Annotated in this window: 228 protein-coding genes, 1 tRNA gene and 1 pseudogene (2 of these 230 running past the window's edge); 97 read left to right on the top strand and 133 right to left on the bottom strand. The window is 71.4% G+C overall.

Annotated features, from left to right (window positions below):
• On the bottom strand, positions 1-152 hold the beginning of the coding sequence (locus DEJ14_RS02245) for a helix-turn-helix domain-containing protein (protein WP_181437531.1). The gene continues 364 nt to the left of window position 1, outside the view; 152 of the gene's 516 nt are visible here — the first part of the coding sequence; it begins with the start codon at positions 150-152; the stop codon falls past the left edge of the window.
• A 123-nt stretch (positions 153-275) separates the two neighbouring features.
• On the bottom strand, positions 276-863 hold the full coding sequence (gene dcd, locus DEJ14_RS02240) for a dCTP deaminase (RefSeq protein ID WP_111085408.1): 588 nt from the start codon (positions 861-863) through the stop codon (positions 276-278).
• Positions 864-952: 89 nt separating this feature from the next.
• Between dcd and DEJ14_RS02235 the strand changes: the two genes are divergently transcribed.
• The 3 genes from DEJ14_RS02235 (at position 953) to DEJ14_RS02225 (ending at position 4923) form a co-directional block, all read left to right on the top strand.
• Positions 953-2047, top strand: a complete 1095-nt coding sequence (locus tag DEJ14_RS02235; RefSeq protein WP_181437530.1) for a GNAT family N-acetyltransferase — start codon at positions 953-955, stop codon at positions 2045-2047.
• Between the two features lie 9 nt (positions 2048-2056).
• A complete protein-coding gene (locus DEJ14_RS02230) occupies positions 2057-2755 on the top strand; it encodes a DUF6882 domain-containing protein (protein ID WP_146249752.1) in 699 nt (232 codons plus the stop codon).
• A gap of 107 nt (positions 2756-2862) precedes the next feature.
• The gene (locus DEJ14_RS02225) at positions 2863-4923 is read left to right on the top strand and encodes a bifunctional copper resistance protein CopD/cytochrome c oxidase assembly protein (protein WP_111085405.1); all 2061 of its coding nucleotides are present in this window, start codon (positions 2863-2865) and stop codon (positions 4921-4923) included.
• 28 nt (positions 4924-4951) lie between these two features.
• On the opposite strand, the gene DEJ14_RS02220 is transcribed toward DEJ14_RS02225, so the two are convergent.
• Positions 4952-5299, bottom strand: a complete 348-nt coding sequence (locus tag DEJ14_RS02220; protein ID WP_111085404.1) for a hypothetical protein — start codon at positions 5297-5299, stop codon at positions 4952-4954.
• A complete protein-coding gene (locus DEJ14_RS02215) occupies positions 5289-6419 on the bottom strand; it encodes a DUF6177 family protein (protein WP_111085403.1) in 1131 nt (376 codons plus the stop codon). Before DEJ14_RS02215 ends, DEJ14_RS02220 begins: the two co-directional genes overlap by 11 nt.
• 198 nt (positions 6420-6617) lie before the next feature.
• On the opposite strand from DEJ14_RS02215, the gene DEJ14_RS02210 reads away from it, so the two are divergent.
• The 10 genes from DEJ14_RS02210 to DEJ14_RS02165 all read left to right on the top strand — a co-directional run bounded on the left by DEJ14_RS02210 (position 6618) and on the right by DEJ14_RS02165 (position 17323).
• Positions 6618-6691 (top strand) — tRNA-Gly (locus DEJ14_RS02210).
• A 14-nt stretch (positions 6692-6705) separates the two neighbouring features.
• Positions 6706-7323, top strand: a complete 618-nt coding sequence (locus DEJ14_RS02205) for a GntR family transcriptional regulator (RefSeq protein WP_111085402.1) — start codon at positions 6706-6708, stop codon at positions 7321-7323.
• A 116-nt stretch (positions 7324-7439) separates the two neighbouring features.
• On the top strand, positions 7440-8888 hold the full coding sequence (locus tag DEJ14_RS02200) for an MFS transporter (protein ID WP_284180159.1): 1449 nt from the start codon (positions 7440-7442) through the stop codon (positions 8886-8888).
• 80 nt (positions 8889-8968) lie between these two features.
• Positions 8969-9871, top strand: coding sequence for an ABC transporter substrate-binding protein (locus tag DEJ14_RS02195; protein ID WP_111085401.1), 903 nt, complete (start codon positions 8969-8971; stop codon positions 9869-9871).
• A complete protein-coding gene (locus tag DEJ14_RS02190) occupies positions 9868-10878 on the top strand; it encodes an ornithine cyclodeaminase family protein (protein ID WP_111085400.1) in 1011 nt (336 codons plus the stop codon). The genes DEJ14_RS02195 and DEJ14_RS02190 overlap by 4 nt, the downstream gene beginning before the upstream one ends.
• A 26-nt stretch (positions 10879-10904) precedes the next feature.
• A complete protein-coding gene (bla, locus tag DEJ14_RS02185) occupies positions 10905-11873 on the top strand; it encodes a class A beta-lactamase (RefSeq protein ID WP_111085399.1) in 969 nt (322 codons plus the stop codon).
• Positions 11874-11974: 101 nt separating this feature from the next.
• A complete protein-coding gene (locus DEJ14_RS02180) occupies positions 11975-13243 on the top strand; it encodes an NAD(P)/FAD-dependent oxidoreductase (RefSeq protein ID WP_111085398.1) in 1269 nt (422 codons plus the stop codon).
• The gene (locus DEJ14_RS02175) at positions 13240-14376 is read left to right on the top strand and encodes an FAD-dependent oxidoreductase (protein WP_258373271.1); all 1137 of its coding nucleotides are present in this window, start codon (positions 13240-13242) and stop codon (positions 14374-14376) included. Before DEJ14_RS02180 ends, DEJ14_RS02175 begins: the two co-directional genes overlap by 4 nt.
• Positions 14373-15932 carry an ABC transporter substrate-binding protein gene (locus DEJ14_RS02170; RefSeq protein WP_181437529.1) on the top strand — a complete coding sequence of 520 codons (1560 nt, stop codon included), beginning with the start codon at positions 14373-14375 and terminating at the stop codon, positions 15930-15932. The genes DEJ14_RS02175 and DEJ14_RS02170 overlap by 4 nt, the downstream gene beginning before the upstream one ends.
• Positions 15929-17323 carry a M20/M25/M40 family metallo-hydrolase gene (locus DEJ14_RS02165; RefSeq protein WP_258373270.1) on the top strand — a complete coding sequence of 465 codons (1395 nt, stop codon included), beginning with the start codon at positions 15929-15931 and terminating at the stop codon, positions 17321-17323. Before DEJ14_RS02170 ends, DEJ14_RS02165 begins: the two co-directional genes overlap by 4 nt.
• Before the next feature lie 57 nt (positions 17324-17380).
• Here the strand turns inward: DEJ14_RS02165 and DEJ14_RS02160 are convergent, their stop codons facing one another.
• The 6 genes from DEJ14_RS02160 to DEJ14_RS02135 form a co-directional block, all read right to left on the bottom strand.
• On the bottom strand, positions 17381-20962 hold the full coding sequence (locus tag DEJ14_RS02160) for an HtaA domain-containing protein (RefSeq protein WP_284180153.1): 3582 nt from the start codon (positions 20960-20962) through the stop codon (positions 17381-17383).
• 70 nt (positions 20963-21032) lie between these two features.
• The gene (locus DEJ14_RS02155; protein ID WP_111085395.1) at positions 21033-21608 is read right to left on the bottom strand and encodes a hypothetical protein; all 576 of its coding nucleotides are present in this window, start codon (positions 21606-21608) and stop codon (positions 21033-21035) included.
• 56 nt (positions 21609-21664) lie between these two features.
• Positions 21665-22663, bottom strand: a complete 999-nt coding sequence (locus DEJ14_RS02150) for a hypothetical protein (protein WP_111085394.1) — start codon at positions 22661-22663, stop codon at positions 21665-21667.
• On the bottom strand, positions 22660-23463 hold the full coding sequence (locus DEJ14_RS02145) for a heme ABC transporter ATP-binding protein (protein WP_111085393.1): 804 nt from the start codon (positions 23461-23463) through the stop codon (positions 22660-22662). Before DEJ14_RS02145 ends, DEJ14_RS02150 begins: the two co-directional genes overlap by 4 nt.
• Positions 23460-24563: a FecCD family ABC transporter permease gene (locus tag DEJ14_RS02140; RefSeq protein ID WP_502868791.1), complete on the bottom strand. Its 1104-nt coding sequence runs from the start codon at positions 24561-24563 to the stop codon at positions 23460-23462. Before DEJ14_RS02140 ends, DEJ14_RS02145 begins: the two co-directional genes overlap by 4 nt.
• Positions 24560-25687, bottom strand: coding sequence for a heme/hemin ABC transporter substrate-binding protein (locus DEJ14_RS02135; RefSeq protein ID WP_111085392.1), 1128 nt, complete (start codon positions 25685-25687; stop codon positions 24560-24562). The genes DEJ14_RS02140 and DEJ14_RS02135 overlap by 4 nt, the downstream gene beginning before the upstream one ends.
• A gap of 118 nt (positions 25688-25805) precedes the next feature.
• On the opposite strand from DEJ14_RS02135, the gene DEJ14_RS02130 reads away from it, so the two are divergent.
• Positions 25806-26843, top strand: coding sequence for a glycerate kinase (locus DEJ14_RS02130; RefSeq protein WP_111085391.1), 1038 nt, complete (start codon positions 25806-25808; stop codon positions 26841-26843).
• A gap of 114 nt (positions 26844-26957) precedes the next feature.
• On the top strand, positions 26958-28004 hold the full coding sequence (locus tag DEJ14_RS02125) for an NAD(P)-dependent alcohol dehydrogenase (protein ID WP_111085390.1): 1047 nt from the start codon (positions 26958-26960) through the stop codon (positions 28002-28004).
• A 77-nt stretch (positions 28005-28081) separates the two neighbouring features.
• Here the strand turns inward: DEJ14_RS02125 and DEJ14_RS02120 are convergent, their stop codons facing one another.
• From DEJ14_RS02120 to DEJ14_RS02105, 4 genes are all read right to left on the bottom strand, one after another.
• Positions 28082-29524 carry a hypothetical protein gene (locus DEJ14_RS02120; RefSeq protein WP_146249751.1) on the bottom strand — a complete coding sequence of 481 codons (1443 nt, stop codon included), beginning with the start codon at positions 29522-29524 and terminating at the stop codon, positions 28082-28084.
• Positions 29514-30344 (bottom strand): TIGR03943 family putative permease subunit, encoded by an 831-nt coding sequence (locus DEJ14_RS02115; protein ID WP_111085388.1) that lies wholly within the window; start codon positions 30342-30344, stop codon positions 29514-29516. Before DEJ14_RS02115 ends, DEJ14_RS02120 begins: the two co-directional genes overlap by 11 nt.
• A complete protein-coding gene (locus DEJ14_RS02110) occupies positions 30331-31350 on the bottom strand; it encodes a permease (RefSeq protein ID WP_111085387.1) in 1020 nt (339 codons plus the stop codon). The genes DEJ14_RS02115 and DEJ14_RS02110 overlap by 14 nt, the downstream gene beginning before the upstream one ends.
• A 142-nt stretch (positions 31351-31492) precedes the next feature.
• Positions 31493-32071, bottom strand: coding sequence for a TetR/AcrR family transcriptional regulator (locus tag DEJ14_RS02105; protein WP_258373269.1), 579 nt, complete (start codon positions 32069-32071; stop codon positions 31493-31495).
• Between the two features lie 96 nt (positions 32072-32167).
• On the opposite strand from DEJ14_RS02105, the gene DEJ14_RS02100 reads away from it, so the two are divergent.
• Together DEJ14_RS02100 and DEJ14_RS02095 are read left to right on the top strand one after the other, a co-directional pair.
• The gene (locus DEJ14_RS02100) at positions 32168-32482 is read left to right on the top strand and encodes a DMT family transporter (RefSeq protein ID WP_111085468.1); all 315 of its coding nucleotides are present in this window, start codon (positions 32168-32170) and stop codon (positions 32480-32482) included.
• Between the two features lies 1 nt (position 32483).
• Positions 32484-32852 (top strand): DMT family transporter, encoded by a 369-nt coding sequence (locus tag DEJ14_RS02095; protein WP_111085385.1) that lies wholly within the window; start codon positions 32484-32486, stop codon positions 32850-32852.
• Positions 32853-32994: 142 nt separating this feature from the next.
• Here the strand turns inward: DEJ14_RS02095 and DEJ14_RS02090 are convergent, their stop codons facing one another.
• Positions 32995-34134 (bottom strand): CE1758 family FMN-dependent luciferase-like monooxygenase, encoded by a 1140-nt coding sequence (locus DEJ14_RS02090; RefSeq protein WP_111085384.1) that lies wholly within the window; start codon positions 34132-34134, stop codon positions 32995-32997.
• 85 nt (positions 34135-34219) lie between these two features.
• Positions 34220-35119: a phosphatase PAP2 family protein gene (locus DEJ14_RS02085; protein WP_146249750.1), complete on the bottom strand. Its 900-nt coding sequence runs from the start codon at positions 35117-35119 to the stop codon at positions 34220-34222.
• A 238-nt stretch (positions 35120-35357) separates the two neighbouring features.
• Between DEJ14_RS02085 and DEJ14_RS02080 the strand changes: the two genes are divergently transcribed.
• The gene (locus tag DEJ14_RS02080) at positions 35358-35807 is read left to right on the top strand and encodes a DUF4383 domain-containing protein (protein WP_165901145.1); all 450 of its coding nucleotides are present in this window, start codon (positions 35358-35360) and stop codon (positions 35805-35807) included.
• Positions 35808-35864: 57 nt separating this feature from the next.
• Here the strand turns inward: DEJ14_RS02080 and DEJ14_RS02075 are convergent, their stop codons facing one another.
• The 12 genes from DEJ14_RS02075 to DEJ14_RS02020 all read right to left on the bottom strand — a co-directional run bounded on the left by DEJ14_RS02075 (position 35865) and on the right by DEJ14_RS02020 (position 46115).
• On the bottom strand, positions 35865-37190 hold the full coding sequence (locus DEJ14_RS02075) for an ATP-dependent DNA helicase (RefSeq protein WP_111085381.1): 1326 nt from the start codon (positions 37188-37190) through the stop codon (positions 35865-35867).
• On the bottom strand, positions 37187-39124 hold the full coding sequence (locus tag DEJ14_RS02070) for a bifunctional copper resistance protein CopD/cytochrome c oxidase assembly protein (protein ID WP_111085380.1): 1938 nt from the start codon (positions 39122-39124) through the stop codon (positions 37187-37189). The genes DEJ14_RS02075 and DEJ14_RS02070 overlap by 4 nt, the downstream gene beginning before the upstream one ends.
• 176 nt (positions 39125-39300) lie before the next feature.
• On the bottom strand, positions 39301-39588 hold the full coding sequence (locus DEJ14_RS02065; protein ID WP_111085379.1) for an HU family DNA-binding protein: 288 nt from the start codon (positions 39586-39588) through the stop codon (positions 39301-39303).
• Between the two features lie 279 nt (positions 39589-39867).
• Entirely contained in the window at positions 39868-40173 is a 306-nt protein-coding gene (gene rpsN / locus DEJ14_RS02060; protein WP_111085378.1) for a 30S ribosomal protein S14, read from the bottom strand.
• A gap of 2 nt (positions 40174-40175) precedes the next feature.
• A complete protein-coding gene (gene rpmG, locus DEJ14_RS02055) occupies positions 40176-40346 on the bottom strand; it encodes a 50S ribosomal protein L33 (protein WP_017886456.1) in 171 nt (56 codons plus the stop codon).
• A complete protein-coding gene (rpmB, locus tag DEJ14_RS02050) occupies positions 40346-40582 on the bottom strand; it encodes a 50S ribosomal protein L28 (protein WP_111085377.1) in 237 nt (78 codons plus the stop codon). The genes rpmG and rpmB overlap by 1 nt, the downstream gene beginning before the upstream one ends.
• Before the next feature lie 230 nt (positions 40583-40812).
• Complete coding sequence (locus tag DEJ14_RS02045; RefSeq protein WP_111085376.1) at positions 40813-41505, bottom strand: alpha/beta fold hydrolase; 693 nt, start codon at positions 41503-41505, stop codon at positions 40813-40815.
• Positions 41506-41515: 10 nt separating this feature from the next.
• On the bottom strand, positions 41516-41959 hold the full coding sequence (locus DEJ14_RS02040) for a Fur family transcriptional regulator (RefSeq protein ID WP_111085375.1): 444 nt from the start codon (positions 41957-41959) through the stop codon (positions 41516-41518).
• On the bottom strand, positions 41956-42918 hold the full coding sequence (locus tag DEJ14_RS02035; RefSeq protein WP_111085374.1) for a metal ABC transporter permease: 963 nt from the start codon (positions 42916-42918) through the stop codon (positions 41956-41958). Before DEJ14_RS02035 ends, DEJ14_RS02040 begins: the two co-directional genes overlap by 4 nt.
• The gene (locus tag DEJ14_RS02030) at positions 42918-43763 is read right to left on the bottom strand and encodes a metal ABC transporter ATP-binding protein (RefSeq protein ID WP_111085467.1); all 846 of its coding nucleotides are present in this window, start codon (positions 43761-43763) and stop codon (positions 42918-42920) included. The genes DEJ14_RS02035 and DEJ14_RS02030 overlap by 1 nt, the downstream gene beginning before the upstream one ends.
• Positions 43764-43810: 47 nt before the next feature.
• Positions 43811-44722 carry a metal ABC transporter solute-binding protein, Zn/Mn family gene (locus DEJ14_RS02025; RefSeq protein WP_111085373.1) on the bottom strand — a complete coding sequence of 304 codons (912 nt, stop codon included), beginning with the start codon at positions 44720-44722 and terminating at the stop codon, positions 43811-43813.
• A gap of 127 nt (positions 44723-44849) precedes the next feature.
• A complete protein-coding gene (locus tag DEJ14_RS02020; RefSeq protein WP_111085372.1) occupies positions 44850-46115 on the bottom strand; it encodes a PTS transporter subunit EIIC in 1266 nt (421 codons plus the stop codon).
• 178 nt (positions 46116-46293) lie between these two features.
• Here DEJ14_RS02020 and DEJ14_RS02015 point away from each other — a divergent pair, with 178 nt between their 5' ends.
• A complete protein-coding gene (locus tag DEJ14_RS02015) occupies positions 46294-46530 on the top strand; it encodes a PTS sugar transporter subunit IIB (RefSeq protein WP_111085371.1) in 237 nt (78 codons plus the stop codon).
• Positions 46527-46979, top strand: a complete 453-nt coding sequence (locus tag DEJ14_RS02010; RefSeq protein ID WP_111085370.1) for a PTS sugar transporter subunit IIA — start codon at positions 46527-46529, stop codon at positions 46977-46979. The genes DEJ14_RS02015 and DEJ14_RS02010 overlap by 4 nt, the downstream gene beginning before the upstream one ends.
• Positions 46980-47019: 40 nt before the next feature.
• On the opposite strand, the gene DEJ14_RS02005 is transcribed toward DEJ14_RS02010, so the two are convergent.
• The 3 genes from DEJ14_RS02005 to DEJ14_RS01995 form a co-directional block, all read right to left on the bottom strand.
• A complete protein-coding gene (locus DEJ14_RS02005; RefSeq protein WP_146249749.1) occupies positions 47020-47994 on the bottom strand; it encodes a glycosyltransferase family protein in 975 nt (324 codons plus the stop codon).
• A 106-nt stretch (positions 47995-48100) separates the two neighbouring features.
• Complete coding sequence (locus DEJ14_RS02000; RefSeq protein WP_146249748.1) at positions 48101-48412, bottom strand: hypothetical protein; 312 nt, start codon at positions 48410-48412, stop codon at positions 48101-48103.
• Positions 48413-48530: 118 nt separating this feature from the next.
• Positions 48531-49265 carry a GntR family transcriptional regulator gene (locus DEJ14_RS01995; RefSeq protein WP_111085368.1) on the bottom strand — a complete coding sequence of 245 codons (735 nt, stop codon included), beginning with the start codon at positions 49263-49265 and terminating at the stop codon, positions 48531-48533.
• 221 nt (positions 49266-49486) lie between these two features.
• On the opposite strand from DEJ14_RS01995, the gene DEJ14_RS01990 reads away from it, so the two are divergent.
• The 3 genes from DEJ14_RS01990 to DEJ14_RS01980 are packed head-to-tail and all read left to right on the top strand — an operon-like array spanning position 49487 to position 52591.
• The gene (locus DEJ14_RS01990) at positions 49487-49879 is read left to right on the top strand and encodes a lactococcin 972 family bacteriocin (RefSeq protein WP_111085367.1); all 393 of its coding nucleotides are present in this window, start codon (positions 49487-49489) and stop codon (positions 49877-49879) included.
• Positions 49880-49934: 55 nt separating this feature from the next.
• Positions 49935-51962, top strand: coding sequence for a bacteriocin-associated integral membrane family protein (locus DEJ14_RS01985; RefSeq protein ID WP_111085366.1), 2028 nt, complete (start codon positions 49935-49937; stop codon positions 51960-51962).
• On the top strand, positions 51959-52591 hold the full coding sequence (locus DEJ14_RS01980) for an ABC transporter ATP-binding protein (protein WP_111085365.1): 633 nt from the start codon (positions 51959-51961) through the stop codon (positions 52589-52591). Before DEJ14_RS01985 ends, DEJ14_RS01980 begins: the two co-directional genes overlap by 4 nt.
• A gap of 6 nt (positions 52592-52597) precedes the next feature.
• Here DEJ14_RS01980 and DEJ14_RS01975 read toward each other — a convergent pair whose 3' ends face one another.
• The 5 genes from DEJ14_RS01975 to DEJ14_RS01955 all read right to left on the bottom strand — a co-directional run bounded on the left by DEJ14_RS01975 (position 52598) and on the right by DEJ14_RS01955 (position 58184).
• Complete coding sequence (locus DEJ14_RS01975) at positions 52598-53179, bottom strand: GNAT family N-acetyltransferase (protein ID WP_111085364.1); 582 nt, start codon at positions 53177-53179, stop codon at positions 52598-52600.
• 71 nt (positions 53180-53250) lie between these two features.
• A complete protein-coding gene (locus DEJ14_RS01970) occupies positions 53251-54852 on the bottom strand; it encodes a dihydrolipoamide acetyltransferase family protein (RefSeq protein ID WP_284180105.1) in 1602 nt (533 codons plus the stop codon).
• A 46-nt stretch (positions 54853-54898) separates the two neighbouring features.
• A complete protein-coding gene (locus DEJ14_RS01965) occupies positions 54899-55858 on the bottom strand; it encodes an alpha-ketoacid dehydrogenase subunit beta (protein WP_111087054.1) in 960 nt (319 codons plus the stop codon).
• A gap of 86 nt (positions 55859-55944) precedes the next feature.
• The gene (locus tag DEJ14_RS01960; RefSeq protein ID WP_111087051.1) at positions 55945-57081 is read right to left on the bottom strand and encodes a thiamine pyrophosphate-dependent dehydrogenase E1 component subunit alpha; all 1137 of its coding nucleotides are present in this window, start codon (positions 57079-57081) and stop codon (positions 55945-55947) included.
• A gap of 23 nt (positions 57082-57104) precedes the next feature.
• Positions 57105-58184 carry a histidinol-phosphate transaminase gene (locus tag DEJ14_RS01955; RefSeq protein WP_111087055.1) on the bottom strand — a complete coding sequence of 360 codons (1080 nt, stop codon included), beginning with the start codon at positions 58182-58184 and terminating at the stop codon, positions 57105-57107.
• Between the two features lie 71 nt (positions 58185-58255).
• On the opposite strand from DEJ14_RS01955, the gene DEJ14_RS01950 reads away from it, so the two are divergent.
• The 5 genes from DEJ14_RS01950 to DEJ14_RS01930 all read left to right on the top strand — a co-directional run bounded on the left by DEJ14_RS01950 (position 58256) and on the right by DEJ14_RS01930 (position 62808).
• On the top strand, positions 58256-58654 hold the full coding sequence (locus DEJ14_RS01950) for a phage holin family protein (RefSeq protein ID WP_111087052.1): 399 nt from the start codon (positions 58256-58258) through the stop codon (positions 58652-58654).
• Between the two features lie 47 nt (positions 58655-58701).
• Complete coding sequence (locus tag DEJ14_RS01945) at positions 58702-59214, top strand: low molecular weight protein-tyrosine-phosphatase (protein WP_111087056.1); 513 nt, start codon at positions 58702-58704, stop codon at positions 59212-59214.
• Positions 59211-60596 carry an adenylosuccinate lyase gene (gene purB, locus DEJ14_RS01940; RefSeq protein ID WP_111087053.1) on the top strand — a complete coding sequence of 462 codons (1386 nt, stop codon included), beginning with the start codon at positions 59211-59213 and terminating at the stop codon, positions 60594-60596. Before DEJ14_RS01945 ends, purB begins: the two co-directional genes overlap by 4 nt.
• A gap of 149 nt (positions 60597-60745) precedes the next feature.
• The gene (locus DEJ14_RS01935; RefSeq protein ID WP_284180101.1) at positions 60746-61996 is read left to right on the top strand and encodes a hypothetical protein; all 1251 of its coding nucleotides are present in this window, start codon (positions 60746-60748) and stop codon (positions 61994-61996) included.
• Between the two features lie 2 nt (positions 61997-61998).
• Positions 61999-62808 carry a L,D-transpeptidase family protein gene (locus tag DEJ14_RS01930; RefSeq protein WP_284180099.1) on the top strand — a complete coding sequence of 270 codons (810 nt, stop codon included), beginning with the start codon at positions 61999-62001 and terminating at the stop codon, positions 62806-62808.
• A gap of 85 nt (positions 62809-62893) precedes the next feature.
• Here DEJ14_RS01930 and DEJ14_RS01925 read toward each other — a convergent pair whose 3' ends face one another.
• A complete protein-coding gene (locus tag DEJ14_RS01925) occupies positions 62894-63808 on the bottom strand; it encodes a LysR family transcriptional regulator (RefSeq protein ID WP_111086903.1) in 915 nt (304 codons plus the stop codon).
• A gap of 71 nt (positions 63809-63879) precedes the next feature.
• Between DEJ14_RS01925 and DEJ14_RS01920 the strand changes: the two genes are divergently transcribed.
• Positions 63880-64827, top strand: a complete 948-nt coding sequence (locus tag DEJ14_RS01920) for an EamA family transporter (protein ID WP_111086904.1) — start codon at positions 63880-63882, stop codon at positions 64825-64827.
• On the opposite strand, the gene DEJ14_RS01915 is transcribed toward DEJ14_RS01920, so the two are convergent.
• Complete coding sequence (locus DEJ14_RS01915) at positions 64796-65773, bottom strand: epimerase (RefSeq protein WP_111086905.1); 978 nt, start codon at positions 65771-65773, stop codon at positions 64796-64798. The two genes, DEJ14_RS01920 and DEJ14_RS01915, sit on opposite strands and share 32 nt — an antisense overlap.
• Before the next feature lies 1 nt (position 65774).
• The gene (locus DEJ14_RS01910; protein WP_111086906.1) at positions 65775-66440 is read right to left on the bottom strand and encodes a DUF4166 domain-containing protein; all 666 of its coding nucleotides are present in this window, start codon (positions 66438-66440) and stop codon (positions 65775-65777) included.
• 47 nt (positions 66441-66487) lie between these two features.
• Between DEJ14_RS01910 and DEJ14_RS01905 the strand changes: the two genes are divergently transcribed.
• Entirely contained in the window at positions 66488-67408 is a 921-nt protein-coding gene (locus tag DEJ14_RS01905; RefSeq protein ID WP_111086907.1) for a cation diffusion facilitator family transporter, read from the top strand.
• Positions 67409-67510: 102 nt separating this feature from the next.
• Here DEJ14_RS01905 and DEJ14_RS01900 read toward each other — a convergent pair whose 3' ends face one another.
• Positions 67511-68116 carry a hypothetical protein gene (locus DEJ14_RS01900; protein ID WP_111086908.1) on the bottom strand — a complete coding sequence of 202 codons (606 nt, stop codon included), beginning with the start codon at positions 68114-68116 and terminating at the stop codon, positions 67511-67513.
• A gap of 82 nt (positions 68117-68198) precedes the next feature.
• Positions 68199-69482: an MFS transporter gene (locus tag DEJ14_RS01895; RefSeq protein WP_111086909.1), complete on the bottom strand. Its 1284-nt coding sequence runs from the start codon at positions 69480-69482 to the stop codon at positions 68199-68201.
• A gap of 81 nt (positions 69483-69563) precedes the next feature.
• On the opposite strand from DEJ14_RS01895, the gene DEJ14_RS01890 reads away from it, so the two are divergent.
• A complete protein-coding gene (locus tag DEJ14_RS01890) occupies positions 69564-70442 on the top strand; it encodes a LysR family transcriptional regulator (protein WP_181437666.1) in 879 nt (292 codons plus the stop codon).
• Between the two features lie 125 nt (positions 70443-70567).
• Here DEJ14_RS01890 and DEJ14_RS01885 read toward each other — a convergent pair whose 3' ends face one another.
• The 6 genes from DEJ14_RS01885 to DEJ14_RS01860 form a co-directional block, all read right to left on the bottom strand.
• Positions 70568-71362, bottom strand: a complete 795-nt coding sequence (locus DEJ14_RS01885) for a hypothetical protein (protein WP_146249854.1) — start codon at positions 71360-71362, stop codon at positions 70568-70570.
• Positions 71352-71891 carry an RNA polymerase sigma factor gene (locus tag DEJ14_RS01880; RefSeq protein WP_111086929.1) on the bottom strand — a complete coding sequence of 180 codons (540 nt, stop codon included), beginning with the start codon at positions 71889-71891 and terminating at the stop codon, positions 71352-71354. Before DEJ14_RS01880 ends, DEJ14_RS01885 begins: the two co-directional genes overlap by 11 nt.
• Positions 71892-72014: 123 nt before the next feature.
• Positions 72015-72278 (bottom strand): hypothetical protein, encoded by a 264-nt coding sequence (locus tag DEJ14_RS01875; RefSeq protein WP_111086912.1) that lies wholly within the window; start codon positions 72276-72278, stop codon positions 72015-72017.
• Positions 72275-72934, bottom strand: a complete 660-nt coding sequence (locus DEJ14_RS01870) for a DUF308 domain-containing protein (RefSeq protein ID WP_111086913.1) — start codon at positions 72932-72934, stop codon at positions 72275-72277. The genes DEJ14_RS01875 and DEJ14_RS01870 overlap by 4 nt, the downstream gene beginning before the upstream one ends.
• Positions 72935-73080: 146 nt before the next feature.
• Positions 73081-75036, bottom strand: coding sequence for a lectin-like domain-containing protein (locus DEJ14_RS01865; protein ID WP_111086914.1), 1956 nt, complete (start codon positions 75034-75036; stop codon positions 73081-73083).
• A 110-nt stretch (positions 75037-75146) separates the two neighbouring features.
• Positions 75147-76814 carry a glycoside hydrolase family 13 protein gene (locus tag DEJ14_RS01860; protein WP_111086915.1) on the bottom strand — a complete coding sequence of 556 codons (1668 nt, stop codon included), beginning with the start codon at positions 76812-76814 and terminating at the stop codon, positions 75147-75149.
• Between the two features lie 106 nt (positions 76815-76920).
• Between DEJ14_RS01860 and DEJ14_RS01855 the strand changes: the two genes are divergently transcribed.
• The 5 genes from DEJ14_RS01855 to DEJ14_RS01835 all read left to right on the top strand — a co-directional run bounded on the left by DEJ14_RS01855 (position 76921) and on the right by DEJ14_RS01835 (position 80778).
• Positions 76921-77478 (top strand): NADPH-dependent FMN reductase, encoded by a 558-nt coding sequence (locus tag DEJ14_RS01855; RefSeq protein ID WP_111086916.1) that lies wholly within the window; start codon positions 76921-76923, stop codon positions 77476-77478.
• Positions 77479-77630: 152 nt separating this feature from the next.
• A complete protein-coding gene (locus DEJ14_RS01850) occupies positions 77631-78143 on the top strand; it encodes a MarR family winged helix-turn-helix transcriptional regulator (RefSeq protein ID WP_111086917.1) in 513 nt (170 codons plus the stop codon).
• 112 nt (positions 78144-78255) lie between these two features.
• Positions 78256-78762 (top strand): Dps family protein, encoded by a 507-nt coding sequence (locus DEJ14_RS01845; protein ID WP_111086918.1) that lies wholly within the window; start codon positions 78256-78258, stop codon positions 78760-78762.
• Between the two features lie 7 nt (positions 78763-78769).
• Complete coding sequence (locus DEJ14_RS01840) at positions 78770-79570, top strand: SDR family NAD(P)-dependent oxidoreductase (RefSeq protein WP_111086919.1); 801 nt, start codon at positions 78770-78772, stop codon at positions 79568-79570.
• Between the two features lie 14 nt (positions 79571-79584).
• Positions 79585-80778 (top strand): NAD(P)/FAD-dependent oxidoreductase, encoded by a 1194-nt coding sequence (locus DEJ14_RS01835; RefSeq protein WP_111086930.1) that lies wholly within the window; start codon positions 79585-79587, stop codon positions 80776-80778.
• A gap of 99 nt (positions 80779-80877) precedes the next feature.
• On the opposite strand, the gene DEJ14_RS01830 is transcribed toward DEJ14_RS01835, so the two are convergent.
• Both DEJ14_RS01830 and DEJ14_RS01825 read right to left on the bottom strand, forming a co-directional pair.
• Positions 80878-81957, bottom strand: coding sequence for an alpha/beta fold hydrolase (locus tag DEJ14_RS01830; protein ID WP_181437667.1), 1080 nt, complete (start codon positions 81955-81957; stop codon positions 80878-80880).
• Positions 81958-82028: 71 nt separating this feature from the next.
• Entirely contained in the window at positions 82029-82904 is an 876-nt protein-coding gene (locus DEJ14_RS01825; protein ID WP_111086921.1) for an SMP-30/gluconolactonase/LRE family protein, read from the bottom strand.
• Positions 82905-82930: 26 nt separating this feature from the next.
• Here DEJ14_RS01825 and DEJ14_RS01820 point away from each other — a divergent pair, with 26 nt between their 5' ends.
• Entirely contained in the window at positions 82931-83566 is a 636-nt protein-coding gene (locus DEJ14_RS01820; protein ID WP_146249855.1) for an erythromycin esterase family protein, read from the top strand.
• A 99-nt stretch (positions 83567-83665) separates the two neighbouring features.
• On the opposite strand, the gene DEJ14_RS01815 is transcribed toward DEJ14_RS01820, so the two are convergent.
• The 3 genes from DEJ14_RS01815 to DEJ14_RS01805 all read right to left on the bottom strand — a co-directional run bounded on the left by DEJ14_RS01815 (position 83666) and on the right by DEJ14_RS01805 (position 86405).
• Complete coding sequence (locus tag DEJ14_RS01815; RefSeq protein WP_111086923.1) at positions 83666-84499, bottom strand: DUF1206 domain-containing protein; 834 nt, start codon at positions 84497-84499, stop codon at positions 83666-83668.
• Positions 84500-84619: 120 nt separating this feature from the next.
• Complete coding sequence (locus tag DEJ14_RS01810) at positions 84620-85237, bottom strand: DUF6226 family protein (RefSeq protein WP_111086924.1); 618 nt, start codon at positions 85235-85237, stop codon at positions 84620-84622.
• 1 nt (position 85238) lies between these two features.
• Positions 85239-86405, bottom strand: a complete 1167-nt coding sequence (locus DEJ14_RS01805) for an RtcB family protein (RefSeq protein ID WP_111086925.1) — start codon at positions 86403-86405, stop codon at positions 85239-85241.
• A 570-nt stretch (positions 86406-86975) separates the two neighbouring features.
• Here DEJ14_RS01805 and DEJ14_RS01800 point away from each other — a divergent pair.
• A complete protein-coding gene (locus tag DEJ14_RS01800; protein WP_111086926.1) occupies positions 86976-88805 on the top strand; it encodes a glycoside hydrolase family 15 protein in 1830 nt (609 codons plus the stop codon).
• A 13-nt stretch (positions 88806-88818) separates the two neighbouring features.
• Positions 88819-89421: a DnaJ family domain-containing protein gene (locus DEJ14_RS01795; RefSeq protein ID WP_111086927.1), complete on the top strand. Its 603-nt coding sequence runs from the start codon at positions 88819-88821 to the stop codon at positions 89419-89421.
• Between the two features lie 66 nt (positions 89422-89487).
• Here the strand turns inward: DEJ14_RS01795 and DEJ14_RS01790 are convergent, their stop codons facing one another.
• Positions 89488-90168, bottom strand: coding sequence for a hypothetical protein (locus DEJ14_RS01790; RefSeq protein ID WP_284180084.1), 681 nt, complete (start codon positions 90166-90168; stop codon positions 89488-89490).
• Positions 90169-90365: 197 nt separating this feature from the next.
• Here DEJ14_RS01790 and DEJ14_RS01785 point away from each other — a divergent pair, with 197 nt between their 5' ends.
• The 6 genes from DEJ14_RS01785 to DEJ14_RS01760 all read left to right on the top strand — a co-directional run bounded on the left by DEJ14_RS01785 (position 90366) and on the right by DEJ14_RS01760 (position 95459).
• Entirely contained in the window at positions 90366-92762 is a 2397-nt protein-coding gene (locus tag DEJ14_RS01785) for a phosphoketolase family protein (protein WP_111085820.1), read from the top strand.
• Between the two features lie 95 nt (positions 92763-92857).
• A complete protein-coding gene (locus DEJ14_RS01780) occupies positions 92858-93187 on the top strand; it encodes a hypothetical protein (protein ID WP_146249775.1) in 330 nt (109 codons plus the stop codon).
• Positions 93187-93402 (top strand): hypothetical protein, encoded by a 216-nt coding sequence (locus DEJ14_RS01775; protein WP_111085822.1) that lies wholly within the window; start codon positions 93187-93189, stop codon positions 93400-93402. Before DEJ14_RS01780 ends, DEJ14_RS01775 begins: the two co-directional genes overlap by 1 nt.
• A 33-nt stretch (positions 93403-93435) precedes the next feature.
• Positions 93436-94119, top strand: a complete 684-nt coding sequence (locus tag DEJ14_RS01770) for a fumarylacetoacetate hydrolase family protein (protein WP_111085823.1) — start codon at positions 93436-93438, stop codon at positions 94117-94119.
• A 159-nt stretch (positions 94120-94278) separates the two neighbouring features.
• On the top strand, positions 94279-95271 hold the full coding sequence (locus tag DEJ14_RS01765) for a sugar phosphate isomerase/epimerase family protein (RefSeq protein ID WP_111085824.1): 993 nt from the start codon (positions 94279-94281) through the stop codon (positions 95269-95271).
• An 11-nt stretch (positions 95272-95282) separates the two neighbouring features.
• Complete coding sequence (locus DEJ14_RS01760) at positions 95283-95459, top strand: hypothetical protein (protein WP_165901280.1); 177 nt, start codon at positions 95283-95285, stop codon at positions 95457-95459.
• A gap of 79 nt (positions 95460-95538) precedes the next feature.
• Here DEJ14_RS01760 and DEJ14_RS01755 read toward each other — a convergent pair whose 3' ends face one another.
• The 6 genes from DEJ14_RS01755 to DEJ14_RS01730 all read right to left on the bottom strand — a co-directional run bounded on the left by DEJ14_RS01755 (position 95539) and on the right by DEJ14_RS01730 (position 100932).
• The gene (locus DEJ14_RS01755; RefSeq protein ID WP_111085825.1) at positions 95539-95868 is read right to left on the bottom strand and encodes a hypothetical protein; all 330 of its coding nucleotides are present in this window, start codon (positions 95866-95868) and stop codon (positions 95539-95541) included.
• On the bottom strand, positions 95865-96434 hold the full coding sequence (locus tag DEJ14_RS01750) for a hypothetical protein (protein WP_146249777.1): 570 nt from the start codon (positions 96432-96434) through the stop codon (positions 95865-95867). The genes DEJ14_RS01755 and DEJ14_RS01750 overlap by 4 nt, the downstream gene beginning before the upstream one ends.
• Positions 96431-97045 carry an RNA polymerase sigma factor gene (locus DEJ14_RS01745; protein WP_258373300.1) on the bottom strand — a complete coding sequence of 205 codons (615 nt, stop codon included), beginning with the start codon at positions 97043-97045 and terminating at the stop codon, positions 96431-96433. Before DEJ14_RS01745 ends, DEJ14_RS01750 begins: the two co-directional genes overlap by 4 nt.
• 153 nt (positions 97046-97198) lie before the next feature.
• Positions 97199-97354 (bottom strand): hypothetical protein, encoded by a 156-nt coding sequence (locus tag DEJ14_RS01740; protein WP_159570798.1) that lies wholly within the window; start codon positions 97352-97354, stop codon positions 97199-97201.
• Positions 97355-97531: 177 nt separating this feature from the next.
• Positions 97532-100045, bottom strand: coding sequence for an ATP-dependent DNA ligase (locus DEJ14_RS01735; RefSeq protein ID WP_111085827.1), 2514 nt, complete (start codon positions 100043-100045; stop codon positions 97532-97534).
• Positions 100042-100932, bottom strand: a complete 891-nt coding sequence (locus tag DEJ14_RS01730) for an SDR family oxidoreductase (protein WP_111085828.1) — start codon at positions 100930-100932, stop codon at positions 100042-100044. The genes DEJ14_RS01735 and DEJ14_RS01730 overlap by 4 nt, the downstream gene beginning before the upstream one ends.
• Positions 100933-101038: 106 nt before the next feature.
• Between DEJ14_RS01730 and ku the strand changes: the two genes are divergently transcribed.
• Entirely contained in the window at positions 101039-102046 is a 1008-nt protein-coding gene (gene ku, locus DEJ14_RS01725) for a non-homologous end joining protein Ku (protein WP_111085829.1), read from the top strand.
• Positions 102047-102092: 46 nt separating this feature from the next.
• A complete protein-coding gene (locus DEJ14_RS01720; protein WP_111085830.1) occupies positions 102093-102713 on the top strand; it encodes an antibiotic biosynthesis monooxygenase in 621 nt (206 codons plus the stop codon).
• On the opposite strand, the gene DEJ14_RS01715 is transcribed toward DEJ14_RS01720, so the two are convergent.
• Genes DEJ14_RS01715 through uriH form a run of 6 tightly spaced genes read right to left on the bottom strand, consistent with a single transcriptional unit; the run spans position 102710 to position 108327 of the window.
• On the bottom strand, positions 102710-103318 hold the full coding sequence (locus tag DEJ14_RS01715; RefSeq protein WP_181437570.1) for a TetR/AcrR family transcriptional regulator: 609 nt from the start codon (positions 103316-103318) through the stop codon (positions 102710-102712). The two genes, DEJ14_RS01720 and DEJ14_RS01715, sit on opposite strands and share 4 nt — an antisense overlap.
• Positions 103315-104025 carry a DUF998 domain-containing protein gene (locus DEJ14_RS01710; protein WP_111085832.1) on the bottom strand — a complete coding sequence of 237 codons (711 nt, stop codon included), beginning with the start codon at positions 104023-104025 and terminating at the stop codon, positions 103315-103317. Before DEJ14_RS01710 ends, DEJ14_RS01715 begins: the two co-directional genes overlap by 4 nt.
• A 19-nt stretch (positions 104026-104044) precedes the next feature.
• Positions 104045-104989, bottom strand: a complete 945-nt coding sequence (locus DEJ14_RS01705; RefSeq protein ID WP_111085833.1) for a Ppx/GppA family phosphatase — start codon at positions 104987-104989, stop codon at positions 104045-104047.
• Positions 104990-105017: 28 nt separating this feature from the next.
• A complete protein-coding gene (locus tag DEJ14_RS01700; RefSeq protein ID WP_111085834.1) occupies positions 105018-105899 on the bottom strand; it encodes a ribokinase in 882 nt (293 codons plus the stop codon).
• The gene (gene uriT, locus DEJ14_RS01695) at positions 105896-107326 is read right to left on the bottom strand and encodes a uridine transporter UriT (RefSeq protein WP_111085835.1); all 1431 of its coding nucleotides are present in this window, start codon (positions 107324-107326) and stop codon (positions 105896-105898) included. The genes DEJ14_RS01700 and uriT overlap by 4 nt, the downstream gene beginning before the upstream one ends.
• A 5-nt stretch (positions 107327-107331) precedes the next feature.
• The gene (uriH, locus tag DEJ14_RS01690; RefSeq protein ID WP_111085836.1) at positions 107332-108327 is read right to left on the bottom strand and encodes a uridine-preferring nucleoside hydrolase UriH; all 996 of its coding nucleotides are present in this window, start codon (positions 108325-108327) and stop codon (positions 107332-107334) included.
• 163 nt (positions 108328-108490) lie between these two features.
• On the opposite strand from uriH, the gene DEJ14_RS01685 reads away from it, so the two are divergent.
• Positions 108491-109489 (top strand): LacI family DNA-binding transcriptional regulator, encoded by a 999-nt coding sequence (locus DEJ14_RS01685; RefSeq protein WP_258373301.1) that lies wholly within the window; start codon positions 108491-108493, stop codon positions 109487-109489.
• Between the two features lie 173 nt (positions 109490-109662).
• Here the strand turns inward: DEJ14_RS01685 and DEJ14_RS01680 are convergent, their stop codons facing one another.
• From DEJ14_RS01680 to DEJ14_RS01635, 9 genes and pseudogenes are all read right to left on the bottom strand, one after another.
• Positions 109663-111366 (bottom strand): MDR family MFS transporter, encoded by a 1704-nt coding sequence (locus DEJ14_RS01680; RefSeq protein ID WP_111085837.1) that lies wholly within the window; start codon positions 111364-111366, stop codon positions 109663-109665.
• Complete coding sequence (locus tag DEJ14_RS01675; protein ID WP_258373302.1) at positions 111363-111983, bottom strand: TetR/AcrR family transcriptional regulator; 621 nt, start codon at positions 111981-111983, stop codon at positions 111363-111365. Before DEJ14_RS01675 ends, DEJ14_RS01680 begins: the two co-directional genes overlap by 4 nt.
• A gap of 52 nt (positions 111984-112035) precedes the next feature.
• Positions 112036-112518, bottom strand: a complete 483-nt coding sequence (locus DEJ14_RS01670) for a GNAT family N-acetyltransferase (protein WP_258373303.1) — start codon at positions 112516-112518, stop codon at positions 112036-112038.
• 175 nt (positions 112519-112693) lie between these two features.
• A pseudogene (locus DEJ14_RS01660) lies at positions 112694-113247 on the bottom strand (HAD family hydrolase); the annotation flags it as partial.
• A 55-nt stretch (positions 113248-113302) separates the two neighbouring features.
• On the bottom strand, positions 113303-113944 hold the full coding sequence (locus tag DEJ14_RS01655; protein WP_111085839.1) for an MBL fold metallo-hydrolase: 642 nt from the start codon (positions 113942-113944) through the stop codon (positions 113303-113305).
• Between the two features lie 57 nt (positions 113945-114001).
• A complete protein-coding gene (locus DEJ14_RS01650) occupies positions 114002-114427 on the bottom strand; it encodes a MarR family winged helix-turn-helix transcriptional regulator (RefSeq protein WP_111085840.1) in 426 nt (141 codons plus the stop codon).
• 78 nt (positions 114428-114505) lie between these two features.
• On the bottom strand, positions 114506-115078 hold the full coding sequence (locus DEJ14_RS01645; RefSeq protein ID WP_111085841.1) for a DUF3618 domain-containing protein: 573 nt from the start codon (positions 115076-115078) through the stop codon (positions 114506-114508).
• Positions 115075-115521 carry a phage holin family protein gene (locus tag DEJ14_RS01640; protein ID WP_258373306.1) on the bottom strand — a complete coding sequence of 149 codons (447 nt, stop codon included), beginning with the start codon at positions 115519-115521 and terminating at the stop codon, positions 115075-115077. The genes DEJ14_RS01645 and DEJ14_RS01640 overlap by 4 nt, the downstream gene beginning before the upstream one ends.
• Positions 115518-116324 carry a hypothetical protein gene (locus DEJ14_RS01635; protein ID WP_111085842.1) on the bottom strand — a complete coding sequence of 269 codons (807 nt, stop codon included), beginning with the start codon at positions 116322-116324 and terminating at the stop codon, positions 115518-115520. Before DEJ14_RS01635 ends, DEJ14_RS01640 begins: the two co-directional genes overlap by 4 nt.
• 148 nt (positions 116325-116472) lie before the next feature.
• Between DEJ14_RS01635 and DEJ14_RS01630 the strand changes: the two genes are divergently transcribed.
• Entirely contained in the window at positions 116473-117228 is a 756-nt protein-coding gene (locus DEJ14_RS01630; protein WP_111085843.1) for a glycosyltransferase family 2 protein, read from the top strand.
• A 95-nt stretch (positions 117229-117323) separates the two neighbouring features.
• On the top strand, positions 117324-118001 hold the full coding sequence (locus DEJ14_RS01625) for a hypothetical protein (protein ID WP_111085844.1): 678 nt from the start codon (positions 117324-117326) through the stop codon (positions 117999-118001).
• A 66-nt stretch (positions 118002-118067) separates the two neighbouring features.
• Here DEJ14_RS01625 and DEJ14_RS01620 read toward each other — a convergent pair whose 3' ends face one another.
• A complete protein-coding gene (locus DEJ14_RS01620) occupies positions 118068-118691 on the bottom strand; it encodes a helix-turn-helix domain-containing protein (protein WP_258373307.1) in 624 nt (207 codons plus the stop codon).
• A gap of 67 nt (positions 118692-118758) precedes the next feature.
• On the opposite strand from DEJ14_RS01620, the gene DEJ14_RS01615 reads away from it, so the two are divergent.
• Positions 118759-119748, top strand: coding sequence for an NAD(P)/FAD-dependent oxidoreductase (locus DEJ14_RS01615; RefSeq protein WP_111085845.1), 990 nt, complete (start codon positions 118759-118761; stop codon positions 119746-119748).
• A gap of 62 nt (positions 119749-119810) precedes the next feature.
• Here the strand turns inward: DEJ14_RS01615 and DEJ14_RS01610 are convergent, their stop codons facing one another.
• From DEJ14_RS01610 to DEJ14_RS01535, 16 genes are all read right to left on the bottom strand, one after another.
• Complete coding sequence (locus DEJ14_RS01610; RefSeq protein ID WP_111085846.1) at positions 119811-120176, bottom strand: pentapeptide repeat-containing protein; 366 nt, start codon at positions 120174-120176, stop codon at positions 119811-119813.
• Positions 120128-120475: a hypothetical protein gene (locus tag DEJ14_RS01605; protein ID WP_111085847.1), complete on the bottom strand. Its 348-nt coding sequence runs from the start codon at positions 120473-120475 to the stop codon at positions 120128-120130. The genes DEJ14_RS01610 and DEJ14_RS01605 overlap by 49 nt, the downstream gene beginning before the upstream one ends.
• A gap of 34 nt (positions 120476-120509) precedes the next feature.
• Positions 120510-120920, bottom strand: a complete 411-nt coding sequence (locus DEJ14_RS01600) for a DUF6314 family protein (protein ID WP_111085848.1) — start codon at positions 120918-120920, stop codon at positions 120510-120512.
• A gap of 9 nt (positions 120921-120929) precedes the next feature.
• Entirely contained in the window at positions 120930-121184 is a 255-nt protein-coding gene (locus DEJ14_RS01595; RefSeq protein WP_111085849.1) for an SHOCT domain-containing protein, read from the bottom strand.
• Positions 121181-121534 carry an SHOCT domain-containing protein gene (locus DEJ14_RS01590; protein ID WP_111085850.1) on the bottom strand — a complete coding sequence of 118 codons (354 nt, stop codon included), beginning with the start codon at positions 121532-121534 and terminating at the stop codon, positions 121181-121183. The genes DEJ14_RS01595 and DEJ14_RS01590 overlap by 4 nt, the downstream gene beginning before the upstream one ends.
• Before the next feature lie 174 nt (positions 121535-121708).
• Positions 121709-122755 carry an NAD-dependent epimerase/dehydratase family protein gene (locus DEJ14_RS01585; RefSeq protein ID WP_111085851.1) on the bottom strand — a complete coding sequence of 349 codons (1047 nt, stop codon included), beginning with the start codon at positions 122753-122755 and terminating at the stop codon, positions 121709-121711.
• Positions 122755-123948 carry a zinc-dependent alcohol dehydrogenase gene (locus tag DEJ14_RS01580; RefSeq protein WP_111085852.1) on the bottom strand — a complete coding sequence of 398 codons (1194 nt, stop codon included), beginning with the start codon at positions 123946-123948 and terminating at the stop codon, positions 122755-122757. Before DEJ14_RS01580 ends, DEJ14_RS01585 begins: the two co-directional genes overlap by 1 nt.
• 124 nt (positions 123949-124072) lie before the next feature.
• Positions 124073-124960, bottom strand: a complete 888-nt coding sequence (locus DEJ14_RS01575) for an aminoglycoside phosphotransferase family protein (RefSeq protein WP_111085923.1) — start codon at positions 124958-124960, stop codon at positions 124073-124075.
• A gap of 106 nt (positions 124961-125066) precedes the next feature.
• Positions 125067-125624: a TetR/AcrR family transcriptional regulator gene (locus tag DEJ14_RS01570; protein WP_220036438.1), complete on the bottom strand. Its 558-nt coding sequence runs from the start codon at positions 125622-125624 to the stop codon at positions 125067-125069.
• A 27-nt stretch (positions 125625-125651) separates the two neighbouring features.
• The gene (locus tag DEJ14_RS01565; protein ID WP_111085854.1) at positions 125652-127184 is read right to left on the bottom strand and encodes an MFS transporter; all 1533 of its coding nucleotides are present in this window, start codon (positions 127182-127184) and stop codon (positions 125652-125654) included.
• Positions 127185-127253: 69 nt separating this feature from the next.
• On the bottom strand, positions 127254-127910 hold the full coding sequence (locus tag DEJ14_RS01560; RefSeq protein ID WP_181437571.1) for a DNA alkylation repair protein: 657 nt from the start codon (positions 127908-127910) through the stop codon (positions 127254-127256).
• A gap of 244 nt (positions 127911-128154) precedes the next feature.
• Positions 128155-128511, bottom strand: coding sequence for a helix-turn-helix domain-containing protein (locus DEJ14_RS01555; protein WP_181437572.1), 357 nt, complete (start codon positions 128509-128511; stop codon positions 128155-128157).
• Between the two features lie 346 nt (positions 128512-128857).
• Positions 128858-130054 (bottom strand): peptidoglycan DD-metalloendopeptidase family protein, encoded by a 1197-nt coding sequence (locus tag DEJ14_RS01550; protein WP_111085858.1) that lies wholly within the window; start codon positions 130052-130054, stop codon positions 128858-128860.
• Positions 130055-130177: 123 nt separating this feature from the next.
• Entirely contained in the window at positions 130178-130654 is a 477-nt protein-coding gene (locus DEJ14_RS01545) for an SRPBCC family protein (protein WP_111085859.1), read from the bottom strand.
• Complete coding sequence (locus DEJ14_RS01540) at positions 130651-131058, bottom strand: ArsR/SmtB family transcription factor (RefSeq protein ID WP_111085860.1); 408 nt, start codon at positions 131056-131058, stop codon at positions 130651-130653. The genes DEJ14_RS01545 and DEJ14_RS01540 overlap by 4 nt, the downstream gene beginning before the upstream one ends.
• A 78-nt stretch (positions 131059-131136) precedes the next feature.
• Positions 131137-131892, bottom strand: coding sequence for an AraC family transcriptional regulator (locus tag DEJ14_RS01535; protein WP_111085861.1), 756 nt, complete (start codon positions 131890-131892; stop codon positions 131137-131139).
• Between the two features lie 76 nt (positions 131893-131968).
• On the opposite strand from DEJ14_RS01535, the gene DEJ14_RS01530 reads away from it, so the two are divergent.
• Together DEJ14_RS01530 and DEJ14_RS01525 are read left to right on the top strand one after the other, a co-directional pair.
• The gene (locus DEJ14_RS01530; protein WP_111085862.1) at positions 131969-132787 is read left to right on the top strand and encodes a sulfite exporter TauE/SafE family protein; all 819 of its coding nucleotides are present in this window, start codon (positions 131969-131971) and stop codon (positions 132785-132787) included.
• A gap of 29 nt (positions 132788-132816) precedes the next feature.
• Positions 132817-134694: a gamma-glutamyltransferase gene (locus DEJ14_RS01525; RefSeq protein ID WP_111085863.1), complete on the top strand. Its 1878-nt coding sequence runs from the start codon at positions 132817-132819 to the stop codon at positions 134692-134694.
• Positions 134695-134801: 107 nt separating this feature from the next.
• On the opposite strand, the gene DEJ14_RS01520 is transcribed toward DEJ14_RS01525, so the two are convergent.
• Positions 134802-135845: an NAD(P)-dependent alcohol dehydrogenase gene (locus DEJ14_RS01520; protein ID WP_111085864.1), complete on the bottom strand. Its 1044-nt coding sequence runs from the start codon at positions 135843-135845 to the stop codon at positions 134802-134804.
• A gap of 177 nt (positions 135846-136022) precedes the next feature.
• Between DEJ14_RS01520 and DEJ14_RS01515 the strand changes: the two genes are divergently transcribed.
• Entirely contained in the window at positions 136023-136463 is a 441-nt protein-coding gene (locus tag DEJ14_RS01515) for an OsmC family protein (protein ID WP_111085865.1), read from the top strand.
• 113 nt (positions 136464-136576) lie between these two features.
• A complete protein-coding gene (locus DEJ14_RS01510) occupies positions 136577-138106 on the top strand; it encodes a threonine/serine exporter family protein (RefSeq protein WP_111085866.1) in 1530 nt (509 codons plus the stop codon).
• Positions 138107-138115: 9 nt separating this feature from the next.
• Here the strand turns inward: DEJ14_RS01510 and DEJ14_RS01505 are convergent, their stop codons facing one another.
• The gene (locus tag DEJ14_RS01505; protein ID WP_111085867.1) at positions 138116-138799 is read right to left on the bottom strand and encodes a TetR/AcrR family transcriptional regulator; all 684 of its coding nucleotides are present in this window, start codon (positions 138797-138799) and stop codon (positions 138116-138118) included.
• A 178-nt stretch (positions 138800-138977) separates the two neighbouring features.
• Here DEJ14_RS01505 and DEJ14_RS01500 point away from each other — a divergent pair, with 178 nt between their 5' ends.
• Positions 138978-139295 (top strand): hypothetical protein, encoded by a 318-nt coding sequence (locus DEJ14_RS01500; RefSeq protein WP_146249780.1) that lies wholly within the window; start codon positions 138978-138980, stop codon positions 139293-139295.
• Between the two features lie 91 nt (positions 139296-139386).
• Here the strand turns inward: DEJ14_RS01500 and DEJ14_RS01495 are convergent, their stop codons facing one another.
• Complete coding sequence (locus DEJ14_RS01495; protein ID WP_111085869.1) at positions 139387-140328, bottom strand: SDR family oxidoreductase; 942 nt, start codon at positions 140326-140328, stop codon at positions 139387-139389.
• 198 nt (positions 140329-140526) lie between these two features.
• Between DEJ14_RS01495 and DEJ14_RS01490 the strand changes: the two genes are divergently transcribed.
• Positions 140527-141243 (top strand): hypothetical protein, encoded by a 717-nt coding sequence (locus tag DEJ14_RS01490; RefSeq protein ID WP_111085870.1) that lies wholly within the window; start codon positions 140527-140529, stop codon positions 141241-141243.
• Position 141244: 1 nt separating this feature from the next.
• Here the strand turns inward: DEJ14_RS01490 and DEJ14_RS01485 are convergent, their stop codons facing one another.
• The 4 genes from DEJ14_RS01485 to DEJ14_RS01470 all read right to left on the bottom strand — a co-directional run bounded on the left by DEJ14_RS01485 (position 141245) and on the right by DEJ14_RS01470 (position 146516).
• Positions 141245-142027: an endonuclease/exonuclease/phosphatase family protein gene (locus tag DEJ14_RS01485; protein WP_111085871.1), complete on the bottom strand. Its 783-nt coding sequence runs from the start codon at positions 142025-142027 to the stop codon at positions 141245-141247.
• Between the two features lie 34 nt (positions 142028-142061).
• On the bottom strand, positions 142062-143555 hold the full coding sequence (locus DEJ14_RS01480) for an LCP family protein (RefSeq protein WP_111085872.1): 1494 nt from the start codon (positions 143553-143555) through the stop codon (positions 142062-142064).
• Positions 143556-143729: 174 nt separating this feature from the next.
• The gene (locus DEJ14_RS01475; protein ID WP_111085873.1) at positions 143730-144380 is read right to left on the bottom strand and encodes a GntR family transcriptional regulator; all 651 of its coding nucleotides are present in this window, start codon (positions 144378-144380) and stop codon (positions 143730-143732) included.
• 12 nt (positions 144381-144392) lie between these two features.
• Entirely contained in the window at positions 144393-146516 is a 2124-nt protein-coding gene (locus DEJ14_RS01470; RefSeq protein ID WP_111085874.1) for an MMPL family transporter, read from the bottom strand.
• Positions 146517-146604: 88 nt separating this feature from the next.
• Between DEJ14_RS01470 and DEJ14_RS01465 the strand changes: the two genes are divergently transcribed.
• Entirely contained in the window at positions 146605-147018 is a 414-nt protein-coding gene (locus DEJ14_RS01465) for a MarR family winged helix-turn-helix transcriptional regulator (RefSeq protein ID WP_111085875.1), read from the top strand.
• A gap of 78 nt (positions 147019-147096) precedes the next feature.
• On the top strand, positions 147097-148131 hold the full coding sequence (locus DEJ14_RS01460; protein ID WP_111085876.1) for an LCP family protein: 1035 nt from the start codon (positions 147097-147099) through the stop codon (positions 148129-148131).
• An 89-nt stretch (positions 148132-148220) separates the two neighbouring features.
• On the opposite strand, the gene DEJ14_RS01455 is transcribed toward DEJ14_RS01460, so the two are convergent.
• From DEJ14_RS01455 to DEJ14_RS01430, 6 genes are all read right to left on the bottom strand, one after another.
• Positions 148221-148913: a LysM peptidoglycan-binding domain-containing protein gene (locus tag DEJ14_RS01455; protein ID WP_111085877.1), complete on the bottom strand. Its 693-nt coding sequence runs from the start codon at positions 148911-148913 to the stop codon at positions 148221-148223.
• A 302-nt stretch (positions 148914-149215) separates the two neighbouring features.
• The gene (gene rlmC / locus DEJ14_RS01450; RefSeq protein ID WP_111085878.1) at positions 149216-150367 is read right to left on the bottom strand and encodes a 23S rRNA (uracil(747)-C(5))-methyltransferase RlmC; all 1152 of its coding nucleotides are present in this window, start codon (positions 150365-150367) and stop codon (positions 149216-149218) included.
• A 7-nt stretch (positions 150368-150374) separates the two neighbouring features.
• Complete coding sequence (locus DEJ14_RS01445; RefSeq protein WP_181437573.1) at positions 150375-151253, bottom strand: SMP-30/gluconolactonase/LRE family protein; 879 nt, start codon at positions 151251-151253, stop codon at positions 150375-150377.
• A gap of 37 nt (positions 151254-151290) precedes the next feature.
• Complete coding sequence (locus tag DEJ14_RS01440; RefSeq protein WP_181437574.1) at positions 151291-151911, bottom strand: DedA family protein; 621 nt, start codon at positions 151909-151911, stop codon at positions 151291-151293.
• Positions 151912-151977: 66 nt separating this feature from the next.
• A complete protein-coding gene (locus DEJ14_RS01435; protein WP_111085880.1) occupies positions 151978-152637 on the bottom strand; it encodes a FadR/GntR family transcriptional regulator in 660 nt (219 codons plus the stop codon).
• A complete protein-coding gene (locus tag DEJ14_RS01430; RefSeq protein ID WP_111085881.1) occupies positions 152634-153356 on the bottom strand; it encodes an SDR family oxidoreductase in 723 nt (240 codons plus the stop codon). Before DEJ14_RS01430 ends, DEJ14_RS01435 begins: the two co-directional genes overlap by 4 nt.
• Before the next feature lie 45 nt (positions 153357-153401).
• Here DEJ14_RS01430 and DEJ14_RS01425 point away from each other — a divergent pair, with 45 nt between their 5' ends.
• Positions 153402-154151: an SDR family NAD(P)-dependent oxidoreductase gene (locus tag DEJ14_RS01425; protein ID WP_111085882.1), complete on the top strand. Its 750-nt coding sequence runs from the start codon at positions 153402-153404 to the stop codon at positions 154149-154151.
• A gap of 4 nt (positions 154152-154155) precedes the next feature.
• On the opposite strand, the gene DEJ14_RS01420 is transcribed toward DEJ14_RS01425, so the two are convergent.
• Positions 154156-154563, bottom strand: coding sequence for a MarR family winged helix-turn-helix transcriptional regulator (locus DEJ14_RS01420; RefSeq protein ID WP_111085883.1), 408 nt, complete (start codon positions 154561-154563; stop codon positions 154156-154158).
• 81 nt (positions 154564-154644) lie between these two features.
• Here DEJ14_RS01420 and DEJ14_RS01415 point away from each other — a divergent pair, with 81 nt between their 5' ends.
• From DEJ14_RS01415 to mnhG, 7 genes are all read left to right on the top strand, one after another.
• Entirely contained in the window at positions 154645-155589 is a 945-nt protein-coding gene (locus DEJ14_RS01415) for a quinone oxidoreductase family protein (protein WP_111085925.1), read from the top strand.
• Between the two features lie 109 nt (positions 155590-155698).
• Entirely contained in the window at positions 155699-158611 is a 2913-nt protein-coding gene (locus DEJ14_RS01410) for a Na+/H+ antiporter subunit A (protein WP_111085884.1), read from the top strand.
• The gene (locus DEJ14_RS01405) at positions 158608-159060 is read left to right on the top strand and encodes a Na(+)/H(+) antiporter subunit C (protein ID WP_111085885.1); all 453 of its coding nucleotides are present in this window, start codon (positions 158608-158610) and stop codon (positions 159058-159060) included. Before DEJ14_RS01410 ends, DEJ14_RS01405 begins: the two co-directional genes overlap by 4 nt.
• Entirely contained in the window at positions 159057-160748 is a 1692-nt protein-coding gene (locus DEJ14_RS01400) for a Na+/H+ antiporter subunit D (protein WP_111085886.1), read from the top strand. Before DEJ14_RS01405 ends, DEJ14_RS01400 begins: the two co-directional genes overlap by 4 nt.
• Positions 160745-161329, top strand: a complete 585-nt coding sequence (locus DEJ14_RS01395; protein ID WP_111085887.1) for a Na+/H+ antiporter subunit E — start codon at positions 160745-160747, stop codon at positions 161327-161329. Before DEJ14_RS01400 ends, DEJ14_RS01395 begins: the two co-directional genes overlap by 4 nt.
• Positions 161326-161670, top strand: a complete 345-nt coding sequence (locus DEJ14_RS01390; RefSeq protein WP_111085888.1) for an MrpF/PhaF family protein — start codon at positions 161326-161328, stop codon at positions 161668-161670. Before DEJ14_RS01395 ends, DEJ14_RS01390 begins: the two co-directional genes overlap by 4 nt.
• Before the next feature lie 5 nt (positions 161671-161675).
• Complete coding sequence (mnhG, locus tag DEJ14_RS01385; RefSeq protein WP_258373312.1) at positions 161676-162023, top strand: monovalent cation/H(+) antiporter subunit G; 348 nt, start codon at positions 161676-161678, stop codon at positions 162021-162023.
• Between the two features lie 3 nt (positions 162024-162026).
• Here mnhG and DEJ14_RS01380 read toward each other — a convergent pair whose 3' ends face one another.
• Positions 162027-163292 carry an MFS transporter gene (locus DEJ14_RS01380; RefSeq protein ID WP_111085890.1) on the bottom strand — a complete coding sequence of 422 codons (1266 nt, stop codon included), beginning with the start codon at positions 163290-163292 and terminating at the stop codon, positions 162027-162029.
• A 206-nt stretch (positions 163293-163498) separates the two neighbouring features.
• Between DEJ14_RS01380 and DEJ14_RS01375 the strand changes: the two genes are divergently transcribed.
• Positions 163499-164545, top strand: coding sequence for an aldo/keto reductase (locus DEJ14_RS01375; protein ID WP_111085891.1), 1047 nt, complete (start codon positions 163499-163501; stop codon positions 164543-164545).
• Between the two features lie 8 nt (positions 164546-164553).
• Here the strand turns inward: DEJ14_RS01375 and mgrA are convergent, their stop codons facing one another.
• On the bottom strand, positions 164554-165597 hold the full coding sequence (gene mgrA / locus DEJ14_RS01370) for an L-glyceraldehyde 3-phosphate reductase (protein WP_111085892.1): 1044 nt from the start codon (positions 165595-165597) through the stop codon (positions 164554-164556).
• 138 nt (positions 165598-165735) lie between these two features.
• Here mgrA and DEJ14_RS01365 point away from each other — a divergent pair, with 138 nt between their 5' ends.
• Complete coding sequence (locus tag DEJ14_RS01365) at positions 165736-166782, top strand: YdcF family protein (protein WP_111085893.1); 1047 nt, start codon at positions 165736-165738, stop codon at positions 166780-166782.
• Between the two features lie 99 nt (positions 166783-166881).
• A complete protein-coding gene (gene soxR / locus DEJ14_RS01360) occupies positions 166882-167364 on the top strand; it encodes a redox-sensitive transcriptional activator SoxR (RefSeq protein WP_111085894.1) in 483 nt (160 codons plus the stop codon).
• On the opposite strand, the gene DEJ14_RS01355 is transcribed toward soxR, so the two are convergent.
• Positions 167361-167801, bottom strand: a complete 441-nt coding sequence (locus DEJ14_RS01355) for a MarR family winged helix-turn-helix transcriptional regulator (RefSeq protein WP_258373308.1) — start codon at positions 167799-167801, stop codon at positions 167361-167363. The genes soxR and DEJ14_RS01355 overlap by 4 nt on opposite strands.
• A 46-nt stretch (positions 167802-167847) precedes the next feature.
• Between DEJ14_RS01355 and DEJ14_RS01350 the strand changes: the two genes are divergently transcribed.
• The gene (locus DEJ14_RS01350) at positions 167848-169089 is read left to right on the top strand and encodes a multidrug effflux MFS transporter (protein WP_111085895.1); all 1242 of its coding nucleotides are present in this window, start codon (positions 167848-167850) and stop codon (positions 169087-169089) included.
• Positions 169090-169170: 81 nt separating this feature from the next.
• On the opposite strand, the gene DEJ14_RS01345 is transcribed toward DEJ14_RS01350, so the two are convergent.
• Positions 169171-169869: a phosphatase PAP2 family protein gene (locus DEJ14_RS01345; RefSeq protein WP_111085896.1), complete on the bottom strand. Its 699-nt coding sequence runs from the start codon at positions 169867-169869 to the stop codon at positions 169171-169173.
• An 89-nt stretch (positions 169870-169958) separates the two neighbouring features.
• Between DEJ14_RS01345 and poxB the strand changes: the two genes are divergently transcribed.
• Complete coding sequence (poxB, locus tag DEJ14_RS01340; protein ID WP_111085897.1) at positions 169959-171683, top strand: ubiquinone-dependent pyruvate dehydrogenase; 1725 nt, start codon at positions 169959-169961, stop codon at positions 171681-171683.
• 66 nt (positions 171684-171749) lie between these two features.
• Here poxB and DEJ14_RS01335 read toward each other — a convergent pair whose 3' ends face one another.
• Positions 171750-172433, bottom strand: coding sequence for an SDR family NAD(P)-dependent oxidoreductase (locus DEJ14_RS01335; RefSeq protein ID WP_111085898.1), 684 nt, complete (start codon positions 172431-172433; stop codon positions 171750-171752).
• A 101-nt stretch (positions 172434-172534) separates the two neighbouring features.
• Between DEJ14_RS01335 and DEJ14_RS01330 the strand changes: the two genes are divergently transcribed.
• Both DEJ14_RS01330 and DEJ14_RS01325 read left to right on the top strand, forming a co-directional pair.
• On the top strand, positions 172535-173377 hold the full coding sequence (locus tag DEJ14_RS01330) for a helix-turn-helix transcriptional regulator (protein ID WP_111085899.1): 843 nt from the start codon (positions 172535-172537) through the stop codon (positions 173375-173377).
• Between the two features lie 141 nt (positions 173378-173518).
• Complete coding sequence (locus tag DEJ14_RS01325) at positions 173519-175012, top strand: putative Ig domain-containing protein (RefSeq protein ID WP_111085900.1); 1494 nt, start codon at positions 173519-173521, stop codon at positions 175010-175012.
• A 90-nt stretch (positions 175013-175102) separates the two neighbouring features.
• Here DEJ14_RS01325 and DEJ14_RS01320 read toward each other — a convergent pair whose 3' ends face one another.
• On the bottom strand, positions 175103-175885 hold the full coding sequence (locus DEJ14_RS01320) for an SDR family NAD(P)-dependent oxidoreductase (protein ID WP_111085901.1): 783 nt from the start codon (positions 175883-175885) through the stop codon (positions 175103-175105).
• An 86-nt stretch (positions 175886-175971) separates the two neighbouring features.
• Here DEJ14_RS01320 and DEJ14_RS01315 point away from each other — a divergent pair, with 86 nt between their 5' ends.
• Positions 175972-176820, top strand: coding sequence for a helix-turn-helix transcriptional regulator (locus tag DEJ14_RS01315; RefSeq protein ID WP_111085902.1), 849 nt, complete (start codon positions 175972-175974; stop codon positions 176818-176820).
• A 10-nt stretch (positions 176821-176830) separates the two neighbouring features.
• On the opposite strand, the gene DEJ14_RS01310 is transcribed toward DEJ14_RS01315, so the two are convergent.
• Together DEJ14_RS01310 and DEJ14_RS01305 are read right to left on the bottom strand one after the other, a co-directional pair.
• Entirely contained in the window at positions 176831-177130 is a 300-nt protein-coding gene (locus DEJ14_RS01310; RefSeq protein WP_111085903.1) for a Dabb family protein, read from the bottom strand.
• Between the two features lie 28 nt (positions 177131-177158).
• Positions 177159-178046, bottom strand: coding sequence for an SDR family oxidoreductase (locus DEJ14_RS01305; protein ID WP_111085927.1), 888 nt, complete (start codon positions 178044-178046; stop codon positions 177159-177161).
• Positions 178047-178232: 186 nt separating this feature from the next.
• Between DEJ14_RS01305 and DEJ14_RS01300 the strand changes: the two genes are divergently transcribed.
• Together DEJ14_RS01300 and DEJ14_RS01295 are read left to right on the top strand one after the other, a co-directional pair.
• Positions 178233-179999 (top strand): pectate lyase-like domain-containing protein, encoded by a 1767-nt coding sequence (locus DEJ14_RS01300; RefSeq protein ID WP_111085904.1) that lies wholly within the window; start codon positions 178233-178235, stop codon positions 179997-179999.
• Positions 180000-180013: 14 nt separating this feature from the next.
• Entirely contained in the window at positions 180014-180850 is an 837-nt protein-coding gene (locus DEJ14_RS01295; RefSeq protein WP_228549973.1) for a glycoside hydrolase family 16 protein, read from the top strand.
• 97 nt (positions 180851-180947) lie between these two features.
• Here DEJ14_RS01295 and DEJ14_RS01290 read toward each other — a convergent pair whose 3' ends face one another.
• The 4 genes from DEJ14_RS01290 to DEJ14_RS01275 form a co-directional block, all read right to left on the bottom strand.
• Positions 180948-181679, bottom strand: coding sequence for a S1 family peptidase (locus DEJ14_RS01290; RefSeq protein ID WP_111085905.1), 732 nt, complete (start codon positions 181677-181679; stop codon positions 180948-180950).
• Between the two features lie 142 nt (positions 181680-181821).
• Entirely contained in the window at positions 181822-183837 is a 2016-nt protein-coding gene (locus DEJ14_RS01285) for an ArnT family glycosyltransferase (RefSeq protein WP_220036439.1), read from the bottom strand.
• An 81-nt stretch (positions 183838-183918) separates the two neighbouring features.
• Positions 183919-186729, bottom strand: coding sequence for an alpha/beta hydrolase (locus DEJ14_RS01280; RefSeq protein WP_111085906.1), 2811 nt, complete (start codon positions 186727-186729; stop codon positions 183919-183921).
• Between the two features lie 135 nt (positions 186730-186864).
• Complete coding sequence (locus DEJ14_RS01275; protein WP_111085907.1) at positions 186865-187902, bottom strand: carboxypeptidase-like regulatory domain-containing protein; 1038 nt, start codon at positions 187900-187902, stop codon at positions 186865-186867.
• Positions 187903-188113: 211 nt separating this feature from the next.
• Here DEJ14_RS01275 and DEJ14_RS01270 point away from each other — a divergent pair, with 211 nt between their 5' ends.
• Complete coding sequence (locus tag DEJ14_RS01270) at positions 188114-188431, top strand: hypothetical protein (RefSeq protein ID WP_111085908.1); 318 nt, start codon at positions 188114-188116, stop codon at positions 188429-188431.
• A 56-nt stretch (positions 188432-188487) separates the two neighbouring features.
• Here the strand turns inward: DEJ14_RS01270 and DEJ14_RS01265 are convergent, their stop codons facing one another.
• A complete protein-coding gene (locus tag DEJ14_RS01265) occupies positions 188488-190623 on the bottom strand; it encodes an Ig-like domain repeat protein (RefSeq protein WP_220036440.1) in 2136 nt (711 codons plus the stop codon).
• A 93-nt stretch (positions 190624-190716) separates the two neighbouring features.
• Positions 190717-192003, bottom strand: coding sequence for a HupE/UreJ family protein (locus DEJ14_RS01260; RefSeq protein WP_111085909.1), 1287 nt, complete (start codon positions 192001-192003; stop codon positions 190717-190719).
• 122 nt (positions 192004-192125) lie between these two features.
• Here DEJ14_RS01260 and DEJ14_RS01255 point away from each other — a divergent pair, with 122 nt between their 5' ends.
• Positions 192126-192854 (top strand): type 1 periplasmic-binding domain-containing protein, encoded by a 729-nt coding sequence (locus DEJ14_RS01255; RefSeq protein WP_111085910.1) that lies wholly within the window; start codon positions 192126-192128, stop codon positions 192852-192854.
• Between the two features lie 24 nt (positions 192855-192878).
• On the opposite strand, the gene DEJ14_RS01250 is transcribed toward DEJ14_RS01255, so the two are convergent.
• The 5 genes from DEJ14_RS01250 to DEJ14_RS01230 form a co-directional block, all read right to left on the bottom strand.
• Complete coding sequence (locus DEJ14_RS01250) at positions 192879-193802, bottom strand: ROK family protein (protein ID WP_220036441.1); 924 nt, start codon at positions 193800-193802, stop codon at positions 192879-192881.
• Positions 193799-195487, bottom strand: a complete 1689-nt coding sequence (locus tag DEJ14_RS01245) for a dipeptide ABC transporter ATP-binding protein (RefSeq protein ID WP_111085911.1) — start codon at positions 195485-195487, stop codon at positions 193799-193801. Before DEJ14_RS01245 ends, DEJ14_RS01250 begins: the two co-directional genes overlap by 4 nt.
• The gene (locus DEJ14_RS01240; RefSeq protein ID WP_111085912.1) at positions 195487-196380 is read right to left on the bottom strand and encodes an ABC transporter permease; all 894 of its coding nucleotides are present in this window, start codon (positions 196378-196380) and stop codon (positions 195487-195489) included. The genes DEJ14_RS01245 and DEJ14_RS01240 overlap by 1 nt, the downstream gene beginning before the upstream one ends.
• Before the next feature lie 55 nt (positions 196381-196435).
• Positions 196436-197395 carry an ABC transporter permease gene (locus DEJ14_RS01235; RefSeq protein WP_111085913.1) on the bottom strand — a complete coding sequence of 320 codons (960 nt, stop codon included), beginning with the start codon at positions 197393-197395 and terminating at the stop codon, positions 196436-196438.
• Between the two features lie 93 nt (positions 197396-197488).
• Positions 197489-199285 carry a peptide ABC transporter substrate-binding protein gene (locus DEJ14_RS01230; RefSeq protein WP_111085914.1) on the bottom strand — a complete coding sequence of 599 codons (1797 nt, stop codon included), beginning with the start codon at positions 199283-199285 and terminating at the stop codon, positions 197489-197491.
• A 216-nt stretch (positions 199286-199501) separates the two neighbouring features.
• Here DEJ14_RS01230 and DEJ14_RS01225 point away from each other — a divergent pair, with 216 nt between their 5' ends.
• The 3 genes from DEJ14_RS01225 to DEJ14_RS01215 are packed head-to-tail and all read left to right on the top strand — an operon-like array spanning position 199502 to position 202972.
• Positions 199502-200686, top strand: a complete 1185-nt coding sequence (locus tag DEJ14_RS01225; protein WP_111085915.1) for an ROK family protein — start codon at positions 199502-199504, stop codon at positions 200684-200686.
• Positions 200679-202235 (top strand): M81 family metallopeptidase, encoded by a 1557-nt coding sequence (locus DEJ14_RS01220; protein WP_258373309.1) that lies wholly within the window; start codon positions 200679-200681, stop codon positions 202233-202235. The genes DEJ14_RS01225 and DEJ14_RS01220 overlap by 8 nt, the downstream gene beginning before the upstream one ends.
• Positions 202232-202972, top strand: coding sequence for a copper homeostasis protein CutC (locus DEJ14_RS01215; RefSeq protein WP_111085916.1), 741 nt, complete (start codon positions 202232-202234; stop codon positions 202970-202972). The genes DEJ14_RS01220 and DEJ14_RS01215 overlap by 4 nt, the downstream gene beginning before the upstream one ends.
• Positions 202973-202985: 13 nt before the next feature.
• On the opposite strand, the gene DEJ14_RS01210 is transcribed toward DEJ14_RS01215, so the two are convergent.
• Entirely contained in the window at positions 202986-204173 is a 1188-nt protein-coding gene (locus tag DEJ14_RS01210) for a Fic family protein (protein WP_111085917.1), read from the bottom strand.
• A 223-nt stretch (positions 204174-204396) separates the two neighbouring features.
• Between DEJ14_RS01210 and DEJ14_RS01205 the strand changes: the two genes are divergently transcribed.
• From DEJ14_RS01205 to DEJ14_RS01195, 3 genes are read left to right on the top strand one after another with little or no spacing between them, the layout of a single operon-like run.
• Positions 204397-205416: a Gfo/Idh/MocA family protein gene (locus tag DEJ14_RS01205; RefSeq protein WP_111086452.1), complete on the top strand. Its 1020-nt coding sequence runs from the start codon at positions 204397-204399 to the stop codon at positions 205414-205416.
• Positions 205413-206483, top strand: a complete 1071-nt coding sequence (locus tag DEJ14_RS01200; protein WP_111086453.1) for a Gfo/Idh/MocA family protein — start codon at positions 205413-205415, stop codon at positions 206481-206483. The genes DEJ14_RS01205 and DEJ14_RS01200 overlap by 4 nt, the downstream gene beginning before the upstream one ends.
• A 7-nt stretch (positions 206484-206490) precedes the next feature.
• Positions 206491-207732 carry an MFS transporter gene (locus DEJ14_RS01195; RefSeq protein WP_111086454.1) on the top strand — a complete coding sequence of 414 codons (1242 nt, stop codon included), beginning with the start codon at positions 206491-206493 and terminating at the stop codon, positions 207730-207732.
• A gap of 15 nt (positions 207733-207747) precedes the next feature.
• Here DEJ14_RS01195 and aztA read toward each other — a convergent pair whose 3' ends face one another.
• Positions 207748-208380, bottom strand: a complete 633-nt coding sequence (gene aztA / locus DEJ14_RS01190) for a zinc ABC transporter ATP-binding protein AztA (RefSeq protein ID WP_258373350.1) — start codon at positions 208378-208380, stop codon at positions 207748-207750.
• A gap of 50 nt (positions 208381-208430) precedes the next feature.
• Here aztA and aztB point away from each other — a divergent pair, with 50 nt between their 5' ends.
• Genes aztB through DEJ14_RS01170 form a run of 4 tightly spaced genes read left to right on the top strand, consistent with a single transcriptional unit; the run spans position 208431 to position 212684 of the window.
• A complete protein-coding gene (aztB, locus tag DEJ14_RS01185) occupies positions 208431-209333 on the top strand; it encodes a zinc ABC transporter permease AztB (protein WP_258373351.1) in 903 nt (300 codons plus the stop codon).
• Positions 209330-210553 (top strand): ABC transporter, encoded by a 1224-nt coding sequence (locus DEJ14_RS01180; protein ID WP_111086455.1) that lies wholly within the window; start codon positions 209330-209332, stop codon positions 210551-210553. The genes aztB and DEJ14_RS01180 overlap by 4 nt, the downstream gene beginning before the upstream one ends.
• Positions 210550-211479, top strand: coding sequence for a metal ABC transporter substrate-binding protein (locus DEJ14_RS01175; protein ID WP_111086456.1), 930 nt, complete (start codon positions 210550-210552; stop codon positions 211477-211479). Before DEJ14_RS01180 ends, DEJ14_RS01175 begins: the two co-directional genes overlap by 4 nt.
• A 26-nt stretch (positions 211480-211505) precedes the next feature.
• Entirely contained in the window at positions 211506-212684 is a 1179-nt protein-coding gene (locus DEJ14_RS01170) for a hypothetical protein (protein WP_111086494.1), read from the top strand.
• A 79-nt stretch (positions 212685-212763) separates the two neighbouring features.
• Here the strand turns inward: DEJ14_RS01170 and DEJ14_RS01165 are convergent, their stop codons facing one another.
• On the bottom strand, positions 212764-213120 hold the full coding sequence (locus DEJ14_RS01165) for a VOC family protein (RefSeq protein WP_111086457.1): 357 nt from the start codon (positions 213118-213120) through the stop codon (positions 212764-212766).
• Positions 213121-213297: 177 nt separating this feature from the next.
• Between DEJ14_RS01165 and DEJ14_RS01160 the strand changes: the two genes are divergently transcribed.
• The 3 genes from DEJ14_RS01160 (at position 213298) to msrA (ending at position 215342) form a co-directional block, all read left to right on the top strand.
• Complete coding sequence (locus DEJ14_RS01160; RefSeq protein ID WP_111086495.1) at positions 213298-213756, top strand: DUF4383 domain-containing protein; 459 nt, start codon at positions 213298-213300, stop codon at positions 213754-213756.
• Between the two features lie 141 nt (positions 213757-213897).
• Positions 213898-214719, top strand: a complete 822-nt coding sequence (locus tag DEJ14_RS01155; protein ID WP_111086458.1) for an aldo/keto reductase — start codon at positions 213898-213900, stop codon at positions 214717-214719.
• A gap of 101 nt (positions 214720-214820) precedes the next feature.
• The gene (msrA, locus tag DEJ14_RS01150) at positions 214821-215342 is read left to right on the top strand and encodes a peptide-methionine (S)-S-oxide reductase MsrA (protein ID WP_111086459.1); all 522 of its coding nucleotides are present in this window, start codon (positions 214821-214823) and stop codon (positions 215340-215342) included.
• A gap of 211 nt (positions 215343-215553) precedes the next feature.
• Here the strand turns inward: msrA and DEJ14_RS01145 are convergent, their stop codons facing one another.
• Positions 215554-216555, bottom strand: a complete 1002-nt coding sequence (locus DEJ14_RS01145) for an aldo/keto reductase (RefSeq protein WP_111086460.1) — start codon at positions 216553-216555, stop codon at positions 215554-215556.
• 124 nt (positions 216556-216679) lie between these two features.
• Between DEJ14_RS01145 and ppk2 the strand changes: the two genes are divergently transcribed.
• The 3 genes from ppk2 to DEJ14_RS01130 all read left to right on the top strand — a co-directional run bounded on the left by ppk2 (position 216680) and on the right by DEJ14_RS01130 (position 218774).
• Complete coding sequence (gene ppk2, locus DEJ14_RS01140) at positions 216680-217627, top strand: polyphosphate kinase 2 (protein WP_111086461.1); 948 nt, start codon at positions 216680-216682, stop codon at positions 217625-217627.
• 86 nt (positions 217628-217713) lie between these two features.
• Positions 217714-218262 (top strand): hypothetical protein, encoded by a 549-nt coding sequence (locus DEJ14_RS01135; protein WP_111086462.1) that lies wholly within the window; start codon positions 217714-217716, stop codon positions 218260-218262.
• On the top strand, positions 218259-218774 hold the full coding sequence (locus tag DEJ14_RS01130; protein WP_111086463.1) for a DUF6611 family protein: 516 nt from the start codon (positions 218259-218261) through the stop codon (positions 218772-218774). The genes DEJ14_RS01135 and DEJ14_RS01130 overlap by 4 nt, the downstream gene beginning before the upstream one ends.
• A 42-nt stretch (positions 218775-218816) precedes the next feature.
• On the opposite strand, the gene DEJ14_RS01125 is transcribed toward DEJ14_RS01130, so the two are convergent.
• A complete protein-coding gene (locus tag DEJ14_RS01125) occupies positions 218817-219626 on the bottom strand; it encodes an N-acyl homoserine lactonase family protein (RefSeq protein WP_111086464.1) in 810 nt (269 codons plus the stop codon).
• Positions 219627-219703: 77 nt separating this feature from the next.
• On the opposite strand from DEJ14_RS01125, the gene DEJ14_RS01120 reads away from it, so the two are divergent.
• Together DEJ14_RS01120 and DEJ14_RS01115 are read left to right on the top strand one after the other, a co-directional pair.
• Positions 219704-220354, top strand: coding sequence for a cyclase family protein (locus tag DEJ14_RS01120; RefSeq protein WP_111086496.1), 651 nt, complete (start codon positions 219704-219706; stop codon positions 220352-220354).
• The gene (locus DEJ14_RS01115) at positions 220351-221037 is read left to right on the top strand and encodes an alpha/beta fold hydrolase (RefSeq protein WP_111086465.1); all 687 of its coding nucleotides are present in this window, start codon (positions 220351-220353) and stop codon (positions 221035-221037) included. Before DEJ14_RS01120 ends, DEJ14_RS01115 begins: the two co-directional genes overlap by 4 nt.
• Positions 221038-221067: 30 nt before the next feature.
• Here DEJ14_RS01115 and DEJ14_RS01110 read toward each other — a convergent pair whose 3' ends face one another.
• The 4 genes in view from DEJ14_RS01110 to DEJ14_RS01095 are tightly spaced (at most 19 nt apart) and all read right to left on the bottom strand, a layout consistent with a single transcriptional unit that may run on beyond the window.
• Positions 221068-222345 (bottom strand): metal-dependent hydrolase family protein, encoded by a 1278-nt coding sequence (locus tag DEJ14_RS01110; protein ID WP_111086466.1) that lies wholly within the window; start codon positions 222343-222345, stop codon positions 221068-221070.
• A gap of 19 nt (positions 222346-222364) precedes the next feature.
• Entirely contained in the window at positions 222365-223183 is an 819-nt protein-coding gene (locus DEJ14_RS01105) for an ABC transporter ATP-binding protein (protein WP_111086467.1), read from the bottom strand.
• The gene (locus tag DEJ14_RS01100; RefSeq protein ID WP_235035917.1) at positions 223180-224922 is read right to left on the bottom strand and encodes a dipeptide/oligopeptide/nickel ABC transporter permease/ATP-binding protein; all 1743 of its coding nucleotides are present in this window, start codon (positions 224920-224922) and stop codon (positions 223180-223182) included. The genes DEJ14_RS01105 and DEJ14_RS01100 overlap by 4 nt, the downstream gene beginning before the upstream one ends.
• Positions 224915-225027, bottom strand: partial view of an ABC transporter permease gene (locus DEJ14_RS01095; protein WP_111086468.1) — the final stretch only. Its footprint extends 949 nt past the window's final position; 113 of the gene's 1062 nt are visible here — the last part of the coding sequence; its start codon lies off the right edge, out of view — the gene reads right to left on this strand; the stop codon is at positions 224915-224917. The genes DEJ14_RS01100 and DEJ14_RS01095 overlap by 8 nt, the downstream gene beginning before the upstream one ends.

Raw genomic sequence — 225027 nt, 5'->3', positions numbered from 1 at the left:
CGCCGGCCGTTCTCGTACGTGCTGATGACGCTCTGCGTGACGCCGGCTCGACGGGCGAGCTGCACCTGCGTGAGTTCGGCGCGCTCACGGGCGTCGCGGATGAGCGCGGCCGCCGACACCGTCGGCGTCGGACGTGGTGCAGCTTCGGACATGCTGCAACGATACACAGCATGCGACATTTCGTCCGCGCGGATGACACGGCGGTGTCGACTCGGAACGTCTTCGTCGATGTCGCGCGACGTCGATGGAGTCGTTCCGAGTCGGATGGACCGCGGTCAGGGGCGCGCCGACACGTCCGCGCGGTGGAAGTTCTGCGCCGACCGCGACGGGGTCGGGCCGCGCTGCCCCTGGTACCGCGACTGGTACTCGGCCGAGCCGTAGGGCTTGTCGGCGGGACTGGACAGCTGGAAGAAGCACAGCTGCCCGATCTTCATGCCCGGCCAGAGCTTGATCGGCAGCGTCGCGACGTTCGACAGCTCGAGCGTCACGTGGCCGGAGAACCCGGGGTCGATGAAGCCCGCGGTCGAGTGGGTCAGCAGGCCGAGGCGTCCGAGCGAGCTCTTGCCCTCCAGCCGCGCGGCGATGTCGTCGGGCAACGTGACGACCTCGTACGTCGAGCCGAGCACGAACTCGCCGGGGTGCAGCACGAACGCCTCGTCCGGGTCGGTCTCGACCAGCCGGGTCAGGTCGGGCTGGTCGACCGCCGGGTCGATGTGCGGGTACTTGTGGTTGTCGAACAGCCGGAAGAACTTGTCGAGCCGGACGTCGATGCTCGACGGCTGGACGAGCGAGGCGTCGTGGGGGTCGAGACCGATCCGGCCCTCGGCGAGCTGGGCGGTGATGTCGCGATCGGAGAGCAGCACGCCGTGCAGCCTAGCGGCAGCGGACCCCCGCCGATATGCTGCGAGGCTGTCCGGGGCCGGGCGGCGTCGCACCGCTGGGAGGAACCGCCATGACCGCGTACACCGTCCACGAACTCGTCGTGCCCGCGACGATGGACGACGACCCGGAGACCGTGCGGGCGTTCCGCGAGTGGGTCGCCGTGCAGAACCGCGCCGAGGTGTCGATCACCGGGCTGCCGGAGCTGCTCTGGACGCCCGAGGAACAACTGCCCTACCTGATCGACCCCGACGCGCCCAGCCGACTGTTCCTGGTCCGTGACGACGAGGGGACCGCGGTGGGGACCGGCTCGTACGAGTCGAAGGCGGTCGCGGACGCCCCGAACTGCTGGATGGCGGTCAGCGTGGCGCCCGAGCACCGGCGCCGGGGCATCGGCACGCTCCTGGCTGAGCACGTCGAAGCGGTCGCGAAGCAGCAGGGCCGCACGCAGTGGAAGACGTACGCCGTGTCACGGCAGGTCGGCCCGGCAGCAGGCCCCGGGTACCTCCGTGCTCCGACCGGGTTCGGTGCCGTGCCCGAGGACGAACCCGGAGTCCGCTTCCTGACAGGCCGGGGTTGGCGGTTCGGCCAGGTGAACCGGATCAGCCGTCTGGAGCTCCCAGCCGACCCCGATGCACTGTCCGGCATCCGCGCCGCGGCGACGCGGGCGGCGGCCGACCGGTACCGCGTGCACACCTGGGCCGGACCGACTCCGCCCCGGTGGCAGACGGACGTCGCACTCCTCCTGACCCGGATGAGCACCGATGCCCCGGCCGGCGACATGGCCGAGCCCGAGGACGCCTGGACGATCGACCGGCTCCGGACGCACGAGCAGCACCTCGACGACGGCCCGCGCACCATGCGCACCGTCGCCGTGGAGGACGTACCGTCCGGCTCACTCGTCGGCTTCACCCAGCTCGCCGTCCCCGGGCCCGTGGCCCAGCCGGTGATGCAGGGCGACACCCTCGTGCTGCGCGAGCACCGGGGGCACCGGCTCGGGTGGCTGCTCAAGGTCGTCGGGATCGAGACGATCGAACGCGACCACCCGGGGCACCCCTCGATCATCACGTTCAACGCCGAGGAGAACCGCCCGATGCTCGACGTGAACGAGGCCGTCGGGTTCGTGGGCGTCGGCAGCGAGGGGATCTGGGAACACCGCCCAGCGTAGGGTTCCCCCATGGCGCGCTCACGGGGGATGGACGATCTGGTCAGCGACGGAGTCTTCCTGGCCTGGGAGGCGCAGCTGCAGCTCGCCGACCTGTACGACGACCACGAACGCTGGAACGTCGACCTCGCCGCCGGCACCCTGCAGTTCGTCGGGCCGCACCCGGGCGAGTTCCGCATCCAGCTCCTGGGATCGGCCGCACCGGGGCCGCGCACCTGGCTCTGGGGCTGGGCGAACCCCTCGCAGTACCCCGCGTCGGTGCTCGTCGCCGCGAACGCCACCCGCGCGCTGGGCGAACGGCTCGGCATCCCGGAACTCGTGCAGGGCGAGGTCCCGTTCGGCGAGCACCGGCAGGCCGACGCCGCAGACGCCGGGTACGAGTTCGCGTGGGACATGTCGATCGCGGCACGGCTGGCGACCGGCTCGTGGTTCGGCTTCGGCGGGCACGTCGGTGGAGGTTCCCGCCTCTGGGTGCTGTTCGAGGGTCTGCTGTTCGTGCCACCGACGGTCCCTCGGATGGTCAGGGTCTTCGGTGAGGGCCTGCAGACGACCGAGGTGCACGACCACCGCCGCGCAGTGGGGAGCTGGGCGTCGCTGCGCGGTGTCCCCTGGGACGGGCGCACACTGACGTTGGCGGACGGGACCATCACGGTCGACTTCGACGAGCTGGGCCGGATCCGCGACCTGCAGGGGTCGTCGGCGCGAGCCTGAGGCGGACCGCAGCCGATTCCGGCGACTCGCGCCCTGCCTCCAGACCGACCCGCTTACCATGGAGGGTCCGCGGTCTCGCGGACGCACGCGTCCCTGGAACAAGGTTGATGACCGTCACGTCCCCCGCAACCCAGCCCGGAGGCCCGGCGCCGGAATCCGCGCCCGTCACCGCGCGCAAGTCCACCGTCGCGACCGTGCTGGTCGTCGCCATCCCGCTCGCGGTCGCGTGCTCGCTCCTCGGCCTGACGATCACCGGGGCGTTCACCGCGAACCAGCAGCTGGTGTCCGCCGGCGACGTGGTCGAGTACGGCCTGCCGATCGCCCGCGTGGTGCACGACACCATGGCGGCGCTGACCGTCGGGCTGCTCATCGTCGCCGCGTTCGCGCTGCCGGCGCAGAAGAAGGACCACCGGGCACTCTCGAGCGTGCAGCACCGCGCCACGCGCTGGGCGGCGGCGACCGGATCGGTCTGGTTCCTCGCCGCGGCCGTGACCGTCGTGCTGACCGGCGCCAACACCCTCGGCGTCCCGCTCACCAGTCCGGTGTTCGCCCGCAACTTCATGCTGTTCGCGTTCCAGGTGGAGATCGGCCAGGCGCTCGTGGTCTCGGCGGCGGCGATCCTCATCGCGACCGTGCTCGCCGCGTTCGCCACCCGGGTCACGACGCTCGCCGTCGCCACCGTGTTCGGCCTCTTCGCCCTGCTCCCCCTGGCACTGTCCGGCCACGCCGCCGGCTCGCTCGAGCACGCCAACGCCGTGAACTCCCTCGCGATCCACCTGATCGGGGTGTGCGTCTGGGCCGGTGGGCTCGTCGCCGTGGTGCTGCTGCGCACCCGCACGAAGGGTGCGACCGGACGGGTGGTCTCCCGGTACTCCACGCTGGCCGGGTGGTCGTTCGGCGCCGTCGCGTTCTCCGGCATCGTCAACGCCTCGCTGCGGCTGACCGGTCCGCTCGACCTCGTCACGACCCCGTACGGCGCACTCATCACGGTCAAGGCCGTCATCCTGGTGCTGCTCGGGGTCGCCGGCGTCGTGCAGCGCCGCAAGCTGGTGCCCGGGCTGCTCCGCGCGCCGCTCGACCGCCGTCGGTTCACCCGGTTCGCGCTCGCCGAGATCGTCTTCATGGCCGTGGCGATCGGCGTCTCGGTGGGCGTGTCCCGTTCGCAGCCGCCGATCCCGCAGACACCCGAGACCGGCGAGGACACCCGCTCCGGACTGATCGGGTTCCCGTTCCCGCCGGCCCAGACGATGCACACGTACCTGACGCAGTGGCACATCGACTGGGTGTGGCTCGGGCTCGCCGTCGTCGGGGCGGTCTGGTACCTGCTCGCCGTGCGGAAGCTCCGGAAGCGCGGCGACAAGTGGCCCGTCGGGCGCACCATCGCGTGGGTCATCGGTTGCGCCCTGTTCATCTGGACCACGTCGGCCGGACCGGCCGTGTACGGCATGATCCACTTCTCGTCGCACATGGTCCAGCACATGCTGCTCATGATGTTCGTGCCGCTGCCGCTCGTGCTCGGCGGCCCGGTGCTGCTCGCCATGCGCACCCTGCCGGTCCGCAACGACGGTTCCCGCGGGGCCCGCGAGTGGCTCATGCTCTTCGTGCACTCGCGGTACATGCAGTTCATGGGGAAGCCCGCCGTTGCGGGTGTCATCTTCGCCGGGTCGCTCGTGGTGTTCTACTTCACACCGGCGTACCAAGCGGCGATGCAGTCGCACGAGTGGCACGTCGCGATGGTCGTCCACTTCGTGCTGAGCGGCTACCTGTTCTTCTGGGTGTTCGTCGGCGTCGACCCGGGGCCGAAGCGTCCGCCGTACCCGATCCTGATCATCGCGCTGCTCGCGACGCTGGCCTTCCACGCGTTCTTCGGCGTCGCCGTGATGACCTCGCAGTCGGTGTTCGCGATCGACTGGTTCCACGCACTCGGCCAGACGAACGACGCCGCGCTGCTCGACGACCAGCACACCGGCGGCGGGATCGCCTGGGGCGCCTCCGAGCTGCCGATGGTCTTCGTCGCCCTGCTCGTGGTGCGGAACTGGATCCGCACGGACAAGCGCGACGCGAAGCGGCTCGACCGCAAGGCCGAACGCGACGGCGACGCCGATCTGAAGGCCTACAACGAACGTCTGGCGGCGATCAACGCGACCGACACCGCGCGCCGCGACTGACGCGCGCGTCCGTCAGCGGCTGTTCTGGTCAGTCGCCGTGGACGATGCAGACCGCGTCGAGGTCCAGGGCGGCCTCGAGCGCCGCCGAGATCCCGGACTCGCCGTCGGACCCCGCGGGGGTGACGGTGTCGACCCACCACAGCGGCGTCGCGATCGTGGGGGCGTCCGGCAGGATCCGTTCGACCTCGTCGAAGGAGTCCACCCGCCGCACCCCGAGCACGGTGATCACCGGGTGCGTGGCGTCGCGGCAGACCTGCAACATCGGGCCGTCGTCGAGGGCTCGGACGCCCCAGGACTCGTCGTGCAGGAGCAGTGCTTCGGCAACCTCCCGCGGCTCGACCGGCTGGCGGCAGAGGATGGTGACGTCACGCGGCACCGTGACCGCCTGCCACCCGGGTGTCCCGCACGTGCCCGTCGAGCGTGCCCTCGTCGTGGGCCGGGTCGAGGGGCGCTGCGCCGACGAGCTGCAGGAAGCGGTCCTCGTCGATGCGGTCGAGGAAGGACTCGAGGGCTTCCCAGCCGTCCTCGAAGCGGACGATCATGCCGCCGTCGACGATGTCGCCGTCAGCCGTGCCGGTGTCGCCTGCTCCGGACGGGTCGCCCGCCCCGGACCGGGTGCCGAACGTCGCCGTCGTGGTGCGCGGTGGCGGCCAGACCCCGTCGCGGTCCAGGAACTCGGAGGCTTCGGGTCCGACGACGACGGCGAGCGGCGACGGCTCGCCGTGCGACACCGCGCGGATCAGGTGGTCGGAGTCCCCCCGGCGCTGCATCACCACACCGAAGACGGGCACGACCTGGTCCGCGACCTGCTGCACGGCGTCGAACAGGCGGTTCGCGAGCTCCGGGTCGGTGTTCTCCTCGGGCACGGTCAACACGGCGGACATCGTCTCGACGACGACGCCACCGACCAGGTGGGCGGTCATCGTCGCGGAGAAGCCCTCGCCGACGGCGTACGAGGTCGACACCCCGGGCGCCTCGTGCTTGGCGTACTGCGTGACGACCCATCGGTCCCACGGCACGGTGAGCGGTTCGGCGGTGCCCCAACGGGTGGGGCAGGTGCCGACGGTGTGGCACAGGGCCTCGATCGCGGACCCCATGTCCACGGCACGCTCGGCATGGTGGCGGAGCGTCAGGTCGATGCTGATCTGGCGGACAGAGTCGGCCGCGACCGGGTGCTCGGGCGACGGTGTGCCGACGAGTTCGGGGCCGCGGTGCACGAAGTCCTCGATGCCCGAGGCTGCTGCACCCGTCCGGCCGTCGCGCAGTGTCCCGTCGAAGTCGGCGACGGCCCACGCGGCACCGTACGCACCGAGCGCGTGCCGCAGGGCGGGGGTGATCGCGGATTCGCGCCCGGTCCGCAGCACGACCATGCGGCCGGCGTCCGCCGAACGGCGGAGCAGAGAGGCGAGGGCGTCCGTCAGCCACACGACCGGCGAGGCGGACTCGACCACGATGGCGGGACCGACCACGTCGTCGATGAGGGGATGCCTGACCATCCGGTCCTCCTCGGGTTCTTCAGCGCTGGAACTCCCTGGACGGTACACACGAGGACGACACCTGTCCGTCAGGCTGGCGTGCTCACAGCGGAGACTCGGGAGGCACGACACACGCCCGACAGGAGGCGTACGGTGCGCGGTCGGCTGGCTTCCAGGCGAGAATCCGCTAGGCTTGCCGAGTCCCGTTCTGCGGGGTGCGCGAGTGTAGTTCAATGGTAGAACTCCAGCTTCCCAAGCTGGTAGCGCGGGTTCGATTCCCGTCACTCGCTCCAACTAGCATCGTGCTGTGGAGTCCAAGCCGGCATCTGTCCTCAAGGCGATCAGGGCCGAGATCATCGCCGGCACGCTCGCACGTGGCTCCCGGCTGAAGGAAGACGCCCTCGCCGAACGCTTCGGCGTCTCGCGGGTCCCCGTGCGCGAGGCACTCCGACAGCTGGAGACCGAGGGGTTCGTCGAGTCCGAGAAGTTCAAGGGCGTCCGGGTCGCCGACTCCTCGACCGAGGTGGTCATCGAGCTCATGCAGATCCGCCGAGGGCTCGAGGTACTGGCCGCCGAGCTCGCCGCTCGTCGCGAGGGCGGCGAGTGCGCCGACCTGCTGCGCGCCGTCGGTCGCGAACACCGATCCGACCAAGAGGTCGAGGCCGCGCAGTCGCCGCGGTTCGCGTTCCACGGGCTGGTGGCACGTGCCTCGGGGAACAGCCGGCTCGAGACGATGATCGACCACCTGATCCACCAGACCGCATGGGCCTTCGAGCGCGTCACGCAGGACGAGGTGGCGTCGAGCAGCGATGACCACACCGCCGTCGCCGGCGCGATCCTGCGCGGCGCCTCGGTGCAGGCAGGGCTGCTGATGGACGAGCACCTGCGCCGCGACGAAGCGATCTACCGGGCCCTGAACCCCTAGGAACGTATACAAAACGAGAACGTATCCCGTTCGAAACCAGCCCGAAACAGCCTTTCGTATACAAAAGAGTGACCGCACGGTGCATCCACCGCACTCTTCCCCCGCTGGAGTTACGAATGACTGCTGTAACCCGCTCCACCGCACCAACCCGAACCGCCTCCGCCGCCCGACCCGAGGGCGGCATCGGATCCGCCCTCGACTCGATCGGCTTCACCCGAGCCCAGTTCTGGGTCCTCATGCTCATCCTCGCCGGGGAGTTCTTCGACACGCTCGAGCAGAACTCCGTCGGCGCCATGGCCACCAACATCAAGGCCTCGCTCGCCATCGGCGACGTCCAGCTCTCCACGATCAACACCGCCACCGTCCTGGGTGGCCTGGTCGGCCGGTTCCTGGCCGGCTGGCTCGCCGACAAGTACGGTCGGCGGTTCTCGCTCGGGCTCAACCTGCTCGTCTACACGCTCGGCGGCCTCCTCAGCGCCGTCTCCTTCAACTTCGACATGCTGCTCGTCAGCCGGTTCATCGTCGGGATCGGCGTCGGCGGCGAGTTCATGATCGGCATCGCGATGCTGTCCGAGATGGTGGCCACCAAGTACCGCGGCGGCCTCATCGCGACCATCAACGTCGGTGCTGGCGGCATCGGCAACTTCATCTCCTACGGCCTCTTCCTGCTGCTGCTCGGCCCGCTGGCCGTCCCGCTCGGTGGCGACGACCAGGTCTGGCGCTGGACGTTCGTGATCCTCGCGATCCCGGCCCTGTTCGTCGTCCTGTACCGCCGCAAGCTGCCCGAGACGCCCCGCTGGCTGCTGTCGAAGGGCCGGGTCGACGAGGCGAACCGCTCGCTCGCGGTCCTCGCCTCGAACACGCTCACCCCGCCCGCCGACGCCGCTCCCCCGGTGCGCCTGACGCCGGCCGACCTGCCTCCGGTCGCTCTGCACTCGTCGCCCGCAGCGGTGTTCCACAAGCTGGTGCTCCGTCGCACGATCGCGATCGGCGTCGCCTCGTGGATGGCCTTCGGCGTGCAGGTCACGCTGAACTTCCTGATGCCGACCCTGCTCGTCGAGCGTGGGTACACCGTGTCGCAGAGCCTGCTCTACACGATGATCATGAACATCGGATCGCTCCTCGGGTGCACGGCAGCGGCGCTCCTCGCCAACCGCGTCGGACGACGGCCCCTCATCGCCGTCGCGGGCATCCTCGGCTGCCTCACCGCCCTGGCCTTCGCGGCCTTCGGCAACGACACCGCCGCGATCCTGGTGCTCGGTGCCCTGTTCCAGTTCTTCACGATGCTGACGAACACCACCCTCGCGGCGTGGACCGCCGAGGTCTACCCGACCGCGATCCGCGCCTCCGGTGCCTCGATCGTCAACGGCATCGGCAACATCGCCGGAGCGGTCATGCCGTTCGCCGCGATCGCGCTGTACGGCTCGTGGGCCTTCGCCGGCGTCTTCGGACTCGCCGCCGTCATGTACGCGGTCCTCGTGGTCGCGTCGCGCTTCGCCCCGGAGACCCGCGGCCGGTCGCTCGAGGACGTCAACGAGAACGCCCTCTCGACCACCACCGCCTGACCCACCTGACCACCTGCACCAACCGCACCACCCCGGTGGGCCGGACACCCCGGCCCACCACCCCACGATCGGAGAACACCATGGACACCCTCAACATCTCGGCGACCGCGAACGGCCTCAACTACCTGCCCGAGTACGTCGCCGACGTCGGCGGTCTGTTCGCCGAGCGCGGCCTGTCCGTCACCGCGAAGGCCTGCGACCCGTGGACCGGCGTCCTCGACGACATCGACTCGCACGAGGCCGACCTCGCCCTCGGCGGTCTCTGGGTCCCCGCGATGTACGCCGGGACCCCGCGCAAGCTGTCGGTCGTGGGTCAGCTCAACCACGGGTTCCCGATGACCATCGTCGCCCGCGACGAGACGGCCCCGATCACCCTGGACTGGCTCGCCGGCAAGGTCGTCCTGGCGCCCGGCGCCGGCGGGAGCGCCCCGTACGAGTTCACGGCCGGACTCATCCGCGAGGCCGGGTTCGACGTCGCGGCGACCCGCTTCGTCCGCGACCTGTCGACCGCGATGCTCATCGAGCTGTACCAGGGCGGGCTCGGCGACGCGATCATCCTCGACCTCGTCTCCGCGCAGGAACTCGTCGCCGCCGGTGGGGGCACGATCGTCTTCCGCCACCTCGACGCCGGCGGCGTGATGCCGAACAGCGTCTACTACACGCGCACGGACCGCATCGACGAGCTCGGCGACCGGGTCGACCGGTTCATGGACGGCATCGCCGCCGCGATGGCCAAGATCACCGCGGGCGACGCCGACGCCGAGATCGCGGCCGTGCTCGCCGCCCGGTGGCCGGAGAAGGACGCCGCCCTGCTGCAACGGGCCGCCGACGAGATGGCGGCCGGGGGCGTCTGGGACTCCGCGGTCGTCGACCGCGAGGCCTCCGACCGCTGGATGCGCATCCTGTTCGACGGTGGCCTCACGACCCACACTCCGTCGCTCGAAGATCTGCTCGGCGCCTCGACCGCCGTCGCCGCGTCGTGACCGTCGTCCTCGGCGCCGCCGACGTCGCCGGTCTCATCGACGCCGTCGACGTCGTCGGGGCCGTGGAGGCCGTCCACGCCGACCTCGGGACCGGCGCGATGCAGCAGCCGGCCCCGGTCGCCCTGGCCGGCGCCGACGACGCGCTCTTCCTGCCGATGGCCGTGCGCTCCGACCGACTCGGCCTCGTCGCCGTCAAGCTGATGGCCGACATCCCCGACAACGGTGCGCGGGGACTGCCGTCGCAGCGCTCCACGATCCTGGTGTCCTCGTCGGTCACCGGCGAGTGCGTCGCCGTGCTCGACGGCATGACGATCACCCGGGCACGGACCGCGGCGACGACCGTGGTCGCGACGCAGCACCTCGCCCGCTCGGGCAGCCGGACCCTCGGGATCCTCGGCGCCGGCAACCTCGCCGTCGAGCACGTCCGTGCCTTCGAGGCCGCACGACCGTTCGAGCGGATCGTCCTGTGGTCACGGTCGTCCGGAACGGTCACCCGGTTCCTCGAGGCCGTCGGACCGGACGTGGTCCGGCGGTGCGTGGTCGCGTCGGAGGTCCGGCGCGTGGTCGAGGAGTCCGACGTGCTCTGCACCCTGACGCCCTCGGTCGACCCGATCGTCCGCGGCGACTGGTTGCACGCCGGCCAGCACGTGAACGCGGTCGGGGCCCGTCCCCGCCCGACGCACCGGGAGCTCGACGGCGCGGCGATGGCACGCGGCACGCTCTTCGTCGACAGCCGGGCCACCGCCTGGACGAAGTCGGGTGACCTGCTCGAGGCCGTGGTCGAGGGGGCGCTCCCGCAGGACCTCCACCCGGCGGAACTCGGCGAGGTCATCGCCGGACGCGCACCCGGCCGGACCGGGGACGACGAGGTCACCGTGTTCGACTCGGTCGGGCTCGGCGCCCAGGACCTCGCCGTCGCCGCCCAGGTGATCGACCTCGCACGCGAGCGGGGCGTCGGGACGCAGGTCTCCGTCGCCCGGGTCGGGCTGCCGGTTCCCGGCGTGTGACCAGGGTCGAACGGCAGGGTGCTCCCATGCGCCGTGCTCTCCCCCTGGTCGTCGGCGGCACCGTCGCCGCGCTCGTCCTCGCCGGGTGCTCCGGTGGCAGCTCCGGTGGACCGACCGCGTCGGCCACGTCGTCCGCACGGTCCACGAGCACACCGACGAGCACCTCTGCGACGACGCCGCCGCCGAGGACGGACGCCGCGACCACCGCCACGGTCCGCCGAGCACTCGCGGGCCTCGAACGCCAGTACGACGCGACGGTCGGCGTCGTCGCGACCGACACCGTCACGGGTGAGACGGTCGCGTACAACGGCGACCGACGCTTCGGCTACGCCTCGACCATCAAGGCGTTCGCCGCGGCACAGTTCCTGCGCTCGGTGCCCGCGGACGCCCGGAACGAGGTCGTGCACTGGACGGCCGCGGACGTCGCCGCTGCCGGGTACTCCCCCGTGACGGAACAGCACGTGGCCGACGGGCTGTCGTACGAGCAGCTGGCCGAGGCAGCCGTCCGGATGAGCGACAACACGGCCCTGAACCTCGTGCTCACGCGCATCGGCGGTCCGAGCGGCCTGGACGCCGCGTTGACCGAGCTCGGCGACACCACCACCGAGGTGGTCCACGGCGAGCCGGACCTCAACACCATCGAGCCGGGCAGCACCGAGGACACCACGACCCCGGCGGCGTTCACCGCAGCCCTGGCGACCGTGCTCGACGGCAGGACCCTGGACCGCGCCGACACCGCGCTGCTGGTCGACTGGATGGGCGGCAACGCGACCGGCGACGCACTCATCCGGGCCGGCGCACCCGACGGCTGGGTCGTGGTCGACAAGTCCGGGGGCGCCGGACCGATCCGGAACGACGTGGCGCGGGTGACCCCGCCCGGCGGCGACCCGATCGTGCTCTCGGTCCTGACCACGCGGAACGACCCCGACGCCGCCTACGACGACGCCCTGGTGGCCCGGTCGGCGTCGGTGGCGCTCGGCGCGTTCGACCGCTGATCGACCGCTGATCGACCGGGGCGGCGATCGCCGTTCTGCACCGCGTCACACGGCGTCATGAACGACACCTGTCGGGGACCCCGGGACACTACGCTCGCTCCATGTCCTCCTCCGGGTCCCCCGTGGTCGTCGTCGGCGCCGGCATCATCGGGCTGAGCGCCGCGTGGCACCTCGCCGCGCTCGGGCAGCGGGTCCTGCTCCTCGACAGCGGCACGGTCGCCGGGGGCACGACCACCGCGGGTGCCGGGTTCGTCGGCCAGTGGGCAGCCGGGTACGCCTGGTACTGGAACGAGTCCGAACGCGACGTCGAGCAGTACGGCATCGACTTCTACCGCGACCTCGCCGACGCCGGCCACGGCCCGACCGGGTACCGGCAGAACGGCAACGTCTGGCTGACCGTCACCGAGCAGGGCCGGGCCGACCACCTGCCGCCGTTCGAGCAGCACCCGCTCCGGCCACCCGGGGCGCGGACGCTCACCCCGGCCGAAGCGGCCGACCTCGTGCCCGGACTCGACCCGACCGCGGTCACCGCGGGCTTCCTCCATCCGGACGGCATCCAGATCAGTGCGCCGGACACGGCCGCAGCGCTGGTGCACGCGGTCCGTGCACGGGGCGTCGAGATCCGCGAGCACACGCCGGTCGCCGGTCTGGAGGCCCGTGGGGGCTCCGTCACGGGCGTCCGGACCGCGAACGGCGAGGTCATCGACGCCGCGAAGGTCGTGCTCGCCGCCGGCAGCTGGACGAACGCCCTCCTCGCCCCCTTCGGGCGCGAGCTGCCGACGGTCCGGGTCGTCGCCAGCCGGCTCGTGACGACGCCGTTCGGTCTGCCGGGCACCCTGCCGACCCTGATGCTGCCGGAGTTGCACGGCCTGTGGATCCGTGAGCACCGCGGCGGCCTGACGTACGGTGCCGGCCCCGGGTACGAGCCGATGCACGTCGGCGGTGCGGACCGGAGCGACGAACCCGACCGCCGCCCGGTGCGCACGGACCTGCTCGACGCCATGCGGACGTACCTGCACCCGATCGTCGCCCGGCTGCTCCCCGCCGCCGCGAGCGTGCTCGGGGTCGACGAGACCCCCACGCAGGGCGTCGTCTCGATGACCGCCGACCGGAACTTCATCGTCGGCGCGGTCCCCGAGCTGGACGGGCTCGTGGTGGCCGGTGGCGACAACGAGTCCGGCGTCACGCACGGCCCGGGTCTCGGGCGGATCGCGGCGGAACTGAGCGTCACGGGCACGACCACCCTCGGCGACGCGAGCCGCTACGCCCCGGCACGGTTCCCGGCGGCGGCCCCGACCGAGGACGAGGTGGTGGCGATGATGCCGGCGCGGCGCGAGGCCGACGCCCGACGAGCCGGAGCCGTGGCATGAGCGACGTGCTGAGCGACCGGGCCCCGACGCACGTCGTGATCGGCGGCGGGGTCGTCGGCGCCGCCACCGCGTACGCCCTCACCCGCCGCGGCGAGCGCGTCCTGCTCGTCGAACAGCACGAGCGCGGGCACCACAACGGCTCGTCCCACGGCGCGACCCGGATCTTCCGACAGGGCTACACCGACCCCGAGTACGTCGCCCTGACCTCCCGCGCCCTGGTGCTGTGGGAAGCGCTCGAGGGCGCTGCGGGCGAGGAGCTCATCGTCCGCACCGGTGCCGTCGACCACGGTCGCGCCGAGGTCGTCGACGCCATCGCCGCCGCACTGACGGACGCCGGCATCCCGCACGAGACCCTCAGCCCGGACGCCGCGGCCGCGCGCTGGCCGGGGATCGCGTTCGAGGGCCACGTGCTCGCGCACGCCACGGCCGGTCGCATCCGGTCCGACCGCGCGATCGAGGCCTTCCTGACCCTGGCCGAGCGGACCGGGCTCGCCGACCTGCGCTTCGCCACGCGGGTCAGCGGGCTCGACGACCACGGCGACGACGTGACCGTGACACTGTCCGACGGGTCCACCCACCGCAGCTCGTCCGTGGTGGCGGCCGTGGGGTCGTGGGCACCCGCGCTGGTCGGCGACCTGCTCGCCGGACGCGGGGCGGGCCTCCCGGCCATCCGCGTCACCCAGGAGCAGCCCGCGCACTTCGCCAGCCGCCTGCCGGACCAGGCGTGGCCGAGCTTCGTGCACTGGGCGGCCGACGACGACGTCTACGGCCTGCTCACCCCGGGCGAGGGCGTCAAGGTCGGGTTCCACGGCACCGGCCCCGTCGTCGATCCGGACCACCGCGACTTCACGCCCGTGCCGGCCGAGGCCGAGCGGCTGCAGGCCTACGTCGCGCGGTACGTGCCCGGTGTCGACGCGACGAAGCCGACCTTCATCAGCTGCCTGTACGACAACTCCCCCGACGAGGACTTCGTGATCGACCGACGTGGTCCCGTCACCGTCGCGACCGGGTTCTCCGGCCACGGCTTCAAGTTCGCACCGCTGCTCGGCGACATGATCGCCGACCTCGCGACCGGCGGGGCCGCACATCCCCGTTTCTCCCTCTCGAAACCATCCCACTCAGGAACCCCGTGACGACCCGACTCCTCTCTGCGCTCGCGCTCTCCGCCGCCGTCGCCGCCGTGCTCACCGGCTGCGCCTCGACCGGGACGTCCACCGACGTCTCCGACGGCCTGGTGATCGGCACGACCGATCCCGTCACGTCCCTCGACCCGGCCGGCGCCTGGGACCGCGGCAGCTACACGGTGCAGACGCAGCTGTACCAGCACCTGCTCACCTACCCTGCGGGCGGGACCACGACGAGTCCCGAGGTCGCCGAGTCGTGCGACTTCACCGACGGCACCCACTACGTGTGCCGGATCCGCGACGGGCTCACGTTCTCGAACGGTGACGCCCTGACGGCGAAGGACGTCGTGTTCTCGTTCGAGCGCCAGGTCGGCATCGGCTCCGAGAACGGTCCGGGGTCGCTGCTCGCCAACATGGCGTCTGTGGCGGCCGACGGCGACGAGGTCACGTTCACCCTGAAGCAGGCGAACGACCAGACGTTCCCGTACGTCCTGGCGAGCATGGCCGGGGCGATCGTCGACAGCAGTGTGTTCTCGAAGACGAAGGTCCACGCGGACGACGGGGTCGTCGGGTCCGGTCCGTACGCGCTGCAGCAGTCCGCCGACGGCGGGGCGACGATCGCGTTGACGGCGAACAAGGAGTACGACGGCACCGCGCCGGAGTCGTCCAGCGTGACGATCAAGCAGTACACGAAGTCCGCCGACCTCAAGCTCGCGGTGCAGGAGGGTGACGCCGACGTGGCGTACCGCCAGCTCACGCCGACCGAGGTCACCTCGTTGTCCGAGGACGACGGCCTGCAGCGCGTCCAGGGCTCGTCGGGCGAGGTCCGGTTCCTCGGCTTCAACCTCGACACGATGCCCGGTGACGACACCGCGCAGAAGACCGCGATCCGCCAGGCCGTCGCGGCGACGGTCGACCGCGCGGCGATCGCGAAGGACGTCTACCAGGGCACCTACGCTCCGGCGTACTCGATCGTGCCGTCCGACTTCACCGGCGCGACCGATGCGTTCCAGACGGAGTACGACGGTGCCGACCCCGAGGCCATCCTCGAGAAGGCCGGCGTGCGCACGCCCGTCGCGCTGCCGATCGAGTACACGACCGACCACTACGGTTCCGGGTCCGACGACGAGTACGCGCTGATCAAGCAGCAGCTCGAGGACACCGGCCTGTTCACGGTCGACCTGCAGTCGGCGAGCTGGGACACCTACGTCGGGAACGTCGGCAAGGGCGAGTACCCGGTCTTCCAGCTCGGGTTCTTCCAGGACTACCCCGACGCCTCGTCGTACCTGACGCCGGCCTACGGTTCCGAGGACGTCAACCTGCTCGCGAACCACTTCGACGACCGGGCCGTGCAGCAGCTGGTCGCCGCGCAGGCGGTCGAGGCCGACGCGACCGAGCGGACGAAGCAGATCGAGGAGATCCAGCAGGACACCGCCGAGTCCGTGCCGCTCATCCCGTTGCTCGCCGGGCAGGAGAACGTCATCGGGCAGAAGTCGCTCACCGGGCTGACGAAGTCGGTCGACGCCTCTGGGGAGTTCCGCATCTGGGAGATCGGGCGCTCGTGAACACCGGCGACGCGGCGCAGCAGGCGAACGAGTCCGCTGACCCGCTCCGCGACGCGGTCCGCGCCGGGATGCCCGCCGGACTCGACGAGCTCGCGGCGCTCGTCGCCATCCCGTCCGTCCACGACCCGGCCGTGCAGTCGCTCGACGACTGCCGCCGCGTCGCCGAGCGCGTGCGCGGTGCGTTCGACGGCCTCGGCCTGACCTCGCGCGTCGTCACGACGTCGAACGGCTCGCAGGCGGTGCTCGCGACCCACCCCGCGCCGCCCGGCGCCCCGACGGTCCTGCTCTACGCCCACCACGACGTCCAGCCCGCCGGCGACCTCGCAGCGTGGACGAGCGACCCGTGGACCCTGACCGAGCGACAGGGTCGCCTGTACGGTCGCGGTGCTGCTGACTGCAAGGGCGGGGTCGTCACCCACCTCGTGGCGCTGCGGGCCCTGCTCGACGTGCACGGCTCGTTCCCGATCGGACTCGTCGTGGTCGTCGAGGGGTCCGAGGAACAGGGCACCGACGGTCTCGAGCAGTACGTGTCCACCCACGCAGCGGACTTCGCCGACGTCGACACAGCCGTCGTGATGGACGCCGGCAACGCCGCCGTCGGGGTCCCCGCGCTCGTGACCACCCTGCGCGGCACGGCGTTCGTCGAGCTGCGCGTCCGAGCGCTGCACGGCAACGTGCACTCGGGGATGTTCGGCGGTGCCGCACCCGATGCCATCGCGACCCTGGTGGCACTGCTCGCCACGCTTCGCGACGACGCCGGGGACACCACCGTCGACGGACTCGAGGCCTCGCAGACCTGGGACGGCCTGCCCTACGACGCCGACCGGTTCGCCGCCGATGCCGGGCTGCTCGACGGCGCGGTGCCGATCGGGTCCGGGGACCCGGCATCCCAGGTCTGGGCACGGCCGGCGCTGACCGTCGTCGGCATCGATGCGCCAGCCGTCGCCGGGTCGTCGCCGTCCGTGCAGGCGACCGCCGGTGCCGCGCTGAACCTCCGGGTCCCGCCGGGTGTCGACCCCGCTGCCGCTGGTGAACTGCTCGTGGCGCACCTGCTGCGGCGAGCGCCCGCCGGGGTCGAGGTCACCGCGCGGGTCACGGGCACCGGCGACGGCTTCCGGGCGACGGCGGGGCAGTACTCGTCGGCGTTCCGGAGCGCACTGGCGTCGTCGTACCGGGTGTCGTCGGTGGGCTCCCTCGGCGGCGGCGGATCGATCCCGCTCTGCGCGACGCTCGAACGGGCGATCCCGGGGGTCGAGGTCATCCTGGCGGGGGTGTCCGAGCCGGCTGCGAACGTGCACGCGCCGGACGAGAGCGTCGATCCGTCCGAGATCGAGCACATGGCCCTGGCCGAGGCGACCTTCCTCGCAGGGCTCGGAGCGGCCGGAAGCTGACCCGCCGGGCGCCTGGGCCAGGCGCTGGCGCCGTCACACGACGCCAGCGCTCGGGCGTCAGGCGGCGGCAGGTGCCGATGGCTTCCGCCGCGTCCGAACCTGCAGCACCCCCGTCAGCAGCAGCACGACCAGGCCGATCGCGAGCACCACGAGCCCGCCGAGGAACCCGATCACCACGAGCAGCAGGGTCTCGGTGGTCATCCCGCCGTCTGCGCCGCCGTCTGCCGCCGCCGCGACGGTCCCGGCTCCGGAGTCGGCCGACTGGGCAACCGCTCCGACGCCGTCGACCACCGTGAACGGCACCGCGACGACCGTTCCCTGGTCACCGACGAGCACGACGTGGTGGCCGCCGACCTCCAGTCCGGTGGTGTCGACCGAGGCGGTGGCCGTGCCGTCCTCGACGGTGAAGTCGTCGCCCTGCACCGGTTCGGAGTAGGTCCACACGCTCCCGCCCTCGTCGTCGCCCGTCCACGGCAGGCGGAGCTCGAGCCGGTCACCGGCGGTGACCTCGTCGGGGATCCCGGCATCGGCGGCCGCGACGGTGGTGATGTCGCCGGCGTCGATCTTGCGTGCCAGCTCGTCGGAGTCCGCGGCGGGGGCCGTGGGTGGCTCGGCGGCCGAGGGTGCCTTCGCGCTGTTCCGGGGCTGGGCGGCGGTGTTCCGCGGCGCAGCGGTCGGCGCGGCCGTCGGCGCCGTGTCCGAGGCGTTCGTGATGGTCGGTGCGGTGGCGGCCGGCGGCAGCTGCACGACGGGCGGCTGGATGACCGTGCCGCCGTTGCCGCCGCTACCACCACCCGTGGTCGGACCGGTCGGCAGGGTGCCGGGGACCGTCTGTCCGGCGAAGTACACCGGCGTGAAGGTCTCGAGCGCGGCGTCGGCGGCGCCGTGCGCACCGATGGTCAGGACACCGCACTGCACGGCCCCGGACAGGCAGTCGACACGCTTCGTCGACTGGCCGGTGAAGGTGGAGCGCGCGATGACGCCGCCCTGCGTGAAGCCGGCGTCCTTCGTGCCGTTGAGCTTCGCGGTCGCCGCGGCGCCGGTGCCGGTGTTGTCGGGCCAGGCGACGAAGCCCTGGCCGTCCTGCCCGGTGCCGCCGGACCCGGGGACGTAGTCGTAGCCAGCGCCGGCCGCTCCCCCGGCGCTCGGGTTCTTCGTGACGTACCCGAACAGCACGTACAGCCCGGAGCCGTTGGTGTTCTTCGTGAAGCCGGAGCCGGTCACGGTGAGCTTCGTGCCCGCCGCGGCGGTCGAGAGGCCGGTGGCCGGCCGCACGTTCGTCGAGGCTCCGCGGGCGTTCTCCGCCCCGGTGATCGACCCGTCCGCCCCGACCACGGTCGCCCCGCCGCCGGTGCCGCCGCCGCCCGTTCCCCCGCCGCCGTTCCCGCCGCCCGGGTTCGTCGGCGCCTGCACGGTGATGCGCAGGGTCGCGGTGTCCGAGGCGACCCGACCGACGACGGTCGTACCGAGGACGTTCGTGGCGACCGCGCGGTACCGGTCGCCGTTCAGCCCTTCGGTGGCGGTGATGCGGAGTGTGCTGGTCGTCGCGCCGGAGACCGAGGGGCCGTCCTGCAGGTCGGCCCAGCCGGACGGGGTGTGCTGCTGCCACTGCACGGTGGGCGTCGGCGTCCCGGTCGTGGTGACCGCGAACGACACCTGCTCCGGCGTGGCGGGGCTCGTGCTGCCGTCGGTTCCGGTGGTCGCGCCGGTCAGCGTCACGGCGACGTCGGCCGGCTGCTCCGTGATGGTCGGGGTGGTCACGGCCGTGAACGTGCGGAGCCCCTGGTCGGCGGCGTCGGTCGCGGCGTTCACGACGCCGACCACCGCGCGGCCGTCGGCGGCGACCACGATCGGGTCGCCGGTGTAGGTGGTGCCGGGCTGGTACTCGGCACCGAGCGTGGGCGCGGTGCTGCCGTCGATCGCGTAGGCGCGGACGACGTTGCCGGTGTCGGTGCTGCCGGCGGCCGACACCCAGAGGCGCTTCGCGGACTCGTCGACGGCCAGGTACGCGGCACCGCCGACCCGGTCGATCGAGGTCGTCACGGCCGGGGTCCCGCGCAGCGAGACGGCTCGGAGCGTGGCGTCGCCGTCGTTGCTCCACCACGCCCGGCCCCGGGAGTCGACGACCGTGCCTCCGGCGGCCCCGGACGTCGCGGTGGCACCGATCGACACGTCGGCGACCGAGGCCCCGGTGTCGAGCGCGACGACGCGGGCGAGGGCGGCGGCCTGGTCGAAGACGACGGCGCGCTCACCGGTCCAGTCGACGCCGACCGACGAGATCGTCCCGGTGACCGAGCCGATCAGGGTGGCCGTGCGGGTGACGGCGCGGACGGTCCCGCCAGCGGGGCTGGTGCCGACCTCGGTCACCGCACCCGAACCAGAACCGGAACCAGAGCCAGAGCCAGCACCAGAACCGGATCCGCCACCCGCCCCGACGGCGGCCACCCGCAGCAGCCCCGCGGACCCGCCGTTGGCGGCCGGGGCGACCTGCGCGACGATCGAGCCGTCGGCGGGGTCGATCGTGAACGCCTTCGCCGAGGGCACCGCGACGGAGGGCTTCACGTGCACGACGTCCCGGTACACGGCGTCCGTGCCGCGCACGATGACGACGTACCCCTGGACGTTCGCGCCGGTGCCGCCGAACTCCGCGGCGGGCAACGACGCGGTCGCGACGATGTTCCCGGTCGACGGGTCGACGCTCGGCTTCGAGGTGGCGACACCGGGGTCGATCGGCCCGGCGACGCGCTTGCCCTCGTCGTCCACGACGAAGTAACTCGCCTTGGCGGTTCCGGCAGCCGGTACCTGCACGACGGTCAGGGCGCGCGCGGCGTCCCGCACCACCGTGGTGACCCGGCCGATCGTGCTGTCACCGACCGTGGTCTGCACGCCGGTGCTCACGAGTCCCTGGACGCCGGGGTCGCTGAACCCCTGGTCGCCGCCGTCACCATCGGTCCCCTCGGCGACCCAGTCGCCCGTCACGACGACCGAGAGCGGGTCCAGCGCGGTGCCCGCGGCGTAGAACTGCGTCGGGTTGCCGCCGCCGGTGACGTCGGCTGCGAAGGCCGCCGCACCCGCCGCGGTGATCGTGGTGGGCAGTCCGGTCCACGAGTACTTCCCGTCGGTGACCGATCGGGTGCCCTTGGTGACGTCGATCGTCGCGAACACGATGCGCTTCGTCCCCGGGTCGGACGTCGTGGCACCGGTCGTCGGGTCCACCAGCCGCACGTCGACCCCGGCGGTCAGGGTGCCGGTGGTCGGCGTGAGCTCGATCGCCGGGTCGCGCAGCGAGATGACGAACGTGTGCGCCCGGTGGTCGAACACCGCGGCGCCGGAACCCGTGACGGTGAGCTTCCGCGTGCCGGGGTCGTAGCTGCCGCCCGATGCGGTGAACCGGAACGTGCCGTCGGCGTTCCTCGACGCACCGCCGGACACCGACTGCCCTGCGGCCGGCACGTAGTTCCGGAACGACTGCTTGAACCCCCAGTCGAGCGTGCCGCCCGTGACGGACGTGCTCGGCCCCGAGGCGGCGGTCGCGGCGGTGGGCACGGTGCCGGCGACGGCCGCCGTCAGGCCGATGATCGCGGCGACGGTGGCGCTGAGCGCGCGGAGGCGACGGGCCGGTCTGGTCTGGGTGTGCATCGGTTCCTCGGGTCGGGTGGTGCGAGTGTGGGGAGGCGGTGCCCCGGGCGGACCCGGGGCACCGCGTGGGTCACCAGGTGACGGGGACCTGGACCTCGTCGAGGTCGACCGGGTCGTTCGCGACGCCGTGCGCCGAGAACGTCTGGACGAAGCACTCGTACTGCCCGAGGGCAGCGTTGGCGGTCGCGGTCTTCGTGGCGTCGTAGTCGCAGCTGACGGTCGCGGCCGCGTCGCCGGTGTGGTGCGGGTCCGCGGTGTAGGACTTCGCGACGTCGATCGTCGTGGTGAAGCCGCCGCCGGCCGTGAACGCGCTCTTCGAGACCCACTGGGCGGAGCCGAACCAGCCGGAGTTGGTGGCGTAGTCCGCCTGCTTGGGCCCGTAGACGACGTAGACGCCGAAGCCGCGCCCCTGCGCGTCCCCGTCGAAGCCGCTGCCGGTGACCGTGACGCTGCCGTCCGAGACGCCGTGGAGCGCCCCCGGGCCGTCGGTGACGACCGAGGCCGGACCGCTGACGGACAGGCTGGCGCCGTAGTCGTTCGTGACCGCGGTGGCCGCGGACGCGCTGACCGCGGGCAGGACGGCGATCCCGACCGCGGCGACCCCTGCCGCCAGCGTGATCCCGAACGAGCGTGCGATTCGTGTCATGTTCGTGTTTCCCTCTCGATGTGGGCGCCCCCTGTGAGCACCCGGGTCCGGTGGTCCTACGGCGCGACGTCGGTCGCGGTGCGTCGTGCGGTGCGGCGGGAGTGCACGATCGCGAAGACGACGAGCGCCGCGACGGCCACGACGAGCGCGGACAGGCCGCCGAGGACGATCCGCAGGACGCCCGGGTCGATCCCGCCCGCGGAGCCGTCGGCAGCCGCGGCCGCCACCGCCGATGGGGTCGCCCCGGCCGGCGCGGTGGGGGTCGCCGACGCGGTCGGCTCCGCGGTGGCGCTCGGCTTCGCCGTCGACCGCGCGGACGGCTTCGTGGCCGCGCGGGTGTCGGCGCTCGCCTCGGACGTCGGCTCGGCGGACGGACGGGAGGCACTGCCCGCGTCCGTCGTGTCGGCCGGCGCCTGCCCGGTGGTCGCCCTGGTGCCGCCACCGGCCAGCGTGCCGCCGCTGCCGTACAGGTTCTGCACGGAGACGGGTGTGAACGACTCGTTGTTCGCGTTCGCGACGCCGTGCGCACCGATGGTGATGATCCCGCACTGCACGACCGTGCAGTCGACGGTCTTCGCGGCACCGTTCCGGTCGAGCGCCTGGAACGTCGAACCGGGGACCTTGAGGGTCGCGGACCAGGTGCCCGTGGCGGAGTCGACCGTGCCGCCGTTCGCCGCCGACGCGGTGGTGCTGCCCTCGAAGGCCACGAAGTCGAGGTACCCGGTGGGGTTCGACTCGTCGTCGGGCACGTAGCTGTAGTCCGCGCCCGTCGCCCCGCCCTTGCTCGGCTGCCAGGTGCCGTTCACGGTGCCGAACGCCACGTAGATGCCGCCGTACCCGTTCTTGATGCCCTGGAACCCGGAGCCGCGCAGGCGCAGCGTCGTCAGGTACGTCGAGTCGACCTGGTTCGTGACCTCGGGGTGCCCCTCGATCGCGACGCTGACACGGCCGGCTGCCGATGCGGGGGCGACGCCCACCAGGGCGGCTCCCCCGGCGCTGAGCGCGACGAGCAGTCCGGCGAGCGCGAGCCGCAGCGGGCGGGTGCGGGTGGTCACGAGGAGGCCTCCTGGAGGGTTCGGGACGGCACGACGACGGGCGTGCCGGTGTTCGGGTCGGGCACGACGGTGACCGGGTGCCGGTAGACGGCGCCGATGCGGTCGGCGGTCAGGACGTCGGTGGGGGTGCCGTCGGCGACGATCCGGCCGCCGGCGAGCATGGCGACGCGGTCGGCGTACGCCCCGGCGAGGCTCAGGTCGTGGAGCACCACGACGACGGCGCCACCGGCCCGGGCGTGTGCGCGGGCGACGGCCAGCACGGCCTCCTGGTGTCGCAGGTCGAGGGCGGCGGTCGGTTCGTCGAGCAGCAGCACCGGGGTCGACTGCGCCAGGACCCGGGCGAACGAGGCCCGGGCGCGCTCCCCGCCCGACAACGAGGGGAACGCCTGGTCGATCCGGTCGGCGAGTTCGACCTGGTCGAGCACCCGCGCGACCACGGTGTCGTCGTCGACCGCTCGCGGGGTCCCCCGCCACGGCGCCCGGCCCATCCGGACGACCTCGCCGACGCGGAACCCGAAGGCCACGGCGGTGTCCTGCTCGAGCACGGCACGCCGACGAGCGGTGGCGAGCGGTGCTTCGCCGCCGGTGCGCACCCCGTCGATCGCGACCGTGCCGCTGTGGGCGAGGTCACCGGCGATCGCCCGGAGCAGGGTCGACTTGCCTGCGCCGTTCGGACCGACGAGCGCCAGGACCTCGCCCGCGCGCACCGTCAGGTCGACGTCGGCGAGCAGCGGTCGACCGTCGATGACGACGCCGATCCCGGACACGACCACAGCGCCGACAGCGCTCGTCTCGATCATGCCCAGCCTCCCGACCGTCGGCGGGCACGGCGCAGGAGCCAGAAGAAGAAGGGTCCGCCGACGAGCGAGGTCAGCATGCCGATCGGCAGGTCCGCGTACGGCACCAGGGTGCGCGCGAGCAGGTCGGCGATCGTCAGGAGCAGGGCGCCGCCGAGCGTCGAGACCAGCAGCAGCGGGCCGTGCGCCGGGCCGATGACCATCCGCATCAGGTGCGGGACGACGAGTCCGACGAACGCGATGATGCCGGCGAACGCGACCGCTGCGCCGACGAGCAGGGCGACCACCACGATCGCGACGACCCGGACGGCCTCGACCCGCACCCCGACGTGCCGTGCGGCCCGGTCGCCGAGGGCGAGCAGGTCGAGCGAGCGCGTCAGCACGACGGCGCCGACGAGTCCTGCCCCGATGACGGGAGCGATCGCCGCCGCCTGGTCCCACATCGAGCCGTTCAGGGACCCGAGCTGCCAGAACACGATCTGCTCGCGCGCCTGCTGGTCGCCGAGGAACGTCAGGAAGGCGAGCCCCGCCCCGGTGAACGCGTTCACGGCGATGCCGGTGAGCAGGAGCGTGACGACCTCGGTGCGGCCGCCGGCACGGGACAGCCCGTAGACGAGCAGCGTCGCGACCAGGCCAGCGGCGAAGGCCATCAGCGGCGTCGTCCAGTACCCGGCGAACTGCAGCCCGAACACGATCGAGGCGCAGGCCCCGAACGCCGCGCCACCGGACACCCCGACGACGCCGGGGTCGGCCAGGGGGTTCGCGAACACGGCCTGCATGAGCACACCGGCTGCGGCGAGCGCGGCTCCGATCAGCAGCGCCATCACGACCCGCGGGAACCGGATCGTCCACAGCGCCTGCGTGACGAGGTCGTCGGTGGGGCCGTCCACGGGCAGCCCGATCGATCGGCCGACGGTCCGGAGCACCTCGGCGGGCGAGATCCCGAGCTGTCCGACGCTCGCCGACACCAGCGTCGCGACGACGAGCCCCACCACCAGGCCGGTGGTGAGCAGCGCGATGCGGCCGACCCGCGACCTGGACGTGACCGCCGGTTCGGCGGGGACGTGCGTGACGGGCGCGATCCGTTCCTCCCGGATGGTCACGAGGCGTCCGCCGGACCGTAGATCGCCGCTGCCAACGCGGCCACGATCTCGGGCGTGCGCGGCCCGAAGCTCATCACCGTCGTGTCCGCCATGTCGACGATGCGGCGGTGCTCGCCCGCGGGCGTCTTCGCGATCGCAGGGACCCGCTGGAGCAGTCCGTCGACGCCGTCGACGGACTCGAGCCCCTTGGTCATCATGATCACCAGGTCCGGCTGCATGGCGACCAGCGCCTCGGCGTTGACGGGGCGCATGCCCGTCCAGTCCTGTTCCGTCGCGACGTCCCGCCCGCCGACGGCGTCGATGAGCGAGTCGGCGCCGGACTCGCTGCCGAACAGGTAGTAGATCCCGGCGTTCCCCCGCACGTACAGGAACACCATCTTCAGCTTGTCGGCGCGAGCCGACGGCGCGATCCGGGCCACCTGCGCGGCGACTGCCTGCTCCTGCGCGTGCACCTCGGCGGCCAGGCGGTCGCCGGTCGCCGGGACGCCGAGCGCGGTCGCGACCTGCTCGATGATCGCGTCGGTGTTGGTGGTGTCCCGGTGCGGGTCCAGGACGACGACGGGGACGCCGGCCTTCCGGATCTGCAGCACGACGTCCCACGGGCCGAGCGAGGTGTCGGTCAGCAGCACCGTCGGGCGGAGCGCGAGGATCGCCTCGGCGGAGAGCTCGTGGCCGTTCTGGGTGACGAGCGGCAGGTCCTCGGTGCCCGAGAAGCCGGTCGAGACGTCCCGTCCGACCAGGTGGTCCCCCAGGCCGAGGCCGTACACGGTGGACGACAGCGTGCCGGAGATGTCGAGCGCGAGGATCCGGTCCGCGCTCGTGACGGTCACCTCGGTGTCCTGGTTGTCGGTGACGGTGACGGGCAGCTCGGGCTCGTCCACCGTGCTCGCCGTCGGCGGCAGGTCGGTCGCCAGGGTCGCGGTGCGCTCGCCGGTCACGTCCTTCGCGTCGGTCACCGGGGCGATGGCCTGGAGGCTCGCGGCCGGGTCCGTCGCGCTCGTCCCGCGACCCGCCGCCTGCGTCGCCCCCGCGGTGGCGGTGCCGCCGCCGGTGCAGCCGGTCGCCACGGCGAGGACGACGAGGGCGGACGCTGCGGCCGTGAGGGCGCGACGGAGTGACGACATGGAGATGATCCCGAGTGCTGGTTCGTGAAGTTAGGTGAGCCTCACCTAACCGTTAACTTAGGTGAGCCTTGCCTACCTTGTCCAGCACGTGTCGCCGTCTCCCCGCTACGGTGGTCCCGTGCGCATCGTGGTGGCTCCGGACTCGTTCAAGGGCACCGCGACCGCGGCGTCCGTCGCCCAGGCGATCGCGGACGGCTGGCTGACCGAACGCCCCGACGACGACGTGGCGCTCGTGCCGATGGCCGACGGCGGCGAGGGCACCCTCGAGGCGTTCGCGACCGCGGTCCCCGGTGCGGTCCGGGTCCCCGTCACCGTGACCGGGCCCGCCGGCACCCCCGTCGAGACGTGGTGGCTCATGCTGCCCGACGGCCGTGCGGTGGTGGAGCTCGCGGCGACGAGCGGTCTCCCGATGCTCGACGAACTCATACCGGAGACCGCGACGAGCCGGGGGTTCGGCGAGGCGATCGCCGCCGCGCTCGACGCCGGTGCCACGGGGCTCGTGCTCGGCATCGGCGGCAGCGCCTCAACCGACGGCGGACGACCCGTGCTCGAGGCGCTCGGGTACGACGGCGACCGCGGCGCGCTGCGTGCCCTGCCACCGCTCGGCGTCACCGTCCTGACCGACGTGACCTCACCGTTGCTCGGCCCGACCGGCGCCGCGGCGGTCTTCGGGCCGCAGAAGGGCATCGAGCCCTCGCGCGTCGCCGGGTTCGACGAGCAGCTTGCCGCCTGGGCCGCACGGTTCCCGGACGTCGACCCGGCCACGCCCGGCGCCGGCGCCGCTGGTGGCGTCGGCTTCGGTCTGCTCGTCTGGGGTGCGACCCTGGCCCGCGGTGCGGACGGCGTCGCCGAGGTCCTCGATCTCGCCGACCGGCTCACCGGTGCCGACGTCGTGATCAGCGGCGAGGGCCGGTACGACGGGCAGTCCGCCGCCGGCAAGGTCCCGTCGGTGGTGCGGTCACTCACGGCGACGCACGCCCCCGCGGCCCGGTCGATGCTCGTCGCCGGCGCGATCGAGGCCTCCCTCGACGACTACGCCGCGGCCGCCTCGCTCACCGTGCTCGCCACGCAGACCACCGGCGAACCGGACGACGCCCTGGCCGACCCGCTGCGCTTCGCCACGATCGCGGGCCAGCGCCTGGCACGGCTGGCCTGAGCCCCCCGATTCCCGCACTGGGGAGCCCCAATGGGACCTCCCACGCTGTGGCGCGCTCCATCAGACTGGTTGCGGGTCGGAACCGGCCCGCAACGCACCCCCACGAGGAGATCATTGCGCACCGTCAACGCGTACGCGGCACCGTCAGCGACCGAGCCGCTCGTCAAGACCACCATCACCCGTCGTGACGTCGGAGCGAACGACGTCGAGATCGACATCGCCTACGCCGGCATCTGCCACTCGGACATCCACACCGTCCGCGGTGAGTGGGGCCAGATCCAGTACCCGCAGGTCGTCGGCCACGAGATCGTCGGCCACGTCTCCGCCGTCGGCGAGAACGTCACCAAGCACCAGGTCGGCGACCGCGTCGGCGTCGGCTGCATGGTCAACTCCTGCGGCGAGTGCGAGAACTGCGTCGCCGGCGAGGAGCAGTACTGCCTCAAGGGCAACATCGGCACGTACACGAGCGTCGACCCGGCCGACGGCTCGATCACCCAGGGCGGCTACTCGCAGGCGATCGTCGTGAACGAGGACTTCGTCCTCCGCGTCCCCGAGTCGCTCGACATCGAGAAGGTCGCGCCGCTGCTCTGCGCCGGCATCACCACCTACTCGCCGCTGCACCACTGGAAGGCCGGCCCCGGCACGAAGGTCGCGGTCATCGGCATGGGTGGCCTCGGCCACATGGCCGTCAAGATCGCCGTCGCCCTGGGCGCCGAGGTCACCGTCCTGTCGCAGACCACCTCGAAGGAAGCCGACTCGCTCCGCTACGGCGCGAAGGCCCACTACGCGACGAAGGACCCGGAGACGTTCGAGAAGCTCGCGAACTCCTTCGAGCTCATCATCAACACCGTGTCGGCGAAGATCCCGATGGGCTCGTACCTCGGCCTGCTCAAGGTCGACGGCACGCTCGTCAACGTCGGCGCTCCGTCCGAGCCGCTCGAGGTCCCGGCGTTCGCCCTGATCCCGCGCCGGCTCAGCTGGGCCGGGTCCGCCATCGGCGGCATCCGCGAGACCCAGGAGATGCTGGACTTCTGCGCCGAGCACGACATCCTGCCGGAGACCGAGCTCATCAGCGCCGACCAGATCAACGAGGCCTACGAGCGTGTCCTGTCCTCGGACGTCCGCTACCGCTTCGTGATCGACGCGGCCACGCTGGCGTAGTCGTCACCATGCTCAGACGGGAGGCCCGTTGCCAGCCGGCAACGGGCCTCCCGTCTGTGTGTCTGTCCGTCGGGCCGTCAGCCGACCTCGTCGCCGGACGGCAGCGCGCCGCACCAGTCGACGGAACCCGCGTCGATGCTCGCCTCGAGCGCACCGGAGGTCGCGTCGACGATGCTCACCAGCTCGTCGGTCGCCGACTTCGTCGCGACCGCGACGAACTGGCCGTTCGGGGACGGGCAGACCGCGGTGACGCTCGCGTCGTCCGGGATGGTCACCGGCAGCCGGGAGGCCCGCCCACCGTCCACGCGCACGATCCGTGCCGAGACGGTCCCGTCCGCCCGCACGTCCCCCAGCACGCGCAGGTACGTGTCGTCCGTCAGCGGGGCGATGCGGCCGAGCACCGCAGCGTCGGTGCTCGCAGCCGGGGCACGCAGCGCCGTCTTCGCGCCGTCGGTCAGGTCGAGGCGCTCGATGCCCGTGCCGGTCTCGACCACCGCCGTGGTGCCCGAGCCGACGAACCCGTGCAGGTACGTGGCGCTGCCGAGTCGGACGGGGTCGGCGCGGCCGCTCATGTCGACGAGCACCAGGTCGTCGCTGCCCGTCCGCACCAGGGCACTCTCGGTCCGGGGCACGTAGGCCCACTGCCCGACCGTCATCGGCACCGCGCCCGTCCGCGGCTTCCCGTCCTCGGCGATCGCGGTGGGCAGGTGCGTGCCCGTCATGTCGACCACGTACAGGCCGGTGTTCCGGGACTGCCCGGTCGAGGTGTCGGCGTACTCGAACCCGAACGAGGCCGCGTCGTCGGCGACGTGCAGCGCGGTGACCCGACCCTGCGAAGACGGCAGGGTGAGGTGCTCGACGGGGGCGTCCGGGTCCTGCACCCCGCCGGACAGCGCGACCACGTCGACCGAGGAGCTCGCGTCGCTGCCGCTGACGACCACCAGCGACCGTCCGAGCCGGGCGTACTCCGAGATGTCGGCACCCTGGTACACGGTCGTCGCACCGCCGGCGTCGAGGGAGCGGCGCACGATCCGGTCCTTCGCGCCGTCGGTGCCCGGCACGAGGGCGAGGACGTCCGTGCTGCCGGTCCGGATCGCGGCGGTGAGGTCCGCGGTGGCACGCTGCCCCGGAGCCCGGACGTTCGCGACCGTCACCGTGTAGTCGCGGTCGTAGGCCAGGGGTCCGGCGAACTCGACCGCGATCGTGTTGCCGCTCGAGGTCACGGTGTGCGCGGCCGCCGGGGTGACCCGGACGTCGTCGGCGGACACCTGCTGCAGTGCCTGGTTCGCCGTAAGGATCACCCGCTGCGCCGGGCGGGACACCAGTCCGGTGGCGTCGTACGACACGTCGCGCAGGCGCGGCCCCTGCTGCGACCCGACGACGGCGGCGAGCGCGGCGACGACCGCCAGGACGAGCACGACGGCGAGGTACCGGCGGTGGAACCGGCGCGTGACCGGGCGGCGGTCGGTGCGCTGAGTACTCGTGCCCGTCTCAGTACGCGTGCCCGTCTCAGTACTCATACGGGTCCTTCGGCTGCGCGATCTCGGTGACCTTCGCGGCCTTGATGACGATGCGGGCGTCGGCGGACTGGTCCGGGTTCGCCGCGAGTGCGCCGGTCACCGTGACCCACTGTCCTTCGTCGGGTGCGGAGCCGTCGGCGTCGTCCGTCACCACGCCGAGGCCGACGGGCTGGGCGTCGACGGCGCAGCAGCTGATCACGAAGCGGGTGAGGGTGAACGAGCCGTCCTCGCCGGGGACCACGAAGCCGGACAGCCGCACCTGCTTGCCGACGAGCGCAGTGGTGTCGGTGGTCTGCCGGATGAGCGCCGCCCAGTCCTTGACGCCGTACTGCGAGGTGTCGACGCCCTCGCTGCCGAGCAGGGACACCGCTGCCTCGGAGCCCGTGGCGTTCGACACGGTCGCCGAGTCGACGCTCCGCTGCTGCGCGGTGCGCGCGGAGAGCGTCGTCGGGGGCAGGACGAGCATCGACACAGTGACCCCGACCGTGACGATCGCGGCAGCCCCGCCGAGCGCGAGGCGGACAGCGCGACCACGGCCAGGCCCGCGCCGCCCGTGGTCGTGGTCCGGCTCGTGCTCGTGCTCGTCCGCTTCGTCGCCGTGCGTGTGGCCGTGGCCCCGCGCGATCACCACCAGGCCGGCGATCGAGGCGGGCACCGCGACGGCGGCGAGCACGATCGTGAACACCGAGTACCGCGGGTTGATGTACAGGTCGAGGTGGCCGACCAGTGCGAGCCAGAGCGTGCACAGGGCGACCGCCAGCACGGACCCGAGCCCGAGGTAGGCCGGGGCGTTGCTGCTGCGTGCGTCAGACGAGGACATTCATCACCAATCCCACGGCGCCGGCGAACAGGACGCACACGACGGCGAGCAGCACCAGGAACCGGACCCGGAACGTCGTGCGGAGCAGGGCGATCATCTTGACGTCGATGATCGGCCCGATGATCAGGAAGGCCGTGATCGACCCGGGCAGGAACGTCGAGGCGAACGACAGCGCGAAGAACGCGTCGACGTTCGAGCAGAGCGACACCGTCATCGCGAGCAGCATCATCGCCGCGACGGACAGCACCGGGTTCGAGCCGATCGCGACGAGCGTGGAACGCGGCACGGCGACCTGGACTGCAGCGGCCAGGCCGGCGCCGACGAACAGGGCCGGCATCATCGTCGCGGCCTCGCCGCCGAACTGCGCGGCGCTCTCCCGCCAGCGGTTCCGGCTCCGGGGTGCGCCGATCGCAGCGCGGCACCGGGCCTCGAACGCGGGCAGCAGCAGGTCGGCCGGACGGCGGTGCGCGGCGACGATCCAGCCGACCAGGTTCGCGATCACGAAGCCGCCGACGATCCGGACCGGCAGGATCCAGCCGGACCAGCCGAACGCCTGCGCGGTGCTGATGATCACGAGCGGGTTGAGGATGGGGGCGGCGACGAGGAACGTGACGGCCTCGGCAGGGGTGAACCCGCGCATCATCAGGCCACGGGCGAGGGGCACGTTCCCGCACTCGCACACCGGGAACAGCATGCCGATCAGCGAGATCACGGCGCGGCGGCCGAAGGCGTTCTGCGGCAGGACCTTCTCGAGCGCACCGACCGGCACCCACACCTCGACGACGATCGACAGCACGATCCCGAGCACCACGAACGGCAGCGACTCGACCACCACGCTGATCGCCAGTGTCAGGAAGTCCTGCACGACGTCCGGCAGGCCGGCGGTCCCGATGCTCGGGGACAGCAGCCGGATCCCCAGGAGCACGACGACGGTGAGCAGCACGAGGCCGGGGCCCGTCAGGGAACGGGAGCGGGAGCGCTGCTGCGGCGGCGCGGTCGTCGTCACCCGGAAAGGATAGGCGACGCGTGCTGCGTGACGGTCGTTCGGTGCGAGGTTCCGTACTCGGTGCGGGGTCGCGAGCCTCGCACCGAGTACGGAACCTCGCACGACTCGTAGGCGCCCTCGCACGGTGCGAGGGCGAGCGCGATCAGCCCGCAGCGACACCGTCCAGGTGGCGGTCGAGCACGTCGATCGCCCAGTCGCCGGACTCCCCCGGGGCCAGCCGGACGACCTGCATCGCGAGCCCGTCGAGGAGGGCGTGCAGGCGGCAGGCCTCGTACTCCCGGTCGCCCGCCGGCACCCCGAGCAGCCGGAGGACGTCCTCGCACCAGGCCCGCATCGCCGCGACGACGCGATCGAGGGTGGGACGGAGCTCGACGTCGGTGAGCGCGGCGTTGCCGAGTGCCAGGTACACCTCGAGCTCGATGACACGCTCCTCGTCGAGGGGCAGCAACTCGATCACGATCCGGCGTGCGCGTCGAGCGGGCGTGAGGTCAGCCGGGATGGCGTCGATGCGCTCACGGGTCCGGTCGAACACGAGGGTGATCGTGTGCTCGCGGACGCTCGCCTGGGTCGGGAAGGTGTAGCGGACCGTGCTCGGCGGCAGTCCGGCCTCCGCCGCGACGTTCCGGACGCTCAGCGCCCCGAGTCCGTCGCGGGCGAGCACCCGGCACGCCGCTTCGGACACGGTGCGGCGCCGCTGCTCGACGTCCATGCTCCTGGCCACGACGCCATACTCGCACAGTCGTACGAACTCGTGCTACCGTCGAGGTCGTTGTCGCACAGTCGTGCGACTATGCGACCGAAGAAAGGGAACATCGTCATGGCATGGGTCATCCTCGTGCTGAGCGGCGTGCTCGAGGCCGTCTGGGCCACCGCGCTGAGCGCCTCGAACGGCTTCAAGAAGGTCGTGCCGACGACCGTGTTCATCGCTGGCATGGCACTGAGCATGGTCGGCCTCGCGTTCGCGATGAAGTCGATCCCGGTGGGCACCGCCTACGCCGTCTGGGTGGGCATCGGCGCCTCACTGACGGTCGTCGTGTCGGTCCTGCGCCGGCAGGAAGCCGCGTCGCTCGCACGCCTCGGCCTCGTGTTCGGCCTGGTCGCCTGCGTCGTCGGCCTCAAGGTGGTGAGCTGAGGTGGCCTGGATCGTCCTGTTCGTCAGCGCCACGCTCGAGACCGTGTGGGCGACCGCCCTCGGCGAGAGCGACGGCTTCACCCGCCCCGGCCCGACGGTCGTGTTCGCGATCACGATCGTGATCAGCCTCGTCGCGTTCGGCTACGTCCTCGAGCACATCCCGATCAGCACCGCGTACGCCGTGTGGACCGGCACCGGTGCAGCCCTGACGGTGCTGTGGGGCATGGCCACCGGCGCCGAGCCCGTCACCGTGCTGCGCGTGCTGTTCATCGCCGGGATCGTCGGCTGCGTCGTCGGCCTGAAGCTCGTCCCCGCGCGTCCGGCGGTCTCGCCCCGGGTCTCGGCGGGGCGAGCCCGAGAATCGGCCTGAGCGACCGATCTCGCGCCGCGTGCCCCGAGAACCGTCGCTGACCCCGAGACTCGGGTCGCGCTCGCGACACGGGCGGTGACGGACGGGAGGCCCGGTGCCAGCTGGCACCGGGCCTCCCGTCCGTCAGGTGGTCACGTGACGATCAGACGGAGGCGCCCGTCCACTCGTCCTCGGCGGCGACGTGGTCGCTGCCGATCGTGCCGGCGGCGAGCGCCGCGGCGGCGCGTTCCGTGTGGCTCGGCGGGTTGGACGGCACGCCGGCCGGACGACCCTCGTCGTTGAGCTTGCGGAGCTCGGGGACGATCTCGTCGGCCAGGATGTCGATCTGCTCGAGCACGGTCTTGAGCGGCAGGCCCGCGTGGTCGATCAGGAACAGCTGTCGCTGGTAGTGACCGACGTGGTCCTTCATCGCCGCGTACCGGTCGATGACCTGCTGCGGCGAACCGACCGTGAGCGGGGTCTGGGCGGCGAAGTCCTCCATCGAGGGACCGTGGCCGTAGACCGGGGCGTTGTCGAAGTAGGGCCGGAACTCGTCGACCGCGTCCTGCGAGTTCTTGCGGGCGAAGAACTGCCCACCCAGACCGACGATCGCCTGGTCGGCGCGGCCGTGACCGTAGTGCTCGAAGCGCTGGCGGTACAACCCGACCATCTGCTCGGTGTGCTGGATCGGCCAGAAGATGTTGTTGTGGAAGAAGCCGTCGCCGTAGTACGCGGCCTGCTCCGCGATCTCGGGCGTGCGGATCGAGCCGTGCCAGACGAACGGGGGCACGCCGTCGAGGGGGCGCGGCGTCGAGGTGAAGCCCTGCAGCGGCGTACGGAACTTGCCCTGCCAGTTGACGACGTCGTTCTCCCAGAGCTGGCGGACGAGCGCGTAGTTCTCGATCGCCAGGTTGACGCCCTGGCGGATGTCCTGCCCGAACCACGGGTACACGGGGCCGGTGTTCCCGCGACCCATCATGAGGTCCATGCGGCCGTCGGAGATCACCTGGAGCATCGCGTACTCCTCGGCGATGCGCACCGGGTCGTTCGTGGTGATGAGCGTCGTGCTCGTCGAGAGCGTGATGTCCTTCGTCTTCGCCGCGAGGTAGGCCAGCAGCGTGGTCGGCGACGAGGCGACGAACGGCGGGTTGTGGTGCTCACCGGTGGCGAAGACGTCGAGTCCGGCCTGGTCGGCGTGCTGCGCGATGGTGAGGATGTCACGGACGCGCTGGGTGTCGTCCGGCGTGGTGCCGGTCGTGGGATCGGTCGTGACGTCACTGACCGTGAAGATGCCGAACTGCATGATGCGCCGCCTTTCGCGATATCGATGCGTTTGCATCGACTTGCTGGGTACAACGTACCGTACGCCGGTGCATTCCCACCAGGCGTCAGTGCGCTGCGGGCAGTACGGCGGGGTCGGTCCGGGCCGCGTGGTGCATGCCGTCGAGGAACCACACCGCGGCCACCACCGCCAGGACGCTCGCGCTCGAGGCCAGTCGTCCGGCCATCAGGATCGCGGCACGGTCGTGGGCGCCGTCGCCCGCCAGTCCGATGACGAGTGCCGCGACGCCGACGGCCAGCGTGACACCGGTCGCGACGAGCAGGACGACGCTGACCACCCGGCGCGGCCCCCGCCGGCCGTCCCGGTCGCCTCGGAGTCCCCGGTCGACCCTCGGCCCGAACGCCCGGACGACGCCGAGCCAGAACATCACGATCGCGCACGCCCCGATGATGTCGCTCACCCGGTGCCAGCCGTAGACGACCGTCTGGTTGGCGACGAAGACCGCGTAGACGGCGCCGAGCAGGGTGACGATCGGCCGGAAGCGACGGGGTGTGACCATCAGGACGGCGAACAGGGCGGCCAACGCGATGGTGGCGTGCCCCGAGGGGAACGAGTTCGGCGTCGTCGACTGGGCGATCTCCGGGCGCTCGGCGATACGCTTGACGAGCGTCGAGGTGGCCGCCGACGCGAGCACCACTGCACCCGCGCCGAGCCCCACCGAGAGCCGTCGCCTGGCGAACGCCACCGCGACGATCACGACAACGAGCAACAGGATCACCGGCACCGAGATGACGTTGAGCGCAGTGTCCGAGCTGAACAGGTCGGACTCACGGACCCCGCCGAGCGCGGCGTCCTCCATGCGCTGCCCCACCGGCGTCAGCACCGCGGCCGCGTAGACGGAAGGCACGATCACGAACCCCAGAGCCGCCAGCACACCCCACCGCAACCGCCGCGAGACGCTCGGTCCACGCGACTCCGGTGCATTGCGCTCGGGTGTCAAGGTCACCGGGCTGGTCCTCCTCGGAGTGGTCGCCGTCGGTCTCGTCGCACGCCTGGTGACGGCGCTGCGATTCGGACGGTCGGGGTCGGACACGATACCGTTGGCACACCGGCCGGAGGCTGGGAACCGCGCGGCCGTCACCCGCGGATCCCGCGCTGTGCCGCCCAGTGCCGCGCCGCTCAGTCCGGCGGGCACCGCCGGACTGACGCACGTCGCGTCGGCAGTGTACGAGGAGGAGACCGAAGTGGCCATCAAGGAACCGGGCATCACCGCCTCACCGAACCGCGGGCTCGCGCTGACGGTCGGTGGCGTCCTCGCACTCTGGGGCATCCTGGGCTTCTTCTTCGCCGCCGACGGCGACCCCGGCTTCTTCAGCCGCCAGGGCGGGATGCTCTGGAACGCCTTCGGGGTCAACCCGCCGCTCGCCCTCATCTGGGTGCTGCTCGCCGCGGTCCTGCTCATCACCGGACTCGGCACCACCATCGGTTCGCGGAACGGCAACCTGGTCGTCGGCGCCGTGCTCGTCGTGCTGGCCGTCTACGGCTTCGTGTTCGTGAACACCTCGGCGAACATCTTCGCGCTGAACACCACCGACAACGTGTTCCACGCGATCGTCGGTGTCATCCTGCTGCTGACGGCACTCGGTGCCGACAAGGAGAACCTCCGCGCGCTGCGTGCGGCGGCTCGCGCCTGACGCACCGACACGCTCCCCGACGCCCGTCTGCCGCTCCGGCAGGCGGGCGTCGGTGCGTCAGGCGTCGTCGTCGGAGTCGTCGTCCGGTTCCGACTTCCGGGCTTCGAGTGCCGTCGCGACGATGCGTGGCGCCTCGGACATGAAGCGCCGGACGTCGGTGTCGACGATGATGTCCTGCGGCCGCAGGGGCCGGGTCAGGTACAGCCCCTCGAGCGAGGTCAGCCGCGACAGCGCGACGTACGTCTGCCCGGCGCTGAACACCCGGTTGCCCAGATCGACCACGGCCTTGTCGTAGGTGCTGCCCTGCGACTTGTGGATCGTCACGGCCCAGGCGAGTCGCAGGGGGAACTGCTGGAACTCACCGACGGTGTCCTTCTTGAGTTCCTTCTTGTCGGCGTCGTAGGAGTACTTGAACTTCTCCCACACCGACGGCTGGACCTCGAACGATTCTCCGTCGACGTCGACCCACACCGTGTCGCGGATCGCCGTGACGATGCCGAGCGTCCCGTTCACCCACCGCTGGTCGGCGTCGTTGCGCAGGAACATCACGTGCGCGCCGGGCTTGAGCTCGAGGGCTTCGTCGGCCGGGAAGTTCCGCCCGCCGAAGTCGCCGTTGACGTCGGCCTTCGCGGTCTTGACCTTGCCGGGCAACCGCTCGAGCGCCGCCTTGTTGATGCGCGCGACGGTGTCGTTCCGGGTCGCCAGGGTGATGGCGTCGTCGGGCGAGGGCCGCGCACCCGCCGTGTTCAGCTGGTCCGCGATCTCGGCGGTGACCCGGCCGTGCCGCACCGCCGTGAGCATGGCGGCGAAGGCGTCGTCGCGCTGGCGGTGCACGGTGGCGAGCTCGATGATGTTCAGCTTCGCCTCGAGCCACACCTTGGCGTCGAAGAACCACATCGACCGGTAGTGGTCGGTGAAGTAGGCGCGTTCGTCGGCACCACCCGGGACCGGCGGCAACTGGTACGGGTCGCCGAACATGACCACCTGCACCCCGCCGAACGCCTCGAACTGCCGCCCGCGGGCCTTGCGCAGTGAGCGGTCCATCCCGTCGAGCAGGTCGGCGTTCACCATCGAGACCTCGTCGATGACCAGGGTGTCGATCGTGTTCAGGAGCTTGCGGGTGTCCGGCCCCTGGCGCAGCTCGGCGTCGGCGATGAGGCCGATCGGCAGGCGGAACAACGAGTGGATCGTCTGACCACCGACGTTCAGGGCTGCGACCCCGGTCGGTGCGCAGATCACGACCTGCTTCTCGGTGTTCCACGACAAGTGGTTGAGCAGGGTCGACTTGCCCGTGCCGGCACGACCGGTGATGAAGACGTGGTCGCGGGTGTGCTCGATGTACTCGAAGACGGCCCGCTGCTCGTCGCTGAGCTCGACGCTCATCGTGCGTCCTGCTCGAGGGTGCGCGCGTCCGCTCCGAGCGTGGGCGCCGGCGATCCAGCGCGCCGCAGCTGCACGAGCACCACGACGACGACCGCCACCAGGAGCAGCACCCCGGCCACCACGAGCACGAGCCCACCGCGGGCCTGGTCGACGAGCGGATCGGGGCCCCACGTCCGCCCCATCGCCCCGAACCACGACGCCTGCAGCAGTCCGAGCGGCCCACGCATCGCGACGCCGAGCGACACCGCTCCGGCGGCGACGACCGCGGCCCCGACGATCCGGACGACCGCCGCACCGCGGGTCGGGTGGTGCTCGCCGGCCGCGATCGGGGTGAAGAGCGTCGGCATCGCCAGGAGCCCGACGAGCAGGAAGCCCACGTCGATGACCGTGCGCCCCGTGGAGTCGCTCACCGACCACCGGACGGCGTCGGTGGCGAAGTACGCCCACCACACCGCTGCGGCGAGCAGGAACGCCGGGAAGGGCTGCACCAGGTAGCGGACCGCAGCGTTGTCGACCAGCACACCGGTCCACTCGCGCACCCCGGTGCTGTCGTCGTCGCGCGGGTGCACCGCGGCCCGGATGAGCACGACCGGAGCCGCCGCCCACACCAGCGCCGGCACCACCAGGCCGAGCAGCACGTGCGCGCCGACGTTCGCCGACACCAGGAACCGGTCGTACTGGTGCAGCGAACCGGACGTCGCGACGACGAGCGAGATGACGGCGAGGGCCGCCGCCACCGAACGGCGCACCGGCCAGTGGACCCCGGCGCGGCGCAGGCGCACGACACCAGCGGCGTAGGTCGCGGCGAGCAGCACGGCTGCCATCAGCCAGAACAGGTCGATGTTCCACTGCGTCAGCCAGCCCCAGGCCCCCGGCGCGTGCGGCAGCAGGTCGTCGGTGAGTAGCTCAGCAGGGCTCGGGTCGGTCGTCTTGCTCAGCGCGATCTGGTCGACCGGGGTGGCCGTGCGTCCGAGCGCTGCGGCGAAGCCCGATGCGACGCCCATCACGGCGAGCTCGACCACGATCAGGGCCCAGAACGGGCGGTGCCGCGCCGGAGCCTCGGTCAGGGAGCGGATCGCACGCCGACGCTGCACGGCACCGAGGACCCCGATGGCAACGATCGCGCCGATCTTGACCAGCACGAGGGTGCCGTACGGCGTGAACAGGTTCGACAGGGCCCCCACGCGGATCTGTGCCGAGGCGACACCCGACACCGCCACGAGCACGAAGCACCCGAGCGCGATGCTCGAGTACCGCGCGACGACCACGGCCAGGCGGTCACCGGGCAGCACGCCGCGCAGGAGCACGAGCATGGTGAGGCCACCGACCCAGAGCGCGGCGCCGACCAGGTGCAACCCGAGGGCGGTCACGGCGGCGTCGTGGCTCGCGGTGCCGGCGGCGTGGCCCTGCTGTGCGAGCGGGATGAGGCCGATCATCGAGACGCCGGCGATCAGGGCGACCATGCCCCGGGAACGGACGGCGAAGCAGAGCACCGTGACGGCGGCGGCGACGAGTACCGTCACGAGCCAGGCGAGCCCGAGGTCCGTGCCGGTGAGGAACACGCCCATCGACTGGCCGAACTGCTCGTCGATGCTGATCTTCGAGCCGGCGACGCTCAGGAACGTGAAGAAGGTGGTGACCGCGGACGACACCGTCCAGAGTCCACTGGCGGCAGCCGCGACGTCGATGGCGCGGTTCCACTCCGGGCCGGAGCGCGAGAGCCCGACGGTGGCCAGCGCGAGCCCGCCGATCGTCGCGGCGGCGGACAGGTCCACGACCAGCCGTGAGATCGGCAGGCCGAAGCGGACCAGGGGCCCGGGGTCGGCGATCAGCGCTGCGTTCGCACCACCGCCGATGACGAGTGCCGTGAGCAGCGCCACGAACCCGACGAGCAGGAGCACGGCGGGACCGGCGATGCGCGCGATCCGATTCACCCGTCAAGCCTAGGCGGTGCCCACCCGGCCACCGAACCGGCCGGGCCGACCTGTGGGAACCGGCACGGGCCTCCCGGTCGACCCGACGCGACGAACGCGATCAGACGGGACACACCCGGCCCAGGGAACGACGAAAGGGACGGCCGAAGCCGTCCCTCCCGATGCGCGGAACAGTCTTACTTGACCGCAGCCTTGAGCTTCGAGCCGGCGCTGACCTTGACCGAGTCGCTCGCGGCGATCTCGATGGCCTCACCCGTCTGCGGGTTGCGGCCGGTGCGGGCGGCGCGGTGCGTCTTCTCGAAGGCGATCCAACCGGGGATCGTGACCTTCGTGCCGTCCGCGACGGACGACGAGACGACGCTGAAGAGCGCGTCGACGACGCCGTTGACGGTGGCCTGGCTCTGGCCGGACTCGGCGGCGACGGCAGCGACGAGCTCGGTGCGGTTCAGTGACTTGTCAGCCATTGGATGTCCTCCTCGGACTTCTTGCAGTATCGGTCGGACGGACGTGCCGTCCGGCGCCCGGAGCGGTTGCCCCGTGCCACGGTGCCATTGGGCCGAGGGCCCGGCGGAACCGGAGTTGAACCTACCAGCCGCATCGGACGAATTCAGCCGACTCGCCCGGATTTCCGGGCTTGTCGCGGGTCTGACGGGGCAGATGTGACCACTGAGGCGCCGTTGTACCCCGGACACAGCGAACGCCCCGCCACCAGGAGGTGACGGGGCGTCGGGTGCTGCGAGTGCTTACCAGGAGCTCTTCGTGATGCCGGGGAGCTCTCCACGGTGGGCCATGTCGCGGAAGCGGACACGGCTGATGCCGAACTCACCCAGGTGGCCACGGGGGCGGCCGTCGATCGCGTCGCGGTTGCGGTAGCGGATCGGGGATGCGTCGCGGGGCAGCTTCTGCAGGCCCACGCGAGCGGCCTCACGCGACTCGTCGGAGCCGTTCGGGTCCACGAGGGCCTTCTTCAGCTCGAGACGACGCTCGGCGTAGCGCGCGATGATGACGGCACGCTGGTTGTTCTTCGCGATCTTGCTCTTCTTCGCCATGCTTAGCGCTCCTCACGGAAGTCGACGTGCTTGCGGATCACCGGGTCGTACTTCTTCAGCACGAGACGGTCGGGGTTGTTCCGACGGTTCTTCTTGGTCACGTACGTGAACCCGGTGCCCGCCGTCGAGCGGAGCTTGATGATCGGACGGATGTCCTGACCCTTTTTCGCCATCAGATCTTCTCCCCACGGGCGAGGACGTCCTTGACGACGGACTCGATGCCCCGTGCGTCGATGACCTTGATGCCCTTAGCGCTGACGTTGAGCGTCACGTTGCGACGCAGCGACGGCACGTAGTACGTCTTCTTCTGCACGTTCGGGTCGAAGCGGCGCTTCGTCCGGCGGTGCGAGTGCGAGATGTTGTGACCGAAGCCGGGAACGGCGCCGGTCACCTGGCACACTGCTGCCATGGTTTCCTCCTGAGGTACCGTGCGACCGGACGGCCGCACCCAAGTTCACTTGCCTGGTGCGCACGCGCAGGACCACCGGAGTGGTGCATGCGAGGGGGTTGTGCACACCGCCCAGGCCCGCAGCCCCTGTCGAAGGGGGAACGGACACCACGCGACCGCGGCGTTCGCGACGGTCGGAGGGCTTGGAACAACGGGTCCACCACGCGGACGTGGAGGACCAAGGGAAGAGCTTACGCGAGCTCCGGGCGTGTCGCAAGCGCGCGCACCATGAGCTCGCCGAGTTCGAGCGGCGCCGTGAACATCGGCCAGTGTCCGGTCTCGAGTCCGACGATGCTGAGCTCCTCGGTCGCGACGAGTTCCTCGGCCCAGGTCTGGTGGTCGGCCACCATCGTCGCGAGCTCGGTCGCCGGGATCTCGCAGGTGATCACCGTCGCCGGGATCGTGTGCCGGGCGGCGTCGGCGTAGTGGAACCGGTCGGACGGCACGGCTGCCGGCTCCGGGATCGCCCGGTGCTCGAAGGACTCCCGCAACGCTGGCGTCATCCCGCGCACCGTGGCAGGCTCCCAGACGTCCCACGACGGCAGTGGCACCACACCGTCGACCACGGGCAGCTCGTCGTTCACGCAGCCACCGGCGGGACCGGGGAACGTGTCGACGTAGAGCAGGTGTGCGACGAGCGAGGGCCGCTGGTCGGCGGCCATGTACGCGATCGGCCCGGCGCCGGAGTGACCGGCGAGCACGACGGGCTCGTCCGGGCTGGCGACGTCGTCCAGGCGCTCCACGAGCGCTGCGACCTGCTCATCGAGCGTGTCGCCGTCGCGGGTGATCGCCTCGACCGTGTGGCCCGCCTGCAGCAGCACCGGGGCGACGTCGTCCCACGCGCTCGCATCGAGCCAGAACCCGGGGACCAGGATGACGTGCATGGCGCGGACGCTACTCGCCGGCGGCGTCGCCGGTCCGCGATCCGGCTGCGGCGGCAGATGCCGTGCACACCGCGCACTCGCCGAAGATGTCGACGACGTGGCTGGCGTTCGTGAACCCGTTGGCGGCGGCGACGTCCTGCGCCCACTGCTCGACGGGGTCCGCCTCGATCTCGACGGTCCGGCCGCAGTTCCGGCAGATCAGGTGGTGGTGGTGCGCGTCCGTCGTGCACGCCCGGTACAGCGATTCGCCGTCCTGCTGCAACGAGTCGGCGTCGCCCTCGGTCGCCAGGTCGGCGAGCGCCCGGTAGACGGTGGCGAGGCCGATCGTCGAGCCCTCGTCACGCAGGTGCTGGTGCAGCGCCTGCGCGCTGACGAACCCCTCGGTGGAGTCCAGGGCACCTCGCACCGCTTCGCGCTGCCACGTGTTCCGCTTGACCTTCTGCACGGCGTTCATGCTGGTGCACCCACCTTCGTTTCGGCTGACGTTCCGGTTCCGGTTCCGTTCGTCCCGTTCGTTCCGGACGGGAGGCCCGGTGCGCCCCCGCCACGCTGGTCGCGGCGGACGACCCGGTCGCGTCCACGGCGGTCGCGCCTGGCCCCGACGATCCGGCAGACCACCCAGATCGCGAACGAGATGGTCGTCACGTAGGGGCTGATCGGCAGGCCGCCGCCGAGTGCGAGCAGGATGCCACCGACGACCGACACCACGGCGAACACCGTGGAGAGCACCGGCACGATGACCGGGTGCGAGCTGAGCCGCAGTGCCGCGGCGGCCGGTGTGACGAGCAGCGACAGCACGAGCAGCGCGCCGACGATCTGCACCGACACCGCGGTGGCCAGGCCGAGCACGAGCATGAACACGATCGCGAGCGTCCGCACCGGGATGCCGGCGGCCGCGGCCACGTCGGGGTCGACCGACGCGAACATGAGCGGCCGCCAGATGACGAGCAGGGTGGCGACGACGATGGCGGCGATGACGATGAGGAACGTCAGCTGCGGGTTGTCCACCGACACGATCTGGCCGGTGAGCAGCCCGAACTTGTTGGCCGCACGCCCCTTGTAGAGCGCCAGGCACAGGATGCCGAGCCCGAGACCGAACGGCATGAGCACGGCGATGATCGAGTTGCGGTCGCGCGCTCTCGAGCCGAGCACCCCGATGAGCAGCGCCGCGATCACCGACCCGACGAGCGAGCCCGTGACGACGTTGACACCGAGCAGCAGGGACGCGCTCGCTCCGGCGAAGGACAGCTCCGAGATGCCGTGCACCGCGAAGGGCATGTTCCGGGCGACGACGAACGGGCCGATGAGCCCGCCGACGATGCCGAGCACCGCGCCGGCCCAGATCGAGTTCTGCACCAGGGCCACGAGCTCGCCGTAGTCCTGGAACGAGAAGACCGTCGACAGGACGTCCATCAGATCCGCCCTTCGTCCGACGCCGGGGCGTGCGGGTCGACCTCGCCGTGGTGGTGGTCGTGCGCGTCGTTCGCGCCGACGATGACGATGCGGCCCATCGTGCGGACGACGTCGACGGGGGTGCCGTACAGGTCGCTCAGGACGTCGGCACGCAGGACCTCGTCGGGGGAACCGATCCGGAACCGGCCACCGGCGATGTACAGGACCCGGTCGACGACGTCGAGGATCGGGTTCACGTCGTGCGTCACGAAGAGCACGGCTGCATCGTGCTGCCGACGCTGCCGGTCGATGAGCTCGGTGACGCCGCGCTGGTGCCGCAGGTCGAGTGAGATGAGGGGCTCGTCGCACAGCAGCAGTGCCGGGTCGGCGGCGATGGCCTGACCGACGCGTGTGCGCTGCTGCTCGCCGCCGGACAGCTCGGCGACCGGGGCGTCCGCGAACGCGGTGGCGCCGACCTCGTCGAGGATGCGGTCGATGCGGGCGCGGTCTGCCTTCGACGTCGGCAGGATGCCCCACCGGTGCCCCGTCACGCCCTGCGCGATCATGTCCCGCGCGCGCAGGGGGGTGCCGGCCTCCATGAGTCGCTGCTGCGGGATGTAGCCGATCTTCCGGTGCCCACGACGGACGGGCTGGCCGAGGAACGACATCGTGCCGCTCGTCAGGCGCTGCTGCCCGAGCACCGTGCGCAGGAGCGAGGTCTTGCCGGCGCCGTTCGGGCCGAGGACCGCGACGAACTCCCCCGGCGCGATGTCCAGGTCCAGGTGTCCCCAGAGCTTCCGTTCGCCGAAGGACAGCCCGGCGTCGCGCAGGGCCAGGACCGGACGGGCCGCAGCCCGGTCGTCCACCGAGGTGGTCGCCGGGCTGTCGGTCGTCGCTGCTGCGGTCGAGGTCGTCACTTCTGGAGCGCCGCCTGCACCGCGTCGATGTTCGCCTGCTGCCACGAGACGTAATCCTGCCCCTTGGGGAGCGTCTCCGTGACACCGACCACCGGGACGTCGTTCTGGTCGGCGGCCTTCTTGACCTGTTCGGTCTCGGCACTCGAGGTCTGGTCGTTGTAGGCGAGCAGCTCCACGCTCTTGCCACGGAACAGCGCGAGGGTGTCCTTGAGGGCCGCCGGGGGGACGTCGTCGCCCTCCTCGATCGCCTCGGAGAACGCTTCGGGCGTGACGTTGTCGAGACCGATCGCGTCGAAGAGGTAGCCCGGCACCGGCTCGGTGTACGCCACCTTCTCGCCGTCGTACGTCTTCTTCAGGTCGGCGGTCTGGGACTCGAGGTCCTCGAGCTTCGTGGTGAGTGCGTCGGCGTTCTTCTCGAAGGTGGCCTTGTCGCCCGCGTCGAGCGCGGACAGGCGCTTCGTGACGTCGTCGACGAGCGTCACCATCGTCGGGTAGCTGTAGAACACGTGCTCGTTGAACTCGGCGTCGCCGCCCTTGTCCAAGCCCGAGAGCTTCACGACGTTGATGGTGTCGGCCTTGGTGTCCGAGGCGTCGGCGAGCGTGGTCATGAAGTCGTCGTACCCACCACCGTTCTCGATGAGCAGGTCGGCCTTCGACACCGCGAGCTGGGTGCGGGCGCTCGACTCGAACGAGTGCGGGTCCTGCGAGGGGTCGTTCAGGATGCTCGTGACGGACACGTGGTCGCCACCGATCGACTGGACGATCGAGCCGTAGACGTTGGTCGAGGCGACGACGGCGATCGTCCCGTTGCTGCTGGCGTTGCCCGAGGCCGAGGAGGTCGCGCAGCCCGTCAGGGCGAGCGCGGCGGCGCCGGCGACGAGCGGGAGGGCGAGGAAGCGGTTGCGCATGCTCCGACGGTAGCGCTTGCTGATAACGATTGTCAAAACCGGTATCAGCGCCCTGGTGGTGACAACAGACTGACGGGAGGCCCGGTGCCAGCTGGCACCGGGCCTCCCGTCCGTCACGTGGTGACGTCTACGGCTTCGTGGCCGCTTCGATCGTGTTCTCGGCGATCGTGTCCTCTTCACGCCCGGGCGTGCGGAGGTTCCACTTCTTGATCACGAAACTGAACAGGAAGTAGTAGACGACCGCGTAGCCGAGGCCGATCGGGATGAGCCAGATCGCCCCGTCCGCCTTGCCGAAGTTCAGCACGTAGTCGATCGCGCCGGCCGAGAACGAGAACCCGTCGTGGATCCCGAGCGCGTTGACCAGGGCCAGCGAGGTCCCGGTGAGCACCGCGTGGATGATGTACAGCGGGAACGCGACGAACATGAACGAGTACTCGAGCGGCTCGGTGATGCCGGTCACGAACGAGGTCAGTGCGGCGGAGAGCATGATGCCGCCGACGAGCTTGCGGTTCTGCGGCTTGGCGTTGCGCCAGATGGCGAGGGCACCGGCGGGCAGCGCGAACATCATGATCGGGAAGAAGCCGGTCTGGAAGATGCCCGCGGTCGGGTCGCCGTGCAGGAACCGAGCGATGTCACCGTGCCAGATCATCGTGCCGTCATTGAAACTTCCTAGTTGGAACCACGGGAAGAAGTTGAGCAGCTGGTGCAGCCCGATCGGGATGAGCATGCGGTTCGCGAACCCGAAGATGCCGCCACCGATCACGGCGTTGTCCGCGACGGCCTGGCCGGCTGCCGTCAGGGCGATGTCGAAGTAGCGGTAGACGAACGCCATCAGCACGGCGATCACGAGACCAGCTGCCGCCGTGATGATCGGGACTAGTCGACGCCCCGAGAAGAACCCGAGGAAGTCGGGCATCTTCGTGCGGTGGAAACGTTGCCAGAGGGTCGCGGCCGTCAAGCCCATCACGATGCCGCCTAGGACGCCGAAGTCGATCATCTTCTGGCCACCGTTCGCGTCCTTCACACCGGCGAGAACAATCGGGGACATCACGGCGAAGACCTGGTACATGACCATGTAGCCGACAACTGCGGCCAGTGCGGTGGTGCCGTCTGACTTCTTCGCCCACCCGATCGCGATGCCGACCGCAAACAGTAGGGGAAGCCACGTGAAGATCGCACTTCCCGCAGCTCCAATGACGGACGCTCCCTGTTCGAAGCCAGGAATCGCACCGAGGAGATCTGCCTGGCCGATGCGGTTCAGGATGCCCGCGGCGGGCATGACCGCGATCGGCAGGAGCAGACTCCGTCCGAGGCGCTGCGCTTGCGCGAACAGCCGGGACTGCTTCTTCGGCTTCTTCTTCTCCGGCACATCCGTGGCAGTGGTGGCGCTCATCGGAGGTCCTCTCGTCTTTGGGTGGAGCTGTCGGGGTGAGTTGAGTCGTGCAGCCAGCGCAGGTAACCTCGGCGGTGTCGCCAGGTCCGGTCCTGTCCGGTCATGACCAGTTCCGTAGTCTGATCCGAGACCGGTCCGGTGTCAACCTGTGACGCAAACCCTTAACGAGGAGGAAACGATGGCCGACATCAAGGCAGCCGACATCATCGCCGCGCTCGGCGGTGCCGACAACATCGAAGAGGTCGAGGGCTGCATCACGCGCCTCCGAGTCGAGGTCGAGGACGGAGACCTCGTCGACAAGGCCGCGCTGCAGGCTGCGGGCGCCCAGGCCGTCATCGGTGGCGGCACTGGCTGGCAGGTCATCGTCGGCACGGTCGCCGACAACCTCGCGCAGGACATCCAGGACGAGCTGTGACCGCGGTCCGCACCCCGTTCGCCGGCCCGGTCGTCGCCCTCGCCGACGTGCCGGACCCGGTGTTCGCCGGCCAGCTCGTCGGCGCCGGTGTGGCCGTGGACCCGACGGGCATCGAGGGCGCGATCACCGCGGTGGCGCCGGTCGACGGCACCATCGTGAAGCTGCACCCGCACGCGTTCGCGCTGCAGGGCGCGGCCGGCACGGACGTCCTCGTGCACGTCGGCATCGACACCGTGAAGCTCGCGGGCGAGGGCTTCGAGCTCCTCGCGACCGAGGGCGCGACGGTCACCGCAGGCGACCCCGTCGTCCGGTTCACCCCCTCGGTGATCTCCGCCGCCGGCTACTCGCCGATCTGCCCGGTCGTCGTGCTCGGCTCCGCGCCGGACTCGGTCGTGCAGGACACCGTCGGTACAACGGTGTGCGAGGGGGACACGCTCTTCGAGGTGTGATCGCGATGCTTGCGAGCGGCACCGCTCGAACCGAGGAGCCCTACCGACCGGTCATGAAACTCGGACGCAAGCGCGAGTCTTCGCAGAATGGATCGTTGAAGGCGGGGCTCGCCGACCGATAGATGTCAGCCTCAGATCGACGCCCGGCCGCTTCGAGAGCGACAGCAACGCCAGCATCGAGCCAAGGGAACTCGTCATCACGGTCGAGGGTGCGCGATCTGAACGCGAACGCCTCGTCGATGAGCGAGTCAGCAATGTGTCCGCTAATGGCTTCAGCGATGAGGCGGAGGTAGAGCACCTCAGAGGCGGACTCGTCATCCCCGAGGTGAAATCGACTAAGCGCAGGTCCGACAAGGCGCGAACTTCCGCGGCTGATGAGATGCCATGCACCATGCCACGCAATCATCCGCATGTACTCCGATGGCGTCAGCCCGCCGAGCTCAGGGCACCACGTCGGAAGTGCTGCTTGCTCACGAATTGCGCGAGCGATTTCTCTATCCGAGAGGGACTGCCCTGAATCGCGGACCCAGAATGGCCTCCACCGCAAGTTCTCTGGCTCGAGCGCGATCTGGCGCCGCAACAAGCGGTCATTGCGAGGCCTTCGGTCCCAATTGCTGTAGCCATCGTGTTCGATCAAAGCAGGATCGGACCGGTGGATTGCCGGGTCGCCATCAACCGTTTTGAGGTACTCGTGCACGAGCCCGTCGAACACGAATCCCTTGATCTTGTGAACCCGGGCGACACCTTGCGTCTCGAAATCCGTGTCCTTTATCCGCGGGCAAGCCACGGTTCGGGAATCAAGCGCCTTTAAGGACTGCTCGCTCGGCGGAACGCGCAGTCGCTCGTCACTATCGATCCACAGAACATATTCTCCGGACCGTCGAAGCTGCATGGATTCGAGAGCCCGGTTACGCGCCGAGGCGAAGGACCCGTCCCATCGCAAGCTGGTAACGGTGACGCCGGCTTGGGCCAGCCGCGCATGCCTTTCATCAGACGTGGTGTCGAACACCTCCACGCGGAAACCGTGGTCCCGTATGGAGCCCACGCACCGCTCGACGTCCCCGCGTTCGCCAGCGAGAACCGCGCTGACGAGCCCGACGGAGTGGGATTTGATCACTCGGTCAAATGGCCTTGCAGGCGTAGGTGTTGTACTGAGTGGGTGTGGAGCAAGGATTCCACGCCGTGGCCAGGAAGTAGTAGCACTTCTGTCGCGGTTTGACCACGGTCTTCTGGTAGGTGTAAGCAATCTGACTCAGACCACACCTCTGGACATAGCTCGAAGCCTTGGCGATCGGGCCGAGACTGCATGTTGCGGCCTGGGCAGCCGGGCCAGTGGGCAGAACGATTCCCGCACCGATCACCGCGACCGCAGTTCCCGCGAGCGCGACGTTGCGCCCAAGCTTTGACTGGAGAATTGCATTACGAATATCCATTTGGAGTACCCCCATAGTCTGCGCGCTTCCTATGCCACGCGGTCACCACAGAATGGCGAAAACCTGTGAACTTGTCAAGGTGCGACCCGAAAGAACGGACACGCGTCCCAGCGCCGCGCTACACAGCAGTCTGTGTCGCGGTGACCTCCATCTGCACGCGGTAGCGGTCCGAGCGGTACCAGCTGCGGGTGTGTTCCACAGGGCGCTCCCCGGCGTATGACACCCGGTCGAACTCGAGCACCGGAGCACCGGTCTTCGTGCCGAGCAGCGTCGCGACGTCGTCGGCGGCGGGGTTCGCGGCCACCGTCTGCTGCGCGCGGTCGATCGGGGTGCCGTACTCGTTCGCGATGATCGAGTACACCGACCCGGACAGGTCATGGTCGAGCAGGCCCGGGAACGCATCGGCCACGAGCCAGGCGTCGTCGATCGACACCGGAGCGCCGTCCGCCATCCGCAGTCGCTTCACGTGGAAGGCCGACACCTCCGCGTCGAGCCGCAGCGCCGCCACGGTGTCGCTCGGCGGCACGCGCTCCTCGCGCACCAGAACGACGGTGGTCGGCACGTGGCCCATCGCCCGCATCTCCTCGGTGAACGACGCCAGGTGCAACGTCGACTGCACGGGTCGGTGCGCCACGAAGGTGCCCTTGCCGCGCACACGCTCGAGGTAGCCCTCGTTGACGAGCTGTCCGAGGGCTTCGCGCACGGTGATCCGCGAGACGCCGTACTCGGCGATGAGCTGGCGTTCGGACGGGATCGCGGCGCCGGGGGCCAGGCGTGCGGTGGCGAGGTCGAGCAGGATGCGCCGCAACTGCTGGTGCTTCGGTTCGGCACCCTCGGTGATGCGGCTCGTCATGCGTCCCTCGTGCTCCGTTGCTGGTCCTGGGTGGTGGTCATGCGCGGACATGACCAGTTCCCATCACAGTAGCGAGTCGACCTCGGAACGCCAACGTGCGTGACGATCCGCCTGGGCAGGGCGGCGCGGAGTGTTGATGTTTCACCGGCTTGACATCACATTCTCGACCCTGCCAGTGTGACGCTCGAGTCCCACAGGGGGGGGCGTCCGAAAGGGGAACCATGCAGAACAGCAAGGCGAAGGCATTGATCGGGATCGGTTTGGCAGTGGGCCTGATCGCCGGGCCGGCCACGGTCGCATCCGCGTCAGCGCTCGAGGTCCTCGGGTCCGGCGCGGAGACCGGCGGCGTCACGATCGTCGACCCGGGTGCGGGCGTGAGCGGTGGAACCCGCGACTACTCGACGCATGACGACGGTGGGGGTGGGAGCTTCTGGCAGTGGGGTGTGGGTCGCGACGACACGTGGTCGAACTACTTCCGCGAGAAGCGGTGCCACGGCGCGACCGCCGTCGGCAAGAAGTCGAAGCGCGTGTCGAACGTGCCCGGTGGGAAGTACGCGATGGCGATGACTCCGAAGGCGAGCAGCGGCAACAAGGCGTACTACCACAACTGCTGAGGCGAGGAGCGGGCGCTCCGAGGGAGAGCCCGCTCCTCCGATCGCAAGGGGGAGCATGAACATCCGCTCGGTGACACTCGCGTACGTCGTCCCGCCGCTCCTCGCGTCCGTTCTCGGGTTCATCGGCCTCGTGCAGGTCAGTGAGGCCGGGCTCGTCGGTGCGTCGTCGGTGGTGACCGCTGCAGCGGGCGCCGACACCGCGTCGAACCAGCGGGTCGCGAAGTCACTCGAACAGGTCGCCGAGACCGAGGGCGCGACGATCGTCCGTGTCGTGGCCGATCGCGCGGCACCGACGACGCTCCGCCATGCGCTGGTGACCGGTGCGCCGTCGAGTCTGGGTGCGGGCTGGCTCAGCGACGGGTACGGCGACTTCACCAGGTCGATGAGCACCACCGTCCTCCCGATGTCGGACCTCGACCACTTCGATCCCGTCGGCTCCTACGCGGTCTTCGGAGACGACGCTGCTCGGCGCGCGGTACTCGATGCCCTCTCCGGCCTCGGCTACGACGTCAGCTCGGAACGAGTGCCGTTCCTGCGCCGCATGGGAGTCAGCGACGGGTTCAGCGGGACGTCCGGCCTCGTCGGCGCCCTCACGTTGGGATGCGTCACGCTGTGCCTGATGGGGACGCTCGGCGCCCCTCGCCGGAGTGCGGTTCGACGACTGCACGGACAGAGCACCGCCTCCATCGTGGTCAGTGAGCTGGCCGAGGTCCGCGGAACCCTGCTCGCCACCGTCGTCGGCGCCCCCGTGGTCGCCTTCGGTCTGTTCTTGTACAACGGGCTCGCGTCAGCGGCGACGTTCGCCACAGCAGTCGTCGTGATCGGCACAGCGTTGCTGGCACCGGTCATCGCCGCCCACACGATCGGCACGGTGCTCGCCTGTCGACAGCCGCTGACCACCGCACTCCGAGGTGCTCGACCCGTCGGAGCGCTCGTGCTCGTCGCGCAGGTTGCCCGCGCGCCCGCGCTCCTCCTGCTCGTCACCGCCGTGTTCGACCTGTCGGGTGCCGTTGCGACCGTCCGTTCCGGGACAGCAGAACGCGACCTCCGAGCCGCAGGTGAGACCGTCCAGCTCTGGGTCACCCCGGACCCCCGTCCGATCGACTCGCAGCAGTACTGGGACCGCATCGGAGCCTTCGCCGGCAGAGCGCTCGAGCAGCGTGACGCGCTGCTCGCCGCGACCGTCGAGGTGTCCAGCGGGCAGGGGAATTCCACGGTTCCGGCGCTCTTCGTCGACGCTGGCTACCTCGGCTTGCAGGACGTCCGCGCCGAGGACGGCAACCGCATCACCGCCGACGATGCGGACATCTCCGTGTGGATCCCAGCCGACAGTCGGCTCGATCGGCGTCGGCTCGTCGCCGCGCTCGCCGACTGGCAGCTGCGAGAGGCGCCCGCCGCCGCACGGCAGCAGATCACCGGTGGTCGACTTGCACGCCAGCAGGTCTACTCGTACCCGGACGATTCGTCGACGCGCTCCTGGCTCGCTGACGCCGTCATCGTGGTCGTCCCGAGGCCGGCCGACGTCTTCTCAGCCGATCAGCTCGGTTCGTGGCTGTCCACCGGAGACGTGGTGTTCCAGAACCGCGCCGTCGCGGAACGGTCGATCAACGCGTCGGACGTCCGCAGGGAGTTCAGCGCGGTGGTCGCAGTGGGACAGGTCGCCGCCGAGCAGGCACGGTTCGCGGCCACGATGACCGTGATCGCCACAGCCACGGTGGCCAGCGCCCTGATCGTCAGCGTCGTGCTGGGGCTGCTCGGGACGGTCGCACACCGGCGTCGCCACGGTCGCGCGCTGTTCGCGAAACTCGCCAGCGGCACCTCAGCCGTCCGGGCCGACGCCGGGCTCCTGTTCGTCGAGACCGCACTGGTGTCGATCGCCGTCGTCGCCGCTGTCAACTCCTGGTGGGGCGCTCGCCCGGACGGGACGGGACGCACCTCGGTGCTCGATCCCGTCGCGCAGTCGGCGGGGACCGCCGGTGCACTGGCACTGCTCGCCATCGCAGCGGTGAGTGCGGTCAACGGCGTCGTCCTGGCCACCACCGCGCGCAACACCCTCCGGTATCGAGGAAACGGAGCACGATGATCGAGGTACGACACGCATCAAAACACCACGGACGGCGGACCCTGTGGAACGATCTGTCGTTCGACGTCGCGCGCGGCGAGATCGTCTGCCTGGTCGGGCCGAGTGGCTCTGGGAAGTCCACACTCCTCGACTGCGTGGGACACCTCGATTCCCTCGACTCAGGGACGATCCGCATCGCCGGCGAACCGGTGAGTCGAAGCAGGCGGCAGGCTCGGCTCCTGCGCCAGCGCTACTTGGGCTACCTGTTCCAGGACTTCGGATTGGTCGCTGACACGACCGTTCAGGCGAACATCGACATCGCTCGGACATCCCGCGGACCGAGCCAGGAGGTCCGCACGAGCGACGCGCTCGATCGCGTCGGCCTGACCGGACGTGCAACCGACCGAGTCCACGAGCTCAGCGGAGGCGAGCAGCAACGGGTGGCGATGGCGAGGCTCCTGGTGAAGCGCCCGTCGGTCATCCTTGCCGACGAGCCGACCAGCGCACTCGACGACGGGAACGCGGCGATGGTGCTCGACCTGCTGGCCGAACTCGCCGTCGACGGGGCGGCCGTGCTCATCGCGACCCATTCGCCGACCGTCGAGGCACTCGCCACTCGGAGCGTCTCGCTGAACGCACCGGGTACGTGACCGCGTTCAGGCGTTGCGGACGAGCCAGGCGAACTGTTCGTCGGAGAGCAGCCGGTCGGTCCAGACCTGCCCCTCGACCCCCGCGGCGGAGGACGTCTGCACCCCGGGGGCCCCCTGCCACACGAGCGACAGTCCGGCACGACGGAGCACCGCGGCGGACGCGGGGTTGTTCGTGAGCACGCGACCCGTGACGGGGACGTCCGGCGCGGTGTCGGCGGCGGCACGCACGGCAGCGAGGGCGATCTCGGAGGCGAAGCCCTGCCCCCAGGCCGCGGGAGCCAACCGGTACCCGAGGTTCCAGACCCCACCAGCGGTCATGTCGACCCCGCCGACCCCGACGAACGCGTGATCAGCAGCCGTGCGGACGGCCCACGAGCCGAGTCCGTGTCGAGCCCGACCACCGATCTTCCGCTGCACCATGTCCACGCTCGAGCTCCGGGCGACGTGCCGTCCGCTCGGCAGGTGCTGCCAGGTGCGGGCATCAGCGAACACTGCGTGCACGTCGTCGATGTCGGCCGGCGTGAGCGGGGTGAGCAGGAGGCGATCCGTTCGGATCTCCTGCGAGGGGGTCAGGAGCTGGTGGACCATGCCTCGATCATCCCCCGCACTACCGACATCCGTGTGAACACCACGCGACGATTGCGGAAGGCCGCACGCACTCAGTCGAGCAGGAGCGCGGGCTCCTCGAGCACCGATGCCACGTCGTGCACGAAGCGCGACGCCACGTCACCGTCGACGACGCGGTGGTCGAACGAGGCGCCGATGGTCGTCACCATGCGCGACCGGACCTCGCCGTCGACGACCCACGGCTTCGGCTTGATCGTGCCCATGGCGACGATCGCGACCTCGCCCGGGTTGAGGATGGGGGTTCCGGTGTCCATGCCGAACACACCGATGTTCGTGATCGAGACGGTGCCGTTCGCCATCTGCTTCGGCGTCGTCTTGCCGTCGCGTGCGGTCAGGGTCAGTTCCTCGAGCGCCTGCGCCAACTCGAGCAGCGACATGTCCTGCGCGTCCTTGATGTTCGGCACGATGAGCCCGCGCGGGGTCGCCGCGGCGATGCCGAGGTTCACGAAGTGGTGGACGATGATCTCGCGGTCGGTCCAGGTCGAGTTCACCGAACGGTTGCGGCGGACGGCCCAGATGACGGCCTTCGCGACGATGAGCAGCGGCGAGACCTTGACGCCGGCGAACGTCGGCGAGGCCTTGAGCCGCTTGACGAACTCCATCGTGTGGGTCGCGTCGACGTCGACGAACAGCGACACGTGCGGTGCGGTGAACGCCGAGGTGGTCATCGCGGTCGCGATGGCCTTGCGGACGCCCTTGACCGGGATCGTCTCGCTGCGGACCTCTCCCCACTCGGGCGTCTCGATGTTGCGGAAGACGCTGGCCTGCTTCGCGTGCCGGATGACGTCGTCGCGGGTGACCTCGCCGGCGAACCCGGTCGCGACGATCTCGGTCAGTTCGACACCGAGGTCCTTCGCGAGCTTCCGGATCGGCGGCTTCGCGAGCACGTTGGTCGCGACGGTCTGCTTGCGCGCGGGCGCAGAAGCCAGACCGGCGATCGCCTCGGCGGTGGTGTCCTCGCCGGGATCGCTGGCCGCTTCGGCCGCTGCCGCGGCGTCCACACTGGAGGCACGGCTCGCCTCGGCAGCCAGGGCTGCGGCCCGGCGGGCGCCCGGCTTGCGACGCGACGGCGACGACGTCGCCGAGCCGTAGCCGACGAGGACGGCGCCGGAGGACTCGTCCGTCCCGACGACGGAGGCGCTGTCGGCGACGGGCTGCACCGATACTGCCGGTGCAGCTGTGGGCGCGGCAGCGACCACGGGAGCAGGTGCAGCAGCAGGTGCCGGGGCCGCCGCGGGGGCGGGCTGGGTCTGCGCGACCGGAGCTGCCGGGGCGGGCGCAACAGGCGGGGTAGGGGCGACCGCGGGCGAGGTCGGGACGCTGTCCGCGACCGGTGCCGGGCCTCCCGACTGGGCGGCCGGAGCCGTGACCGGCGCGCCGGACGCGACCGACGCATCGGACTCGACACGGATGATCGGCTTGCCGACCTCGACCGTGTCGCCCTCGGAGACGAGCAGCCCGGTGACGGTGCCGGCGAACGGCGACGGCAGTTCGACGAGCGACTTCGCGGTCTCGATCTCGACCAGGACCTGGTCGACGGTGATCTCGTCCCCGATCGCGACGCGCCACTGCACGATCTCGGCCTCGGTGAGGCCTTCGCCCACGTCGGGCAGGGGGAATTCGGCGACGGCCACTTACGGCTCCTTCGGCGTTCGGACGAGTTGGGTCAGTCGAGCTGGATCAGTACGCGAGGGCGCGGTCGACGGCCTCGAGGACGCGGTCGGCGTCCGGCAGGTGCAGGTGCTCCAGCTTCGAGACCGGGAACGGGATGTCGAACCCGGACACCCGCAGCGGCGGCGCCTGCATCGTGTAGAACGCCTTCTCGGCGACGGTGGCGGCGATCTCGCTGCCGACGCTGACGAAGCCCGAGGCTTCCTGCGCGATGACGAGGCGACCGGTCTTGCGGACCGAGGTGAGGATCGGGTCCCAGTCGATGGGCGAGATCGAGCGGAGGTCGATGACCTCGCAGCTCGTGCCCTCGGACTCGGCGAGCTCGGCGGCCTGCATGAGGGTCGCGACCATCGCACCGTGGCCGACGAGGGTGACCTCGGTGCCGGTGCGTGCCACACGCGTGGTGTGCATCGGGACGTGCCCGTCGACGAGGTCGACCTGGCCCTTGGGCCAGTAGCGCGACTTCGGCTCGAGGAAGACGACCGGGTCCTTCGAGGCGATGGCCTCCTGGATCATCCAGTAGGCGTCGTTCGGGGTGCTCGGGCTGACAACGCGCAGACCGGGGGTGTGCGCGAAGTACGCCTCGGGCGACTCCTGGTGGTGCTCCACGGCGCCGATGTGGCCGCCGTAGGGGATGCGGATGACGACGGGCAGCGACATGTGCGCCGGCAGCCGGTTCGCCATCTTCGCGAGCTGCGAGGTGATCTGGTCGAAGCCGGGCCACACGAAGCCGTCGAACTGGATCTCGACGACCGGGCGGTAGCCGCGCAGAGCAAGGCCGATCGCGGTGCCGATGATGCCGGCCTCGGCGAGCGGGGTGTCCCGCACGCGCTCCGGGCCGAAGCGGTCCTGCAGGCCCTCGGTGATGCGGAAGACACCGCCGAGCTGGCCGATGTCCTCGCCCATCAGCAGGACCTTGTCGTCCGCCTGCATGGCCGCGGCGAGCCCGGCGTTGAGGGCCTTCGCCATCGGCAGGGTCGGCGTGGGGTCGCTCGGGACCTCGCCGGCGCCCGGGTGGGACCGCAGCGTGTAGTCGAAGAGCTGCTCGGTGGTGCTCATGCGTGGGCGCCCCCTTCGAAGCCGGCCTCGTACTGTTCGAGCCAGGCCTTCTGCTCGGCGACCAGCGGGTGCGGCTCGCGGTAGACGTTGTCGAACATGACGTCGACGGACGGCGGGGTCAGCGCCACGGTGCGGCGGCGGACGTCGGCGGCGATGTCCTCGCCCTCTTCGTCGAACGCGGCGAACTGCTCGTCGGTCGCGCCCTTCGAGCGCAGGTACGCCTCGGAGCGGACGATCGGGTCGCGGCGGACCCAGTCCTCGAGCTCGCCGTCCGCGCGGTACCGGCTCGGGTCGTCCGAGCTGGTGTGCGCGCCGATGCGGTACGTGTCGGCTTCGATGAACGCGGGACCCTGACCGCTGCGGGCGTGGTCGGTGGCGACGACGGAGGCCGTGTACGAGGCGAGGATGTCGTTGCCGTCGATCAGCACGCTCGGGATCCCGAAGCCGCGCGGACGGTCGACGAGCGGCGTCGGCGACTGCACCGACACCGGCACCGAGATCGCCCAGTGGTTGTTCTGCAGGAAGAAGACGACGGGGGCCTTGGTGGACGCCGAGAACACGTACGCCTCGTTCACGTCGCCCTGGCTCGTCGCGCCGTCGCCGAAGTAGACGATGGAGCACGCGTCACGGTCGGGGTCGCCCGTGCCGACATCACCGTCGAGCTTCTGGCCGAGCGCGTAGCCCGTGGCGTGCAGGGTCTGCGAGCCGATCACCAGGGTGGAGATGTGCGTGTTGCCGCGCTGGTCCGGGTCCCATCCACCGTGGGTCTGCCCGCGGTACATCGCGATGATCTCCATCGGCTCGACACCGCGCTGCATCGTGACGGCGTGCTCGCGGTACGAGGGGAAGACGTGGTCCTGGGCGCGCAGGGCGAACGCGGAGCCGGTCTGCGCGGCTTCCTGCCCGTGGCTCGGCACCCAGAGGCCGAGCTGGCCGGTCCGCTGCAGGTTGTGACCGGCGTGGTCGAACCGTCGGGTGAGCACCATGCGGCGGTGCATCGCCAGCAGGGTCTCGTCGGGGATCGCCCGCGCGGCGGCGGCGAACTCGGCGTTCTCGTCGGACTCCACGAACCGACCCTCGGGGTCGAGGAGCCGGACGGTGGTCGTCGCGGGAGCCGCGGCGCGGAATGACATGCGGGCCAGCGTAGCGGCAGGCATCAGTCGGCCACCTGGAGGTCCGCCACAAGCGAGCGGGCCGTTTCGAGGAGCGTTTCCACAGCCTCGTGCTCGCCGATCGAGATGCGGATGCCCTCCGGTGGGAAGGCCCGCACGATGATGCCGGCCTCCTCGAAGGCGGCGGCCGCGGCGACCGTCCGGTCCCCCGTCGGCAGCCAGACGAAGTTGCCCTGGGCGTCCGGCACGGCCCACCCCTGCTCGCGGAGCTCGGTGACGATGCGGTCGCGGAGCGCGGCGATCTCGGAGACCCGCTCGAGCAGTTCGCCCTCGCGTTCCAGGCTGGCCAGCGCGGCCGCCTGCCCCTGGGCCGTGACGGAGAGGGGGATCGCGCACGCGCGGACCGCCTCGAGCACGTACACCGGGCCGAGGGCGTAGCCGACGCGCAGCCCGGCGAGACCGTACGCCTTCGAGAACGTCCGGAGGACGACCAGGTTCGGGTAGCGGGCCAGCAGCGGGTGCCCGTGCACGGCGGCCTCGTCGGTGGCGAACTCGGCGTATGCCTCGTCGAGCACGACCAGGACGGACTGCGGCACCGCGGCCATGAAGGACGCGAACTCGGACTCGGTCACGATCGGGCCGGTCGGGTTGTTCGGCGTGCACACGATCACCATGCGGGTGCGGTCGGTGACGGCGGCGGCCATCGCGTCGAGGTCGTGGCCGCCGTCCGGCCGGTTCGGCACCTGCACGCTCGTGGCACCCGCGACGGTGACGACGCCGGGGTAGGCCTCGAACGACCGCCAGGCGTAGACGATCTCGTCGCCCGGGCCGGAGGTCGCGCGGGCGAGCTCGTGCAGGATCGCGACGCTGCCGGGGGCGACGTGCACCTCGTCGGCGGTCAGCCCGAAGCGGTTCGCGAGCGCGGCGCGGACGGCCAGGGCGGTGGCGTCCGGGTAGCGGTTGAACGCGGTCTGCGCCTGCACGGCTTGGACCACCCCGGGGAGCGGGGGGAACGGGTTCTCGTTGCTCGACAGCTTGAAGGCGTCGTCGGCGGCCTGGCGTCCCTGCTTGTAGGCGGGGAGGACGGCAATCTCCGGCCGTATGTGGACTCGCTGCTCGCTCACCTGCACAGGCTACCCGCGGCCGTGCGGGCGGTGTTGGTGACTGCGCGGGTGTCGGAGGGCATCATGGGTGCATGCGATTCCTCGTCCGCCTCGTCGTCAACGCCGTGGCCCTCTGGCTCACCACGCTCATCGTCAGCGGCGTCTCCGTCACCGCGTTCGGCGACGGCGGGACCACGGCGACCGTGCTCACCTACCTGCTCGTGGCCTTCGTGTTCGGGCTCGTCAACGCCGTGATCGGCACGCTGATCCGGATCGTGGCGTTCCCGATCTACATCCTGACCCTCGGGCTGATCTCCTTCATCGTGAACGCGATCCTGTTGCTCATCGTCGCGGGCATCTCGGACGCGTTCGGCTTCGGGCTCGAGGTCGAGTCGTTCGGCTGGGGCATCGTCGGCGCCTTCGTGCTCGCCGTCTTCGCCTGGCTGATCGGGCTGTTCGTCCGTCCGGTGCTGAACCGCCAGCGGGCGTGACGCGGACGGATCTCGCGGAGGAACCCTCCCTGCGTCATGATGTGACCATGGCCCCGGACGTCGACGCCCCGTTCCGCGTCTCGTTCGTCTGCAGTGGCAACATCTGCCGGTCCCCGATGGCCGGCGTGGTCTTCGCGCAGATCGCCGCGGACGCCGGGCTCGCCGACCGCTTCCACGTCGAGTCAGCCGGCACCGGTGACTGGCACGTCGGCGAACCGGCCGACGAGCGCACGATCGCAGCCCTCGCGGCACGCGGATACGATGGCAGCAGGCATCGCGCCCGTCAGTTCGACCCGGACCGGTTCCCGGACCTCGATCTGGTGGTCGCACTCGACCGCTCCCACGAACGCGTCCTGCGATCGTGGGCACCGACCATGGACGACTCCGCCAAGGTGACGCTCCTGCTGCGGTACGACGACGCCTGGCCCCAGCAGACCGACGTGCCGGACCCGTACTACGCGGACCGGCACGAGTTCGACCGAGTGCTCTCGACCGTCGAACGGGCCTGCCGGGCGCTCTTCCACCAGCTCGAGCCGGCCGTCCGTCAGGGAGCCCCATGACCCCCCTTCCCCCGCAGCCGATCAGCCCGCTCGACGGGCGCTACTACCCGATCGTGCACACGGTGGGCGAGCACCTCTCCGAGGCCGGGCTCAACCGCGCGCGCATCGTGGTCGAGGTCGAGTGGCTGGTCTTCCTGACCGACCACGCGATGTTCACCACCTCGCCGCTCAGCGTCGACGACAAGGCCGCGCTCCGGCGCATCGTCGAGACCTTCGGCCACGACCAGATCGCCGAACTCGCCGAGATCGAGGCGACGACCCGCCACGACGTCAAGGCCGTCGAGTACTTCGTCCGCCGCCGGCTCTCCGAGCTCGGGCTGGACGCGATCGCCGAGCTGACCCACTTCGCCGCTACCAGCGAGGACGTCAACAACCTGTCCTACGCCCTGACCGTGCGCGACACCGTCGACCAGGTCTGGCTGCCGGCGTACCGTGCCGTGCTCGAGAATCTGCGGACCCTCGCCGTCGAGCTGCGCGCCGTCCCGATGCTCTCCCACACGCACGGGCAGCCCGCGACCCCGTCGACGCTCGGCAAGGAGCTCGCGGTCGTCGTCTACCGGCTCGAGCGCGTCCTGGCCCAGATCGAGGGCGGCGAGTACCTCGGCAAGTTCTCCGGCGCGACCGGCACCTTCTCAGCCCACCTCGCCGCCGACCCCGAGGCCGACTGGCCGACGCTGTCGCGCGAGTTCGTCGAGGGCCTCGGGCTCACCTGGAACCCGCTCACCACGCAGATCGAGTCGCACGACTGGCAGGCCGAGCTGTACGACCGGATCCGGCACGCCAACCGCATCCTGCACAACCTGGCGACCGACGTGTGGACCTACATCTCGATGGGGTACTTCACGCAGATCCCGGTCGCCGGTGCCACCGGGTCGTCGACGATGCCGCACAAGATCAACCCGATCAAGTTCGAGAACGCCGAGGCGAACCTCGAGATCTCGTCGGCGCTGTTCTCCACCCTGTCCGAGACCCTCGTGACGAGCCGCCTGCAGCGCGACCTGACCGACTCCACCACGCAGCGGAACATCGGCGTCGCGTTCGGGCACTCGCTGCTCGCGCTCGACAACCTGCGCCGCGGCCTGGGCGAGATCTCGGTCAACGAAGCCAAGCTCGCCGACGACCTCGACCACAACTGGGAGGTCCTCGCCGAGGCGATCCAGACGGTCATCCGCGCCGAGGTCACCGCCGGGCAGTCGAACATCGAGGACCCCTACGCGATGCTCAAGGACCTCACCCGCGGCAAGCGGGTGACCCAGCAGGACCTCATCGTGTTCGTGAACGGCCTGGACATCTCGGACGGCGCGAAGGCCCGGCTGACGAACCTGACGCCGGCGACGTACACGGGTCTGGCGGACGAACTGGTCGATCACCTCGACGTCTGACGCTGTTCACCTGCGCGATGTGAACACTGTGCCCAAAAGGGGTGCGGAATCCTCATGAAGTCGATAGGTTCGTCCTGCTGAGCATCGTCTCAGCACGGGGGCGTCACAGAGGACGATCCCTGCCCTCTGACCGGATGGATCTCCACACCGTGCTTCGTTCCCGCATCACCGCGGCCGCCGTCGGCGCCACCGTGCTCGGCGTCACCGCTGCGCTCGTCCCCACCGTCTCCACCGCGAACCAGACGATGACCGCCGCATCGGCGATCGTGACCTGGACCGACTCGGCCGCCGACTTCACGGCGGCACCCGAGGGCACCGTCCCGCTGAACGACAAGTGGTACTGGGCGGCGCTGTCCGACCCGACCGCCGGCGGGAAGATCACCGACTTCGCGACGCTCGACGAGGACGGCCTGTCGGTCTCCGACGGCGAGGCCGTCGGCCTGGTCCGCGGCCTGACGAAGCCGGTGCCCGGCGGCGAGGTCGGGGCGCTCGCCTCCGGCCTCAGCACCACGACGACCGGGGCGACGAGCTTCGGCCTCGCGATCCAGGAGGGCGGCGACACCAGCGCCCAGACCGTCGTCTTCGCCACCGACGCCCGCAACACCGACGGTGTCAGCGACGGCCTCACCCGGTGGATCGACCCCGCCACCGGCGAGGTCGAGTCGACCTCGAAGCTCGCCACCGACCTGAAGGCGGCAGACGCCGAAGTCGTCGGCTACGTCGTCTACGTCGGCATCGACATCACCGCCGAGGTCACCGCACCGCCCGCGACCGACGAGCCGACCGAGACGCCCGCTCCGACCGAGACGCCCGCCCCGACCGAGACCCCGGCTCCGACCGAGACCCCCGCGCCCACCGAGACGCCGACGACCGCCCCGACGCCGCCGACCACCGAGGCTCCTGACGCGACCACCGCCCCCGGCGCCGAGCTGAAGAGCCTCGCCTCGCCGCTCGAGTCCGACGCCCAGGCCCTCGCCGCCGACGCCAGCGGTTCGATCTCGGCCCTGCGCATCGACGACACCACGACGTACTTCACGCCGCAGCCCACCGCGGCAGCACGTCTGCTCACCACCTCCGCCACCCTGACCGAGGCCACCACCACCGGTGTCCGCGTGCAGGGCTCGGGCTTCGCCCCGAACGAGGTCGTCACCGCTGCAGTCGGCGACGCAGCCGACGCCGTCGCGATCCCCGGCGTCCAGTTCCGCGCCGACGCTGACGGAAACGTCTCCGGGACCATCGTCCTGCCCGCCGACCTCGTCGACTCGGCCGGCACCTACGTGCTCGGTCTCGTCGGCCTGTCGTCGGGGCAGACGGCCGCGACGACGCTCACCGTGACGGCCGATGCTGCCACAGCGCCGGTCGCCGTGCCGGTGCCCGGAACGGCGACCTTCACGGGCTGATCTTGCCGATCCTGCCGACCGAGCCACGGCGGCGTGCGACCCTGATCGCCGCCGCCGTGGCCGTCGTCTGCGCCGGGGCGGTGGCGTTCGTCGCCCTCGGCCCCCTGTCGGCGGCCCCCGCGCCCACCCCGACACGGTCCGTCGCCGCGAGCGCGACCCCGACCCCCACGTCGACCCCGGGTCCGACGCGCTCCGCGGGCCCCACCGATGCGGTCGACGCACCCGCGAGCACCACCGTCGCGGCCGTCCGCGGTGACAGCGTGCCGGTCAGCAGCACGCCCGGTGGTACGGCCACGACCACCCTGTCGAACCCGCAGCAGTCCGGCGCACCACTCGTGTTCCGCGTGGTCGACCAGCGGGACGGCTGGGCGCAGGTGCAGCTCGCGCAGCGTCCGAACGGCAGCACCGGGTGGGTCCCGACGAGCGCGGTCACCCTCACCGAGGACCCGTACGCCATCGTCGTCACCCGCGCCGAGAACACGCTCGACCTGTACAAGGACGGCAAGGTCGTCGACAGCTACCCCGTCGCGACCGGCACCGGCGGCACCCCGTCGCCGACCGGCCGCTTCGCCCTGACCGAGCTGCTCGCCCCGACGAACAGCGGTTACGGCCCGTACGCGTACGGCACGACGGCGTTCTCGGACGTGCTCAACTCGTTCGGCGGCGGCCCGGGCCAGATCGGCCTGCACGGCACCGACGACAGCTCGAGCATCGGGACCGCCGCGTCGCACGGCTGCATCCGGATGCACAACGCCGACATCAGCGCCCTGGCCGAGCGACTGCCGCTCGGAACCCCGTTCCAGGTTCGCTGACGTTCCCACGCGCGCGAAGCGGGTCTGCCGTGGCGCACACCCGGACTGGAGGCGCGGCGTTCGTCCGGCAGTGGGAGCGACCGTCTCAGTTGGTGACGTCCAGGGCCTCGGCGACCAGCGCCTCCAGGACGGTGCGCACCACGGGGCGGACCGCACGGTCGGGGCGGACCAGCGCCTCGATCCGGCGCCCCGCACGCACGTCGGCCAGCTCGGCCAGGTGGAACCGGCCGGACGCCCGGGTGCCCGAGGTGTACCGCGGCACCAGCGCGACGCCGTGCCCCGCGGCGACCAGGTTCTCGATGACGGGCAGGTGGATCGTCCGGAAGGCGACGCTGGGCGGGGCGTCCGACGCCGCCGCCATCGCCTGCAGGACCCGGTCGATCGGGTAGCCCTCGGGCACGCCGATCCAGGTCTCGCCGACGACCTCGTCGATCCCGACCCGTTCGCGACCGGCGAGCCGGTGCCCCGGTGGCACCGCGACGTCGAGCGGTTCGCGCAGGAGCGGAACGGTCTCGACCGATCCTTGGTCCGCCGGCCGCACCCCGTCCGACCGGTGTCCGACGACGACGTCGTGGTCGGCGGCCAGGGGTGCGAACTCCCCCTCGCTGACGTCCACGTCGACGAGGGCCAGCTCGATGCCGGGGTGCGCGCGCATCCGGGTGAGGACTCCTGGCAGCAGCAGTTCGGCCGCCGACGGGAAGATCGCGAGGTCGACGCGGCCCGTCGCGCCGCCCAGGTGCTCCTGCCACGCGGCGTCGACCCGGGCGATCGCGGTGGCGACGCCGGTGGACAGGCCGGCCAGCACCTCGCCGTGGGCGGTGAGCCGGACGCCGCGTCCGACGCGCTCGACGAGCGGGACGCCCACCTGCCGCTGCAGCGTCTGCAGTTGCTGCGACACCGCGCTGGGGGTGCGGTGCGTGGCCTCGGCAACGGCGGTGACGCTGCCGCGCTCGGCGAGTTCGCGGAGGACGGCGAGCAGGTGCACGTCGAAGTCGACCATGCAGGGAGGCTACAACGTCGGTTGCGAACAATTCGCTGGTCCTACACGTTCGCAGCCACCACGATCGGAGCATGACCACCCGTGACCGCCTCCTCGCCCTGGTCGTCGCCGTCGTCTGGGGCCTGAACTTCCCCGCGACCGCGCTCGCCCTCGAGCACTTCCCGCCGTTCCTGCTCGCGGCCCTGCGGTTCACGATCCTGGCGATCCCGACGCTGCTGTTCGTGCCGCGGCCGAAGATCCCGTTCGGGCGGCTGCTGCTCGTCGGGTTCGGGCTCGGGGTGCTGCAGTTCTCGTTCCTGTACCTGAGCATGGCGTCGGGGATGCCGTCCGGGCTCGCCTCGCTCGTGCTGCAGGCCTCGGCGCCGTTCACGGTGGTGCTCGCCGGCGTGTTCCTGCGCGAACGGCTCACCGGACGACAGGTCATCGGTGTGACGATCGCGGTCGCTGCCCTCGGCCTGATCGCCCTGCACCGGTCGCAGACGGCGGCACTGCTGCCGGTGGTGCTGGCGCTGTGCGGCGCGCTCGGGTGGGCGATCGGCAACGTCGCGACACGACGAGCCGGAGCCGCGAACCCGCTGCACCTGACGCTCTGGTGGTCGGTCGTGCCGCCGATCCCGATGGCCGTGCTGTCGTTCGTGGTCGAGGGGCCGGACCGCATCGGTGCCGCACTCGGCACGGCCTTCACCGCGGACGCCCTGCCGGCGGACCTCGGCCTGCTCTACATCGTGCTGGTCGCGACCCTGGTCGGCTACGGGATCTGGTCGCGGCTGATGGCGACCTACCCGTCGAGCACGGTCGCCCCGTTCTCGATGCTCGTGCCGGTCGTCGGCGTGCTCGCGTCGTGGGCGGCCTTCGGCGAGGTGCCCGACCTGGTCGAGGTGCTCGCCGGCGCCGTCGTGGTCGGGGCGGTGCTGTGGTCGTCGCGACCGGCACGGCTGTCACACGAGCCGGTCCCCACGCCGGTCGACGGGGTCCCGGTGCCGGTGCTCAGCCCCGGTGCTGGCGACGCTCCGCGATGATCCCGGCGAGCGCACCCCGCAGGTGCGGGTACCGGAACTCGTAACCCGCCTGGGTCAACCGCGTCGGCACCACCCATCGGCTCTTGAGCACCAGTTCGGTCTCGGTGCGGATCGCGAAGGACCCGACCTCGAGCATCCACCGTGGCGTCGGCAGTCCGAACCTGCGGCCCACGGCGTCGCGGATCGTCGCCATCACGGTGCGGTTGTCGGACGGGTTCGGGCTCGACACGTTCACCGGCCCCTCGAGCTCCGGGTGGTCGCGGACGAACCGGATCGAACCGAGGACGTCGGCGATGTGCACCCAGCTGAACCGCTGTCGACCGCGGGTCGGTCGGTGGTGGTGGTACGTCCCCGCCCGCAGCCGAGAACGCGTCGGCACCCAGGCGCCGTCGTACTGCGGCCCACCGAGGCCCGTCTGCGCCAGCCGGAGGAGCGGCACGAGCGCGCTGCCGTCGCCGAACACGATCGCCATCCGGAGTGCCACCCGACGGGTCGACGGCAGGTCGGCGCCGAAGAACGCGTCCTCCCACGCGCGCGCCACGGAGACCGAGAAGCCCTCGCCGAGCTCGCCGGTCAGTTCGTCCTGGGGGCGGTCGTCGGCGTGCCGGTAGATCGTCGCGGTCGAGGCGTTCAGCCACAGCGGCGGCGGGTGCTCGGCGGCGCGGATGGCCTCGGCGAGCTCGAGCGTGGTGTCCACGCGGGAGCGCATGATCTCGGCGCGGTTGCGTCGGCCGTACCGGCAGTTGACGCTCTTGCCCGCCATGTTCACGACGAGGGCTGCACCGTCGACGAGCTCGCGGATGCGCAGGGTGTTGCCCCACACCGCGTCGCCCGTCCGGCCGACCGTGACGACCTGGTAGCCCTCTTCGGCGAAGGCGTCCCGCAGGTACTGCCCCACGAAGCCGCTCGCGCCCGCGATCACGACGCGGCCCTTCTGGTCGCTCATCTCATCCCCGTTCTGTGTCCGGCGCGATCTCGTACCGGAACGCCCCCTCGTACCGGTACAGCGTGCCGAGCACCGGTGCCGAGAGCACGAGGGACACGCGCTGGAGGTCGGCTTCGTCATCGAATCGTTCTGTGAGCAGCACCCGCGGTGCGATGAGGGCCGGGAGGCGCACCTCGCGTCCCAACGCACGGAACGTCACGCGCGTGGAGACCAGGCGCAGGGCGCCCGCATCCGGCCCGTGTGCGTCGACCTCCGCCCGGAGCCGGGCGCTGACGCGCCCGTGGCGACCGAGGTGGTCGACCAGGCCGTCCGGTTCGGCGGTGATGGCGTCCACCATCGTGCGGCTGCCGGAGCGGAACCGGAAGGTGCGGTGCGCGCGGACCGCGGGGCGGGCCTCCCGGCCTCCTCGTCCACGACGGACGCGAGCCGGGCGGTTCTCGACCGTGAACGGGACGTCCCGTTCCCAGACCGGGAACATGACGGAATCGCGCGCGAAGACGGCGAGCAGTGGCCAGAGCCAGCGGCGCGGTGTGCCGACGACGGCGAAGACACCCTCGCCGCGGCCGACGTGACCGGGCGGGATCGCGCCGAAGTACGTCGACAGTCGCGGGTGCAACCGGGCCAGCACGTCGGATGGTGTGGACAGCTCGTAGGGCGACCGGGTCACGTCCCGATCCTGGCATGTCGTCGGTGCGGATCCCTACGATGTCGCACATGGGTCACGACCACGGAGCAGGGCACTCGCACGGGCACGCGTCCGAGCGCGCACTGCTCATCGCGTTCTGCATCTCGGCGACGATCCTGCTGGCCGAGGTCGTCGGTGCCGTCGTCACGGGCTCCCTCGCGCTGCTGGTCGACGCCGGGCACATGGTCGTCGACACCGGCGGGCTCGGCATCGGACTCGTCGCGACGCGGCTCGCCCGCCGCAGTCCGACGACGCAGCGCACGTGGGGCTTCCAACGTGCCGAGGTGCTCGGTGCCACGGCCCAGGCGGCGATCCTGCTCGCGGTCGGCGTCTTCGTGATCATCTCCGCGATCCAACGGCTGTTCGTGCCCGCCGAGATCCACTCCGGGCCGCTCCTCGTCTTCGGCATCATCGGACTCGTCGGCAACCTGGTGGCCTACGGGGTGCTGCTGCGGGCCTCGGGCGAGGGCTTCACCTCGCGCGCCGCCCGGCTCGAGGTCCTCAACGACACCCTCGGTTCGGTCGCCGTCATCGCCGCCGCGGTCGTGCTCATGCTGACCGGCTGGGAGCGTGCCGACTCGGTCGCCGCGATCCTCATCGGCCTGCTCATCCTGCCGCGGGCGATCCGACTGCTGCGCGAGACCGCGAACGTGCTGCTCGAGTCCACGCCGCCGGGGCTCGACCTCGACGACGTGCGGGGCCACATCCTCGAGCTCGAGCACGTCATCGCCGTGCACGACCTGCATGCAACCCTGGTGGCGACGGGGGTCCCGAACCTGACCGCGCACGTGGTGGTGGACGACGAGTGCTTCTCGACGGCGCACGCTCCGCGGATCCTCGACGAGCTGCAGCAGTGCGTGGCGGAGCACTTCGACGTGCCCGTGGAGCACTCGACCTTCCAGCTGGAGCCTGCGTCGCACCGGCGGCACGAGCACGAGGTGCACGCGTAGGCGGTGCGGTTCGGGCGTTGTGATCGTCGACGCGGAACGACTTCGTCGACGTCGTACGACATCGAGAGTGTCGTTCGGGGTCGGCGTTCGCCCGCGCCCGCGTCAGCAGTCGTCGGTGCGTGTCGGGTACGCCGTGATGACGCGGTCGGTGGTGGCGGAGACGATGACCTTCACGAACGGGTCCGCATCCGGGCGCGACCCGTCGTCGAACCGCACCGGTGCCGCGTAGCAGACCTTGCCGTCGCCGGCGTCGACCGGGAACCCTGCTCGCGGTGACACCAGCGCCGTCTGCACCGCCGTGAGCATCGCGTCGTCCCAGTCGCGGGAGCCGTGGCCGGCCACGACCTCCTGCCAGTCGGCGGTGTGCCGCTGCCGGATGTGCTCGTACCCCTGCGCCGAGGTGCCGCACTGCAGCGTGACCCGGCCCAGCGCCGCGGTGTCGTACTGGGCGACGGCCGCCTGGGTCGTGGAGTCGCACCGCGCCAGGGTGGTGTCGCCGGGCAGGTCCGGCCCGGTGCGGGTGATCGTGACGGTGCCGTCGCCGGAGGCGGTCGCAGCGTCGGTCGGCGTTCCGGAGCTCGATCCGGTGCCGATGGTCGGGTCGTCTGCGCCCTGCCGCGCCGTCAGGAACAGCCCGCCGGCGAGGAGACCGGCGGCCACCACGGCCGCGATCCCCGTGATCACGGGACGGTTGCGGTTCTGGGGCACGCGCCCAGTATGCCGGGAGTGCGACCCTGACGACGGAACCTGGTTCCGCGATGCGAGGGGCGGACGGGAGGCCCGCCCCGCGTCAGGCGCGCGTGGCCAGTCGGGTGCCGGCGATGACGGCCAGGACGGCGACGAGCACCACGTACCCGATCAGGACGGGCAGGGTCGGGATCACCAGGAGCGCCGCCCCGACGGCCACGACCGGCACCGTCAGCCCGGCGTACGCGATGAGGAACGTGGCCGCGAGCACCCCGCCCCGACGCTCGGGACCGACCAGGGCTCCGGCGCTCGCGATGCTGGCCCGGAAGAGCAGCCCGACCCCGGCGCCCGCCACGACGCCACCGCCGATGAAGCCGGCGACCTGCAGCAGGACCGCGGCGACGGCGAGCACCGCCAGGCCGCCGACCAGGAGCACCATGCCGAGTCGGATCTGCGTGCGCTGCGTCAGTCGGGCGAACACGATCTGCGAGACGGCACTCGCGGCGAACACCCCGAAGGTCGTCGCACCGGCCGCCAGTCGGTCGGTGACGTGGAAGGTGGTGCCGAGGAACGTCGGGGCGACCGAGGTGAAGAGCCCCTGGACCGCGAGGGCCGCGAACGCCGCGGCACCGGCCGCCCAGAACGCGGCGGCCTTGCCCTCCGGCGCCTGCATGCGCTGCGGGCGGTAGGGCACGCGGGTCTCGGTGCGGGCGACGGTCTCCGGCACGACGAGGACGAGCACGAAGGCCACGGTCAGCGCGACGACGAACACGACGTACGGCACCATGAGCGGCGCTCCGACGAACTCGGCGAGCGCACCCCCGACGAGGGCGCCGAGCGACAGCCCGCCGAGGTTCACGGCACCGGCGGCGACGCTCGCGCCCTTCGCCGAGTCGGACGATCCGGTCGCACGGACCCGCAGCTCACCGAGGTGGGCGGTCGCCGTGGCGGTGAGCGTGCCGACGCCGAGACCGGTCACGAGACGCGCGACGATCAGGCCGGTGACGTCGTTCCAGACCAGGAACAACACGGCGGCGACGAGTTCGAGCGCGATCGACACCAGGATGAGCGGCTTCCGCCCGTGCACGTCGCTGAGGTGTCCTGCCAGGTAGAGGGACCCGACGACCCCGACGCCGTACGCGGCGAAGATGATCGTGGTGGTGAACGTCGGGAAGCCGTCGCGTGCCTGGTAGATGACGTACAGCGGTGCGGGGACGGTCGCGAAAGCCATCACCGACAGGAACGCGAAGGCGACGGCCCAGAAGCCGAAGCCGTGGCGCCGACGGGTGTGCGCGCGACGGCCACGCGGGGCCGGGACACGCTCGCTCGCGGGAGCGCTGGCGGTGGCGGGGAGAGCGCCCGTCGGGGTGTCGGTCACGGTTGACATGCTCCGATGATCGCGTGGCTCGACCATCGAGTCCAACGGATGCTCTTGATGTCAGCAATCGATCGGATCGATGATGGGGAGATGGAGACCCGCCTGCTCGAACAGTTCGTCACCGTCGCCGCCGAGGGCAGCGTGACCCGCGCGGCCGAACGGCTCTGGGCGGCGCAGTCCACGGTGTCTGCGGGGATCGCCTCGCTCGAGCGGACCTTCGGCGTGCGGCTGTTCGACCGCACCGGACGACACCTCGTGCTCACGACCGCCGGCGAGGACCTGCTCCCACACGCCCGCGCCGTGCTCGAGTCGCTCGACCGGATGCGTGACCTGGCGACCGTGGACGACGCCGATCTGCGCGGGCGGGTGCGGCTCGGCATCTTCACGAGCATGGACATCGTCGACCTGACCGGCGTGCTGCAGCGGTTCCGGCGGCGGCACCCGCTCGTCACCGTGGAGCTCATGACCTCGCCGTCCGGCACGACCGGGCTCGTGCAGGACCTCGTCGCCGGGCGGCTCGACCTCGCGTACACGGGGCTGCCGACGGTGCCGGCGGGTGTGGTGGTCGAACCGTTGCGCGAGATGCCGTTCCGGGTCTTCACGGCGTCGGACCACCCGTTGGCGGGGCGCGTCTCGGTGTCGCTCGCCGAGCTCGCGGACGAACCCTTCGTCGACACGGCGCACGGGTTCGGCAACCGGATCATCCTGGACGGCGCACTCGAGCGGCTCGGGATCCGGCGGCGGATCGTCGCCGAGATGAACGACATGCCCGCGGTGATCCGGTTCGCCTCGGCGGGGCTCGGCGTCGGCGTCGTGCCCGACTCCGGGGTGCGGCACGACGGCGCGGTCCTCGAGCTCGAGGACGCGGTCGAGCCGCTCCGCATCGGCCTGGCGATCCGCACGAGTCCGGAGCCGAACCGTGCCGTCCGGACGCTCGCGCGCGACCTCGTCGCGGCGCGCGTCGTGTGACGCTTCGTGAGCAGGAATGGTCGGGTCGCGGCGCGTGAGGTGACCGTTTCTGCTCACGATCTGCGGTGGTCGCCCCACCGGCGGACGGGAGGCCCGTGGCGGGTCCGCCACGGGCCTCCCGGCCGTCAGTCCCCCCAGATCTCCCCGACGACAGCGGGCAGCAGCCCGTTGGTCGGGAAGTTCGACTGGTCGATCTGCACCCACGTGTCGCCGCGGGTGTACATCGTCCTCGCCCAGTCCGTGCCGTACATCGGATCCTGCTTCGTCTGACTGCAGGTCCTGATGCCGTCGACCACCTCGCACGTCGGGTTCCAGCCGTCGAACAGTCCACGCTCGCTCGCCGCGATCTGCTCCGGCGTTCCGGTACCGACGGTGATCGCCAAGCCGCTGATGTCGGTCCGTGGGTCCTTCCAGAGGCAGTACAGCTTCGTCGGCGCCGTGTCCGGATCGACGTCCGGCTGGACTCCCGGCGCCGCCGTGTACTCCGGCGGGAGCCCCTCCTCGGGGGGTTCCACCCGCATGACCGGCGTGTCGCCGAAGAGGCGGTCGTAGTCGGACGCGGGCACCAACGCACGGCACTCCGTCGGGATCGCGGCGGTCGTGCTCGGCGCTGTCGGGGTGGCGGTGGCCGTGGGGCGGGGCGTGCCGGTGATCGGCGCGGAACTCGGGGTGGTGGCCGTCGGCGAGGGCTCGGGCACCTGCGTCTGGGTGGGCGCGGCGACCGGGGTGTCCTGCTGGGAGAGCGTCAGGGCGACGGCTCCGGTCGCGGTGCCCACGGCCAGGAGCGCCACGACACCGATGACGATGCCGGATCTGCCACGACGCCGCGCGGCCCGCGGGGTGGCGCGCTCGAGGACGTTCTGCTTCATCGAGACGAGCATGCGCTGCAGGTCGTCTCCCTCGGGAGGTTCAGTGTTCATCGTGCGTCACCACCTTCTTGAGTCGGCGTCGGCTGCGGGAGACCCGCTGCGTGACCGCTCCGACACTGAGTCCGAGCATCTCGGCGGCCTCGGCGTACGAGTACCCCTCGAGCAGGCAGAGCTCGCAGATGCGGCGGTCGGTGGCGGGGAGTGCGGCGATCTCGTCGCGGACCCAGCGCAGGAGGTCACGGGCCTCGTCCTGGTCGGTGGGAGCGGCCAGGTGTTCGGGCAGTTCGTCAGCGCGCCGACGCGCCTGCTTCCGGCCGGTGTTGAAGGCGTGGTTCCGGCAGACGACGAGCAGCCACGGCAGCACGGTGTCCGCCGGGAGCTCGAGCGTCACCGCCCGCTGCCAGAGCGTGAGGAACGTGTCCTGCACGATCTCCTCGACGTCGGACCGGTCGTCGACGAGGGCCCAGGCGTACCGGGTGAGCGTGGCGGCGTAGCGGTCGAACACCCGTGCGAGCGCACCGGTGTCCCCCTGCGCGATCGCACGAACGAGTCCTTCGTCCGTGTCGGTGCCGGTCGTCACGTCCACATCCCACCTCCTTCACCCAGAGGTGTCGGCAGGACCCACGATCCTGACAGGACCGTGGCGGAAACGTGATCCCGGGCGTGTCCGCACAGCGATGCGCGCGACGGCGCCCGCAGTGGATCAGTGGAAGTCGTCGCCCTCGCCGTCGCCGGGCGTCTTGTGCCCGCCGAGCATGTCGTTGTCGTCCTGGTCGCTCGTCGACGCGAGCTGGAGCATCGCGAGCACGACGACCACCACGATGAACGCGACGCCGAGGAAGATCACGGCCAGCTGCAGTTCCCGCGTCGAGAACAGCACGACGAGCCCGGTGAACACCGCGATGATCGCGGAGATCCCGAGGAGCTCGACCGGGCGCAGACGGTCACGACGGCTGGGGGTGGTCATGCGTGTGGTGCTCCGTCCGGGGCGACGGCCGGCGTGGCCGTGCCCCACTTGTGCGAGAGGCCGGCGATCACGTGGAAGACCGCCGTGATGGCGAGGTAGGCGCCGAGCAGGCCGACCAGGACGATCGAGGCGTCCAGCGTGCCGGTGACCTGTTCCACCCCACCGAGCTGCTGCGAGTAGTCCGGCGGGGTGATGAGGAACGCGATCGCGAGCAGCAGGGTGAGTGCGCCGATCGTGGTCCAGTCCCGCGCGAAGGGGGAACGACGACGAGCCCGCAGCCCCTGGGCCAGCTCGAGGGCCCCGGTGAGCACCGCGAAGGCGACGATCACCGAGATGAACGCCGGCAGCCCGAGGCCGTTGCCGGCGAACCCGGCGACGGCGGCGAGCAGGGTGATGACCGCCTGCAGCAGCGTGGTGCGGCGGGACCGACCGTCGAGCGGGAGCCGCGCGACGCCGGCCCACAGGAGCACGATTCCCTCGACCAGGGCGAAGCCGGCGAACAGCAGCAGGCCGTAGCCGGCGGCGTGGTTCGTCGAGAAGGTGATGACGAGCGCGACGACCGCGGCGGGGACCGCCCGGAGGATCGGGATCGGCCAGTACCGCGCGCGTTGGGTCGCCTCGTTCACGGTGGTGGCGTCGTCCACGGTGTCGGACACGGGACCTCTTTCAGGCATGCGGATCGTGAGATCGATCCTACCGCCGCGGTGGCAGCCGACCGACCGCCGGGGGTTCCGCAGCACTGAGGATGCTCGAATGCCCGGCCGGGGTGGCGTCGCCCGAGCGACGCCACCCCGGCACCGGATCAGGACCGCCGCTGCTCGTCCGTCACCACCGACCGCCGTCCACGCCGACGAGCGAGCCACCAGCACGTCGAACCGGCCGCGACGCCCACCGCGGCGAGCGCGGCGAGCAGCCCGAGGTCGTCGACGCCGGTGTAGGCGAGGGCGCCCCGTGCGGCCTGCGGTCCCGCGTCGGCGACCGGGCCACGGGGATCCCGGTCGCCGTCGCCGTCGTCGCGGCGGGGCGCATCCGGCACCGATGCCTCGTCGTCGTCGGGTACGGGTGCCGGGGACGGGCTCGACGCGGGACCCTCGTCGTCCTGCTCCACGACGATCGCGACCTCGGTCGACGGGTCGCCGCCGTCCGGGTCCGTCGGGGAGGTCGCCGTGGCCACGTTCACCACGTCGGAGCCGTCCCCCTGGTACTCCGGGTCGAGGACGGCACGGAGCCGGAAGTCGTGGGCCTCCCCCACGGTGAGCGCCACGTCGGACCGGCAGGTCACCCGCTGCCCCTCGGCCGTGCAGCCGTCGTCGGACCCGACGAACCGCATCGCCTCGGGCAGGTCGTCCACCGCGCCGACCTGCTGGGCGACCGACGGTCCGCGGTTCCGTGCGGTCACGGTGTACTCCACCTCGTCGCCGGGCTCGACGGTGGACGGCGACACCGTCTTGTCCGTCTCGACGTGTGCGACGACCGGCGGCACGGCGACGGTCGTGCTCGCCCGCGAGGTGTTGTCGGACTCGTTCGTGTCGGACAGCGACGTGGGTGGCGCGATGGTGGCGACGCTCTCGAGCGCCCCCTCGACCCCGTCGGCGATCCGCCCTTCGACCGTCACCACCGCCGAACCACCGCGGGGCAGGTCGAGGTCGGTCGCCACGTCGCCCTGCCCGGACGGGGTGGCGCAGCCGGAACCCGTCACCGCCTCGCACGTCCACGTGGCGTCCTGGACACCGTCGGGGACGTCCACCTGCAGCGGGCTGGGGTCGGCGGCGTTCGGTCCGGGGTTGCGCGCCGTGACGGTGTACCGGACGGGTTCCCCGGCGACGGCGGTGGCGGGCAGGTCGTGCTCGACGGACAGGTCGGCGGGTTTCCACACCCTGAGGGCGTCGACCTCGTGGTTGTTCACGTGGCTGCCGGTGGCGCCGGCGAACCCGAGGCGGAGGGTGCTCGGCAGCGGCGTCTGGTCGTCCCCGTGCAGCGGGACCGCGTCGAGCACGGTGCGCATCGTCGAGCCGACCTGCAGCCGGACGGTCATCGAGAGCTCGCCGGCGTCGCCCGGCAGCAGCGTGATGCGGACCTTCCGCGGCGTCGCCCCGTTCGTCACCGTACCGCCGGGGGCGGGAGCCCCGGCGACGTACCGGTAGCCCTCGATCCCGTTGCCGGAGCCGCGGACGACGACGTGGTCCGGCTGGGCTCCCGGCCCGGAGGCGTTGATGCGCGACGAGAAGTTGCCGTAGTGGTCGATCGCGATCCCCGCGAAGCCACCGGGCACCCCCGGCAGGTCGCACAGCCGCCCGCCGCCCTCGGTGGCTTCCTTGCGGCAGGCGTACCCGAGTCCGGCACCGAACGACCCCACGCCCTGTGCCGCCGCGCCGTCGGCGAGGTAGAGCAGCAGGCCGTCGGCCCCGGGGTCGTCCTTCGCGGTGTGCATCGCGTACGTGAACTCGATCTCGAGCCCCGTGTCCGAGGGGAACGTGTCGTTCGTCGACCAGGCGCCGGCCTGGTTGCGGACGTCCTCGGTCAGCCGGAGTCGCCCGCCGGAGACCGCCGCGTCACCGTGCAGGGCACCGCCGGACGCGCTGGAGAACTGGTTGACGTAGGGGAAGTCGAGCGTCGCCGCACTCGACCCCGAGGGCAGGATCGTCGGTGCCGCGAGCACGGCGAGCGCGGTCAGCGCGGTGCACGTCGCGGCGAGGCGACGGGCAAGCCGCGACCGGAGCGGACGTGGGACGGATGGTGGAGCAGTGGGTTCTGTCATGCCCCGATCGTCGCGATCCCGGCGTCACCAGACGGCGGGCCGGAACCGATCTGTGGAACGCGGCCACGGGCCTCCTGGCTGTGGAGGAAGAACGGGCGGAGCTGGTCCGCTCAGGCCAGCCAGACCGTCGTCTCGCCCGGCAGCACGCCGGCCGCATCACCGAGCGGCCCGGACGCGACCACGACGTCCCCCGGCGGCAGCGGCACCGGCGTCGTGCCGAGGTTCGTGACCGACCGCCACCCGTCGTGTCGCGCGAACGCGACCACGTCCGCGCCGGACGCGCCGGACGCGCCCGCGTCGGACTCGAGCCAGGTGAGCTCCTCGCCCTGCTGCAACCGGCGACGCGCGTCCAGCGCTGCCCGGTACAGCGTCAGGGTGGACGCGGGATCCCCGTCCTCCGCCTGCACCGACGACGACCCGAAGTCAGCCGGTTGCGGCAGCAGGGGCGCGACGTCCCCGAAGCCGAACGACGGCCCGGAGGTCGTCCACGGGATCGGCACGCGGCACCCGTCCCGGCCCTTGACGGTGTGTCCGGAGCGGAGCCACTTCGGGTCCTGCAACTGGTCACGCGGGATCGCGGCGGCTTCGTGCAGGCCGAGTTCCTCGCCCTGGTAGACGTACGACGACCCGGGCAGCGCGAGCATCAGCAGGGTCGCGGCGCGGGCTCGGCGCAGGCCGCGCTCCCGGTCGAGCTCGGGCGTGGTGCCGTCCGTCAGCAGCCACGCATCGGTGTCGGTGCCGTCCGGCAGGCCGTAGCGGCTGGCGTGCCGCACGACGTCGTGGTTCGACAGCACCCAGGTGCTCGAGGCCCCGGACTGCTCGGACGCCGCCAGGTTCCGCTCGATGATGCTCCGGAACGCAGCGGCCTCGAACGGCGCCTCGAGCAGGTCGAAGTTGAACGCCTGCCCGAGTTCGGTGGGACGGGCGTACAGGACGCGTCGCGGTGCGGGCGCCCAGGCCTCGGCGACCGCGGCCCGGGGCGGGTCGTACTCGTCGAGCACGGTGCGCCAGGACGCGAAGACCTCGTGCACCTCGTCGCGGTCGTACAGCGGGTCGGAGCCGTCGAGCGGCAGCGCGTGCTCGTTCGATGCCCGGTACGGCGTCGACAGGTCCTTCGCCAGGCCGTGTGCGACGTCGACCCGGAAGCCGTCGACCCCGCGGTCCGACCAGAAGCGCAGCGTGTCCTCGAAATCCGCACGGACGGACGGGTTCGACCAGTCCAGGTCGGGCTGCTCGGGCGCGAAGAGGTGCAGGTACCACTGGCCGTCGGGGACCCTCGTCCAGGCGCTCCCGCCGAAGTTCGACACCCAGTCGCTCGGCGGCAGCTCCCCGGCGGGACCGCTTCCGTCGCGGAACACGTACCGCGCCCGTTCCGGCGAGCCCGGCGCGGACGCGAGTGCCGCCCGGAACCACTCGTGCTCGTCCGAGGTGTGGTTCGGCACGATGTCGACGATCACCCGCAGGTCGTGCTCGTGCGCGGCCCGGAGCAGGGCGTCCAGGTCCTCGAGCGAGCCGAGTCGCGGATCGACCGCCCGGTAGTCGGCCACGTCGTACCCGCCGTCGGCGAGGGGCGACGGGAAGAACGGCGAGAGCCAGAGGGCGTCGACGCCGAGCGCCGCCAGGTAGGGCACGCGGCTGGTGATGCCCGCGACGTCGCCCAGGCCGTCGGCGTTCGAGTCCGCGAAGCTGCGTGGGTAGACCTGGTAGACGACGGCATCGCGCCACCAGTCCGGGTTCGTCGTGCGGGGCGTGCTGGCCGGCGTCCGAAGCGTGCTCACGTCGCCACCGTACCCAGCGGTCTGGGAATAGCACGCCGTACGCTCGGATTGGTTGTCGCAGACACCTTTCCGTCCCAGAACAACGTCTCGAACCAGAAGGATCACCATGACGAACGTCCTCGCACTCGTCGGCAGCCTCCGCGCCGACTCCATCAACCGCAAGCTCGCCGAGGCCGCGGCGCACCACGCGCCGGAGGGCATCGAGGTCACCACGTTCGACGGCATCGTCGACCTGCCGTTCTACAACGAGGACATCGACGGCGACACCCCGCCGGCCGCCGCCGTCGCCTTCCGCGACGCGATCGCCGCCGCGGACGCCGTCCTGCTCGTCACCCCCGAGTACAACGGCACGATCCCGGCCGTGCTGAAGAACGCCCTCGACTGGGCATCGCGTCCGTTCGGCGCCTCGCCGCTGTCCGGCAAGCCGCTCGCCGCCATCGGTTCCGCGTTCGGGCAGTACGGCGGCGTGTGGGCCCACGACGACGCCCGCAAGGTCGCCGGCATCGCCGGTGCGAAGGTCCTCGAGGACGTCAAGGTCGCGATCCCGCAGTCGGTCGTCCGCTTCGCGGAGACCCACCCGCGCGAGGACGCCGAGGTCACCTCGCTCGTCCAGGGCGCGCTGAACGCACTCGCCGACGCCTCGACCGAGCAGGCCGCCGCGTAGAGCGACCGGGTGCGGTCGACCGCACCACAGGACGGACGGGAGGCCCGTGGCGACCCCGCCACGGGCCTCCCGTCCTGCATGCGGGAACGGAGCAGGCACACCCACAGGAAGTCGCTAGACGGCCTCCATACGAGACGGACTAGCCTGTGGCAATGGCAACGCAGGAGATCACCGAGGCGTCCGGGTACTGGTTCCCCGACGACGACGCGACCCAGCGCGGGGTCGCCGTGCTCAACGCCCTGCGTCGCTACCGGGCCGCCGAGACCGCGATGCGCCGCCGCACCCGCGACTCGATGGGCATGGGCGAGACCGACCTGCTCGCCGTGCGCTTCCTGCTGCAGTCGCAGCGCTCGGGCCGCAGCGTCAGCCCGAAGGACCTCGCCGCCTACCTGAAGATCTCGTCGGCGTCGACCACGATCCTGATCGACCGCCTGGTGAAGTCGAACCACGTGCGCCGCGACCCGCACCCCACCGACCGTCGAGCGCTCGTGATCACCCCGACGACCGAGACCGATGACGAGGTCCGCGCGACCCTCGGCATCATGCACCGCCGGATGATGTCGATCGCCGAGGGACTGCCCGCTTCCGAGGCACGCATCGTCGCGTCGTTCCTCGAGCAGATGCGCGGCGCCGTCGACCAGGTCGACCCGGCCCCCGCGCACTGAGCTCCGCCCCGCCGGACACCCCGGGGGACAGGGCGGTTCCGTGCGCACTGAGAGTGGTCACGGCCGCACCGCGTAGACCGGAAGGGTCACCGACGCGAAAGGAGCCACCACCATGCACGCTTCGGACAAGATGGCCAAGAACCTCCAGGCGGTCCTCGTGGACCTCATCGACCTGCACCTCCAGGGCAAGCAGGCCCACTGGAACATCCTCGGCACGAACTTCCGCGACCTGCACCTGCAGCTCGACGAGATCGTCGATGCCGCACGCGAGTTCGCCGACGACACGGCAGAGCGCATGCGCGCCCTGTACGCCGTGCCGGACGGACGCTCGAGCACGGTCGCGGCGTCGAGCCACCTCGACCAGTTCCCCGACGGCGAGATCACGACCCACGATGCCATCGACCAGGTGACGCTCCGCCTCTACCAGGCGACCGGCACCATGCGCGACGTGCACGACGAGGTCGACGAAGAGGACCCGACGACCGCGGACCTGCTCCACGGCTTCATCGAGCGCCTCGAGCAGCTCGCGTGGATGGTCTCGGCCGAGAACCGCGCACCGAGCACGCCGCTGGCCTCCGCCACGACGCCCGCAGTCGCCGACGCTTCGGCGCACGCCTAGGGGTCCCGTGGACCTCGGCATCCAGGGCAAGACCGCTCTCGTCTTCGGTGCCGACTCCGGCATCGGCTGGAACACGGCTCGCATCCTCCTGGCGGAGGGTGCGACCGTGGTCGTGAGCGACCTCGACCAGGCGCAGCTCGACAACAGCGCCGACCAGCTCGAGGCCCCACTCGGCAAGCTGCACGCCTTCGCGGCGGACGTCACGAGTGCCGCGAGCCTGGCGGACCTGCACGGCAAGGTGCGGGACGCCGTCGGCGCGATCGACATCTTGGTGCAGTCCTCGGGCGTCACCGGCGCGCAGGGACTGTTCCACGAGATCGACGAGCAGGGCTGGGCCGACACCATCGACGTCGACCTGATGGGTCCTGTCCGCATCACGCGCGAGTTCATCGGCGACCTGCGGCAGGGCGGTTGGGGCCGGATCGTGTACCTCGTGTCCGAGGACGCCTCGCAGCCCTACGACGACGAACTGCCCTACTGCGCCGCGAAGGCCGGGGTCCTGTCGTTCGCGAAGGGCCTGTCGCGCACCTACGCGCAGGAGGGCGTGCTCGTGAACACCGTCAGCCCCGCGTTCATCCACACGCCCATGACGGACGCGATGATGAACAAGCGCGCCAAGGAGACGAACCAGAGCTTCGACGACGCCATCACGAGCTTCCTCGACGAGGAACGTCCCTACATGGAGCTGAAGCGCCGCGGTGAGCCGGAAGAGGTCGCGAACGTCATCGCGTTCCTCTGCTCCGACCTGGCGAGCTTCGTCAACGGCTCCAACTACCGGGTCGATTCCGGCTCGGTCGCCACGATCTGATGCCGGGAGGCACCGTGACCGACTACCGATACCTCATCATCGGCGGCGGGATGGTCGCCGACGCCGCCGCCCGCGGTGTCCGCGAGCTCGACGCCGACGGCACGATCGGCATCCTCAGCGAGGACGTCGACCGGCCCTACGCCCGCCCGGCCCTGTCGAAGAAGCTGTGGACCGACCCGGACTTCAGCTGGGACGAGAAGGTCGACCTGCACACCGAGGAGACGGGGGCGTCCTTCGTCCTCGGCACCGCGGTGACGGGGATCGACCGTGCCGCGAAGACCGTCAGCACGGCCGACGGCCAGACCCACGGCTACGAGCGGCTGCTCATCGCCACCGGCGGCAAGCCCCGCGGGTTGCCGGGCCTGGAGCCCTCGGACCGCGTGCTCGACTACCGCAGCGCCGACGACTACCGGAAGCTCCGCGAGCTCGCCGACGCCGGGGCGCACGTGGTCGTCGTCGGCGGCGGCTACATCGGCCAGGAGATCACCGCGGGGGTCGTGCAGAACGGCGCCCGCGTCACCCTGGTCGACCCCGACGAGGTCGTGGGCGGCCGGATGTTCCCGGACGACCTCGCGCGCGCGTTCCAGCAGCGCTTCGTCGACGCCGGCGTGGACCTCCGACTCGGACGCCGGGTCGAGTCCGGCACGCAGACGGCCGACGGGGTCACGCTCACGCTCGACGACGGCTCCGTGCTCGAAGCAGACGCCGTGGTCGCCGGACTCGGCATCGAGCCCGCCACCCAGCTCGCCGCCGACGCCGGTCTGACCGTGCGCGACGGCATCGTGGTCTCGTCGACGCTGCTCACCGACGACGACTCGGTCTTCGCGGCCGGCGACGTCGCCGAGTACCCGGACCGGATCCTCGGGACCCGTCGGGTCGAGCACGTCGACAACGCGCAGCAGCAGGGTCGGCAGGCCGGCCGGAACCTCGCCGACGCCGACGAGACCTACGACCACACGCCGATGTTCTACTCCGACGTCTTCGACATGGGGTACGAAGCGGTGGGGCAGGTCTCCACGAAGCTCCGCACCGTCGAGGACTGGCAGGATCCGACCGTCACCGGTGTCGTCTACTACCTGGACGACGACGACCTGGTGCGCGGCGTGCTGCTCTGGAACGTGTGGGACAAGACCGACGACGCCCGCAAGGTCCTCGCCGAGGCGCACGCGCTGACGCCCGACATGCTGACGGGCCGCATCACGGCCTGACCAGCGCGCTGGTCGCCCTGGACGCGACCGACAGGAGGCCCGGTGCCGGTTCCGAGAACCGGCACCGGGCCTCCTGTGCGTCGCGTGCAGTGCCCGGTGTCAGCGGTTCGGGTCGGCCTCGGGTACGACCGCGTCGACGACCGCTTTGCGGTCGGCGGGATCGACCGGCAGGTCGTCGCCGTCGGCCATCGCGACCGCGTGGGCGGACTTCGCCGCCTCGAGGGTCTCGTCGTCGTTCTTCGCCATGCCGACCAGTTCGACGAAGCGCGACTTCACGAGCATCCACGCCTCACTCGGGCTCAGGCGCGACAGGTCGGACGCCGTCGAGTCATCGCGCACCCGCTGCAGCGAACCCACCCCGCGGTCCGGCAGCCGGTGGTCGACGTGCGCGACCGCCAGCCGTGCGACCGCGTCGGCCTGGGCGTGCATCACGGAGTGGGCGCCGTCGACGACCTCGCGCAGCACCGCGTAGGGGAACACCCGCGCGAGCCGACGGATCCAGTCCCGCGGGACCATCGCGTCGTGCTCGCCGCGGACGATGAGGGTGCGCGCCTGCACGTGGGCCGCGCGCTCCTCGATCGGGAAGGCGATCATCCGGGGCAGCACCTTCGAGAACCAGTGCCAGCCGCACAGCGCGTACGCCGTGATGCCGTGCCAGCGGACCGCCGAGGGCTCGTGCAGGGTCGACCGCAGGAACCGGAACGCGGACTGGCGGACCGTGCGCGCGTGCGAGTCGACGACCGGGCTGATGAGCACGAGGTCCGAGATCTCCGGGTGACGCGCCGCGACCTCGGTCACGACCTGGGTGCCCATCGAGTGGCCGACCAGGACCGGGTCGACCAGGCCGAGGTCGTCGATGACCTGCTCGACGGCATCGGCGTAGCGCTCGATCGAGACCTTCCCGCGGAACCGGGGGACGCCCGCGAAGCCGGGCAGGTCGAGGGCGTGCACCGGGCCGTTCTCGTTGAGGTGTGGGGCGAGCCGCTCGTAGTAGGTGGCCGCGATGCCGAGGCCGGCGACGAGCAGGAACGCCCGCTCCCCCGGCTCCCCGATCGAACTCACGCGGACGTACGTGCCGCCGACCGCGACCCGGTCCACCTCGACGGTGACGTCGGCGTCCTCCGCCTTCGCGAGTTCGCCGGCCGGGTCCGGGGTGGCTGCCGTGCGCTCGTCGTTCACGTGGGTCTCCTCGGGTCGGGCGAGCGCCCACGATACCCGCGGACACCGCCGCAGCGTGCGCTCCCGCCCGGTCAGCCGCTGAAGGTGTTCGCGGGGAACCCGTGCACCAGCGTCGGCACGGCCAGGATCGCCCCCGAGGACGGGTGCTGCTCGAGCTGTTCCTCGGTGAGGTTCTCCCGCGCCGAGGCGACGAACAGCGTCGACATGTCGGGGCCGCCGAAGGCCACCGACGTCACGTTCGGGGTCGGCAACTCCACCGTCTCGAGGTGCGATCCGTCAGGGCCGTACCGCTCCACCCGGCCGCCGCCGTAGATCGCACTCCACGAGCAGCCCTCGTCGTCGCGGACCAGACCGTCGTGGGCGTGACCGACGACGAACGGTTCGAGCTCGCCGAGTTCGCCGTCGGGACCGTAGGAACCGCGGTAGATCGTCGACGCGCTCGTGTCGGTGACGTACATCACGGTGCCGTCGTCCGACCACTCGAAGCCGTTCGTCACGCCGAGGCCGCCACGGAGCAGCCGCGTCGTGCCGTCGGCCTCGACCGAGTAGAGCGCGCCGTCGGGCTCCCCGGTCGTCAGGTTCATGCTGCCGACCAGGAACCGGCCGAACGGGTCGCACTTGCCCTCGTTGAACCGGAGGCCGGCGGTGGCGTGCTCGACGCGGGTGAGTTCACGCTCGATCGCCCCGTGCTCGTCGGTCACGACGACGGTGTCGCCGAGGGCCGCGACGAACCCACCGGACGCCCGCGGCTGGAAACTCGCAAGCGGCGGCGGGAGCGGGACGGTCGACACGACGGTGCCGTCGGCCCGCGCGGTGACGAGGGTGCCGAGGGTGATGTCGGTCCACCGGAGCAGCTGCGCCGACGGGTCCCACACGATGCTCTCGGCGAGGACTGCCCGGGCGTCGGAGAAGACGGTCGCGGGTCCGGTCGTCACGCTGGTGCTCATCGGACCGGTCTACCGGCGCCGGCTCCGTGCCCCCTCAGCGAAACACGGAGTATTCGGTGGTGGACGACCCTCGCTGGCAGCGTGGCTCGATGATCTGTCCACTCCACGCCTGGGGCGACGAGAGCATCCGGTCCCACGGGCTCGATGCGCCCGCCTACCTGCTCGGCGCCTCCGTTGTCGACTCAGACGACGTCGAAGCCGCCCGCGAGGTACTCGAGTCTCTGCGGCCGACGAACGGGAAGCTCCACTGGCACGACCTCGGTCGGCCTGAGCGACGACGGGTCGGCGAGGCCGTCGAGGCACTCGAAGCCCTGCACCTCGTTGTGGTCGCCACACCCGTGGATCTCCGCCGGGAGGAACGAGCACGAGCAGTCTGCCTCGAACGTCTCGGATGGGAGCTCGCTCGCCACGACGTGTCATTGCTCACGCTCGAATCACGTGCGAGCGCACTCGTCGCCCGGGATCTGCGAGTCGTGGAAGCACTCCGCGGCCGACGCATCATCCCGAAGACCCTGCGGGTCGAACACGGTGACCCCAGGAGCGAACCGATGCTCTGGCTCCCCGATCAGCTGCTCGGGATGTTCGGCGAGGCCATGACCACGGGAAAGCCGCTCTCGGATTCGATCACCGACGGGCTCGAGACCTTCGAAGTCCGTCCGTGAGCGGTCACCGAACGGCGCAAGAGCCGGGACCTGGTATACCCCAGGTGCACCGGCTCCGACTTCTCATCCCCCCAGCAGGAGGCGAGCAGGGTCAATATATCAGAGGCGGGCGTACCGCGCGCGGAAGAAGCTGTAGACGCCGAAGGCCAGGAACCCGATGCCGATCGCCACCAGGACGAACACGCCACCGGGCATCGATCGCACGGCGTCGAACGCCGCGTCGAGGCCCGTCGCCTGGTCGGGGTCGCTCCGCAGTCCGGCCACACCGATGAGCACACCGACGATGACCACGGCGATGCCCTTGCCGACGTACCCGACGACCCCGAGCACTGTGACGACGCGGTCGAGCTGGCCCGACGGTCGCGTGATCTGCTTGCGGAACGACCGGCGGCAGCCGATCACGACGAGCCCGATGCCGACCGCGACCGCGATCGCGCCGGCGAGGAGCAGCACGAACACCCCACCGGGCGTCGCGAGGGTCTTCGCCGCGGCGCTCTGCGACGAGCTGCTGGAACTCGACCCGGCGCCGAGGGCGTACGAGGCCGACGAGTACGCGATGATGCCGTAGACCACGGCCTTCGCGACGTCCTTGGCCCGGGCGAGCCACCCACGTGTGCTGTCCGACCGGCCGCCGACGACCGCCTCGACGATCAGCCGCACGGTGAGTGCTGCCGTGCCGATCGCGATCAGCCAGAGCAGGAAGACCCCGCCCGGCACGGCGGCGATCTGCTGCAGTGCTCCGGACTGGTCGGTCTCACCGCCGGAGGACGCGTTCCCGATGCCGAGCAGGATCGCGAGGTACCCGATCAGCAGGTGGACGATGCCGCTGCCGACGAAGCCGGCACGAGCGGTCAGCTCGAACCGGCGGCTGTCCGCTGCTCGTCGGACCTGTCGTCCGGTCTCCCGTGCTGCGTGCTCTGCTGTGTCGCCCATCCGGTCAAGCGTGCCCGACGCGGGCCGGTCTGTCCGGGCCGCGCCGGGCAGTGGACGCTACCCGGCACCGAACGGGAGGCACGGGGCGCGTCTGATCCGCGCCTCCCGTCTGCACCGTCGTCAGCGCACCCACCAGGCCGCGCCGACCAGGGTGCGCCACCCCCGACGGCGCACGCCGCGTCGCGCTGCGGCGACCGCCGCAGCGACGTCCCCGGTGTTGCCCGTGGCACTCCAGCCGTCCGCCGTCGCGACGATCTGCGAGTGCTTCGAGTCGATGAGGACGAAGCCACCACCGAGGATGCCGACGAACATCTCGTCGACCGCCTCGAGCAGTGTCTCGGAGCCGTCATCGCACGCATCGCACCCGCAGTTCGGCTGCGATCCGACCACGGCAGCCGGGTCGCCGACGGACAGGTCGACGGCGGTGCCCGGGAGCCCGTCCATCGACCGCACGTCGACGTCGAGCACCAGCGCGCCGTCGGCGACCGGGACGAGCCGGAGGACGCCGTCGGGCCGCGTGGTCCGCTCGGCCAGGCCGAGGTCGACGAGGACTTCGACCCACACCTCCACGCGCGCACCGACCACGAGGTACCGCTCGGGGTCGGTGACGCGGGAGTACTCCTCGTCCAGAGGAGCACGGTCCGGATGCGGGGCCGGCCACGAGACGTCGTGCTCGGGCCGCGCCGCCCACGCGGACTCGACGGCGCGTAGGACGTCGGGCAGGGTCGCAACCGTCACGTCAGTCGCCCTTCACGTTGACGACCTGCCGCAGCGTGTGTCGGATCGACACGAGGTCCGACGCGTCCGCAATGACCTGGTCGATCGGCTTGTACGCCCCGGGGATCTCGTCGAGGAACGCGTCGGTGTCGCGGTACTCGATGCCGACCATCGCCTCCCGAAGCTGGTCGTGCGTGAAGGTCCGCCGGGCCGCGCTCCGCGAGAACAGCCGACCGGCACCGTGCGGCGACGACTCGAGCGACGGCTTGTTGCCGAGGCCCTCGACGACGTACGACGCCGTGCCCATGGACCCGGGGATCAGGCCGGCCTGACCGGCCGTCGCCTGGATCGCGCCCTTGCGGGACACCCACACGGACTTCCCCCAGTGCGTCTCGCGCTGCGTGAAGTTGTGGTGGCAGTTGATCCGCTCCTGCTCGTCGACGGGGGTGCCGACGACCTCGGACAGCTGCCGCACGACGCGGTCCATCATCTCCTCACGGTTGAGCAGCGCGAAGTGCTGGGCCCACCGCAGCTCGGCGATGTACCGGTCGAACTCAGGCGTGCCCTCGACCAGGTAGGCCAGGTCGGGGTCGGCCAGCTGGATCCACCAGCGCTCCATCAGCCGCTTGGCGACCGTGATGTGCCGCTGTGCGATCTTGTTGCCGACGCCCCGCGATCCGGAGTGCAGGAAGAGCCAGACCCGGTCCTCCTCGTCGAGGGAGACCTCGATGAAGTGGTTCCCGGAGCCGAGCGTGCCGAGCTGGTTGCGCCAGCCGCCGTGCGCCTGCGCGGGGTCGAACCCGGCGGCATCGGCCATCGCCTCGAGGTCGGCGATCCGCGGCTCGGCGGTCGCGACGATCTTCCGGTTCGACGCGCCCGCCGACAGCGGGATCGCGCGCTCGATCTGCTCGCGCAGCTCCTGCAGGTCGTCGGGCAGGTCGGCCTCGGTGAACTGGGTCCGGACCGCGATCATGCCGCAGCCGATGTCGACGCCGACGGCAGCCGGCATGACCGCGCCGAGGGTCGGGATGACGGAACCGACGGTGGCGCCGAGGCCGAGGTGGGCGTCCGGCATCAGGGCCAGGTGCGGGAACACGAACGGCATGCGGGCGGTCGTGCGGGCCTGCTGCTCGGTGTTGTCCTCGAGCATCGAGGCCCAGCTGAGCAGCCGGTCGTTGATCTTCTTCATTGCTTCGTCTCGCTTTCTGGACGGTCGTCAGGACGGACGTCTGGACGGTCTTCGATGACGGTCCGGGACGGTGTCCGGCCTGCGCGCCGGGCGACGTCGAGCGCGACGTGGCGAGGATGAGCAGGAAGACGAACGCCCCGGGCCGGGTGGGCACGGGGCGTCGTGGGACGTTCCGTGCCTACGCGGGATAGCGGAGGGACCACTGCTGCGGCTGTTCGGGCAGCACGGCGGTCGCGTCGAGCTGGAGCTCGACGCGTTCCTCGTTGTGCTGCACGGCGCGCATGCGCGGTCCTTCCGGTGTGCCCGGGGCGGGCGTTCACGCCGGCGGCGTGGGTGCCGCGGGCGTGCCTGCCGATGGGCAGCAGAGCGACAGTAGTGCGACACGCCCGGGATGCGCAACTCACCCGGGCGTGTCGCGGTTCGTGCACAGCCGGCGCGGCCCGCTCAGCGGCGACGCGAAGCGTTGCGCGGGCCGCGCCGACCGAGCCTGCGAGGGAGGACGGCGGGCGTTCTCCACAGCGGGGTACGTCCGCCTGATGGTCGCGCCCCGGGCCCGGGCAGTCTGGGTGCATGACGGAGCGCACCGAAGACACCCTCGACGCGGTCGACACCCACGCACGCACCGACGGGTACGCCCCGCTCCGCACCTACGGAGCGATCGGCGACGGCCGGACCGTCGCGCTCATCGCCCGCGACGGGCAGATCGACTGGCTGCCGATCCCCTCGATGGACTCACCGCCCGTGTTCGCGGAGATCCTCGACGCTGAACACGGCGGCCACGTGGCGCTCCGCCCCGTGGACCGGTCTGCTGAGGTCACCCGCGAGTACCTGCCCGGCACCAACGTGCTCGTCACCACGTGGACGACACCGTCCGGACGGGCGACTGTGACGGACGCGATGGTCACCGGGGTCGCCGGACGTCTGCCGTGGGCCGAGGTCGCGCGCTGCGTCCAGGGGGTCAGCGGCTCCGTGGAGTTCGAGTGGGCCGTGGTGCCCGGCACCCTGCTGGGTACCGCTGAGCCGAAGCGCCTCGACACCGCGAACGGCGCCGTCATCGGCATCGACGGCATCACGATCGCGATCGTCGAGCAGGGGTTCGACCCGGTGGACGACGACCGCCCGCGCTTCTCCGGCCGGTTCACCACCGGCGGCGGATCGAAGCACATCCTGACCATCGTCGGCACGCACGACGAGCCGATCTTCATGCCGCGGCCGGAGAGCGCACTCGCCGCGATGGACCGCACGATCGACAACTGGGCGACCTGGTCGGAGGAGTTCTCCTACGACGGCCCCTGGGCCGAGGCGGTGCAGCGCAGTGCCCTCGCCCTGAAGCTGCTCATCTTCTCGCCGACCGGAGCGATCGCGGCGGCGCCGACCACGAGCCTGCCCGAGGACCGGACCGGCGGCAAGAACTGGGACTACCGGTTCGCCTGGGTGCGCGACCTGTCGTACACCGTGCACGCGCTGACCCGGTTCGGCCTGCGCGAGGAGACCCACGCGGCGGTGTCGTGGGTGATGCGCACCATCGCCGAGCACGACGAGGACATGCCGATCTTCTACGAGCTCGACGGCACGAAGAGCGACGACGTCGAGGAGCGCGACGTCCCCGGGTGGAACGGCATCGGCCCGGTCACGGTGGGCAACCGCGCCGGCGACCAGCTGCAGCTCGGGGTCTGGGGCGACGTCTTCGAGATCCTGCGCCAGTACGTCGCCGCCGGCAACGTCCTGGACCGGAAGACCGCGGCCGTCCTGCAGCAACTCGCCGACGACGCCTGCCACCGGTGGGAGGAGGCGGACTCGGGCATGTGGGAGCTCGAGGACACCCAGCACTACGTCACGAGCAAGATCGGCTGCTGGCAGGCACTCGACGCCGCGGTGGACCTCCACGACGCCGGCATGATCGACGGACCGCGCGAGAAGTGGATCGAGAACCGCGAGCTCATCGAGCAGTGGGTCGCCGAGCACGGCTGGGACGAGGAACGCGGTCACTACGTGATGTACCCGGGCTCGGATGCGCTCGACACGTCGATCTTGCTGCACGCGATGAGCTCCTTCGACCGCGGCCCGCGCATGGCGTCGACCATCCGGGCGATCGAGGAGCACCTGCAGCGCGGACCGCTGGTGTACCGCTACTCGGGCATCGAGGACGAGGAGTCGCCCTTCGTCGCGTGCTCGTTCTGGCTCGCTGCTGCGATGGCCTGCACGGGCCGGATCGACGACGCACGGTCCCTGATGGACGAGATGGTCGGCCAGGCGAACGACGTCGGGCTGTTCAGCGAGATGATCAGCGAGGACGGCTCCTTCATGGGCAACCTCCCCCAGGGGCTGTCGCACCTGGCGCTCATCCAGGCAGCGCTGACCATCGAGGAACTGACTGGCGAGGACGACCGCTCGGAGTGATCATGGAGGGGTCATGAACGACGTCGATGCACGGATGGACCGGCTCCGCAGGGCCGCTCGCTACCGCTACCAGCAGCTGGTCGACAGTGAGATCGAGCGGGGGTCGCTCGACCCGGACGAAGTGCGCGAGGAACGCCGACTGCTGAAGGCGGCCGACGTCGCCGCGCACGCTCGGGCGCAGATCGAGGAGGCCGAGCGCCGCGGCGTCTTCGAGGGCAATCCGTACCACGGCAAGCCCCTGCCCGGGAACGACGGGCAGCACGACCCGGACTGGTGGATCCGCTCCAAGATCGAACGCGAGGACATCCGCGGGATCGCTCCGCCCGCCCTCGCACTCCGCACCGAGGACGCGGAACTCGACGATGCCCTCGACGCACTGTCGACCGAGGCCGACGTGCGCGATGTCCTGGTGGACTTCAACGCCCGGGTGAAGGAAGCCCGACGCCAGCTGCTCGGTGGGCCGCCGGTCGTCACGCCGCTGCGGGACGTCGACGGCGAGTTGGTCGCGTGGCGTGCCCGCCGGGAGGCCCGACTCGCGTCCGCCGCGGCGGCTGCGGCCGCGCTGACGGCCGCGTCTGACGACCGTCGCCGCCGGTGGTGGCGCCGGCGTCACTGAACGCGCAGAAGGGCCGTCCCGGTTGCCCGGGGCGGCCCTTCTCTTGTGGTGCGGTGGTGCGGGGTGTTACTTGATCTGTGCGGTGATGGTGGCGGTGCCGACGAGGAGGCCGCGCTTGACGGCGTCGGTGCCGAAGGTCTTGTTCAGCAGGCCGGCGGCGTCTTCGGAGACGTGGACGGTGGTGCCGGTCAGGATGGCGTTGTCGCCCTCGAGCTGGAGGGGCTTGAGGGAACCGCCCCAGAGCTCGAACAGGAACGCGTTGGACGCGGCGACCTTGCCGTTGACCAGGACGTCACCGTAGAGCTTGGAGGAGCCCGGGTTCACGACGAAGTTCTCGAGCGTGACGGTGGTGTCGCCGGCCTTCAGGGTGAGGCCGGAGTCGTCGTGGTTGAGCAGGCCCTGCACGTAGGGCTTGTAGTTGCCGTCCGGCGACCAGTAGGTGACCGACCCGGCGGTGATCGGGAACGACACCGACCCGTCAGCGAGGGTCGCGTCGCCGGAGACGCCGGGGGTGAGCTTGAGGGCGGTGAGGGCGTCGGTGAAGCCGGAGTCGAGCTTCACGGCGGTGGACCCGCCGAGGACCTCGGGGACGGAGGCGACCGGTGCGGGGATCTTCGACGACGACGACGAGACCGTGTGGATGGTCGGGGTGGAGGCCTGGGCGGAGGAGATGCCGAACGCGGCACCGCCGAGGACGAGGGCGCCGGTCGTGGCGAGGGTGATGGAGGTCTTCAGGCTCTTGCGCATGGTGATCTGTCCTTTGCTGTGTGGGCACCCCGGCCGACGGCCGACGTATGCTCCTGTGCGTACGCTGAACAACGGCCATGTCTGACCGGAGAGCGCCCTGGGCTTTTGCCCTGTGCAACTCATTCGGTGCACCCCCGCGATCGGTTTGGGACGGGTTTCCTGAGGTTCACGGGCTCGGCGTTTCGTAGCGTGGGGGCATGGCTCCTGCACAGCTCTCCACCACCGACCGACTCCGGGCGGTCGACGCCTGGTGGCGTGCCGCCAACTACCTGACGGTCGGGCAGATCTACCTGCTCGACAACCCGCTGTTGGGGCGGCCGATCGAGCCCGACGACATCAAGCCCCGGCTGCTCGGACACTGGGGCACCTCGCCCGCCCTCAACCTCGTGTACGCGCACTGCAACGCACTGATCGCCGAGACCGGGCGCGAGTTCCTCTACGTCTGCGGACCGGGCCACGGCGGCCCGGCGATGAACGCGAACGCCTGGCTCGACGGCACGTGGGGCGAGCTGTACGCGGACGACGACCTGCAGCGCTTCTTCCGGCAGTTCTCGTTCCCCGGCGGGATCCCGTCGCATGCGGCACCCGAGACGCCCGGGTCGATCAACGAGGGCGGCGAGCTCGGCTACTCCCTCGCCCACGCGTACGGAGCGGCCCTGGACAATCCCGACCTGGTGGTCGCCTGCGTCGTCGGTGACGGTGAGGCTGAGACCGGCCCGCTCGCGGGGTCGTGGCAGGCGCACACCTTCCTCGACCCGGTGTCGGACGGTGCCGTGCTCCCGATCCTCAACCTCAACGGATGGAAGATCGCGAACCCCACCGTCCTCGCCCGCATCCCCGGTGCGGACCTGACCGCCTACTTCCGTGGCCTCGGCTACGAGCCGATCGTGGTGGACTCGAAGCGGGTCGACGACGACCCGTACGCCGTGCACGCCCTGTTCGACGGCGCTCTGCGTCGAGCGCTCGCATCGATCGACGACATCCAGGCCGCGGCCCGGGCCCAGGCCGAACGTGCGGCTGCCGGGCAACCCGCCGGCGCCGCCGACCTGCGCCCCCGCTGGCCGATGATCATCCTCCGCAGCCCGAAGGGGTGGACCGGGCCGAAGGAGGTCGACGGCCAGCAGGTCGAGGGGACGTTCCGCGCCCACCAGGTGCCGCTGTCCGAGGTCCGCGAGAACCCCGCACACCGCGCCCAGCTCGAGGAGTGGATGCGGTCCTACCGACCCGAGGAGCTCTTCGACGCGGACGGGGACCCCGTCGGGATCATGACGACGATCCGTCCCACCGGCGACGACCGGATGAGCGCCACTCCCCACGCCAACGGCGGGCGCATCCGGACGGCCCTCGACCGGCCCGCGCTCGACGCGTACGGGGTCCCCGCCGGCTCGACGGCCTCGGCCACCGGCACGCTCGGCCCGTGGCTCGCAGCACTGATCACGAAGAACCCGTCGTCGTTCCGGCTCTTCGGCCCGGACGAGACGATCTCGAACAAGCTCGACGCGGTCTTCGACGTCACCTCGCGCGTGTGGCGGGCACAACGCGCGGTCGGCGACGAGCACCTCGCTGCCCGTGGACGCGTGACCGAGGTGCTGTCCGAGCACCTGCTGGAGGGCATGCTCGAGGGCTACGTCCTCTCCGGCCGGCACGGGCTCCTGAACACCTACGAGGCGTTCGCCCACATCATCGACTCGATGGTCGGGCAGTACGCCAAGTGGTTGGAGTCCTCGACCGACATCGACTGGCGTGCGCCCGTGTCGAACCTGTCGATCCTGCTGTCGTCGCACGTCTGGCGGCAGGACCACAACGGGTTCTCCCACCAGGACCCCGGGTTCCTCGACGTCGTCGCGTCCAAGCAGCAGGACCTGGTGCGGATCAAGTTGCCCGCCGACGCCAACACCCTGCTCGCCGTCGCGGCACATGCCTTCGAGACCACCGACCGCATCGAGGTGATCGTCGCCGGGAAGCACCCCGAGCCCGTCTTCCTGTCCCTCGAGGACGCCGTCGCCCACGCGGACGCAGGTCTCGGGGTCTGGGACTGGGCTGGCACCGAGCAGACCGTCGGACGCGTCGACGTCGTCCTCGCCTGCGCCGGGGACGTCCCCACGATCGAGGCGGTCGCCGCCGCGGACATCATCCGGCAGCACGCCCCCGGGGTCGGCGTCCGGGTCGTCAACGTCGTCGACCTGCTCGCCCTCGGTGACCACCGGAAGCACGAGCACGCGATCCCCGACGAGCAGTACGACGCGCTCTTCCTGCCCGGGACCCCGACGGTGTTCGCGTTCCACGGCTACCCGTCGCTCGTGCACCAGCTGACGTACCGCCGCAACGGCCACGACGACCTGCACGTGCACGGGTTCCTCGAGCGCGGCACCACCACGTCGCCGTTCGACATGCTGATGCTCAGCGAGATGGACCGGTTCTCGCTGGCCCACGACGCGCTGACCCGGGTGGACGCGGGCGCACACGCCGAGTTGCTCGACCGGCTGTCCACCGCACGGGACGCGGCCCGCGAGTACGCCTACTCACGGGGCGAGGACCACCCGTCCGTCGACGGGTGGGAGTTCTCGGGGTGGCCGCAGGACCCGTCTGCCTGATCCCTCCTGCACAGGCCGGGAGGCCCGGATCACCGTCCACAGGAGACCGGACACGCCCGCCGCGTGGCCGGTCATGTGGCGTCAGGGTGGTCCACATGGACGTCGCGTTGACGAGTGCGGTCGTGTCGGTGGTCGGGGCTCTCGTGGCCGTCGGCGCGTTGGTCGTGTCGGTCGTCGACGGGCGGGCCGGGCGGCGAAATACCGAGTTCTTGGGGCACCGGGATCTCTGGTGGCAGCGTTGGTCGTGGGTCGCCGACCGCGCGACCTCGGACGACGAAGGCAAACGAGCCGCAGCCGCCCTGATGTCCGCGGCGCTCGTCACCAGGACATGGACGACCGACGACGACACCTGGATGTCCCGGGCGCTCGCGGGGTCTGAAGCGCCGCGACCACACACGCACGAACAGCCGGAAGGAGAACGCTGATGATCTCGACGCTCACCGATGAGGCATTCAAGCGCTTGCTCGACAACCGAGAGCTGACGACCCCACGGCTGCTTGCGAGCCCCCACTACGCGCCGCTCATGCGCGCGGAAGGCGCTGAAGAGGAACTTGCGCAACTGCGGATCGAGTGGCGCGAACGGCAGGAGCGCGCCCGCGCGCGGAAGCTCAAGTACGAGGCGTCCTTCGGTGAGAGCTGAACCGACGCCCTGCGAGCCTGCCACGCTGAGACCGTGACCGACCTCGTCATCCCGGCCCCGAGCCTCCCGACCGTCCCCACGACCACGGGCGCACGCTTCCCCGTCCGACGCGTCTTCTGCGTGGGGCGGAACTACGCGGCGCACGCACGCGAGATGGGGCACGACCCGGACCGCGAGCCGCCGTTCTTCTTCACCAAACCGGCGGACGCCGTCGTCGTCGACGACGCGGACACCCCGTACCCGCCGCGGACGACCCAGCTCGAGCACGAGGTCGAACTGGTCGTCGCGATCGGCACCGGCGGCGCGGACATCGGCGTCGACGACGCGCTCACCCACGTCTGGGGCTACGCGGTGGGCATCGACCTCACCCGACGCGACCTCCAGGCCGAGGCCAAGCGCCTCGGTCGGCCCTGGGACACGGCGAAGGGGTTCGACGCCTCGGCACCGATCGGCGCGATCGTCCCGGCGCAGGGCATCGACCCGACGGCCGGTGTGATCGAGCTCGTCGTCGACGGCGAACGACGGCAGGTCGGTGACCTGGCGGAGCAGATCTGGTCGGTGGCCGAGACGATCGCGGCGCTGTCGCGGTCGGTGACGCTCGCCCCCGGGGACCTGCTCATGACGGGGACGCCCGAGGGGGTCGGGGCCCTGGAACGCGGACAACTCGTCGTCGGCACGATCGCCGGCATCGGCACGGTCCGCACCCGCATCGTCTGACCGGCGTTTCCGCAGTGTGACGCGCCGCTGGGAGGGCTCGCAGACACGCCGGGTATCCCTGGTGCGACGCCAGGTGGGGATCGCGGCGTCACACACACGGGGCAGGACCATCGCGACGGGCGTCTGCAGCTGCTCCGGGATGACGGAGGTACGGCCGTGATGGAACACGATCTGCTGGCGGTGTCGTGGACGTGGGCGGGCGACGAGCCCATCACCGAACGCGTCCACGCGGTCGGTGCCGCTGGGTTCGCCGGACTCTCGTTGTCACTCGACGACCTGCACGAGGTGCGTGCGACGACGGGCTTCGCCGAACTCCGCCGCATGCTCGACGGTGCGGGGATCGTCTGGGTCCAGTTGGGGCCGCTCGACCGCTGGTGGACGTGCACGAGCCGGACCGACGACGACGCCGCCGACCGCGGGGTGGTCCTCGAGGCCGCCGCCGCGCTCCGCGCCTGGCAGGTGATCGCTCGTGCCGACACGACGTTGCCCGGCGCTTCACCGATCACGATGGCCGAGGACTGGGCCGTGCTGGCCGACCAGGCCGCGGCCGTCGGCGCGCAGCTCGTCCTCGAACCCGAGCCGTGGTCGAACCTGCCGACGATCGAACGGGCCTCGCGGTTCGTCGCAGCGGCGGGTCACCCGAACGGCGGGCTCCTGCTCGACGCGATGCACACCCTGCGGGGTGGGTCCACGTTGGCGTCGATCCGCCAGGCGGTCGCGCCCGCGACGCTCGCCGCGGTCGAACTGAGCGACGGGCTCCTGCACACCCCGGCCAGCATGACCCTGTCCGAAGAAGCCCGCGAGGCACGGTACCTGCCCGGCGCGGGCGCGTGGGACCTGCCGGGGCTCGTGCGCACCGTCCGTGAGCTCGGCTTCGACGAGCCGTGGGGCGTCGAGGTCCGGACCCCCGGCCACCGGGCGATGCCGATCGGCGACGCCCTGCGGACGGCCGCGGCGGCGACGCGGGCCGTGCTCGACGCGGCCGACGCGTACGGCGCACCGGCCGCGCCGGCGATGCCCTCGTCACCGGCTCCGACCTCAGCGGTCGACTTCGAACCTCCCCACCCCAGCACCGATCCGCGGGGCGGGACACCTTCGGGATCGCACCGCCCGGCCGGACGTCGGGACGCTGACACAGGCACACCCGCGTAGCCTCCGGGAGCATGAGCGACCAGACTGCACACGACGACGACCTCCTCCGCCGCTCGCAGGAGTCCATCGACGAGGCCAAGGCCGCTGCGGCCGAGGTGTCCGAGCCCGGCGAGGACGAGCTCGTCGACGAGGACCTCCCCGTCGCGGACGACGCCGAGCCGTCGGACGGACCGGCACCGGCCGCCTGACGTTCACCGCGCCGGCCGACTGACGGCCGCCGCGCCGGCTGAGCCGGCCCAGCTGTCGGCGTCCAGTCGGGTCGCGGCGTCAGTCGATCTCGACGACGCGGACCGTGACGTCGGAGGGCGCTGCCCCGAGGAAGTGGCGCGCTGCGGTCACGACGGCGTCACGCGCTGCCCGGATGACCGTGATCGTCGGCACGCCCCGGTCGGTCGTGACGACCACGCGGATCCGCGCCCCGTCCGGGCGGTCCTGCACGAGCACGGCCCCACCGTCCCGCGGGATCTCGAGCACGGAGCGGACGTCGCGCACGAGCGTGGCGAGTCCGGGTCCGGGCGGCAGGACCGACCGGACACCCGGCACCGCGAGGACGACCGCGGTGAGTTCGCGGGAGAGCGCCCGGACGTCCGCGGTCACGGTGTCCCCCCGACCACGACGTCGGCGACGCGGACGACGACACTGCGGATCCGGAACGGTGCGTGCGCGCCGAGCACCGACGTGATGTGCGCCCGGAGCGCCTCGGCTCGGTCCGACACCGATGCCTCGAGCGTGACCACGATGGCGACGTCGACGTCCACGGCGCCGCCGGGGACCCCGACGTCGCCGCTGAACCGGGTCCGTCGGACCACGACACCGGGCACGTCGTCACCGAGGGTGCGGACGAGTCCGCGCAGAGCCCCCTCGGTCACGACCAGGTGCGCGGCGGGATCGTCGTCGGGGACCGGGATGTCCCGTCCGGCGTGGGCGGTCGTCCGGATGGACGCGAGCACCGAGCTGATCCAGCGCTCGTCGCCGTCCGCCGATGCCTCGGTGTCGAGCAGGTCCCGTGACGCCACCCGCAGGGCCTGCAGCCGCTCGAGTGCGGCGACGGCTTCGGGATCGCCCTCGATGTCCGCTCGGACCGGAGTCCGGTCGGCGTCGAGGTAGTCGGAGAGTTCGTCCAGCGTGAAGGCACCGTGCCGGTCGTCGACGTCGTCGGTCATCGCCACCCCTCCATCTGTTCGAGCACGTGTCGCCGCGCACGTGCAAGCAGCCCGCGGACGGTCGTCGCGGGCAGCCCGGTCGCCTCGGCGATCTCGGCGTAGGGCGCCCCACCCACCTCGCGCATCACCCAGACGGCGCGCTGTGCGTCCGGGAGTGCCTGCACGATACGCGCGAGTTCCCGCACCTGCATCCGGGTGGCGACGACCTCGTCGACGGGTCGTTCGTCCGGGGCGTCGACCATCGCTTCGAGGTCGGCGTGCGGGTGCCGCCTGCGGAGCCGGTCGAGGGCCTTGTTGGCCGCGATCCGGAAGAGCCAGTTGCGCACCCGCTCCGGGTCCTCGACCCGGTCGATGCGCTGCCAGGCCTGCAGTGCGGCTTCCTGGACGGCGTCGTCGGCCTCGCCGTCGCCGTACCCGAGGATCCGCGCCGCGTAGGCCCGCATGTGCGGTCCGTACCGACGGATCAGCACCCCGAACGCAGCCGTGTCGCCGTCGGCGCTGCGCTCGACGAGCGACGCGTCGGACAACGCCGCGAGGGCTTCGTCGCTGGACAGGGGCAGCTCCTCTTCGCGGATCTCGGATTCTCGTGTGACGAATCGGGCGTTCGTCACGTCTTCAGTACGTGCCTACCAGGTACGCCTCCGCGTGCCTGGTCCGAGCGCGCCGTGGCCGGCCATCCCTGAAGGGTCGGTCACGGTGCTTCGACGGCGGCCCGTGCGCTCCCTGATCCGGTGCACGGGCCGTCTTCTCCCCCGCCCCGGTGGTTACTCGTCGGTCTCGTCGGCGAGGAAGTCCGCGTAGGTCGCTTCGGTGTCGGTCACCACGGCCCCCGGATCGACCGGGATCCGTGCGGCACGATCCCCGTTGATCGCGACGCGTTCCTCGGCCGTGTACGGCGGCAGGTACTTGCTCGAGCTCATCCCCAGGCCCTTTCGTCCCGGCGAACGTAACAGTCGGCGGCGGATCGGCGGCCGGACGGGTGGAAACGTCCCCCGCCCTGGCGACGGACGGGGGACGGAATTTCGCCACGGGCGGACCCCATGCGCACGCATCAGCGCGTTCGCGAGCTGGCACAGGGCGGCCGGTCCGGCGGCAGGTCAGCGCTCGCGCACCACGTCCTCGGGGTCCTTGTCCGGCCGCCAGCCCCGCCAGGACGGCTGCCGCAGGCGTCCGTCACCGGTCCACTCGGCGAACTCGACCTCGCCCACCAGCTTCGGCGTCACCCAGTGCGCGTCCCGTGCGTCGATCCGCGGCACGTCGACGAACGGCGAGGTCTTCCGGTCGAGCGGTCGCAGCGCTGCGGCGATCTCGTCGAGGTCGCGGTCACGGAACCCGGTGCCGACCTTGCCGACGTACTCGAGACCGTCCGGACCCGGCACGCCGAGCAGCAACGAGCCGATCCCACCCGCTCGACGACCACTGCCCGGCTTCCACCCACCGACCACGACTTCCTGCGTGGCGTGGTGCTTCAGCTTCAGCCAGGCCTCGGACCGCCTGCCCTCGGCGTACTTCGAACTGCGCTTCTTCGCGACGACCCCTTCGAGGCCCTGCTCCTGCGACGACGCCATCACGCCGTCGAGGTCCCCCTGCGAGGCCGGCGGCACGTCGATCGCCCCGCCGGGCTCGACGACCGTCTCGAGTGCTTGCCGTCGGGCGTCGTACGCCAGGTGGGTGAGTTCGTGCCCGTCGGCCTCGAGCACGTCGAAGAGCAGGAACCGCACGGGGGTCGCCTGCTGCGCCGCCCGCACCTCACGCGCCTTCGTCAGGCCCATCCGGTTCTGCAGGAGCTGGAAGCTCGGGCGCCCCCGGTCGTCGAACGCGACGATCTCGCCGTCGAAGACGCCGTCGACCCCGGCACGGTCGCCGAGCTCCTGGAGTTCCGGGTACTGCTCCGTCAGGTCGTTGTCGTTCCGGCTCCGCAGCGTGACCGAGCCGTCCCGGACGGTGGCGAGCGCGCGGACGCCGTCCCACTTCATCTCGAACGCCCAGTCTGCCGGGTCCAGCCGGGGTGCGTCCTTCGCCAGGGTGGCCTGCATGGTCCGTCGGTCCCCCGGAGCGGTGTCCGCAGGACTGGCTCCGCTGATGCGCCGCTGTCCGTCACGGTGCGCGGCGGTGGGACGGGAGGCCCGCCCCGCGTCCGTCGCGCCGCCGGCGTCCGCCAGCCGGTCGGGTTGCTCCTTCGTGCGGTGGATGAGCCAGTTCTTCTCGTCCCCGCCGCCACGGCCGCGGGTGTGCAGGAGCGCCAGTCGGCGAGCGCCGCCGGTCCGACCGTGCAGGGTGACGATGACTTCCTGCCCCTCGCGCCACTTCTCGAGCTCGTAGGTGCCGTCGTCCCAGAGCGTGACCGTGCCGCCGCCGTACTCGTCCTTCGGGATCGTGCCCTCGAACGCGCCGTACTCGAGCGGGTGGTCCTCGGTCTGCACCGCCAGGTGGTTCTTCCCCGGGTCGGTCGGTTCACCCTTCGGCAGGGCCCAGCTCACGAGCACGCCGTCGTGCTCGAGCCGGAAGTCGTAGTGGTCGCGGGTGGCGTGGTGCTCCTGGATCACGAACGTCGGGGTGCCGTCCTTCCGGACCGTGGGGGCTCCTTCGGGCACCGGTTCCGGCGTCTTCGAGGCATCGCGCTTCGCGCGGTAGGCGGTGAGCCGGTCGCGCGCCGGCTGCTCGGCCTCGTTCGCACGCTCGGTCCGGTCGTTGTCCCAGTGACCGTGGTCGTCGCGCCCGACGGCCAACGAGCCGGACGCAACCGGGTGCAGGTGGTCCCCGTGCGCCTGCAGGCGTTCGAGGACCTCGTCCAACGTGAGCTGCGCGAGCCCGCGTTCCTCGAGTTCCTTCCATGTGCGGGGTGCTGCGACCGTCGGCCGCTCGCGGCCGCGCAGCGAGTACGGCGCGATCGTCGTCTTGTTGCCGTTGTTCTGCGACCAGTCGACGAACACCTTGCCCGTCCGCTCGGCCCGGCTCATCGACGACAGCACCAGGTCGGGGAGGTCGTGCTCGAGTGCCTTCGCGAGTTCGTGCGCGACGTCGGAGACGTTCGCCGTGGTCGACCGGCCGTCGAGGGCGGCGTAGAGGTGGATCCCCTTCGAGCCGGAGGTCACCGGGTAGGGGTCGAGGCCCATGCCGTGCAGGATCTCGCGTGCTGCGACCGCAACCTCGACGCACTCGGGCAGGCCGACGCCCTCGCCGGGGTCCAGGTCGAGCACGAGCCGGTCCGGGTTCTGCTGCCCACCGCGCGGACCGAACCGCCACTGCGGCACGTGCAGCTCCAGCGCGGCTTGCTGCGCCATCCACACGAGGGTCGGCAGGTCGTCGACGATCGGGTACTCGTTGTCGTGCTCGGAGTGGTGGATGGTGTGGTGGCGGACCCAGTCCGGGGCGGAGTCCGGCAGGTTCTTCTCGAAGAAGACCTTGCCCTCGACGCCGTTCGCCCACCGCTTCCGGGTCACCGGGCGGTCCTTGACGTGCGGGATCATCCACGGCGCCACACGCTCGTAGTACTCGATCACCCGCCCTTTGGTCGTGCCGGTCTCGGGGTAGAGCACCTTGTCCGTGTTCGTCAGCGCCAGTCGCCGATCGCCGACCACGACGACGGTCTTGCGGGCCGCCGGACTCACAGCGCCACCCCGGTCGCTCCCGCCACCGTCAGGGTCGTGCCCGAGGTGTACGACGACTCCGGCCCCGCCAGGTACACGTAGGCGCTGCCGAGCTCGACGGGCTGCGCCGGCCGGCCGAAGGGGGTGTCCTGGCCGTACCGTGCGATCTCGTCGCCCGGGTAGCTGATCGGCTGCAGCGGCGTCCACACCGGCCCGGGCACCACGGTGTTCGCCCGGATGCCCTTCGCCGCGAGCTGCCGCGCGAGGCCGTTCGTGTAGGTGATGATGGCGGCCTTCGTCGCCGCGTAGTCGATCATGCGGTCCTGCGGCTGGTAGGCGGACACGGAGCTCGTCGTCACGATCGAACTGCCCGGCGCCATGTGCGGCACGGCTGCCCGGACCAACCAGAACAGCGAGTACAGGTTGACCTTCATCGTGCGGTCGAAGTCCTCGGTCGACTGCTCGGTGACGTCCTCGTGCACCAGCTGGTGCCCGGCGACCGTGACGAGGGCGTCCAGCCCGCCGAGGTCGCGCACCGCTGTCCGGACGAGTTCGTCGCAGAAGCCCTCGTCCGTCAGGTCGCCGGGCAGCATCACGGCGTTTCGGCCGAGGTCGGCGATGACGTCACGGACCTCGGTCAGGTCGTCGATCTCCTCGGGCAGGGAGTTCAGTGCGACGTCGGCCCCTTCCTTGGCCATCGCGATCGCCGCAGCTCGGCCGATGCCGGAGTCGGCCCCCGTGACGAGGACGCGGTACCCCCGCATGCGCCCCGTGCCGAGGTAGGAGACCTCGCCGTGGTCGGGCGGCGGGTCCATCGCGCTGGCCAGCCCGGACCCCTGCTGGGTCTGCGCGGGGAACGGCGGCCGGGCGAACTGCGAGCGCGGGTCCTGCTTGTCGAGCTGGCTCATGCGCCCATCGTGCTCGCGTCGGCCGGTCGACGGTCCAGCGAACCCAGATCTGTGGAGAACCCGTCGGCTGCGGGCGCTCCCGTGCGGACACGGGCATCATGTGCGCATGAGGTCGATCTGGAAGGGCTCCATCGCGTTCGGGCTCGTCAACGTGCCCATCAAGGTGTACGCGGCCACCGAGACCCACGACGTGTCCCTGCACCAGGTCCACGACGAGGACAAGGGCCGCATCCGCTACAAACGCGTCTGCGAGTTCGGACACGAGGTCGAGTACGCCGACATCCAGCGCGCCTACGACGACGGCGACAAGACCGTGGTGCTGACCGCGGACGACTTCAAGCAGCTCCCCGAGGAGCAGTCGCACGAGGTCGAGGTGCTCGAGTTCGTCCCCGTCGAGCAGGTCGACCCGATGATGTTCGAGAAGACGTACTACCTGGAGCCCGACTCGCGCTCACCGAAGGCCTACGTGCTGCTGCGCGAGACCCTGGCGAAGACCGACCGCCTCGCGATCGTGCAGTTCACGCTGCGCCAGAAGACCCGGCTCGGCGTGCTGCGCGTGCACGACGACGTCATCCTGCTGCAGGGGCTGCTCTGGGGCGACGAGGTCCGGGCCGCCGACTTCACGGCGCTGGACTCGTCGGTGAAGGTCAGCGCGAACGAGCTGAAGATGTCCTCGTCGCTCGTCGAGAGCATGTCGACGGACTTCGATCCGGACCGGTACACCGACTCCTACCAAGAGGAACTGCAGCAGCTCATCGACGCCAAGCTCGACGCCGGTGACGACATCGACACCGAGAAGACGTTCGGCGCGAAGGACGACGAGGACGACGAGGGTGAGGGCGGTGACGTCCTCGACCTGATGGCCGCCCTGCGTGCGTCCGTGGACAAGAAGCGGACAGGAGGCTCGGGGTCGCGCTCGTCGTCCAGCTCGCGTTCGTCGTCGGGTTCCGACTCGAGCGCGTCCGGCTCGACGAAGAAGACGCCGGCGAAGAAGGCGCCTGCCGAGAAGACTGCGCCCGCGAAGGCCACCGAGAAGAAGACCCCGGCGAAGAAGGCGCCCGCCAAGAAGCCAGCGGCCAAGAAGGCGCCCGCCGAGAAGAAGCAGGCGAGCTAGGACCGTCCGACACGAGCCGGTAACACACGTCCGCGAGACTGGACCCATGACTCCACAAGAGCCTGGGAGCCTGCAGTCGTCACCCGAGACCGCCGGCCCGCCCGTCACCGTGTCCATCACCCGCCTGGTCGAACCCGACCGCATCCCCGAGGTCACCCACTGGGTGCAGTCCGGCGTGAACCTCGCCAACCGCTACCCGGGCTTCCTCGGCTCCGGGTGGGTGCGGTCCCGGGCACAGTCCCGCGAGTGGCACATGCTCTACCGCTTCGCCGACCACGACTCGCTCGCCACGTGGGAGAACTCCGACGACCGGCTCCGCTGGCTCGACCTCGGCCGCGACCTGGTCGTGGAGTCCCGCGTCGAGAAGCGCACCGGGATCGAGGGCTGGTTCGACGTCCCGCAGGACGCCCCGGCCTCGAGCGCTCCCCCGCGGTGGAAGCAGGCGGTGAGCATCTGGCTCGGCTTCTTCCCGGTGAACCTGGCGTTCACGATCGTCGTCGGGCTGCTCGTGCCGTCGTTCGCGGGACTCGCAGCGCTGCCGCGGGTGCTCATCACGACACTCGTGCTCACGCCGATCATGACCTTCTGGGTGCTGCCGTTCGTGACGAAGCTGATCCGTCCGTGGCTGCTCGCTCCGCCGAGGTCCGCGCGGACGACACGGACCTAGCCGACCGCCCCCGGCACGTCGCCGCCGTGTCCGAGGGCGTCCCACGCCACCCGCAGCACGTGCGGCCGGGCCTCGGTCGCCGAGGCGTCGTCCTCGTAGGTCAGCGCGAGCATCATGATCGCGCCGAAGGCACCGGACACCCGTGCTCGTCGGTCGAGCGACGCGGCCGCGGGGTCGCCGAGGTCCAGGCCGAAGAGTTCGAGCAGGATCGCGGCCACCGGGACCAGCCGCGCACCGACGTCGTCACCGCGTCGCAGCGTGAACGCGGCGAGGGCGAGCTCCGCCCACCCCGGCCGGGCGAGTGCGAGGTCGGTGATCCCGGCCAGCGCCGCGGCGTCGCGGTCCGGACCGAACGGCATCAGCCGGATCGTCTCGCGCACCGTGTCGGTCTGCGCGGTGCACTGCGCGAGTGCGGCCTCGACGAGCTGCTCCTTGCTCGTGAACCGGGCGAGGATGCCCGCCTTCGAGTACCCGGCCTGGTCGGCGACGGCCTGCACGGCGGTGTCCTTGATGCCGCGGCGGGCGATGAGCCCGGCGGTGATGTCCAGGACGTCCCCGTTGATCTCCTCGGCGGAGGGCCGAGCCCGGCGCGCGGGGCGGGTCACGCGCCGACCGCTGCGGCCCGTGCCGCCCGCCGGTGCCGGGTCCCCGCGACCAGCAGGGTGATCCCGGTCATGAGCTCCCACGCGACGATCGTGTACACGGACGCACGCTCCCACACGCCGTCGGGGAGCACGTCGATCACCGTCGACGACGAGTCGACGACGAGCATCACGAGGGAGACGAGACCGACGATGCCGAGCACGACACTCGTGATCCGGTAGGCCGCCGGTGCCCGCAGCGACCGGGACCCGATGCCGACGGTGATCGCCACGAGGTTGCCGGTCGTGATCGCTGCCGCGGCGCCGAGCACGTGGAACACGATGGTGCCACCGTCGGTGCTCGTCTGACTGCCGTGGAACGAGCCGACCAGCACCATCCCGACCAGGTGGACCACGGCGAGGACCGCGGTCGCCACCCGCGCACGGCGGGACGCGGCACGGAACACCACGACGGCGAGCACCGCTGCGATCCCGAACAGGACGCCCTGCCCTATGAACGTCGTGTTCATGAGCACGTGCAGCGGCGAGTCGATCGACCGTCCCTGGAACGCGCCGACGTCGGGGACCCCGAGGTCGGAGATGTAGTTCGTCGCGTAGCTGTAGCCGGGGAACGCCGACGCCGAGACGGCCTCGCCGACGAGCCATCCGACCCCCGCGACCGCCCAGAGTATGCCGGGGACGAGCGTACGAGGTGTGTCCGTTTTGGTCATGTACTGACCATAACGGTCACTACTGGGAGTTGCCCAGCACCGACAGCTGGTCGAGCCGCTCGAGGATCACGCCCTCGCGGAGCGCCCACGGGCAGATCTCCAGTGCCGGCAGGTCGAAGATGTCGAGGCAGGCCGCGGCGACGAGCGCTCCTGGCACCACCTGGTGCACCCGGCTCGCCGACACCCCTGGGAGCTCCGCCAGCTCGGCGACCGACATGGTCAGCAACGCCGGCAGCTTGGACCGGAGCACGTCGCCGTCGAGCACCCGCGGCACGAGCGGACCGGCCCCCGACGGCGCCGCCCCGCAGATCCGCGCGATCGACCGGAAGGTCTTCGAGGTCGCCACGGCACGGTCCGGACGCCCGGCGCGGAGCAGCTTGCCGGCGTCGCGGGCGATCTCGACCCGGATCTCGTGCCGGATGCGGCGGACGTCGTCCTCGGTCGGGGTGCCCGCCGCGAAGTAGGAGCGGGCGAGCCGAGCTGCGCCGATCGGCATCGACCACGCGACGTCCGGCGCCTCGTCGGCTCCGCCGGCGATCTCGAGCGAGCCGCCGCCGATGTCGAAGACCGCGAGCCGTCCGGCGGACCACCCGAACCACCGCCGGACGGCCAGGAACGTCAGCCGCGCTTCGTCCCCACCGGACAGGACGGCGAGCTCCACGCCGGTCGAGGCCTCGACGTGGGCGAGCACCTCGTCGGAGTTCACCGCGTCGCGCACGGCCGAGGTCGCGAAGGCGAGCATGTCCTCGCAGCCGCGTTCCTCGGCGACGCGGACGGCATCCGCGACGAACCGCGTCAGCGCGTCGACGCCCTGCGGCGTCACCGCCCCGGCGTCGTCGAGGTGCTCGGCGAGCCGAAGCGGCTGCTTGAACGAGGACGCCGGCAGCGGCGCTGCGCCGCCGTGGGCGTCCACCACGAGCAGGTGGCCGGTGTTGGACCCGATGTCGAGGACTCCCACGCGCATGGCACAACGCTAGCGGCCGGGCAAGCGATCAACGGCCGGGAGGCCCGTCCTCCGCCCGCAGGAACGCCTCGAGTTCCGCCGTGGTCGGGTACGAGGCCTGTGCGCCCGCCTTGGTCGCGGCGTACGCCCCGACCCCCACCGCGAACCGTGCGGCGTCGACGAGGGAGTCCCCCGCCGCGAGCCGCAGGGCCACCGAACCCATGAAGGCGTCACCGCAGCCCGTCGTGTCCACCGGCTCGACCCGGACGGCGTCGATCGACACCGGTTCGTCGTCGCCGTCGTGCACGACGCAGCCCGAGCCGCCGCGGGTGACGATCGAGCGCGCGACACCGTGCTCGCCGAGCGACTCGGCCTCGTGCTCGTTGACGAGCAGGACGTCGGTCAGCTCCAGCAGCTCGGCGGGGACGTCCCCGAAGGGCGACAGGTTCGTCAGCACCGTGACCCCGGCGGCGTGCGCCGCCCGGGCTGCGGCGAGGACGACGTCGATCGAGACCTCGAGGCAGAGGCCGAGCACGCCGGCGTCGTCGAAGGCGTCGGCGGGCACGTCGTCCGGCGTCAGCGTGCCGTTGGCGCCGGCGGAGATCACGATGGTGTTCTCGCCGGCGCCGTCGACCGTGATGACGGCGGTGCCGGTGGCCACGCCCTCCCGGACGGCGACGTGCGTCGTGTCCGCACCCGCAGCCGCGACGGAGTCGCGGAGCAGCGCACCGTTCCCGTCGTCGCCGACCGCACCGATCATGCGGACCGTGCCCCCGAGCCTCCCGGCAGCCACCGCCTGGTTGGCGGACTTGCCACCCGGCAGGATCGCCAGGTCGGACCCGTGCAGGGTCTCACCGGGCTTCGGGAACCGCTCGGTCCGGACCACCAGGTCCGCGTTGAGCGATCCGACGATCACGATGGTCTGGGTCAACGGACGGTCTCCTTCTGCGGCGCGACGGACGTGGTCTCGGCGCTCTCCGGGCGGGGGATGAGGAACGAGATCGCGAGCGCGGCGGTCGTGATCACGGCACCGAGCAGCATGCCACCGGAGTACCCGGCGGTGCCCGCGGACCCGCCGACCCCGAGCGCGATCTGCAGCGCCGGCAGGACGGCGAAGCTGACCCCGGCGCCGAGGTTGAACGCACCGGCGTTCAGACCGGGCAGGAAGCCGGGGTTCGACTCCGGCGAGAGCACGATGCCCAGGCCGTTCAGGATGATGTTCGCGATGCCGGCGTACGTGATGCCGATCAGCACGGTCGCGGTGACCAGGACCGGCAGCGAGTGCACGCCCACCAGCGCCATCAGGACCGTCGAGACGATGCTGCCGATCAGTCCGAAGCGGAGCACGGCGCGGTAGCCGATGGTCGGCGCGAGGCGTCCAGCGAACGGACCGACGATCCAACCGACCAGCGCGTACGGGGTGAGGAACACCAGCGAGGCGAGGTCGGGTTCCATGCCGAAGCCGGCGTCGCCGTTCTGCGCGAGCGACGTGACGAGGCCGTTGACGACCGCGAAGACGCCCGTCATGGTCAGGAACGTCGTCGCGAGGAGCGCCCACGTGGCACGGCGCTTCAGGAACCGGGTCTCGACGAGCGGTTCCTGCACGCGGGACTCGACCGCCCAGAAGACCGCGAAGGCGGCGAGCGCGACGACGACACCGCCGATCACCAGTGCCGGGTTGGCGGCGCCGAGCTTGCCGGCCTCGTTGAACGCGGTGAGCAGCGCCCCGACCGAGACGACGAGCGGCACGACACCGATCCAGTCCATCCGGGTACCCGCGGACGGCTTCGACTCGACACCCCACACGGCGACGAGCGCCAGCGCGATGACCGTGACGACGGCGATGACCCAGAAGATCCCGCGGAACCCGAAGTTCGTGGCGATCCAGCCACCGGCCAGGGCGTCCACGCCGGCGATGCCGCCGTTCACGGCCGTGAGCAGACCGAGCGCGGCGCCGTAGCGCTTCGGGTCGGCGATCTCGTTGCGCAGGACGAGCAGGCAGATCGGGACGACCGGACCGGTGACGCCCTGGATGATCCGGCCGGCGAACAGCATCGGCACGTTCACGGCGAGCGCGGCGACGATGCTGCCGACGAGCATCACGGCGAGCATGCCGAGCAGGACGCGCTTGCGGCCGACGATGTCGGACAGGCGCGGCAGGAACAACGAGAACAGCGCCGCGAGCGTGAAGTACAGGGTCTGCGAGAGCCCGATGGTGGCGTCGTCGGTCTTGAGCTCGCGCGCCATGGTGACCAGCGCGGGGCTGAGCATGCTCGCGTTGAGCTGGAACGCGATGCACGCTGCGAGGAGCGCCGCGGTGAGGGCGCCGATCGACTTCTTCGTCGATGTGGTGGTCATGGTTCTCAGATCTCCGAGGTCGTGGTGGTCGTGGCGGGGCGCGGGGTCCAGCCGGTGTCGGGGGTCTCGCCGATGCGCTCGAGGGCGTCGACGACCAGGTCCCAGAACCGTTCGTGGTCGAGCTCCATGGCCGCGCTCGTCCGGCAGTCCTCCGGCGCGGGCGCACGGAAGTCGGCGACGGTCATGCCCAGCGTCAGGGTGCCCTGGGTCTCGATGTGGATCGGGACCTTCACGGCGCGGACGATGGTCGGGTCGATGACGTAGGCGACGGCGCAGGGGTCGTGCACCGGCGGGGCGTCGAAGCCCTGCGCGTCCTTGTAGGTCTGACCGAAGAAGTCGAGCAGCTCGCCGACGAACGCGGCGGGGGCGGTGCCGACGGCGGCGATGCGTGCGGCGACCTCCGGGGTGGCGAGGGCCTGGTGCGTCAGGTCGAGTCCGACCATGACGACGTCCCAGCCGGCGTCGAAGACGATCGACGCGGCCTCGGGGTCGATGACGATGTTGAACTCGGCGACGGGGCTCCAGTTGCCGACGTGCACGCCACCGCCCATGAGCACGACCTGCTTGACGCGCTCGACGATGCGGGGTTCCTTGCGGGCCGCGAGGGCGATGTTCGTCAGGCCGCCGGTCGGCACCAGCGTGACGGTGTGGGGCTCGTGCGCCATGACCGTCTCGATGATCAGGTCGACGGCGTGCCGCTGGTCGAGCTCGAACGATGGCTCGGGCAGCATCGGCCCGTCGAGGCCGCTCTCGCCGTGGATGTCCGGGGCGACCTCGATCTGACGCAGGAGCGGACGATCGGCGCCCGCGGCGAACGGCACCCCGGTGATGCCGGCGATGCGCGCGACGGCGAGGGCGTTGCGGGTGACCTTCGGCAGCGTCTGGTTGCCGACGACGGTGGTGACGGCCAGGAGCTCGATGTCCGGGTTGCCGTGGGCCAGCAGGATGGCGACGGCGTCGTCGTGGCCGGGGTCGCAGTCGAGGATGATCTTCGAGGGCACGCTGGGCGCTCCACTTCTTCGGGGAATCGAGGGGTCTGTGCTCGACGCGGTGGGGATCCGCGCTCCGACAAAGCGTCGTCGCGCAGCGCGTCAAGCGTTTGACATGGAAGCACGTCAAGCGTTTGACGTCAAGTCGTCGAGGCGTCCTCGGTAGCATCGACCCGTGCCTTCATCCGTCGCTCCCGGCCGCCGTGTGACCGCCGCCATGGTGGCCGAGCGCGCCGGCACGAGCATCGCCACGGTCTCCCTGGTCGTCAACGGCAAGGACCGCGGCCGGGTCTCCGTCCCCATCGCCACGCGGGTGCGCGACGCCGTCGACGAGCTCGGCTACGTCGTCGACCACGCGGCGAGCTCCCTGGCGCGGGGCAGCGGCGACCTGGTCGTCCTCATCGCCCCCGACCTGTCGAACCCCTTCTTCGCCGAGGTCATCCGCGGCGTGCGCGACACCATCGGCGACCGGTTCCAGCTCGTGCTGTCGGTCACCGAGCGCGGCGCACAGCCCCTGGCAGCCGACGTCCGCCGCTTCGAACGCCTCCGTCCGGCGGGCATCCTCGTCGACGCCCCGGCCGCCGGCGAGTCGATGTCCGCGAGCGTGCCCGTGGTGCTCCTCGACGCCCCCGGTGGTGCCGAGGCCGTCAACTACGACCTCTCCCTCGGCGTCCACGACCTCGTCGCGCACCTGCACGAACGGGGGCACCGCCGCGTCGGGTACCTCGACGGGACCTCGCGAGCGACGACGTTCGGGGTCCGGCGCGACCTCTTCGAGCAGGAGTGCACCGCCGTCGGCATCACCGTGTCCGAGGTCACCGCCCGCGCCGACCTCACCGTGGACGCCGCTGCCTCGGCCACCGAGCACGTCATCGAGGCCTGGCAGGACGACGACGTCACCGCGGTCGTCGCCGCGGCGGACACCCTGGCCTACGGCGTCCTGCGCGTCGCCGGGTCACTGGGCATCGCGGTCCCCGGGGAGCTCGCGGTCGCCGGCTTCGACGACCTGCCGTCGTCCTCGGTCACGGCACCCGCGCTGACGAGCGTCGCCCTGCCCGGCGCCGACCTCGGGCGCGCGGCCGCGGAACGGCTGCTCGCGACGCTCGACGGCACCGCGGCCGAGCCGGTAGCGCTCCCCACCCGCCTGGTCCGGCGCGCGAGCACCGGCGCGTAGCGCACGGCCGCCGCGAGACTCGACGCTGTCGCGGCGAGACTCGGCTTGGGCGACAGTTCTCGCGCCGACGAGCACGAGATCGGTCGCTGAGCCCGAGACTCGGGGCCGGCCGCGGCAGTGAGCGCGACCGGACGACGGACGGCAGGACGCCGCCGGATCCGGCGGCGCCGCGCTCAGTCGGAGGCGTCCCGGCGGGACGCCGGCGTCTCACCACCCGACGACACGGACTCGGACGGCACGGACTCCGCCCGGCCCGCGCGCTGTGCACGCTCGAGCTCGTCAGCCTCATCACCACCGACGGCCTCACCACGGGCGACCATGCCGGCCGTGTCGGAGAGCGTGATCTGCGGCAGGAACAGGGCGAGCAGGAACGCCACGGCGATGAACGGCAGCAGGTACCAGAACACGGGTGCCAGCGAGTCGGCGTACGCGTTCACGATGCCGTCCTGCACCGCCTCGGGCAGCTTCGCCACGGTCGCGGGGTCGATGCTGCCCGCCGACGACGCCGCATCGGTCGCCGAGCCGCCGGCGCCGGTGAACACGTCGGTGAGCGACGTCGTGAGCCGGGCCGTGAACAGCGCACCGAACACGGCGGTCCCGAGGGAGGCGCCGACCTCGCGGAAGTAGTTGTTCGTCGAGGTCGCGGTGCCCACCTGCTCGGCCGGCACGGCGTTCTGCGCGACCAGGACGACCACCTGCATGATCAGTCCGAGCCCGGCGCCGAAGACGAACAGGTACGCGCAGATCAGCCAGATCGGGGTGGCCGCGGCGAGCTGGGTCATCGCGAGCATGGCGATGGCGACCAGGACCGTGCCGATGATCGGGAACATCCGGTAGCGGCCGGTCTTGGTGATCAGGTTGCCGGACGCGATCGAGGTGCCGATCAGGCCGACCATCATCGGCAGCATCAGCAGACCCGACACGGCAGCCGAGGTGCCGGACGCCATCTGCAGGAACGTCGGGACGAAGCCGATCGCCGCGAACATGCCGATGCCGAGCACCAGGCCGATACCGGTCGCGAGCAGGAACGTGCGGTTCTTGAAGAACGACAGCGGGAGGACCGGGTCCTGCGCACGCGACTCGACGAGCACGAGGAGCGCGGCGGAGACGACGAGCCCGGCGAACCAGGCCCAGGTCTCGTGGGCGTCCCAGCCGTGGTCCTTGCTGCCACCGAACTCCGAGAAGAACACCAGGCACGTGGTCGCGGCGGACATGAAGAGCACGCCGAGCACGTCGATGCGCTTCGTCGCCTTCTTGTTCGGCAGGGTCAGCGCGAACCACGCCACGAAGAACGCCGCGATGCCCACCGGGATGTTGATGTAGAACGCCCAGTTCCAGGTGAGGTGGTCGACGAAGAAGCCACCGAGCAGCGGGCCGCCGATCGCGGACAGGCCGAAGATCGCGCCGAGCGGGCCGAGGTACTTGCCGCGCTGCGAGGCGGGCACGATGTCGGCGATGATCGCCTGCGACAGGATCATCAGACCGCCGCCGCCGAGCCCCTGCATGGCGCGGAACACGACGAGCTGCGTGAAGTCGCCGGCGAAGGCGCACCCGGCCGACGCGATGGTGAACAGGGCGATCGCGATGAGGAACAGGTTGCGGCGGCCCAGGACGTCACCGAACTTGCCGTACACGGGCATCACGATGGTCGAGGCGAGCAGGTACCCGGTCGTCAGCCACGCCTGGTGCGCGACGCCGCCGAGTTCGCCGACGATGGTGGGCATCGCCGTCGAGACGATGGTCTGGTCGAGGCTGGAGAGCAGCATCCCCGCGATGAGCGCGGAGAAGATGATCCAGATCCGGCGCTGCGTCAGCAGCAGCGGCCCGTCGGTGCCGGGGCGGGCACGCTTGGTGGTGCCCGGCGCGGTTGCGCTCATGGTGTGTGGTCCTGTCCGGTGGTGATGGCCGCCCTCATCAGGCGGAGGTTCTGGGTGAGCAGCTCGTCGAACGTCGGGCCGGTGGCCTCGTCGAAGGCGTCGTCGAAGTAGGTCTCCGCCGTCACCTTGAGCAGCCCCGCGGCGGCCTCGGTGACGAGGCGCGCACGGCGGTCGGCGGGATCGTCCCATCCGAACCGCAGCCGCACGGCGTCCGTGATCCGGGCGAGCTGCACGTCGGTCGCCGACAGGAAGCGCGCGACGAGCGCCGGCTCCCGCTCGAAGACCCGGCGCACCAGGACCTCGTCCGCACGATCGATGCCGACACGGTGGAACTGGTCGATCGCCAGCGCGACGATCGAGTCGAGCGGGTCGAGTCCGCCGGGGACGATCCCACCCGCGGCGTACCGGTCGATCGCCTCGACGTCGGCGTGCAGCTCGATGCCGAGCACGGCGTCGTCCTTCGACGCGAAGTGGTTGAAGAACGTGCGCCGTGACACCCCGACGGTCTCGCAGAGCTGCTCGATCGTGAAACCGCTCAACCCGTGCTCGACGGTCGCCCGGCGCGCTTCGCCGATCATGCTCCGGCGGAGCGTGCGGGTGCGTTCAGTCGTGCTCACCGAGCAAGAATTGCACTATCCGCCTGAAAGTGCAATCGGAAGAGCCGTACCCCTACAGCGCCTTCTCGAAGCAGAACGACCACGGCATCGTCGCCGCGTACGGTGCGTAGACCGGGATCGGGCTCCACCCGGTCTTCTCGTAGAGGGCGACCGCGTCGGGCTGCTTGTCTCCGGTCTGCAGGATCAGCCGGCGCGCGCCGAGCTCGCGGCCGATGCGCTCGCACTCGTCGAGCAGTGCGGTGGCGGCACCCTTGCCACGGGCCGACGCCAGCACGATGAGGCGCTTCAGCTCGACCTCGTCGCCGAGCCGCCGGATCGCGATGTGCCCGACGGCGTCGCCGGACTCGTCGAGCGCGAGGACCGAGGCGACGACGGTCGACGGGTCGACCGACAGCGCGCGGCTCCGCTCGGCCGTGATCGCCGGGTCCTCGTCGCCGTTCGCCGAGCCGTAGCGTTCGTGCATCTCGTCGTCCATGCGGGCGCGGAGCACCACGGATCGGGGGTCGTCCCAGGACACGCGTTCGATCGTGATCACGGTCGACGATCCTGTCACGGATGCCAGCGGCGGTGCACGCTCACGCGCGCCCACCCAGCGCGGCGATCGCGCCGTCCCCGGACCGCAGCGCGGCGAGCACGGCAGCGGCGTCGTCGTGGACCTCGGCGGCGCCGGCTCCGCGGAGTTCGTCGCCGCCGATGCCGCCGGTCATCACCGCGACGCAGGTCACGCCGACGCGTCCGGCCGATTCGACGTCCCACATCGCGTCGCCGACCATCACGGCAGCATCGGCACGCACACCGGCCCGGTCCAGCGCCACCTGGATGATCCCGGGTCCGGCTTCGCCTGTTCGACGTCCTCGGAGCTCGTCACCGCGGTGAGCCACTCCTCGGCGTCGAGCAGTTCGCGCAGCCGCGTCAGTTCGTTCTCCGGCGCGCTCGTCGCCAGGACGACGGCGTGCCCGGCCTCGGCGACCGTACGGAGCAGCTCACGGGCGCCCGGCAGCAGCCGCAGCTGGGGCATGTGCTCGGCGAAGTAGGCGGTGTTGAACTGCTTGACGGTGTCGCGCGTCTCGTCGGAGGCGTCCGGCAGCAGCTTCTCGAGCAGCTTCGCGGAGTCCATGCCGATCGCGCGGTGGATCCGCCAGGCGTCCACGGACTCGCCCGCTGCGCGGGCAGCTCGCCACCAGGCGTCGATGTGGGCGTAGTTCGAGTCGACGAGCGTGCCGTCGATGTCGAAGAGGACTGCGGTCGAGGGAGCGTCGGACATCCCTCCATGCTGCCCGGGAGGCGCGGATCGCCTCCCAGGAGCACGGTCGCGTCCGTCAGACGGTGATCGATTCCCCCGCGGGCAGGATCAGGACCGGCACCGGTCCGAGACCGTCCGAGCCGAGGAACCGCGCGGTGGACTGCTGGCCGAGTTCGCTCAGCATCGCCTCGTGGATCTGCACGGCACGCTCCGGCGCCACCGATCGGACGTAGTCGACCGCGGCGGCAGTGCTCGTCCACGGACCGCTGGTCGGCAGGAGCAGCGTCTGCACGGGGACACCCGGCTCGAGGTACGCGTCGCCCGGGTGGAACACCGTGTCGTTCACCAGGTACCCGACGTTCGCGATCGTCGGGATGTCGCGGTGGATGACCGCGTGCTCCTCGCCGAAGGCCTGCACCGAGAACGGGCCGATCTCGAACGCGTCACCGGCGCGGACCGCCCTCACGCGACCGTCGTGGTCGCCGAGCTGTTCGACGACCGCACCGGGAGCCCGCACCACGAGGGCGTCGTTCGCGGCGAGCCCGGCGCGGACGGCCTCGACGTCGAAGTGGTCGGGGTGCTCGTGGGTGATGAGGACGCCGGCAGCTGCGCGGACGAGGTCGGCGGCCTCGGGCGTGAACACACCCGGGTCGATGACGAGGGTGGTGCCGTCCTGCTCGAGGACGATGGTGGCGTGGGTGTACTTCGTCAGCTCCATGGCGACAACTCTACAACCGTGTTGTACTTCTGGTGGCCGATCCGGGTGAGGGAGCACTCAGTCGGCGCGCCGGGCCAACCGTTCGAAGATGCCGGGCAGGCGTTCGAGGGCCGCGCGTTCCTCGTCGTCGAGTTCCTCGCGGATCGCAGTCGCCAACCAGTCGGCCCGCGCCGTCATGTCCCGGCGGAGGACCTCGCTGCCGGTGTCGGAGATGCGGATGACCGACACGCGGCGATCGGTGTCCGACGCCGTCCGCTCGACGTACCCGAGGTCGGCGAGCTCCCCCACCGTGCGCGACTGCCCCTGGTGCTTCACCGCCCGGCGACGTGCCAGCTGCGCGATCGGCATCGGCCCCTCGCGCTCGAGGAACCCGAGGGTCGTCGCGTGGGCGGTCGGCAGCGAGTCCGCCTCCCGCTTCGCAGCGCGCACGACGCGACCGATCGCGTGCCGGAGCTCCACGGCGAGTTCGTCGGTCCGGTCCATGCCCGGAACGCTACCGCCTGGACGACGGCAGGCGCGGTGCCAGCCGGCACCGCGCCTGTCGTTCGTGAGCCCGTTGCGTCAGCTGCTGCGGACGTCGTCCGCTGCGTCCTTCGCGTGGTCCTGCACGTCCGAAGCGGCGCCCTGCGCCTCGTCCTTGACGGTCTGGGCGGCGTCCTGCGCAGTGCCCTTGAGATCCTGCGCGTGCCCCTTCGCGGCGTCCCCGAGCTGCGACCCGGCGTCCTTCGCCTGTTCCTTGACCTCGTCGACCAGGGGCGCTGCCTTGTCCTTGAGTTCGACGGCCAGCTCCTCCTCCTTGTCGCTCGCGGGGATGAGCGACGACACGAGCCAGCCGGCACCGAAGGCGATGAGTCCGATCGCCAGCGGTGCCCCCTTGGCCTGCTCGACCCCGCGCTGGGCGACGTCCTTCGCCTGGTCCGCGGCACTGGACGCCGAGCCCGAGGCGCTCGACTTCGCGGAGTCCGCGGCGCCCATCACGGATTCGCGGACGCCCTGGAACCGGCTCTTCACCTTCTCGGTCTGGCGGTGGGCGATCGAGGACGGGCTGACCTTGTCGGCCAGGGCGTCGACGTCGGAGCCGAGTTCGCCGCGGGTGCGCTCGATGTCGGCGCGGATCTCGTCTGGGGTGCTCATGGCTTCCTCCCGGTGGTGGTGGGCTTGAGTGTTTCGGGGACTTCCTTGGCGGTGGCGACCGTCTGGGGCAGGCCCGTGATCTCCTTGGCCGCAGCGCGACCACGGAGACCGAGGACGACGGCGACGATCGCGTAGACCGCAGCGACGATGAGGGCGGACCACGCGTTGCCGACGGCGTACCCGATGGCCCACCAGGCGGCGATCGAGACGAAGAGCAGCGAGAAGAACGCGGTGAGTCCGGCGCCGCCGAACATCCCGCCCGCCTTGCCGGCCTTCTTCGCCGAGTCGGTCAGCTCCGCCTTCGCGAGGGCGATCTCCTGCCGGAACAGGCTGGAGAGGTCGCGCGAGACGTCGGAGAGCAGTTCGCCGAGCGGTGTCGTGGCGGCCCGTTCCTCGGGTGTCGGCTCGCCCGGCGAGGTCGCACCCGGCACGGTGTGGCTCACAGGGCGCTCCCGGGGCCGGTCCCGGTGCCGGTGTGGGTCGCGGTGGGCCCGTCCCCGGCTTCCTTCTCGTGCTTGGCGTCGGCGGCGAGCGCCTTCGTCAGCCGACCGGCGAGGATGCCGGCGCCGGCGGCGATCGCGATGAACGTCCCCGGACGCTTCGCGGCGAAGCTCTTGACCTCGTCGAGGAGCGAGCCCGGGTCCCGGTTCTCGAGGAACCCGGCGGCCGAGGTCGCACGGCCGGACAGGTCGCGGACGACCTTGGCGGCCACGCCCTGGTCCTCGTCGTTCTCGGCCATGCGACCGAGCTGCTCGCCGAGGCTGCGGAGGCCTCCGGCAGCGCGCTCCTGCTGCTCGCCGGCTTGCTGCTTGAGGTTCTCCGACGCCTGGCCGTAGAGCTGCTTCGCGTGGTCGGTCGCCTCGGAGGCGACCTTCGAGGCCTGCTCCTTGGCCGTGCCGGCGACGTCCGCGGCCTTGGCCTTCGCGTCCCCGGCGACGTCCTGCGCGGCACCCTTGGCCGCGTCGGCCGTGCCCGACTCCGCGCTGGCCGTGCCCGACTCCGCGCCGGCCTTGCCCGACTCCGCATCGGCCGGGACGGCGTCGAGGGGTGCGCTGAACGGCACCTCCGCGTCGTCGCCGTACGGGTCGTACGCCTGCGCGACGTCCGGGTCCGTCGGTCCGGCTGCGGGCACGCCGCTCGCGAACGACGGCACGGTCACGCCGGGACGGACCTCGTGGCCGTCGGAGGCGGCCGTGCGGTCGTGGATGGGCGTCCCGGAGTCGTTCCCGGGTGGGTTCGTGGTCATGGTCGGCCTTCCGGTTGTCCGTCACCACCGGCGTGCACCGGCGGCGTTGCGTGACCGAAGGTGCGCGCTCCGCGGTGTGCCCGAGCGCAGGAACGCCACGGAACGCGGACCGGCTGTCCGCACAGCGAACCTCCGGTTGGATCGGAGGATGGTCCGCGTCTCCGTCGTCATCCCCGTGCGCGACGACGCTGCGCACCTGCGACGCTGCCTCGACGCCCTCGCAGTGCAGACGCTGCTCGCCGACGAGGTCGTCGTGGTCGACAACGGCAGCCAGGACGACAGTGCCGAGGTCGCCCAGGCAGCGGGGGCGGTCGTGCTCACCGAACGCATCCGTGGCATCGCCCGGGCCTCGGCGCGCGGCTACGACCGGGCCTCCGGGGACGTCCTCGTCCGGCTCGACGCCGACTCCGTCCCGCCGCCGGGGTGGATCGCCGACGCGGTGCGGCTGTTGGCCGATCCGTCGGTCGTCGCGGTGACCGGACCCGGATGTCCGCACGACGGCGGACCGCTGATCGGCCGACTGTGGGACGCCGTCTACATGCGGCCGTACTTCGCGCTCATGTGGGCCGCGCTCGGCCGCCCACCGCTGTTCGGTTCCGCGATGGCGATGCGGCGGTGGACCTGGGACGCGGTCCGCAGCCGAACGCACCGCGAGGACCCCGAGGTGCACGACGACGTCGACCTGAGCATGCAGCTCGACCCGGCCTGGCGGGTGGTGGCCGACCCCGTGCTCACGGTGCAGGTGTCCGCGCGACCGTTGTCGGGCCTCCCGTCCGCCCTGCTGCGGACGCGACGCGCCTTCCACACGTTCCGCGTGAACGGACGGCGGGCAAACCCGGTGCGCCGGTGGGCGCGGCGGGTACGCGCGGGGCTGCGGGTACGCCGCGGGTGGCGCACGCGCTGACGGGGTCACGGAACGGTGACGCTTGCGGACGCCGTCAGCACGTCCGTCTACGTTCGGGTGTGCGGGCACGTCCGCACGACGAACGAGGGGGAACGATGCGGCGATCAGCGCGCACGACGACATCCGGGATCACGGCGACGCTGACGGCAGCACTGGCGATCGGACTCGCCCTGTCGGGTTGCGCCCAGAGCGCTCCAGCGGGACCGGGTACGCCGTCCGCGACGACGGCGGAGAGCACCGGCACACCGAGCGCCAGCCCGAGCAGTACTCCGGAGCCCACATCGACGATCACGCAGGTCCCCGGGGTCGACTACGACGGCGGCACGGTGCCGGCGAGCTGCACCGACCTCATCACCCCCGGCAAGTGGGACGACGCGTTCGCCTCCGCTCCGCTGAACGACCCATCGGTCGTCGGCGACCCGGTCGCGATCCCGAAGAGCGCCTTCACCCCCGTCCTGCAGGCCGACGGCAAGCGTCTGTACTGCGTGTGGCGGGAACCGCAGGCCGACATCTCGTACCTGTCGATCGCGGTCGACGTCGTGGACTCGGCAACCGCGAGCGCAGCGCTGCAGAAGCTGCCGGACGACGGCTACGACTGCGGCAACGAGGCCGAGGGCTACCAGTGCCAGAAGGTGTCGAAGAACGAGCAGTACCCCGTCACCGACGGGGACACCTACTTCACACGGGGTGACATCGGCATCCACATCCAGCAGTCGAACATCGAGACCTCGGGGCTCCTCGACGACGTCATGGACCACGTCTTCACGGCGTAGACCGAGCGGGCCAGCGGGTCAGCGGGTCAGCGGGCCAGCGGGCCAGCTGGTCAGCGGGCCCGCGGGTCAGCGCGTCGGTCTCGACCGCACGTGCGCCCGCTCCCCCTGTGGCCCGTACAGGCACAGCACCTCGGTCACCGAGTCGGTGACGTTGCCCATCCAGTGCGGGGTGTGGGTGTCGAACTCGGCGACCTCCCCCGGCCCGAGGTCGAGGTCGTGCTCGCCGAGCACCAGGCGCAGGCGGCCGGACAGCACGTAGAGCCACTCGTACCCCTCGTGCGTCTTGAGCGACGGTTCGCCGCCCGGTGTGTTCGGCGGGAACAGCTGCTTGAACGACCGCACGCCGCCGGTGCGCTTCGTCAGCGGCACGACGACCCGGCCGCCGTGCACCTCGGGCTTCATGTGCACCCGGGGGTCGCCTGTCTGCGGTGCTCCGGCCAGGTCGTCGAGCGGCACCTGGTACGCCCGCGCCAGCGGGAGCAGCAGTTCGAGGGTCGGCTTGCGCTGCCCCGACTCGAGCCGCGAGAGCGTGCTCACCGACACCCCGGTCTCTTCGGACAGTGCGGCGAGCGTGACGTCCCGGTGGGCACGGAGCGCGCGCAACCGCGGCCCCACCCCGTCGACGACCTGCGCGGTCGTGCGCGGGATGACCGGTTCCCGCGGGCCGTGCCCGTGTGGGGTGTTGCGCATGCTCGTCATGTTGCCACACTGGCAAGGTTCCTTGCTGTCCGCGCCCGATGGGCCGCATGCTCCCTGCATGCGTGATCACTACGACGTCATCGTCATCGGCGGAGCAGCCGCCGGCCTCTCCGCCGCCCTCGTCCTCGGGCGTTCCCGCCGTTCCGTCCTCGTCGTCGACGCGGGCGAGCCCCGCAACGCGCCGTCGGCCGGCGCCCACAACTACCTCGGGCGCGAGGGCATCACCCCCGCCGAGCTGTCCGCGATCGGTCGAGACGAGGTCGCCGCCTACGGAGTCGAGGTGACGGCCGGGAGGATCGTGGCCGCGTCCGCCACGACGGGCAACGGCACCGACCCGGTCGGCTTCTCGGTCACGCTGGACTCCGGCACGGTCGTCACCGCCCGCAGGCTCGTCGTCGCCTCCGGCGCCGTGGACGTCCTGCCGCAGGTGCCGGGCCTGGCCGAACAGTGGGGGCGCGGGGTCGTGCACTGCCCGTTCTGCCACGGGTGGGAGATCCGCGACCAGCGCATCGGCGTGCTCGTGACGACACCGAACGGCGTGCACCACGCGCTGATGTTCCGGGCGTTGAGCGAGCACGTGACGGCGTTCGTCACCGATCCGGCACTCGTCGACGACACCGCCCTGGCAGGTTTGCAGGCCCGCGGGATCGAGGTCGTGGACGACACGGTCACGCAGGTGCGCTCGTCAGAGGGCACGCTGACCGGGGTCACGCTCGGCTCCGGCGAGGTCGTCGAACTCGACGCTCTCGCCGCGGCGAGCACCGCTGAGGCGCGCGTGGACTTCCTGGCCGGGCTCGGCCTGGTCGCCACCGACCAGTTCATGGGCGATTTCCGGTACGCGAGCGCGCTGACGGTCGACCCGGCCGGGCAGGCCTCGGTGCGCGGTGTGTACGCGGCCGGCAACGTGGCGGCCCCGATGGCGACGGTCATCGCGTCCGCTGCCGCCGGGGTCCAGGCGGGAGCGGCCGCGCACGGCGACCTGGTGCAGGCCGACCTGGCGGCGGCGTTGGCCGCGGCGGCGGTGGGCTCTGGGCGAGTCTCGGCCTGAGCGACACTCCTCGCGCTCGGAGCCGCGAGGAGTGTCGTCCACCCCGAGACTCGGGGCAGCCGTCAGGCGACGCGGTAGCCCGCCTGCGCCGCCAGCAGCGGGGCGAGCGTGTACAGCTGGTCGGCGCCGATCGTCGCACCGCGGAACCCCTCGAGCCGCTCGACCCGGTCGAGGTCGGCACCCCGCAGGTCCACGTGGTCGATCCGGGTGTTGGACCCCTCGGCGTCGCGGATGCTGCTGCCCTCGAACGACACCCGGAGCAGCTTCGCGTCCGCGATGTCGAGCTCGTCGATGACGCAGTCGCGGAACACCACGTCGGTGAGTGTCGATCCGCGCAGGTTCACGAACCCGAACTTCATCCCGACGAACTCGACGCCGTTCAACCCGGAGTCGTACAGCTCGCCGGAACCGATGCGACCGCCGGACACCCGGACCTCGCGCCACGAACTGCTCGATGCCCGCAGCACGGGGCGTCGAGCGTGTCGATGATCGAGTCGTGCACCCGCAGACCACGGAAGTCGGCGCCGTCGCCCCGCAGCGTGTCGATGACGCACTCCTCGATCTCGAGATCCGGCAGGCGCTCACCGGCCAGGTCGAGCACACCGATGCGCTTCCCCTCGATGCGGTCGCCGGTCAGGACGTCGCCGGGGCCGGGGACCCAGTCCTGCAGGTCGACGGGCTCGGTCAGGGTGATGCGCGGGGTCTCGGTGCCGGAGGAACGTGCCATGGACTCAGTCTGGCGCGTGCCGGTGACGTCGTGGTCACGCCGATGAGCGGGTGAGCACGCTGTCGAGCCGGTAGTCCTTCGCCGGGCCCCGGGCTTCCCAGCGCACGGTCCACCGCTGCTCGTCGCCGTCCAGGGCCCCGGTGTAGTCGTCCGGTGCACAGGCGTGGGCCACGCTCGTGCCCCACACCCAGTCGTGGAACACCCGGCCGTCGGCGAAGTGCACGGTCCATGCGTGGTCATCGTCACGCCGGACGGTCAGCGTCCGGGACACCGGGGTGGTCCGGCCGTCGAAGGTCATCACTCCCGCTTCGTCCCAGCGCACCTCGTCCGCGCCGACCGCGGTCAGCGTCGTGGTGCCGGTGACGACGCCCTGCACGCCGGCACGCCGGTCGTCCAGCGTCCGACGGAGCACCCACTCCCCCAGCAGGTCCGTCGGCAGCAGCACTTCCCCAGGCTAACCGCGCAGGGCGTCGGCCCGGGCCGCCCGGTGCTCGTCGTCGGTGATCGCCCCGCGGGCGTGCAGGTCGTCGAGTTCCGCCAACCGCTGCTCACGGAGCGTGCGCGGCGCACCGTCGGAGCGACGGCTCCGGACGACCGCGATCCACACGGTGACGACGACGGCGACCACGATGAGCCCCATCACCACGCTCCACACGATGTCGTACAGCGGCGGGATGAGCGGGTTGTGCAGCTCCTCGGAGGCGATCATCCGCGCAGGGCCTCGGCTCGCGCCGCCCGGTGCTCCTCGTCGGAGTTCACACCGCGGGCGTGCAGGTCGTCGAGTTCGGCGAGCCGCTGTTCGAGCGGCTTCTCGGGCGCGAGGGTGCGGCTCCGCATCGCCTGGTACGCGATGTCCTCCTGCAGGGTGAGCGGGTTCTGACCGCGGTCGGCCATCCGTTTGCCGCGGTGGAGCGTCAGGACGACGATCGTCAGGGTGGTGAGGATCGTCAGGGCTGCGACGACCCCGAACGCGATGCCGAACCAACCGCCGAACAGGTCGGACATCCCCGAGCCGTCCGGTCCCTCGAGTTCACTGAACGCCGACCAACTGAGCACCATCGCGCTCCCCCTTCTCACAACGACCAGCGAATCGTAGCGCGACCCGAGCGCCCGTTCCTTCCCATCACACCCGCGCTGGAACGTGGAAACGGGCGTACCCGGTCGAAACTTCCGACCCGGTACGCCCGAAAGCACCCGGTACGCCCCGGCAGCGCCAGCCCCCGCCCAGACCAGCTACCCCCGCAGCGGATCCGACGCGGCCACGTGCGCACCGTCCGCGAACCCGGCCACGAGCGCACGCAACGCGTCTTCGGAGGTGTGCCGGGCCTCCCATCCGAGCACCGACCGGGCACGGTCGGTCCGCATGATCGGCACGCCGGCCGCGATGTCGATCCAGCCGGCGTCCGTCGGCTGCAACCGCAGCCGCCACGTGAGCGTCACGATCCCGCGCAGCAGTCCGAGCGGGATCCGGACGGCACCGAGCATGCCGAAGGCCCGGGCCAACCGCGGCGGGTTGAGCACGGGCGACGCGGCGATGTTGAACGCTCCGCCGGCGCGCTGGTCGACGGTCCGCCAGTACGCGTCGGCGACGTCGTCGGCGTGCACCGCCTGGAACACGAACGGGTACGGCAGGGGCAGCACGAGCCACCGGATCCACCGCACGATCGACATCGGCACGAGGTGCCCGAGGAACAGCCCGCGGATCTCGGCGGCGGCGTCCCGCTGGAAGATCAGGCCGGGGCGCAGCCGCGTGACGACCACGGACGGATGGTCTGCCTCGAACGCGTCCATCGCCGCTTCGTTCGCGGCCTTGTGGATCGAGTACGTCGCGGTGGGGATGCCGTCGGTCGGCCAGCTCTCGTCGACCGGGGTCCGCTTTCCTGCGGCGTCGACGCCCCGGTAGGTCCCCACCGACGACGCGACGACGACCTGCGGGACCCCTGCTCGAGCGACGGCCGACAGCACGTTCGCGGTGCCGGTGACGTTCGTCCGGTACTGCAGCGGGATGTCGTGCGTCGGCTGCAGCGCCCAGGCCAGGTGGATCACGGCGTCGGCGCCGGTGAAGATCGCAGTGAGCTGGCCGACCGCGTCGGAGGCGCCGACGTCGACGGCGTGCCAGACGGCGGAACGGTAGGGCTCCACGTGCACATCCGGCAGGCGCCGTGCGACGCCGACGATCTCGACACTGTCGTCGCGTCCGCCAGCGGCCCGGGCCTCGGCGAGGCGACGGAGCACCGCCGTCCCGACGTTGCCGGTCCCGCCGACGACGACGATCCGCATCAGGCGGCGGCCAGGGCGGGGTCGAGCACGACCTTCACGCAGCCGTCCTGCTTCTTCTGGAACACCTCGTACATGTGCGGGGCGTCCTCGAGCGACACCCGGTGCGTGGTCAGGTCAAGCGTACCGAGCGGGTCCGACGGGTCCTGCACGAGCGGCATGATGTCGTCGATCCAGTGCTTCACGTTGCACTGTCCCTCGCGGATGGTGATCTGCTTGTCGAAGAGCGTCATCATCGGCATCGGGTCGGCCATGCCGCCGTAGACGCCGCTCAGGGAGACGGTGCCACCGCGACGCACCAGGTCGATCGCGGCGTGCACGGCTGCGAGCCGGTCGATGCCGGCGACCTCGATCGCCTTCTGCGCCAGGGCGTCGGGCAGCAGCCCGGCCGCACGCTGCGCGAAGCCGGCGACGGGGTTGCCGTGCGCCTCCATGCCGACGGCGTCGACGACCCCGTCCGGGCCGCGGCCGTCCGTCAGGTCGACGAGCTCCGGCACGGTGTCCTTGGTCAGGTCGAAGACCTCGGCGCCGTGCTTCGCCCCGAGGTCGCGCCGGACCTGTTCGGGGTCGACCGCGAGCACGCGGTAGCCCAGGTGCTTGCCGATGCGGGCGGCGAACTGGCCGACGGGGCCGAGTCCGAGCACGGCGAGCGTGCCGCCCTCGGGCACGTTCGCGTACTGCACGGCCTGCCACGCGGTGGGCAGGATGTCGCTGAGGAACAGCCACCGGTCGTCGGGCGTGCCGTCGTCCGGGATCACGATGGGGCCGTAGTCCGCGTGCGGGACCCGGAGGTACTCGGCCTGGCCGCCGGGGACCTGGCCGTACATCTTCGTGTAGCCGAACAGCGCCGCACCCGATCCGTACTCGGTGACCTGGGTGGTCTCGCACTGCGACTGCAGGCCGTTCTTGCACATCCAGCAGTGGCCGCACGAGATGTTGAAGGGGACGACGACGCGGTCGCCGACCTTCAGGTTCGTGACGGCGCTGCCGACCTCCTCCACGATGCCCATGGGCTCGTGGCCGAGGACGTCGCCCTTGTCGATGTACGGGCCGAGGACCCGGTACAGGTGCAGGTCGGAGCCGCAGATCGCCGTGGACGTGATCCGCACGATCGCGTCGGTCGGCTCCTGGATGGTCGGGTCGGGGACGGTCTCGACGGACACCTTCTCGGTGCCCTGCCAGGTCAGTGCGCGCACGTCGCGTTCCTCTCGTGGTCGCTTCGGGCCGGCCGGGAGGCACGACTCGCTTCTCCCTCCTCGGTACGCGCCCGCCCCGTGGCGCGTTCACAGCCCCACGCACGACCCCGGGCGCGCCGTCGCGTCAGACGACGGGGTCGGCGAGGACCGCGGCGAGGACGCGTTCGTGTTCCGTACGGTCGCCGGGCCCGGCACTGCCGGCGAGCATGATGAGCGCCTTCCAGAGCGCCCAGCCCCGCCCGCGCGCCCAGGTGTCGGTGTCGAGCCCCACGGCTTCGCGGAACACCGGGCGCGCCACCGGGTCGAGGAACGTCCACGCGAGCACGAGGTCGCACGCCGGGTCACCGACCCCGCACGTGCCGAAGTCGATCAGGGCGGCGAGCCGTCCCGCACCGTCCACGAGCAGGTTGCCCGGCGCCACGTCCCCGTGGAACCAGACCCCCGGACGGTCCCACGCGGTGGCGACCGCGTCGTCCCAGATGCGTTCGCACGCGGCACGGTCGACCCCCGCACCCAGGGTGTCGAGCGCCGCGACGACCTCGGCGCCGTACACCGACGGGTGCTCCCCACGGTGGAACGAGTGCGTGCCCGCGGTGGGTCCACCGGTGGCGGGGAGACTCCGGAGCCGCCGGAGCACCGCCCCGACGTCGGCGGCGAAGCGCTCGTGGTCGAGGTCGACCGCACGCGCGGCCACCGTCCCGTCGAGCCACCGCCGGACCGACCACGGGAACGGGTACCCCTCGCCCGGTTCGCCGAGGCCGACCGTCTCGGGGACGGCGACGTCCAACCGGCGCGCCAGGTACGGCAGGACGTCCTGCTCCTTCTCGACCCCGGGCACGTAGCCGGCGGCACTCGGCAGCCGGACGGACAGCGCGTCGCCGAGCCGGAACGTGCGGTTGTCCCAGCCCTGGTGGTCGACCTCGCGCACGGGCAGCCCGTTCCATTCGGGGAACTGCGTCGCGATCAGTCGTCCCACGAGTGCGGCGTCGATGCGGGGCACCTCGGTGTGCATGGCCCCAGGGTAGGCCGACACCGCGGACCGGACCACGGGGGTCGGGCCGGTCGCCTGCGCGGGTGACCGGCGGGGCGGCCGCGCACCGGACCTCCTGGCCGCGTCGTCAGGCGGGTTCTGCCAGTGCGAGCAGCGCGTCACGGGTGACCGCCAGCTCGCGTGCGTCCAGGTACGGCGGCATGGCGGTCGCTGCTGCGAGCCCCTCGGCCGCGTGCCGGACGACCAACGTGCGGTCCTCGGGCAGGCCGTCGCGCGCGAACATCGCGCGCCAGTCCTCGGCGTCCGCGGCGACGACCGCCTCGACCCCCGGCACTGCCATCAGACCGGTCCAGTGCGCCGTCGGCGAGAAGACCTCCATGGCGCGTTGGCTACCGCCGCATAGGGTCCGCACGTAGGCGCGGAGGACCTTGCCGGGGCGGTTCTCGGCGAGGTCGACGTGTCGCAGCACCTCGTCCTTGAACGTCGCGAGACCGTGCGCGGCGACGGCGAGGAGCAGCTCGTCCTTCGACGGGAAGTGGTGGAGCAGGCCGCTCTTGGAGACGCCGGCGTCCGCCGCGATCTCGGCGACGCTCACCCGGGTGCCGCGCTCGGCGAGCAGCCGCTCGGCTGCCTCGAGGACCGCCTGGCGGGTGCGCTCACGATCGCGGGTGCCGTCAGTGCTCACGACGACCTTCAGTGCTCATGACGACCTTCAGTGCTCATGCGGTCCATCCTGCCGGTTCGGGATCACCCGGAGTGCGACCGCGGCGGCGACGGCGAGCGCCACGGCCGCGCAGATCGAGGCGAGCTGCATGCCGCCGGTGAAGGCGTGCCGCGCCTGTTCGAGGATCGGGTCGCCGTCCTGCAGGACCTGGGACGCCGACGCCAGGGACTCACGGATCCGGTCGCCGACACCGCCGCTGACCGCGCCGCTCGTCACGTCGAGGTTCGACCGGTAGAACGCGGTCTGCAACGAACCGAGCACCGCGATGCCGAGTGCGACGCCCAGTTCGTACCCGGTCTCGGAGATGGCCGAGGCTGCACCAGCATGCTCCCGAGGCGCCGCGGCGACCACTGCGTCGGTGGCCAGGGTCATCGAGACCCCGACGCCCAGGCCGACCACGGCGAGCGCGATCGCGATGCCCCAGTACGTCGGCAGCCCCTCGGCGAACGCGAGACCGGCCATGCCCACGGCAGCGACCGCCAGGCCGAGACCGATCGACCGGCCGGGTCCGACCCGCCGGGACAGCAGCCCGATGATCGCGATCACCGCGATCGAGGCCAGGGTCGCCGGGAGCTCGGCCGCGCCCGCGAGCAGCGGCGTGAACCCGCGGACCAGCTGCAGGTACTGCGAGAAGAAGAACAGCAGTCCGCTCAACGCGAAGACCGACAGCGAGTTCGCGACGACGGCACCTGAGAACGCCGGGATCCGGAACAGCTGCAGGTCGATGAGCGGCGTCGTAAGGCGCTTCTGCCGGCGGACGAACCACCAGCCGGCGCCGATGCCGAGGAGCGCCGTCAAGGGCACCGTCCAGTCGAACCCGTGCCCGGCGACGTGCTTCACGGCGTACACGAGCGGCACGATCGCCAGCACCGAGAGGACGGCGGACAACAGGTCGATCGGCGTGCGCGAGCCACCCTTCGACTCGGGCAGCAGGATCGCGCCGGTGATGACGATCACGACGATGACGGGGATGTTGATGAGGAAGACCGAGCCCCACCAGAAGTGCTCGAGCAGCGCACCGCCGACGAGCGGCCCGGCGGCGGCACCGCCCGTCGCACCCGCCGACCACACGGCGATCGCGGTGGTGCGCTGCCGGGCGTCGCGGAAGATCGTGCGCACCAGCGACAGGGTCGACGGCATCAGGGTCGCTCCGGCGATGCCGAGCAGTGCCCGCGCGGCGATGAGGAGCTCGGGCGACTGCGCGAACGCTGCGGCGGCCGAGGCCAGGCCGAACGCGACCGCGCCGATGAGCAGCAGGCGCTTCCGGCCGATCCGGTCGGCGACGTTGCCCATCGTCACGAGCAGCCCCGCGAGCGCGAACGAGTAGACGTCGCCGATCCAGAGCACCTGCGTCGCGGTCGGGTCGAGGTCCGCGGTCAGCGACGGGACGGCCAGGGCCAGCACGGTGCCGTCGATCGCGAGCAGCACCACGGCCAGGGTGAGGACGCCGAGGGACGCCCACTCCCGGACGGAGGCGCGGTGGATCGGGGCAGTGCTGGTGCTCGGCGTGGTTTCGGTCACCCGGTGACTCTAACCGACCGTATGGTCGGTAGAGCCGACTGCACAGTTGGTTGCCAGCGTCGTTCGCGCTCAGCCGCGCAGGCGGTCGCGTTCTGCCGGCGGCAGGTGCTCGGTCGCCGTGTGGCGCGCCGCCGGGGTCAGGAACCGTCCGCTCTTCTCGAGGAACGCCACGAGCGCCGGCTCCGACGCCCGCTTGCCCGTCTCGCGCAGGACCCACCCCAGCGCCGACTGCACCGTGTCGCTCCGCTCCCGCACCAGGCGTCCGGCGATCCCGAGCGGCACCTCGGCGTCGCCCTGCTTCGCGAACGCCAGGGTCGCCACGACCGCGATCCGGCGGACCATCGCCACGTCCGACTTCACGAGCGCGAACAGCGGGCCCGTCGAGCCGCCCACGAGCGGCGCACCGACGAGCTCCTCGGCTGCCAGGTCGACCAGCGCCGGGTCGTCGAAGCGCTCGGCCTTCGCTGCCGACAGGTACTCGTCGGTCAGCTCCGGATCGGGGTGCTCGCGCATCGCCAGCACCAGCAGCAGCACGGCGATGAGCTTCGCCCCGTCGTCCTCGCTCCACAGCAGCGCCGAGCGCTCGCCGTCGTCGAGGCCTTCGAACCGCCGAGCGACCCGGCGCGCTGCCGCGACGTCCCCGCTGGATCGCGCGAAGGCGACGAGCACGGCCTCCGCGTCAGCCCCGTTCCCGGTCCCGGTCCCGGTCCCGCCGCGCGATGTCATCCGGTAAAGGATATCCGCGCCGTCCCGCCCGCACGTCGTGAGCAGGAATGGTCGGGTGCCCGAAGGCGACCCGACCATTCCTGCTCACGAAGCGGCACACCGTTGGCCCATCAATTCGAGAATCGCTGCGCAGCCTCTCGGATTGCCTCGGCGTGGAGGTAGATGTCGTCGAGATGTCTCGACTCCCGGGCGCGAGGCCCCACTTCGGTGGGGCCTCTGTACTTCCCCCGCGGATCGCTGGGGATCAGGAGGCCGCGAGCGCCACGGGTTCCCCCTCGCGCACGAGCTGGTGCACCCGTTGGTACGAGACCCCCAGCACGACCGCGATGTCGCGCAGGGTCAATCCGTCATCCTTGAGTGAGATCGCGATGGCCCGCCGAAGCGACAGCGCCCTCGCTTCCTTGACCTCGGCCTCGGCGCGGAGTGCTACCGCTTCGTCGAGCGACTGAGCGAGCTCAGGTTCGAGTTCCACTCGGATGACGACCACGACCTCGTCTTGGTCGACCTCGGCGACGAACGCGATGGCCTCACGCTGGGCATCAGCGGCGAGGTCGAGCCGGCGGACCTGTGAGATCGCGCCGGGGAACTGATCGTTCTGCACGATCCACCAGTGACCCTCACGATGTGCACGTGACGTGTAGGTCATCGCCACCACCCCTTTCCGAGCTCCTGCTCATACTGCTTGAAGAACGCGCGAGCCGTGCCGTCTGCGATCTCGGAGTGCCGACCGATCGTGCTCCGAGTACTTCCGACGACGACACCGGTGTGGTTCGTCAACTCGACCTCGCGGTACTCAAGGCCCGCAGTACGTGCTGCGATCTTGATTCGCTTCAGTACCGCCTGTCGTTTCACAGCATATGTCTAGAGCGCTTGACCGTTCAAGTCAAGCGCTATAGACGAAGCGGCATACGCGAGCCCCCGCCACCGGCGCCGGCGCCGGCCCCGGATCAGCGGAAGTGCATGTTCTTCAACGGGTCGACGAGCGTGCCGTTCCGCCGCGTCTCGACGTGCACGTGCGGGCCGGTCGACTGCCCCGTGTTGCCGGACTTCGCGATCTCGGTACCGAGCTTCACGATCTGGCCCTTCTTCACCTCGATCTTGCTGAGGTGGGCGGTGAGCACCGCGGTCATGCCGTAGGTCACGACGATGTAGTTGCCGTACGAGGCGTCGTTCGCCACCGTCTTGGTCACCTCGCCGGTGCCGGAGCCGTACACCGGGGTACCGACGGGCACAGGGGCGTCGGTACCCTGGTGGTAGCGCGGGACGTGTCCGGCGCCACGGTCGTCGCCGTACTTGCCGGTAATCTTCGTCCCGTTGACGGGCCATGCCAGTCCGGTGACGGGTCGGCTCGACCAGACGCGGGTGTCCTTGGACCCGTAGAGCACGACGTTGCCGTCGACCTGCACGAGCAGGTTGCCGGAGCCGGCCGTGCCGGTGCGCGAGGTCCAGAGCGCGACCTTCTTGCGCGATGCGTCACGGGTCCAGATGACGAAGTTGCCCTTGGGCTGCAGTTCGGCCCAGGCGCCGGGGTGCCCGCCGGTGCGCGACTGCCAGACGACGCGGCCGCTGACCTTCTGCACCAGGTTGCCGTCGGTGCGCATGTTGAGGATGCGCGTGTTCGTGGTGTCGGAGCGCAGCACGGTGCCGCCGAGGAGGGTGTTCCCCGAGGCGACCCGGTCCTGGTAGGTGGTCCAGTTCACGACGACGGACCTGCCGGCGAGCAGCGCCATGGTGCCGTCGGCGCGGATCTTCAGCGCCGTCGAGTTCACGGTGCCGGCCGAGGCCCAGCGGGCCAGTCGCTTGCCGTTCTTGGTGATGTCGAGGGCACGGTTCTTGCCGACGACCGCGATCGCACCGGGGGAACCGGCGGTGTTCGAGGCCCACAGCACGCGGTTCCCGATGCCGTACTCGACCAGGTTGCCGTCGCCCTGCATGATGAGCTTGAACTGGCCGTTCGGCGACGTCACCTGGTCGCCGGGGTTGATCTTCGTGCCGGCGGGTGCCGATCCGACCCACACCGCCGATGCTGCGGCGGGTTCAGCGGTCGCGACGAGGGCACCGGCCGCGAGGGCCAGCACCGTGAGGGCGCCGGCGAAGCGTGGGAGTCGGCGCGCACGTGCGACGGTCGACGGAGTGGTGGTCATGGATCCCCTGACTCGGAACCGACCACGCCCCTGCGCGGTCGTTCGGCGCTCGCCCTGTACGAGTCACCGAACGATGTTCGCTTTTCTGCGCGGGGCGCACAACCCCTTGACAGGGGGGTGCGGCTACGGCTGCTGGAAGAACTCCTTCGGTGTCGCCAGCAGTGCTTCGAGCTTGTGGAACGACTGCGTCCAGCCGGCGATGTTCATGTCGCGCATGAACTCGGGGAAGGGTCCCTGCGTCAGGGTGACGATCGTGCCGTCGCCGTCCTCGGCGAACTCGAGCGTCAGGGACAGCGCGGTGCCGTCCTCGACCCCGGGGATGCCGTGCGCGGTCGAGGTCCCGACGATGATCCGGTTCTCCTCGATCTGCTCGAGGGTCGAGGTGACGGGCGACGACCACTCGGCGTTGTCGTTGCTGACCATCGTGAGGTTCCAGGCGCCACCGACCCGCGCGTCGACCTCGACGGTGGCGACGGGGACGTGGAAGCCGAGGGGGCCGAACCAGAGCGCGAGCAGCGCCGGGTCGACGAACGCCCGGTAGACGTCGGCGACGGGGTGGGCGAAGCGGTGGGTGGCGTGGGCGGTGAACTGTTCGGTCATGACTGCTCCTGCGGATCGACGGTGAAGGCGGAACTGGTGGAACTGGCGGGTGGGGCGGTGGACGGGCTGCCCACCGGGGCGGGCGTGCGCTGGGCGGCGAGCAGGGCCTCCAGGCGGTCGAACCGGCGGTCCCAGTCGGGACGCAACCGGCCCAGCCAGGCGCCGAGCTCGTCGACGGCCTCGGGCCGGAGACGGCACGTGCGCCACGTGCCGTGCCGCTCGCGCGTGATGAGGCCGGCGCGTTCGAGCACGCCGAGGTGCCGCGAGATCGCCGGAGCGCTGACGTCGAACGGCTCCGACAGCTCGGAGACGGTCGCCTCACCCTTGCCGAGCCGTTCGACGATGCGCCGTCGGATCGGGTCGGCGAGCGCCGACAGGACGACGTCGGTGTGGTCGGGATCCATCGTCGCCTCCTCGGTGAACCAAACGGTTAATTAACCGCTGCGTTCAGTATGCGTCCGCACCGGCGGGGGCGCAAGGCCTCACCGAAATCGAGACGGCGGGGCCCCGAACGCCTTCGAGAAGGCGGCGGTGAACGCCGCAGGGGTGGCGTAGCCGAGTCGGCCCGCCACCTCCGTCACGGTGCCGCGTCGCAGGGCCGGGAGGCTCGACAACAGTCGCGCACGCACCCGCCAGTTCGCGGGCCCCACCCCCGTGGCCGCACGGAAGTGGCGGTCGAGGGTGCGTTCCGAGACGGCCGCCGCACGCGCCCAGTCGGCGTTCGTCACGTGGACGTCGGGCTCGGCCAGGTACGCCCGACACAGGTCGCGCAGGACACCCCGTGGCGGCAGCGAGACGCTCAGCGGGATCGGTGCGACGCGCTGCAGCTCGTGCAGGGCGAGCCGGACGAGGGTGCCGTCCCGGCCGCCGTCGTCGTACGGCACGTCGAGCGCGTTGGCTGCGCGCAGCACCTCGCGCAGCAGGGGCCCGACCTCGACGACGGTGCACCGTGTCGGCCACCAGGGCACGGCGTCCGGCTCGACGTACAGGCTCCAGGTGCTGACGTCGAGCATCCGGACCTCGTGGGGCACCCCGGGCGGGATGAGCACGGCCCGGTCGGTCGGCACGGTCCACGAGCCGTCGTCGGTCTCGACGAGCATGACGCCGCTCGCTCCGTAGAGCAGCTGCGCCCGTCGGTGCTCGTGCCGGGCGAGCAGGTGATCCGGCGGGTAGTCGGTGCCGATCGGCAGGACGTCGAACGGCTGGTGGTCGAACTCGGAGACCGGGACGTTGCGCACACGTCGAGGCTAGGTCTCGAAGGAACCTGCCGCACACCCGATCGTCCGCCGTGGTGATCCCCGCTGGGATGGAGGCATGTCGTTCATCGTGCTCGTGGTCATCGGGGTCCTGGTCGGGGTCACCACCGTCCTGTTCGGGTTCGGCGGTGGGTTCGTCACCGTGCCGATCATCACCGTCGCCGATGCAGCCCTCGGTGGCGACGCCGTCCGGGTGGCCACGGCGACCTCGGCCCTCGTGATGCTCGTGAACGCCGCCGTGGCCCCCGTCTCGGCCCGGCGCGGCGCACTCGCACCGCTCCGGGGTCGTTCGTCGCTGTTCGTCCTGCTCGGGGTCGGCGGCGCGGTCGGGGTGCTCGCCGCACGAGGGGCCCCGGACGCGCTCCTGCGCTGGGGCTTCGTCGTCTACCTCGGGGTCACGGTCGCCGACCTGCTCCTGCGCCCGGGCTTCCTGCGCAGCTCGGCGACGGATCGCGCAGTCGCGACCCCCGGCGGTGGACGCGACCACGGACCGACCCGCACCGGCGTACCGACCGCCACGGGCCTCCCGATCGGTGCGGTCGCGGCGTTCCTCGGCGTCGGAGGCAGCGTGATGACCGTCCCGATGCTGCGCCGGTCCGGTGCCACCATGACGGCGGCGACCACGCTGGCGAACCCCCTCACGCTGGCGATCACGCTGCCCGCAGCTGCGGTGACCATGCTGCTGCCGGCGGTCGTCCCGCACGCCGCCGGACTCGTCGGCGCCGTCGACGTCCGGGCAGCCGCGGCCCTGCTGGTCGGCGCGATGCCGGTCATCGTGCTGCTCCGACGTCGCCCGCCGCACCTGCCCGAGGTCGTGCACGCCTGGGGGTACGTCGCACTGCTCGTCGCAGCGGGGATCGTCGTGGCCCTGGGCTGAGCGGCGAGCCCTGGGGAGAGGATGGGTGCATGCCGACGCCGAACCCCGCCTTCGTCCCGCCCGCCACACAGACCTCGCGCCCGGACCTGCAGGGCACGTTCGGCATGGCGGCCGCGACGCACTGGATCGCGACCGCCACCGCACAGTCGGTGCTCGAACGCGGCGGCAACGCCTTCGACGCAGCCGTCGCGGGCGCGTTCGTCCTGCACGTGGTCGAACCGCACCTGAACGGCCCGGGCGGCGACCTGACGGCGGTGTTCGCGACGGCGTCTGACCCGACCCCGGTCGTGCTCGTCGGCCAGGGTCCGGCACCGGCCGGCGCGACGCCCGAGCACTACCGCGCCGAGGGCCTCGACCTCGTCCCCGGCTCCGGCGCGCTCGCCGCCACCGTCCCGGGTGCCGTCGACGCGTGGCTGCTGCTGCTCCGCGACCACGGCACGTGGGAGCTCGCCGACGTCCTCGCCCCGGCGATCGGCTACGCCCGTGACGGCCACCCGGTCGCAGCCGGGGTGGTCCGGACGATCACCGCCGTGCAGGGCCTGTTCCGTGGCCACTGGCCCACGTCCGCCACGCAGTGGCTGCCAGGAGGCACCGCACCGGTCGCCGGGGACCTGGTGCGCAACGAGGCGCTGGCCACAGTGCTCGACCGGCTCCTCGACGCCGGTGACGGCTCCGGCAGCCGGACCGCCCGCATCGACGCCGCACGGAGCGAGTGGGCCGAGGGCTTCGTCGCCGAGGCCATCGACCGCTTCGTGCGGGAGACGCACCGACACGCGTCGGGGACCGACCACGCCGGGGTCATCCGGGCGTCGGACCTGGCGGCGTTCCGGGCGTCGTACGAGCCCGCCGCGACGGCGGAGTTCCGCGGCTGCACGATCGCGAAGACCGGGCCGTGGGGCCAGGGTCCGGCGCTCCTGCAGACCCTGCGACTGCTCGATCCGCTCGACGACGCACTGCTCGACCCGTCCACGTCGGTCGGCGCACACACCATCGTCGAGGCGCAGAAGCTCGCCATGGCCGACCGCGAGGCGTTCTACGGCGACGGTGACGTCCCGCTCGACGTGCTGCTCTCCGACGCGTACACCGACGAGCGGCGTGCGCTGATCGGCGAGCGGGCCTCGGCCGAGCTGCGTCCGGGAATGATCCCTGGCGCCGAGCGGGCGATGCCGCCGGCCCGGACGTCGTACTCCGCCGGCGACGGCGCTGGCCTCGGCGAACCCACCGTGCAGGTCGCGCGGGACACCGAGCGCGCGCCGGTCGCTCCGGTCGCTCCGGTCGAGGACCGCGGCGAGCCGTTCGTGGCCCCGGACGGCGAGACCCGGGGCGACACCTGCCACATCGACGTCGTGGACCGCTGGGGCAACATCGTCAGCGCGACACCGTCCGGCGGCTGGCTGCAGTCGTCGCCGACGATCCCGGAGCTCGGGTTCTGCCTGGGCACCCGGCTGCAGATGACCTGGCTCGAACCGGGCACGGCGTCGACGCTCCGCCCCGGCGAGCGCCCCCGCACGACCCTGACGCCGACCCTGGTGCTCCGTGACGGCGCACCAGTGGCCGCGGTCGGTTCACCCGGCGGCGACCAGCAGGACCAGTGGCAGCTGCTGTTCCTGCTGCGGTGGATCGTCGGCGGGTACACCCCGCAGCAGGCGATCGACGCCCCGGCGCTGCACACGACGTCGTTCCCGGGGTCGTTCTGGCCGCGCACGTGGGAGCCGGCGGGCCTCGTGGTCGAGGACCGGATCGGCGACGACGTCATCGCGGAACTCGAAGCCCGCGGACACGTCGTCACCCGCGCCGGCGACTGGAGCCTCGGCCGTCTGACCTGCGTCACCCGCGACCCGGCGACCGGTGTCCTCGGCGCGGCGGCGAACCCCCGCGGTGCGCAGGGCTACGCCGCGGGCCGCTGACCCGGGGTCGTTCTTTCCCAGGGCGCTCGCGATGGGAAGCGGATTCGGGCGCACCTGGTCCGAAGTTCCGACCAGGTACGCCCGAATCGACCAGGGACGCCGCGAGGTCAGAGCGTCGGGACGACGACCGCTCGACCCGCCAGCTCGCCGGCCTCGAGCTTCCGGTAGGCCTCGAGCGCGTCCGACAGCGCGTAGCGCTCGACGTCGGGGACGATCTGCCCGGCGCGGTACATGGCGACGACCTCGTGCAGGTCTTCGATGGTGCCCCAGTAGGTGTTCGTGATCGTCGACTCGTACGGCGTCGCGAAGAAGTTCCACTCGGTGGTACCGCCGGCGATCCCGACGACGGTGAACCGGCCACCGACGGCCATGGACGCCTGCGCGACCTTGATGGTGGGCGTCGCTCCGACGAAGTCGAACGCGGCATCGACCCCGCGGCCGCCCGTGATCTCGCGGATCGCGGCGGCCTGGTCCGGCCCGCCGGGCACCGTGATCGCTCCGCGGGCGGCAGCGCGGTCCATGGCGTCCTGCTTCATGTCGGTCGCGATGACCGTGGCGCCGGTGAGCGCGGTGAGGATCTGCACGGCGATCTGCCCGAGGCCGCCCAGCCCGACGACCAGCGCGTACTTGCCCCCGCCTGCCAGGTTCGGCAGCGCGTTCTTGATCGCGTGGTACGGCGTGAGTGCGGCGTCGCTGAGCGGTGCGGCAGCGATCGGATCGGCATCGCCGAGCGGCACGAGGTTGCGAGCGGGGACGCTGACGTACTCCGCCATGCCGCCGTCCCGCCCGAGACCGATGCCCATGGAGGGGTTCGTCGCGGCGTTCTCGCAGTAGGTGTCCTGCCCCTTGGAGCAGTACGAGCAGTGCCCGCAGCCGACCGGCCCGTAGACCAGGTAGGCGTCGCCCTCGGTGAACCCGGTCACGCCGTCGCCGACGGACTCGACCCAGCCGGAGTTCTCGTGCCCGAGCACGAACGACGGGGACTGTGCGCCCGGCTGGCCCTCCTGGAACTCGCGGTACACCGCGACGTCCGAGTGGCACGCGCCGGCACCTGCGACCTTGAGGAGCACCTCCCCCGGACCCGGGGTGGGCTTCGGGACCTCTGTCAGGGACGGGAAGGTCTGGTACTGCTCGAACACGACGGCGCGCATGGTGGGTCTCCTTTGAACGCCATTCAGGCTACACCTGTCGTTGAACACGACACCTGTCGCCCAAAACCGAGAAGCCTGCGTCTTCGCCGTGAGCCGGTTGCGAGAACGGGCGTTCTCCGCTTGACTCGGCTGCGACGGCCCCGCTCGGGTCCGATCCCCCACACGAAAGGAGCGGCCATGCCCACGCGCACCGCACGCACCGCCTGGAACGGCGGCCTCAACGACGGTTCCGGCCAGGTCGAACTCTCCAGCTCGAAGGTCGGCACCTACGACGTCTCGTTCCCGAAGCGCGCCGCTGACGAGGCCGGTGGCAGCACCAGCCCCGAGGAGCTCATCGCCGCCGCACACTCGGCCTGCTACGCCATGCAGTTCTCCGCCGTCCTCGGCGAGGCCGGCGGAACGGTCGAGGCCCTCGACGTCAAGGCCGACGTCTCGCTCGGCCCGGACTCCGCCGGCGGCTTCAAGCTCACCGGCATCGCCCTGACCGTGCACGGTGAGGTCACCGGCATCGACGAGGCGACCTTCCTCAAGGCCGCCGAGGACGCCAAGGCGACCTGCCCGGTCAGCAAGGCACTCACCGGCGTCGACATCACGCTCGACGCGACGTTCGAGCAGTAGGCGGGTCGCGTCCGAGACGCGACCGACCACCTGACGGGAGGCCCGGTGCCAGCTGGCACCGGGCCTCCCGTCCGCTCTGGTCGCGTCCAGATCGCGACTGGCACCATGGTCGGATGGCCGAGCAGCACTTCCCCGGCGAACCCAAGCCGGGGCGCCCACACCGGCCGCCCCGCCCCCGACGCCGCAGCCTGGCGCAGCACGACCTGCGCGACGCCCGTGCCCGACTGCGCGGCACGATCTACGAGCACGTCGAACCCGACGCCAAGGGTCGCGACCAGTACACCGCCGCGCAGATCGTCGACTTCTGCCTCGACCTGGCCGAGGTGATGCTCGCCTCCGGCGCCGACACCCGCAGCGTCGAGACCGCCGTCGTCGCGGTGTCGACGAAGTGGAACCTGGCCCCGCTCGACCTCGACTTCTCCGGCAGTTCGGTGACGCTCCAGTACGCGCCGGCCGACATCCCGCCGCTCGTGAAGGTCCGGACGGTGAGTTCCGACGGCTCCGACCTCGACCGACTCGCACGTGCGAACCAGATCGTCGACGACCTGATCCACGACGAACGGGACATGACCTCGGGCGTGAGCGCCCTCGTGGCGGTGCTGCGGATGCCGCCGCGCTGGCCCACGTGGCTCGCCGACGTCGGGCTCTCGATCCTGGGGACCTCGATCGCGATGCAGGCCGGTGGCGGATGGCGAGCGGGCATCGGTGCCTTCGTGTTGATGTTCGGGATCATCCTGTCCGGGCGCTGGCTGACCGGTCGTGGCTACCCGCAGTTCTTCGTGTCCGGAGCGCAGGGAGCGGTCGCGTCGGTGATCGGCACCCTGGCCATCGGTGTGGGCGTCCTGCACCCGGCGGGTGCCGCCACGATGGTGGCGGCCCTGGTGGTGCTGCTCCTGCCGCACGTCTCGCTCGTGACGTGGGCGCAGGACGCGATATCCGGCTTCCGTGCGATGGCGGTCGCCCGGGCGTTCTACATCGGGTTGGTCATCGCTGCCATCGTCGTGGGGGTGCCCGCGGGGATCGCGATGACGAAGTGGCTGCACCTCGAGGTCGACCCGTCGGGCATCGTCACCCAGGCGCTGCCGTTGTGGGCGTCACTCTCGCTCACGGTGGTGTCGGCCGGCGCGAACTGCTTCGTGCAGCAGGCCAGTGCGCGGGTGATCCCCGTCGCGGTGGTGTTCTCCGTCGCCGCTGGAGCCTCGCTGTGGGGCCTGCGGCAGCTCGGCCTGCCGCTGCTCGGCGCGACGTTCCTGGCCGCGGTCCTGCTCGGCGTGCTGTCCACCTACGCAGCCGCGCGGATGCGGACCGCGGTCGCGGCGATCGCGGTGCCGGCGTTCTGCGGAGCGCTGCTGCCCGGTGTCGCCGTGTCGAACGCACTGCTGAACTTCATGTCGGGCTCGTCGAGTGCGGCCCTCGACTTCGTGGCCGCGGTCTCCGTGGCGCTCGGGATCGGCGCCGGACTCGTGCTCGGCGGCCTGTTCGCGACACCGGGCGCGCGCCGGGCGCTCCGGCGGACCCGTCGGGTCGTCGTGCACTCGGTCCACAACGACACCACAGCGCTCCGGGTCATCCGCGACACCGGGTACGACCCCGGCGACGGTTCGGTGCCACGCGGGTCGCGGTCGGCGCCGAACGGACGCTGACGGTCCGGGCTAGATGTCCCAGCTGCCGTCGTCGCCGTCGCTCCACGTCGCGTGCCGACGGGCGGCCTGCGGCTCGTAGCGCTCCATCCAGCCGCGCTCGAGTCGGGCCACCGCACGGTCGAACGCCGGAACCAGGTCGAGGTCCGATCGGAGCAGGGCCTGCAGCTGCAGCCCCTCGTACAGCGCGATGAGCTGCTCCGCGCCGCGACGGGGTTCCATGGTGTGCGGGGCGCGGCCGACGGCGATGTCGTGTTCGAGGCCGCGCTTCACCTGGGCGTAGAAGAGCTGGTAACGCGACCGCAGGTAGGTCGCCATCGGGTGCTCGGGGTTGCCCGCGACGGACAGCAGGGCGACGAGCAGGCGCATGAGCGCGGGGTCCTCGGCGTTCGACGCGACGATCGCGCGCAGGAGCTCGACGGTCGACCCGTCGCCGACCTCGCGGGTGACCTCGTCCATCCGACCGCCGTTCCAGCGGTCGACGGCTGCGAGCACCAGGCCGTCCCAGGACGGGAAGTGCTGCTGGAGCTCCTCGACGGGGATGCCCATCCGCTCGGCCACGTGCACGGCGCGTGCTTCGTGGAAGGGGACGTCACGGAGCAGGTCGACGGTGGCCCCCACGATCGTGATCCGGAGGTGCAGGGTCGCCGCCGCGGCCGCTGCGGCCTGCGTGTCGGCGCTGGTGTGTTCGAGCATCGTGCCCTCCGTCGTTCCACGGACGTCCTGTCCGAGGTCGCCCCGACCCGGGGCACGTCCATCCAAACGCAGAACGGGGGACAACAGAATCCCCGGTACGGGTGTCAGCACATGGGGGGACACGGACACCGGCACCACGCCCAGCGCGTTCGCACGGATCCGTGTGACGATGCCGGGCATGACCCCGAACGACCCCACCGCACAGGGACTCGCGACGATGGCCTCGGCCGGCTTCGAGTTCGGCGGCGACCCGGAGCAGGTCGCGCACGACGTCCGCGCGATGTGGGAGCAACTCGGCCGACCCACGGGAGCGTTCGACGCCGCCGCCCGGGCCATCGCGGTGCTGCCGCAACGCCCCGAGGTGCCGATCGTCGACCAGGCACGTCGCCGCGCGTTCGAGCAGGCGATCGGCATCAACCCGGTCGAGGTCGAGCTCGCCGCCGCGCTCTCGGCGCGGGAACTCCTCGAGCGCATGGCGCGCGCCGTCACCTGCTGACGTCGCCACGGCCCGCAGACGGGACCATCCGGACGACGGGAGGCGCAGTACCCACCGGCACCGCGCCTCCCGTCAGCCCGTCGTCGGCGCGCTACGGCGTCGGCATCCCACCGTCGACGTGGAGCGTCTCGCCGACCACGTAGGACGACTCACCGCTCGCCAGGAACACGTACGCCGGCGCGAGCTCGGCCGGCTGCCCCCAGCGGCCCAGGTAGGTCTGCTCGCCCGCGGACGGCAGCGCCTCGGGCGGCTGCCCGCCGGCCGGCTGCAGCGGCGTCCAGATCGGCCCCGGTGCGACGGCGTTGACGCGGATGCCCTTCGGTGCGAGCTGCGCCGCCAGGCCCTTCGCCAGGTTGTTCACGGTGGCCTTCGTGGCCGCGTAGTGCACGAGGTGCGGCGACGGTGCGTAGGCCTGGATCGACGTCGTGTTGATGATCGTGGAGCCCGGCTGCAGGTGCGGCACGGCGGCCTTCGTGATCCGGAAGGTCGCGTAGGCGTTCGTCTTGAAGGTCTCGTCGAACTCGTCGTCCGAGATGTCCTCGATCGAGGAGACGTTCTGCTGCTTGCCCGCGTTGTTCACCAGGATGTCGATCCCGCCGAGCTGTGCGACGGTGTCGGCGACGATCTGCTCGCAGACCGCGAGCGAGGTGATGTCGCCGGGCAGCGCGACGGCCTTGCGGCCGGCTGCCTCGATGAGCGCGACGATGCGGTCGGCGTCCTCCTGCTCCTCGGGCAGGTACGAGATCGCGACGTCGGCGCCCTCGCGTGCGTAGGCGATGGCGACCGCTGCGCCGATGCCGGAGTCGCCACCGGTGACGAGGGCCTTGCGGCCCGTCAGCCGTCCGGAGCCGCGGTAGGTGTCCTCGCCGTGGTCGGCGGGGACGTTCTCCGCCATCTCGGCGTCGGTGCCGGCGCCCTCGAGGTACTGCTCGTCGGGCTTCTTGTCGGCGTACATCTTCGTCGGGTCCTGCATGGAGTACTGGTCGAGCGCTGCCTGGTCGAGCCCTGCCTGGTCATTCTGCTGGTCCGTCATGCCGCCGACGGTACGCAGGGGCGCACCACGGGCCGCCCAGGAGGCTGTCCCCCGGCGCGCGGAGCGGCCAGCGTCCGCCGGCCGCACCGGTCCAGGGCCGCAGCTGCGTCTTCCTCGTTTGTCACGGTCCGGTGACGGCCAGGACCCGATTCGGTAACACCTGTCGTTCTGGACGGATCGGGGCCGTACCGTCGAACGGTGACCCCTCGGACCCTGCTGGCGCTCGGCGCTGCCGTGCTCGCCTTCTCGGCCGGTGCGCTCGCGTTCGACGGCACCACTGGGCTCGGTGCGGACACCGCCGTCGCGGCGGAGACGTCGCACGACGCCGCGCCGGTGCACGTGTCGAACGCGAAGCTCCGTCGGGTCGACTCGATCGAGCTCGACGCCGAGTCCCTGGTGCTCCGCAACGGTGGGAAGACCGTCGTCGAGTCGTCGATGCGCGACTCCCGGTTGACCGTGAGCCTGCTCGACCGCCTGCTCGGCACCCCGTCGCGCACCCAGACGGCCGAGGGCGACGGCGGCGCGTGCTTCCCGGCCGGCACCACCTACACGTGGGGCGGCGCCATCCGGGTCGCGGCCCTGACCACCGATGCGCAGGCGGGCAACGCCGTCGAGGTCCGTGTGCTGCGCGACCAGGTCCGCAGCCGGCTCGGTGCCCGGATCGAGCTGACCGGCCCCGGCGGCGTGCAGGTCGGTGACGACATCGCCGACGAGATCGCGGACGCCCCGCGCTCCGAACGGGTGTCCTTCGGCTCGGACGACTTCCGCGCGTGGCAGTTGCTGCTGCGCGCAGGCTGGGGCTCCTCCGACGACCAGGACTCCTCCGGCACGAACGGCGTCTCGGCCCTGACGGACGACACCACGGTCACGGTGCTCGGCTCCCCGATGCCCGTGCACGCCCAGCGGAGCTGCTGACTCAGACGCGGATCGTCGCGATCACCGGGAAGTGATCGCTGGCGAACCACGTCTCCGGCCCGTCGTGGTCGATGACGACCCGGGCGACGCCGGCGACCCCGCGGGTCAGCACCCAGTCGATGCGCTCCCCGGTGTCCACCGGCGGTTGCCAGTCGTTGAACGTCGCGGTCCGGTCCTCCGGGTCGCCCGCGAGCAGCCAGGTGTCGTCGAACCCGGCGTCGGCGAAGACCCGTGACGCGGTTCCGGCTCCGGCCGGCTCGTTGCAGTCCCCGGCGACGATGACCGGACCGGTCTCCCGTGCGAGCCGTTCGACGATGAGCGCCGCGCTCTTCCCGCGCACCTCGTCGCCGTGCTCGCCGAGTTCGTGGTCCAGGTGCGTGGTGAGCACCGTGACGGCCGGCCCGTTGGTGTCCAGGAACACGGCGTGGTTCGCGATGCGGGGGAACAGGCTGCCCCACGTGTTCGAGACCGGCTCGTCCGGGGTGTCCGACAGCCAGAACGACCCCTCGTCGGTCGGTCGGAACCGGTCACGTCGGTAGAACACCGCCGGGTGCTCCCCCGCGGTGCCGCCCTCACGCCCCTGTCCGACGTCCGCGTGGTCCGGCAGCCCGGCGCGCAGGTCGTCGAGCTGGTGCGCGAAGGCCTCCTGCACGCACACCAGGTCGGGGTCGTGCCGGCGGATGACGTCGAGGAGCACGGGGAGCCGGCCCGGCCAGTCGTGCTCCGGATCCGGGTTCTTGATGTTGTAGGTCATCAGGACGATCGGACGCGTTGCGCTGCTCACCCCTCGAACCTAGCGACCCGGTCCGGCCACGGCCTCAGTTGATGCAGGTGCCCTCGGTGCCGTAGTTGTGCACGTCGGTCGACTTCGGTGCGGGTTCCTTCGACGCCTGCTTGCTCGGCTTCGACCCGGAACCGGTGCTCGCGGGCTTCGAGGCGGTCGCGCTCGGCTCGCTGGCTGCCTTCGCGGTCTTGCCGTCGGTGCCGAGCACGAGGGTGACGCCGGTGACCGCGCTGGTGCGCACGGGGACGGCGCCGGGCACCGCTGCCGCGATCGCCTTCGCCTGGGACTCCTGGCCGGCGGGGTACTGCACCTGCGTGGCCTTGGTGGTGGCCGAGGAACCGGCCGGTGCGACCTGGAACCCGCGGCTCGTCAGGACCTGCCCTGCTGCGGTCGCAGCGCCCTCGACACCGCTGCCGTTCAGCACGGTGACCGAGGTGTTGGCTGGCTGGGCGCGACCGGCCTTGGCGTAGGCCTCCGGTTCGCCGACCAGGCCCTGCACGAAGGCGGGCAGCCCGACGGTGTCGACCTCGACGATGGACAGCGCCGAACCGTTCACGTAGATGGTCGGCGTGCCGAGGGTCGGGATCGTGGCCGACTGGATGTTCGCGGGGCGCAGGTTCCGCATCTGCGAGGCGAGGTCGATCAGGTTGGTGTCGGTCTGGATCGATCCACCGACGGCCTTCAGGATGTTGCCCATCTTGACCGGGTTCAGCAGCGTGCCGGCGGAGGTGACCTTCCGGGCCTCCTGCGACAGGAAGTACTGCTGGCGGACGTTGCGGTCCAGGTCACCGTTCGGCAGGCCGTGGCGCTGACGCACGAAGGACAGCGCTTCCTTCGCGTTCAGCGAGGACTTGCCGGCCGGCAGGTCGACGCCGGAGTACGGGTCGTTGGTCGCCTGGTTCAGGCAGACCTCGACCGGGCCGAGCTCCTTGACCACCTGGTAGAAGCCGAGCAGCGAGACGCGCACGTAGTGGTCGATCTGCAGGCCGCTCAGGTTCTCGATGGTCTTGATGAGCATCTTCGCACCACCGGTGTCGCCACCGCCGTTGAGCGTGCCGTAGTAGAAGGCGCTGTTGAGCTTGCCCTTGCCCACGTCCGGGATGTCGACGTACGAGTCACGGGGGAACGAGATCATCGTCGCCTGCGTGCCGTCGGCGTTGATGTGCAGGACGATCATCGTGTCGGTGTTCGTCGCACCGCCGTCCGACGTCGTGCTGAGTTCCGCCATCTGCTCGGGGGTGGCGTTGTCCGGCCGGTGGTCGTCACCGACGAGCAGGATGTTCTGCGCCTTGCCGTCGACGTCGTCCTTCGTGTCCTTCTTGCCGGTGATCGCGTTGACGATCGTGACCCCGCCGGACAGCTGGTTGTACGCGTACGCCGTGTAGCCGACGCTCAGCACGACGGCCATGGTGAGCACGCCCGCGATCGCCGGGAACACCACACCCGCTCGTCGCTTCTGGCGCCCGTGGCGCGGCGTCACGGCACCGCGGCGCGCGGGCTCCGTCGTCTGCTCGGGTTCGTTGCTCACCGGGAAACCATAACCGGAGCGCGCGCAGGGGACATGGAATCCGCCTGGAAGGTCACTCCACAGCCCCTGCGCGCGCGTCGCGGCTCGAGACGCGCGTGACGGCGGACGGGAGGCCCGTGGCGGGATCGCCACGGGCCTCCCGTCCGTCTCGTGGTCGCGCTGGGCGACGGGGCGCTACGCGCGCGACGGCAGCAGGTGGATGGCCTCCATCGCGAGCTCTGCCGCGATCGGGTCCTTCGCCAGGACGGCTGCCTTGAGGTTCTCGAGTTCGGGCAGGATCACCGCGGCCGGGATCAGCTCGGCGAGTTCGGGGACCCGGAGCTTGAAGGACAGCCCGTCAGTGGTCGACCGGCAGAGCTGCACGAGCGACGGGTTGCCGCAGGCGTCCGCCCACTGCGAGTAGATGTCGGCGCCGTTGCGGGCCACCTGGTCCTGCTCGTCGGCGCCGACCCGCGCGATGACGTCGTCGAGCATCTTCACGATCTTCTTGCGCTGCGGCTCGGTGAAGTTGGGCACCGCGAGGCGCACGACGCCCCCGTAGATGACGCCGAGCGTGCGGTAGGCGTCGAGGAGCTCGTCCTTCGTCGGGGCCGCCACGCGGGTGTAGCGGTTCGGTGCCATCTCGATCAGGCCGGCGCGGGCGAGTTCCGCGAGCGCCTCGCGGATCGGGGTGCGGGAGACCCCGAGCCACGCGATCAGGTCGTCGTCGTTGAGCCGCTCGCCGGGCTCCAGCGTGCCGTCCATGATCGCGTCGCGGATCTTGTCCTGCACGGTGTCACGGAGGAGTTTGCGCTCGGCGGCGGGCTGCGTCGAAGGAACTGGCATGCACCCAGCGTGTCACATGTGATGGTTCGCGCGCGAGAGGCGCGACGGCCACCAGGCCCGCCGACCGAGGTCGTACGCGATCGCCGGCACGAGCAGCGAGCGGACGACGATCGTGTCGAGCAGGACGCCGAACGCCACGACGAACGCGATCTGCACGAGGAACAGGATCGGGATGACGCCGAGGGCCGCGAACGTCGCCGCGAGCACCACGCCCGCCGAGGTGATCACCCCGCCGGTGACCCCCAGTCCGCGCAGGACCCCCTCGTGCGGACCGTGCCGCAGCGCCTCTTCCCGCACCCGTGTCATGAGGAAGATGTTGTAGTCCACCCCGAGCGCGACGAGGAACACGAACGAGTACAGCGGCACGCTCGGGTCCGCACCGGGGAAGTGGAACACGTGGTCGAACACGAGCGCTCCGACGCCGAGGGCTGCGGCGAACGACACGATCACGCTGCCGATGAGCACGAGCGGGGCGACGACGCTGCGGAGCAGGAGCATCAGGATGAGCAGGATCACGACCAGCACCACGGGGATGATCAGCGTGCGGTCGCGGATCCCGGTGTCGTTCGTGTCGACAGCCGTCGCGGTGACGCCGCCGACGAGCGCGCCGGGATCGACCCGTTCGACGGCCGTGCGGAGGTCGCGGACCGTCTGTTCGGCGGCGTCCGAGTCGGCCGGGTCGGACAACGTGGCCTCGAGCAGGACGTCGCCGCGCGACACGGTGGGCGCGGTGGGGGCGCCGCTCGAGGTCGGGTCGCTCGTCACGGGCACCGTGCCGGACGGGGCGTCCTTCGCGGCGGCGACGACCCCGTCGACGCCGTCGACCCCGGTGACGACGTCGACGAGTGCGTCGAGGTCGCGTTCCGACCCGATGACCTGCGCCGGGCTGCCGGAGCCGCCGGGGAAGTGGTCGGCCAGGACGTCCTGCCCGTCGCGTGCCTGTGAGGCCCCGATGACCAGGTCGCTCTGCGGGACCCCGTCCGCCTTGAGCCCGACCAGTCCCGTGCCCATCGCGAGCAGCCCCACCGTGCAGACGATCCACACGACCCGGGAACGTCTGGCGACGAGCCGACCGACCCGGGCCCAGACACCGCGGGCGTCCGGTCCGGTGAGCACCGGGTGGGCGCTGCCGTACGCGGGACGGAGCGGCCAGAACGCGGCGCGACGGAACGCGAGCAGCAGGGCTGGCAGCAGCGACAGGGCGGCGAGCAGGCTGAACGCGATGCCGATCGCCGCGACGGGACCGAGGGCCTTGTTCGAGTTGAGGTCGGAGAGCAGCAGGCAGAGCACGCCCACGATGACGGTGCCGCCCGAGGCCAGGATCGGCTCGAGGCTCCCCCGCAGGGCCGCCTTCGTCGCACCCCAGCCGGTGCGGTGGTCGCGCAGCGCCTCGCGGAAGCGCGCCGTGTAGAGCAGCGCGTAGTCCGTCGCGGCGCCGATCACCAGGATCGACAGGATCCCCTGCACCTGGCCGTTCACGGTGACGATGTCGGCCTTGGCGAGCCACCACACCACGAGGATCGAGGCACACAGGGCGAACGTCGCGGTGCCGAGCACGAGGATCGGCAGCAACGGTGACCGGTAGACGATGATCAGGATCACGAAGACCGCGGCGAGCGCCACCCCGAGCAGCAGGCCGTCGATGCCGGCGAACGCCTCGGTCAGGTCGGCGGTGAACCCGGCGGGCCCGGTGACGTACCCGCTGACACCGCTGGGCAGGGCGTCGTCGACGTCGGCGCGGATCGCCTCGACCGCGTCACCGGTGTCGGCTGCCGTGGTGAGGGTCGCCACGATCTCCACCGCGTCGCCGTCCTCGCTCGGGATCACGGGGCTGACGGCTTCGACGTCGTCGCGGTCACCGAGCTGGGTCGCGAGCTCCTTCGCCGCGGTGAGGTCGGAGGACGACATGCCGCCGTCGCGCTCGAGCACGATGATCGCGGGTGCGCCCGACTCCTGCCGGAACTCCGACGACCGCTCCTGCACCTTCGTGGCGTCGGCCGACGCCGGCAGGAACGAGGTCTGGTCGTTCGTCGACACCTCGGAGATCTTGCCGAAGTACGGACCACCGACGGAGGCGATCGCGAGCCAGACCACGATGACGAGCGCGGGGAGGACGATGCGGAGGAAGCGGGACACGACCGTGAGCGTACACCGGTCGTCAGCATGCTGATTACTAGACGGGCGCGACGCCGATTGCGACAGCTGTCGACCGTAGACTGCGCCCATGGACGACACGACCGAGCAGTGGCCCCTCGGCCGGCTGCTGTCGGCCGCGGCGCGCTCGGTCGAGCGGGACTGGGACGAACGCCTCCGCGCCATCGGGCTGCCGCACGCAGCCCTCATCGCGGTCGACATCCTGATCCGCACGGGCCCCACCGGCGCCGACACGATCGCCCGCACGGCACGGGTGCAACCGCAGACGATGTCGCGGACCCTCGAGCGCATGGAGCGAGACGGCCTCGTCGAGCGCACCCCGCACCCCGACGACCGACGGCGGCGGCTCGTGACGGTGACCGATCACGGACGCCGGGCGTGGGAGACCGCGCGGCACATCGAACGCGAGGTCCTGCCGGACGACCCGGCACTGCGAGCCGCCCTCAGTGCGCTCCTCCGGAAGCCGTCACAGACCGAACGGTGACACGCTGTACGTGAAATTCCACATGCGGTAGGATCGATCGGTCGGCGGCACGGCCGACTGAATCCGCAGGAGTCCCGCATGTCCGAACGACGGGCGGCCCGTCAGGCCGCCGAGACCGCAGCACGGACCGCCCGCCGCCCGGGGCGCCGACGCCCCTTCCTCGTGGCGCTCATCGCGACGATCGGCTCGCTGGTCGGCATCGCCACCGTGATCGCCGTCGTCGCGAGCATCTTCGTCGGCGGCCTGGCGCGCAGTTTCGACGCCCACACCGACACCATCACCGATGCCTTCCCGGGCGGCGCACGCCCCGCGGCGACCGACGGTGCGGAGAACATCCTGCTGATCGGCTCGGACCGGCGACCGAGTGGCGATGCCGACCGGACCGCGGGCGGTCGATCCGACACCCTGATGCTCGCCCACGTGCCGGCCGACCGGCGGGCCGTCTACCTGATGTCGATCATGCGTGACTCGTGGGTGGACGTCCCGGGTCACGGGCGCGCGAAGATCAACGCCGCGTACTCGTGGGGCGGGGTCCCGCTCACCGTGCAGACGGTCGAACAGCTGCTCGACGTCCGCATCGACCACGTCGCCGAGATCGACTTCACCGGGTTCAAGGACATGACCGACGCTCTCGGCGGTGTCACGGTCGACTCCGGGCAGGCGTTCGCCGCAGGCAAGTACGAGTTCGTCGCCGGCGCGAACCGGCTCGACGGCGACGCCGCACTGGCCTTCGTCCGCGAGCGCTACGCCTTCGCCGACGCCGACCACACCCGTGTGCGGAACCAACAGGCGTTCATGCGCGGGGTCGTCGGCGGGCTGCTCTCCCGCGGCACGATCACGAACCCCGGGCGCATCCAGGACTTCGTGACCGCCACGAGCGAGCACCTGGCGGTCGATGCCGGACTGACCTTCCCGACCCTCATCGGCCTCGGGTGGTCACTGCGCGACGTCCGGACCGACGACCTCGAGACGTTCACGATGCCGACGGCGGGATCCGGGACCTCCCCGGACGGGCAGTCCTACGTCACGCTCAACGAGCTGGCCGTCGGCTCGCTGTCACAGGCACTGCGGGCCGACGACCTCGCGGGCTGGCTGGCCGACAACCCCCAGTAGCGTTGCGGCATCCTCGACACACGCGCCACCCACGACGACGCCCCGCGACCGAGGTCGCGGGGCGTCGTCGTGTTCGTTCGGTGGAACGATCAGGCGGGGAGCTGCAGCTCCTGGCCCGAGTAGATGAGGTTCGCGTCGTCGATGGTCGACGTGTTCGCGGCCCACAGCTTGTTCCAGCCACCGTCGATCTTGAGCTTGGTGGCGATGGTGTCGAGCGTGTCGCCCGAGGCGACCGTGTACGTCTTGCCGCTCGTCTTCACGGCGGCGGGCTTGCTCGGCGTGGTGGCTGCCGGGGCGGCCTCCTGCGCGGGTGCCGGAGCCGGGGTGCTCGGTGCGGCCTGCTCCGGGGCAGCGGGGGCCGGTGCGGCCTGCTGCGTCGGGGCCGGAGCAGCGGGGGCTGCCGGAGCCGGAGCAGCGGCGGCCGGAGCGGCACCGCTCGTGCCGCTCAGTCCGAGCTGGGCCGAGCACGCGGGCCAGGCGCCCCAGCCCTGCGTGGCGAGGACACGCTCGGCGACGGCGATCTGGGCCTCGCGGCTCGCGCCGGCGGGGCTGCCGACGCCACCGTTGGCCTGCCAGGTGCCGAGGTTGAACTGCAGGCCGCCGTAGTAGCCGTTGCCGGTGTTGATGGCCCAGTTGCCGCCGGACTCGCACTGCGCGAGGGCGTCCCAGGTCGAGCCGGACGCAGCGTTCGCGGGGGTTGCCGCGAGGCCGACACCGGTCGCGGCGATGCCGGCGAACGCGAGGCCGCCGACGATGGTGCGGGTACGGGAAAGCTTCTTCATGTGATTGCTCCACCGGGGTCACGAGCCGCTTCGAACGCGGAATCCACTGCCCACCCCGACCGATCGCGGTCAGTTGTGGGGTGCGCCACCGGGGGCAGTGGTCATCGGGCCGGCGGCACCTCGGTCGGCAACCATAGGAAACTCTTCACTGTTATCAAACCGAGACAAACGGTTCTACCCGTTGGTGCTATGTACCCCGCACTCGAACCTGTACGCCGCGATGCCCATGGCCATGGTCATCGACCCGTACCCGGGTACGTCACCTTGGCAATTCCCTGGCAATGACGGTCAGGAGGCCCGGATCACGCCCGCGACAGCAGCGTGACGGCCTCGAGGTGGCCGGTCTGGGGGAACATGTCGAGCACGCGCGCGCGGCGCAGCCGGTACGACGGCATGCGCGCGAGGTCCTTCGCCAGGGTCACCGGGTTGCAGCTGGAGTAGACGACGTGCTGCACGTCGGACTCCTCGAGCCAGGTCGACAGCGCCTCGCCGATCCCGCGTCGTGGCGGGTTCACCAGGACGAGCTCGGGCACCGTGTCGGGTCGGGCGCGGAGTGCGTGCTCGGTGGCGTCGTCGGCGGCGAACCGGAGCCCCTCGAGCCCGGCCTCGCGCGCGGACTGCTTCGCCGAACGGATCGCCTCGGCACTGGTCTCGATGCCCGTCACCGCTCGGCCCGGTCGCGCAGCGTGCAGGGCGAACCCACCGACGCCGCAGTACAGGTCCCACATCGACGCCGGGTCGAGCTCGTCGATCCACGCCGAGGCCTGCGCGTACAGCTCGGTGGCGACGGCGGTGTTGGTCTGGAAGAAGCTCTGCGGCCGCAGGTGCATGGTGATCCCGCCCAGGCGCATCGGCAGCGTCTCCTGCTCGGTGAGCACGATCTCCCGGTCGCCCTCGGTCACGGCCTTGTGCTCGGGCAGCAGGTTCGCCGTGACGACCACCACGTTCGGCAGGACCTCGCGCAGCAGGTCGAGGTACTGCCGGATCCGAGCGACCTGCCCCTCGGACCGCAGGACGAACCGCACCATGAGTTCGCCGTCGGGCGACTCGGTGACCAGGACGTACTTCAGTTCGCCGCGTCGGGCAGCGACGTCGTACGGGATCAGCCCCGCGGTCGTGACGAACTCGGCGAGCAGGGGCAGCGCGTGCCGGATGCCGGGCGTGCAGATCCCGCAGTGCCGCAGGTCGACGCCGCGCTGCCGGTGGTCGAGGATGCCGACGGTCGGGTGCTCGGTCGAGCCGCCGACCACCATCTTCGCCTTGTTCCGGTACCCGGACTCGGGGCTCGTGATCGCCGGTGACCACGTGACCGCTCCGGGGCCGCCAGCCGCCTCGACGGCGTCGTGCAGGAGTTCGCGGGTGCGGAGCTCCTTGTCGAGGACCTGGTCGGCGTAGGGCTGCCCCATGAGCGTGCAGGACCGGCACACCCCGCGGTCGAAGTAGTCGCACTGCATGGCCGAGTCAGGATACGGCAGCGTCCCGCGTCGTCGTGGCGATCCGGTACACCGACGTCGTCGCCGTCAGGAACAGCGTCGTGCCGTCGTCGCCGCCGAAGCACAGGTTCGACGTCACCTCGGGGACGGCCACCTCGCCGATCCGCTCGCCGAAGGGGTCGAACACCACGACGCCGCGGTGCGACGACGACCACACGTTGCCGTGCACGTCGACCCGGATGCCGTCCGGTGCGCCCTCGCCCGGCTCGAGTCGCGCGAACACCCGGCCGTTCTTGAGCAGGTCGCCATCGGCACCGCCGCGGTCGTAGGCGCGGATGACCGGCTCGTCCCCCGACGAGCTCGCGATGTAGAGGACCTGCTCGGACGGGTCGAAGGCGAGTCCGTTCGGCTCGTCGACGTCGGTCGCGACGGGGCGCAGGTCCTCGCCGGACGGTCCGCACCGGAACGTCCAGTGGTCGCCGTACTCGCGCACGCCGGGGTGGCCTTCGCGCGGCTGGGTGATGCCGTAGGCCGGGTCGGTGAACCACACGCTGCCGTCCCGGGCGACGACGACGTCGTTCGGCGAGTTGAACCGCACGCCCGCCCAGGCGTCCACGATCGGCGTGACGACGCCGTCGCGGTCGCGCTCCACCCGCCGGAGCCCGTGCGAGCACTGGACGACGCTGCCGTCGCGGCCGAGCGTCCGGCCGTTGGTGAACTCGACGCCCTCGGCGTACGTGGAGGTCTCGCCGGAGTCGGCGTGCCACTGCAGGATCCGGTCGCCGGGGATGTCCGACCAGCGCAGGGTGCGTGACGCCGGGATCCAGCAGGGTCCTTCGGCCCACGTGCTGCCGGTGGCGATGCGCTCGAGCGCGCCGAGGTCCGGTACGAGGTCGTCCAGCAGCATGGGTTCTCCTTCGAACGGAGTGTCCACCCTACGTTCGTCAGGCCGCGGCCGCCGCCTCGCCCCGTCGTCGCACGGCCTTCTCGATCGCCGAGATCGCGAGGCCGAGCAGGATCGATGCCACGACTGCGAGGGTCGTGACGAGGAAGGGCTGCTCGCGACTCCAGCGCCCGGTGGCCGCCGCGATGCCGACGCAGTACGCGGCCCACACGACGTCGGCGAGGACGCAGCTGACGAGGAACCGCCGAACGTCGAGCCCGCTGTCCGCGCCGACCAGGTTCGTCGTCAGCCGGCCCATCGGGATGAAGCGTCCGAGGACCGCGATGCGCCCTGGAGCGGCACGGTAGCGGCCGTCGATGGCGTCCCGGGCCTTGCGGACCTTCGGACGCGCGAACCACGACCTCGAGCCGAGGTCGACCGAGCGCGCCAGGTGGTACAGCCCGAGGTCGCCGAGGACCATGCCGATCGAGGCCGCGACGACGAGGACGAGGACCGGCAGGAGACCGCCGTCACCGCCCACCAGGAGCGTACCGACCGCGACGACGAGCGCCTGGCTGGGGAGGAAGACCGCGACACTGCCGACGGCGAGCACGAGGCCGACCACGACGAACGTCCACGGGGTGCCGATGAGCTGGACGACCAGGTCCTGTGCTGCGTCCACGCTCACCCTCCACGGGCGCCGGAGGAGCGCACCGGACTCCATCTTCCCAGGTCCGAGGCGCTCCACTCACGTGCGGTCGACGATCGCCCGCATCGTCGAGGCTGCCTCGTCCGGACGACCGTCGAGGACAGCATCGGCGAGCGCGAGGTGGAGGCCGACGTCGTGCCGGTCCGGGCGGATGCTCCCGCGTTCGCGCAGCACCTGGACCACGACGCGGTGCAGCCGTCGGTACAGCGCGTTGTCGGACAGGTCGAGCACGAGCGCGTGGAGCCGCACGTCGGCGGCCACGAAGTCGAGGCGGTCGTCGCGGGCCGCTGCGGCGGCGAGCTCGTCCGCGGTGGTGCGGAGCGCCTCCCGTCGGTCCGCGCACTCGTCGAGCGGCGCCCGCCGGGCTGCTGCGGCAGCTGCGGCGGGTTCGACCGCCGCGCGGAGTTCGCGGAGCTCGATCGCCACACGGTCACCGTCCGGGCCCCGGAGGCGCCACCGCACGACGCGCGGATCCAGGACGTCCCACTCCCGCACGCCGAGGACGGTCACGCCGACCCGGCGCCGCGCGGTGACCAGGCCGAGGGCGACGAGGACGCGGACGGCCTCGCGGACGATGCTGCGACTGGCCCCGGTCGACGCCACCAGGTCGTCGATGCTCCGGCGGCTGCCCACGGCGATGACGCCGGAGACGACGGCGGCACCGATCTGGTCGAGGACGCGGTCGAACGTGCTGGTCACCGCTGGGACACCGGGCTGACCACGAGTTCGTCGACGCGCATGTACGACGGCGCCTCGAGCACGAACGACACCGCCCGGGCGATGTCCTCCGGCTGCAGCATCACCGATCGTGCGGCGGCGTCGGGCACCGAGGGCCGCTGGTCGAGGAAGTCGGTCGCGACGTCACCGGGGCACAGGTGCGTCGCGCGGACCCCGCGGTGTGCCTCCTGCTGGTTGAGGCTCCGGACGACCGAACCGAGGGCGGTCTTCGAGGCGGAGTACGCGACGCCGGCGCCGGGCTGGAAGGACCACCCGGCGTAGGACGACACCACGACGACCACGCCGCCGGACTCGCGCAGCGCAGGCAGTGCGGCGTCGACGACCGTGACCACCGCAGTGAGGTTCGTGTCGACGATCGCGCGGAAGTCCGGCAACGACTGGTCGTCCCACCGGCGCCGCGGCGCGTTCAGCCCGGCGGCGAGCACGACCGCGTCGAGTCGTCCGAACCGCTCGAGCACGGTGTCCCGCGCAGACGCGACGGCAGCGGGATCGGCAGCGTCGAGGGGCAGGGCCTCCGCCGTGCCGCCGGAGGCCGTGATCGTCGCCGCGACCTGCTCGAGCCGGTCCACGCGCCGCCCGCTCAGGACCACCGTCCACCCGTCGCGCGCAGCGGCCTCGGCACTCGCGGCGCCCATGCCGCTGCCGCCGCCGGTGACCCAGAGCACCCGTTGCTTCGCCATGCTGCAATAGTATGCCTATTGAAGGAAACGACGACAGGAGCAACGATGCACCTCGACCTGACCGACCGTGTGGTGGTCGTGACCGGCGCAGCACGCGGGATCGGACGCACGCTCGCCGATCGCTTCGCTGCCGAGGGCTGCCGCGTCGTCGCCCTCGACCTGGCCTTCGAGCCCGACTTCCCGCTCGACCACGTCGTGTGCAACGTCGCCGATCCGGAGTCGGTCCGGGCCGCCGTCGACGAGGTCGTCGCCCGCCACGGCACGATCGACGTGCTCGTGAACAACGCCGGCATCAACGTCGAGGGCACCGTCGCCGAGCTGCAGTGGGACGCCTGGCGCCGGTGCATGGACGTCAACCTCGGCGGCACCTTCCTGATGAGCCAGGCCGTCGCGCCGGTGATGCAGGCCGCGGGCCGGGGGCGGATCATCAACGCCGCCTCGTTCGCCGCGATCATCCCGAGTGTCGGCAGCGCTGCCTACGCGGCGTCCAAGGCCGCGGTCGTCTCGTTCACCCGGGTGCTGGCGTCGGAACTCGGCCCGTGGGGCATCACCGTCAACGCGTACGCGCCGGGCATGGTCCCGACGGCGATGAACGGCTTCGCGACCATGCCGACCGAGGCCCAGGACCGCCTGCTCGACACCCTGTCGCTGCGCCGGTGGGAGACCGCGGACGACGTCGCCGACCTGCTCGTCTTCGTGGCGAGCGACGCCTCGGGCTACATCACCGGCACGCTGCTCGACGTCTCCGGCGGCAAGCTCGCGACGCAGATCCCGGCACGCGCACACGGCCGCTGAGGGTTCAGCGGAGCATCCGCTCCAGGAGCGCGCGCAGCTGCCGCCGGTCCCGCTCCGGCAACCGAGCGGTGAGCGGCAGCAGTGCATCGCGGATCGCGCCCTCGAGCGAGCGCGCCACCTCGAGACCGGCGTCGGTGATCACGACGTCCACCGCACGGGCGTCGTCCGCGTTCGGCTGCCGTGCGAGCAACCCCTTCTTCTCCGCGCGCGCCACCAACCCGGTCATCGTCGACTTCTCGAGCCCCAGGTACTGCGCCAGGTCACCGATCCGCAGACGACGGTCACGCAGGATCGCGAGGACTCGCAGCTGCGTCAGCGACAGCCCCGCATCGGCCGCGAGCCCGGTCAGCGGCCCCATCGTCCGGAACGCGGCCTCGCCCAGGGCATCGACGAGCTGCTCGTCCTCGGTCATCTCCTGCACCGCTCCAGCCTAGTTGACGAACTTCGTGATGCGAACTACTTTGTTCGTAACACGAAGCAAATGGAGGACACCATGCACGCAGCAGTCGTCACCGAGTTCGGCCACGTCCCGACCTGGCAGGAGTTCGACGAACCGACTCCCGGACCCGGCGAGGTCGTCGTCGACGTCGTCGCGGCCGGGCTCCACCCTCGGGTCCGCTCGCAGGCCGACGGTTCGCACTACACCAGCGAGGGCGCGCTCCCCCTGGTCCCCGGCGTCGACGGCGTCGCCCGCTTCCCCGACGGCACGCTCCGCTACGTCGCCGTCGCGAGCGACACCCGCGGCACCATGGCCGAGCGCGTCGCGGTCGACCCACGGGCGAGCGTCGTCCTGCCCGACGGTGCCGACCCGGTCACCGTGGCCGCCGGCGTGAACCCGGTGCTGTCGTCGTGGGTGGCCCTGCGCCGGCGGATCGACTTCGCCCAGGGCAGCCGCGTCCTCGTGCTCGGCGCGACCGGGGCCTCGGGCACTGCGGCGGTGCAGGTGGCGAAGCACCTCGGTGCCGCACACGTCGTCGCGAGCGGGCGCAACCCGGAGCGGCTGGCGGCGCTCACCGCCCTCGGCGCCGACGTCGTGCTGCCGTTGACCGACGTCGACGCCCTCGGTGCAGCGGCAGCCGACGTGGACGTCGTCATCGACTACGTCTGGGGCCAGCCCGCGGCGGACGTGATGCGCGCCGTCGTCACCGCCCGCACCGACCCGGGCCGACGACTCGACTGGATCGCGATCGGCTCCACCGCGGGACACGAGGCGACGATCCCGTCCGCTGCTCTGCGCGCCTCGGGCCTGACGATCGTCGGCAGTGGGCAGGGCTCGGTCGGCCGCGCCGGGTTCGTCGCCGAGCTCCCGGGCATCGTCAGTGCGATCGCGGACGGCACCGTCCGGGTGGACGCGACGGCCGTGCGGTTGGCGGACGTCGAGGCGACGTGGGCCGGACAGCCCGCCGGGAGCACGGGCAGAGTGGTGTTCACAGTGTGAACCGAGCGCGGGCAGGCTGTCCGGTCGCACAGGTTCTGCACATCCCACTCTTCGTAGGCTGTGAGGGCCCAGTGAGCCGGACTGCAGCCCGACCCCGAGGAGGTGCCCGATGGTCCTCGTCCTCGTCGCGTTCGCGATCGTCGCCCTGATCGTCCCCGCCCTGACCCCCGTCCTCGGCCGCCGCGTGTTCACCGTGGCCGCCCTCGCGCCCGCAGCCGCCGCCGTGCTGACGGTGCTGCAGACGGACGCGGCCCTGCACGGCAGCGTCGTCGAACGGCACCGGTGGGTCCCGCAGCTCGACCTCGAGATCACGCTGCGGATGGACGCCCTGTCGTGGGTGCTCGCGCTCGTGGTGTCGATCGTCGGGGCCCTCGTGCTCGTCTACTGCGCCTCGTACTTCGGGCGCGACGAACCGGGGATCGGTCGGTTCGCGGGCGTGCTGACCGCGTTCGCCGGGTCGATGTTCGGCCTCGTCCTCGCCGACGACGTCATCGTGCTCTTCGTCCTGTGGGAAGCCACCACGGTCTTCTCGTACCTGCTCATCGGACACGACGCCGACAAGCGTGCGAGCCGTGCGGCCGCGATGCAGGCCCTCGTCGTCACCACCGCCGGCGGTCTGGCGATGCTCGCCGGTCTGGTCATGCTGTCGGTCGCGGCGGGCACGACCTCGCTCTCCGGCATCATCGCCGCCCCGCCGACCGGACCGATCGTCACCGTCTCGGTGGTCCTCGTCCTGCTCGGCGCGCTGACGAAGTCGGCGATCGTGCCGTTCCACTTCTGGTTGCCGGCGGCCATGGCAGCTCCGACCCCGGTCAGCGCGTACCTGCACGCCGCAGCGATGGTGAAGGCCGGCATCTACCTCGTGGCCCGGCTCGCTCCGGCGTTCGCACTGCTCGACGGCTGGCGCGAGACGATCACCGTGCTCGGTGTCCTCGGCATGCTCATCGGTGGCTACCGGGCGCTCCGCCAGACCGACCTCAAGCTCCTGCTCGCCTACGGCACCGTCGCGCAGCTCGGGTTCCTCGTGCTCGCCGCCGGGTGGGGCGCGCCCGCGGTGGCGCTCGGCGGGGTCGCCCTGCTCGTGGCGCACGCCGCGTTCAAGTCCACGCTCTTCCTGGTGGTCGGCGCGATCGACCACACCACCGGCACTCGCGACCTCGGGCGCCTGAGCGGCCTCGGTCGGAAGGCACCGTGGCTGGCCGTCGTGGCCGCCCTCGCGCTCGTGTCGATGGCCGGCATCCCGCCGACGATCGGCTTCGTCGCGAAGGAAGCCGTGCTGACCGGCTTCACCGAGTCGCTGCACGGTCCCGACGCCGGCTGGGCCTGGTTCGCCCTCGTCGGCGTGACGCTCGGCTCGGTGCTCACCGTGGCGTACTCACTCCGATTCTTCTGGGGAGCGTTCGCCCGCAAGCCCGACGTCGCCCAGACGGAACCGCACGCCCTGCACGGTCTGGGTGTGGTGCCGTCGATCCTGGCGCTGACCGGTCTCGCCCTCGGCCTGCTGACCCCGGTCGTCGCGCACGGCATCGAGCCCGCGGCGACGATGGCCTCGCTCCCCGGCGAGGAAGTCCCCCACCTCGCGCTCTGGCACGGCCTCGAACCGGCGCTCGGCATCTCGGCCGTCACCCTGGTCGGCGGTCTCGCACTGTTCGCCCTCCGACGTCTGGTCGAGGCACTGCAGCACCAGCTCGCCGGGTTCCCGAGCGCCTCGGGCACCTACCGGCACCTCATGCGCGGCCTCGACCGGTTCGCGACGGGCCTGACCGCCGGTGTCCAGCGGGGTTCGCTCCCTTACTACCTGACGGTGATCCTGTCGGTGTTCGTGGCGGGTGCGCTCGCGAACCTCGTGCTCGGAGGGCCGTGGGAGTTCCACGTCCGGTTCTCGGACTCGTGGGGCCAGATCCCGGTCGTCATCGTGATGTCCGTCGGCGCCATCGCCGTCCTCACCGCGAAGACCCGGTTCGCCGCCGCCGTCCTGGTGGGCGTGACCGGCTACGGCATGTCCGTCCTGTTCGTCCTGCACGGCGCCGTCGACCTCGCCCTCACGCAGCTCGTGGTCGAGACCGTCACCCTCATCGCGTTCGTCCTGGTGCTCCGGCGCCTTCCCCCGCGCATCGCGACGACGAACCCGAGCCGGTTCCGCATCGTGCGTGCGCTCTTCGCGGGGCTGGCCGGCCTCACACTGGCGATCGTCGTCATCGTCGCCGCCTCGGCGCGCACCGCCGACCCGATCTGGCCGGACCTGCCGGCGCTCACGAGCTCGTTCGGCCACGGCCTCAACGTCGTCAACGTCGCCCTCGTCGACCTGCGCGGCTGGGACACCCTCGGGGAGCTCACCGTCGTCGTCGCCGCGGCCACGGGCGTCGCGAGCCTCATCTTCGTGAACTCCCGCGAGGACACGCTGCCCCGGCTCCGTGACCTGCCGGAGACCCTGACGGCCGACGGCCAGCGCACCGACGGCGAGCCGCGCGCCTGGCTGCCGACGAGCGCCGCCATCCCGACCGGCCGCTCGGCACTCCTCGACGTCGTGGTCCGACTGCTGTTCCACGGGCTCATCGTCCTGTCGGTGTACCTGCTGTTCGCCGGGCACAACGCGGCCGGCGGCGGCTTCGCCGGTGGCCTCGTCGCCGGCATCGCCCTGGCGGCCCGCTACCTGGCGGGCGGCCCGGCAGAACTCGGCGCCGCCGCCCCGGTCCGGGCCGGTCGACTGCTCGGGCTCGGTGTCGCGACAGCGGCGATCACCGCGATCGTGCCGCTGTTCTTCGGTCGCGAAGCCCTGTACTCCGAGTTCTTCGAGGCGACCGTCCCGATCCTCGGCCACGTCGAGTTCGTCACCGCGACGTTCTTCGACATCGGCGTGTACCTGGTCGTCGTCGGCCTGGTGCTCGACGTCCTCCGCAGCCTCGGCGCCGAGGTGGACCGGCAACGCCTCGAGGACTCCTCGGCGCCCACCCGCGACACCACCGAGGGGTCGGCCCGCGACACCCTCGACGCCCCCACCCCGGAAGGGAGCGCCACATGACCGTCACCCTCGTCCTCGTGATCGCGATGGCCGTGCTGTTCTCCTGCGGCGTCTACCTGCTGCTCGAACGGTCCCTGACCCGGATGCTGCTCGGCTTCCTGCTGCTCGGCAACGCCCTGAACCTGCTCCTGCTGGTGATGTCCGGCGCTGCCGGCAACCCACCGATCGGCAAGTCCTCCGAGGGCATCACCGACCCGCTCCCCCAGGCCTTCGCCCTGACCGCGATCGTCATCACCTTCGCCGTCAGCGCGTTCCTGCTCGCCCTCATCCACCGCTCGTGGCAGCTGTCCCGCGCCGACGAGGTCGAGGTCGACGAAGCGGACGTCGCCATCGGCCGCACGCGCGACGACCCCGACGACGACCCGGAAGCCGACTTCGACCCGAAGTCCCCCGAGGACGCCGACGATCCGCACGAACACCAACCGCACCAGGACGGAGTGAACCGATGACCTGGCTCGTCCCGCTCCTCGTCCTCGTCCCGCTGCTCGGCGCAGCCGTCGCACTCGGCCTCCTGCGGCACCAGAAGCTGCAGCGAGCGATCACCGTCGTGGTGCTCGTCGTCGCACTCGCCGTCGCCGCGACCCTCATGGTGCTCGTCGACCACCACGGCACCATCGTCGTGCAGGTCGGCGGGTGGGACGCCCCGTACGGCATCTCGCTGGTGGTCGACCGCCTGAGCGCCCTGCTCCTCACGGTGAGCGCCAGCGTGCTGCTCATCGTCCTGCTGTTCTCGATCGGCCAGGGGCTCGCAGCCGACGACGGTGAAGCCCCGGTCACGATCTTCTACCCGACCTACCTCGTCCTGGCCGCGGGTGTGCTCGACTCGTTCATCGCCGGCGACCTGTTCAACCTCTACGTCGCGTTCGAGATGCTGCTCGTGGCGAGCTACGTGCTGATCACCCTGGGCGGCAGCGAGCAGCGGGTCCGGGCCGGCACCACGTACATCGTCACGAGCCTGATCGCGTCGGCGATCTTCCTCGCCGCGATCGGCCTGGTGTACGGCGCGACCGGCACGGTCAACATCGCGCAGATCAGCGAGCGCGTCGCCGAGCTGCCCGAGCACGTGCAGCTGCTCCTGCACACCATGCTGCTCATCGGGTTCGGCATCAAGGCGGCGGTCTTCCCGCTGGCGTTCTGGCTGCCGGACTCGTACCCGACCGCCCCGGCTCCGGTCACGGCCGTCTTCGCCGGTCTGCTGACGAAGGTCGGCATCTACGCGATCATCCGCCTCGAGACGGTGATCTTCCCCGGGCCGCAGTTGAACAACGTGCTGCTCGTGGTGGCGGTGTTGACGATGGTCGTCGGGGTGCTCGGTGCGGTGTCGCAGACCGACGTCAAGCGCCTGCTGTCCTTCACGCTCATCAGCCACATCGGCTTCATGGTGATGGGTGTCGGGCTCGGGACGGTCGCGGGGACGGCGGCCGCGGTGTTCTACACGGTGCACCACATCGTCGTGCAGACCACGTTGTTCCTGGTTTCCGGCCTGATGGAACGCGTCGGTGGGACCACGTCGACCCGGTCGCTCGGCGGGTTGTTGAAGGCCGCGCCGCTGCTGGCCGCGCTGTACCTGATCCCGGCGTTCAACCTGGGCGGCATCCCCCCGTTCTCCGGCTTCATCGGCAAGCTCGGGCTGTTCCGCGCCGCCGCCGAGGACGGCTCCCCGTTGGCGTACGTCACGATCGCCGCCGGCGTGGTCACGTCGCTCCTCACGCTATACGCGCTGATGCGCGTGTGGGACGCCGCCTTCTGGCGGCCGAAGCCCGCGGCCGAGGCCGCGGCGCCGCACGCGACGACCGCCGAACCGCACGCAGCCCTGCGGTCGCCGGAACCCGCCCCCCTGACCGTCTCCGAGGAGACGGGTGAGGCCTTCCACCCAGGAGGCTCGGTGACGGTCACCGACGCACCCCACGCGAGCAGTGCCTCCCGTCCGACCACCGGGTCGACCGAGACGGTCGGCGAAGCGCCGACGAAGGTCCGGCTGCCGCGCATGCTCGTCGGCGTGACGACCGTCGCGGTCCTCGGATCCGTCGCCCTCACCGTGGTCGCGGGCCCGCTCTACGGGTACGCGAGCCGCGCAGCGGAGTCGCTCGAGTCGCCGGACCGGTACGTGCAGGCCGTCCTCGGGGGTGACCGGTGAACACCGACACCCGACACGTCGCGAACGCCCGCCGCATCGCGGTGGCGTGGCGGTACGACGTCCCGCTCGTCGCCGGCCTGACGGTCCTGTGGGCCCTGCTCTGGGGCTCGTGGACGCCGCTGACCCTGCTCTGCGGCATCGTGGTGGCGCTCCTGGTCACCCAGGCGCTGCCGCTCCCGCCGGTCCCGCTGTCGGCCCGGTTCTCGATCGTGCACGCCGTCCGGTTCCTCCTGGTGTGGTCCGGACTCGTCATCGCGGCGTCGTTCCGGGTCGCCTGGGTCGCGTTCCGCCCGCGGGGTGTCCGCCGCAGCTCCATCACGCTCGTGCAGCTGCACTCCACCGCCGAGATGACCTTCACGCTGGCGACCCTCGCGATCTCGCTGGTGCCCGGCTCGTACGTCGCCGACGTCGATCTCCGCCGCCGGCGCCTGCTGCTGCACGTGCTCGACACCGAGCGGGTCGAACAGGTCGAGGCCGCCCGTCGCGAGGCCCTCGGCATCGAGGCCATGGTCATCCGTGCCCTGGGTTCGAAGCAGGACGTCTCCGAACTGTCCGAACCGCTGCCGGAGGTCACCCGATGAGCGCCGCCGTCGTCGTCATGGGGATCGGCATCGCCCTGGTCCTGGCGCTGCTCGGCGCCACCCTCGCACTCGCGGTGTTCCGGATCGTGCGCGGCCCGACGATCCTCGACCGGATGATCGGATCGGACATGGTCCTGACGACCGTGCTCGTGGTGATCGCGGCGTCGATGGTGGTCCGGCGCGACCTGACCGGGATCCCCGTGCTCGTGGTGATCGCCGCGACGAGCGTGTTCGCGACCGTCGCGGTGGCCCGAGCGGTCACGCCGTCGTCGGACCCGTCCGACGAGGGGCTCACCGTCACCACCCCCGAGCACGCCGCAGAAGAAGAGGAGCAGTCGTGACCGAGATGATCCAGGCGTTCCTCGACGGCGCCGGCGTGCGGGCGTGGATCGCACTCGCCCTGCTGCTCATCGGCGCGCTGCTGTCCCTCGGCGCCGGCGTCGGCATCGTGCGGTTCCCGGACCCGCTCGTCCGCCTGCACGCCATGGCGAAGCCGCAGGTGCTCGGGTTGGCGTTCGCCCTGGCCGCGATCGTCGTCGCGGTGGGGACCTGGACGGCGTTCTGGGTCGTCCTGCCCATCATGGTGTTCCAACTGTTCCTGGTGCCCGTCTCGACGCACATGATCGCTCGCGCCGGGCTGCGGGCCGACGACTACCGGCACGAGGACCTGTTGGTCGACGACACCGAGTCCTGATCGTCAGGCGGCGGTACGGCGCCGCAGCAGCAGGTCGACGACGGCTGCCAGCACGACGACCGCTGCCGAGGCCGCGGGGAGCACCATCGCGACGGACGTACCGTGCTGCTCCGCCAGGTCGCCGGTGATGGCGGACGCGATCGACTGCCCGACGATCACGGCGGATCCGAGGATCGTCATCGTGGTCGCGGACCGGCCGACCGGCGAACGGTCCGAACCGAGGCTGTACTGCGCGACGAGGGTCGGACCGATGCCGACGCCCATGATCGCCAGGACGATGCCGACCGCCACGACGGAGTCGGCCTGCGAGAACGCGACCGCGCCGCCGAGCAGGACGACACCGAACACGAGCCAGCGCCAGCCGAGGCCGAACGACCGAGGGAACGCTGCGGACCCGAGGGCGAGTCCGGCCGAACCGATGCCCATCAGGCCGTAGAGCAGGCCGGCCTGGGACGCCTCGCCGTGGGTCTCCATGAACGCCGTCAGCGACGTCAGCGTCGAGCCGAAGAACAGGCCGATGCCGAGGATCCCGACGACCACGACGACGAGCCGCGGACGCAGGAGCTGGCGCGCCGGGGCCTGGGTCAGTTCCTCGTGCTGCCCGAGCACGAGCTTGCCGGTGGGGTGCAGCGCGAACGCGGTCACGAACACGAAGGTCAGGGCCGAGGCGCCCGCCACGGCGACCCACGGGGCGATCGCGCTGGCGAGGATGCCGACCAGGAACGGGCCGATGATGAAGACGGCCTCGTCGGCGGCGGACTCGTACGCCATCGTCCCGCTGAGGGTCTTCTCGCGGCGGGCCGGTCGAATGCGCTGCGCGATGATGGCGACGAGCCGGGTGCGGGACATCGGCGCGACCTGGGGCGCGGACGCCCCGATGCAGAACGCCATCGCGAGCACGGCCAGGTCCGGCGCGCTGCCGCTGACGACGAAGGGGAACGCGCCGAGCAGCGCCGCGTTGACGAGGCCGACGGGGACGAGCACGGCACGCTGGCCGAACCGGTCCGCGGCGGCGCCGACCATCGGTCCGAACACCGCGGCACCGATGCCGACGGAGGCGGAGTTGACGCCACCGAGGGCGACGGAGTCACGCGCGGCCACGACGAGGGTGAGGACCCCGACGACCATCATGGCGAACGGCAGGCGGGCGATGAACGCCACCGGGAAGTACCAGCGTCCGGCGAGGGAGACGAGCGAGGCGTCTCCGGCGGTCGCGGTGTCCGTGCGTTCCGGGGCGGGCGCGGACGGGGTGGGACTGGTGTGGAGCATGGGGGTGTGCCTTCTCGGCCCGGCCCGGTTCGGTGGGGGCGGACCCATCGGGTGCCGCCGTTGTCCGCCGGGGAGCCGGCGGCCGGTAGATACACACTGCGTGTTTCAGAACTGCGTCCATCGTACCAACCGTTCCGGTCAGGGCCAGGGGTAATGCTTCGTCACCGGACCGTCCTGCGGCCCGCACGGCCCATATCGTGGCGCGCATGGAACAGCGACGCATGGGGCGCACGGGGGCGCCCGTCAGCTCGCTGACGCTCGGGACGCGTGCCGTCGCCGGCGTCGCGGCCCACGACCCGTCGGCCGGTGTGACCCTCGTGCTCGAGGCGCTCACCCGCGGCGTGACGTCGGTCGACGTCTCGGACGCCGACGGCGCGGGCCTGGCCGAGACCGCGGTGGGCGCGGCGATCGCCGGACGGCGCGAGGACGTGTTCCTGTCGGTGCGGTTCGGCGCCCCGGTCGACCAGGACCCGGCGCACCGCGGCAACGGGCGGCGGTGGATGTTCCGTGCCGTGGAGCGGAGCCTGCAACGACTCGGCACCGACGTCATCGACCTGTACCAGCCGGCACTGCCGGACCCGGCGACGTCGCTCGACGAGACACTCGACGCCCTCGCCGACCTGGTCGCACAGGGCAAGATCCGCGCCTTCGGCCTCCCCGGGTTCCCGGCCGAGGAACTCGTCGAGGCGCAGTGGCTCCGGTCCGGGTCGAAGAGCGCCACCGCGACGCACGTCCCCTACTCGATCCTCACCCGCACGGCGGAGCGCACGGTGTTCCCGGTCGCCCGTCGCTTCGGCCTCGGGGTCCTGGCCGGAGCGCCCCTCACCGGCGGCTGGCTCGCGGGGACCTACCGCGCCGGCACCGTCCAACCACGCTCACCGCACGTCGACGAACACCCGGACGCGTACGACATCGGCGCCCCGCGGAACCGTCGGAAGCTCGAGGTCGCCGACCGGCTCGGACGCCTGGCCGACGACTCCGGCTTCACGGTGTCGGAGCTCGCGGTCGCCTTCGCCCTGACCCATCCCGACGTGTCCTCGGTGGTGATCGGGCCGCGCACCGTGTCACACGTCGACGCCTACGTCCAGGCATCCGAGATCGTCCTCGACGACGGGCTGCTCGACGCGATCGACGCGATCGTCGCGCCGGGCACCCACGTGCTCGAACGGGACACCGGGTTCGCGCTGCCCGCGCTCAGTCGCGAGCGGCTGCGCGGTCGCACCCCGGTGGGCGCGGGGCCGAACCGCTCGTAGGTCCGCGGTCAGGAGACCTCGCCGGCACGCGCTCCCGCCCACAGGTCGACGTCGGTGATGCCGACGGAGTGCTGGTCGATGGTGCGGAGTTCCTCGTCGGAGAACGACGTGTTCGCCAGCGCCGCGACGTTGTCCTCGAGCTGCGACACCTTCGACGCCCCGATCACGAGCGAGGTCACCCGCTCGTCACGGAGCGCCCAGGCCAGGGCGAGCTGCGCCAGGGACTGTCCACGAGCGGCGGCGACGTCGTTCAGCGCTCGGAGGTGCCCGACGACCTCTGGGGTGATGCTCGAGGCGTCGAGCGACTTGCCGGCGGCGGCGCGAGAATCCGAGGGCACCCCGTCCAGGTACTTGCCGGTGAGCAGGCCCTGCGCGAGCGCGGTGAACCCGATCACGCCGAAGCCCAGCTCGCCGGCGGCGTCGAGCAGCCCCTCGGTCTCGATCCAGCGGTTGAGCATCGAGTACGACGGCTGGTGGATGAGGAGCGGGGTACCGAGGTCGCGCAGGATCGCGGCGGCCTGGCGGCTGCGTTCCGCGTCGTACGACGAGATGCCGACGTACAGCGCCTTGCCCTGCTGGACCGCCGTGTGCAGCGCGCCCATCGTCTCCTCGAGCGGGGTCGAGGCGTCGAGTCGGTGGGAGTAGAAGACGTCGACGTAGTCCAGGCCCGTCCGCTGCAGGGACTGGTCGAGCGAGGCGAGCACGTACTTCCGCGAACCGCCGCCCTGGCCGTACGGCCCCGGCCACATGTCCCACCCGGCCTTGGTCGACACGACCATCTCGTCGCGGTACGGCCGGAAGTCCTCACGCATCAGCCGCCCGAAGTTGACCTCGGCGGCACCGTACGGCGGGCCGTAGTTGTTCGCGAGGTCGTGGTGCGTGATGCCGAGGTCGAAGGCCCGACGGCTGATCGCGCGCTGGGTCTCGAACGGCACGTCGTCACCGAAGTTGTGCCAGTACCCCAGGGAGAGCAGCGGCAGGTCGAGGCCCGAGCGGCCGGTGCGGCGGTACGTCATCGAGTCGTAGCGGTCGTCGCTGGCGATGTAGGTCATGGTCCGAGCCTGCCACCAGCGCCATCGGACGAGCGCAACGAGCGTGATCGGGTGCGTGATCGTCGCACCGGCACGGGGCGGTCTCCTGATCCCTGGCCGGTACCGTGAGCGCATGACCGCGCTCCGTTCGGCCGACCGATGACCGCCCTGGGCGCGGCGCCCGTCTTCGCCCTGCTGTTCCTCGCGCTCTACCTGGTGGGGCGGCGGCGCGACCCGCGGATGCTCCGGAACGGCGTGTTCCTGACGGCAGCGGCGTTCTTCGCGCTCGCCACGGCCGTGTCCGCCCTGACGATCGTCGTACCGGGGTTCAGCCTGGTCGTCGGCATCGTGTTCCTGCTCGTCCCGCTCGCGGTCGCCGTGCTCGGTGTGGCCCTCATCGCGAACGGCTTCCAGATGCTCCGCTCCGAGGGCCGGAGCCTGGGCAACACGCTGTCGCTGGTCGCCGGGGTGCTCGTGTTCGTGCTGCCCGCGGTCGCCATCGCCCTGTTCGTGTCCGCCAGCGGCGAGGGCTTCACGCTCTGGGACGGCACCCGGATCGCGGTCGCCGTGCTGATGGTGTTCGTCTGCGCGTACTTCGCCGTGTCGCTCGTCGCGTTCGCCGTGTACTCCGTCGTCTACGGCCGGATGCGGCACGGGATCGTGCCGGACTCGATCGTCGTCCTCGGCTCCGGACTGATCCGAGGCGAGGTCCCGCCCCTGCTCCGCAGTCGCCTCGACCGCTCGCTCGTCGTGTACCGCGCCGAACGAGCCGCCGGGCGTCGGCCGCTGCTGATCCCCTCCGGCGGGCAGGGTGACGACGAACCGCGCCCCGAGGGCACCGCGATGGCGGAGTACCTGCTGGCGAACGGCGCGGACCCCGACGACGTCCGGCCCGAGACCGAGTCCCGCAACACCCGCGAGAACCTGCGGTTCTCCCGCACCGTGCAGACGGATGCCGGACGGGACGGCCAGATCGTCGTCGTCACGAACAACTACCACGTGCTCCGCGCCGCCACGCTGGCCCGTCGGCTCGAGCTGCCGGCGCAGGTGGTCGGATCGCGGACGGCGCCCTACTACGTGCCGAGTGCGTTCCTCCGCGAGTTCGTCGCGGTGGTCGTCGAGCACCGCTGGCTCAACGTGGTGGCGTGCACGCCGTTCGTCCTGTTCACCGCGTTCCTGCTCTGGGAGTCGTTCCAGCAGCGGTAGACGCTGGCAGACGGTCGACCGGGAGGCCCGTGGCGGGCCCGCAACGGGCCTCCCGACCGGCCGTTCGTCGCGTCCGGATCCGCACGTAAGATCTCGACCATGGTCGAGATCCAGCCGCCCCGCCCGACCGACCTGCTCCCGATCGGCGAGATCGTCCGACGCACCGGCGTCGCCGCGTCGGCCCTGCACTTCTACGAGCGCAAGGGCCTGATCCGGCCCGAGCGCACCGACGGCGGCACCCGGATGTACCCGCGGCACGTCGAGCGCCGGATCGCGATCATCCAGGTGGCGAAGCGCCTCGGGATCCCGCTCAGCGAGGTCGCCGAGCAGTTCGGCACGCTGCCGGCCGACCGGATGCCGTCCCTGCGCGACTGGAACCGGCTGAACGAGCGGTGGCGTGCACGACTCCGGGCGCGCCAGCTGGAGCTCGAGCGGCTGCAGCAGGAGATGACGCAGTGCATCGGGTGCGGCTGCGTCTCGCTCGGGGCGTGCTCGGTCGTGAACCCGGGCGACACGCTCGGCGACGAAGGCCACGGCGCTCGGCGGCTGCTGCCGATCGAGGACGACGCGCCGCAGGACTAGACCCCGCGCAGCCCCTCGTCGATCCGGTCGAGCAGCGCGAGCGCCCCGGGCAACCCGGCGTCGTCGTCGCCGAGCGCGTCGCGGAGCTTGCCGGCCCAGTGCCCGCGCAGCCGTCCGATGCTCTCCCGCGCGATGTCGGTCGAGTGCAGCTGCACGGTCCGCGCATCGTCCGGGTCCTGCCGCCGTTCGACCATCCCCTTCGCCACCAGGGACCGCAGCGCGACGCTGAGGTTGCTGCGCTTGAGTGCCGTCGCCTCGGCCGTCGCGCTCGGTGAGGTGCCGGGGTTGCGGTCGACCCAGCGCATCACGAGCGCCTCGGTCCCGGTGAGCGGCACGATGTCGAGCGCCCCGGCACCGTGCGGGTCGATCTCCCGCGAGATCCGCAGCACGACGTCGGCGAGGTCGGCGAGGACGTGGTCGGACACGGCGGAGTGCATGTCCGTACTGTACCGAGGATCCGCAATGAGTTATGCTTTCATAACAATGACCACGGACACCGGAACCATCCGCGCGCACGCCGCGACACCCACGACCAGGCAGCAGGGCATCACGACACCGCTGCTGCTGGTGCTCGGCCTGCTCAGCGCCGTCGCCCCCTTCGCCACCGACCTGTACCTGCCGGCGTTCCCGCAGATGACCACCGAGCTCGGTGCGAGCGCCACCACCGTGCAGCTCACGCTGACCGCCTTCCTGGTCGGTGTCACGGCCGGCCAGCTCGTCTTCGGCCCGCTGTCCGACCGGTTCGGCCGCGTGCCGCCGCTCATCGCCGGCGCGGCACTGTGCGTCCTCGCGAGCGTCGCCGCCGTGTTCGCACCGAACATCGGCGTGCTCATCGCGGCCCGACTCCTGCAGGGCCTGGGCGGTGCGGCCGGCATGGTGATCAGCCGTGCGGTCATCTCCGACCTGGCGACCGGCAAGCCCGCAGCCCGCGCGTTCTCGCTCATGATGATCGTCGGCGGGGTCGCCCCCGTCGTCGCTCCGCTGCTCGGTGGCCTGCTCACCGGCCCGATCGGCTGGCGCGGCCTGCTGTCGATCGTGCTCGGCCTGTCCGTGGTCATGCTCGTCGCGGTGCTCGCCGTCATCCGTGAGACCCACCTGAAGGCGCACCGCGACGTGCTGCGCGAGGAGCGCAAGGGCTCCGGTTCGCCGCTCCGCGCGCTGCGCTCCCGCACGTTCCTCGGCTACATCGCCGTGTTCGGCTTCGCGTTCGCCGTGATGATGGCGTACATCTCCGCCTCGCCGTTCCTGTACCAGGACATGATCGGGCTCGGCACCGTCGGCTACGGCCTGGCGTTCGGGCTGAACGCGCTGGCCCTGATGGGTGTGAGCATCGTGTCCGCCAAGCTCACCGAGACCCGTTCGGTCACCGGCGTGCTGTCGCTCGGCATCACCCTGGTGTTCGCGTCGACGATCGTGTTCGCGCTGCTCGTCGTCTTCGCGGCGCCGGTGTTCTGGCTCGCCGTCCCGCTGTTCACCGCGGTCGGCTCGCTCGGCCTGGTGCTCGGCAACGCCACGGCGCTGGCACTCGGTGCGGTCCCCGCCGCTGCCGGCAGCGCGTCGGCCGTGCTCGGTGCGCTGCAGTTCGGGCTCGCGGCGCTGGTGTCCCCGCTCGTCAGCATCGGCGGCTCGGTGACGGCTGCACCGCTGGCGATCGTGATGCTCGCGTCCGCGGTGGTGGCCGTCGTGGCACTGCTCGTCGCCCGGGGACGCACCCGCCTGGCCTGACCCGGTCGGGGCCGACCCGGAACGACATCATCGACGTCGCACGACAACGAGGACGTCGTTCCGAGTCGGCAGCCCCGTCGACTACCGCCCCCGGAGGAACGGGATCCGCGGCATGAGCCAGTCGACCCACACCACCCGCACCCCCGGGGCAACGGCGAGCGCCCACAGGATCGAGGCCACCGCGTCGGTCGGGTAGTGCACGGCATCGATCGACACCGAGAAGAACACGACGACGATCGCGACGATCCCGAGCGTCAGCGCCAGTCGGTGCCACCGGGTCTCGCGGAGCAGCCAGATCATCGCGACCACGAACGCCGTGATGTAGACGGTGTGCCCACTCGGGTACCCGGGGTCCGGCTGCACCGGGAACGGGTGCGGCAGGGCGGCGACGTCGGGCCGTGCGCGGTGGACGATCTCCTTCACGACCGCGGACGGCACCCACGTGATGGCGATCGTGCCGCCGAAGGCCAGGGCCGGGCGGAGACTCCGGGTGCGCCACCAGATCACGGCCACGACGACGACGGTGATCCCGATCGCCGGGCCCGGACTGATGACGTGGTAGACGGCGGTGGTGAACGCCCCGATCGGACCGGTGTGCAGCGCGTTCAGTGCCTTCGACAGTCCGAGGTCGACCGTGCCGAGGGCGAACCCGACGAGCGTGATGACGACCACGGCGATGACCGCGATCGCGACGGAGACGAGCGGGTAGGGCGACGGCTCGAGGATCCCGGCGCCGTCGGACTCCGGTCGGCGGGGGCGGAGCAGCGGCGCGTCGGTCATCCGACCATCGTCCCAGCCCGGACTCCGACCACGGGCCCGGCGAGCCTCTGAAAGCACTCAGCGCAGCCGCCCGCGAGTAGACAGGACGCATGCCAACCGTTGCCGAGAACATCGTCGCCACCCTCCGCAAGAACGACGTCGCCCGCGTCTACGGCCTGCCGGGGGACTCCCTCAACGGCTTCACCGACGCCCTGCGCAAGGACGGCACGATCCGGTGGGAGCACGTCCGCCACGAGGAGGCCGCTGCGTTCGCCGCGAGCGCCGAGGCCGAACTGACCGGTGAGCTCGCGGTCTGCGCCGGCAGCTGCGGCCCCGGCAACCTGCACCTGATCAACGGCCTGTTCGACGCCAACCGGTCGCGCGTCCCGGTCCTCGCGATCGCCGCACACATCCCCACCGCCGAGATCGGCTCCGGCTACTTCCAGGAGACCCACCCGCAGGAGCTGTTCCGCGAGTGCTCGGTCTACGTCGAGTACGTCGCCGACCCGACCCAGATGCCGCGCCTGCTCGAGATCGCGATGCGCGAGGCCGTCGAGAAGCGCGGGGTCGCGGTGCTCGTCATTCCCGGCGACGTCCTGCTCGCCGAGGCGAAGGACGACCGCACCACCCGCATCGAGCGCACGACGCCCCGCATCGTGCCGAGTGAGGCCGAGCTGCTCCGCACCGCCGAGCTGCTGAACGGCGCCGACAAGGTCACGATCCTGGCCGGAGCGGGCGTCGCCGGCGCCCACGACGAGGTCATCGCGCTGGCCGAACGGCTGCAGGCCCCGATCGTGCATGCCCTGCGCGGCAAGGAGCACATCGAGTGGGACAACCCCTACGACGTCGGCATGACGGGCCTGCTCGGTTTCGCGTCCGGGTACCGCGCCATGGAGGACGCCGACGTCGTGCTCATGCTCGGCACCGACTTCCCGTACCAGCAGTTCTTCCCCGCCAAGGCGAAGCACGTGCAGATCGACATCCGCGGGTCGCAGCTCGGCCGACGGCACCCGGTCGACATCGGCCTGGTCGGCACCGTGAAGGACACCGCGCTCGCCCTCATCCCCCTGCTGACCGGGTCGCACCCGACGACGCACCTCGACAACGCCCTGAAGCACTACCGGAAGACCCGCGAGAAGCTCGACGACCTGGCCGTCCCCGCGGGCCGGAAGAAGCCGCTGCACCCGCAGTACGTCGCGCGTGTGCTCGACCGGATCGCCGCCGACGACGCGGTGTTCATCCCCGACGTCGGCTCCCCCGTCGTGTGGGCCTCGCGCTACCTGACGATGAACGGCAAGCGTCGCCTGATCGGCTCGTTCGTGCACGGCACGATGGCGAACGCGGTCCCGCAGGCGATCGGTGCGCAGACGGCGTTCCCGGACCGCCAGGTGATCGCACTCGCGGGTGACGGCGGCCTGACGATGCTGCTCGGCGAGCTCATCACGATCGTGCAGAACAAGCTGCCCGTGAAGATCGTCGTGTTCGACAACTCGTCGCTGAACTTCGTCGAGCTCGAGATGAAGGCCGCCGGGTTCGTGAACTACGGCACCGAGCTGCAGAACCCGGACTTCGCCGCGGTCGCCGAGGCGATCGGCATCAAGGGCTTCAAGGTCGACGTGTCCGACGACTTCGAGGACGCGATGGCCGCCGCGCTCGCGCACGACGGTCCCGCGCTCGTCTCGGTGCGAGCGAACCGGCAGGAGCTGTCGATGCCCCCGGCGGTCACGCTCGAGCAGGCGAAGGGCTTCACGCTCTACGCCATCCGCACGGTGCTGTCCGGTCGCGGCGACGAGCTGCTGGACCTCGCGTCGACGAACGCGCGTCAGCTGCTGTAGACGCGACCGGATGACGGCCTGGAGGCTCGTGGCGGCACCGCCACGAGCCTCCAGGCGGTCTTTTCGTCACCACCCGAGCGGCTGGCCGTCCTCCAGGAACACGCCGGTCGGGCCCTCCGGGCCAACGCTCGCGGCGGCCGCGACGGTCGCCGCGCTCACCTCGACGGGGCGACCGTGCGGGTTCGGCACCCCACCGAGCTCGGTCGCCGTGTAGCCGGGCTCGAGGACCACGAAGCGCACCTCGGGTGCGATGCGGGCGTACTGCACCGTGAGCATCGAGACGGCCGACTTGCTCGCGCCGTAGACCGCGGCCTGCACGGTCGACGCCGCGCTGTCCGGGTCGTGCACCGCCGTGAACGAGCCGAGCGCGCTGCCGACGTTGACGACGAGGGGGCTGGCCGATCGGCGCAGGATCGGCAACGCTGCCTCGGTCGTGCGGACGATGCCGACGGCGTTCGTGTCGAACACGGCGAGCGCGTCCGGTCCGTTCAGACCCCACATCGCGATGCCGGCGTTGTTGACCAGGACGTCCAGGCCGCCGTTCGCGTCGACGTGCGCGAGGGCTGCGGCGACCGAGTCGTCGTCGCGGACGTCGAGCTGGACGGAGCGTGCGCCGATGTCGGCTGCGACGGCCGCTCCCTGGTCGGCGTCGCGGGCGCCGATCCAGACGGTGTGGCCGGCTGCGACGAGCTGGCGTGCGGTTTCCTTGCCGAGGCCACGGGTGGCGCCGGTGATGAGTGTCGTTGTCATGGGTCCAGCGTCACGCTCGACGCGGTCGGCAGGGAGTCGCCCGGTTGTCGTAGGACTGGTGGGGCCAGGACGCGGCCGCGACGTGCGCGCAGACTGGTGGCATGGCGGACACGGACTTCGGGCACACCCTGCGACGGCTCCGCGACCACGTCACCCCCGCGGCCGCCGGCATGACCGTCGGGCCGCGACGTCGGGCGGCGGGGCTGCGGCGCGAGGAACTCGCGGGGCTCGCGGGGATCTCCGCCGACTACCTGACCCGCTTGGAGCAGGGACGCGCAACGTCGCCGTCCGCCCAGGTGGTCGAGGCGCTGACGCGTGCCCTCCGGGTCTCGGACGCCGAACGTGAGCTGCTGTACCGGCTCGCCGGGCACGCGGCCCCGGGCGCGGACGTCGTGCCGTCGCGGATCCCGCCGAGCGTGCAGCGACTGCTCGACCGGCTCGCCGACACCCCCGTCGCGGTGCTCGACGCCGCCGGCAACCTGCTCGTGACCAACGCTCCGCACGAAGCCCTGATGAGGCCGATCGGCGGGATGCGCGGGAACGAACGCAACACCGCCTGGCGGCACCTGGTCGGCTCCGGCAGCCGCGCCGTGCACACGCCCGCGGAACAGGCGGCGTTCGAGGAGAACCTGGTCGCCGGACTCCGCATGACCGCGGCCCGCTACCCGCTCGACCGGCAGCTGCAGCAGCTCGTGCGGGACCTGCGGGCGGCGAGCCCGCGGTTCGTCGAGCTGTGGGACTCGGGTGCGACGACCCTGGGTGAGACGGCCCGCCGCAAGGTGATCGACCACCCCGACGTGGGGCTCATCACGCTCGACTGCGACACCCTGGTCGTCGGCCCGGAGGACCTGCGGATCCTGGCGTACACGGCGGTGCCGGGGTCGGTGGACGCCGAGCGGTTGGCGCTGGCGATCGTGCTCGGGACGCAGACGTTGGTGGAGTGAGCACTCGCCCCCAATTCGTGGGGGGTGCTCGCGACGAGGTCCACAGCGCGCTCCAAGGTTGGCTACGATCCGAGAGCGCCGGTTTCCGGCGATCTCAGACGTCCGGTCTCCTGCCGGACTGCACACCCGAGGGGACCACCCGTGCAGCACAGCACTGCAACACTTCGACGCGCCTGCGCGATCGGCGCGACCATCGCCGTCATCGGCCTGAGCACCGGCTTCGGCGCGTTGACGGCCACGACTGCCTTCGCCGACGAGCAGCCCGCCGCACCGACGAGCACCGCGACCGCGTCCCCGGCGCAGGGCACTGACAGCACGGCCGACGGCGCTGACGAGTCGGCTCCGCCGGTCCCCGGGGCGACGTCCACGCCGACGGCCGAGGCGACAGCTGATCCCACCGCGGAACCGTCCCTGCCGGTCAGCACGCCGGCCGCGACTGCGACCCCAGATCCCACCGCGCCCGTTGCAGCCGAACCGGCCGCGTCGCCGACCGCGACGATCACCGGGGACCCGACCGTCGGCAGAACGCTCACGGCGGCCGGACACGACTTCACCGGCGAGCTGACCTACACGTGGACCAGCGGCGACGCGATCCTGCCGACCACCGCCGACTCGTACGTCGTCGCTGCCTCGGACGCCGGCAAGACCATCAGCGTCACGATCACCAGCGACACCGATGAGTCCGCGACGACCACGACGACAGTCGTCACGCAGGAAGCAGCGTTCCCGGAGGCCTCGACCGAGGACGACCCGATCACGTTCTCCGCGGTCGCCGGTGAGCGCTTCACCCACACGTTCGCCGCCGAGGGCTTCCCCGCACCGACGTACTCGGCTGCGTACTACTCGCTCGACGATCCGTACGCGGGTGAGTACGACGGTGACGAGTCCGGGTACCTGCCGTACGGCTTGTCCTTGGACCACGCCACCGGCGCGCTCTCCGGGAAGCCCCGCTACTCCGGCACGTACGCGTTCCGCATCGTCGCGACGAGCGGCACCACGACCGCGTCGCAGTACGTCAACATCACGATCGACGCCGCCGCACCGCTCGGCGTGGAGGTCACCGCCGAGGACAAGGACACCTTCCTCACCGCGCACTCCACCAGCTGGGTCATCGAACGCGACGGCACCGTCTGGACGTTCGAGAACGAGACCACCCGTCAGCCCGACGGTGGGTACATCGGGTTCGGGGTCGGGTTCGAGGGCGGCCAGCCCACCATCGACCAGGGCGGGACCCTGCTCGTCAGCGGCCACCTGGTCGACCGCTTCGGCAACGAGGTCGACGACGCCGACGGCTACCCGGTGCCGTTCACAGTGACCTCGGATCACGCTTCCGACGTCATCACGCCGAGCCGCGATCCGTGGGTCGCGACCGACGTCACGTTCCCCGAGGCGTCGACGCACTCCCTCGAGGTCGCCTCGAGCGGGTTCGCAACCGCCTTCACGGTCGACGTCCAGCCCACCGCGGCTCTGGCCGTCCCCCCCACGGGCACGGTGGTCACCCCGACCGCGAGCACGGGCGAGCTCGCCTACACGGGGTCCGACGCCGTGGCCCTGCTCCCCAGGGCCGGTGGCCTCGCCGTCACCGGAGCAGGGGTCATCGCGCTGCAGGCCTCCCGTCGCCGGAAGCAGCGCTGACGGGGTACGAACGAGGGCCCCGCAAGCGGGGCCTTCGGCTGGCGACGTTCCGGTAGCCGGCCCGTCGCGCTCCCGGCGTCGCGGTGGGCGTCAGGCGCCGGCGCCCCCGTCGACCGGGACGATCGCCCCCGTCACCATCGCCGCGCGGTCGCTGAGCAACCACGCGGCGACCTCGGCGACCTCCGCTGGCTCGGCCATCCGCCCGAGTGGGACCGAAGCGTTGATCTGGGCGATGACGCCAGGCGTCGCCGCCTCCCATGCTTCGATCATCTCGGTCGCGGTGCCACCCGGCGTGATCCCGTTCACCCGGATGTGCTCGGGTGCCCAGGTCACCGCGGCGGTCTCGGTGATGCTGTTCAGTGCGCGCTTCATCGCGCCGTACGCCGGCAGCGCCGGGTTCGCGCGGCGGCTGCCGATGCTGGACGTGTTGACGATCGCGCCGCCGCCGGAGCGACGCATCAGCGCGGCCTCGGCGGTCATCGCCACCCAGTGACCGCGGAAGTTCACGGCGAACTGGGTATCGATGTCCTCGTCGCTGGTGGTGTCGAGCGGTCCGGGCTGCTGGATCGCGGCGCCGTTGTTGAACGCCCCGTCGAGTCGGCCGTGCAGCTCGTCGACCTGCTCGACGGCCGCGCGGATGCTGTCCCGGTCCGCGAGGTCGAATGCGACCGCGTCTGCCGTGCCCCCGGCCGCACGGACGTCGGCGACGATCCCCTCGAGTGCGTCGGCGCTGCGGGCAGCGAGGACCACACGGGCGCCTTCAGCCGCGAAGAGCCGAGCAGCCGCGGCACCGATGCCACGGCTCGCTCCGGTGATGAGGATGACCTTGTCGGACAAGAGGCCGATCGGGGTGGATGTGATGTGGTTCGTCATGCGCTCAGCGTCACGCCGAGTGGGCGTCCGGATACAGGTACGAGCGGTACCAGGATCTCCGGCCAGGACCGGTGGAGACTCGGGGTATGGACAAGCCGGAGCTCGCCGCCTTCCTCCGCTCACGACGTGAGCGGTTGCGCCCTGAGGACGTCGGACTGCCGGCCGGGTCGCGCCGTCGGACGCCTGGCCTCCGCCGTGAGGAAGTAGCGGTCCTCGCCCACATCTCCACGGAGTACTACGTCCGCCTGGAGCAGGGGCGAGCGCCACGACCGTCGGCCGAGGTCCTTGCGGGCATCGCGGGCTCCCTCCGGCTGACACCGGCGGAGTCCGAGCACCTGCACGCCCTGTCCGGCACAGCGCCCCTGCAGGTCGGCCGGATCCGGCGTGACGTGCGCCCCAGCATCCTCGCCCTCGTGGAACGGTTGCCGCAGACCGCAGCGATCGTCCTCTCCGCCACGTTCGAGGTGCTCGCCTGGAACCCCCTCGCGGCAGCGCTCATGGAGGACTTTGCCCGGCTCGAGCCCACCGAACGCAACCTCGCTCGTCGGGCGTTCCCGCTGACGAGTGAACAGGACGAACCCCCGCCCTACGGCATCTCCGATGGTGCCGAGTTCCGGCGGCACGTCGTGATGCAGCTCCGAACGAGCCGGACCAAGTACCCCGACGATCCGCAGGTGACCGACATCGTCGAGGAACTCCGCGCCGGCAACGCCGAGTTCGCGCGACTCTGGGAGCAGCACGACGTGCAGACGACACCGGTGCTCACCAAGACCTTCCAGCACCCGGCGGTGGGTTCGGTGACGGTCGACTGCGACAGTCTCGCCTTGACGGATCGGGACCAGCACCTCGTGCTCTACACGGCGCCGCCCGGTTCCGCCGACGCCGACGCGCTCGCCCTCCTCGGCGTCCTCGCCGCGGAGCCGATCCGGTCCTAGGTGCTGCCCGCTACGCCGCGTCCTCGACGTCGAACACCACGACCCGGGCACTCGCACCGCCGATGAACTCGGCCACCGGACGGTGCTCCGGGTGCGGAAGGTACCCGGCGAGCGCTGCCCGATCGCGGAACCGGACCACGAGCATCCACTGGAACCCGCCCTCGAGCCCCTCGGTGCTCACGCTCGTCCCCGACTGCACGGACTCGACACCGTCGATCCGCGGCAGGTGCTCGCGGGACAGGACGTCGGCCTCGGATGACCGGTCCGCTCCGTCCCACTCGACCAACACGGTGTGCGTCACTCCTGACACGTGGTCTCCTCGTCTGTCGCGACGCCGGTCAGAACGCGGGCGTTCCGCCGGCGATCGTGATCGTGGAACCGGACTGGTAGCTCGACTCCGGGCTCACGAGGTGCACGTACGCCGCACCGAGCTCGGCCGGCTGTCCGGGGCGGCCGAACGGCGAGGTCTCGCCGAAGTGCGACACCGTCTCGGCGTCGTCGGAGCCCGGCTGCAGCGGCGTCCACACTGGTCCGGGAGCGACCGAGTTGACGCGGATGCCCTTCGGCGCGAGCTGCTGGGCGACGGCCTCGGTGAAGAGCTTGATCGCACCCTTCGACACGGCGTAGTCGATCTTGTCGGCCGAGGGCGTCGATGCCTGGATCGAACCGGTCGTCACGATGGTGGAGCCCGGCTCGAGGTGCGGCACCGCTGCCTTGGTCAGCCAGAACAGCGAGTAGATGTTGGTCTTGAACGTCGAGTCGAACATCGACGTGTCGAGCGTCAGGATGTCCTCGTTGCTGTCCATGCGGCCGGCGACCATGACCAGGGTGTCGAGACCGCCGAACTCGTCGACGCCCTTCTGCACCAGGTCCGTGCAGTACTGCTCGTCGGAGATGTCCCCCGGGAACAGCACGGCGCGACGCCCCTCGGACTCGAGCAGGTCGCGGACCTCTTCGGCGTCCGCCTGCTCGTCCGGCAGGTAGGACAGCACCAGGTCGGCACCCTCACGCGAGAGGGCGATGGCGGCGGCGCGACCGATACCGGAGTCGGCGCCGGTGATGATGCCGCGGTAGCCGGTGAGGCGCTCCCGGCCGACGTAGCTCTCCTCGCCGTGGTCGGGCTTCGGGTCCATCTTCCACGCGGCACCCGGCAGGGACTGCTCCTGCTTCGGGTACGGCGGGGCCGGGTAGAGGGTGTTCGGGTCGCGCTTGTCGTACTGGCTCATGCGTTCCACTGTCGTCGTCGCGCGTGGACGCGCGTTCAGCGTCGCGCGCCGTGTCGGTCTGCTGCGACCCTGGGTCGCCACTGGTCCCCTTTTCGTCCGACTGTCCGGGCGCTCCGACGGGTCTACGGTCTGTTCCGTGTGGCAACGACGCCGCACGTTGACGAATCGAGCATCATGCAACGACGGATGAAGCAGCTCGTCGCGATCGCCTTGAGCGCCGGTGTCGTGGGGGCCCTCGTCCCCGCGGTCTCCGCTCAGGCGGTCACGACGAGCGACACCCCGGACTTCGGGAGCAACGTCAAGATCTACGATCCCTCGGTGCCCGCGTCGACCATCCAGGCCGACGTCGACGCCGCCTTCACCAGTCAGCTCCGCAGCACGAGCGCGCAGTTCGGCACGCAGCGGTACGCCTTCCTGTTCAAGCCCGGCAGCTACGGCCGCGTCTGGGCGAACCTGGGCTTCTACACATCGGTCGCCGGGCTGGGGAAGAACCCCGACGACGTGACGATCAACGGTGCCGTGAACGTCGATTCCGGATGGAACGCCGGGGACGAGAAGAACGCGACGCAGAACTTCTGGCGGTCGGTCGAGAACGTGGCGATCGTCCCCGAAGGCGGCACCGACCGGTGGGCGGTGTCCCAGGCCGCGCCGATGCGTCGGGTGCACATCAAGGGGAACCTGACGATGGGGCCGTCCAACCAGGACGGCGGCCAGGGGTACTCGTCGGGCGGCTACATCGCCGACACCAAGGTCGACGGCACGGTGACCTCCGGGTCGCAGCAGCAGTGGTACACCCGGAACTCCACGATCGGCTCGTGGCAGGGCGGCAACTGGAACATGACGTTCTCAGGGGTGAACGGCGCCCCGGCGAACGACTTCTCGAAGAGCTACACCACGCTCGCCACGACCCCGACGACGCGGGAGAAGCCGTACCTGTACGTCGACTCGTCGAACAAGTACCACGTGTTCGTCCCGTCGCTGCGGCAGAACTCGAGCGGTGTCACGTGGCCGAACACCGGCGGCACCGACATCCCGATGCGGAACTTCTACGTCGCCCACCCGGGCGACTCGGCGGCGACCATCAACAGCGCGCTGGCCCAGGGGCTGAACCTGTTCTTCACACCGGGCACCTACCAGCTCGACGCGGCGATCAACGTCACCCGCGCGGACACCGTCGTGACGGGCATCGGCTTCCCGACGCTCGTGCCGAGCAAGGGCAACGCCGTCCTGACCTCGACCGACGTCGCGGGGGTGAACGTCTCGAACCTCGTGGTCGATGCGGGCACGCAGAACAGCGCGCAGTTGGTCCGCCTCGGCGCGTCCGGGTCGCACGTCGACCACGCCGGCGACCCGCAGAGCATCCAGGACGTCTTCTTCCGCGTCGGATCGAGCGTGCAGGGCAAGGCCTCGACCACGCTGCAGGTGAACGCCGACGACACGCTCGTCGACCACATCTGGGCCTGGCGCGCGGACCACGGCGGTGCGGCGACCGGGTGGACCGTGAACACCGGGGCGACCGGCGTCGAGGTGAACGGCAACGACGTCCTCGCCACCGGGCTGTTCGTCGAGCACTACCAGAAGTACGAAGTGCAGTGGAACGGCAACAACGGCAAGACGATCTTCTTCCAGAACGAGATGCCCTACGACGTGCCCGACAACGCCTCGTGGCAGAGCCCGACCGGCGCCGGCTACGCCGCCTACAAGGTGGCAGCGAACGTGACGAGCCACGAGATCTGGGGCGGCGGCGTCTACTGCTTCTTCAACGCGAACCCCGCGGTGCACGCAGACCGGGCGTTCGAGGTCCCGCAGACCGCTGGCGTCCGCGCGCACGGCCTGGTCACGGTCTCGCTCGGCGACACCGGCACCATCTCGAGCGTCATCAACGGCGTCGGTGGTGCGGTGCCGACACCGGCGGGCAACACCGCCCCGAACCGCGTCGCCTCGTACAACTGATCCCGGGAGGATCGATGATGCACACCACTCGGAAGCGGCGACTGGTCGCTCTCACGGTCGCCGGAGCGGCGGCCCTCGCACTCGGTGCGGGCCCCGTCCTGCAGGGAGCGGACCCCGCGAACGCCGCGAGCGGCGACGTGGTCTGGTCGCAGGACTTCGACGGAGCCGCGGGCAGCGCACCGGATCGATCGGCGTGGACGAACGAGACCGGCGGCGGCGGCTGGGGCAACAACGAGCTCGAGGACTACACCGACTCGCGCGACAACTCGGCGCTCGACGGGCAGGGCAACCTGGTCATCACGGCGAAGCGCGAGGCCGACGGTTCGTACACCAGCGCCCGACTCACGACGCAGGGCAAGTACACGCCCCGGTACGGCCGCGTCGAGGCCCGGATCCAGATCCCCCGCGGCCAGGGCATCTGGCCCGCGTTCTGGATGCTCGGCTCCGACCTGCCCCAGGTCGGCTGGCCGAACTCCGGCGAGGTCGACGTGATGGAGAACGTCGGGTACGAGCCGGCAACGGTGCACGGCACGGTCCACGGGCCCGGGTACTCCGGCGGCCAGGGCATCACGTCGAGCTACCAGCACCCACAGGGGTGGTCGTTCGCGGACACGTTCCACACGTTCGCGGTCGACTGGAAGCCCGGATCGATCACCTGGTCGGTCGACGGTGTCGCGTACAAGACGGTCACGCCGGCCGACACGGGTGGCAACCCGTGGGTCTTCGACAAGCCGTTCTTCATCGTGCTGAACCTCGCCGTCGGCGGCAGCTGGCCGGGCTACCCGGACGGCACGACGCAGTTCCCGCAGCAGATGAAGATCGACTACGTCCGTGTGATCGACAACTCCTGACCCAGCGCGGGTGGGCGAGCAGCCGCTCTGGACACGGCTGATGACGGACGGGAGGCCCGTGGCGGTGTCGCCACGGGCCTCCAGTCCGCCACCTGGTTCAGACGCCGGCCGTGGTCTTGATCCAGGACGAGGCCTGCGACAGCAGGGCGTAGTTGGAGCCGGCCTTGGTGTCCGCGCCGGGGTCGGCGCTGTCACCGGTGGAGCAGACGGCGACGACCTTGCCGTTCACGAGCAGCGGCCCGCCGGAGTCGCCGTGGTTCGAGGCGCCGGTCACGCCCGTGAGGTGCTGGGCACGACCGCTGTAGGCATCGGTGCTCGCGCCGGTGAGCGAGACGGTGGCCTGGTAGAGCCCGTCGGACTGGGTCGCGTTCGCGCGCAGGCCGTAACCCTGGATGGTGCCGGTCCCGCTCGACTTGGCGGTCGCGGTGAGGTCGAGGGGCGCGTAGGTGGACAGCGAGTAGGCGGTCCGCAGGTGGACGAGGGCGATGTCGCCCGCGGGCGAGGCACTGACGCGGTCGACGGCGACGGCCGTGCCCCGGTTGGTCGTGGAGTTCGAGTGGTAGACGTTCATCGCGCCGATGCCGTCGATGCAGTGACGGGCGGTGAGGATCCACGAGGCGTTGATCTGCTCGCCGGTGCAGTTGCTGACGTAGCCCGACGGGATGGAGCCGCCCGAGGCCTCGAGCTGGACCGCCCACGAAGTGGTGGGGGCCTTCTCGCCGCCGACGACCTTCGTGCTGGCCGGCAGTGCCGAGGCGGGTGACGCGGCGAACACACCCGCGGTGATGACGGCCGCGGCGGCGAACGCGGCTGCGATGGACTTCTTCATGACGACTCCTCTGTCGGGGGAAGTACCTGACCCGTTGCGCTGTGCAACTAGGCAGCATCCTGACCCTCGTTCGGGGGCCGCACCAGTCCGCACTTCGGCGGACGCCGAGCCTCCCGACCCGCTCCGGACCGGAGCGGGTCGGTCACGAGGCGGCCGTGAGGTCGTAGAGGGTCACACCGTCCACGGTCGTCGACGTGAAGTTCGCCGCGACCCACGCCGTGATCTGGTCGGCAGTCGTGCTGTCCGAGTTGGTGGTCGAGCCGGACCCGGAGGATGAGCCGGCGATGAACCAGTGGATCGCACCGGCTGCTACCTCGGACCGGAACTGTGCGAGCGTCGGGGCGGGGTCCGTGCCGTTGTAGCCGCCGATCGCCATCACCGGGTCGCCCGTCGCCAGCTGGTAGCTCGCGGCGCTGTTGGAGCCGACGGTCGCGGCGAGCCATGTGGCGTCACCGGCATCGGCGGACAGGACGGCGACGAGCTCGCTCGAGACCTCCGTCGAGCCGCCGAGCAGGTTCGCGGCGCCTCCGGTCGGGGCGGCCCGGGTCGCGCCACCCGTGCTCGCGCCGGGCGGTGTGCTACCGGGTGCGGTTCCGCCGCCGGGGGCGGTGCCACCGCCGGGGGCGGTGCCACCGGGGGTGGCTCCGCCGCCACCCGTGCCGCGGGCGACGGCGGGGCCGGCCGAGGGGATCGCGCCGCTGTGCGCGACGGACGCCGTCTGCACCGAGGACGCCGTGGGTCCGAGCAGCGCCGCGACGAGCACCGCCGCCACGGTCGCTGCGCCGATGCTCCGTCGGCGGGGCGGCAGGAGCACGAGGACGCTCCCGACAGCCGCGGACGCCAGCACCACCCACCGGATCCAGGGCTGCCACGAAGCCGTCTCGTCGAGCAGCCGGAACGACCACGCTCCCGTCACCGCGACCGTGACGGCGGCCGTGATCCGCCAGGCGAGGACCGGACGACGCTGCCAGAGCACCCCGGCCCCGATGCCCACCAGTCCGGCGATGTACGGTGCGAGCGCGACCGTGTAGTACGGGTGGAAGATCCCACCCATGAAGCTGAACACCAGGCCGGTCGTCAGCAGCGATGCCCCGAGGACCAGGACCGTGGCGAGCCTCGGGTCGGTGCGCTTCCGGACGCCGACCGCGACCACTGCGACGACGAGGAGCACCAGGGCGGTCGGCAGGAGCCAGGTGATCTGCGTCGCGAACTCCGAGCCGAACAGCCGGGTCAGGCCGGTCGAACCCCACGAACCGGCCCCCGTGGTACCCCCGCCCGGCACCACGCTGCCGTCCTCGTCGCCGGTGACCCGGCCGAGCCCGTTGTACCCGAAGGTGAGCTCGAGGAAGCTGTTCGTCTGCGAGCCGCCGATGTACGGCCGGGACGACGCGGGCACGAGCTCGACGATGGCGACCCACCACCCCGCCGACACGACGACGGCGACGGCTGCCGCCAGCAGGTGGCCGACGCGTCGCAGCACCGGCCGCGGCGACGCGTACAGGTACACCCCGACCAGCGGCGGCAGCACGAGGAACGCCTGCAGCTGCTTCGTCAGGAACCCGAGTCCGACGAGCACGCCGGCCCAGACCACCCAGCGCATCCGTCCGGACTCGACACCGCGCAGGGTCAGCGCGATCGCCCCGACCACCAGGAGCGTCAGGAGCGCGTCCGGGTTGTTGTAGCGGAACATCAGTGTCGCCACCGGGGTCACGGCGAGGGCGGCTCCGGCGACCAGCGCGGCGCCCGCCGTGAACCGGCGACGGACGATCCGGTACAGGATCGCCACCGAGGCCACGCCCATCAGCGCCTGGGGGACGAGGATCGACCACGAGTTCAGCCCGAACAGGCGGACCGACACCCCGATCACCCAGAGGAACGCCGGCGGCTTGTCGACCGTGATCGCGTTCGCGGCGTCGGAGGAACCGTAGAAGAACGCCTCCCAGCTCTGGCTGCCGGCCTGGATCGCGGCCGAGTAGAACGAGTTCGCCCACCCGTTCACGCCGAGACCGACGAGGTACAGCACCCCGGTCGCCACGAGCAGCCCGAGGAACGCTGGTCGCTCCCACCGCGCCGGGTCCGTCCGGCTGCGGCCGACCGATCGCAGTCGCGCGGACAGCAGGGTGGAACGGACGGGGGTGACGGTCGACGTGCCTGACATGGGTCCACCGTCGCGGTCGGGCATGGAGCGCACCCCGCCGCGGGCTGGGAGCCCGGTAAGGGTCCGGCGACGGGCGACGGCCTACCGGGTCGTGAACGTCCCCCGCCCGCGCTGACCGGAGCCGTAGCCGAGGGCGTGCACGACGTGCGACCCCGCAGCGAACGAACCGGCCTTCGTGGTCTTGAAGCGGAGCTTGCCGTTCGCGTCGGCGGTCCTACGTCCGAGGCTGGTGCGGTCGATGCTCACCGCGACCGACTCACCGGCGCGGAACCCACTCGCGGAGACGGCGATCGTCCCGGGGCGACTGGCGCTGCCGAGCGTGGCGGTGGCGGCGGCGGTCGTCGCCTGGGCCTCGGTGCAGGCATCGCCGGGAGTCCCGACCGCGGGGGCCGACGCCGCGGGACGACCGTTCCTCGTGCGCACGCCGTCGTCCTCGCGGATCGTCAGCGCCCCGATCGAGTCGCCGATCACCGACCCGCCCTGGGTGTTGCTGAGCGTCATCGGGTACGCGGACGTGCGGGTCTCGGACGGCTGCCGGTCACCGGTCACGGCGACCCGGACGGCCTTGCAGACCTCGCCCGGCTGGAAGGTCACCGGCTGCACGGTCGGTCGGATGCGGCTGTCGTAGCTCTGGTCGAGGTCGAAGAACACCGTGGTGGCCGCCTCCGCCGGTCGGGAGAGGACGACGGCGGCGGAGACCCAGGCGCGGCGACTGCCCTCGTCGACGAACCGGTCGGCGATCCGCGCTGTGGGCCGGCCCGTGACGGCGGGCGTGCCCAGCGTCGCGGCGGGGAGCAGCGCCACGTCGCTCAGCAGGACGCCGCCGTTCTGCTTCGGGACGTCGACGGTCACCTCGCGCACCGTGGTCGGGTCGACTCCGGTGAAGGACGCGAGCGGGATCTGCGCCTGCTGCAGCAGGGTCTTCCGCGGCGAGTTCCGAGTGCCCGGGAGCAGTTGACCGGCGCGGCTGACGTCGGACAGCTTCCGGGTGGCAACCGCACCGGCCGCATCACGGATGCTCACCGAGAGGTCGGCGTTCGTCGCCGTGGTGTCATCGGGCGAGACGCGGAGCGACAGGGCTCGGAAGCCGGAGAAGTCCGCGGCTGCGGCAGCCACCGGGATGTGGAGCTGCCCACCGGACTTCGCGCCGATCGGCGTGAGGTGCAAGGACGGCGTCGACGGGACCGAGGCTGCCAGCCACGCGGGCGTGTAGTCGGGCACGTTCGACGAGATCGACACGCAGGCCGGCAGCCCCTGCTTCGTCGGGAGTGAGTCCGTGCTCGCGCACGTCGCCGAGGTGATCGACCCGGTCGTGGTGATCGCAGGGTCCTTGTGGTCGAACACGGCGAGGTCACGACGGCTCGAGCCGGGGAAGGACGCGCTGACCCGGAGGTCGGCCTTGCCGAGCGCGGCGGGCTGGCGGTTGCTGCCGTCGAACATCGGCAGGAACTGCTGCTCGCCACCGAGCGTCAGGCGGAAGAAGCCGCTGATCAGGCTGGTGCCGACCGCGTACTGCGCGTCGGACGACAGCCGCGTGGTCTTCTTCGCCTTCGAACCGCACACGGCGTCCGACTCGTCCCACCAGTCGTCGGACGACGCCTTCGGGTACTTCCCCGGGGTCCACGTGGTGTTGAAGAAGTTGTGGTCGGCGCCCATCACCAGGACCGACGAGCGCAGGACGTCGTCGCCGAAGGCCGTGCGGGAGTCGTCGAAGAAGTGCTGACCCTGCAGGTCGGAGACGTCGCCGTCGCAGTAGGGCAGCACGACCGCCAGGTTCGTGTCGGGGAGCGTCATCCGCCCGAAGTCGGTGGGTGCGAGCGGCAGGACGGCCCTGATCCCGAACGGGCTCGTGCGCTGCGTGTTGAGCAGCGCCGCACGGACGACACCGTCGCCGCCACGAGAGTGGCCCATGAGCCCGACGTCGGTCAGATCGAGCTTGCCGGTGAGCAGTGGCGACAGCCGGGGTTCCTGCCCCGCGTCCGCACGTTGCAGCAGGCTGAGGTGGTCGAGGACGAGCTGTCCGCGGGCCGTTGTCCCGCCGTCGTCCGCCAGGGCACCGTCGAGCGCGTTGATCGCGTTCGCGGAGATCGAGACGACGACCGTGCCGTGGCTGGCGAGCGCCGTCGCGGCGGCGTTGTAGCCGAGGTAGCTCGGGATGTCGGTCTGCCCCGGGCCGCACGGCCAGGCTCGGCGGTTCGGGGTCCCGCCGAAGCAGGCCTCGTGGCGGCCGTGCAGGAACACCGCCACCGGACGCTTGCCGGGGGCATCCTTCGGCAGGAAGACCGCCGCGCGCATCTCGCCCTTGCGGCCACCGAAGCCGGCGAGGGTCACAGCCTCGTTGCCCAGGTCGTAGTCGGCCCGGACCACCGCGTACTGCCCGGGAGCCGAGGGGTCGTCGGTGAGCGGCGCGGGTGCGGCACCGGGGGCGGCCTGCGGTGCGGTGGGCGCCTGGCCGGTCGACTGCCGCTCCGCCTCGCCGGTCCATCCCTGCTCGACGGAGTCGGCATCGGCCACGGCGGGGTCGGTCGTCGTGACCGTGAGCTGCCGCTGGTCGAGGCTCGTCTGGGCGACACCGATGTCCTCGCCGTCGACCACGAGCACCGGTGCCGCGGCACGGAGGGGCAGCGGCTCGTCGAGGTCGAGCGTCACGGTGTACCCGCCGTCGGTCGGCGTGACCGTCCAGTCGTCGCCCGCCGCCACGGGAGCCGTACCCGCGGTCGCGCCGGTCCCGGTCGCGCCGGCCGGGGTCGTGCCGGTGGCGCCCGGGTTGCCCGGAGCGGCACTCGCCGGCAGGGCGACGACGGTACCGCCGACGGCGAGCGCCCCGGCGATCAGCGCCGAACAGGCGACGTGCAGTGCGACGGCGGAACGACGTCTCGGCGAACGGTTCACGGTGGTTCTCCCCCGGAGGCTGCGGGCGTGCGCCACCGCACGCTCCGGAGCCAACAGTAGGGACGCAGCGGATCGCGGCGAATCGTCCTGGAGGATGACGTCGTGCTGGCTGTGAACTGACGCCGACGCCGGGCGTCAGCGAGTGCTCCAGAACGAGATCGAGCGGCTCTCGTCACGGATGACGATCGTGTGCGACGCCGCGCGGTCCGCGACCGGCCGATTGCCCTCACCGCCGTACCAGTACGATACGTACCGACGTTGGCTCGGTGACCAGCCGACGACCTCGACCTTGTAGCGTCCGGGGCTCAGTACCGCGCCGAAGGTGCCGCCCCGGCCGGGCGACCAGGAGCTCAGGTGTGTGTCGAAGGTGCTGCCGATGGACTCGCCGTACACGTGGACGACGGCGCCGGTGAAGTCGGTGTCGAGCTGCGGGTTGAGGATGCCGGTGAGCGTGACCCCCTCGGTCGAGCTCGCGTCGATGCCGTCCACGACCGTCTCGGTGCGGCCGCCGGCCTGGTGAGCCACTCGGACGTAGGAACGCTCCGCCGTGGCACCCGGATCGCGGTGGAAGCCCCACGACTCGCTGCGGAGCGCCGGCCACGAGTCGAGTGTCTCGTCGTGCGCGTTGACCTGCACGCTGTAGTCGTCGCTCGGCAGGCCGTGCACCCAGTAGTGGCCGTCGGTCGAGGTGACGGTCCGCCGCACGGAGCCGGTGTTCCAGCCACGGACGACGACCGCGGCACCGGACAGGTCCGCGCCGTACGGATTGTGGGCCGTGCCGCCGATCGATGCACCCCGCCGCATCACGAGTACGACGGTCTCGCGCCCACCGGCGCTGACCACGACGCCGGTCCGCTCCGCCGGGACCACGTCGTCGAAGCCGTACGACCCCTCGCGCTCACCGTGCAGCGTCCACGTGCCTGCCAGGACCGCGTCGAACGTCATCCGGCCGCGGCGGTCGCTCGTCGCCGAGTCAGCGGTGCCGCCGTCCGGGGTGCGGAGGTCGACGACCACGCCCTCCATCGCGAGCGGACGCTTCTCCGGGTCGGTCAGCATGACGGTGAGCGCACCGTCGTCCGGAGCGGCCACCGCCGCGGTGACCGGCGCGACGAGCACGCCGATCAGTGTCAACGCGGTCGCGATCCCGACCGTCGTGCGTCGTCGTGCCGACATGGCGTGCCCCTGATCACCGAGCGGGGTCACCCCTGACCCCGGTGGAGTGGAGCGTAGCCGCGACGCGCGCGGAGCGCGCGGTCGCTGTCACCGATCGCTTACAAGCATCATCAGTAACCGAACGCTTCCACAAAGCGTTCGGAGCCGATCGATCCCACGGAGACCTGCGACCGCCCGGCCGGCCGGCCGCACAAGGTGTCACACTCGGCACATGGGCAACGACGGGGGCCAGGAACGCACGGTGGACGACGGCACGGGTCGGGGCGCGCGGGCGGCGGCCGTCGCCGTCATCGGCTCGACCGTCGGCCTGGCCGTCGCACTGTCGAGCCTCCTGCTGTGGTTCGCGCGGGACATGTCCACGTTCCTGACCCTCGTGGTGATCGCCGTGATCGGCACGCCCGTGGCGATCGTCGTCCTCGCTGCCTGCGGTGCGTACGCCCGCGAGCACCGCGTGTGGCTGGTCGCCACCGGCGTCGCCCTCGTCGCAGCACCGATCGCGGGCTGGGCGTTCACCATCGCGCAGTCCTGAACGACGCACGAGGGCCCCGCGACCGGAGTCGCGGGGCCCTCGCTGGTGCGCTGGTGTTACTTGATGACGATCGACTGCACCGGGCTGGTGCTCGTCGTCAGGGTGTCGGTGCCGGCGAAGACGGCGTGCAGCTTGTGCGTGCCCTTCTTCAGCGCGAGCGCCGAGGTGACCTTGCCGTTCTCGACGGTGACGGTCGCCAGGCGCTTCGTGCCCTGGTAGATCCGAGCGGTGCCGTTCACGGTGAAGCCCGTGGCCTTGACCTGGACGGTCGCCTTGCCGCCGCTGTACTTGAGCGCCGTGCGGGACGGGGCCTTCGTGACGGTGACGGTGGCGGCCTTCGCCGTCGCCGAGTCGGTGCCCGAGAAGGTCGAGTCCGCGTTGACGAACTTCGCGGTGAGCGAGTGCGAGCCGATGGCCAGGGCGCTCGGGAGCGTCATGGTCGCGGTGCTGTTCTTGACGGGGACGGTACCGAGGACCTTCTTGCCGTCCGAGACCGTCAGCGTGCCCTGCTGCCTGCCGATGCCACCGGCGATGGTCGCGGTGACCGTGGCCGGCTTCGCCGCGTTGAAGGTCTGCGACGCGGCGGAGACGGCGAGCGTCGTGGTGGTCGCCGGCAGCGTGGCGTGCAGGTCGAACTGGTCGACGGTCGAACCGATCGCGGCCGGGTCGGCGGTGGCGGTCGGCTGGAGCGTCACGCCGCAGCTGTCGACGTTGCCGTGCTGGACCGCCGAGTTGAGCGTGGTGCAGTCGCCGGCGCGGATGTCCTGCACGGAGAGCTTCTCGTCGGTGACCGAGACCTTGACGAAGGAGCGGACGTGCTCCTGGTTCTCGACCGAGTTGGCCCAGTGGCGCTTGCCCGTCGGGTCGAGCGGGTCCGCGCCGTAGCCGCTCTGGGTGGCGTCCGGAGTGGTCAGGTCGTAGTACTTCGAGCCGGAGGCCGAGTTCGCCGTCATGTAGATGACGCCGCCGGGGCCGGAGAAGACCTCGGGAGCAGCGGGCTGCTCGTTGACGTTGGCCTTCTTGCCGTTCTTGATCGCGTAGCTGCGCGAGTAGGAGTGGTCGTGGCCCTGCAGGACGAGGTCGACGCCCATGTCGGAGAACGCACGCGTGAAGTCGAACCGGCGCTGCTGGTTGTCCTTGTCGTTCGCGTGGTCGGCCGGCGAGTAGATCGAGTGGTGGTAGACCAGCGTGGTCCACTTCGCGTCGTCGCCGTAGCGGTTGATGACGTCGCGCACGTAGTTCACGTGGGCAGCGTCCGATCCGGCCGCGTAGGCGTTCGAGTTGATGTCGATGAACAGGACGCCCTTGTACATGTACCAGTAGTCGCCACCCGAGTTCGCGGTGGTGTTGCCACCCGGGTAGAAGTCCGGCACCTTGAGCGAGTTCGGCACCTGGTTGTGCTGCTCGTACGCCTTGCCGCCGACGTCGTGGTTGCCGATGGTCGAGGCCCACGGGTAGCGCTTGAGGACGTCGCTGCTGTCGGCGAACGCACCCCACTCGTACTCGTTGTTGGCGTGCTCGATCTGGTCGCCACCGGAGACCAGGAGCTCGGCGTCCGGCTCGGTCGTCGTGGCGTACTTCAGCGTGTCCGCCCAGCCCGCGCCGTCGTCGTCGACGTAGCCCGACGAACCGATCTGCGGGTCACCGAAGAACAGGAAGTCGAAGTCGCCGGAGAAGCTCTTCGTGGTGAACGTGTACGACGCCGACCAGGCCGACCCGTCCGCCGCACCGACGTGGTACGTGTACGAGGTGTTCGGCTCGAGGTCCGAGATCGTGGCGTGGGCGTTGATGTAGCCCGACTCGGCGGCGATGCCGTCGATGCTCTTCGTGTTCGAGTCCGTCGTGCTCGTGTCGACGGCGGTGTTCGCGGCCTTCGACGCGGCGATCGTCGACTTGGCGTCGGTGAAGACCCCGTCGGTCATCGACGCGGTCTTCTGGATCTCGAGCGACTGCGCGACGTTCGTCGGGAAGTACCACGAGGCGATGCGCTGGCTCTCGGTGGCACCGACGCCCAGCAGGATGTGGATCGGGCCGCCGGTGGAGATGTTGGTGGTGGGGGTGTTCGTCGCCGCGGAGGCGGCGTTCGTGCCGACCATCGAGGCGCCGGCGATGAGCGCGGCCCCGAGGACGGCTCCGCACACGCGGAGGGTGGTGGATCTGCGCCGTGTGGTGGCGCCGGACAGGAGACTCATGGTGGTCCGTTTCTCAGACGTGGGATGGTGCAGCACGGAAGACTCTGCATGCACTGCGAAACGTCTTGGTAAACGCTGAGTGACAAGTCGTGGTCATCCTGCAGCGAGGCGCTCGACGAACCAGATCATCCCCATCACGAACACCCCGGCGGTGACGGCTCCGGTGACCCAGAGCGAGACTCGGTGGGCCTTCCGGCGCAGGAGGGACAGCGGCGGGAACACGATGACGATGATCGCGAGCTGCACCGCCTCGATGCCGACGTTGAAGATGAGGAGCGACACGAGCAGTTGCCACGAGAACGCCTCGTGGATGCCCAGCGCCCCGGCGAACCCGAGTCCGTGGATCAGCCCGAACGCGAAGACGACGGCCAGGCGCGTCCAGCCGGCTCGGTCGAGCGAGAAGTGCCCGTGCGTACCGACCACGAGTTCGTCCGCCCGCGACCGGCGCCGCCAGAGCCGCCACAGGTACCAGCCGGCCACGGCGGCGATGGACAGGGCGATGAGCGGCTCGACGACGATCGCGGGCGGGCTCACCACCCCGAGCGCGGCGAGGATGAACGTGATCGAGTGCGCGATGGTGAACGCCGACGCGGTGTAGACCACCTCGCGCAGGCGCCGTGACCCGGCGATGAGCGCGACGAGGAACAGGATGTGGTCGATGCCGGTCAGCAGGTGCTCGGCACCGAGGCGGAAGAACTCCCAGAAGCGCTGCCCGGCCGACTGCTCGGTCGAGAACGACGGCTGCGAGGCGTCGAGCGTCGCCGACCCCTGCTTCGCGTCGACGTCGTAGGTGACGATCGTCTCGGTGTCGCGCACGAAGGTCTCGCTGTCCGGGAAGAGCGTCGACCGGACGACGTGTCCGGTCTGCGTCTCCGACGGCTCGGGGCAGGTGAAGTCGGCCGTCACGTGGGCGTACGGCACCTCGTCCTGCAGGTCGACCGTCACCGTCTTCCCGAGCACGCCCGTGCAGCGCTGCCCGCCGGCCCCCGTCACCGAGAACCGGTCGGTGACGTACTTCCCGAGCGCGTCGGTGTGCGCCTCGGCCGCCGACACCATCCCGGGGAAGTCGCCGTCGTCCCAGGCCGCCTGCCCCTGCGTGTGGAACGCGTCGTCGTGCTCGCTGGTGGCGACCGACACGAGCATCAGGTCGTACTCGAGCCCGAGCTCCGCGTGCACGACGGTCGGTTCCGTCGACGTCACCTTCGCGTAGACGACCGAGCTGAAGCCGTGCGCCGACGCCGGTGACGCACCGGCCAGCACGCCGACGACGACCACCCCGAGCAGCAGGATCACGCCGACGACCCGCGCGATCAGCGCGGACGGGCGGGACGGACGGACGGGGCGGGGGCGCAGGAGCGCGACGGAGGTTCCGGAAGGCACGCGCAGACGATCCGGCCCTCGGACGACCGGCAGGTGAACAGGTGGTGACCAGCAGTGGGACAGGTGTCGGACAGCCGCCGGAGTCGGCCCGGTGGGGCGAACCGACGTGTTTCGATGATGCAGTGACCCGCCTCGCCGCTCGGACGACCGTCCTGCTGACCGCCGTCGCCCTCGTCGGCGCCGGCGCCGCCGTGCTGGCCGGGTGCTCGGCGACGCCCGGCGGGACCGACGCAGGAGCCGGAACCGACGCCGGCACCGGCACGTCGGCGACGGCGCACGCCACGGCCGGTGCCCTCGGCGCGGGCTTCTCCGACCCGACGCGGCCGCCGGCACCCGAGGCCACCATCCACCCGGAGCCGGGTTCGTGGTCCGGGGTGCACGCCCCCGACGGTTACGACGTCGTGCTCCTGTCGGACGCCGGCGACGCGGAGGACGCTCCGACCCGGACCCTGCTCGACGCCGTCTCGTCGTGGGCGGCGGACGAGGACGTCACCGTCACGACGGTGTCGGCGACGGACGCCGACGACCGGATCGCGGCGGTCACCCGGGCGATCGACGAGCGGTCCGACCTGGTGATCAGCGTCGGCAACCACATGGTCGACCCGCTCGCCGCGGTGTCGCCGACCGCGCTGCACCAGCAGTTCCTGGTGGTCGGCGCCGAGATCGCCGAGCCGACGTCGAACGTGACGGCCGCGGACTGGACCGGCGGCGGCTTCCGCGGCGAAGGACTCGGGCCGTCGAGCCACTACGACCCGTCCACCTTCACCGAGGAGCGCGCCGACCGCGCGCTGCGTGCGGGCCTGGCGGCCGTGCTGCACGACCTGCGCGGCATCGTCGTCTGGGTGCGCTGACCCCGGCTGCCGCCGAGCCGGCCGCTACGCCGGCTCGGCCTCGAGCACCAGCGCGCGCACCTGCGACGCGGCGCCGAGCGCGACGGCGTCCGACCCGAGGGTCGACTGCGCCAAGCGGATCGTCGCGCCGCTCACCGGTGGCTCGGCCGCGATCGCCGCGGTGATGGCCGGTTCGAGCAGGTCCCACGACCGCGCGATGCCGCCGCCGATCACGATCGTCGTGACGTCGAGGATGCCCGCGGTGAGCAGGGCAGCGCGCGCCAGCCCCCACCCCGCGGCCTGGAACACGGCAGCGGCGTCCGTGTCACCGGCACGTGCGGCGACCGCGACGTCGCGCGCCGACAGCCGCCGGCCGGATCGTTCGGCGTACCGGTCGGCGATGCCGCGGGCGCCCGCGATGGTCTCGAGGTGTCCGACCTGTCCGCAGGTGCACAGCGCGTCGCCGAAGCCCGGCACGTGGCCGATCTCACCGGCGGCACCGCGCGGCCCCGCGAACAGCCGTCCGCCGAGCACGAACGCGCCGCCGACTCCGGTGCCCAGGGTCATCCCGAGCACGTCGGACTCCCCCGCGACCGCGCCGGTGGCGATCTCGCCGAGCAGGAACGCGTTCACGTCGTTGTCGAGCGTCGCCGGCACGCCGAGGGCGTCGTTGACCGCGCGGGTCACGCCGTAACCGGCCCAACCGGTGAACGAGTTGCCCGTCACCAGGACGGTGCCCGTGGCCGCGTCGACCACGCCGGCCGCGCCCACCCCGACACCCGCCAAGGAGGCCCGGTGCCGGACGAGCAGGCCCGTCACCGCCCCGACGGCGGCCGTCACGATCGCCGCCCCGCCCGCGTGGGCGGGCGTCGGCAGGTCGACGCGGTCGACGACCTCGAGGTCGGGGGTCGTCAGGACGACCTTGGTGTTCGTGCCGCCGACGTCGACGCCGGCGATCACCCGGGTCACGCGGTCACCGCCGCGAGCGAGGCGAGGCGCTCGGTCCGCCGCTGCCGTTGCAGGACGGGGTCCGGCACCGGCACGGCGGCGAGCAGGCGCCTGGTGTAGTCGGTGGTGGGGTGCAGGAGCGTCGTGCCGGTGGTGCCCTGCTCCTCGACGACCCCCTGGCGCATCACGACGACGCGCTCGGCGAAGTGCTGCACCACGGCCAGGTCGTGCGAGACGAACAGGCACGCGAAGCCCAGGTCGTCCTGCAGTTCGCCGAGGACCTCGAGCACGGTCTCCTGCACGCTGACGTCGAGCGCCGAGGTCGGTTCGTCGGCGACGAGCAACCGGGGCTCGAGCACCAGGGCACGGGCCAGCGAGACCCGCTGGCGCTGCCCACCCGAGAGCTCACGCGGGGCCCGGGACGCCAGCGACCGCGGCAGCCGGACGGCGTCGAGCACCTCGTCGATCCGGCGGCGACGGTCCGCCGACGACATGCCACGGCGGTGCACGGCGAGCGGTTCGGCGATGCACTCCGCCACGGACATCCGAGCGTCGAGCGAGGCCACCGGGTCCTGCAGCACGACGCCGATGCCGGACCGGAGTGCCCGCCGGTCACGACCCTTGGCGCTGCGCAGGTCCTGCCCGAACAGCGAGACCGTGCCGGACGTCGGCGTGATGAGCCCGAGCGCCACCCGGGCAGCGGTGGACTTGCCGGAGCCGGACTCGCCGACCAGGCCGACCGTCTCGCCCGCGTGCACGGCGATGTCGATCCCCTGCAACGCGTGGACGGCGCGCGCCCCGCGCCCGAACGTCACCGTGACGTCCCGCAGGTCGACCACCGGGGCCGCACCGGGCCTCCCGGCCACCGCGTCAGCGGACCTCGTGTCGACCGCAGCGGCGGGACGGTCGCCCGCCACGTCGAGCCGCGGCACCGCGGCGAGCAGCCGCTTCGTGTACTCGTGCTCCGGACGGAGCAGGACGTCCTCGACGCTGCCGGTCTCGACGATCTCGCCCTGCAGCATGACCGCGACGCGGTCCGCGAAGTCCGCGACGACGCCCATGTTGTGCGTCACGAGCAGGACGCCCGTACCGGTGTCGACGGCGAGCTTCCGGAGCAGTTCGAGGATCTCGGCCTGCACGGTCACGTCGAGCGCGGTCGTCGGCTCGTCCGCGATGAGCAGCTTCGGCGAGTTCGCGATCGCCATCGCGATCACCACGCGCTGCCGCTGCCCGCCGGACAGCTGGAACGGGAACGACCGGGTGCGCGATTCGGGGTCGGGGATGCCGACGCGGCGGAGCAGGTCGACGGCCTCGGCCGCGGCGGCCGACGCGGAGACGTCGCGGTGGTTCCGGATCACCTCGGCGATCTGTGCGCCGACCCGGGTGAGCGGGTCGAGGGCGGTCGCGGGCTCCTGGAAGACCATCGACACCGTCGAGCCCCGCAGTGCACGGAGCGACGGTTCGGACGCGCCCACCACCTGGTGCCCCGCGACCTCGGCGCTGCCCGTCGCGGTCGCGTTGCCGGAGAGCAGCCCCATCGCGGCGAGCGCCACCGTGGACTTGCCGGAGCCGGACTCGCCGACCAGGGCGAGCGTCTCGCCGGGCGCGACCGTCAGGGACACGCCCCGCACGGCCGACACCGTGCCGGACTCGGTGCTGAACGAGACGCCGAGGTCGGTCGTCCGCAGGATCGGTTCGGTGGTCATCAGCGGCCCCTCACGTCGAAGGCGTCCCGGAGTCCGTCGCCCACGGCGTTGAACGCGCAGACGATCAGGATCACGGCCAGACCCGGTGGCACGATGAGCCACCAGCGTCCGGAGTACGCGGCGGTGAGTCCCGCCGAGAGCATGCCGCCCCAGTCCGTCGCGGGCGGCTGCACGCCGAGGCCGAGGTACGAGACGTAGGCGACGAGCAGGATCGCGTCGGCGACCTGGAAGGTCGCGGCGACGACGATGGTGGACACCGAGTTCGGCAGCAGGTGCTTGCCGATGGCGCGGGCGTGCGAGCCGCCGATCGCGCGCAGGGTGAGCACGTAGTCGCGGTTCTTCAGCGTCAGGGTCTCGGCGCGGATCAGGCGAGACGGCACCAACCACGACACCAACCCGAGGATCAGGATGAGCCCGGCGACGCCGGGGGTCGTGATGGCCGAGATGACGAGCAGGATGAACAGCGCCGGGATCGCGATGCCCGCGTCGACGACGCGCATCATCAGCGCGTCGACCCAGCCGCCGACGTAGCCGGCGACCGAACCCCACAGGGTGCCGACGACCGTGGCCAGGACCCCGGCGGCGATGCCGACCATGAGCGAGACCTTGCCGCCGTACATCAGCCGGCCGAGCACGTCGTGGCCGACGGCGTCGGTGCCGAGCCAGTGCGCCGCGCTCGGTCCCTGGTTGGCCTGCTCGAGCAGGGTGTGGGTCTGGTCGGTCGGGTACAGGAACGGCCCGACGAAGCAGAACAGGACGATGACGACGATCACGGCCAGGCCGATCACGGCGAGCGTGTTGCCGCGGAACCGGCGGGCGGCGAGCCGGAACCCGGTGGCCGCGACGGTGACGGGAGCGCCCGGTGCTTCGGGTGCCAGTTGTACGGCGCTCATGCTCGGTCCGCCTTCACGTCATGGGTGGACGCAGTGTCGATGACTGTCACGGCGCTCATGCGCGGCTCGCCTTCACTCGCGGGTCGATGAGGGACTGCGCGACGTCGGCGAGCAGGGTGCCGATGACGGTCGCGATGGAGATGACGAGGACGCAGCCGAGCAGCGTCGGGTAGTCCGACGACTGCGCCGCGTTCCAGAACAGGAGCCCCATGCCGGGGTAGTTGAACAGCTGCTCCGTGACCAGGGCACCGCCGAACAGCACGGGCAGGTAGTAGCCGAGCATCGCGACGACGGGCGTCAGCGAGTTCCGGAACACGTGCCGGCGCAGGATCGTCATCGTCGAGGCGCCACCGGCGCGGGCGGTGCGGACGTAGTCCTCCTGCAGGTTCTCGAGGGTCGAGGCCCGCATGTACCGGCTGAACACGGCGATCATCGCGAGCGCTCCGGTGACGACGGGCAGGACGAGCCCGGCGGGGTCCTGGAACACCTCGGCGAGCGTGGTGCCGCTCGGCGCCTGCGACGGCAGCCACGGCAGCTGCTGGCTGAACACGATGATCAGGATGAGGCCGAGGAAGAAGGCCGGCGTCGAGTAGAAGACGAAGGCCAGCGCGGTGGCGGCGTAGTCGACCGCGCCGTTGCGGCGGGCGGCCTGGAGCATGCCGACCGGGATCGCGATGACGAGGCCGAGGACGGCGGAGATGCCGGTGAGGACGAGGGTCTTCGGTAGGCGCTCGGCGATGAGCTGCGACACCGGTTCGTTGAGCGTGTACGAGGTGCCGAGGTCACCGGTGAGCAGGCGGCCGAGGAACCGCAGGTACTGTACCGGCAGGGCCTGGTCGAGTCCCTGCGCCTGGTTGAACGCGGTGATCTGCGCGGGCGTCGCGGAGACGCCGAGGACACCGCGGGCGGGTCCGCCGGGCAGCGCGTACAGCAGGCAGAACACCACGATCGTGACGATGAGGATCACCGCGAGCGCCTGCAGGACGCGCCTGGTGAGGTAGAGGACTGTGGTCATGCGGCTTCCGTCGTCTGGGTTGTTGCGTCGGAGCGGACGGGAGGCGCGGTGCGCGTCGAGCGCACACCGCGCCTTCCGTCCGTGGTCACGTTCCTACTTGGTCCACTTCCACTGGGCCGGGTGGAAGTTGGCGAGCGAGTCCTGGTCGAACCCGGACAGGCCCTTCTTGACGACCGAGATCTGGTAGTCGGGGCTCGGCAGCCAGATCACCGGCAGGTCCTTCGCGACCGCGGCGCTGTAGTCCTGCACGGCGGTGGCGTCGGTCGAGGTGGTGGTCGCGTCGATGAGGTCGTCGACCTGCTTGTTCGAGTAGCTGCCGAAGTTCGCCGAACCACCGGTCTGGAAGAGCGACTCACCGGTCGGGTAGGCCGGGAAGTACCAGCTTCCCGCGGTGCCGAAGAACGACAGGTCCCAGTCACAGCTGGCCTCGTCGCTCGTGCAGGTCGGGGTCTGCGAGAGCACGCTCGACACCGGCGCGGTCTTGATGGTGAAGCCGATGCCGGTCTTCGCGAGCGAGGACTGGATCGCGCTCATCATGTTGTCGGTCACGGTCGAACCGGACTGCGACAGCACACCCATGGTGAACTTCGTGCCGTCCTTCACACCCTCGCCGCACTGGCTGTCGGACGTTCCGGGGTCGGTGCAGACCATCGTGCCGCCCTGCTCCTCCCATCCGTGGCTGGTCAGCAGGTCCTTGGCCTTCGACGTGCTGAACGGGTAGGGGTTGTCCTTCTGCACGTCGGAGACGTAGTCGGACTCCTGCGCCTGCGGGATCGGGCCGTAGGTCGAGGTGGCGGTGCCGTTGAAGACGACCTTCGACAGGGACTTCTGGTCGATCGACATCTGCACGGCCTGGCGGGCGTACAGCTGCTTGAAGACGGCGCCCATGTCCGGGTTGTTGAAGTTGTACGGCATGTAGGTGATGGCCCAGCCGGTCCACGGCTCGACCTCGTAGCCCTTCGCCGTGAACGAGGACTCCTGGTCCATGTCCGTGGCGTTGATGTAGCCGTAGTCGACCTCGCCGGAACGGACCGCGTTCACCTCGGCGTCGGCCGTCGTGAACGGCAGCAGGTTGACGGTCGTGATCGAGGGCTTCTCGCCGCCGTCGTACTTCGTGTTCGCGGAGAGGGTGACCTTGCCGGCCGTGGTGAACGCCTTCACGCCGTAGGGACCGGAGATGGTCTTCCACAGGTCGTCGGTGGCGTAGTCGGAGATCTTGCCGGCCGCGGTGTTCAGGTACTTCCAGACCTGCTTCGCGCCGGCGGTGGTCTCGTCGGCGTCGGTGACCTTCGCGCTCGCGCTCGTCTTGTCCCAGGCGTGCTGCGGCAGCGGGATGATGTGGCTCAGCTGGTTGGCGAGCATCCAGTCCGAGTTGTACGCCTTGTCGAACGTGATCGTGAAGTGGGTGTCGTCGACGGTCTTGAAGGCGGTCCAGTTGTCCGGCGCCTTGCCCTTCGAGTACGAGCCCCACTGGTCCTTGTTCGCCTTGATCAGGTTGAACCAGAACTCGACGTCGCGGCTGGTGATCGCCTCGCCGTCGGACCAGTGCCGGTCACCGAGGGTGATCTCGACGCTCTTGCCGTCGTCCGCGAACTCCGCGTCCGTGGCGACGGACCCGTCCTTGTTCCACGCGATCTTGCCGGTGGAGCCGTCGTACGCGACGAGCGGCTCGTACAGCGACTGCGCGATGGAGCCGTTGTTCGTGTTGAGGTGCGCGGCGGTGCCGATCGGCAGGATCCAGTTGGGCGTGAAGTTCGCAGGGAGGGCGTAGTCGATCTCGTCCGGGTTCGCGTTCGAGGTGGCGGAACCGCCCCCGGAACATCCGGCGAGCAGGGCGCTCACGGCGATCGCTGCTCCGGTGAGGAGCGCCCAACGGCGGGGCTTGGTCATGTGTGTCTCCTGGTGCGTGGGAGTTCTGGGGAGGTGGAGCACGCGTGCCGAGCGGCACGGACACAGTCAATGGCCAAAGCCGTTGGAAAAACAAACATCTTCGTGTAAAAACTGCGTTTCTGCCGTTTGGACGAAAGGGTGAACGGGCCGTTCCGCCGGTTAGGCTCCGGGTGTTCGGTCGGTTCGACCGTCGTTTCCCCCGGATTGGAGAAAGTCGTGACGGACCTCTCTGCTCGCGTCCTCGAACTCGTCGCGTCGGGTCAGGCCGCGAGTCGCACCGAGATCGCCACGCTGCTCGGCGCCGCTCCGTCGACGGTGTCGCACGTCGTCACCCAGCTGCTGTCGCACGGGCTGCTCGCCGAAGAAGGCACCGACGTCTCGACCGGCGGACGCCCCCGCAAGGTGCTCCGCATCGGCGGCGTCGACGAGTACGCGGTCGCCGCGGACGTCGGCGGCGGGCACGCGCGGGTCGGGATCGTGCTGCCGGGAGGCGCGCTCGAGTCGGTCGCGAACGTCCCGTTCGCACTCTCCGACGGTCCGACCGCCGGCCTGCAGCGACTGGCCGGCCTGCTCGAGCGGCTCGCCGACGACCGTGGCCGCGCCGGTCTGCGCGGGGTCGGGCTCAGCCTGCCCGGTCCCGTCGACGTCGAGGCCGGTGTCGTCGACCTGCCGAGCCGGATGCCGGGCTGGAACGGGTTCCCGGTGGCCGCCTGGCTGTCCGACCGCTTCGGCCTGCCGGCGATCGTCGACAACGACGCGAACTGCATGGCCGCCGGCGAGCAGAGCGTGCAGCCTCCAGGACGCCGGCAGACCATCACGATCAAGGCCGGATCGGCGATCGGCGCGGGCATCGTCATCGACGGCCGCCTGTACCGCGGGTCCACGGGTTCGGCCGGGGACATCACCCACGTGCGGATCGACGCCGCCGGCGACACCCCGTGCTCGTGCGGGAACACCGGGTGCCTCGAGACCGTCGCGTCCGGAGCTGCCCTGGTGCGGATCCTGTCGGGCGCCGGGGTCGACGTCTCCTCGACCGCCGACGTCGTCCGACTCGCCTCGGACGCCCATCCCGAGGCCACCCGTGCCGTGCGCCTGGCCGGTCGGTACCTCGGTGAGGTGCTCGCGGCCAACGTGAACTTCTTCAACCCGGACGCCGTCTACCTGGGCGGCATCCTCTCCACCCTCGACCCGTTCATCGCTGCGGTACGCAGTCAGCTCTACGAGAGCTGCCACCCGCTCATGACGCAGCACCTGGCCATCGAGCCGGTGTCGCTCGGTGCCGACGCCGGGCTCGTCGGTGCCGGGCAGTTCGCCCTGCAGCGAGGCCTCGCCGCGTCGCTCGAGGAACTGTCCACCCCCATCCCGCAGTCCACCACCAGGAACAGGAGCGTCCGTGTCTGAGACCGTGTCCGCCACCCCCGCCGTCCCCGCCGGTGCCCGTCGTCCGGTCGTCGCCATCGCCGGACTGGCCATCGAGACGTCGACCTTCACCCCCACCCGCACCCACGCGCCGGCGTTCCACCCGGACCGTGGCGACGAGGTCGTGGCGCGGTACCCGTTCCTGTCCGCGATGTCGGAGGCGGCGGACTTCCGCGGGGCGCTCATCGGGCACGCACTACCCGGCGGCATCGTGGACCGGGCGTCGTACGAGGAGCTCGCGGCCGAGATCGTCACGCGACTGCGCGCGATCGTCGACGCCGAGCACGTGGACGGCCTCTGGTACGACATCCACGGCGCGATGGTCGTCGAGGGCCTCGACGACGCCGAGGCGGACCTGCTCGGCCGGATCCGTGCGGTGATCGGCCCGGACGTCGTCGTGTCGGCGTCGATGGACCTGCACGGCAACGTCACGCGCGAGCTCGCCCACCAGGTCGACCTCGTCACCTGCTACCGGATGGCCCCGCACGAGGACGCCATGGAGACCAAGGAACGTGCCGTCCGGAACCTGGTCGACGTGCTCACCACGCGTCCCGCCGGAGACCAGCGCCCGGTGAAGGCCTGGATCCCGATCCCCGTCCTGCTGCCCGGCGAGCAGACCTCGACCCGCCTCGAACCCGCCGCCTCGCTGTACGCCCAGGTGCCGCTCGTCGAGCAGACCGACGGCGTGCTCGACGCGGCGATCTGGGTCGGCTACGCCTGGGCGGACCAGCCCCGCGACCAGGCCGTCACCGTCGTCACCGGGTGGGACGAGGCCGCCGTCGCCGCCGGGGCCGAGCGCCTCGCCCGTGCCTTCTGGGACGTCCGCGAGGACTTCGTCTTCGTCGCACCCACCGGCACGTTCGACGAGTGCCTCGCCGCCGCGCTCGCACCCGGTGCCGCACACCCGTACTTCGTGTCCGACTCCGGCGACAACCCCACCGCGGGCGGCTCCGGCGACATGACCTGGGGACTGACGCAGGTGCTCGCGAACCCGGCGTTCGCGAGTGCCGACGGCCCCACCCTGGTCTACGCGAGCGTCCCCGGACCCGCCGCGGTCGCCACGGCCGTCGCGGCGGGGGTCGGCGCGACGGTCACCGTGACCGCGGGAGCCGAGGTCGACGACGTCCACGCCGGACCGATCACCATGACCGGCCGGGTCCACGCGATCAAGCACGGCGACCGCGACGCCGAGACCGAGGTCGTGCTGCAGGTCGGCAGCGTCTTCGCGATCCTGACGAAGCTGCGCAAGCCGTACCACCACGAGCACGACTTCACCGACCTCGACCTGGCACCACGGCAGGCCGACGTCGTCGTGGTGAAGATCGGGTACCTCGAGCCGGAGCTGTTCGACATGGCCGCCGACTGGATGCTCGCGCTCACCCCGGGTGGTGTCGACCAGGACCTGCTGCGCCTCGGGCACCACAGGATCGAACGGCCGATGTTCCCCTACGATCGAGTGTTCCCCGAGGCCCCGGACCTGACCGCCAGGATCATCCCGGCCTCGGACCAGCCACTCGGAGCCTCTGCATGACCCCTTCGCCCGTTGCACTCGAGATCGCGGTCACCTCGCCGCAGGGTGCGGTCGTCGCACGGGACGGCGGGGCCGACCGGGTCGAGCTCTGCGTCGGGCTCGAGCTCGGCGGGCTGACCCCGTCGCAGGCCCTGGTCGAGACGACCCACGAGACCGGGATCCCGGCGCACGCGCTGGTCCGGTGTCGCCCCGGCGGGTTCGTGCACACCCCCGACGAGGTCGAGCTCATGGTGCGCGAGGTCCGGACGGTCCTGCGATCCGGTGCCGCCGGCGTCGTCGTCGGTGCGCTGCGCCCGGACCGGACCCTCGACGAGGACGCCCTGCGCCGCTTCGTCGACGCCGCCCGCTCGGTCAGCACGACCGCCGAGATCACCCTGCACCGGGCGATCGACCACGCGGTGGACCCGGTCGCCGCAGCAGCCACGCTCGCGGGCCTCGGGTTCACGCGGGTCCTGACCTCGGGCGCCGCGCCCACGGCCGGTGCGGGCGCGACGACGATCGCGCGCATGGTCGACGCCGCCGGACCCGTCCAGGTGATGGCCGGTGCCGGTGTGACCCCGGCCGACGTGCCGGCCCTGGTCGCGACGGGCGCAGCTGCCGTGCACCTGTCCGCCAAGCGCCCAGCAGCGGGCAGCGCCCACGCCGGGGTCCCGATGGGCGGCGCCGACGACGGTTCCGCGCACTTCGTGACCGATGCCGAGGTCGTGGCCGCCGCGCGACGCGCCCTCGACGCCTGACACCGAGCCCGCATCAGCCGCGACGCCCGGCCCGCCTGGCGAAGGCGTCGAGCGCTGCCAGGACCTCGTCGTTGCGGTACAGGACCCCGTGCTGGTACTCGTTCTTCGACACCAGGATCCCTGCTCCGACGAGTTTCTGGAGGTGCGGGTACGCGTTCCGCGGTTCGATCCCCATCTGGGAAGCGAGCACCGTCGCGTTCAGCACCGGCTGCCGCGCGACGACGTCGAGTGCGGCCCAGACGCCCGAATCGCTCCGAGCATCGACGCGGTCGCGCCAGCCCTGACGGATCCGCTGGATGTCGTCGACCAGTTCCGTGGCGTTGCCGATGGCGGTGAACGACGCTTCCGCCACCCGTCGGATGATCGGCTCGACGGCACCGCGGCGGTACGCCGTCAGCGCCTCGACGTAGCCGTCCGTGTCGGTCAGGAGACCTGCCGAGACGGGAACCGTCACGTTCCGGGTCAGCTCGTTCGAGCGCAGCATCGCCTGCAGCAGGGCACGCCCCGTGCGACCGTTCCCGTCGGTGAACGGGTGGACCGTCTCGAACTGAGCATGCGCCACCGCGACCTGCGCCAACCGCGGCAGGTCGAGGCGCCGCGCGAACGCCATCACGTCGTCGATCAGCGCCGGGACACGCTGCCAGGCCGGAGCGACGTAGTCGGCACCGACCGGGGAGCGTCCGTCCGTGCCGATCCAGACGGGCTCCTGCCGGAACGCTCCGGCGTCGTGGTGGGGATCGCCGTCCATCAGCACCGCGTGCATCGCGAGCACGGTGTCCGCGGTCAACTCATCGGACAACTCGATCGCGGTGCGCATGGCTCGGGTGTTGGAGACGATCGCCGTGGCGTTGCGTTTGCCCGGAGCACCGATCTCGGCAGCGAAGACCTGTCGGGCGCTGGCCGTCAGGTGCTCGATCTGCGAGGACGCCGCGGCTTCGGACCGCAGCAGGAGGGACGAGAACGGTGCCACCTCGCCACCGAGTTCGCCGTCGAAGCGCACGAGCGCCGTCGAAGCCTCGTCGACCAGCGTCGCCACCTCGTCGCTCAGCCGGAGGGCGGCCGTGGAGATGTGCGGCGGCACGGCGGCGAGGTACTGTTCGCGCACCGTGCTGCGTCGAGCGGCACGAGGACCGTAGTCGGCATCACGCCGCTCCCAGTCGAGTTGCTCGTACTCCAGCGCGGGCCAGGTGCTCGTGGACACTCCTGCCTCCAGACCTCAGAACAACTGCGCCAGATTTTCTGACTTGTGCCACTATCTCAGAAAATCTGGCCATCGGGTTCTGACCTCGACTCGACCATGAAGTGGAAGGCCGACCGAGGGGGCCTGGCGTGGCTCCGCCTGAGCACTGCCCTCCGACCGGAGGCTCGGTAGCATGGCGTCGTCCCCGTCACCGTCGACCGGCCCACCCCGCGAAGGAGCCCCGATGCCCCCGACCCCTCCCCGGATCGGCCTCGTCGGCGCCGGTGGCATCGCCCACGCGCACATGCCCGGCCTGCTCCGGCTCGGCCCGGTCGTCGTGTACGCGCAGGCCGGCGCACCGGAGCTCGCGGCGGCGTTCGCCCCGGCCGCAGCCGCCGCGGGTTCCTCGATCACCGTCGTCGACTCGCTCGACGACCTGTTCGCCGCCGTCGACGTCGTGGACGTGGTGACGCCGACCTTCGCCCACGCCGAGGTCGTGCGCGCCGCACTCGCCGCCGGCAAGGACGTCGTGTCGGAGAAGCCGCTCGCCCGGACCGACGCCGACGCTGCGGACCTGGTGGCCCGCGCGCAGGACGCCGGCCGACAGCTCTTCCCGGCCCACGTGGTGCGCTTCTTCCCCGCGTACGTGCGCCTGCACGACGCCGTCACCACGGGCCTCCTGGGCGACCTGGCGGTCCTGCGGTTCGTGCGCTCCGGGGCGTTCCCGATCCGCACCGCGTGGTTCGCCGACCGGGCGCTGTCCGGCGGCATCGTGATGGACCAGATGATCCACGACCTCGACATCGCGCGCTGGGTCGCCGGACCCGTCACCACGGTGTCGGCGGTCGGCGTCCGTGCCGGCACCGAGGCCGAGCCGGTGGAGGCGGCACACGTCCTGCTCACGCACGAGTCCGGGGCGATCAGTCACGTCGCCGGGATCTGGGGACCGCAGCACCTCGCGTTCTCGACCGAGTACTCGGTGACGGGTACGCGCGGCAGCCTGGCGCACCGGTCGCTCGACGAACAGGACTACGTCGCCGACCTCGCGGTGCCCGACGCCGCGGACGGTTTCCTGCCCGAGGTCGACCCCGCCGACGACCCGTACGGACTCGAGCTCGCCGAGTTCCTCGGGGCGTTCGCCGGCGGTGCCGCTCCACGGGTGACGGCGGCGGACGGCGCCGAGGCGGTCCGGATCGCGAACGCGGCACTCGAGTCGATGGACACCGGGCAGCCGGTGTCCCTGACGACGGGGGCTCGCGCATGACCGCTCTGAAGATCGCCGTGATGTCGTTCGCCCACACCCACGCGATCGGCTACATCGCCGCCCTCGCCGCGATGCCCGGGGTCGAGGTCCGCGGTGCCGACCCGGACGGCGTCAGCACGGGCGAGGCGGTCATCGAGCTGCGCGGCCGCGACCTGGCCGACGAGCTCGGAGTCGCCTACGCGGAGACGTACGACGAGCTGCTCGCCTGGGGCCCGGACGCCGTCGTCGTCACGAGCGAGAACGCCCGGCACCGCGAACTCGTCGAGGCCGCGGCCGCCGCCGGTGCGCACGTCCTGTGCGAGAAGCCGCTCGCGACCACGTGGGCGGACGGCCTCGCGATCCGCGACGCCGTCGACGCGGCGGGCGTCATGCTGATGGTGGCGTTCCCGGTGCGGTTCACCTCGGCGTTCGACAAGCTCCGCGCCGCACACGACTCCGGAGCGCTCGGGCAGCTGTTCTCGGTCCGCGGCGCGAACAACGGCATGCTCCCCCTGACCCGGTCGTGGTTCACCGAGCCCGAGCTGTCCGGCGGCGGCGCGATCGTCGACCACGTCGTGCACATCGCGGACCTGCTCGAGGGCCTGATGGGGTCGGCACCCGTCACCGTGACCGCGGTGGCGAACCGCACGCTGCACGCGGCCCGGGCACAGGCGGAGACCGCCGGACTCGTCACGATCACGTACGCGAACGGCGTCGTCGCTGCGATCGACTGCTCGTGGAGCAAGCCGGACACCTCGGCGGTGTGGGGTGGGCTGACGCTCGACGTCGCCGGGACGGGCGGCACGGTGTCGCTCGACTTCTTCGGGGCGGCTGCGCGCGGGATCGTCGCGGAGACCGGGCTGCCGATCGAGTCCCGCTACGGTGCCGACCCCGACGCCGTGATGCTCCGGACGTTCGTCGACGCCGTCCGGTCGGGCGTGCAGCCGCAGCCGGACGTGCACGTCGGGCTGCGGACCCTGTCGATCGTGCTCGCCGCGCAGGAGTCGGTGGCGTCGGGCCGCACCGTGCCGGTAGCCGGCGAGCAACGACACGACACGCGGGAATGGCCCGCGACCGGCGCTGCTTGACGAACCCATGACCTCGTCAGCAGAGCGCCGCGGGTGGCTCGGTGTCACGTCCGTCGCACTCGGATCCTTCGTCCTCGTGCTCTCCGAGTTCCTGCCGATCGGACTCCTGCCCGCCATCGCCGCCGACCTTGACGTCGGGATCGGCACGGCCGGGCTCATGGTCGTCGCCACCGGGCTCGTCGGTGCCGTCGCGGCGCCGGTCGTCACGGTCCTGACCTCGCGCGTGGACCGCCGCGTCGTGCTCGTGTCACTGACCGTGCTGCTCGTGGTGGCGGACGGGCTCGCGGCGATCGCGCCCTCGTTCGGTGTGCTGCTCGTGGCGCGCATGCTCCTGGGCGTCGGCATCGGCGGGTTCTGGGCGATCGGCGCCGGCATCGCCGGTCGACTGGTCCGGCCGGCCGCCACGATCCGGGCGACCTCGCTCATCACCGCCGGCGTCTCGGTCGCGACGGTCGTGAGCCTGCCGCTCGGCGCCCTCGTCTCGTCGCTCGCCACCTGGCGGCTCGCGTTCGTCATCGGCGGCGTGCTCGGTCTGGTCGCGCTCGTCCTGCAGCTCGCGATGCTGCCGCGCATCCCCGCGCAGCAGCAGGTCCGGTTCGCGACGCTCGGCTCACTGCTCCGCGTCCCCCGCGCCCGTGTCGGCCTGATCGCCGCCGCGTTCCTCTTCGCCGCCCAGTTCGCCGCGTACACGTACATCGCCCCGTACCTGCAGGACCTGGTCGGGGTCGGCCCGGACACCGTCACGCTTGCGCTGCTGGTGTTCGGCGTCGCGGGGATCGTCGGGAACTTCGCCGCCGGCTTCACCCTGGGGCGGAGCGTGCTCGGGACGATCAGCGTGTCGAAGGTCGCCCTCGCGGTCGCCGTGGTCCTGCTCCCCCTGCTCGCGCACTCCGTCGTCGGGGTGTTCGTGCTGCTCGTGGTGTGGGGGCTGGTCTGGGGTGCGTTGCCGCTCGGCATGCAGACGTGGATGTCCACGGCGTCGCCCGCCGGGTCCGAGACCGGGCTCGCGCTGTTCGTCACGACCATCCAGCTCGCGATCGCCGCGGGGTCGGTGCTCGGCGGCGCAGCGGTGTCGTCGTTCGGGCTCGCCGCGGACTTCTGGTTGTCCGGAGGGGTCGCCGTCGTGGGAGCGATCGTGCTCGTCTCCCTCGGGCTGCGCCGCTCGAGCGCAGCGCCGGTCGCCGACGAGGCTCCGGCACCGGCGCCGGTGACGACCTCGACGGGCTCCGTCGCCGTCGCCTGCCCCTGAACGGCACCCGCGCCGTCAGGGCGCGGGCAGGGTGACAACGGCGTCGGCTGCAGCGATCGCCACCGGGTCGTGTGCGGCGTGCACGACGACGACGCCGTCGGCAGCCTCGGCGGCGAGCGCCGCCACCACGAGCGCCGCGGATGCCGCGTCGACGCCGGCCGTCGGCTCGTCGACGAGCAGCACCCGCGCCCGCTGCGCCAGCCCGAGTGCCACGAGCGTGCGCTGCCGCTGCCCACCGGACAACGCGTCGAGCGGGCGATCGGCCAGGTCCGCGATCGCCATCCGCTCGAGCTGCGCGTCGACGACGGCGCGGTCGTCACGTCCGAGCGGACGCCACCAGGCCCGGTGACGCCACCGGCCCATCGCGACGGCCGCGCGGACCGTGAGCGGGAGCGTGGTCGGCGGGACGGACTGGCTCACGTGGGCGACGCCGTCGGACGGGAGGCCCGTGATGCGCCCGGCGGTCGGCCGCAGCACGCCCGCCACCACGTCGAGCAGCGTCGACTTGCCGGACCCGTTGGGTCCGGTCAGCGCGGTGACCCGGCCGGCCGGGAAGGCCGCGTCGAGGCCGTCGAGGACGGTCCGCTCCCCGCGCAGGGCGGTCACCTGCTCGAGGCGGACGGAGGGCATCGGATCGGTCGCGGGCACCTGAGCACGCTATCAGTATCGATACTCGTTTTCATGTAGCGTCTCGGATCGTGAGCTGGCTGACCGATCCCTTCACCGTCGACTTCATGGTGCGTGCCCTGACCGGCGGCTCCCTGGCCGCGGTGCTGTGCGCCGTCGTCGGGACGTGGGTGCTCGTGCGCGGGATGGCGTTCCTGGGCGAGGCGCTGTCGCACGGCATGCTGCCCGGCGTCGCGATCGCAGCCCTCACCGGAGTCCCCGCGGTGCTCGGTGCCGCCGTGAGTGCCGGGGTGATGGTGTTCGGCGTCGGGGCGCTGCGACGACGCGGTGGCTTGTCGTACGACACCTCGATCGGGTTGCTCTTCGTGGGCATGCTCGCGCTCGGGGTCATCATCGTGTCGGCATCGCGGTCCTTCGCCACCGACGTCACCGCGATCCTGTTCGGCGACGTGCTCGCCGTCACCCGCGCCGACCTCGGCGGACTGGCGATCGCGGTCGCCGTCGCACTGGTCGTCGCCGCCGTGTTCCACCGGCCGTTCACCGCGCTGGCGTTCGACGTCCGCAAGGCCGCGACGCTCGGCCTGCACCCACGGCTCGCAGAGGTGGTCCTCATCGGCCTGGTCACGCTCGCCGTCGTGGCGTCCTACCGCGCGGTGGGGACCCTGCTGGTCGTCGGACTGCTGCTCGCGCCCGCCGCAGCGGCCCGCGCCTGGACGAAGCACGTGGCCTCGACGATGCTCCTCGGCGCGGTGCTCGGTGTCGTCGCCGTGCTGGTCGGGCTGCTCGTCTCCTGGCACGCCGGCACCGCCGCCGGCGCCAGCATCGCGGCCGTCGCCGTCGCCGGAGTCGCCCTGTCCCGCGCCACCGCCGCCGTCGTCCGCGGGGTCGCGCGCACCACCGCACGGACCGACGCACAACCCGTCGACCGCCCGGTCGACCACCCCGTCCGAGCACCAGCACGAGAGGCACCATGAACCACGACCCGACCACCGACCGCGCACGCAGACGGCTCCGACGACGCCTGGGCGCCCTGGGCCTGACCACCGGCCTCGCCCTGACCGCCACGGCGTGCTCCACCACCTCGGCGCCGCAGGCCGACGGCCCCAGCGCGACCACGGCTCCACACGGGTACGTGGCGGGCGCGACCGAGTCCCAGGAACCCCAGCTGGGCCTCCTGGCCGTCGCTGCGACCGGCGAGACGGCGCTGCACGACCTGCTCACCGGCGAGACGACCGACCTGGACCGCGTCGACGCGGCCGAGCACGCCGCGACCGACGGCCGGTTCCTCGTGACGAGCGACGGCGAGCGCACCACGGTCGTCGACGGCGGCTCCTGGACCGTCGACCACGGCGACCACACGCACTACTACGCCGCCGAGCCGCGCGTCGTCGGGACGCTCGAGGGCGGCGGCCCGGTCCAGGTGCACTCCTCGGAGACGATGACCACGATCGCCTGGCCGGAACGCGGCGAAGCAGTGGTGCTCGACCGCGCGGCACTCGGGCGGGGTGAGCTCGACGAGACCGCACGACTGGACGCAAGCGTGCTGCTGCCGCTCGGCGAGCACCTGGTGGCCACCGAGGGCGACACCGTCCGCGTCCTCGACACCGACGGAGAGCCGACCGGGTCGACCGGGTCGACCGGGTCGACCAGCGCCGGACAGGCCTGCACCGACCCCGCTGGTGGGATCGTCACCCGCGCCGGCGCCGTGGTGGGCTGCGCCGACGGAGCCGTCGTCGTCGACGAAGCCGGCGGGAACTCGTTCGTCGCGCTGCCGGACGACGCCGAGCGACCGACCGACTTCGCCGCGCGGGCCGGCCGCCCCACGGTCGCCGGAGTCGCGGGTGACACCGGGTTCTGGCTGCTCGACGTGCGGGAACGCGCGTGGCAGCACGTCGCGACCGAACGGCCGCTGCGTGCGGTGGTCGCCGTCGACGACCAGGACGAGCACGTGGTCGCGGTCGACGACGCGGGTCGGGTGGTCGTGGTGACCGCCTCGACCGGGAAGGTCGCGACGACTGATCCCCTGGTCGACGGCGACCGTGCGCCGCTGCTGCAGCTCGACGCGCAGCGCGCCTACGTGGCCGACCCGTCCGGGGACGTCGTCCACGAGATCGACTTCGCGGACGGCGCCCGGGTGGCCCGCACCATCGAGCTGCCGTTCGCGCCCGTCGCGTTCGCCGAGGTGGGACTGTGAGCGGAACCACGCCTGTCCGGCGCACCGCACGGGCGGTGGCAGTGGCCCTCGTCGCCACAGCCGTCGCCGTCACGACGGCCGCCTGCACCACGACCGGATCGGACCGTCCACTCGTCGCCGTGACGACGAACATCCTCGGCGACGTCGTGACCGAGGTCGTCGGCGACGACGTCGACGTCATGGTCCTGATGCCCCCTGGCGGCGACCCGCACTCGTTCGAGGTGTCCGCACAGCAGGCGGCGCGACTCCGGAGCGCAGACCTCGTGGTCGAGAACGGCCTCGGGCTCGAGGAAGGCGTGGCCCACCACGTCCGCGCCGCGGCCGACGACGGCGTGGCCGTCTTCACCGCCGGTGACGCGATCGACGCCCTGGAGTGGACCACCGACGACGACAGCGGCCCCGATCCGCACTTCTGGACGGACCCCGCACGGATGGTCGACGTGGTCGAGGCCCTCGACGACGAGCTGGACGCCGTCGGCATCGACGCTCCCGGCACCGAGGCATTCACCGACCGGCTCGATGCCCTCGACGACGACATGACCGCCGCGTTCGACACCATCCCCGCCGATCGCAAGGCCCTGGTGACGAACCACCACGTGTTCGGGTACCTCGCCGACCGCTACGGGTTCCGGGTGGTGGGTGCCGTGATCCCGAGCGGCACGACCCTGGCGTCCCCGAGCGCCGCCGACCTGCGTGACCTGGCGGACGCGATCGAGCAGGCGGGCGTCCCGACGATCTTCGCCGATGCCTCGCAACCCGCACGCCTGGCCGAGGTCCTGGCGGACGAGGTCGACGTGCAGGTGTCGATCCGCTCGCTGGCGACCGAGTCCCTGACCGAGGACGGCGCCGCGTCGACCTACCTCGGGATGATGCGCTCGAACACCGACTCGATCGTCGACGGCCTGACGGCTCCGATTTCTAGATGAGAATGAGAATCAGTACAGTTATGCCCATGACCAGAACCAAGACCCTCCGCGCCGCGGCGATGCCGGCCGCACTGCTCGGCACCGTTGCCCTGGCCCTGACCGGGTGCGCCACGAACGCCGCCGACGCCGAGAGCACCTCGGCACCGAAGGCCGACAGCACCCGCATCACGCTGACCTACGACGGCGGCCTGCTCGTGCTCGACCAGGACCTGCAGGTCGTGGCCGACGACGCCGTCGACGGCTTCACCCGGGTGAACCCCGCCGGCGACGGCCGCCACGTGCTCGTCACAGTGCCCGAGGGCTTCCGGGTGCTCGACACCGAAGCGGACCCGGCCCTCACCGACGCGGTCTTCCCGGCCGACACCGGTGGGCACGCCGTCGTGCACGGCGACCGCACCGCCCTGTTCGCCGACGGCACCGGCGACGTGACGACCTTCGACAACACCGAGCTCGACGGCGCCGAGCTGCCCGAGGTCGAGTCGACGGAGTCCGAGGCCGCCCACCACGGCGTCGCGATCGAGCTCGAGGACGGCACGCTCCTGACGACCATCGGCACCGAGGAGAGCCGCAGTGGCGTCCGAGCCCTGGACGCCGACGGCGAGGAGATCACCCGGTCCGAGCAGTGCCCGGACGTGCACGGCGAAGGTGCCGTCACGGGTGAGGTCGCGGTGTTCGGCTGCACCGACGGCGCCCTCGTCTACGCCGACGGCGCGTTCGAGAAGCTCGACGCCCCCACCGAGTACGGCCGCACCGGCAACCTGTTCACCACGGACACGTCATCGGTCGCGGTCGGTGACTACAACGACGACCCGGACAGCGAGGGCTACCTGCTCGACCAGATCGCCCTGATCGACGCGGCTTCGGGGAAGTACACCGTCGCGGACATGCCCGACGGCGTCGGCTTCACATTCCGCGACCTCGCACGCGGCCCCGGCGACGAAGCGGTGGTCCTCGGTGACGACGGCGCCCTGCACACCTTCGACGAGACCAGCGGGGAGCAGCTCGACTCGTTCCCCGTGATCGACGCGTGGGAGGGCCCGGCAGAGTGGCAGGACGCCCACCCCGCCGTGAAGGTCGCCGACGACATCGCCTACGTCACCGACCCCGCCGAGCGGAAGGTCCACGCCGTCGACCTGACCACCGGCAAGATCGTCGCCTCCAGCGACGCACTGCCGGGCGTGCCCAACGAGATCGCGGTCGCGTAGCGCTCTCGACGGAACCAGACGGCGGACGGGAGGCCCGTGGCGACACCGCCACGGGCCTCCCGTCCGTCCTGGGGTCGCGTCAGCCCTGCGGCGGCGCGTAGAACTGCAGGTCGTTGCCCTCGCTGTCCTTGAACGGGACGATCTTGCCCCACGAGTGCTCGCTGATCTCGCCCTGCACGTCCGCACCACGCTCGCGGATGCTGGCCAACTCGTCCTCGATCGACCCGTCCGGCTGGAACGTGATGACCGCTCCCCCGCCGCTCGACGGACTCGCCGACTCACGGCCGTTCAGGCCGATCATCAAGCCGTTCGCGTCGATCTCGCTCCAGTCGTCGGACTCGTCCGTGACCGTCAGTCCGAGAGTGTCGCGGTAGAACGCGATCGCCCGCTGCATGTCGGTGACCGGGACCCATACCGCTGCGACTCCGCTTGCCATGGTGCTGCCTTCCGTCGGTGTTGCCGTACGGCGGAGCGTAGGCAGCGGGGCATGCGGGCCGGTTCAGCGGACACCCGCATGTTCGGAAATCGGATGCCCCCTGCAATCCGACTGCGCATCGGCCCCGAACACCCTGTGCGCAACATCCGTGGCGCGCTCGACAAGAGAGGTCTCACCATGACCAGCAACGCAGCAACCGCTCGCAACCGCACCGGCTCGACGTGGACCCAGAAGGGTGCGCTCCTCTTCGGTGTCGTCTTCCTGATCGTCGGCATCGCCGGCTTCATCCCCGGGCTCACGATGGACATGGGCTCGATGTCGATGGCCGGTCACGGCTCCATGGCCCTGCTCCTGGGCCTGTTCCAGGTGTCGGTCCTGCACAACATCGTGCACCTGCTCTTCGGCATCGTCGGACTCATCGCAGCCCGTTCGGCGTCGGGCGCTCGCCTGTACCTGATCGTCGGCGGCATCGTCTACGCGGTCCTGTTCGTCTACGGTCTGTTCACGGCTGGCATGGCGGACCCCGCGAACTTCGTCCCCCTGAACAGCGCGGACAACGTGCTGCACGCGTTCCTCGCCGTCGCGATGATCGTCCTCGGCTTCGTGCTGCCGCGCATCGGCGCGCGCACGCGCTGACAGTCGACCGTCGCCTGACGCGTTCGCGCCCCCAGGCGGGCATCGCGCCCACGTGAGTCGGGGCGCGATGCCCGTGCAGGGGCGCGGTGCGCGGTGGCGGCGCTCCACACGTCCACCAACCCGCGGCGTACTGTCCGTCGCATGCCCGCTCTCACCGACACGTTCATCCTGTCCAACGGCCTGCACATCCCGAAGATCGGCTTCGGCACCTGGCAGATCCCGTCCGGCGACGACGCCTACGACGCCACGAAGACCGCCCTGGACGCCGGCTACCGTCACATCGACACCGCCCTGGCCTACGGCAACGAGGCGAGCGTCGGCGAGGCCGTCCGTGACAGCGGCATCCCCCGCGACGAACTCTTCATCACCACGAAGCTGCCGGCCGAGGTCAAGACCGCGTCCGGCGCCCGCGACGCCTTCGAGGAGTCCAGCCGCAACCTCGACCTCGGACACGTCGACCTGTACCTGATCCACGCGCCGTGGCCCTGGAGCGACATGGGCTCGGACCACCGCGACGGCAACGTCGAGGTCTGGAAGGTCTTCGAGGAGCTCTACGACGCCGGCCGCACCAAGAGCATCGGTGTCTCGAACTTCGCCGTCGCCGACCTCGAGGACCTGCTCGGCCGCACCGACGTCGTCCCGCACGCCAACCAGATCCGCTGGTTCATCGGCAACACCCAGGACGAGACGACCGCGTTCGACCGCGAGCACGACATCCTGACCGAGGGCTACTCCCCGCTCGCCACCGGCGGACTGCTCGAGAACGAGCAGATCGCCGAGATCGCGGCGAAGTACGACAAGACCGTCGCCCAGGTCGCGATCCGCTTCCTGCTCGAGAAGGACGTCCTGCCGCTCCCGAAGTCCACCACCCCGTCGCGCATCGCCGCGAACGCCGACGTCGACTTCGTGCTGTCGGCCGACGACGTGGCCGCGCTCGACGCGCTCGAGGACACCACGAACTGACGCGACCCGACATCCGCCCGACGACGGGAACACCGCAGCCCGGTTGCCGGTTGCACCACACGGTGCCGCAGCCAGCGGCACGACGACCTCAGGAGGCCACCATGACCACCACCGAAACCGCCATCCTCGCCGGCGGCTGCTTCTGGGGAGCGCAGCAGCTCCTCCGCCGCCGTCCCGGCATCATCAGCACCCGCGTCGGCTACTCGGGCGGAGACACCCCGAACGCGACGTACCGCAACCACGGTGACCACGCCGAGGCGGTCGAGATCGTCTTCGACCCGTCGGTGATCTCGTACCGCGACCTGCTCGAGTTCTTCTTCCAGATCCACGACCCGTCGACGAAGGACCGCCAGGGCAACGACGTCGGCCGTGCGTACCGTTCGGCGATCTTCTTCACCTCGCCCGAGCAGGAGCAGGTCGCGCGCGACACGATCGCCGACGTCGACGCCTCGGGCATCTGGCCCGGCAAGGTCGTCACCGAGGTCGAGCCCGCAGGCGACTTCTGGCAGGCCGAAGAGGAACACCAGGACTACCTCGAGAAGTACCCCGCCGGGTACACCTGCCACTTCGTGCGCCCGGGTTGGAAGCTCCCGCACCGCGACGAGGCGACCGCGGCGGTCTAGGGGCAACCCACCGAGAGACGGGAGGCGCGGTGCCAGCTGGCACCGTCCCTCCCGTCACGGCCGTCGCCCCGCTGGCGCGGTGCGCCGGTACCGGCGGGTGGGGCCCACCTCCCGTCACGGCCGTCGCCCCGCTGGCGCGGTGCGCCGGTACCGGCGGGTGGGGTCCACCTCCCGTCCGTCCAGGGGTCACGCCCACTGCATCCGGCGTGCGTCAGCCGCGCGGCACCAACGCGTCGATCGCCGCGAGCTCCTCGTCGGTGAGCGGGGCACCCGCGAGGGAGTCGAGCGTGCCGTCCAGCTGACGAACGCTCGATGCCCCGACCAGCGCCGACGTGACGGCGGGCTGCCGGAGCACCCACGTGATCGCGAGCTGCGCGAGCGTCTGCCCGCGCGCCACCGCGATGTCGTTGAGCGCCCGCGCCGTGGTCAGGTACTCGTCGTCGATGCGGTCCGCACCGAACCAGCGGCCCTCGGCCGCACGCGACCCGACCGGAACCGAACCGTCCAGGTAGCGGTCCGTCAACAGCCCACCGGCCAACGGCGAGAACACGATCGCACCGGTTCCGAGACGCGTGAGCTCGTCGAAGAGCCCGTCCTCGGGGACCCGGTCGAACATGTTGTAGCGCGGCTGGTGGATGAGCAGGTGCATGTTCTCGGCGGCGAGCGCCTCGGCTGCCGCGGCAGTCTGCGCCGGGTCGTAGTTCGAGATGCCCGCGTAGAGCGCCTTGCCCGAACGGACCGCGGTCACGAGGGCGCTGACCGTCTCCTCGATGGGGGTCTCGGGGTCCGGACGGTGCGAGTAGAAGACGTCGACGTAGTCCAGCCCGAGGCGCCCGAGCGACTGGTCGAGCGACGCGAGCATGTACTTGCGGGAACCCCGGTCGCCGTACGGGCCCGGCCACATGTCGTAGCCGGCCTTCGTCGACACCACGATCTCGTCACGGTACGGACGCAGGTCCGACTCGAGGATGCGGCCGAACTGCTCCTCGGCGGACCCGGCAGGCGGACCGTAGTTGTTCGCCAGGTCGAAGTGGGTGATCCCGCGGTCGAAGGCGTGCAGCACGATGTCGCGCTGCGTGGCGAGTGCGCGGTCGGCGCCGAAGTTGTTCCACAGGCCGAGGGAGATGCGCGGCAGCATGAGGCCGCTCCTCCCCACGCGCTGGTACGGGAGCTGCTCGTAGCGGTCGGCGGCAGGCAGGTGGACGTCAGGCATCGTTGCTCGATCCGGGTCGGGGACAGGCCATCGAGAACGCTACCGCGTCGGATCACGCAGCCGCTTGGTCACCTGAGGGACACGTCCGGTTGGGCAGTTGTCGGGTCACACAGGACAGGATGGGATGGGACCAGCCGACCGATCGGCGGGCAGAGGAGACACCGTGGACACAGCGCCGTACTCGCAACCACTCCGGGAGTACATCGAGCAGCTCCGGACCGAGGGCTACAGCGTCGCGGACGGACACACCGCCGACCCGGACCTCATCGACCCGCACGGCAACCCCGTCCTGACGTGGCGCGACGACTACCCGTACGACGAGCGACTGCCGCGCGAGGAGTACGAGTACGCGAAGTACCAGCTGCAGATCGAGCTCCTGAAGTGCCAGTACTGGCTCGAGGACACCGGTCAGAAGGTCGTCGTGCTGTTCGAGGGGCGTGACGCCGCGGGCAAGGGCGGCACCATCAAGCGGTTCACCGAACACCTCAACCCCCGGACCTCGCGCGTGGTGGCGCTCAGCAAGCCGAGCGAGCGGGAACGTGGTGAGTGGTACTTCCAGCGCTACGTGCAGCACCTGCCGTCTGCCGGCGAGATGGTCCTGTTCGACCGCTCCTGGTACAACCGCGCCGGCGTCGAGCGGGTGATGGGGTTCTGCGACGACGACCAGTACGAGTCGTTCATGACCCAGGTGCCGCAGTTCGAGCGGATGCTCGTCGACTCCGGCATCCACCTGACGAAGTTCTGGTTCTCGGTCACGCGCCGCGAGCAGCGCACCCGCTTCGCGATGCGGCAGCTCGACCCGGTGCGCCGGTGGAAGCTGTCCGACATCGACCTGCTGTCCCTCGACCGCTGGGAGGACTACACCGAGGCGAAGATGGCGATGTTCACCCGGACCGACAAGCGGTACGCACCGTGGACCATCGTGCGGTCGAACGACAAGAAGCGCGCCCGACTCAACGCGATGCGGTACTTCCTGACGCAGTTCGACTACCCGGACAAGGCGGTCGACGTGATCGGCAAGCCGGACCCGCTGATCGTGCGGCGCGGCAAGCGGGACGTCGACATCGAGTGAGCGGACCGTCAGGAGTCGTCACTCGGGCGTAGGGGTTCCGTCAGGGCACCTTCCCCCTTGCCTGTCCGCACGGGAGCGTGTCCGGTGTGACACTGACAGCGATCATGCCGACGCTCCGTGCGTCCCTGCCGGATCCGATGGACCCGGTCCTGTGGCCGGCCCACACCGTGGCGACCACCGACGACCTGGTGGTCGCCGCGATCTCGATGGTCCGGCTCGCCGACCTGACCGGCACCCCGAGCGTGCACACCGCGGAGCAGTCGCCGCCGCGCTACCGCCCGCGCGGCTGGACCCCTCGAGACGTCAGCGTCGCGGTCGCGTCGGTCACCCGGGTCCGACGGCCGCGCACCGGGGTGGTGCTCCTGGAACTGGACGCGGTCCTGCCGACCTGCGCCGTGCTCGACCAGGTGCGCCTGATCGGACGCCGGAGCACCGCTCCCCTCGCCACGATGTACGTCGTCACCCGATGTGACGGTCAGGCCGACGGTCCGTTCCACCGCCTCCCGGCTCCGCTGCCGGCCGATGTCCGCGATGGTGACCTGGTCTGCTTCCCCTGCCTCACGACCGTCCGGCACCGGGACGTCGTCAGCACGGCCGTGCCCGTCCGCGCCGAGCTCCTGCCGGTGGAGCGGTGACCACGGCGACGTCGGTCCGCGACCGCCTGATCGACGGGCCGCACCTGTGGGGCCGGTACACGATCCGGCCGGTGGGACGCACGATGTGGACCTCGCGGACACTCGTCGTGTTCCCACCCGGGACGAACACGAGCGAACGCCTGCTGCTCCGGGCATGGCACGTCTGGCCCGCGGTCGGGGCGTTCACCGCGCTCGTGGTCGTGGTCCTGGCGGTCTCGGTGCCGGCGGCGGGCATGCCCGTCGGACTCGCGCTGTACGCCGCGGGGTTCGTCGTCCTCGGCCGGGCCACTCGGCGGCTCCGTCCGCGGGTGCGATCGGTCACCGTGACCACGTTCCTGGGCAACGGTCGGCCGGAGGTGCACGGCGACGAGCGGCTCCTCGCCGGGTCGCTCGACGCGCTCTCGATCCTGGAGCTGGCCGTGCGGGCGCATCGGCTCGCGCCCGTCGACTTCGAGCTCGTCTGGGCGGATGTGTGGGCCGCACTGCCGGAGCAACCACCGCGGGCAGGGTGACCCATCCCGAGCACGGTGCCCCGCTGGCTCGGACCCGCAGGCTCAGCGCCGCCAGGCCGCCCACTCGGGGTCGTGCCCGGGCCAGACCTCGACGCCGGGCTCGGCGGCCAGGTCCGCCAGCCGGTCGATCGAACGCTGCGCCTCGAGCTCGTCCCCGGCCCTCCCCACCCACCCACACGGAGTCCGCTCGGTGAGGTTCCGCTCGAGGTCGGCGGCGTCGCACGCGAGCACCACGGTCCGATCCGGCAGGTCGACGCGGAACGACTGGTGCCCCGGCGTGTGACCGCGGGTGTCGAGTGCGGTCAGGCCGGATGCCAGTCCCGTGTCCCCGTCGAGCAGGAACACCCGGACGTCGGCGTCGAGCACGTCGTCGACGACGACCGTCTCCCGCCGACCGATGCCGCTCTGCAACCAGTCCCACTCCCGTCGCTGCAGCGCGACCGGGGTGCCCGGTGGGACGAGCCGGAGGCCGCCCGTGTGGTCGAGGTGCACGTGCGAGATCGCGCAGAGCGCCAGGTCGTCCCACGCCAGTCCCGCAGCCGCGACCCCCTCGGCGAGCGCGTCGCCGGGCGGTACGACCGCCGTGTAGCTCTCGTACTCGTAGTGCGCGGGTCGCTCCTCGGGGTCGCGCACGCGGTCGACGTTGAACCCACCGTCGAGGAGCACCCAGCCGTGGTCGAAGACGACGGCCGCGGCGGTGACGGGTTCGAGCAGGAAGCGTGCGGGATCGCCGCCCCGCAGGGAGATCGACTCGGGGATCGGTTCCCACCCGAGTACGAGCGGCACGAGCCCGCGTGGCCGGCCCCCGAGTGCGGCTCCGGTCCACACCGCCCCGTCGAACGTCTTCGCCATGCCCTTGCACCTCCGGCTTGATTGGATACAATTTGTGCCAATCCGAATCCATTGTGCCGGAGTTCCGGGAGGACGCCATGACCGACGCGATCGACATCAACATCCCCATCTCCCCCGAGATGCTGCACTGGGGCCGGCGCCCCACCTTCGAGATGGTCGAGGAGATCGCGGACGGGTACCCGTCGGACGTGTCCCGCTGGCTGATCGGTGCGCACACGGGCACGCACGTCGACGCCCCGTCGCACTTCGTGCCCGGTGCGACGACCGTCGACGAGATCGCGCTCGAGAGCGTGGTCGGCCCGGTCCGCGTCCTCGACCTGCGACACGTCGTCGAGGAGATCACCGCCGACGACCTCGAGGAGGCGGGTGCGGCCGGCGCCGAGCGCGTGCTGTTCCGCACGCGCAACTCGACCGACGCGCTGACCCGGAACGAGCGGTCGGAGACGTGGGTCGGCCTCGGCCCGAGCGGCGCGCAGTGGCTGGTCGACCGCGGGGTCCGGTTCGTCGGCATCGACTACATGACGATGGAGGCCCCGGCACACACCGAGGCGTGGCCGACACACGTCGCCCTGTGCGGCGCCGGCGTCGTGATCCTCGAGAACGCGGACCTGTCCGAGGTCGAGCCCGGCGACTACCTGATGGTCTGCCAGCCGGTGCCGTTCGCGGGGCGCGAGGCCGCTCCCGCTCCGACCGTCCTGCTCCCCCTCGCCGTGGCGACCGACGCATGAGCGTCCACGTGGTCCTGGTCCACGGTGCCGGCGGTTCGCCGTCCACCTGGTCGTCCGTCGCCCCGCTCCTGCGCGACCGCCGCATCCCGTACACGCTCGCCGACAACGCGATGACCTCGCTCCGCGACGACGAGGCCTCGGTCCGCGCCCTGGTCGACGGCATCGACGGCCCGGTCCTGCTCGTCGGCCACTCCTACGGCGGCGCCGTCATCACGAACGCGGGCACGCACGACCGCGTCGTCGGACTGGTCTACGTCGCGGCCTTCGCTCCGGACGCGGGCGAGTCGGTCTCCGGGATCGTCGAGACCCGGGAACCCGCTCTCGTCTCGCAGTACATGCACCGCGGCCCGGCCGGCGAGTGGATCGCACAGGACGACGAGGAGTCGCGGCTGGCGCTCGCCTGGGACGTGCCCGAGGACGTGCTGCTCGCCGCACGTGCCGAGGGGCGGGTCACCGCCGACGCCGCCTTCCAGCAGCCCACGGCAGAGCCCGCCTGGCGGACCCGCCCGAGCTGGTACCTGGTCGCCACGAGCGACCGGCACCTGCTGCCCGCGATCCAGCGCGACTTCGTCGCCCGGATGGGTGCAGTGGTCGACGAGGTCGACACGAGTCACGCCGTCGCGCACGCCGCTCCGGACCGGGTCGTCGCCGTCATCGAGCGCGCGGTGGCCGCGCTGCGCTGACCACCGCCGGCTGCGCGGGTGGCGCCACGGTCAGGAGGCCGTGGTCACCAGTCCGTCCAGGTCCTTGACCACACGACCCGCCTGCAGGACCGCGCGCACGCTGGCAGCGTCGGCCAGCGCGCCGACGTCGGCGAGCGGGTCGACGCCCGAGACGACCAGGTCACCGGCCTTGCCGGGCTCGACGGAGCCGAGCCGGGCCTCCAGACCGAGCAGCCGGGCACCCTGCAGCGTGCCGGCCGTGATCGCGTCGAGCGGCGAGAGCCCGACCTGCACGAGGCGGGCGAGTTCGGCGAGGTTCCGACCGTGCGGGTGCACACCCGCGTCGGTGCCGAGCGCGACGGGCACGCCGGCGGCGACGGCACGTCGCACGCTGTCGAGGCCGCGAGCGTGCAGTGCCGCGCGCTGTGCGAGGCGTTCCGCAGAGGCGGTGGACGGGTCGAGTTCGCGCAGGAGCGTGCTGAGGGTGGGGACGAGCACCGTGCCGCGTTCGACCATGAGCGCGATGGTGTCGTCGTGCAGGTCGTAGCCGTGTTCGATGCTGGCGGCTCCGCCGAGCACGGCGGCACGGACCGCGGCGTCGGTGAGCGCGTGGGCGGTGACCGGGCGGCCGCCGCGTTCGCCGACCAGGTGGACGACGAGCCGTACCTGGTCCTCGGTGATGCCGACGTCGTCCGGGTCGTCGGTCGGCGAACCGACCCCTCCGGACGTGGAGACCTTGATCGCGTCGGCGCCGGTGCGGAGCAGCGAGCGGACCGTCCGGACGACGTCCTCGTCGGTGTCGACGACGCCCGGCGCGGGCATGCCCGGCCGGACGGCCCAGGCCGGCAGCGACCCGTTCGGCCGGACCGGGTCGGCGTGGCCACCGGTCGGCGAGAGCATGGCGATCGCGAGGTGCAGGCGCGGACCGACGACGGTGCCCCGGGCGACGGCGTCGCGGTAGCCGGGGGTCAGCCCGTCCAGGTCCCGCGCGGTCGTGACGCCGGCGTGCAGGGTGCTCCGGAGCACCTCGGCGACCTCGAGCACGTGCTCCTCCGGGAACCGTGCCCGCTGTTCCTCGGGCGTCGTCGGCACCATGCTGAGGTGCACGTGCGCGTCGACGAAGCCGGGCAGCAGCCACCGGCCGGTCAGGTCGACCGTCGGCACGTCCGCAGCCGGGGCGCGCCGTGGACCGACGTAGGTGACGTCGCCGTCACGCAGCTCGACCTCGGCGTCGGCGCGGGGCGGCGCACCCGTGCCGTCGACCAGGGTCGCGCCGACCAGTCGGAGCACGCCGTCGGCGTGCGGGGTCGTCGGGAGTCGTGCCGCCACAGCGGGCCTTCCGGGTCGGTCAGCCGGCCAGGCTGAAACGGGCGGAACCGGGGTCCGCGTCGAGGAGACGACGCGTGTACCAGTGCTGCGGATCGGCGTAGATCTGCTCGACCGGACCGGCCTCGACGACCTCACCCTGGTACAGCACGACGACCTCGTCGCTCACACGCTGCACGACCGCCAGGTTGTGCGAGATGAACATCATCGTCAGGCCGAGGGACTCCTTGATGTCGGCGAGCAGCTCCAGGATCTGCGCCTGCACCGAGACGTCGAGCGCCGAGGTGATCTCGTCGGCGATGACCAGGTGCGGGTCGATGACGAGGCCGCGGGCGATGGCGATGCGCTGCCGTTGCCCGCCGGAGAACTCGTGCGGGTAGCGGTGCATCATGTCCCGGGACAGCCCGACCCGCTCGAGCCAGCCGCCGATGCGGTCCTCGTGGGTGGCGACCCGGGGGCGGACGGGGTCGATCGCCTCGGCCAGGGTCTGCGCGACGGTCCGTCGCGGCGAGAGCGACGAGTACGGGTCCTGCGGGATCATCTGGATCCGGCGGCGGTACCCGCGCAGGGTCGACCGGTCGGCCGCGGTCAGGTCGACGCCGTCCACCGCGGCGCTGCCCGAGGCGGGCTTCACGGTGCCGACCAGGACCTTGGCGAGGGTGGACTTGCCCGAGCCGGACTCGCCGACGACGCCGACGGTGCGACCTCGCTCGAGGCGGAGGTCGACGCCGTGCAGGACGGTCGTCGAGCCGAACGCGACGTCGAGGGCGCGGACGTCGATCATGGGGGCCGTGCCGGTGTCGGTTGCGCGGCGTTCGCGCGTCGTCGTGGTGTCGGTCATGCGTGTGCCTCCGCCTGCTCGGTGCGCGTGGACTCCGTGGGCACCGTCACGACCGGAGTGGCCGCCAGGAGCTGCTTCGTGTACGGGTGGTCGACGGTGTCCGGGGAGAGCCCGGCGACGTCGTCGATGCGCTCGACGATCTCGCCGTTCCGCATCACCAGGACCCGGTCGCACAGTGCTCGGACGACGCCGAGGTCGTGGGAGATGAACAGCACGGCGGTGCCGGAGTCCTCGTTCATCCGCTTGAGCACGGTCAGCACCTCACGCTGGACGGTGACGTCGAGGGCGGTGGTCGGTTCGTCCGCGATGAGCAGGTCGGGCTTCGTGCTCATCGCCGACGCGATCATCGCCCGCTGCTTCATGCCGCCGGAGAGCTGGTGCGGGTACTGGCGCAGTCGACCCTCGGGATCGGTCAGCATCACGGCGCGGAAGCCCTGCGTCAGGAGTCGGATCGCGTCACGTCGGCTGTGTCGCAGCCGCATCCGCAGCACGTCGGACAACTGGATGCCGAGCACCATGGCCGGGTTCAGCGCGGTGCCCGGGTCCTGGTAGACCAGCCCGATGCGGGATGCGAGCACGCGGTCCGGCACACGACCGAGCAGGTCGACGCCGCCGAGTTCGAGCCGCCGCGCGGAGCCCTCGAGCCCCTCGCCCAGCAGCTTGGCGACGAGCGAGGCCGTCAACGACTTGCCCGAACCGGACTCGCCGACGATCCCGAGCACCTCGCCCCGCCGGATGGTGAACGAGACGTCCTTGACCAGGGCGCGTCCGCTGGCGGCGTGCTGCACCGAGATGCCGTCCGCGACGAGCACGGCGTCGTCCTCGACCGCGAGCGTCGACGGGCCGGTCGCGCGGGTGGTGCGGGACCGCGTGGTGTTCGACCGCGGGTTCGCGGCAGCGGCCAGTCCGTCCCCGACGAGCAGGGCGGCGAGGGAGGCGAAGGTCAGCGCGACCGCGGGGCCGACGATGACGACGGGGTTCACCACGATGCGGTCGAGTCCGTCGTTGAGCAGGGTTCCCCAGTCGAACGCGGGGGTCTGCGCGCCGAGGCCGATGAAGGACAGTCCGGAGATCTCGACGAGCGAGCCGGAGAAGGCGCCGGCGATCAGGATCAGCGTCGGCTCGGCCATGTTCGGCAGGACGTGCCGCATGGCGACCCGGTGCGCCGGGACCCCCATCAGGCGTGCGGTGGTGACGTACTCGCTGGTGGAGATCTTCGCCGCCAGGTTGGCGGTCAGACGGGCGAAGCCGGCGATGTTCGCGACGGCGATGGCCACGACGACCTGCACCATGCCCTGCCCGAGGATCGCTGCGACGATGATCGCGACGAGCATCGTCGGGTAGCTGACCGCGAACTCGATCCCGCGCAGCCCGAGCTCGCGCACCCGCCGGGGGGCGAGCCAGACGCCGATGCCGAGCGCGATGCCCACGATCGCGGACAGGGCCGTGGCGGCGAGCGCCATCAGGACCGTGGCCCGGGTGGCGACCAGGGTGCGCGCGAGCATGTCGCGGCCGAGGGTGTCGGTACCGAGCGGGTGCTCGGCGGTGGACCCCAGCCCAGAGGTACCGCCGATGCCCGTGGCCTGGGCGCCGAACACGAACGGTGCGACGACCGCCACGATCAGGATCAGCCCGAACATCGCCAAGCCGACGATCAGCCCGCCGTTCCACGCGAAGGTGCGGGGACGCGATGCCGGGTCGGTCGAGGCCGCCTGGACGGCGGTGATGGTGTCAGCCACGCTTCTCCCCGAGGGTGCGCGGGTCGATGAGACCCAGGATGATGTCGATGACCAGGGTGATCACGAGCGAGATGAGCCCGATCACGAAGACCGCGGCGCGGATCA

The organism is Curtobacterium sp. MCJR17_020, assembly GCF_003234365.2.
Classification (GTDB): Bacteria; Actinomycetota; Actinomycetes; order Actinomycetales; family Microbacteriaceae; genus Curtobacterium.
The sequence above is the reverse complement of the archived record's forward strand: the minus strand, read 5'-3'. Positions and strand labels throughout refer to the sequence as shown.

Bases quoted from the DNA above. Each gene is read 5' to 3' on its own strand.
- DEJ14_RS02235 (WP_181437530.1), top strand. From the start codon at position 953: ATGACCGCGTACACCGTCCACGAACTCGTCGTGCCCGCGACGATGGAC.
- DEJ14_RS02230 (WP_146249752.1), top strand. From the start codon at position 2,057: ATGGCGCGCTCACGGGGGATGGACGATCTGGTCAGCGACGGAGTCTTC.
- DEJ14_RS02225 (WP_111085405.1), top strand. From the start codon at position 2,863: ATGACCGTCACGTCCCCCGCAACCCAGCCCGGAGGCCCGGCGCCGGAA.
- DEJ14_RS02215 (WP_111085403.1), bottom strand. From the start codon at position 6,419: ATGGTCAGGCATCCCCTCATCGACGACGTGGTCGGTCCCGCCATCGTG.
- DEJ14_RS02200 (WP_284180159.1), top strand. From the start codon at position 7,440: ATGACTGCTGTAACCCGCTCCACCGCACCAACCCGAACCGCCTCCGCC.
- DEJ14_RS02195 (WP_111085401.1), top strand. From the start codon at position 8,969: ATGGACACCCTCAACATCTCGGCGACCGCGAACGGCCTCAACTACCTG.
- bla (WP_111085399.1), top strand. From the start codon at position 10,905: ATGCGCCGTGCTCTCCCCCTGGTCGTCGGCGGCACCGTCGCCGCGCTC.
- DEJ14_RS02180 (WP_111085398.1), top strand. From the start codon at position 11,975: ATGTCCTCCTCCGGGTCCCCCGTGGTCGTCGTCGGCGCCGGCATCATC.
- DEJ14_RS02175 (WP_258373271.1), top strand. From the start codon at position 13,240: ATGAGCGACGTGCTGAGCGACCGGGCCCCGACGCACGTCGTGATCGGC.
- DEJ14_RS02160 (WP_284180153.1), bottom strand. From the start codon at position 20,962: ATGCACACCCAGACCAGACCGGCCCGTCGCCTCCGCGCGCTCAGCGCC.
- DEJ14_RS02155 (WP_111085395.1), bottom strand. From the start codon at position 21,608: ATGACACGAATCGCACGCTCGTTCGGGATCACGCTGGCGGCAGGGGTC.
- DEJ14_RS02145 (WP_111085393.1), bottom strand. From the start codon at position 23,463: ATGATCGAGACGAGCGCTGTCGGCGCTGTGGTCGTGTCCGGGATCGGC.
- DEJ14_RS02135 (WP_111085392.1), bottom strand. From the start codon at position 25,687: ATGTCGTCACTCCGTCGCGCCCTCACGGCCGCAGCGTCCGCCCTCGTC.
- DEJ14_RS02120 (WP_146249751.1), bottom strand. From the start codon at position 29,524: ATGAGTACTGAGACGGGCACGCGTACTGAGACGGGCACGAGTACTCAG.
- DEJ14_RS02115 (WP_111085388.1), bottom strand. From the start codon at position 30,344: ATGTCCTCGTCTGACGCACGCAGCAGCAACGCCCCGGCCTACCTCGGG.
- DEJ14_RS02100 (WP_111085468.1), top strand. From the start codon at position 32,168: ATGGCATGGGTCATCCTCGTGCTGAGCGGCGTGCTCGAGGCCGTCTGG.
- DEJ14_RS02090 (WP_111085384.1), bottom strand. From the start codon at position 34,134: ATGCAGTTCGGCATCTTCACGGTCAGTGACGTCACGACCGATCCCACG.
- DEJ14_RS02075 (WP_111085381.1), bottom strand. From the start codon at position 37,190: ATGAGCGTCGAGCTCAGCGACGAGCAGCGGGCCGTCTTCGAGTACATC.
- DEJ14_RS02065 (WP_111085379.1), bottom strand. From the start codon at position 39,588: ATGGCTGACAAGTCACTGAACCGCACCGAGCTCGTCGCTGCCGTCGCC.
- rpsN (WP_111085378.1), bottom strand. From the start codon at position 40,173: ATGGCGAAGAAGAGCAAGATCGCGAAGAACAACCAGCGTGCCGTCATC.
- rpmG (WP_017886456.1), bottom strand. From the start codon at position 40,346: ATGGCGAAAAAGGGTCAGGACATCCGTCCGATCATCAAGCTCCGCTCG.
- rpmB (WP_111085377.1), bottom strand. From the start codon at position 40,582: ATGGCAGCAGTGTGCCAGGTGACCGGCGCCGTTCCCGGCTTCGGTCAC.
- DEJ14_RS02045 (WP_111085376.1), bottom strand. From the start codon at position 41,505: ATGCACGTCATCCTGGTCCCCGGGTTCTGGCTCGATGCGAGCGCGTGG.
- DEJ14_RS02040 (WP_111085375.1), bottom strand. From the start codon at position 41,959: ATGAACGCCGTGCAGAAGGTCAAGCGGAACACGTGGCAGCGCGAAGCG.
- DEJ14_RS02035 (WP_111085374.1), bottom strand. From the start codon at position 42,918: ATGGACGTCCTGTCGACGGTCTTCTCGTTCCAGGACTACGGCGAGCTC.
- DEJ14_RS02025 (WP_111085373.1), bottom strand. From the start codon at position 44,722: ATGCGCAACCGCTTCCTCGCCCTCCCGCTCGTCGCCGGCGCCGCCGCG.
- DEJ14_RS02020 (WP_111085372.1), bottom strand. From the start codon at position 46,115: ATGAGCGCCACCACTGCCACGGATGTGCCGGAGAAGAAGAAGCCGAAG.
- DEJ14_RS02015 (WP_111085371.1), top strand. From the start codon at position 46,294: ATGGCCGACATCAAGGCAGCCGACATCATCGCCGCGCTCGGCGGTGCC.
- DEJ14_RS02000 (WP_146249748.1), bottom strand. From the start codon at position 48,412: ATGGATATTCGTAATGCAATTCTCCAGTCAAAGCTTGGGCGCAACGTC.
- DEJ14_RS01995 (WP_111085368.1), bottom strand. From the start codon at position 49,265: ATGACGAGCCGCATCACCGAGGGTGCCGAACCGAAGCACCAGCAGTTG.
- DEJ14_RS01990 (WP_111085367.1), top strand. From the start codon at position 49,487: ATGCAGAACAGCAAGGCGAAGGCATTGATCGGGATCGGTTTGGCAGTG.
- DEJ14_RS01985 (WP_111085366.1), top strand. From the start codon at position 49,935: ATGAACATCCGCTCGGTGACACTCGCGTACGTCGTCCCGCCGCTCCTC.
- DEJ14_RS01980 (WP_111085365.1), top strand. From the start codon at position 51,959: ATGATCGAGGTACGACACGCATCAAAACACCACGGACGGCGGACCCTG.
- DEJ14_RS01975 (WP_111085364.1), bottom strand. From the start codon at position 53,179: ATGGTCCACCAGCTCCTGACCCCCTCGCAGGAGATCCGAACGGATCGC.
- DEJ14_RS01965 (WP_111087054.1), bottom strand. From the start codon at position 55,858: ATGGCGAAGGCCCTCAACGCCGGGCTCGCCGCGGCCATGCAGGCGGAC.
- DEJ14_RS01960 (WP_111087051.1), bottom strand. From the start codon at position 57,081: ATGTCATTCCGCGCCGCGGCTCCCGCGACGACCACCGTCCGGCTCCTC.
- DEJ14_RS01950 (WP_111087052.1), top strand. From the start codon at position 58,256: ATGCGATTCCTCGTCCGCCTCGTCGTCAACGCCGTGGCCCTCTGGCTC.
- DEJ14_RS01945 (WP_111087056.1), top strand. From the start codon at position 58,702: ATGGCCCCGGACGTCGACGCCCCGTTCCGCGTCTCGTTCGTCTGCAGT.
- purB (WP_111087053.1), top strand. From the start codon at position 59,211: ATGACCCCCCTTCCCCCGCAGCCGATCAGCCCGCTCGACGGGCGCTAC.
- DEJ14_RS01925 (WP_111086903.1), bottom strand. From the start codon at position 63,808: ATGGTCGACTTCGACGTGCACCTGCTCGCCGTCCTCCGCGAACTCGCC.
- DEJ14_RS01920 (WP_111086904.1), top strand. From the start codon at position 63,880: ATGACCACCCGTGACCGCCTCCTCGCCCTGGTCGTCGCCGTCGTCTGG.
- DEJ14_RS01915 (WP_111086905.1), bottom strand. From the start codon at position 65,773: ATGAGCGACCAGAAGGGCCGCGTCGTGATCGCGGGCGCGAGCGGCTTC.
- DEJ14_RS01905 (WP_111086907.1), top strand. From the start codon at position 66,488: ATGGGTCACGACCACGGAGCAGGGCACTCGCACGGGCACGCGTCCGAG.
- DEJ14_RS01895 (WP_111086909.1), bottom strand. From the start codon at position 69,482: ATGTCAACCGTGACCGACACCCCGACGGGCGCTCTCCCCGCCACCGCC.
- DEJ14_RS01890 (WP_181437666.1), top strand. From the start codon at position 69,564: ATGGAGACCCGCCTGCTCGAACAGTTCGTCACCGTCGCCGCCGAGGGC.
- DEJ14_RS01885 (WP_146249854.1), bottom strand. From the start codon at position 71,362: ATGAACACTGAACCTCCCGAGGGAGACGACCTGCAGCGCATGCTCGTC.
- DEJ14_RS01875 (WP_111086912.1), bottom strand. From the start codon at position 72,278: ATGACCACCCCCAGCCGTCGTGACCGTCTGCGCCCGGTCGAGCTCCTC.
- DEJ14_RS01865 (WP_111086914.1), bottom strand. From the start codon at position 75,036: ATGACAGAACCCACTGCTCCACCATCCGTCCCACGTCCGCTCCGGTCG.
- DEJ14_RS01855 (WP_111086916.1), top strand. From the start codon at position 76,921: ATGACGAACGTCCTCGCACTCGTCGGCAGCCTCCGCGCCGACTCCATC.
- DEJ14_RS01850 (WP_111086917.1), top strand. From the start codon at position 77,631: ATGGCAACGCAGGAGATCACCGAGGCGTCCGGGTACTGGTTCCCCGAC.
- DEJ14_RS01845 (WP_111086918.1), top strand. From the start codon at position 78,256: ATGCACGCTTCGGACAAGATGGCCAAGAACCTCCAGGCGGTCCTCGTG.
- DEJ14_RS01825 (WP_111086921.1), bottom strand. From the start codon at position 82,904: ATGAGCACCAGCGTGACGACCGGACCCGCGACCGTCTTCTCCGACGCC.
- DEJ14_RS01815 (WP_111086923.1), bottom strand. From the start codon at position 84,499: ATGGGCGACACAGCAGAGCACGCAGCACGGGAGACCGGACGACAGGTC.
- DEJ14_RS01805 (WP_111086925.1), bottom strand. From the start codon at position 86,405: ATGAAGAAGATCAACGACCGGCTGCTCAGCTGGGCCTCGATGCTCGAG.
- DEJ14_RS01800 (WP_111086926.1), top strand. From the start codon at position 86,976: ATGACGGAGCGCACCGAAGACACCCTCGACGCGGTCGACACCCACGCA.
- DEJ14_RS01795 (WP_111086927.1), top strand. From the start codon at position 88,819: ATGAACGACGTCGATGCACGGATGGACCGGCTCCGCAGGGCCGCTCGC.
- DEJ14_RS01790 (WP_284180084.1), bottom strand. From the start codon at position 90,168: ATGCGCAAGAGCCTGAAGACCTCCATCACCCTCGCCACGACCGGCGCC.
- DEJ14_RS01785 (WP_111085820.1), top strand. From the start codon at position 90,366: ATGGCTCCTGCACAGCTCTCCACCACCGACCGACTCCGGGCGGTCGAC.
- DEJ14_RS01780 (WP_146249775.1), top strand. From the start codon at position 92,858: ATGGACGTCGCGTTGACGAGTGCGGTCGTGTCGGTGGTCGGGGCTCTC.
- DEJ14_RS01775 (WP_111085822.1), top strand. From the start codon at position 93,187: ATGATCTCGACGCTCACCGATGAGGCATTCAAGCGCTTGCTCGACAAC.
- DEJ14_RS01765 (WP_111085824.1), top strand. From the start codon at position 94,279: ATGGAACACGATCTGCTGGCGGTGTCGTGGACGTGGGCGGGCGACGAG.
- DEJ14_RS01760 (WP_165901280.1), top strand. From the start codon at position 95,283: ATGAGCGACCAGACTGCACACGACGACGACCTCCTCCGCCGCTCGCAG.
- DEJ14_RS01750 (WP_146249777.1), bottom strand. From the start codon at position 96,434: ATGACCGACGACGTCGACGACCGGCACGGTGCCTTCACGCTGGACGAA.
- DEJ14_RS01740 (WP_159570798.1), bottom strand. From the start codon at position 97,354: ATGAGCTCGAGCAAGTACCTGCCGCCGTACACGGCCGAGGAACGCGTC.
- DEJ14_RS01730 (WP_111085828.1), bottom strand. From the start codon at position 100,932: ATGAGCCAGCTCGACAAGCAGGACCCGCGCTCGCAGTTCGCCCGGCCG.
- ku (WP_111085829.1), top strand. From the start codon at position 101,039: ATGAGGTCGATCTGGAAGGGCTCCATCGCGTTCGGGCTCGTCAACGTG.
- DEJ14_RS01720 (WP_111085830.1), top strand. From the start codon at position 102,093: ATGACTCCACAAGAGCCTGGGAGCCTGCAGTCGTCACCCGAGACCGCC.
- DEJ14_RS01710 (WP_111085832.1), bottom strand. From the start codon at position 104,025: ATGACCAAAACGGACACACCTCGTACGCTCGTCCCCGGCATACTCTGG.
- DEJ14_RS01705 (WP_111085833.1), bottom strand. From the start codon at position 104,989: ATGCGCGTGGGAGTCCTCGACATCGGGTCCAACACCGGCCACCTGCTC.
- uriT (WP_111085835.1), bottom strand. From the start codon at position 107,326: ATGACCACCACATCGACGAAGAAGTCGATCGGCGCCCTCACCGCGGCG.
- DEJ14_RS01680 (WP_111085837.1), bottom strand. From the start codon at position 111,366: ATGAGCGCAACCGCGCCGGGCACCACCAAGCGTGCCCGCCCCGGCACC.
- DEJ14_RS01655 (WP_111085839.1), bottom strand. From the start codon at position 113,944: ATGGAGCTGACGAAGTACACCCACGCCACCATCGTCCTCGAGCAGGAC.
- DEJ14_RS01650 (WP_111085840.1), bottom strand. From the start codon at position 114,427: ATGGACCGGACCGACGAACTCGCCGTGGAGCTCCGGCACGCGATCGGT.
- DEJ14_RS01645 (WP_111085841.1), bottom strand. From the start codon at position 115,078: ATGAGCACCCCAGACGAGATCCGCGCCGACATCGAGCGCACCCGCGGC.
- DEJ14_RS01635 (WP_111085842.1), bottom strand. From the start codon at position 116,324: ATGACCACGAACCCACCCGGGAACGACTCCGGGACGCCCATCCACGAC.
- DEJ14_RS01630 (WP_111085843.1), top strand. From the start codon at position 116,473: ATGGTCCGCGTCTCCGTCGTCATCCCCGTGCGCGACGACGCTGCGCAC.
- DEJ14_RS01625 (WP_111085844.1), top strand. From the start codon at position 117,324: ATGCGGCGATCAGCGCGCACGACGACATCCGGGATCACGGCGACGCTG.
- DEJ14_RS01620 (WP_258373307.1), bottom strand. From the start codon at position 118,691: ATGCGCAACACCCCACACGGGCACGGCCCGCGGGAACCGGTCATCCCG.
- DEJ14_RS01615 (WP_111085845.1), top strand. From the start codon at position 118,759: ATGCGTGATCACTACGACGTCATCGTCATCGGCGGAGCAGCCGCCGGC.
- DEJ14_RS01605 (WP_111085847.1), bottom strand. From the start codon at position 120,475: ATGGCACGTTCCTCCGGCACCGAGACCCCGCGCATCACCCTGACCGAG.
- DEJ14_RS01595 (WP_111085849.1), bottom strand. From the start codon at position 121,184: ATGATCGCCTCCGAGGAGCTGCACAACCCGCTCATCCCGCCGCTGTAC.
- DEJ14_RS01590 (WP_111085850.1), bottom strand. From the start codon at position 121,534: ATGGTGCTCAGTTGGTCGGCGTTCAGTGAACTCGAGGGACCGGACGGC.
- DEJ14_RS01585 (WP_111085851.1), bottom strand. From the start codon at position 122,755: ATGCGGATCGTCGTCGTCGGCGGGACCGGCAACGTCGGGACGGCGGTG.
- DEJ14_RS01575 (WP_111085923.1), bottom strand. From the start codon at position 124,960: ATGCACACCGAGGTGCCCCGCATCGACGCCGCACTCGTGGGACGACTG.
- DEJ14_RS01560 (WP_181437571.1), bottom strand. From the start codon at position 127,910: ATGACATCGCGCGGCGGGACCGGGACCGGGACCGGGAACGGGGCTGAC.
- DEJ14_RS01550 (WP_111085858.1), bottom strand. From the start codon at position 130,054: ATGACCACCACTCCGTCGACCGTCGCACGTGCGCGCCGACTCCCACGC.
- DEJ14_RS01545 (WP_111085859.1), bottom strand. From the start codon at position 130,654: ATGACCGAACAGTTCACCGCCCACGCCACCCACCGCTTCGCCCACCCC.
- DEJ14_RS01540 (WP_111085860.1), bottom strand. From the start codon at position 131,058: ATGGATCCCGACCACACCGACGTCGTCCTGTCGGCGCTCGCCGACCCG.
- DEJ14_RS01530 (WP_111085862.1), top strand. From the start codon at position 131,969: ATGTCGTTCATCGTGCTCGTGGTCATCGGGGTCCTGGTCGGGGTCACC.
- DEJ14_RS01525 (WP_111085863.1), top strand. From the start codon at position 132,817: ATGCCGACGCCGAACCCCGCCTTCGTCCCGCCCGCCACACAGACCTCG.
- DEJ14_RS01520 (WP_111085864.1), bottom strand. From the start codon at position 135,845: ATGCGCGCCGTCGTGTTCGAGCAGTACCAGACCTTCCCGTCCCTGACA.
- DEJ14_RS01515 (WP_111085865.1), top strand. From the start codon at position 136,023: ATGCCCACGCGCACCGCACGCACCGCCTGGAACGGCGGCCTCAACGAC.
- DEJ14_RS01510 (WP_111085866.1), top strand. From the start codon at position 136,577: ATGGCCGAGCAGCACTTCCCCGGCGAACCCAAGCCGGGGCGCCCACAC.
- DEJ14_RS01505 (WP_111085867.1), bottom strand. From the start codon at position 138,799: ATGCTCGAACACACCAGCGCCGACACGCAGGCCGCAGCGGCCGCGGCG.
- DEJ14_RS01500 (WP_146249780.1), top strand. From the start codon at position 138,978: ATGACCCCGAACGACCCCACCGCACAGGGACTCGCGACGATGGCCTCG.
- DEJ14_RS01495 (WP_111085869.1), bottom strand. From the start codon at position 140,328: ATGACGGACCAGCAGAATGACCAGGCAGGGCTCGACCAGGCAGCGCTC.
- DEJ14_RS01475 (WP_111085873.1), bottom strand. From the start codon at position 144,380: ATGCCAGTTCCTTCGACGCAGCCCGCCGCCGAGCGCAAACTCCTCCGT.
- DEJ14_RS01465 (WP_111085875.1), top strand. From the start codon at position 146,605: ATGGACGACACGACCGAGCAGTGGCCCCTCGGCCGGCTGCTGTCGGCC.
- DEJ14_RS01460 (WP_111085876.1), top strand. From the start codon at position 147,097: ATGTCCGAACGACGGGCGGCCCGTCAGGCCGCCGAGACCGCAGCACGG.
- DEJ14_RS01455 (WP_111085877.1), bottom strand. From the start codon at position 148,913: ATGAAGAAGCTTTCCCGTACCCGCACCATCGTCGGCGGCCTCGCGTTC.
- rlmC (WP_111085878.1), bottom strand. From the start codon at position 150,367: ATGCAGTGCGACTACTTCGACCGCGGGGTGTGCCGGTCCTGCACGCTC.
- DEJ14_RS01445 (WP_181437573.1), bottom strand. From the start codon at position 151,253: ATGCTGCTGGACGACCTCGTACCGGACCTCGGCGCGCTCGAGCGCATC.
- DEJ14_RS01430 (WP_111085881.1), bottom strand. From the start codon at position 153,356: ATGGCGAAGCAACGGGTGCTCTGGGTCACCGGCGGCGGCAGCGGCATG.
- DEJ14_RS01425 (WP_111085882.1), top strand. From the start codon at position 153,402: ATGCACCTCGACCTGACCGACCGTGTGGTGGTCGTGACCGGCGCAGCA.
- DEJ14_RS01420 (WP_111085883.1), bottom strand. From the start codon at position 154,563: ATGACCGAGGACGAGCAGCTCGTCGATGCCCTGGGCGAGGCCGCGTTC.
- DEJ14_RS01415 (WP_111085925.1), top strand. From the start codon at position 154,645: ATGCACGCAGCAGTCGTCACCGAGTTCGGCCACGTCCCGACCTGGCAG.
- DEJ14_RS01410 (WP_111085884.1), top strand. From the start codon at position 155,699: ATGGTCCTCGTCCTCGTCGCGTTCGCGATCGTCGCCCTGATCGTCCCC.
- DEJ14_RS01405 (WP_111085885.1), top strand. From the start codon at position 158,608: ATGACCGTCACCCTCGTCCTCGTGATCGCGATGGCCGTGCTGTTCTCC.
- DEJ14_RS01400 (WP_111085886.1), top strand. From the start codon at position 159,057: ATGACCTGGCTCGTCCCGCTCCTCGTCCTCGTCCCGCTGCTCGGCGCA.
- DEJ14_RS01390 (WP_111085888.1), top strand. From the start codon at position 161,326: ATGAGCGCCGCCGTCGTCGTCATGGGGATCGGCATCGCCCTGGTCCTG.
- mnhG (WP_258373312.1), top strand. From the start codon at position 161,676: ATGATCCAGGCGTTCCTCGACGGCGCCGGCGTGCGGGCGTGGATCGCA.
- DEJ14_RS01380 (WP_111085890.1), bottom strand. From the start codon at position 163,292: ATGCTCCACACCAGTCCCACCCCGTCCGCGCCCGCCCCGGAACGCACG.
- DEJ14_RS01375 (WP_111085891.1), top strand. From the start codon at position 163,499: ATGGAACAGCGACGCATGGGGCGCACGGGGGCGCCCGTCAGCTCGCTG.
- mgrA (WP_111085892.1), bottom strand. From the start codon at position 165,597: ATGACCTACATCGCCAGCGACGACCGCTACGACTCGATGACGTACCGC.
- DEJ14_RS01365 (WP_111085893.1), top strand. From the start codon at position 165,736: ATGACCGCCCTGGGCGCGGCGCCCGTCTTCGCCCTGCTGTTCCTCGCG.
- soxR (WP_111085894.1), top strand. From the start codon at position 166,882: ATGGTCGAGATCCAGCCGCCCCGCCCGACCGACCTGCTCCCGATCGGC.
- DEJ14_RS01355 (WP_258373308.1), bottom strand. From the start codon at position 167,801: ATGCACTCCGCCGTGTCCGACCACGTCCTCGCCGACCTCGCCGACGTC.
- DEJ14_RS01350 (WP_111085895.1), top strand. From the start codon at position 167,848: ATGACCACGGACACCGGAACCATCCGCGCGCACGCCGCGACACCCACG.
- DEJ14_RS01345 (WP_111085896.1), bottom strand. From the start codon at position 169,869: ATGACCGACGCGCCGCTGCTCCGCCCCCGCCGACCGGAGTCCGACGGC.
- poxB (WP_111085897.1), top strand. From the start codon at position 169,959: ATGCCAACCGTTGCCGAGAACATCGTCGCCACCCTCCGCAAGAACGAC.
- DEJ14_RS01335 (WP_111085898.1), bottom strand. From the start codon at position 172,433: ATGACAACGACACTCATCACCGGCGCCACCCGTGGCCTCGGCAAGGAA.
- DEJ14_RS01330 (WP_111085899.1), top strand. From the start codon at position 172,535: ATGGCGGACACGGACTTCGGGCACACCCTGCGACGGCTCCGCGACCAC.
- DEJ14_RS01320 (WP_111085901.1), bottom strand. From the start codon at position 175,885: ATGACGAACCACATCACATCCACCCCGATCGGCCTCTTGTCCGACAAG.
- DEJ14_RS01315 (WP_111085902.1), top strand. From the start codon at position 175,972: ATGGACAAGCCGGAGCTCGCCGCCTTCCTCCGCTCACGACGTGAGCGG.
- DEJ14_RS01305 (WP_111085927.1), bottom strand. From the start codon at position 178,046: ATGAGCCAGTACGACAAGCGCGACCCGAACACCCTCTACCCGGCCCCG.
- DEJ14_RS01300 (WP_111085904.1), top strand. From the start codon at position 178,233: ATGAAGCAGCTCGTCGCGATCGCCTTGAGCGCCGGTGTCGTGGGGGCC.
- DEJ14_RS01295 (WP_228549973.1), top strand. From the start codon at position 180,014: ATGATGCACACCACTCGGAAGCGGCGACTGGTCGCTCTCACGGTCGCC.
- DEJ14_RS01290 (WP_111085905.1), bottom strand. From the start codon at position 181,679: ATGAAGAAGTCCATCGCAGCCGCGTTCGCCGCCGCGGCCGTCATCACC.
- DEJ14_RS01285 (WP_220036439.1), bottom strand. From the start codon at position 183,837: ATGTCAGGCACGTCGACCGTCACCCCCGTCCGTTCCACCCTGCTGTCC.
- DEJ14_RS01275 (WP_111085907.1), bottom strand. From the start codon at position 187,902: ATGTCGGCACGACGACGCACGACGGTCGGGATCGCGACCGCGTTGACA.
- DEJ14_RS01270 (WP_111085908.1), top strand. From the start codon at position 188,114: ATGGGCAACGACGGGGGCCAGGAACGCACGGTGGACGACGGCACGGGT.
- DEJ14_RS01265 (WP_220036440.1), bottom strand. From the start codon at position 190,623: ATGAGTCTCCTGTCCGGCGCCACCACACGGCGCAGATCCACCACCCTC.
- DEJ14_RS01245 (WP_111085911.1), bottom strand. From the start codon at position 195,487: ATGACCACCGAACCGATCCTGCGGACGACCGACCTCGGCGTCTCGTTC.
- DEJ14_RS01240 (WP_111085912.1), bottom strand. From the start codon at position 196,380: ATGAGCGCCGTACAACTGGCACCCGAAGCACCGGGCGCTCCCGTCACC.
- DEJ14_RS01235 (WP_111085913.1), bottom strand. From the start codon at position 197,395: ATGACCACAGTCCTCTACCTCACCAGGCGCGTCCTGCAGGCGCTCGCG.
- DEJ14_RS01230 (WP_111085914.1), bottom strand. From the start codon at position 199,285: ATGACCAAGCCCCGCCGTTGGGCGCTCCTCACCGGAGCAGCGATCGCC.
- DEJ14_RS01215 (WP_111085916.1), top strand. From the start codon at position 202,232: ATGACCCCTTCGCCCGTTGCACTCGAGATCGCGGTCACCTCGCCGCAG.
- DEJ14_RS01205 (WP_111086452.1), top strand. From the start codon at position 204,397: ATGCCCCCGACCCCTCCCCGGATCGGCCTCGTCGGCGCCGGTGGCATC.
- DEJ14_RS01200 (WP_111086453.1), top strand. From the start codon at position 205,413: ATGACCGCTCTGAAGATCGCCGTGATGTCGTTCGCCCACACCCACGCG.
- DEJ14_RS01195 (WP_111086454.1), top strand. From the start codon at position 206,491: ATGACCTCGTCAGCAGAGCGCCGCGGGTGGCTCGGTGTCACGTCCGTC.
- DEJ14_RS01180 (WP_111086455.1), top strand. From the start codon at position 209,330: ATGAACCACGACCCGACCACCGACCGCGCACGCAGACGGCTCCGACGA.
- DEJ14_RS01170 (WP_111086494.1), top strand. From the start codon at position 211,506: ATGACCAGAACCAAGACCCTCCGCGCCGCGGCGATGCCGGCCGCACTG.
- DEJ14_RS01165 (WP_111086457.1), bottom strand. From the start codon at position 213,120: ATGGCAAGCGGAGTCGCAGCGGTATGGGTCCCGGTCACCGACATGCAG.
- DEJ14_RS01160 (WP_111086495.1), top strand. From the start codon at position 213,298: ATGACCAGCAACGCAGCAACCGCTCGCAACCGCACCGGCTCGACGTGG.
- DEJ14_RS01155 (WP_111086458.1), top strand. From the start codon at position 213,898: ATGCCCGCTCTCACCGACACGTTCATCCTGTCCAACGGCCTGCACATC.
- msrA (WP_111086459.1), top strand. From the start codon at position 214,821: ATGACCACCACCGAAACCGCCATCCTCGCCGGCGGCTGCTTCTGGGGA.
- DEJ14_RS01145 (WP_111086460.1), bottom strand. From the start codon at position 216,555: ATGCCTGACGTCCACCTGCCTGCCGCCGACCGCTACGAGCAGCTCCCG.
- ppk2 (WP_111086461.1), top strand. From the start codon at position 216,680: ATGGGACCAGCCGACCGATCGGCGGGCAGAGGAGACACCGTGGACACA.
- DEJ14_RS01125 (WP_111086464.1), bottom strand. From the start codon at position 219,626: ATGGCGAAGACGTTCGACGGGGCGGTGTGGACCGGAGCCGCACTCGGG.
- DEJ14_RS01120 (WP_111086496.1), top strand. From the start codon at position 219,704: ATGACCGACGCGATCGACATCAACATCCCCATCTCCCCCGAGATGCTG.
- DEJ14_RS01115 (WP_111086465.1), top strand. From the start codon at position 220,351: ATGAGCGTCCACGTGGTCCTGGTCCACGGTGCCGGCGGTTCGCCGTCC.
- DEJ14_RS01105 (WP_111086467.1), bottom strand. From the start codon at position 223,183: ATGACCGACACCACGACGACGCGCGAACGCCGCGCAACCGACACCGGC.